This is a genomic window from Flavobacterium gilvum, assembly GCF_001761465.1.
Taxonomy (GTDB): domain Bacteria; phylum Bacteroidota; class Bacteroidia; order Flavobacteriales; family Flavobacteriaceae; genus Flavobacterium; species Flavobacterium gilvum.
This window is the reverse complement of the sequence record NZ_CP017479.1, coordinates 3632144-3862829: the sequence shown is the minus strand read 5'-3', so window position 1 is coordinate 3862829 and position 230686 is coordinate 3632144. Positions and strand designations below refer to the sequence as shown.

The following is a 230686-nucleotide window of genomic DNA, read 5'->3' as shown; positions in this document are numbered from 1 at the left end:
AATATCTAAAACCCTATGGTTGGGATTATATAGTTGTCGATATCAGATGGTACGTTGGAAATGACAAAGCACACGGATACAACGAAAAAGATCCTGATTATGTAATTGATCAATATGGAAGATTTATGCCAGCTGTAAATCGTTTTCCATCGGCAGCGGGCGGGAAAGGATTTAAGCCATTGGCAGATTATCTTCATAGCAAAGGATTGAAATTTGGGATTCACATTATGCGAGGCATACCTGTAATTGCGGTAAAACAAAACATCCCGATAAAAGGAACTAACCTAACCGCCAGAGATATTTATTCAGATAAAGACCAATGCAGTTGGTTACACGATATGTACACAATCGTTCCCGGAAAACCGGGTGCTCAGGAATATTATAATTCTCTTTTTGAAATGTATGCTTCCTGGGGACTCGATTTTGTTAAAATCGATGATCTTTCGTCACCAATTTATTTTGAAGGCGAAATCGATATGATTCGTAAAGCGATTAATCGCACGGGGCGAAAAATTGTCTTGAGCACCTCGCCTGGAGAAACCCCGATTGCTCACGCAGATCACGTTCAAAAAAATGCAAATATGTGGCGTACTGTAGGTGATTTTTGGGACAGTTGGGGACAATTAAAAGACCATTTTGAAGTATTCGAGCGTTGGAACAAATGGAGAGCCTATGGCGCTTATCCAGATGGCGATATGCTGCCTCTAGGCCATATCGGAATCAGAGCCGAAAGGGGAGATCCTCGTATGACCGCTTTTACAAAAGAGGAGCAATATACTTTGATGACGCTTTGGAGTATTTTTAAATCACCTTTGATGTTTGGCGGAAATCTGCCAGACAACGATCCTTTCACTCTTTCATTATTAACTAATAAAAATGTGCTAAAGGTTCTAAACGAAAGTACCAATAACAAACCTCTTTTTACCGACAAAAATAAAGCGGCATGGATAGCTGATGAACCCAAAACGGGAGCCAAATATCTGGCAGTTTTCAACACAGCGGATCAAAAATTGATTACTGAAGAAAAAGCGATCTGGAACAGCGGCTTGATTGCCAAGAACTCCTCAACCAAAAGTGTAACGCTTGAAATTGATATTAGAGGTGCAAAAAAACTGTATTTGGTTGTTACTGATGGTGGCGACAAAACCGATTGGGATCATGCTGATTGGATTGAACCAACTTTGTACAATGAAAAAGGAGCTACAAAATTAACCGATTTAAAATGGGTTAAAGCTACTTCGGGATGGCAAAAGGTGAAGATTAATCAAAGCATTTCGGGCAATACATTGACAGTGAATGGAATTAAATACGACAACGGAATTGGAGTACATGCAAATTCGATAATAGAATATGATTTACCGGAAGGTTATACTCGTTTTAAAACAACTGTAGGATTGGACGAGGCGTGTATTGGACAAAATACGGGTGCTACTGTTAAGTTTTTAGTTTTCACAGAAAATCCATCAGGGCCACTACCTCCGGCAAATGAAAAAATAGCCGTTGATTTAAAAAGTATTGGTTTTCCTGATAAATGTGTTATAACCGATTTGTGGTCAGGGAAAGAAGTTGGTGAATTTTCAGGAGAATTTGCGCCCGTTATTAATCGACATGGAGCCGGTTTGTACAAAATTGTCAAAGTATCAAAGTAGTTAATTTTATAAAAACGTATGAGCAATAATTCATTAGTATTGATAAAAAGGAACATTTTCAAGTGTATAGTTTTGGTTTTAGGACTGATATTTTTTGGCACAGCCAATGCTCAACCTGTTTCGAAGAAGAAAATGCCCAAGTCTGAGAGTTTCAATGTAAAAACAACAGCCTATTTATTTGCATATTTTATAGGAAACAAAGATGACGAAGAAGCGATTCGTTTTGCGGTTAGCAACAATGGATACAATTTCAGGGCATTAAATAACAATAAACCCATTCTTAATTCTGCAGATATCAGTTCTACTGGTGGCGTGAGAGATCCCCATATTTTACGTGGAGCCGATGGGAAAACATTCTACATGGTGGTAACCGATATGGTTTCGGCCAAGGGCTGGGATTCCAACAGAGCGATGACTTTATTGAAATCTTCGGATTTAATCAATTGGACATCGAGCAATATAAACAGTCAAAAAAGATTTCCCGGAAATGAGGATTTACTTCGTGTTTGGGCACCACAAACTATTTATGATTCCCAAAAAGGAAAGTATATGATTTATTGGTCAATGAAAAATGGCAATAATCCTGATATTATTTATTACGCTTACGCTAATAAAGATTTCACCGACTTGGAAACTGAACCCAAACAATTGTTTTTCAGTCCAACAAATGGTTCCTGTATTGATGGTGATATCATTTTTAAAGATGGAAAATACCATCTTTTCTTCAAAACAGAAGGAGAAGGAGCCGGTATAAAAATAGCTGTTTCCGACAAACTGACGGAAGGTTATATTCTGAAAGATAAATATGTGCAGCAAACGAAATATCCGGTGGAAGGAGCTGGGGTTTTCAAACTGAATAATTCTAATGACTACATTCTGATGTATGATCTTTACACAAAAGGGAAATATCAGTTTACCAGAACGAGTGATTTAGAGAATTTCTCGGTTATTGATAATGCTGTTTCAATGAATTTTCATCCGCGACACGGAACGATTATGCCAATAACGACAAGTGAATTGGCTCGATTGGAAAGCAAATGGGGAACTACAAAAGATATTTTGAGTTCGCCTGAAGCCAAAGAAGTGAAAAAAATCAATATCAATGTCGATGATAGTAAAAAACAAGTTCATTTGCCAGTAAAACAAGGAACCAATCTTTCCTCATTTAAGCCTGATTTTACTAAATATGCGGGAGTGAGTGTTGAACCAAAAACGCCACAGGATTTTACAAAAGGGGCTGTAAAGTACACGGTTACAATAAATGGTCATCCTGCCGAAACTTGGTCTGTTACCGCATCGGTGGCAAATAATCCGGTTTTGAATGGTCTTTATGCAGACCCAGATATTCTGTATTCTGAAAAAGAATCCAAATACTATATTTACCCAACCAGTGATGGATTTGACAACTGGTCTGGGACTTATTTTAAAACATTTTCTTCGACTGATTTGGTAAATTGGACTGATGAAGGAATTATTCTTGACCTTGAAAAGGATGTGACATGGGCGAAGAAAAATGCTTGGGCTCCTTGTATTTTGGAGAAAAAAGTGGGAGGTAGTTACAAATATTACTTTTATTTCACTGCCGGACAAAAAATAGGCGTAGCTGTTGCCGACAGTCCGAAAGGACCTTTTGTAGATTCGGGAAAACCATTGATAGACAAATATCCTACCGGAGTTACAGGCGGTCAGCAAATAGATCCAGACGTGTTCACCGATCCAAAAACGGGAAAAAATTATTTGTATTGGGGTAATAATTATATGGCTGTCGCCGAAATTAATGACGATATGATTTCCATCAAAGAGGAATCGGTGAAGGTAATTACTCCGGATAAATCTTTCCGTGAAGGAACAACAGTGTTTTTTAGAAATGGAAAATATTATTTTTTATGGTCTGAAGATGACACCCGAAGTGAGAATTACAAAGTACGCTACGGAACTTCAGATTCTCCAACAGGAAAAATCAATATCCCGGAAAATAATTTAGTTATATCCAAAGATAAAGAAGCAGGAATCTACGCAACAGGACATAATTCGATTATTCAGATTCCGGGCAAAGACGAATGGTATATTGTTTATCACCGCTTCAATTACCCTAATGGAATTGCCATGAGAAGACCGGCAGGATTCAATCGAGAAGTTTGTATCGATAAAATGGAGTTTGATGCTGCCGGAAATATTGTAACGGTGAAACCTACTCACGAGGGAATTAAACCTTTGAAAAAATAATATTTTTAATTTAGTTAGTCAAGGCTGTTTCTTTTATAAGGAGCAACTTTTTTATTTAATAGGCGCTTGTCCGTAATCGTACCTAATAAGGTTTTTTTGCCACAAATTAAACGAATTTTAAAAATGTAAGCATCAAAAAAAATCTGTGAAAATCAGTTTAATCCGTTCAATCTGTGGTCTATCTTCGGCTTATAGACAACATAGCGGACAAGCATATTGTTTAATAAATATAAAGTTCAAAAGAGTTAACTTATTTAACCCAGATTAATCAATAAGAATAAATTTCACAAAGATACTCAGAGGCAACACTAAGATTCGCAAATAAAAAGTGTCTTCTTGAAAATGTCTTCAAAAATTTCGCAGAACTTTGCTAATTCTTTGTACTTCTTTGCGAAATAAAATCTAATGCAGATTTTGAATTTAAGATGTCAAGTACTTTAAATTTTTTTTATATAAAACCTTGCTTATTGGCTTCTTTTACAAGGCTTGAGTCATCAGCAACCTCAAAGATATCTTTCATCCGGATGATGCGTTTTTGAATTGCACTTGTTGTCAGACCAATAATTCCTTCCAATTCCTTTATTTTAAAACCTTTGGATAAATACATTAAAATTTGCCGATTTGTATCCTCAACCATCAGTTTCTTCTTCCATATTTCATTTATACATTCTTTTACCATCGGGCTTTGGTAGGGATTTCCTTTGATGATTTCTTTAATTCCCTGTTGCAGTTTCTCAGGGGTAATATCGTTTTTTATAAAAAAACCATCGGGCTTTATTTTTTTATATATTTCATAGACAATTATAACTTCTGTGTGTGCGGTAATCATTATAATTTTGCAATTAGGCATTATTTCCCTTATAAAAAGAGCCAAATCACTTCCTGATAAAATATTTTTTTCTTCATAAGCAGGTAAATTTTTATCAATAATAACCAAGTCAAATGCCTTTTTTACGGTATTGAAATTTATTAAACTTGAGTAGGCCTCTTTACAGTTATTGGCTTTTGCGAAAACAGGTGAATTTAATCCAAAAGGAGCATTTGAAAGCGTATTAATATAGCCTTCTACAGTCATTGGATGGTCATCTACCACAAGTACATTCATTCACAAATAATTAAATTTTAACAAAATTGGCAGTTTTTCTGCAACTACAAAAATTAGGACTCATCTATCTTGCACACTTTTATATTCATAGAATACTTTCATGCGGTTTCTTTTTCCTATTGTCGACAGCAACGTTATATATGGCAAATGGACATTGGAACTCTTTGAAGATTTCCCTATTTATTTTCGTATAGGAGTAGTCAAAGATAGTTAAACCGGAATAAACCAAATTATAAAATTAAAACCAATTCGTGGCTTTTCTAAAAAAAGAGGTAACTCTATGGGGAGGTGCAGAAATAAAAATATTGACTAATTATTTAATTTACTTTTTATGAAAAAAATATTATTTGCTATTGGCTCAATTGTGGCTATGATTATTGTTTCTTCCTGTTCTGCAGACAGTTTGGATGATGTGAAAAATGAAAATGCAATAAATAAAAGTCAAATTACCAGCGATACCTTAAGAGTTGCTCCCGCTCAACTTATGGACGATGGTGTTGACGATAAGGATAAGGCCAAAACCTAATTGTATTAATAAAACAGTAAACCAGATAATAAGTTTTTAAAAAACAAATTGTCTGGTTTTTAATTTTTAATTTTGACAGGATTTTTAAATTCCTTGAAAATTGAAAACAAAAATAAAGATAATTATATCCCTCAGTTTATTAGTATTGGTAGTTTCCTGCCAAAGAAAAGAGAATAAGCTGGTAAAAAGGAATGATATAGTGATGTCTTTTAAAAAATTGGATGAGCAGCATCTGAATGAGGAAGGTGAAAAAAAATTCCTAGATACATTATACCAAAAACTTCAGGGGCAGGAAAATGATTCTGTTACCAGAAACCTCTATTTTAAAATTGCATTCAAATATTATGATCTTAATTCTTTAGATAAATATCTGAAAGTAAGCAGGAAAGTCCATGAGTTGGCAATCGACAAAAACGATTCTCTTCATATAGCAAAATCACTTTATTATCTGGGAGATTATTATGATGAAAAAGCACAATTGGATAGTGCTTTCAGTTACTATTCTCAATCTGAAAAAGTTTACAATAAAGTAAATGATACGCTGAATACCGGTAGAACAAAATTATACAAAGCAGGTGTTCTGTTTGATGCCGGTATCTTTTCTGAAAGTGAAGTTGAGGGCATAGCAGCATTGAAATTGTTGAAGAAAACCAATAATACCCGACTAATTTATGAATGTTATAATTTAATCGGAATTTCATTGAAAGAGCTCAATAATTGCGAAGAATCATTGAAATATTTTGATTTGGCTTTGAAACAATTAGACCAACTAGAAAGGGAAAATTATGATAAAAAGAAAATAGCAAAATCAAGGATTATTTGTTTTAATAATATTGGGAGGGTTTATGAAAAGTTAAAAGAATATCCAGAAGCAATTCGATTTTACAATAAAGGTTTGCAAACAAAGGATTTAAAACTCAATTTCCCAAAATCATACGCATTGTTACTGGATAATCTCGCCTATTCAAAAATGAAAGAGGGCGAATTTAATGGTGTTGAAAAGCTTTTGTTTGAATCATTAAAAATAAGAGACAGTTTGGATATAGAAATAGGTGTAATGTCCTGTAAAATAAATATAGGCGAATACTATCTGTTCAAAAAAGACACTCCTAAAGCATTGTCTTACATTAAAGAGGGACTTACATTGTCCAAAAAAATAAAAAGCAGTCCGCATACGATTCAAGCTTTAAAATTATTAATGGAGAATGATTTCAAAAACAAAAACGATTTTACTGCTCAATATTTTAAGATAAACGACAGTCTTCAGGAGGTAGAAAGGATAACGAAAAATAAATTTGCAAGAATTGCCTTTGAGACTGATCAGGTAGTAGAAAAAAATGAAATTTTGTCAGAAAGGAACACCTATATTGTGATAGGTTCTGGAATTATTATTCTTGTCTTAGTAGGCTTTTTTGTTATATTTCGTCTTAAATCCAGAAATAAAGAATTGTCTTTGATTAAAGAACAGCAGGAAGCCAACGAAAAAATTTATCAATTGCTTCTTAAACAACAGTCGGAGACAGAACGTGTGCGCAAAGAGGAAAGAAATCGCATTGCCATGGAATTACACGATGGAATTATTAATAGTGTTTTTGCCACTCGATTCAATCTGCAACAATTGGATACAACCGAAAAGGAGAGAAAAGAAATGTTGGTTAAAGAGCTTGAAAAAGCAGAAGTCGAAATCAGAAGAATTTCTCATGATTTATCTCAAAACTTACTTTTTGAGGATAAAAGCTTCACAGAAATGATAACAGATCTTGTAAAATCACAGCAAAATCAAAGCAATACAAGATTTGATTTATCATTGGATAAATATATTGATTGGTCATCAGTATCAAGTGCCAGTAAAATGCATATTTACCGCATCATACAAGAGGCGTTACAAAATATTAATAAATACTCCAAAGCCAAAAGATGTGTCATAATACTGTTGAAAACTGAGGATAAAATAACCATTCGTGTTTGGGACAATGGTATTGGGTTCAACCCCGAAAAAGTAAAAAAAGGTATCGGACTTAGAAATATGCAAGAAAGAACTGAAGCATTAAACGGAGAATTAAAAATAACCTCAGAAATTGGAAAAGGAACTAGAATAGAAATTGTTTTCTAATGTTATTTTGGCAAATTCAGAGGTAGGTAAGATTTATTGAAATCGATACTTTGATTTATTCAGAATCTCACTTTTTACAACTGATGACTTTTAGAATTTCGCTGTTTTTTTCAGAGTTATTTTACGCTTGAAGCTCTAATTTTAATTGTAGCATCTAACACTATAGTTTCATTTGGAAATGACTTGTCTGCCATTTTTTTGAGCATGATTTCGGCAGCAGAACGCCCCATTTGTTCCAAAGGCTGCTCTACTGTTGTCAATTGAGGATACACAAGCGTAGAAAGCTTGGTTCCCGAAAAACTGGCTATAGCTACCTGCTCCGGTACAGTGATATTTTGCTCCCGCAAATAATTCATCGCGCCTATTGCCAAGGTATCTGTAAAGGCAAAAATACTGTCAAAATCAATTTTATTTTCAAGTAAATGCGCTGCAGCTCGCATGCCGTCTTCAAAAGTAAGCCCTGCATTAATTACCAAAGAAGGATCATACGGAATTTTGTGTTTTTCCAATGCTTTTTGGTATCCTTTTAATCTTTCCACCGAATTGTATATTGACGACGGCGCCTTCAAATGAACAATTCGTTTTCGGCCAGTTTCAATGAGGTGTTCGACCATAAAAAGAGATTTTGTATAATCGTTTACCACCACTTTGGATACATCCATAGCCTTTGGAATTCGGTCATAAAAAACCAAGGGAATGCCGCTATCCTGAATTTCTAAATATAATTCCTGATTTAAAGTCTGGTCACAAAGACAAATAATGATGCCATCCACCTGAAACTGCTCCATAAGCCTGATGTTTTTATACTCTGTCTCTGGATTTTCGTCAGATTGAGCCACAATTACCCGATAGCCTTTTGGATACAAAACTTCTTGAATTCCTTCTAAAACCTGAGATGCAAAAGGCGTAATCATTTCAGGGACAATAACCCCCACACTAAACGTGCGTCCCGACTTTAAATTTACTGCCGTAAGATTTGGTTTGTACCCCAATACTCTGGCAGCCTCCAAAACTTTGTCACGGGTTTCTTGTCTGATGTTTTTATTGTCAGCCAAAGCTCTCGATACGGTAGAGATTGATAAGAACAGATGCTTCGATAAATCCTTGATTGTAACTGGTTTTGACTTCATAATTTGTCTATAATTTAGTACAGAATAGCAAATATATAATAATAATTCCTTTCTCCTGCCTGCAAACGTTTGCAGATTTTGAGAACGTTTGCGGGAACGTTTGCAGGTTGTTTTTTAAACATACGATAACGTTTTCATAACTCGCCAAGCTATTTTAGCTTAAAAATCAAAAAAACATAAAAAATGAAAACACAAGTCGCTCATTACAAGTACGACAGAGCAAAAGTACAAACGGGAATAGTACATATTGGAATTGGGAATTTTCACCGTGCCCATGAGGAATTTTACATAAATAGTCTGTTAGAAGATCCTACACAACAACAGTGGGGAATATGCGGTGTAGCTCTCTTACCTTCTGACGAAGCCATCGTGAAAAAACTGAAACAGCAAAACGGAGAATATTCTCTTACTATATGTGGCAGAAACGGAATTGATGAAGTTGTCAAAATAGGTTCTCTGGTAGAATTAATATGGGGAGTAGAAAACCCGAATGCCATTTCAGATAAAATTGCTGTAGCAACTACAAAAATTGTAACCCTTACGATTACCGAAGGTGGGTATAATATAGACAAAGCGACTAACGAATTTATATTGGAAGACAAAAATGTGCAGCATGACCTTACGAATCCATCTCAACCGAAAACCGTTTTTGGTTTTGTTGCAGAAGGTTTAAGAAAACGCAAATTGCAAGCAAATGGAGGAATTACCATTCTTTCGTGCGACAATCTTCAGCATAATGGAAATGTTACCAAAAAAGCGTTTACAACTTTTATCGAAGCACAAGACAAAGATCTCGCTGCTTGGGTAAAAACAAATGTAACTTTTCCAAACAGCATGGTAGACAGAATTACTCCTGCTACTACGGTTGCCGATGTAGAATCACTGAATCATAAAAGTGGCTTAAACGACCAGGCGCCAGTATATTGTGAAGATTTTATACAATGGGTAATCGAAGATAATTTTGCTGCTGGAAGACCAGCTTTGGAAAAAGTAGGTGTCGAATTTACTCAAGATGTTACGAAATATGAAAACATGAAACTCAGCTTGTTGAATGCGTCTCATACGTTGCTTTCGTATCCTTCCTTGTTATTTGGCTACAGAAAAGTAGACGATGCAATGCATGATCCTATTTTCAAAAAATTGCTTAGAGATTTCATGGATATCGATATTACGCCATATGTTCCGGCACCAGAAAAAACAGATCTTGATCTTTACAAAACGACTCTTATTGAACGATTTGCAAACAAAGCGGTGAGTGACCAAATAAGCCGTTTGTGCTCTGACGGAATATCTAAATTTCCAGTGTATGTTATTCCAAATCTTACCAAAATGCTAAACGATGACAAAGATCTTACGAGAGTAACTTTTTTGATCGCTTCCTACCGTCATTATTTAAAATATAAAGTAGATGACAAAGGTGTTGCTTATCAAATAAACGAACCTTGGTTAACGCCTGATGATCAAAAGTTAATTGACAGCGATAATGTTTTAGACTTTTTGGAGTTATCCGCTTTTCAAAATATCAATTTAAAATCTTCTGACAGTTTTGTGAAACAGTATGCCAGTTTTGCAGAGAAGATCAAGATAAAAGGTGTGGCAAAAACATTAGAATCTATTTAACTATCACCAAATAAATTATGAAATCAACAAATAAAATAATGCCTTATGCCATCGTTACGTTTATATACTTCATCGTAGGTTTTTTGACAACGATTAACGAGCAGTTACAGGCACCGCTAAAAGGGACTTTTTTGACGGAAGCAGGTGATATAAAAAACACACTTACGACTTTAATCTCGTTCTTCTTTTTTCTTGGATATCTTGTAAACGGAACACTAGGAAGCAAATGGGTGAATACTTACGGATATAAGAAAACCATAATAAGAGGTTTGGTGTTTATCGTTCTCGGACTTTCGGTTTACCTTACTTCTACAATAATCGGTCATAATTTTCCGCATTTTAATTTGACCATAGGTGATGTTACAATTCCATATGGTTATTTAATTTTCCTTTGTGGTTCTTACATCATGGGCTGTTCGGCTGCGGTGATACAAGTAGTTGTAAATCCGTATGTGGCTTCCTATGATCTTCCGGGAACACAGCCTGTACAAAGGCTGAATATCACTACAGGAATTAATTCTATCGGAACAACATCGGCTCCTTTTTTTGTAACGGTAATTATGTTTAGCGGAATTTCTATCGAAAGCATCCAAATCAAACAATTAATAACGCCATTATCCATATTGATACTTTGTATTGTTGCTGTTATATTTTTAACCAAAAAATTAAACATTCCAGATTTGCCAAATACGCGAGTTGCAGAAGGCGAAGTACTTGAAAGAAGTGTATTTTCATTCAGACATTTTACACTTGGAGTAATAGCAATATTCTTCTATGTTGGAACAGAAGTGGCAATTGGTGCAAACATCAATTTATATGCTTTAGAAAAAATTAAGTCCGGGCATGCGATAACTTTCTTTGGTAGAGAAAATATGATTATTGGAGGTATCGATTTTGGTGTACACGCATTATTGTCAACACTTTACTGGGGCGGATTTCTTGTAGGCAGAGCGATATCTAGTTTCTTCAATAAAATTTCTGCCCAGATTCAGCTGTCAGTAACTACAACTATAGCGACCATTCTTATTCTAACATCGATTTTTCAGGAAAATTTATGGTATTTGGTTGCAGTAGGTTTATTACACTCTTCAATGTGGAGCTGCATCTTCTCGCTTGCTATAAAAGATCTTGGTAAATACACTTCAAAAGCATCGGGAATATTTGTTTCTGCCGTATTTGGAGGAGCCGTATTTACACTTTTACAAGGAGGTTTAGCCGATATTTTTCATTCCTGGAGATACACTTGGTTATTAAATGCAGCTTGTGAATTGCTGATGCTGTCTTATGCATTGTTTGGTTACAAAATCAGAGAACAAGACAGACAAACAGTTTCAGAAAAACAGGAAGAAATAATTCATGCATCTCATTAAAAACCAAAAGCTAAAAAAAAACCATGATAACTATAAGCCATTTTAAAAATAAACCAACCTTACATATAATAATAATGATGATGATTCTTTTGTGTGCAAATGTTCACGCTCAAGATAATTCTACAGAAGATAATTTTATAAACCAAAATCTTCATTCGGCTTTACAACTTAGAAATTCTCATCTTTGGAGAGGGCAGGAAGTTGCAGCAGGATTGACCTATACAGGAAATATTTATTTGGAATATGAAAATTTTTATGGGGGATTTTGGGCAGGAGGAACTGCCGATGGTTCGTATAAAGAGTTCAATAATTACGCAGGATTCAAAACAGGTAAGTTCTCGGCAGAATTATGGGATATTTATAACTTTTCTCCAAAAGCTACGTATAATAATAAAGAATTTTTTAATTATAAAGCCAGTGAAACAGGACGTTTTTGGGATTTGAGAACCTATTATACAATTAGTAAACAGTTCCCTTTAATGCTTAGCTGGAATACTGTTGTGTTTGGTCGAGATAGAAATCTTGCGAATACTGAAAACAGATATTCTACATTTGTATCGGCAGAATATCCTTTTTTGAAAAGTGATAAATGGAGCATCAGCGGACGTGCAGGTTACAGTTTCGCATTAAATAATAGCGAAAATGAAACAAGCAATTTTTTTGCAAGTAAAGCTGGTTTAAACGAAGTAAGTTTGATATTTTCGAGAAACTTCAAGATTCTGGACTATAAGTTGCCTTTGGGCTTATGGACGATGTGGAATCCAGTGGATAATCATGCGTTCTTGCAGTTTTCTGTAGAGGTTTATTCTTTCTAAGAGAATAAATCAACTTTACAATAAGTAATTTAGGATTAACAAAATCTTTTTGGTTTTGTTAATCTGTTTATATTAAATAAATAAAAATCGATATGATGAATACCGAAAATACAGCCCAGGTAGTTTGCTTTGGAGAATTATTATGGGACATTTTCCCTGAAAATAAGCGCAGAGCAGGAGGAGCTCCTTTTAATGTGGCTTATCATTTATCTAAAATGGGAATCCAAACCAGAATGATTAGTGGTGTGGGGAATGATGAACTGGGTCAGGAACTTATTCAGAAAATCAAAAACTGGAATATTTCTGCAGAAAGCATTCAAATAATCAAAGATCATCCTACAAGTACGGTAATTGCCGAAATTGATGAAAACAATGAAGCACATTATACAATAACAGAAAACGTAGCATGGGATTTTATTAAAGCAAAAAAAGAAAATATCCAATTAGTTCAAACGGCAAACGCTTTGGTATTTGGTTCTTTGATTGCCCGAAATAGTGTTTCGCAAAATACCCTATTTGAATTGGTAGAAAACAGCACCTTTAATGTTTTTGATATTAATCTGAGAAAGCCACATGATGACATAAAGCTCATCAGCGAACTTTTGTATAAAACCGATCTCGCTAAATTTAATAAAGCCGAATTAAAAATTGTTCTCGACTCAATAGGAAAAGAATACACTAATGAAAGCGATGGAATTAAATTTATTCAGGAGAAATTTAAAATTAACGAAATAATAGTTTCAAAAGGGAGTAAAGGAGCTTTATATGCCAACGAGGATACCATTTATCAATATCCTGCAGTACCGGTAACGGTTGTTGACACTGTAGGAAGTGGGGATTCTTTCCTGGCAGGACTTTTATCTAAGCGATTATCTACAACTAATGATATTCATTCAATAATGCTGCAAGCTGTTTCACTGGGCGCTTTTATCACTTCAAAAGAAGGAGCTTGCCCTGAATATAGCCTAAAAGAATTTGAAGAATTCAGGGACAAACAAAATATTACTGCTACGTTTATAGAAAAGTAGATTAATAGGATACCTATTTTATCCAATAAAAAAAACAAAAAGCCTGTAAACATTGTAGTTTGCAGGCTTTTTATTTCATTTGAAAATGAATTTGTGGAGTGAATTTTAATTTAAAACATACTTTTAATATTGATTTTTTTGATAGTTTAAAAAGCGTGAATTAAATTATTGATTTTGAGTTTAAAAACCTTACTGTTTGATTGTCAGGTTTTACTTTTATACACTAAAGAAATGTTAGTAACCACTTCCGCCACCGCCACCGCCACCGGTTCCGCCTGGATTAGTGGTGATTAATTGACCTCTGATTTCTCCTCCTCCAAAAGCAGCAGTATGTAAATTTACATAATCGTTATTGGCCAAAAGGTCAGCTTCCTGTTGCGCAGTCAAGGCAATACTGGTGTAGGTGTAAGGAGACGTTAAATTGTCAAAAGGAAATGTTACTGGACCATTTGCACCTACCGCTCCGGTATGAATATGTCCCATGGTTGGTGTTATCCCCGAATAGGTTAGATTGAGCGTGAAAATTTTTGTAGTTTTGTTATAGCTCAATGTCGCGGCTCCTGTAGCCGTTGAAGCATTTGCAGGTACTTCACTGGCTCCACTCAAAGTAGCATTGAAGGTAACAATTACAGGAGCAGGAGGAGTAGAAGAATTGTCATCACTATTGGAGCAGGAAACTCCAATAAACAGTAATAACAGGATTACTGAAAAATTGAATAAAGATTTCATAATTACTTATTTTAAAGGGTTAAAAAAAAAGGTTAAAAAATAGTATTAAGTTTTATTATTATTAAAAAATTGCTGGCCACACGATTTGCGTCTGGGGTTTGTTGCTTTTTAAAATTAATTTTTATCAAGAATAAAATCTATTGAAATAGTAACGTCTTCAGATACTTTATTCTTCACAATGCTGGGTATTTTTATATCAAAATCCTGTGCTTTGACGGTAAAATTATTGGTAAGATGTAATTTTCCGTCTTTTGGAGCCAAAGTGATTTTAGTTTTAATCCTTTTGGTTACACCATGTATGCTTAAATCACCTTCTAAATCATAATTCGCTGAACTATTTAATTTTGAAGCATCAAAATTTATGATTCGTCCTTTGAAAGTTGCTTTTGGATATTGGGAAGATTCAATATAATTTTCATTAAAATGCTCTTCCATCAAAGGAACTTTGAACTTAAAAGCTTTTATCAAAGCCAATGCGGCAAATTCTCCGTTTGATTCATCCAGAATTGCCGAAGCCGAATTGTTTATCGCCGCAACAGGTTCAAACGCAGGGACAGATGCTTCAAATTTTATTTCGCCTGTACGCGTAATCATTTTTTGAGAAAAAATTATATTTCCAACAAAAAAGCATATTATCAATAGCGCTGACTTTTTCATCTTTCAAAGATTATTTTTCAACAAATCCATTAGCTACCCAAAGCTTAATCAAGTCAATATCTGATTGTGGTAATTTTCCTCCCTGAGGCATTCTTATACCACAATTTTCTCCTTCGATCCTGCAAACCAGATTGATATTAATGCAGGCGTTTTTCACTCCATCGTAAGTTTCTAAATTTGGGTATTGATACGTCCCATAATGACAACTAAGACAATTGTGATGAATAATATGTTCTACATCTGCTTCATACGTTGGGTTTGCTGTTTTTTTACTTATCTCATCGTAGGTATTTGATTCACAAGAAACAACGAATGCACTCAATATGCAAGTAATGAATACACCCCATAATAGTATCATAATTAATTTTATTTTTCTCATCAGAATATCTTATTAATTTTTTAAAAAACTCTGTATAAATTAAATCCAAAAAAGATGCTTCCGCCATTCCATTTTCCGGTTGCATTGGAAAAAACATAAACATCATTCATCGTTTGGCAATTGGAAAACACTAACTGAAAAATATGTCCGCCTGTCTCAATATCCAACCCCAATGAGAGTAAATCATGATAAACTGTGTTTTCTGGGGCGTTTATTCGGGGAGCATATTCTAAATTCACACTTAATCTTTTTGTCAATTTGTATCTTCCTCCCATACCCACAGCAAATTGGTTTTCATTCTCTGTCGATGCATCGTAAAGATTTTTATGAATATAAATTGGTGCTATTTCAGCCGAAAACTTTGTGGAAAATTTTCTTGAAATCAATAATTGAGTAGAATATCCCAAACGGTTATAGAATTCTAGATCCGGATAGATGTCTGTACTCAGGTTTGTATTGATATCCATAGTGTTGTAGCCCACAATCGAGACGGGAAATCCATCTGTTTCTTGGCTTTTTATTTTATATTTTGCGGTTAATTCATAAATCTTGTTATTGGTTTGTCTTGATACACCAATTGACAACCAGTTTGTGGCGCCATAAATTGCCCCCAGTTTTGTGTAGGCATCATCCAGACCAAAGAAATTATCCAGTCCTTGGGTCAAATCACCAAATCGGTGCGAAATCAATATATACCATTCGCCTTTGGAAGCCACTTTGGTCGATTGCATATTACAAATCTGCAACCCTTTGAAACCAGCGATTTCCACTTGTTTTTCTTTAGGTTTTACGGTATCCAATTGTTTTAACAAATCATCTTGTGCCGAAGCCTGCGCGATGACTGAAATACCAAATGCCAAGGATAGCAATAATTTTACGTTCATTTAGTTTAATTTTTTATTAAAAAACATTGATCTAATTTTAATTCTCCCATCAAATCATCATAACCTACAACTCTTCCTTTTACGGTTACAGTCTGGTTTTTTTTGATTGATGAATCCTGATTTTTAAAACTGCAAATGACAATTTTGTCGAGAATAATTTCATTCCCATTTGAAGCCGTAATTTCACCTTTTATTTCTACCGCTTTTTCGAGGTATTTTTTATTTGCCTTTTCAATATTAGTAGTAAATTCTGAGGTAATGGAAGCAGTGGTTACTGTAAAATTTGTTTTTTCGGTTGTCAAATTTCTGGCACCGCCGTGCATTACATAATTATACCCAAAAAAGCCAAAGAGCCCAATTACAGCAATCAGTAAAACAATTATTTTGATTTTTTTGTTCATTTTTTTCTTCTAAAGGGCTTATTTTTCAGGCATACCATTTGTAATCCATTTATTAATCAAATCAATATTGGCTTGTGATAATTTTCCGCCTTTTGGCATTACTAACGGGTCACCGGCAGGTTTTTCGATTCTGATTTTAATATCGGCTGCTTTGGCACTTACCTGAGCATAGGTTTGTAAAAGAACATTTGGGTTTTCTCCAGACGGGTTGTGACAGGTTACACAGTTTCCGTCAATAATTGATTTTATATTTGCCGTATAAGTAGGGGCCGTTACAGTTGTCCCGCCACCGCCTGTGGTTGGAGGAGGTTCAGGAGCTGGTGAATCATCGCCACCGCCACCACTACAGGACATTATTGTTATTGCTAGAAGAGCCATTGGATAGATTGTTTTCAAATTTTTCATAGCTTAATTATTTATTGGTTAGTTAATAAAATAGATCTCCTTTTTTGTAATTATTGTACAGGAAATCACACCTGTTTTTATCAGTATTCTATAGTAAAACAGTTTTGGTGCAGATTACCCTACCAAGAAGTTGTAGTTTTTTTGAAAGAAAGTAGAAATCCTTTTTTATTTACTCTGACAGGGTTCTAAATCACAAGTTTTCAGATGAGTTGACAAAGATATTACTCGGCTAATTTTTTACACAATTTTGTCATTCCGACGAAGGAGGAATCTCAGTAAGTAATTCTGTAATCAAAATCTCCAATCTTTGTCGAGAATCTAACGGAGATTCCTCCTTCGTCGGAATGACAAACTTTACGGATAATATGTTATCGAAATATCTAACTTTTACTAACTTCTGAACACTTGTGATTTAGAACCCTGTTAGAGTAAATAAAACAAAAATAATCGAACTATGGTTTGTAGAAATTGAGTTAGAATGAAACTCTGAAACTCATATTTGGAGTTCTTTCCAAAGAGTAGGTTTCAACTTCTTCTATAGAATTTGTTAGAGAACTTATTCTATAATATTTGTTGATTTCGTTTTTCTTGTTTAGGATATTTAGGATTGATATTCCCAATTTGAATAGAATACCATTTGTGGTTTCCCATTTGTAAGTAGAAGAAAAATTAACCTGAAAGAAGGAATTTAAATTCGAATTATTAGGGTTGTTGTAAGTCACAACGGGATTGTAAGGATTTATATCAAAGCTGGCAGGAGTGGTTTTGGGTTTACCCGAAGTGAATTTTGTTCCCAACGCTATTTTAAAATTGTTTTTCTCATACATTCCTGCCCAAGATAAAGTATGAATCAGTTCAAAGTTATTTGGAAAAATAGGGTATTCATAATTGGAAAAATCATATTTATTGTCATTGTAGGTATAACTTAACCAAGTTAGAAATTGTTTTATTTTTTTCTGAATCAGAATTTCTGTTCCTAAAACTTCATAATCGCCAGTTGTCCTGATAAACTCCAGTTGATTCTGAAAACCTTGGCTAGAGGTTGTAATTCCGGTTACTTTTTTATAAAAATTTTCGATATCCAGCAGCCAATCATTCTGTTTGTAGAATAAATTTAAGGATATTTGTTTGCTTCTTTGGATAGGGACTGTGTTGTTATCTGATACAATCCAGCGCCTCTTTTCAATTCCGAAATAATCTTTCTGTAAATAAATGATTTGTTGAGAATTTTGACTTTTCATCTCGCCAAGCAGTTCCAAATTGAGGGTTTTATTAATTCCGTAGCCGAATTGAATTCGGGGTTCAACACTATATTTTTTAAATTCTTGGATATAATTGATTCGGGTTCCTACTTTAAAATAGAGTCTGGAAATAGTATCATTGTATTTCCCTTCCAAAATTAAAGCATGTGTCCTCAGTACGTCTTTTATTTTACGATAAAAATCAGGATTACTTACCTCTTCCAGATTAGTAACACCAATTTCATTGAACTGATACCCTTCGTTAAAACTAAATTTTGAGCTGATGACATGGTCATTTTCCAGATTAATTCCATTATTGTCAACCGTATTTCCCTGAATGACGTTTAGATTTCCAGAGGTCATTTTTTGGTTAGCAAATAGTTCATAGGAAGAATTGTAAATATTGATTTTGGTGATGTTTGAGCTGTTCCAGTTTCTTTTCCAAGACAAATTTCCACCGTAATTTTTTTGGCGTAAAATATTATTTTCAGACTTTGCTAAGTCATTTGAGGTTGCACTTTGAAAAACTTCCAGATTATCTTTTATGGTTATTAAATCCATAACTATTTGGTCTCGAAGTCCTATTTTTTGTACATATTTTAGCGTAGCGTCATAGAAATCAAATTCTTTCTTGCTTTGATAATCGATATTTTGGTTTAGCGAAAAATCAGAGATTGTTGTGTTTTGAAATATTTTATCGAAATATTCTTTATAAGTTGGCGTTTCTACATAATCAGTAATGGATTTACGTGCCGAAATTTCGATATAACTCTTTTTCGAAAGATTGTATTTTGCATAAACATCCGCATTAATCATATTGATTCCTGCGCTAAAAGTGTTTTTTTCTGTTGTTTCGGGAGTTGAAGAAATGGCCACTACGCTCGAAACGCTTTCTCCGTAAAATGCAGAACTTCCGTTTTTATAAATAGAAATGGTGTGGGCCAGATTGGGATTGAAAACCGATATTAAACCAAAAAAATGTCCTGTTTGAAACATTCGTATTCCATTCCACAGAAATAAATTTTGGTCGTGCGTTCCGCCGCGAACATTGATGCTCGAAACACTTTCGTCAATGCTGTTTACGCCGGGAATTTGTTGCATGGTCTGCAAAGCGTCTGGTTCAATAAGTCCGGGCAAAATACCAAATTTCTTAGGTTTTATTTCAAATGAACCATCTTTGTTTTTGGAAATACCCGAAGCCAAAATAGCATTAGCTTTGATTTCATCGAGTTGTGTAATTTCGGGTTCCAATAGTATTTTGAGACAATTTTTTGTATCCAAATTATCGGATTCAATTTTCTGGGTTATGAATCCGATGTGACTGACAGAAAAAATGTTTTTGTCCCTTTTGTTAAATTCAAAATAACCTTTTGAATCCGTTGCAATCAGTGTGGTGTCAGCCAAATGAATGTTTGCGTTTTCAATAGGCATATTATCTGCCGCAAAAACGTACCCGCAAACTATTTGTGATTTATTCTCTTTTTTGTAAATATTGATATATTGGTTTTCAATATTTTCAAAATGCAAATTGGTTTTTCTTTCTAGATACACCAATTTTTGTTCGAGCGAAAGTGATTTTTTTGGTGGGACTAATTGTAACCCGACGATATTATTTTCGGTATAATTAAAGCTAACTTGATGTTGTTGTTCAATTTCGATTATTATTTTTTTAAAAGGCACAACAGTTTGATTGTCTTGAGAAAAAAGATTCAGGACAAGGAAAAATGTAAAACATAAAAAATAAAATCGTTTGGGGATAAACATTTATTTTTCGTCGAAAATTATTTTATTTTTTGAGATTTTTTTGGTTTCTAAATTATAAGTTGTACTAATAATATGCAAGGCGATATCCAGGTTATTTGCAGGTAATTTACCTGTAAATAAGGAGGTTGTGTTTTTTGAATTTAATTCGATTGTAATATTATATTGTCTTCGAACTTCGTCTAAAAGCGATTTGATATTTTCTCTATAAAAACATATCTGATTGTTCATCCATTCCGGTTGTGATGAATTTACCCTCGTATTGAGTTGTTTTCCATTTTCAAATATAACGCTTTCCCCATGAATTAGCAATACTTGTGCGTTTTGATAGTTGACTTTTACACGGCCTTCATAACACACGACATCAAATCTGTTTTTTCGGGCTTTAACGTCGAATTGCGTTCCCAGAACCGTTACCTTTCCGAGGTTGGTTTGCACCTCAAAACGTTTGCCTTTGGCGACTCTGAAATATGCTTCCCCTTTTAATTCAAGACGTCTGTTGTTGTCCCAATTCCATTTTTTATAGTTTATTTCAGAACCGGAATTCAGCACCACTACTGAATTATCAGGTAGTGAAAAAGTTGTTTTTTCTCCAAAATTTGCAGTCTGAGTTTGGGTTACAAAAAATTTAAACATAAAAGTAATTCCGAGCGCCAACACTAATATGGCGGCTGCCTGAAACATCCATTTTCTGTATAAAGGCACCGTTTTTGGAGCACTTTTTTTCTGACTGAGAATGTTGGATAACAGCGTGTCTTCATCCAAGTCATCAACTTCCAGATTTTCCGTGTATTTTATTATTCTTTGGTATTTTTCAAAATCGGGACTTGCTTCAAATTCAGCTAATTCGTCTGGGGACAAATCATTGTTAAGCCATTTTGCTAATATGCGATCTTTTTCCATCGTACTTTTGTTATATCATTAAAACAATTGGAAACCAATTATCCCTACTTTTATAAATCAATTTGTTCGCGTAAGCTTAACAAAGCCAAATGAATGCGTTTTTCTACCGCTTTTACGCTAATATCTAGGTTCAAGGCAATTTCGCTGTATTTTTTTCCGTCAATCCGATGCATTAAAAAGGCAACGCGTTGTTTTTCGTTTAAATTTTCGATAGCCTTCAACAGTTTGACTTGAAATTGTTGCTCTTCTAAAAGATATTCTGGATTTTGATTGGTTTTATCCAAACCGGTAAAGTTTTTTTTATATCTCAAAACAACTTTTTGATGTGCAATTTCGTTGAGGCTGCTATTATTGGCAATAGTATAAATGTATGATTTTGCTTTTTCAACTGGTACCGAAGCGCAGTTTTGCCAAAGCTTTATAAATGCCTCCTGTGCTAAATCCTCTGCCTGGTCGATATTGCCAAATTTGTAAAGAAGAAAATTTCGAAGTGCTTTTATATGACTTTTAAAAAAAGATGAAAATATTATTTCATCACAAGTATTTGATGGAGTTATGTTTGTCATCTAAATTTTCAATTTGTCTAATACAAAAATATTTGTTTTTGATATAAGTAGGGTAAAAATAAAACGGATTGTTATATAGGAAACAGAAATGTTATTTATTCCTGTGATAATTTAGTAATAAAAAATGAAACAGAAACCCTTGATGTTGAATTTATTAAAAAAACATTTTCTTGAAAATTTATTACATTTGTAAAAATATAAATATGTTTGCCATAAAAAAATATTTATCAATAGTAGTTTTCCTGTTTTTGTTGTCTTGTCAAAGCGAAATTGATGAGCAAGATACTCATACACAGGAAACTGTTACAGTTGCTTCTCCTCTTATGAGCAATTTGCAAAGGGTTGCAATGGTCAAAACGGTGCAGGATAATGTAATCGATGGGTCAAGTTACTGCACCATAAAATTCCCATATACAGTTACTGTAAATAATACAAACATTGCAATAAACAGTGATGCAGATTATAAAAAAGTAGTAGATAATATCAATGCATACAACAATGATAATGATATTGTAAAAATTGGTTTTCCTGTAAAGATGGTTTACTATAATTACATCGAAAAGGATATTCCAAATGAAGCAGATTTTGATTCTTTAATCAATTATTGGAATCTTTACCCTGATCTTTTATGCAAAATAAATGGGCTAAATATCAATTATCCAATAACAATTAATGTTTATAACAGCGCGAATCAGGCAGGAAGTTCTGTATCAATTACAAGTGATCAAGCTTTTTTTAATTTTATAAAAAATTTGACAGCCAGCCAGTATATTTCATTAAACTATCCAATTTCAATTGTCGATTACAATAATCAGACAAAATCAATTACGAGTAATTTGGATTTTGAAAATGCCATAAAATATGCTATTGATTACTGCCCGGAAAACAAAATTGTTTCGCTTGATTTTATGCAAACAATTACAACAGGTTCTTGGATGATACCTTATTTTTTTGTTGGTTCGGACAAAACTTCATCCTACAGCGGTTATTCATTTGTATTTAATAGTGATAAAACAGTGGTTGCCACCAAAGCTGGAATTTCTGAAATTGGTCAATGGGAAAGTAAAACACAGTATGGTACAACGGAATTAAAAATAAGTTTCAACTCTGATATTCTCAGTAAACTGAATAATAATTGGAAATTGTTTGAGTTCAATAGTTCGCATATACGATTCCGGGATTCAAGCGGCAACACTAATTATCTTTATTTTGAAAAATAGTAATTCTGTTCCCAAACAAAAAGCCTGTAAGTATTGAACTTACAGGCTTTTTGTTTGGGAAAGTAAAACTTCGGGTTTGGTTTAGGGCGATGTTTTACTGCTATTATTTTACTTCATTAATACCAATGTTGGTTCCTTTTCGAATATTCTCAGGGGAGAACAATTTTCTGTATTGTAGAGGGGTAATATTTTTTATTTTCAAAAATTGTTTGTGAAAATTTGCCAATGTAGTATAGCCACTTTCATAACAAATTTCCAAAACCGGTTTGTTTGTTTCTGATAGAAGATTGCAGGCATTGGCAATACGTATTTCGTTCAAAAACCCATTATAGGTTTTCTTTGTTCTTTGTTTAAAATTTCGACAAAAAGATGGTACACTCATGCAGGCAATTTTTGCAGTATCTGAAAGTGAAATTTGTTCGCGATATGAAGAAATAGTAAATTGGATTATTTTGTCCAGAACATCCATGTCTTTTTTATTGTACTCTTTGGCTATTTGAGTAGAAAGAATAATGTTATCTTTCTTAGTTGCAAGTAGAGAAAGAGCTTCGAGTAAGAGTAAAATACGTTTTACTCCCTCGGCGTATTCAAGCTCTTTAATAATTGGTGTTAATAACTGTTTACATTCCCTATTTATTTTCATCCCCAATATAGATGAATCAAATAAATTCTTGAGTTCACGATTCTCTGGTATTTGCATAAAATCTTTGCCCCAAAAGTCTTCTCTAAATTGTACGACTACTGCGCTGGCAACCTGATTGCCGTTTTTTTGAAATGTATGTGGAAGGTTCGAACCAATGAAATAAATATCACCTGTTTCAAATTCACCTACATGATTACCAATAAAACTGATGCCTGATCCTTCTGTAAAAAGAATTAATTCATATTCGATATGCTGATGCCAGCCAACTTCAAAATGGGGTGTACGAAATGTTCTTGCTAAAAAAGAATTGGAATTATTAGATAATAATCGCTGAATTAATGGTTGCATTTTGTTTAATGTGAAAATTGTTTATGAAATTAACAGTATTTCTATTGTATTTAATATCTTTTACTTTTTTTGTGGTAAGATAGTTTATTTTTTTGATAATAAAATAGAAACAATTATAATAATGTGTTTCTATTTTTGGCTCAACCAATAATATATACAACTATGATACCAAACCAACCACATGCAACCGGCGGTGATGAATCCGCAATTGTTTTAACAAATGAACAGCGACTTACTGAATCCGGAAATTTAAGTTTCATTATTCTGGTCAGTTTCGTAGCCGCTCTAGGCGGGCTGCTTTTTGGATTTGATACTGCTATTATATCAGGAGCTATTCCTTATATCACAACTTACTTCAAACTGGATGAATATATGCTTGGCTGGTCTGTTAGTTCCATACTTATAGGTTGTGCTTTTGGAGCTATGATTGCGGGAGTTCTTGCAGATAAGTTAGGTAGACGTGTTACGCTCATGATTTGTGCAGTTCTTTTTGCAGTATCAGGTATTGGTGCGGGACTTTCGACAGAATTATATTCATTTATACTATATCGATTGATAGGCGGACTTGGTGTGGGTGCAGCTGCGATGGTTTCACCTATGTATATTGCCGAAATTGCGCCCCCAACATGGAGAGGACGATTGGTTGCTTTTTATCAAATGGCGATTGTATTAGGGATTCTGTTGGCTTATTTTTCCAATTATATGTTTTCGGATTTAGGGGCCAATAGCTGGCGTTGGATGTTTGCTTCTCAGGCGGCTCCATCAATTGTGTTTTTTCTGTTGTTGCTCGCCGTGCCCGAAACGCCAAGATGGCTCATTATGAAAGGAAGAAAAAAAGAGGCAGAAAAAATTCTTGAGAAAATTTCGGAGGGCATATCGATTGAGCAGGAAGTGGCAGAAATCGAACAAAGCTTTTATTCCGAAAATAAAATTTCGATCAAACAACTTTTTAGTAAAACCTATCGACCAGTTATGATTATTGGAATCATGGTGGCGGTGTTCCAACAAATAACGGGTATTAACTCTATTATTTATTATGCTCCAGTTATTTTTAAAGAAATTTCAGCAAACGGTTCTTCGCCATTTTTGCAAACAATCGCTATAGGCGTGGTAAATGTGCTGGCTACTTTTGTGGCGATACTATTAGTGGATAAAGTGGGTCGAAAAAAGATGTTGCTTGTAGGTTGTATAATGATGTGTGTTTCATTGGTAGCTGTCGGACTTTGTTTTCAATTTAAATATTTTGATCATTACATTGTTTTGGTTTTTATGTTATTGTATGTGGCTTCGTTTGGGTGTACGCTGGGTGCTGTGGTATGGGTATATCTTTCAGAAATTTTTCCGAACCTCGTTCGAAGCATGGCGTTGTCTGTGGCAACACTTTCGTTATGGCTAGCTGATTTTGCTGTGACATTAACATTCCCGATAATGACAAAACAGTTGGGCACTGCAATAACAATGTTTGTTTATGCAATTATATGTGTGTTGGCTTTTGTATATATGTGGATGAAAGTAAAAGAAACCAAAGCAAAATCATTGGAAGAAATAGAATCATTATTTATCAAATAAAAAAATTAAGATAATATAGTAATATTAGTATAGAAAGAATTATAAATAATTCAAAAACAACTATTAGACTAGACAAAAAAACTAAAGCGTAAACATGAAAAAAACAGTTTTAACGATACTCTTCGCCTTTTGCATAACGGTAGTGGCGACAGCTCAAACAGAATACCACGTTTCAGCGACCAGTGGAAGTGATGCCAATAAAGGTTTAAAAGAGAAACCTTTTAAAACGATTTCTGCTGCTGCAAAAGTGGCAAAACCAGGAGACGTGATTACGGTTCATGCGGGAACTTATAGAGAAAGTATCGAGCCGGAAACTGGAGGAACTTCAGAAACAAAACGCATTACGTATCAAGCTGCAAAAGGGGAAAAGGTTATTGTTAAAGGTTCTGAAGTAGTCAAAAAATGGACAAAACTTGAAAATGATACTTGGAAAGCGGTTGTGCCAAATACTTTTTTTGGAAATCATAATCCATTTAATATTCAGATAAAAGGGGATTGGTTTTGGCCGAAAAAAGGCAGAATAGATCATACAGGATGTGTGTACCTGAATGGAAAATGGCTGATGGAAGCTGAAAAAAAAGAGGAAGTCCTAACAAAAGCTAAAACAAATGATCCGCTTTGGTTTGCCGAAGTGGATAACCAAAATACAATAATTTATGCACAGTTTATTGGTGTAGATCCAAACAAAGAATTGATTGAGGTAAATGCCCGAGAGACTATTTTTTATCCAAAAAAAGCATTTGTAAATTATATTACTGTTAAAGGTTTTACGATGTGTCATGCTGCTACGAATTGGGCACCGCCAACTGATGGACAAAAAGGTTTGATAGGAACTAACTGGAGTAAAGGTTGGATTATTGAAAACAATGATATTAGCTATTCAAAATGTTCTGGAGTAGCTCTTGGAAAATATAGCGATGAATGGGATAAAGAAGAAGGGACCACAGAATCGTATTACGGAACGATCAATCGTGCTTTGGCAAACAAATGGAATAAAGACAACATTGGTAGTCATATTGTTCGTAACAATACAATTGCTTTTTGCGAACAAACCGGAATTGTGGGAAGTATGGGGTGCTCTTTTAGTACGATTACAGGAAATATAATTCATGATATAAACATCATAAGATTGTTTGACGGTGCAGAACAGGCTGGAATTAAGTTTCATGGAGCGATAGATGTTCAAATTATTGGGAATCAAATTTACCGTGCGGATAGAGGTATTTGGTTGGATTGGATGGCACAAGGTGCTGTTGTAGCTAACAATTTGATGTATGAAAATACTCGTCAAGATTTGTTTTTAGAAGTCGATCACGGTCCGATGACAATGTATAATAATATATTTCTTTCAAAAGAAAATGTATTGATGAATTCCAGTGGAGCAGCATTTGCGCACAATTTATTTGGCGGAAAATTTAATGTGATTCAAGGTGAGCAAAGAAAAACACCTTATCACAAATCACATTCTACCGAAATTGTGGATATTGTGGATAACAGAAGCGGAGACGTTCGTTTTGTGAACAACCTTTTTGTGAATGGAGGAAGTTCAAAAGGATATGATAAGGCAGAATTAGAAATGGTTTTCAAAGGAAATGTATATCTAAAAGATAGTGAAATGTCCGTTTTTGATAAAGACAATATTTTGAAACCTGATTTTGATGCCAATGTGAAATTATTGACCGAAAAAAACGGAATGTATTTGGAAATCAATTTGGATAAATCGCTGGCAACAGAAGGGAAAAGAACGCTTGTTTCTACGGATAATTTAGGAAAAGCATTTGTTCCTAATCTTCCTTTTGAAAATGCAAATGGAACAAAACTGATTATTAATAAAGATTACAACGGTGCAAAACGCTTAGAAACAAACTCGTCACCTGGACCTTTTGAAATAAAGAATAATGGCATACAGAAAATAAAGGTTTGGTAAAAATCAAGCTGTATTTAGAAAATTATACTCGCGTTTAAAAAAGATAAAGCATCGTTCCAAAAAAACTTATTTGATTATGAAAAAAATTATTGCCCTGCTGGTTACATTAACAACTTTTGCTTCTTTTGGAAAGGACAAATCAGATAGTGACAAAACTCCACATCCGAAGGAATACCATGTATCTGTGAATGGAAAAGATGCAAACGACGGATCGTTAAACAAACCATTAAAAACCATTATGGCTGCTGCCAATAAAGCCATGCCCGGAGATGTGATTACGGTTCATGCTGGTGTATATAGGGAACAGGTCAATCCGCCGCGTGGAGGTACGGACAATGCTCACCGCATTACCTACCAAGCTGCCAAGGGCGAGAAAGTTGTTATTACAGGTGCTGAACCAGTCAAAAATTGGGAGAAGGTTGACAACGACACCTGGAAAACCATCCTTCCAGCCAAATTTTTCGGAGACTACAACCCCTTTGCCGACTTAGTGCATGGCGATTATTTTATTTCCATGGATCGTCCCAACCACACCGCTTCTGTCTATCTTAACGGCGATTGGCTTCGCGAGGTTTATAGCGAAAAGCAAGTACTCACTCCCTCTGAAAATGTAGGGAGCTGGTTTGCCATGGCTCCCAACAAAGGCAAGGACGACGCCAATGCTCCCACAACCATCTGGGCTCAATTCAAGGGCGTTGACCCTAATAAAGAGAATGTAGAGATTGCGGTGCGTCCAACGGTCTTCAGTCCCACCAAAGCGGGTATCAACTACATCACAGTGCGTGGATTCAAGCTTACCCAGGCAGCCACCAACTGGGCACCGCCTACAGCTGGACAGATTGGTATCATTTCCGCTTATTGGAACAAGGGCTGGATTATCGAAAATAACGAGATTTCTTATACCGTTTGCGCCGGTGTTGCACTTGGGAAGTATCTCGACCAAGGCGACAACTTTGCCGGTAACAACTCACAAGTTTACACCACCACCATTGATAAAGCCCTTAAAAATGGTTGGAACAAAGAAACGGTCGGTACTCACATTGTGCGCAACAACCACATACACCACTGCGAGCAAAACGCTGTGGTGGGCAGCATGGGCTGTGCGTTCTCGATTGTGGAGGGCAATGAGATTCATGATATTCATGTGCGTCATGCCTTCAGCGGCTACGAAATGGCCGGTATCAAATTCCACGGCTTCATTGATGGCATCATCAGTAATAATCATATCTACAACACAGGTTGCTTCGGGATATGGCTCGATTGGATGGCGCAGGGGGTACAGGTAAAAGGCAATCTGTTGCATGACAATAGTCAAGCAGATCTTTTTATAGAAGTGAGTCATGGGCCTGCTTTGGTGAGTAATAATATTTCGCTTTCAAAGGAAAGTGTTTTAATGAATTCACAAGGAACCGTTTTTGGACACAATATTTTTGGCGGAAAATTCACTGTATTGTTTTATGACAGCCGCCAAACACCTTGGCATTTACCCCATTCTACAAACATAGTGGCTCTTCACGATAATCCGAGTGGAGAAACACAGTTTATCAATAACCTGTTTGTAAATGGAAGTGATGTAAGTCAGTACAGTAGTGCCCTGTTGCCAGTACGCTTTGATGGGAATATATACACGAAAGGATCTGTTCGAGCCATTGGTTTAAAAGAAAAAAGGAGAATGGGAGAGGTGAAAAAAGATATGGAAGAGGTGATGAAAAAATACAAAGAGCAAGACGCTGTAGAAACTAATGCCCTTGTTAAAAATGAATTTGACGCAGCCAATACTTTGTCAGTACAAAAAAATGAAGTGTACTTGGAAATAACGCTGGATAAAAGCTGGCTGGAACAAAAAAGAAAATTGATGACGTCATCTGTTTTAGGTAAAGCTAGTATTTCCAATGCGCCTTTCGAAAACCCTGATGGTTCTGAGTTAAAAATTGATAAAGATTACTTGGGCAATAAACGCAATGTTGCCAATCCATCTCCTGGACCTTTTGAAATTTTAAGCACAGGAAAGCAAAAGATAAAAGTTTGGACTAATTAATAAATTGAATTCTATGAAGACACTTTTTGTCAAACAGCAATGTATTTGTTTCTGTATAAATGAACTGCTGTCAGACAGTAAGTAGAATAAAAGAATTAAAAGATTATTAATTAATTACAGGAAACACGACCTAATATTTATTATGAGTTTATCCATACACACATCAAATCCTGCATACAGGATTACTAAGGAAAATGAAGCCAAAGCAATTGAGAAAGGTCTTGCTGAGGCAGATTGGTACACTTGTTATGTGCCGAGAGAAACAATGCGCGCCTTGTTAAAAAGAAAAAACGGACCTGCAATCAGGGATACTGTTATTTGGTTTGGGCTGATGATTACATTTGCAGCCGTGGGTATCTATTATTGGTTTTCATGGGTATCCGTAATTGCTTTTATGTTGTACGGAATTATTTATGGCACCACATCAGATTCAAGATGGCATGAGTCGAGCCATGGTACAGCATTTAAGACAGACTGGATGAATAACTGGCTGTATGAAATTGCATCATTTATGGTGATGCGGGAATCAGTAGTTTGGAGATGGAGTCATAACAGGCATCATAGCGATACCATTATTGTAGGGAGGGATCCAGAGATTGTTTCGCCACGTCCCGCTAAACTGAGTGCTTTGTTTGGGATATTCATTAACCTAGATAGCATTCCTGGCTACTTCTGTCAAATGGTTCATCATGCTTGTGGACAAATGTCAGAAAGCGAAAAATTATTCATTCCTGCCAGCGAGTTTAAAAAGATTTACAGCAGGGCACGCATTACACTTTTGATATACCTATTGGTAATAGGTGTTTCAATCTATTTTAAAACTATTATTCCTCTATTACTTATTGGCTTGCCAAATATCTACGGTGCGTGGTTGATGCCAATCTACGGCTTGACGCAACACGCAGGATTAGCAGAGAACGTGCTCGATCATCGTCTTAATTGCAGAACGGTATATATGAATGCCCTTAACAGATTTCTATACTGGAACATGAATTATCATACAGAACATCACATGTTTCCCTTGGTGCCATATCATGCATTGCCAAGGTTGCATGAGTTGGTTAAAGACGAAATGCCTTCTCCATACCCAAGTATTATTTCGGCATGGAAAGAAATTATTCCTGCATTGCTAAAGCAAAGAAAGGATCCTTCTTATTATGTCAAAAGAATACTTCCTGAGCGACCAGCTCATCATCCAGCCAATAACCTCGTTTTCAAAAGTGATCATAAAACGCAAAACGGATGGCATGAGGTATGCGATGCATCGAATCTTTCCCGTGAAGAAGTAGTTCGTTTTGATGTTGGCAATAAGACTTTTGCAATCAGTTGTGCTGCTGATGGAAAATATTATGCCACCGATGGTATCTGTACACACGGCAATACGCATTTGGCCGAAGGCTTGGTAAAAGGAGGCCAAATAGAATGTCCTAAACACAATGGAAGGTTTAATCTAGCGGATGGTTCTCCTGCTCGTGCTCCAATTTGTCAGGGCTTGCGAACTTATCCAGTAGAACTAAAGGAGGGCAAAATATACATGGATATAGAATCGCCCGGAGGCAGCGGTATTGTTGAACCTGAGCAGATGAAATTTAAAGTGGTAAGCAATGAGAATGTTTCTACTTTTATTAAGGAATTGGTGATTGAACCTCTTGAGAAAGAAATCGTTTTTAAAGCAGGTAACTATTTACAAATAGAGATACCGCAATATGAATTGATTGAATTTAGAAATTTTGACATTCCTGAGCCATATCGCTCTGTATGGGAGACGCACAATTTGTTTGACCTCGTTGTTGAAAATACTGAGGGAAAAGTTAGCAAGAATAATTATTCTCTGGCTGTAAATCCGGGTAGCAATCAGCTGTTGAAATTTAATGTACGTATTGCCACACCTCCTGTGGGGCAGGATTGTGCACCGGGAAGAGGTTCTAGTTATATTTTTAACTTAAAGCCCGGTGAAGTTATCTCGGCTGTGGGACCTTTTGGAGATTTTGATATCAAACCTACACAAAAAGAGATGGTTTATATTGGTGGCGGTGCAGGAATGGCACCACTTCGATCTCATATTTCGCACTTATTTGAAACGCTTAATACCTCGCGAACCATAACTTATTGGTATGGTGCAAGATCGGAGCAGGAACTTTTTTATGTTGACTACTTTCGTAATCTCAGCAGGGAGTTCAAAAATTTTCAATTTCATGCAGCACTGTCAGACGATTTGCCTGATGATGCTAAGTGGGAGGGGCATAGGGGGTATATTCACTCGGTGGTGGAAAGTAACTATTTAAAGTCGCATCCAAACTTGTCAGCCGTTGAGTTCTATCTCTGTGGTCCACCGATGATGATCAAAGCCTGTTCAGATGTGCTTAAAAATTTTGGTGTAAATGACAGCCAAATCGCATTTGATGAATTTTAGAAAACGTATTGACCTGATTCGATTATTACTGAATTTTTATTTACCGCAAGGTTCGCAAAGATTTTCACCGCTTTGTTTATATACCGCAATGAGCGCAAAGCTTTGCGTTCCTTGCGCTTTATAAATAAAACTGTTTTTTGCGATCCTTGCGGTTAAAATTATTTTGTTAAAAAAACTAATCGAACTCAGTATTATTGGTCTCATCCAAAAGTATTTCACAATTTAAAAAAGAGTAAGAAAATGCAAATAGATTTTTTTTGTCCTCGTTGGGGAAGCGAATTGTTAAGCTGGGAAACCTTTTGTCAAAAAGTAAAACAGGAAGGGTATGACGGTATCGAGTATGCTATCGCTAATAATGTGACCGAAAAGGAGTTGGATAATATTTGGAACATTGTAGAACAGAATAACTTAAAAATTATTGCACAGTTTTTTGAAAGTGGTGATGCCGAATTTTCTAAGCATTTTGATTTGTATGGTACTTGGTTCGAAAAAATTAGTAACTACCCATGTGTAAAAATCGATTCGCAAACCGGAAGGGATTTTTATAGTTTTGAGCAAAACGGTTCATTAATAAATGAGGCTTTTCGGTTTACAAAAAAGACTGGTATTCTAGTGGCTCATGAAACGCATCGCAATAAATGCTTATTTGCGGCGCATGTTTCCAAAGAGTATTTAGAAAAGACACCTGAATTAAAAATTACCCTCGATGCTTCGCATTGGGTATGTGTAGCCGAATCGTTTTTGGAAGACCAAACAAAAGCCATGCAATTAGCTATTGAACGAACAGATCATATTCATGCACGGGTTGGTTATCCCGAAGGGCCACAAATTCCAGATCCACGTATACCAGAGTGGCAACACGCGGTAGATGCTCATTTGGCTTGGTGGGACAAGGTTGTAATGAGAAAGAAAGAAGCAAATGAAAAACTTACCATAACGGCTGAATTTGGACCTTATCCATATATGGTTCATTTACCGGATAACAATATGCCAATTAGCAATCAATGGGAAGTAAATGCCTATATGATGAAGTTCTTAAAAAATAGATATTGCTAAGCAAATTAACCGGTCTGGATAGATTGGCTTGAAATTAATAACCTGAGTTCAATTATTAATATAGAGCTAACTACTTATAATCCATTACTTTAAATTTAATAGAAACCTGATTTTAAGCATAAACACTTATCTTTTTATTATTAGGAATTGCGATTTCGCACCTACGGAGCTCCGAATCGTCAACTAATTGTTAATTTCTATAAACATTTCGCCACTCTGTGGCTTTCTTTTTGATGAAATTAGTATTATCAAGCTCCGTTAGGAGCGTAATGTTTGTAGAAAATAGGATTATCACCAACATAAAGCTCCATAGGAGCGACCTGTAGTTTTGTAACAATTTCTTCAAAGTCTCGAAAAAGAATCTTGCAAGAACATCAATCTATATGAGTAATTTGAAAAAAGTTTTATGATCTATTTAATCGAACTCAGGTTGAAAAAAAATCTGTGATTATGTGGGGTTTTTATGTTTAATTTTGGAAAGATTTGTTGTTTTCAACTAATTCAATCCCATAGTTTTTATTTGCATATCCAATATTCAATTTATTTTTTTACTTTGCGAAAAAATTAAAATTAATTAGCTAAAAATTTTGGTTGCACAGAAGTATATGGTCAATAAAAAAGATATAAAAAAAATATTTAATGAATATTATAGACCCCTTGTACAATACGCTAATCGATTTTTGGACACAATTGATGAATGCGAAGATTTAGTTCAAGATATTTTTGTGGATTTTTGGGAAAAAGAAAATCTTTTTCAGGATGAAATCTATTTAAAAGTATATCTATACAAAGCAGTTCGAAACAAATGTTACAATGTTATTAAGCATAAACTTGTAAAAAATAAATATGCCGAAAATAGCATACAATCATTAGAGGATGATGATTTATTTTTAAAACAAATGCTCGAAGAAGATATCGTTTACCAACTACACAAAGCAATTGATATTTTGCCTCAGCGAAAAAAAGAAATTATAAAATTAAGTCTTAAAGGACTTAAAAACCTTGAAATTGCTGATGAACTTGGGATTCAGCTTCAAACGGTTAAGACATTAAAAACTCAGTCTTATAAAATATTAAGAGACCAATTTAAAGCGATGGATTCAATTATTTATTTTTTATTGGTTTAACCATAAAAAATAAATATTCTTTAGAAAAACATTTAATCGCTATTCTTTTTAGTAAGTGTTTTTACCTATTTTGTGGTGTTAATTCATTAAAGTTTGGTTTTTATTTTCTTTCCTGTAATTTTTTTCAAAAAAAAATGATTTTTCGATAGTACCTTTTTCAATCTTAGTTGTTCTATAATAAAACCCGTAAGATGAAAGATGTTTTTAAAATTTCGGAACTTCTTATAAAAAGAAAATTAAAAGCCTTGACCGATTCTGAAAAATTAGAATTAAAAGGCTTTAAAGAGAAATATTCTTTTTTAAAAGAAGTTAAAATAGATCAATTAGTAGATAAAATAGATAGGCTTCCTGAAGTTGATAATAAAAAAGCATGGAAATCGATAAAGGCAAAGTTTCACGAAAGAAACGATAAGCCCGTTATAACAATAGTTAAAAGACCTTGGTTTAAATATGTTGCAGCAGCAATTGTAGTTTCTCTTATGGCTACAACTTTTTTTCTCAAAAATAAAAGCATATCTAATGAGCCGATCAAAATTTCTCCCGAAATAGTTAAGAGCAATATTGAGAATATTAATCCAGGTACAGATAAAGCTACACTAACATTGGGGAATGGAGAAGTTGTTGTTTTGGAAAAAGGCGTTTCGGTAAAAACACAAAATGCAAAAAGCAATGGTAAAGAGATTGTTTATGATGCAAATAAACAGGATGTATCAAAAGTAGTTTATAATTATTTGACAATACCGAGGGGGGGACAATTTACTATACAACTTTCAGATGGTACAAAAGTATGGCTGAATTCTGAATCTCAATTGAAATTCCCTGTTGCATTTGTAGAAGGAAAAACTAGACAAGTGGAATTGGTTTATGGTGAAGCCTATTTTGAAGTGTCTCCGAGTACAGAACATAAAGGAGCACATTTTGAAGTGTATAACATGAAGCAAAAAGTGGAAGTTGTAGGAACTGAATTCAACATAAAAGCTTATAAAGACGAGGCAAATATCTATACGACTCTTGTAAAAGGAAAAGTCAATGTTGAGATTGAAAGTAAAAAACAAAAGTTAGTTCCAAACGAACAATTAAATCTTGATATTAAAAATAATACTTCAAAGATTAAAACGGTTGATGTTTATAATGAAATATCATGGAAAGATGGTGTTTTTGCTTTCAAAGGAAAATCTTTAAAAGAAATAATGAAAGTTATTTCCAGATGGTATGATGTAGATGTGATTTTTGAAAATAAAAATCTGGAATCAGTAGAATTTAAAGGGAGTCTTGATAAAAAACAATCCCTTAAAGAAATTTTATCAATTATGAAGTCAACTACAATTAATAACTATGAAATGAAAGATAAAACATTAATAATAAGATAAAAACAACTAACCAACCGATTAAAACCAAAATCTTGCCTATGATATAGAGTAACTATAAAAAAAGAAGGATAGAGTTTACCGACCAAAGTAACAACTCTACCCCCTTATGAAATTACCTTTAATTAATATTAACCAAAAATAATAATCAAATTTATGGAAATAAAACTAACCAATACCTATTTTCTCTCCGGAAAATGGCTTATGAAAAATATTATGAGAGCATTCATATTCTTGTTTTGCACTACGCTGTTTGCTTTGACCCCTGGACATGTTTTGTCACAACATGTCAAAATACAGGTCAAAGAAGATAAAAAAATGTCAGTAGATGAGGTCTTTGATCTAATTATGGAACAAACTGATTATAAATTCTTCTATGAAGAAGGTATATTCAAAGGGCTTCCAAAAGTAGATGTAAAAAAAGGCACTGTAGAGGCAAATGATCTTTTAAGACAGAGTCTATCAAACGCTAATATTGATATTGTTATCGGTAAAAATAATACCGTTATAATTAAAGAAAAACCGAAGGTTGTTACAACTACTGTCCAACAAAAAATTGTGGTATCAGGAAGAGTGCTCGATCAAAAAGGACTGCCTTTGCCTGGAGCTAATGTCCTGGAGAAAGGAACTAAAAATGGTACACAAACAGATTTTGACGGTAAATTTTCCATATCGGTTGAAAATAAAAACGCAACACTAGAGATTAGCTTTTTGGGTTTTAATACCCAAGACATTAAAGTTAATGGTCAGTCATCAATTACAATTACTTTGCAGGAAAATGCTTCCACTTTAAACGAAATCGTTGTAGTTGGTTATGGAAATCAAAAGAAGAAAATGTTGACCAACGCTGTTTCTGCAGTATCTAGTAAGCAAATTAAAGATCTTCCTGTAACTAGCCCTGGTGCTGCATTAGCAGGTCAGGTAGCAGGGGTAACAGTAGTAGGAACGAATGGTGCACCTGGTCGTGCTCCCGTAATCAGGGTAAGAGGTACAGGCTCTATCACTGCCGGAAACTCACCTTTGTATGTGGTAGATGGTTTTCCACTACCTGATAGTTCAACCTTTAACCTAATTAGTCCTCAAGACATTCAATCAATTGAAGTGTTAAAAGATGCGGCATCTGCAGCTATTTACGGTTCAAGAGGAGGTAATGGAGTTGTAATCGTTACAACCAAAAGAGGAACTAAAGGCAAAACCAAATTTTCTTTTAACTCTTATGCTGGTAGTCAACAAGCACTTAATAAAGTATCTGTATTAAATACTAAACAGTTGATTGATTATATGAAGGAAGGGTACGCCAATCAGGGGTTGCCAATACCACCTGCTTATGCAAACCCAGCTGCCAATTTACCAGATACCGACTGGCAGGATCAGATATTTAGAAATGGTATGCAGTATAGTTATCAGTTGAGTGCAAGTGGAGGATCTGATGCTGTAAAATATTCTGTTTCTGGTGGACACTTATCTCAAGATGGTATTGTAAAAGGTACAGGTTATGAGCGTTTTAATTTAATGGCTAATCTTGATGCCGATTTAAGTAAGCGAATTAAGGTAGGGGTTTCATTTATGCCTTCTTATGCAATAAATACGGACAAAGATACTAATGGTAGTGGATCTGAAGCCACTTCTGGCGCTACTGGTTCATTGGGTGGATTTTATGGTGTTTTAGGAAATGCTTTGATGATGCCTTCATTATATCCTGTAAAATATGCTAATGGTAATTATGGACAACCATCTATTGACCCAGTTTACTCAGGATTTTCGCCAAATTTTACCAATCCAGTGGCTATTATCGATCTTTACGAAGACAAAACCAAAACGGTTACGTTACTTGGAAACTCTTATTTAGAGTTTATGATTATAGAAGGGCTGAAATTTAAAACCACTTTTGGTTTTATGAACAGTAATTTAAGCCGTAATATTTTTACCCCTTCAACTTTAGGTAGGGCAGCTTTTAATACAGCAACAATTACCAATCCTAACCTTAATGCTATAGCAGCGCAACGACAAGTGGGGCTGAACCAGAACTGGGTATCAGAGAATTATTTCACCTATGATAAAACCATTGGAGATCATGATTTTAGTGTTCTAGCCGGATATTCTGCTCAACAAAATGTATCTACAATGGAAACGCTAACCGGTACGTCTGGAACTTTTTTAAGTGATGCTGTGCATACCGTAGGTGGTGCAGGAGAAATTAAAGCGAGTTCTTTTTATACAGGAAACAATCTAATTTCAATGTACACAAGGTTAAATTATTCCTACAAGGATAAATATATACTAGCCGCAGCTTTCAGAAGGGATGGTTCTTCTCGTTTTGGAACAAATAATAAATATGCTAATTTCCCTTCAGTATCGGCCGCATGGCGTGTTAAACAGGAAAAGTTTATGGATAACGTTGATTGGATTAGTGATTTAAAACTGAGAGCAAGTTATGGTGAAACCGGAAACTATAACATTGGCGATTATGCATGGCAAAGTTATATGGGACCAGGTAATTATACCTTTGGTACTGGTAATGGTACCATAAACTATGGCTATATACCTACTGGTTTGTCTAATGACAACTTGACCTGGGAAAAAAATCAACAAACTGACATTGGATTGGAGCTTGGTTTCCTAAAAAATCGTATTGCTTTAACTGCAGATTTGTATAGGAGAACTACTTCCAACCTGTTGCTTAACAAAGGTATTCCTGCCATCAATGGATTTGGTTTGAGTATACTAGATAATATTGGTAGCGTGGAAAATAAAGGATTGGAAATTGGCCTTCTTACCAGAAACCTTGAAGGAAAATTAAAGTGGACAACCAATTTTAATATCACTTTCAATAAAAACAAAGTATTAGAGTTAGCGAATCATGTTCCTTTGTTCCAAGGTTTCTTAAATGCATACAAACTTGAAGAAGGACAACCGATTAGTAGATTATGGGGTTACAAACAAATTGGCGTATATCAGAATGCAGCAGATGTAGCTAACAGCCCTGTATGGACTGCTGCTCCAATGAAACCGGGAGATGTTAAATTCGAAGATTATAACCATGATGGTAAGGTTGATGTAAATGATATGCAGGATTTAGGTACAGCAGCACCTAAATACATTTTTGGATTTGTAAATACATTCCAGTATGGTAATTTCGATTTGAATATTGTTATGCGTGGCTCTCAAGGCGGTCAAAACATGTATGCTATCGATCGTAATCAATTCAGATTCTTTGGTAGTGTGAATCCAAGAACCAATGTATTGGATCGTTGGCAGTCTGAGCAAAATCCAGGTAATGGTATGGAGCCAAGAGTTGCAAATTCTAATTCAGATACTAACTCTAACTCAACTCGTTATCTTCATGATGCATCGTTCTTGCAAATTACCAATTTAACCTTTGGTTATACATTGCCACAAATGAAATCATTACCTTTTGATTCGATGCGTTTTTATTTGACATCGCAAAATTTGGCCATGTGGACCAAAGATTATCCAGGATACAATCCTGAAGCAAATCAAAGCAACGATGCTACTTTAGGAGTTGACAATGGTAGCTCATACCCTTTGGCTCGCAGTATTATCTTAGGTGTTAATTTGAATTTTTAATTTTAATCTTCTTAATCATGAAATATAGAACTAAATATTTAACGATCTGTTTACTGGCAATGGGTGCATTTACTGGATGTCAGCAAGATTTTATAGAATTGTCGGATCCTAATAGGGTGTTTTCTGGAAATTATATTAATGACGCTGCAAGTTTGAAAAGTGCCCTGACTGCAGATTACAATACATTGCAACCCATTTATAATGGACCGTATCAGGCATTTGGCGATGTAGTGTCAGACAATTCAACAGGTCAGATAGGAGCTCCTAGTTATAATGTTTTAGACACCTTTACATATGATTCGACAAATGGAACTTTTGCTGTCATATGGAACGCCTCCTACAAGTCTATTGCTCAAAGTAATTTAGTAATAGGTAAAGGGGCTGCTATAGCCATGGACGAAACATTAAAAAACCGTTATATCGCCGAAGCAAAATTTATTCGAGCTCAAAACTACTTCAATTTAGTTCAACTTTTTGGTGATATTCCTTTGGTTGCCACCTCTATTGAGGATTATCATGACTCATACAATTTTGGACGTAGACCCGTAGCTGAAATTTATGCACAAATCGAGAAAGATCTTAATGAAGCAGCTGCGGTTTTACCAGCAAGTTATTCCAGTTCTGATCTTGGTCGTGTTACCAGTGGAGCAGCCAATGCTTTGTTGGGAAAAGTGTATCTGACAGAGAAAAAATACAATGAAGCTTTAACTGCTTTGAATAAGGTAACTGGTTATTCATTATTAAGCGATTTCAACAGTGTGTTTAGTACAACCAATGAAATGAATAATGAAATTATTTTTGCTGTCCGCTATAATAGAGTGCTACAGGCGGCACCACTGCCTAATATAGGAAGCAGTTTTGGTATTCAAATGTTGCCAGACAATGTTACAATGGCAGGGAGCAAAGGAGCCAAGAATAACACTGAAATGCCAGAATGGGCAAGTTTGTATAGTACAGGAGATAAGAGAGCCGCAATTTCTGTAGCTTTTTCTGCTGGCGGATTAACTACGCCATATTACTGTGCAAAGTTTATTGATGCACAAGCGACAAGCGCTACTAATGCAGAGAACGATTGGATTGTACTACGCTACGCTGATGTATTGTTAATGAAAGCCGAAGTACTGAACGAATTGAATAGAACTTCTGAAGCTTTAGCGCCTTATAATGAAGTTCGTCAGCGTGCCAATGTATCGACTTTACTTGTTCCTCCTACTCAATCTGATTTTAGAACAGCAGTAGAAACAGAACGTCGCTTGGAATTATGCTTAGAAGGACATCGTTGGTTCGACTTAGTAAGAACAGGTCGTGCTTTGGTTGTTATGGATGCACATTTTGCTGCCAATACAGGAACTGGAAAATATTATGCAACAAAGCCTGTTATACAATCAAAACACTTGCTTTTCCCAATTCCATTTACGGAGATTCAAACCAATCCTAAGCTTTTGCCAAATAATCCGGGATACTAATTTGTATTATTGTTAATATTGTAGCCGAAGGTTAGTCGGCCAATCAGGGGCTCGCCGCTTTGCGAAAAGCGGTGAAGTTTCTTGATATTCAATGATTTGGTCGGCGTGAGGCTAACGTTATAAATCACATTTCCATTTTTTTGGCAAGATTGCATTTCATTTGCCATACAAAAAAGATTTGTAACACAAATTGTCTTACCTGAAAGAAAGGACAACACTTCATACAATCGAGACATTAAACGTGATGATCTGAAACAGGTTTGAATAGCCATTCAATGAGTTTCCAAACGACAGTTTCCTAAAAATAAAATTGGTATTCCAAATCAATAATTTTTTTTGAACACATTACTAAACCAAAACTTTTTAAACAAGAATTAAATTTTAACCTGATCAATTATCACATGAATATTTTTTATTTTTTTTATATAAAAGTCATAAGTATGCGCAATATTCTTGACGCAGCTGAAAAGTTTTTTTTAAATCATCAAATCACAAAAAACAAACAGTATCAACTTAAACTATTTTGTTTGATGTTCTTTATTGTTACCTTCTCTCATGCCCAGCAAATGAACATTTCAAAGCAGGAAAGGAGTTGGTTATTAAATTCAATAAGCAAGATTGATAAAGATTATGACCCAAAGGAAAAAATGCTGACCCAAAAAATAAAAGGTTGGTTTTACCATATAGATGCTTCCAGCGGTAATTTTCATGAAACACGAGGTTCACTTTTCTATGCTGTAAAATTGATGGATTATGGAGGAAAGGAGAATGTTAACAAAGCAATTGACATTATAGAGAGTACCATAGCCCTACAGGATACCGTTAGCGGATCAAAGACACGTGGCGTTTGGCCTTACTTTAAAGAAGAACCTTTGGCTACCAAAAAATCACCTGTTGATTACAATTGGGCCGATTTTAATGCGGTAAGTCTGCTGGATATTTGGATGGAACACCAAAAAGAGCTTCCGGCTGATTTAAAAACAAAAATAAAAAAAGCCATACTTCTGGCAGCTCAGGCCATTCAAAAGCGAAACATAACTCCATCTTATACCAATATTGTCATTATGGGAACCTATGTTACCTATATGACAGCCGAGCTTTTTGGACAAAAGGAGATGTTGCAATACGCACAAAAACGTTTGAACAACTTCTATGACTTTACCTTAAAAAATGGTGGTTTTGAAGAATATAATAGCCCAACCTATACAATAGTGGCTTTGGATGAATTAAACAGAATGCAACGCCATATTAAAGAACCATCTGCTTTGGCAAAAATTGATTCTCTGTATGCATTGAGCTGGAATATGATTGCACGCCATTATCATAAGCCAACAGGGCAATGGGTTGGTCCGCACAGTAGGGCTTACAGTCCTGTCGTGGATTCGCTTTTTTCGGGAATTCTGTACAAAGCTTCGGGCGGAAAAGTAGGTGCACCTTCGTTTACGGGTGATATTAAAACGACACACAAAATACCTCCTTATTTATTGCATTATTTTTTGACTCCAAAATATCCACGTACAGAATCGGATGTTTTTATCAAAAGTGAACCGCAGGTGAAGGGAACAGCCTATATGACTCAAAAATACGCAATTGCCACAGCCAATCGTTGCAGTTTGTGGAATCAACGCCATCCGCTGCTTGTGTATTGGGGCACCGATAAAAAAACGGAATATTACCAGGTGAGGTTTCTACATGATTTTTTTGATTTTAGTTCGGCAAGTATTTATAGCGTACAGGATAAAAACAAAGTGTTGACCGGAATTAACTTTGTAACCGATGGTGGTGACAAACACATTACTATTGATCGTATTAAAAATGGTCAATTCAAAGCAAGTGATTTGAGACTTCGATTTGAGTTTCCTGCCTCTACAACTATCAGTAATCTAAAATTGCCTAACGATATTCTGCAGCCATTTGGATTTTTGGCCGGCGATTTACCCTTTTTCATCCAGCCTTATAAATTAGTTTTTGGTGATTTGAAAGGAAAATGGGAAACAGGAAGAGATGGCACCAAAGCATGGATTGATTTCGTTATTTATTCTGGGGATTCAAGAGATTTCAATCTATCTGAAATAAAAACTGCTTTTTTAGGTTTTGCCATGACTATTGACGAAACTTTAGGTAAAGGTGCTAAAAATGTAAAAGTAGATGAAACCGGAAACGATCAACTGAATGTTCAGTGGAATAATTTGAAATTACAAGTTGGAACTAAACCAACGACACAACCTTTTAATTTAATGCCCAACTATTAGACCATCAAAACCACGTTTAAAATAATAAAATTTACACAATGAGACAGACAAGAAGTAGAAACTTTAACCAAATTATATGTGCAAAAGCACTGATTTTTTTATTTGTTTTACAGGCAAATAGTCAGCAAAAATATTTTAAAGACTTTCCTGCAAAAGCCAATCCAGAGAAAGTTGGTGTTCAAATAACCGAACGATTTTTATCGCGTCCGCATTCCACTTACGGAAACCCATTGAAGATGCATTTGCCTGCACCACAAATCACGTATCCTGATGTTTGCACCTGGCTTGGAGGGTTTTGGTTTACAAAAGCAACAAATAACAAAGAACTGTTCAATAAGCTTGAAGCCCGTTTCCAACCATTATTTACAAATGAAGCTAATTTGTTGCCAAAACCGAATCATGTCGACAACAATGTATTTGGAACGCTTCCTTTGGAACTTTATATGCAGACAAAAAATCAGAAGTATCTTGACATGGGAATGCATTATGCCAACACCCAGTGGGAGCTTCCGCAAGATGCAAAAGCTTCTGAAAAAAAATGGGCTGATGGAGGTTATTCTTGGCAAACCCGCATCTGGTTAGACGATATGTTTATGATAACTTCTATTCAGGCGCAGGCTTTCCGTGCTACAAAAGATGTGAAATATTTAAATCGTGCGGCCAAAGAAATGACAGTCTATCTAGATTCAATTCAATTGCCTAATGGGTTATTTTATCATGCTCCGGCAGCACACTTCAGCTGGGGAAGAGGAAATGGATGGATGGCTGTGGGAATGGCAGAATTGCTTCGTGCATTGCCGGAAAACAATGCAGACCGCCCAAAAATCATGAGTGCTTATCTCAAAATGATGGCGACTCTTAAAAAATATCAAGCGCCAGATGGCATGTGGAGACAGGTTATTGACGACGAAACCATGTGGGAAGAAACTTCATCTACGGCGATGTTTACTTATGCCATGATAGTGGGAGTGAGAAAAGGGTGGCTCAATGAAAAAGAATATGGAACGGTAGCCCGAAAAGCTTGGATTACCTTGACAACAAACTATATTGATGAAAAAGGAGATGTTACCAAAGTTTGTGAGGGAACCAACATAGGTAATAGTAGCGAATATTATCGCAAACGCGAAGGCTTAACGGGTGATTTGCACGGACAGGCTCCTGTACTTTGGTGCGCTTACGCATTGACCGCTCCGAAATTATAAAGTTAGCAGTATTCTCAATATTTTTTTTCTTGGTTTCTCATATAAAAATTGATTATGAACATAAAAACGTTATTCACTCTTACGCTTCTTTTAGCATCTTCTGCTTTTATTAAAGCACAAGTGAAACTCCCAAAAGTATTGGGCAGTAATATGGTATTACAACGTGAAAAACCTGTGCCTGTATGGGGATGGGCTAGTCCTAGCGAAATGGTTACTGTCTCTTTTTCAGGTCAGAAGAAAACCACTAAAACGGATTCGGATGGAAATTGGAGAGTGGAACTTTCTCCATTAAAAGCGTCATATAAGCCACAAATGATGACAATTTCTGGCAGTAATACGATTACACTTTCAAATATTCTTGTGGGTGAAGTTTGGTTGTGTTCTGGCCAGTCGAATATGGAATATACTATGAAATTGCCTTCCAATTATGCAAAACCGAAGGTGGGAGTTGACAGCACAGCATTGGAATTAACTAAAAACTACCCAAATATTCGTATATTTAAAGTCGAGAAAATATTGAGTAGCCCTGATGTAACAACAACCGGTTGGAATGAGTGTGGAGGGACTGCTTTGGAACAGTTTTCAGCTGCAGGGTTTTATTTCGCAAAATCTATTCAGTCAAATCTAAATGTTCCAATTGGTGTAATTTCTTCTTCATGGGGAGGGAGCCGTATTGAACCTTGGACTCCCGACGAGGCTTATAAGGCCTTGCCGGCATTTGCTGCAGAGAGCCAAAAAACGCCTTTTATGATAGATAATGTTGCTCCCGGAATGAATTATAAAAGCATGATTCAACCTTTAGCCCCCTTTGCATTACGAGGCTTTCTTTGGTATCAGGGTGAGTCTAATTGCTTGATTAATGATGGAATACGTTATGCTGATAAAATGCAGGCTTTGATTGAAGGTTGGCGCAAACAATGGGGGAATGACAAACTTCCTTTTTATTCGGTACTGATTGCTCCATATTATTATACTAAATTCAAGCAAGTGAATCCTATAACACTTACTACAGAATCGCTTCCAGAGTTGTGGGAAGGGCAAACACAATCCTTGAAGATACCTCACACAGGAATGGCGGTTGTCTCGGATCTGGTGGATACTCTTACGGACATTCACCCGTCCTATAAATGGGAAGTAGGCAGAAGGTTAGCGTTATTATCACTTGCAAAGGATTATAATAAAAAAATAGTAAGCAGTGGACCTGTTTTCAAAAGTATGAAGGTGCAAAATGGCAATGCTATCTTATCATTCAATTTTAGTGATGGATTGAAAAGTGTTGATAATAAGCCTTTAAGTTGGTTTTCTATAGCAGGGAATGATGGTAAGTTTGTTCCTGCAACTGCCATAATTGAAGGTCAAAAAATCATTGTGTCTGCTCCTGGTATTACAAACCCTGTTGCTGTTCGTTTTGCATGGAACGAAGAAGCCAGACCAAATCTGTTTAACGGTGCAGGACTCCCTGCTGTTCCTTTTCGTACAGATGCTATTGATTGGAAATATAATTAACCCGTTGGGTGCAAATATTTTTTAACACATGGAAACATAGAATTTATAGTTTTTAAAAAGAGTAAATAACCGTTTCACTTCTCACATAGATTGGCTATGTGGAAAATAGTGCTATTTCTATTCTTTCTTTACAGATGATCTATAAAATCTATAGTTCCTAATGTGTTTCAGTTTTTATTTAAACAGAACCCGAGCGATAGCGAATTGGCGTAGCAATTACAACCAACGGGTTATAATTAATTCAAGTTGCTAGTTGGATAACATTATAAACAAAGGAGAAGTTAATTGTTTGGAGTTAATGATTTATAAATATTTTAATCAAAAAAAGACGATTTCTACCCAAAAAAAGACGATTGTATTTATTTTGGAGCCAATATCAAGGTAGTTTTGGAATCTATGCAGTTACACTTGAAACCTTTCTAATAAAACTGACCTTATTTGTATTTGGACTGCAATTGAACAAATCAATTAACTAGCAACTTGAATTAATTAGATAATAATTAAAGACAATTATAAAAACTTTTTGTTATGAAAAAAAATGAAATTACCCCTTTAACTGATTTGGCAGATTTCACTGGTCCGATTGCCAATATATTTCAACAGCCAACTACTGCTGCCGAATGGGAGCAATATGTGCTCTCAAAAGAGCAGGTCAATTTTTTTCACGAATACGGTTATCTATCGGGTGTCAAAATCCTGACTGAAGATCAGGTAGATTTATTGAATGAAGAATTAGTAAAACTACAGTCGGTTAATGAAGAAGAGAAAAAGCTGTTCTACCACTATGAAAGCAATGAATCTGAAGATCCTAGTAAAGTGTTATTTCATGCTATCGGTGGATGGCGTTTAACACCTGGATTTCATGATCTTATTTGGTCACCGGCTTACCGTATGGCAGCGTACCAATTGATGGGAGAGCCGTTTCGTTTTTTCCATGACCAATTGTTTTGTAAACCCGCAAAGCATGGTGGAGTAGTGGCTTGGCATCAGGATTATTCTTACTGGACGTTCACCAAACCTATGCAACATCTAACATGCTGGATTGGACTTGACGATGCCAACAAAGAAAACGGTTGTCTTTATTACGTGCCTGGTAGTCATAAATGGGGATTGTTGCCTATTACAGGACTAGCTGGCGATATGGAAGCTGTAAGAGGCGTATTAAACGAAGAGCAGAATGCTGCTTTTGACAATAAGTTTGCCAACGAATTACCGAAAGGATATGCCAGTTTTCACCATCCGTTGATGATGCATGGCTCGTATGCCAATTATTCGGAGAGATCACGCAGGGCAGTAGTACTCAATTCCATGGCCGATGGGACTCTGGGAAATACTGCTGGTTATGAGCGTATGGCCGCATTAGAACATTTTCCACCGATGCCACAAGATCAAGTGCTTGACAATCAGTTTTTTCCTTTATTGTTTGATGATAGAGCTTCCGAAATCAAAAATCTTTTAGGCAGCATTCCAGTTCTTAGAAATAATGCCATCCAGAATGCTTCGGAATAATAGAAAAGCATTAAAAATTAAAATGAATCTACTAAAAATAAGAATTAATGAAACAATCTAAACTTTTTTTATTATTACTAGCAGCTTTTTGCATTTGCGAAAATAGTGTTTTGGCACAGACCAAAATATCAGAAAACAGCAAGGGCGAGCCTTTTGTTAGGAACAATAATGTGAAAGAGATTATTGTAATATTCAAGACACACTTTGATATTGGCTATACGCATAGGGTGAAAGATATTGTGCAGTATTACCGCACAGAGATGATTGACAAAGCTCTTAAAGTGATGGACGAATCGAAGTCACTGCCTGTTGAACAGCAATTTAAATGGACAGCTCCGGGTTGGGTAATGTCAAAAGTTATGGAACCTTGGACAGGACAGACATCGGATCGCCGCCAGAAACTGGATGACGCTTTTCGAACAGGGAAATTTATTACCCACGCGATGCCTTTTACAGTTGAAACGGATTTATGCGGACCAGAAGTGTTGACACGTGGACTAAATTTTGCGTCAAATCTCTCTAGACAATACAATCTTCCCCTGCCACAATCAGCGAAAGTGACTGATATGCCTTCTCATTCTCGTGAGTTGGCCACCGTTCTCTCCAACGCCGGTGTGAAGTTTTTGCATATAGGTTGCAACTGGCCAAGCGGATTTGTACAAACACCGGGATTGTTTTGGTGGGAAGGCCCCGATGGATCCCGATTGTTAACATTTTATTCAAGTATTTATGGAACTACTACTGGGCTTAGCTGGCCAGATAATTGGGGCGGGGCAGATCATTTTGTTGGACGCGGACTACTGCCTCCAGCGGACTGGCCTTATGCGGTTTGGCCTGCCATTCTTGTAACATTGGATAATAGTGGTCCTCCTACTGCGCAACAAGTAAAATCATTGTTTGATGAAGTATTGAATAAGATGCCCGGTGTGAAAATAAAAGTGGGTACGATGGATGATTTTGCCAAAGGCTTGCTGGCTACGCATCCCAAATTGCCGGTGGTGAAAGGAGAAATGCCTGATACTTGGGTGCATGGTAGTATGTGCGACCCAGGAGGAATTAGTATGTCCCGACAATCGGCGCCATTGATAGCTTCAGGTGCTATGCTGAATACACAATTGAAAACCTGGGGATTGCCTGTAACTACAGTTGCCGATTCGGTGGCCAGGGCATACGAGTTGATGGCACTGTATGCCGAACATACTTGGGGAGGCAGTAAATCTATTAATCAATATGGCGATGAATTTAAGAAATTAGATCCTGCTACTTATGCCGATCTTGAAGCATCTTGGGAAGATAAAACGGATTATATCCGAGGAGCATGGCGTATTGCCAATCATCTTAAACAAGACAACCTGTCCTTGTTGGCTAAATCTGTAAAATCTGCTCCCAATAGCATCGTTGTTTATAACCCATTGCCTTGGACACGAAACGGACTGGTTGAGATAAACGGACAACCCATATTTGTAAAAGATATACCTGCCAGCGGCTACAAAACAATTCCTGTACCTGCTAAGCAGATTGTGCAGAATACTGCCAACAAGTTCATCGAGAATCAATTTTATAAAATAACGTTTGATGACAATAATGGAACAATCTCGTCTTTGATTGACAAAAAAACCGGTCGCGATTGGGCTGCCAATATCTCAGGACATCAGACTGGGCAATATTTCAACGAACGGTTTACTTACGAACAAGCCGCTAAGTATACGGCAGATTACCAGCAAAAACGTGCATGGCAGGCTTTTGGAGAGAAGGGAGACTGGCTGCATCCCGGCATTAACAAAACTGGTATGATTTCAGAGAAAGAAGTTCCGTATCGCATGGCGTCTCCTGCTGGAGGAAAATTGAATATCAATAGCAGTTCATTGCAACAAATCGCTGTTCTTGAAATGCCTGCTGACGCGGCTAAGCATTTACCCGGTTCACGATTAACCGTAACGCTTACAGAGGGACAACCATATATCGACCTAGAAATAACTATTCTGGACAAAGCCAAAGATAACTGGCCTGAGGCCGATTGGCTTGCCCTTCCTTTTAATATAAAAGATCCTAATTTTAAAGTATATCGTCCGTTGGGAATAATGAATCCTGCTACTGATATTTTGAAAGGCGCCAATAAGGATATTTATTCGGTAGGTCAGGGTGTTACAATGACCGATGCTGCCGGAAATGGTATAGCAATATGTCCGATTGACCATCCGCTGATTAGTTTGGATACACCGGGCATCTGGAAGTTTTCCCTTGATTTTGTCCCTAAAAAGCCTGTTGTATATCTCAATCTCTACAATAATCAGTGGAATACAAATTACAGATACTGGTATTCTGGCTCCTGGAGTTCTCGTGTACGAATCTGGACATTGGACAAAACCAAAACGCAACCCGAAAGCATGACGGTTCCCGCTTTAGAAACAAGTTATCCTCTTCAGGCAATAGTTACCGAAAAAGGAGACGGCTCATTGCCACCATCACAAAAAGGGGTAGAGCTCTCCCGTAAAGGCATTTTGGTAACAGAATTTGGGAATAATCCCGATGGGAATAAAGGTACATTGCTACGTTTATGGGAGATGGCCGGAAATTCGGGTGAGGTGACCATTGCACTGTCAGGACAAAAGAATTTTACCATAGCTCGGCCAGTTAATCTTCGGGGTGAAGCAAATGGCAAGGCAATAAAAATTAGCAATGGAAAATTTAGTTGCCCTATCAAGGGATTTGGGCCGGCGAGTTTTATTTTGGAATGATTTAGATTAAGTAGCTTTTATGCTAAAATAGTATGCAGATAATCGTTTAAATATTTTGCGTAATTTTTTCCAAATGAAAAAGGATAAGGTGTTAGATAGCAAGTTTTTCCTCTTTTGATGAGTGAAGATGATGGTTTAAAAGATTTGTCTAGTTCTGTGCCAAATATTGATGTTGCATTTTTATATTGAAAAAAAATAATCGCATTTAATAGATTTCAACCTGATTCGATTATTATTTGAAATAAATTCAGTGAAAATCAATTCAATTGATTAAGCTCTGTTAGGAGCGTAATGTTTGTAGAAAGCGTAAATGTTGTTGAATTTGAGGTTGAATTTATTATTTAATCCTCAAAAAGAAAAGCATTGAAAGGGAAGATTTTTTTTAGTAAATCATAATGTCAAATAGAAAAAGCAAATAGTTATGAAAAAAATAACATTAATTTTAATTTTGATACTCCCTGTATTGTCGCAGGCACAGATTGCTGCCACTGATGCAGGAAATGGAAACGCTAATAATACAGTAACTGATATCGTAGTTGCTTTCAAAATGCACGTAGATGTCGGTTATACCGATTGGGCAGAAGGTGTATTGCAGAAATACTCAGGCCCTATGTTAGATAAAACACTGGCTTCCATCGATCAAACAGCTTCATTACCAAAGAATGAGCAGTTTGTATGGACCATTCCCGCATGGCCGTTACAATATATGCTCGATAATTGTTCTCCGGAAAATAAACCACGTTTGGAAAAAGCCATTAAGGACGGACGTATTGTGCCACATGCGCTACCTTTTACTTTAGAAACTGAGGCGAGCGATATGGAAAACCTTACTAGGGGGTTGTCATTTGCCGATAATATTAACCGTCGTTATGGACTAAAACCTGCCCGTGATGCCAAGTTTACCGATGTTCCCGAACATTCTTGGGTTATTCCAACTTTGTTAAAAAACGCAGGTGTTGATATTTTACACATAGGCTGTAATCCAGGTTCAACATCACCAGATGTGCCAACTTTGTTTTGGTGGCAAGGTCCTGATGGTTCAAAGCTGCTTACTTTTTACTGGGCACAGTATTATGGTTCGGGTATTTTGCCACCAAAGAATTGGCCTCATAAAACATGGTTGGCTATGATTCATACTCACGAAAACACGGGAGCACCGGATCCGAAAGAGGTAGCTGCGCTATTAAAAGAAGCTAAAGAAAAAATGCCTAATGCACGGATTCATATTGGTAGAATCTCTGATTTTTATGATTTGCTGATGAAGGAAAATCCACAGTTGCCAACAATCAAAGGCGATATGCCGGATACCTGGATCCATGGATTTATGTCAATGCCTGAAGAAGTGAAAACGGATAAAAAATTTCAGCGTGAAACTTATATTACTGAGCAGTTGAATACCCAAATGAATTTGTGGAGAGGCAGGGATGTTTCCATAGATAAGTACGTGAATACCGCCACAGAAAATATGTTGCTTTTTGATGAGCACACTTTTGGGGCATCTATGTCGCATGGGCATCAGCTTTTTTGGAAATACGACAACGATTTTAAAATTAACAAAGCTGAGGGGAATTATTATTTCCTCGAAAAATCATGGGAAGAGAAGTCGGCTTACGTACGAAAAGCCGAAAAATTGATCTGGCCCATAAAGCGGAACTTACTTTTTGAGCTGGCAAAATCAGTAAAGGAGAAAAATCCACATGTAACTGTATATAACCCGTTGCCATGGGCAAGAAGCGGACGTGTCAGTCTTTTTGAAAGCTATTATGAAAACCCCTCGCACGAAGTACCGACTATCAAAGCAGTGAAAGACCTCGAAACAGGTAAAATTATTCCGGTTCACCAAGATCATAACCTACTTGAGTTTGATGCCACTGAAATTCCTGCAGGTGGTTATAAAACTTTTGTAACGCTAGATAGTCCGGTAGAAACTACATCGACACTTTCTGCCAATGAACAAACCAATGTTTTAGAAAATAAGTTTTTTAAATTAACGATTAACCCAGCTACAGGTACTTTGCAATCGGTCTATGATAAGGAAAATAATAGAGAATTGGTAGATTCAAAAAGCAAGTATGCTTTTGGGGAGTATGTATATGAGCAATTAGGAAGGGAGCAGGTACAAACTTACAATAACAATTATATAAAGCCAGGTGCAGAGGAATGGGCAGCCCAGGAATTTATCAGGTTGCCAAGTCAACTGTCTAATCAAAAAACGATCCGCAACAATGGGCAATGTAGTAAAATAGAGTGGTTAAATAATAGCAGTATGGTTCGTGCCACTGCTATGTGCCAGCTAAATGACAGTGGCGCACAGCAATACCTAGTGAGTTATACGCTGTACGAAAATCAGCCTTATATTGAAATCACTGTCGGTCTTGATGGAAAAAAACCTACAGCCAACCCTGAAGCGGGATGGATTGCTTTCCCATTTGCTTTGGACAAACCTGAATATCGTTTGCTACGTACCGGCGGTATCGTTGATCCGCAAAAGGATTTGGTTGATAAAACCAATCATGATTTTTATTTTCTCAACACAGCGATGGCTATGTATGATAAAACAGGAGGAATTGGTTTGAATTGTCCGAATACACCCGGTGTAAGTATCGACCAGCCTGGCATTGGCGTGTACAACAAAACCAGGACATTGACTACTGGTACAGTTCTGTCAAACTTATACAATAATGTTTGGGCCACCAATTTTACAGAATGGATAGAAGGATCTCATTCGGCAAAATTTTACATCTGGAGTTATAAAAATTATGATGCAACTTCTAGTCTTATAACACCTTCCGAAGAAACTCGTTCGCCATTAAGTGCTGCATTTTTGGGTTCTACAGACCTGTCTTATGCACATAGATTTGAAGCAAGTCGTGAATTGCCTAATATGCAAACAGGCTTGACACTAGATCGTAAAGGTGTATTGGTAACTTCATTCAATAAAAAAGGGAATGAGGCGAGTATCCGTTTTTGGGAAGAGGCTGGCAATGCAGGAAAATGCGTTGTGACGCTTCCGGCAAACGCTTCATTCAAAAAAGCATATTTGTGTAATCTAAGAGGAGAACTAATGGATAAAAAAGGGATTTCAATTATCAACAATTCCTTTTCATTTGAAATAGGAGCCAACCAGCCACGTACATTTTTGCTGAAATAAATCAGCCATATCGTTTGTAAATATTATTATTGAAAACGTTTGGAATTTTTTTTTATGTCAAAAAACAAAATGACTTCCATTACCCTTTTTGATTATCAATAGTGAAGAATTTTGAGAAACTAATTCAATTAATATGTTCTTTATGCGTATTCAATTTAGTCCTGAGTGGGTTGAAAAATTTATGGAATATTTACCTTATTTTGAGAAAATAGATTTGTACTTATTAAAATAATACAAGTTTTAGTTAACGGAATTGTATTTAACTGCTGTTATAAAAATTATATTTGAAGAAAGATCGAGTATTGAATCACTTGAAAATGAAATCGGAATTATAACCAATGATATTTCAATTCCATAGTTTATAAACCTTAAAATAATCATTAGATATGAATAACATGAATAAGTTAACTAGTTTATTTGCCCTTTTTCTATTATTGCAGGGTAATCTGAATGTGTTTGCAAAGACCTCTTTTTCAGATTCTTTAATGGTTAAAGTCCAGTCTTTTTATCGCCATCGTCCTGATAAAAAACCTGGAAGATCATTGATGTTATATTTTAAAAATGCTCCATTAAAAGGAAAAGGGACAGTAACATTGCAATCTAATAGCATAAAAGAATTGTTACCTATTGATGGAAAGAATGGAATAGACAGCCTAAATGTTTTATTGCCTGCTGGTTTGGGTGTAAAAACAGATTGCCAACTGAAGATCGTTGTAAATCAGTCGAATAAAGTTCTGGAGCGAAGTGTAAAAGTACCCGCTTTACGTCAATGGACGGTATATATCTATCCTCACTCACACGTAGATATTGGTTATACCAATACCCAAGAAAATGTTGAAACAATCCATAAAAGAAATATTTTCGAAGGGATGGAATTGGCAAAAAAAACAGCAACCTATCCCGAAGGAGCACGTTATCTATGGAATCCGGAGGTATTATGGCCTGTTGAACGCCTGTTTAGCAAGGCAAGTCCTCAGGCAAAACAGAAGGTAATTGATGCCGTTAAGAAAGGGTATCTGCAGCTGGATGCAAGCTATGTAAATACTAATACTAGTGTGGCGGTAGATGAAGAATTGTTTGAATTTTTGGAGCATAGTAAGGATTTTGAAAAATTAACCGGCAAAAAGATTGAGACTTTTGTACAGGTAGATGTGCCGGGCATGACTTGGGGATTGGTTCCAGTGGCTTCACAATTGGGTATCAAATACATTATGGCCTTCAACAATGGTTTTGATAGGGTGGGTCGTTCTATGGATTTGATGAGTTTCCGTCCATTTTGGTGGAAAAGTATTGATGGTAAATCCAAAGTGCTCTTTCTTCAGCCTGGAAGCTATTCTCCCGGAGCTGCTGCCAAGGGTTTTGATTATTGGCCCAAAATGGCTGGCCAGATAGATAGTACAAAATTAATGAAAGTGGTAAGGACCGATACGCCAAGAAAGCATTTCATTGATAAATACCTGGCTGATATGTTGCCTAAATTGCAAAAGGCTGATTATTATCCTTATGACATATTTGCGATGTCCTGGGCCATGGCAGACAATATGCCTATTGATGCAGACCTGCCCGAGGCTGTAAAAAGCTGGAATGAAGAGTATGCCTATCCCCATCTGGTGATTGCAGGTGCTACAACGATTATGAAAAAATTTGAGGAGAAGTATGGGAACCAGTTACCTGTGTTATCCGGAGATTATACAGAATATTGGACAGATGGTTTGGGGACAGCCGCTAAGCAAACTGGTATGAACAAGAGTACTAAGGAAAGGTTGATTCAGGATGAAACGCTTTGGGCAATGCTTCATCCGGGAGAACCTGCACCACGAGCAGACTTGAAAGAAGCTTGGAGAAATGTCAGTCTAGGAACGGAGCATACCTGGTGTTATATGGATCCTTCAAAGCAACCAATCACCAATGATATTTTGAATGTCAAATTTGGATACTTTCAAAAAGGGGAAGATATCAGTAAAGATTTAATGCAGCGAGCCTTAGCTCCTGTTGCCAAAAACGAAAGTGAAATAGTAGGTGTTTTTAATACTTTGTCTTGGAATCGAAGCCAGTTGGTAAAGCTTTCAAAAGAGCAAAGCGGTAGATACAATAGTGTAAAAAATGAATCGGGAAAAACGGTTTTGTCACAAAAGCTTTCTACTGGTGAACTAGTGTTCATGGCTGAAAATGTTCCTGCTTTAGGATCAAAGAATTTCATGTTGAGTGAAGAGAAAAACAACGCCAGTGGCATGCTTGCTCATGACAACGTTTTGGATAACGGAAGCATCAAAGTAGTGCTTGATCCTCAAACGGGGGATATATCCAGTTTAACAAAAGGAGCAAACGAATTTGTTGATGCAAAAGCTGCTTGCAGTATCAATAGTTATCGTTACCTGAAAAGCAGTGATACGCTGAATAGAGTTTCTGGTACATCAAATGTGAAAATTTCAATCCTTGAAAATGGTCCGTTGTTGGCCTCAATTTTAGTAGAATCGGCCGCGGAGGGCAGTAATAGCCTATCCCGAACAATTACACTTGTAAAAGATCAGCCTTACGTAGATATCAAGAACAATCTGGATAAGCAATCGATAACCAAAAAAGAAGGGGTGCATTTTGGATTTGCGTTCAATATTCCTCAGCCAGAGACCATGGTGGATATTCCATGGGGTATTATGAAAATAGATAACGACCAATTGGATGGCGCCAATCGAAACTGGATAGGCTTTCAACGCTGGCTGGATGTTTCCAATAAAGAGAAAGGAGTGACTATGTGTTCATTAGATGCTCCTGTTTTTGAAGTAGGAGATTTAACGGCAGACATTCTGGGAGGAGCCGCTAATTCACCAAAATGGATTAAGAAACTTACGCCAAGTGCAACTATTTACTCTTGGGCTTTAAACAATCACTGGCATACTAACTTCCCATTAAGTCAGGAAGGCAAGTTAGAATTCCGTTACCGTCTGCTTCCACATAATACAGCTTATGATGCAGGAATGGCCAATCGTTTTGGGATGGAGCAATCGCAACCTTTAATCGTTAGCCCATTAAAACAAAAAATAAGTCAAAAACCTTTATTATCGCTGTCAGATAATCCAAAAGTATTGCTGTCAATATTGAAAGTGGATGAGTCAGGCAAGAAGATGGAAGTAAGGTTGCGTTCTGTTTCTGATAAAGACGAACAGGTAAAAGTAAACTGGCTGGAGATGAAACCGACATCAATACAAATAGACAATAAGGCAATTGGTAAAGGAAAAAATCCGATGGAGACCGAAGTGCTGGTTCCTGCAAAGGGAATGATTACATTAGTTGCAGACTTCATTCGTTAAACCTTATAATGATAAATTTATGAAAAGAAGAAATTTTGTAAAAATGACAGGAACTTTTGCACTGCTTTTTCCTTATACAAATGTCTTAAGTAGTATTGATTTTGAAGCCAAAGAGTATTACGAAGCTGATAAGCTCTTCAAGATGAGTATAGCCGCTTTTAATAGGTTTGAAAGTGTTTGGGAATGCAATGATTTTTGGAGAAGAGGTAATACTTTCGATGCGTGTCTTAATTTTACAGATGTTGTACAGCAAAAATGGCCAGATAAGCCAGAAGTAAAATTGATGCAGCAAAAGGTGAACTTGATGCTTGAAAAAAACATGGCTTATTTCCATAGTCTTGATCCTAATAATTTTTGGGCAGATGATTTTGGTTGGTGGGGGCTAATGGGGCTTAATGCCAGACGATATTTATTGCGTGCCGGGAATAAAGAGTTAGCAGATAAATACCTGCAGCTTTCTACCGATTTGTGTTGGAAGCAGGCAAAAATCCATGCTTACGACCCTTTATCATCGGCAGTCCCCATTCCGCATGGTTTTAGAAATGGAGACGCCAAAGGTCAAAGCACTGGTGTGAAAAATACAGTAACGAATGTGTTGTTTTTTTTACTCTCAACCCGAATTTATCGCCTAACACTTGCGGAAAAAATAGCAGACAATGATAAATACCTAGAGATGGCTTACGACCAGTGGATGTGGTTTGATAGTTGGTTTCAATTGAATCAGTATGAATATCTAAAGAAAACAGCCTCCGGAGGTGCATTGGTACAGGAAAGGCCAATTGCTATTTTTGAAGGATCTGGTTATAAAGATACTACGCATCCTACTTGGCACAAAGGATGGGTATGGACAGGCGACCAGGGAATGTTATTAGCGTCGCTTACCAACATGCTGGCCATCAAAGACAATGTCGCTGAATGGGTAACAAAAAATAAAAAAGGAACAGCGTTTAATGTAAATGTATTTACCGATAAAATAAATGCCTATTTGGAATTAATTGCAAAAGGAATAAAAACAACTTTGATTAGTGATATGGATCATGTCATCCGCGAAGCGCCTTTGGTAGCCAATATGGGGCCTGAGTTTGGTAGCGATTATCTAGCTGGACGTGGTATTATGATGCGATATTTGGGAATACTTGGCGGAAGAGTCAGTGGTGTTGATTTTAAAAGTAACATCAAAGCAACCGCAAATGCAATATGGGAAACACGTGATAGTTCGAACAACCAATTCAAGGCCGAATACACCAACGCTGAAAAAGATAAATTATATATACAGCAGTTTAAAAAAGAATGGGGAGTCGCTGATGATATTCTAAAATGGGATATAGAAAAGGTAGATTTAGGATGGAGATTATGTGTTTGCCAATCCATAGGCCTTGATGCCCTTGGTGCAACAATTCGACTGATGTAAATTGGAATATAAAGAATCGAATCTTCCTGTTTCACATATTGATGAAAAGGGTATAATAATATTTTATTAATAAGAACCCGTTGGGAGTAATTGCTTAGACAATTCGCTATCGATCGGGTTCTTTTTAAAAAAAATGAACCACATAGAGACATAGGTTTTATAACTAATCTGTAAAGAATGAATAGAAATAGCACTATTTTTTACATAGATTACTATGTGAGAAATAAAATGGTTATCGAGTAAAAAAACAACAACAATATTTCTGTATGCTAAAAAAAAATAAACCTTGCGGGTTAAATAATAACCGGCTTTCAATGAATAAATTTTTTATTAACTTGTTTGTATTAAGTAGTAGTACTGCCTTTTCAATTTGTCGGGATATCAAAATATGTTTTGCAAGATTATCATATAAGCGAATGTCTTTACAGTTTTTGTTTTTACTGTTTATTCAGCTTCTTATTTCGTTTTCGGCGGCTTCACAATCGAATCAAACCATTCAGAATTATATTCCGGCTTTTGAAAATGCAAATCATCCGCAGATTGCTTATTGGTTTTTTACAAAAGATCAATTCGACGAAACCAGATATAAAAATAAAATTGATAGTATTTCCGCTTTCAGCAAATACACATATGTTTTTCTGACACCAAGAAACGGGGTTAATTCTTATGATTCGAAAACCATGCACCCCGTTTATGATAATGTGGTGAAGTATGCACATGCTAAAGGAATCAGAATAGGACTTCAGTTAGGGGGTCCGGTAGATGCCGTACCTCTCAAAAATACATCTCGGCTTATACAGGAGGGAGAAATAAAACTGGATAATAATGGCAAAGGTTCATTTACATCTGTGGCTAAGCATGCCAGATTTATGAATTTGTTATTAAAAAGCGAATTATATAGTGTATATGCTTTTAAAAAATCAGCAGATGGTTTTTATATACCCGGCAGTCTAACGGACATTACTTCAAAGGTGCAAAAAACAGAAGCGACAAATAGTGTAGCAGTTTCGGTAGATTTAGGTGAGGCCATGAAAGGTTATACTGTTTATATACTTACCCAGCATTACTACAATTACTGGAGTAATTACAGTCCTCAGGCTGTGGGCAATCTTACATCTATTTTGAAGACATATTCCGATATTCCTTTCGATGGTGTAGGTCTTGATGAATACTGCAATTTGCCTATTGTTCCTTCATGGTTATTAAAAGCTGGAGATGTTTTCAGGGAGCGTCCTTATTCACTTCCCATGGATTCTGTTTTTAAAGCCAACACCGGTTTAAATCTAAAGCAAACCTTTTTTGACATGCGTTATGCACCGACGGGGAAACTAGGTATTAGGGCCAAAGCAATAAACAATTATATGTCCGTTATGCGCAGCGGAACTATTGAAATGGAAAAGGAAATTTATCGTGCAGGTAAACTTTACTTTGGAAAAAACACTTTCATTGGTTTCCACGATACGCACCACAACACTTTAGATGGTGATGAAATATGGCATACAGGACTGAACTGGTGGAACATAAAAAGAGATTATGGGCAAACCGATGAAGACACTCCAACACCTACCCAAATGGGGATTGGTTTCAGTTATCCAATGAATGCGATATACAATATGTATTACAACAAAAATCTGGATAAAATCTGGACAAAAGCGTTAACCGATTTACGATATGGTATTCGCACGCATTATCACGCCATCAATGATGTTCAGAGTTGGGGAGTAAGTATTGAGCATCCTTTGGCGCAAGCCCAAATTAATAAAGTAGAAAATTGTGCCCGTTTGTTGAATAATTTTAATCCTTCTTTCCCCAAAATAAAATTATTGGTATTATTCGGAATGGAGTCACTCACCAATTGGTATCCGGATACGTTATCAAGAAACGCGTATGACTTAAAAGGTAAATTAAAAATAGAAGAAAAGGCAATGCAGCTATGGAATGCTGGATATCTAAATGCATTGGTACCCACAGACGAAATTACTGATGGAAGGTTATCCATTGGTGCCAATGGGAAGCCTGTTTTACAGGGACATGAATTTGATGCCATTGTTTTCCTGTATCCGCAATATGCAAGGAAAAGTACAACAAAATTTATACAGGAATATATAAAGAAGGGAGGTAAACTAATCGTAGAAGGAGACTGCACCAGCGACTTTAACGGAAATGATATTACTGAGGAATGGAAGAAAATCTTAAGTAAATCCGTTGCTACTTCTTTTTCATTGGATGCCATAGCTAAACTGGGAATTAAGAAAAACGAACTACAAAATGGAGTATTAACGGAAGACAACACTTATGTGTTTACCGATGTAAAATCGATACAGGACAATGCTTTGGCAAGCTTTACTTTTACAGATAACGGTACAGTGTTTTCTGGAAATTATAAAGGTCTGGCAGCTATAAAAATTGATTCGAAAAACAATGTTGAAAAACTAGCTGCTACTGGTTTTTCATCATTGCAAAAAAACGGGAACACCATTTTTGCCATGAATAAGCCCGCAGATGTTTTCATAGAAGTGAAAAACAATCAAGTTTATATTAAAATTGCCGGCAATGAAAATGAAACACAAATAATCACTAATAAAATTCTCGATAAGCAAAAATAAGGATGGTGATGGACGAAAAGGTTTTTAAAAATGTTGAATTCTTATGATTAACAAATTAGCAAAATCAGGCAGTATCATTCTGTCGATATTCTTGATTCAAACTAGCATAGCCCAAATTAAAACAGGGATTGACTGGAAAAATTTTCTATCCCGTAACGATATGGTGTATAATACGCTTACTACCAAATGGGAAGAGGGTGTTTTTACCGGTAATGGTTTGCTGGGTACTATGTTGTATATGAAAGATGACAATACCTTGCGTTTGGAGATTGGTCGAACAGATGTTATAGATGGCAGAGACAGATCTCGTATGCCTATAGGTCATTTTGAGCTTAAGCCTGAAGGGAAAATTTTAAAGAATACCGCTCGCCTTGATTTATGGAATGCGGAAGCCAATGGAACAATTGTAACTGATAAAGGAACGATTCAATGGAGAACCTATACACTCTCACAAACGAATGTGATTGTTTTTGAAACGAAGATGAGTGTAGGTGAAAGAAAATTTCAGTGGCTGTTTTGCCCTGAAGTTTCCATAAACAGCCGCTTCAAATTCCGGCCTATTCCTAAAGGATATGTAGCGAATCCACCCGCTATTCTTGCAAAGGACGGAGCGGTCGAATACTGCAAACAGCCAATGCTTGCCGGTGGTGATTATACTACGGCATGGACAGAAAAAAATAACTCAAATAGCAAAACGTACTATATATCAGTCGCTATCAACAGAAAGCAATCTTCGGTAGATGAGGCTACACAAATTGTAAACAATGTGACCAAAAAGGATATAAAACAATTGCTAAATATCCACAGACAATGGTGGCATCATTATTATTCCCAGAGTTTTATATCACTACCTGATTCAAAACTGGAAAGTTTTTATTGGATACAATTATATAAACTGGCATCGGCTACTAGGGAGGGAAAGCCGGCTTTAGATTTGATGGGACCTTGGTTTCGGTATACACCATGGCCTGCTTATTGGTTTAACCTAAATATTCAGTTGACTTATTCACCGCTTTATGCAGCCAATCAGTTGGATGTAGCTAATGGGCTTGTACAAATGATTGATGCAGGTAAAGAGAATTTGAGCAAGAATGTACCTGAAGCATACCGACACAATGCACTGGCATTGGGTCGTGTAGCTACAATGGATTTGTACAGCCCGGTAACAGTGAAGCCATTAAGTGAAGTAACCGGTCCAGAAGGTGAACCCGAGCTTGGTGATCTTACCTGGTGTTTATATAATTATTGGCTACAATATCGCTATACTATGGACGAAAGTATAAAAGCAAAACTTTTTCCATTGTTAAAGGGAAGTATCAATTATTACTTAGATGTGATGGCGAAAGAAGCGGATGGCAAATGGCATTTACCTTATACTTATTCGCCTGAATATCCCGCTGGAACTACTAGAGATTGTAATTACGATTTATCGTTATTGCGTTGGGGTTGCGAAACTTTATTAAAAATAAACCCAAATGACAGTCTTGCTCCTCGATGGAAAGATGTATTGATTAATCTAACGGATTACCCGACGGACGAAAATGGTTTGATGATAGGTAGGGATGTGCCATTTAGTAAATCGCACCGTCATTATTCACATATGCTTATGATTCATCCTTTGTGCATCATGAATTGGGAACAACCAGAAAATAGACCGCTGATCGAAAAATCATTGCAACATTGGCTTAGCCTAAAATCAGAATTTGCCGGATTTTCATTTACGGGAAGTGCATCAATACATGCCGTAATGGGACAGGGTGATATAGCACTTGATTATCTGAATCAATTATTCGGCTATACAAAACCGAATACCATGTATTTAGAAGAAGGGCCAGTGATCGAAACTCCGTTGGCCGCAGCCACTTCTATTCAGGAGTTGTTATTACAAAGTTGGGGTGACAAGATCAGGGTATTTCCTGCGGTTCCATCTTCATGGAAAGATCTGTCATTTGAAAACTTAAGAACCGAAGGTGCATTTTTAATCAGTGCAGTGCGAAAAGGTGGTGAAACAAAATGGGTAAAAATAAAAAGCTTGGTTGGAGAGCCTTGTATTATTCATCCCAATATAGATGGAAAACTACAAGCTAAAGGCCATGTACAGTTGAAGGATTTAGGGAACGGCAATTATTCTTTTCAACTTAAGAAAGGCGAAGAAGTTATTTTATATAAAAACAAAAATGATTTATCGCTGAAAGTTAATGCTGTGAAACAAGAAGGGAGAACTAATTATTGGGGTAGCATTTCTGGTAAATAGGTTTTTGTTAAATAGCTTGTCTTTAATGGTTTATCTGTTGTGGAATAAAAATATCAATTTTAAGATTGTTTTTCATTTTTAACAAAAAAAAAATCAAAATATTTATGTTTAAATTAATTACCAAATTAGAACCAACTATCTTATGCGTATATTATTAGTATTCGTTTTTATTACATCTTTTTTTAGCAAAGCAAATGCTCAATTACAAGAACCAACTGCTGCTGACACAACAAGGCTGGTCAATATGGCTAATTTGCAACAGGATGGCAAAACAATGATTGCACTCACATTCGGGCAATCCAATGCGGCCAACCATGGACAAAATCCGTACACGCCACATAATGCTGCAGTTTATAATTATTATAAGGGCAAATTATATGCTGCCAAAGACCCCTTGTTTGGTGCCACCGGAAATAAAGGAAGTGTATGGCCCCGATTAGGAGACATGTTGATTGACAAAGGTCTTTATACAAAAGTGATTTTTATTCCGATTGCAGTGGGTGGTTCTGAAATCGCTTGCTGGACAAGTGGTGGTTGTTCCAAAAAACTGGAAGAAACCCTTCAGATGTTGGAAAGCCAACACATTCAACTCACCCATATCTTTTGGCATCAAGGAGAAACAGATAACCTCAAAAACACTTCTGAGGCACTATATAAAGAACAGCTTGCGATGATTTTGCAAACCTTGCGAAAAACGCAATCTGCAGATTTGTATATATCGATTGCCTCTTATCATCCGGGTGCGACTACCAAACCATTGGGTGTAGATAACGTTATTCGAAAAGCGCAACAATCGTTTATCAACGAAAATAAAGCCGTACTGCAAGGTCCTGATACCGATACGTTAATTCATGCTATTCACAGATATGATGGTGTACATTTTTCCGATTTCGGTATGAATGCTTTTGCTGAGTTGTGGTTAAAAGCGATTGTTAATAAAAGTGAAAAAGGCTTGCCTTTAAAATAAATCATATAAAATGAGAAAAATTATAGATTGGGTAAATCCCCTGAGACTTATTGTTGTTGTATTCTTGATAACATCTCCCGTTGTAGCACAAAGTTCGAGAAAGATTAGTAATGTTAAAGGCAAAGAATATCACGTGTCTGTGAAAGGAAGTGATGAAAATGAAGGCTCTTTGAAAAAGCCTTTTAAAACCATTATGGCTGCCGCCAACAAAGCCGCGGCCGGAGATATAATAACTGTTCATACAGGAATTTATCGTGAAACGGTTGCTCCACCGCGTGGTGGCGAATCTGCATCAAAGCGAATCACCTATCAGGCAGCCAAGGGAGAAAAAGTCATTATCACTGGTTCTGAACCCGTGACTGGCTGGACTAGGGAGCAAAATGATACATGGAAAGCTGTTATCCCAAACACCTTCTTCGGAGGCTACAATCCTTTTGGTGATTTGATAACCGGAGATTGGTTTCACTCGCCGGAACGTACAACTCACACTGGTTCAGTCTACCTTGATGATCAGTGGCTCAAAGAGGCCACAGCTCTTGATCGGGTTCTCAAACCAGCTGAGGGTAATCCGTTATTCTTCGCTGAGGTCGGTTCAGAAAATACAATCGTTCACGCCCAGTTTCCTGGCAAGAATCCAAACCAATCTCAAGTTGAGGTAAATGTTCGCCAGACAGTTTTCTATCCTACAAAGAACTTTATCAACTATATTACCGTCCGTGGTTTTATCCTGCAAAATGCCGCACCAAACTGGGCTCCGCCTACAATTGAGCAAAAAGCAATCATCGGAACTAACTGGAGTAAAGGTTGGGTTATCGAGGAGAATCTCATTCGCAACTCTGCCTGTTCTGGTTTGTCTTTAGGTAAGTACGGTGATGATTGGGGTAATAACGGCCCTGGTTACAAGGATTGGAATTTGACTATTGAACGCGCTTTGGGGAAAGGCTGGAACAAAGATTCCATCGGTCACCACTTAGTGCGTAACAATGAAATTCGAGAATGCGACGAAGTAGGTATTGTTGGTGCTTTTGGTGGCGCCTTTAGTATTATCGAGCGCAATCACATTCACGATATTGCAGTGCGGAACCTCTACGGTGGTGCGGAAATTGCGGGCATCAAATTTCATGGTGCGGTAGACACCTACATTCGTGACAACTGGATTCATCACTGTCTTCGTGGCATGCATCTGGATTGGATGACTCAAGGCACTCAAATCACGGGTAATCTCATGCACAATAACCAAGCGAAAGCTTCTGGAAAAGTAGGTTTCTACGAAGCGGGAGACGGACAAGATATTTTTCTTGAAGTCAATCACGGTCCTTGTCTCGTTGCCAACAACATCCTCCTATCAGGCCAATCGGTCTTCAATGCCGCCCACGGAACTGCTTTCGTGCATAACCTTATGCGTAAAGTCGATCCATCTTTCGAGCGTTGGCTTCCACGAAAAACGCCCTATTTAGTTCCTCATGGCACAGCGATTGTTGGTCAATACGACAACCGAAGTGGAGATGATCGTTTCATCAACAATATATTCATCGCTCCCTCGACGCTTAAACACTACGATACTACTTCGCTGCCAATGGCGATGGAAGGAAATGTCTTCACTAAAGGTAGCCTCCCTTCGACACAGGAGACAAAAGCACTGCTAGACTCAAGTTTTGACCCCAAGCCTACCATTGAAATCAGAGATGGGCAAGCCTGGCTCCGTCTTTCTTCCAACCCTGCGTGGTCGACAGAACAAACGAGACGTCTTGTAACTTCGGAGATGCTTGGTAAAGCTATTGTTCCGCAACAAACGTTCGAGAACGGAGATGGTACTCCATTGCGCATTGATACTGATTACTTTGACAAAAAACGTAAAGTAACCAATCCTTTTCCTGGTCCTTTCGAATTACCTGCGAATGGAGAAATCAAGGTGTGGCCAAAGTGATGCCTTGGGAGAGTTAACTGAAAAAGGGATTGCACAAATTAATTGAATATTCGAATATCACTGTATAAAATATGTTTTGCAAAATGATTTCAAATAAACTTTCTGAGACCTACTATTTTATAGTGCTTTAAAGTATTTTTGGTCGAAATTCATAAATACAAAAAAGCCTGTAAATCTTAGGATTTACAGGCTTTTGATTTCATTTAAAATGAATTTGTGGAATCGCCGGGAATCGAACCCGGGTCCAAACAAGCAACTAAAGAGCTTTCTACACGCTTATTTCCTGAATGGATTTTCGACGCTGAGTTAGGTCAGGAACAACCGCTCTTTGCTTAGCTTCTTAATTTTCGAAACCCACCCGAAGCTTGTGGAAATCTAGGTTTATCTTTACGATTTACCTTAATCGACCGCTATAAACCAAAGCTTTCGAGGTAAATCCTGCTTTCCTACCTTGTAGGACGAGGCTAATCTTACTATAATTCAGATTATGCAGCAAGAGCGTAGTTTCCTTCGCCGTGTAAAAAGTTTGAGACCTTTTATTTGCGAGAATTATCCCAGTTCTCGACGTGCTTACTTTTCAATTCGACTTGCTGTCAAAACCAGTCGACCCCATTTATTATATTGGATTGGAGTTCCAAATATTCTGCAAATGTAGTTTATTTTATTGGCAATGTCAATAATCAATTACAATATCAAATCTGGTCAAAGATAAAATGCAAAATCTACAGTCTAACATCTTTATTCTTTATTCTTTATTTTGAAATCAAAAATCAAAAATCTGCAATCTACTCAATATCTTTTACCTTAAATGGATAATCCCCAAACAGTACAGATAGTTTTCTAACCGCATAAGTGCTTCGGTTGAATTTATTGGATAAGGCAATTATCGTCACATTTTCATCTTTTAGAGGAATATATGATGAGGTAAAACCGTGCCACCAACCGTTATGGTAATAAAAATTCTTGCCATTTTCCCAATTAATCATTCGGATACCCAATCCGTAATTTCTAGTACCTTTTCGTTCATTACTGTATCCTGTATAGACTTGGGCTAACAAATCAGGTTCCAAAAAAGAAGGTGAATTTCTAGCTCTGTCAAATTTCAGCAAATCTCTTGGAGTCGAGTAAATGTTTTTGTCACCATAAATTTTATCGAGATAATCAATGCCTATTTCAACTCTGTTGGCTTTGTAGGATGGTGCCACATTATGTTTGTCTTTGTCAAAATCAAGAACAAAAGTATGAGTCATTCCAAGTGGTTTAAAAATAATTTCGGCCATTGCATTTCGGTACGACATTTTGGTAATTTTTTCGATAATCAAAGCCAACATGGCATAATTGGTATTGCAATACGCAAATCGAGTACCTGTTTTTTGTTCCAAACCAATGTTTTTTGTTCCCATAATGGTCAAAATATCTTGGTTGGTCAGCGTATTGTGTCTGTCCCAAACACTTTTATCACGATCTGTAAAATAGGCATAATTACGCATTCCGCTTCTGTGATCAAGCAACATTCTCACCGTTACTTCCGGATAGGGAAACTCTTTAAGATAATCTGTAACTTTTTTATCCAAATCTATTCTTTTGGCATTTACCAATTTCAAAACAGCTGTTGCAGTAAGCACTTTACTTACAGATGCAATATGGATTGGAGTGTCGGCCGTTATCGGAGTCTTATCTCTAAGATTTGCATAACCTTCATATTTTTCGTAGATAATCTGTCCGTTTTTGGCAACAAGAAAACTACCGTTCATACTATTGTTAGGCCAGTTTCTATTGTAAAAAGAGTCTATTTCTCTGTGTTTCTCATCTATATAGGAGGCAGTGAGTTTTGGTTTTTCGTTTACCAAAGGTTTCATTTTAGGTAATACGTTTGCAGGAAGATCTGCGTCTTTTATTTCCTTGTTTTCGGCCTGTTTAATGTCTTTTTTACATGAGCCCGTCAGTATGTTTATGAGCAGTAAATTTAAAATAATTGTTTTTTTTGTCAGATTCATTTTCGTGGTGCTAGAAAAGCAAATATATAGAAACAAAAACTTTTGATTTACTGTTTTTTTCAAATTTTAACTTTTTTTTCAAAGCATTTTTTATTTGTTTGGCGATCAGTATAATTGGTAACATTTAAGTATGTTATTGTTGGTTTTTAATGCTAAATATTTGGATTATCGAGTGCTTATGATGCCTAATTTCTTCCTTTCTTTTTTATTGTTTTATTATTATTTGCCTAGTTGCGTTGTCTAAAAGGTTTCTTTAGAGTATTTTTATCACCTTGTTGAATTAATTCTAAAAAACGGAATTATTTCAAATGATAATGTTATTTTTGTAACAAAACATGTTAATAAAGTTGAATATTTAAAAATGAAATTCGGAATCCTAAAAGAAAGAAAAAATCCACCCGATAGAAGAGTTGTTTTTTCGCCTGATGAATTGGCCAAAATAAAGCAGAAATACCATGATTGTACCATAAGAGTTGAAAGTTCGGATAGCCGTATTTTTACCGATGTACAATACCAAGGTATGGGGATAGATGTTACCAATGATGTCAGCGATTGTGATGTTCTTTTTGGTGTAAAAGAAGTACCGGTAGATGATTTGATTCCGAATAAAACCTATTTCTTTTTTTCGCATACAATAAAGAAACAACCTCATAACCGAAAGTTATTACAGGCTATTTTAGAAAAAAAAATATACCTGTACGATTATGAAACTATTGTTAATTCTCACAATTATAGATTAATTGGTTTTGGTAGATATGCAGGATTTGTTGGAACTTACAATGCTTTTCGTGCTTTTGGAATAAAATTCGAATTGTTTAAAATGCCAAAAGCCGAAACACTTTCTGGGAAAGATGCATTGATTACCCATTTAAAAAGGTTGATTTTACCTCCATTAAAAATTGTGGTTACCGGCACGGGAAAAGTGGGGAATGGTGTCAAAGAAATTTTGGATGCCATGAAAATTAAGGAAGTTACTCCCGAAAATTATTTGAGTAAAAAATATACTCAAGCAGTTTATACCCAATTGGATGTTTTGGATTATAATAAAAGGAAAGATGGCCAAGTTCTTGATTTTACAGATTTCCATCATAATCCATCCGAATATGTTTCTGATTTTGAGCGATTCACAAAGATTTCAGATATTTATATCACCGGACATTTTCATGCCAATGAAGCTCCGGCAATTTTGACCCGAGAAATGCTTCAGGCAAGTGATTGCAATATAAAAGTGGTTGCCGATATTTCCTGCGATGTCAATGGATCAATCGCCTGTACTTTGCGCTCCTCAACCATTGCAGAACCTTTATACGGTTATTTGCCAAGTGAAAATAAAGAAGTAGATGTTTTTCATCCTGCTGCAATCGTAGTCATGGCTGTTGATAATTTGCCTTGTGAGTTGCCAAAAGATGCTAGTGAAGGTTTTGGAGAAATGTTCTCAGAACATGTTTTGCCAGCCTTTTTTAATGGAGATAAAGATGGTATCCTCAAAAGAGCCAAAATAACCGAAAACGGAAAACTCACCGAGCGATTCAGTTATTTGCAGGATTATGTAAACGGGGAATAATTGTGAATTATGAATTATGAATTATGAATTATGAATTATGAGTTTTTTAAACTTTACTACCAAACAACTAATAATTCATAACTCATAATTTTCTCAAACCATATCCTCGGGTTTTACCCATTCATCAAATTCTTCGGGGGTTACGTATCCTAATCTTACGGCTTCTTCTTTTAGAGTCGTACCATTTTTATGTGCGGTTTGTGCAATTTCTGCCGATTTATAATAGCCTATTTTAGTATTCAAAGCCGTAACAAGCATTAATGAGTTGTTTACCAACTCTTCGATTCGTTTGTGGTTGGGCTGAATTCCCTGTGCACAATGAATGTCGAATGAGTGGCAGGCATCTCCCAGTAATTCAGCTGATTGCAAAAAGTTGGCCGCCATCATCGGTTTGAAAACGTTCAATTCATATTGCCCTTGCATACCGCCAACAGTGATAGCCATATCATTTCCAATTACTTGTGCACAAACCATCGTCAGTGCTTCGCATTGAGTTGGGTTTACTTTTCCGGGCATGATGGAAGAACCTGGTTCATTTTCAGGAATAAGGATTTCTCCAATTCCAGAACGTGGTCCGGATGCGAGCATTCGGATATCATTGGCTATTTTATTCAGAGAAACGGCCAATTGCTTGAGTGCGCCGTGGGTTTCCACAATCGCATCATGGGTAGCCAGTGCCTCAAATTTATTAGGTGCGGTGACAAATGGATGACCCGTAAATTGACTGATATATTCGGCAACCCTTACATCGTATCCTTTTGGCGTGTTCAATCCGGTTCCTACGGCAGTTCCGCCCAAAGCGATTTGAGATAGGTGAGGTAAAGTGTTTTTAACGGCTTTGAGACCATTATCAAGCTGTGCCACATAACCCGAGATTTCCTGACCCAAAGTCAGGGGAGTGGCATCCATCAAATGAGTGCGTCCAATTTTGACTACTGATTGGAACTTTGTTGCCTTCTTTTCGAGTGTATCTTTTAATTTTTCAATATTCGGGATGGTGTTTTCCACGACTACTTTGTAAGCCGCTATATGCATGGCAGTTGGGAAAGTATCATTGGAAGATTGTGATTTATTTACATCGTCATTGGCTTTTATAAAAGGTTCGTCATCGGTAATGCTGAGTCTTTTTAGCACCTGCGAACGATTGGCAATTACCTCGTTGACATTCATATTACTTTGTGTGCCCGAACCGGTTTGCCAAATCACTAGCGGAAATTCCTCGGTATGCCGTCCAGCAAGTATTTCGTCACAAACCAAACCAATGTAATCCCGTTTATCAACCGACAGAACTCCCAACTCACAATTGGTATAGGCAGCTGCTTTTTTTAGATAGGCAAATCCTTCAATAATCGCTTTTGGCATAGATGCCGGCGAACCAATTTTGAAGTTGTTTCGGGAACGTTCCGTTTGGGCGCCCCAGTATCTGTCGGCAGGAACCTGTACTTCGCCCATCGTATCTTTTTCGATTCTGAAATTCATTTTTTGGATTTATTTAATTGATAAACAATGGTTTGTTTGGATTTGTATAATAAAGTTACTTCTTTTTTTAGTTATAATATGAGTTCAATTATTGCTATTTTTTCTTTTGGGATGATTATAAAAATTCCTAATCTTTCTTTATAGCCCCGATAGCAGTGAAAATCCTTGTGAGTCTCGTCTTTTCGGACGAGACTCACAAGATTGTAACGGATAGCGGGATATATGATTACTAAAAATGCCTAATCTTTCTGCTCCAAAAATTAATAACCGAACTCAAATTAGTAGTAATCGGTCCTTTCCATAAAAAAAGGTATTGATTGCTCAATACCTTTTCTGTTATAATTTGGGTTTTGTTCAATAACCCAAAATATGTCTTTCATCTCAGAAACTTAGAATTTTAGCTTCTTAGTAACTTCCAGAAATTATTTTTTAGCAAAATCCCCGGCATTTATAATTACGAGTTTTTTTGGATCAAAATATTTGACCAAGGCGCTATTTACTTTTTGGACATCCAAGCTTTTAACTTTGGTTTCAAAATCCTGATAGTCTTTAAATGTTTTGCCCAAGTCAATGTTTTCTCTAAGTTGACGAACGATAAATTCATCGGTTCCAAGCATTGTTTGTCTGTTTTGTAACCAAGATTTTAGAGAACTGTCAAATTCTTCTTTAGTGAAACCTTTGCTTATTGCTTTTTGAATTTCTTCGTTTAAGGCAGTTGCCAATTTATCTTTCATTGTAGGATTGTAAAAGGCATAAACTCCCCAATCTCCCGTTGGGTCAATAGCATTTGCCTGAAGATATGAACCGGCACCGTAGCTCAATCCTTCGGTTTCGCGTAAACGTTGCGGAATTCTGGATGAAAGGAATGATCCGCCTCCCAATAATTCATTTGCCATTTCCAAAGCAGGATAATCAGGATTTTTTTCGCCTACGTTTAAATTTATTCTTCCAAATAAAACGGCATTTGTTTTGTCATTTATCTGAATGGTTTTGTCGCTTGATTTTACGTCAAAATATTGTGTTGGAATTCTTTTGTAGGCAACCTTTGGACTCCAGTTGTCCAAAGTCGAACTCAAGAATTTTTTGATCAAATCTTTATCTATACCTCCCACAAAAGATGCAATACTGTTGGATCCGCCATAGAAAGTAGCATAAAAGTTTTTCAGGTCATCGATGGTAATTTTGTCAAGAGTGGCTAGACTTTCATCGATTGTTTCTGTGTAAAAGGGGTGTGTTTTTAGATACAAAGCGATTGTTTTTACCAATTCCTGACTGGCAACTGCTTGAGGTTCGTTTCTTTGAGATTCTAATCCGCTTTTGGCTTCTAATTTTAGTTTTTCAAATTCGGCAACATCAAAAGAAGGGTTTCTTAAAATATCCTGTACCAAGTTCAAAGCATTGCCCAAATTGGCTTTATCGGTGCTGATTCTTACATATAAACCATCAACAGAGCCTACTGTGCTTAGGTTTAGTTTGTATTGGTCAATCTGGTCGTTGATGTCTTTTTTGCTTCTGGTTTTTGTACCTAATTTAAGCATACTTGCTGTTAATTCGGCAATCATTGATTTTTGGCTCAATGATTTTTCATCTCCCATTCGCAATAATAATCGGCCTTCGATTTTATTTCCTTTGGCAGGTTTTTCCAACAAGGCATATCTTCCTCCTGAGGCTAATTTTCCTTCCTCTGTCGCTTTCATAATATTTGCAGCAGAGGCTTCAAAGGTATTGGTATTCGCTTCCATTGCTTTTCCTTTATACCCTTTTACAAGAGGCGCAATATCTTGGGGGTCATTTACTTTGGTTCTTTCGCTGTTTTTTTCTGGTATGAAACGTCCCCAGGTTCTATTGCTTTGTAAATAGTATTTTTTGGCTGCATTTTGAATATCGGCAACTGTTAACGCTTCTATATTGTCTCTATTTATAAAAAATAAACGCCAATCACCAGCCCCGATGAATTCTGTCAAGGCTATGGATAAGTTAAGAGTTTTGTTATACGTGTTTTCAAAATGTTTTAGTAACTCATTTTTGGCTCGTTTTAAATCTTCTTCCGTAAAAGTCATATTGGGAACCGTATTCATTGTTTCCAAAAAGGCCTTTTGAACAACGTTGATATCCTTATCTTTGGCAACGTCACATCCAAAATAACTGAATCCCGGGTCTTTTAGCGGAAGTGTGTACCCATAAACGGTAGTTGATAATTTGGTTTCCACCAATGTTTTATACAGAATTCCCGAAGGATTATTAGTCAATATTGAAATCAAAGCATCATTTGCAGCAAATTCCTTGTCAGAATAACTAGGAGTATGGTAAGCCATACCAATATATTGAAGATCTCCGTTTCTTTTGAGTTCTACAAAACGTTCTCCGTCTTGCACTGGTTCTACAGTATATGTTTTTTCGATTTCAGTTTTTGATTTTGGTATTGGAGCAAAGTATTCCTTGATCCAGGAAAGTGTTTTTTTCTCATCAAATTTTCCTCCTACAATCAAAGTTGCGTTATTGGGCTGGTAATATTTTTGATAAAAAACTTTTAGTCGGCTGGCGGGAACGCGTTCTATATCCTCTTTACTCCCAATAGTAGATTTCCCGTAATTATGCCATAAATAGGCTGTCGAAAGAATGCGATCATTTAATATTCCCGATGGATCATTTTCACCTATTTCAAACTCATTTCGAACCACACTGAATTCGGTATTCAAATCCGATTGAAGTATGGCCGAAGTCACCATTCTGTCTGCTTCCATTTCGAGAGCCCATTTTAAATTTTCATCAGTTGCGGGTAAGGCTTCATAATAGTTGGTGCGGTCATAATAGGTTGTACCATTGGCCTGCGCTCCTTTATCGGCAATTGTTTTTTTGATATCGGTAAATTTTGAGGAACGCTTAAACATCATGTGTTCCAGTAAATGCGCCATACCTGATTCCCCATAACCTTCATGGCGGGAACCAACTCCATATACAATGTTTACAATAACATTGGATTGAGCGGCATCTGGAATCAGTAAAATTTTCAATCCATTAGGCAAGCTGTATTCTTTTATTCCTTCTACCGAAGTGACAAAAACAGGTTCTTGTGAAAATAGATTTGTTACCAAAAAGAAGACAAATAACGCAGAAAGTATTATTTTTTTCATACTATTTTAGATTTGTTGTAAGTTTATATTGTAAAAATAGGCTTTTTTTATGTGGGAAACTTCATTTATTTGAATAAATTTATAAAAAGCTTTTGTTCTATTTGCTTATTTGGAGGCAATTTTTTTGAGTATAAAATTTTATGCTAAAACCAATTAATAAATACGAATTGTTTTTTTTTAAAATTATGATTTATTCTTTTTGATGAGAATGATTTTCAGCAGAGGATTTTCTGTCCTAAAAGTTTAAGGTTTTAATCCTTAAAGTTTTTTTATTTCTATAAATAACTGTTTTAGTGAGAATTGTCATGATTTTTTCTGTGTAAAATACTTAAATTTATAGTGAAATATTTTTTCAATAAAAGGAAATGAAAATACCATCAAATCTAAAATTTCAGTACAATGGCATTTATAGATTATTATAAAATATTAGGTGTTGACAAAACAGCTACGGAAGCCGATATTAAAAAAGCCTATCGAAAATTGGCACGTAAATATCATCCCGATTTGAATCCAAACGACAAAGAGGCCGAGCAAAAATTCAAAGAACTCAATGAAGCCAATGAAGTTTTAAGCAATCCCGAAAACAGGAAAAAATACGATCAGTATGGCGAAAACTGGGAGCATGGCGAAGAGTATGAAAAAGCCCGATCACAACAGCAGTATCAATATACGGGTGGCCAGCAGGGTGGATTTGGAGGCTTTAGCGGATTTTCTGGTGGCGGAGATTATTCGGATTTTTTTGAGTCAATGTTTGGAGGAGGAACCCATAGTGGGAGTCGCAGAAATGTTAGGTTTAAGGGGCAGGATTTTAATGCAGAGCTACATTTGGATTTAAAAGAAGCGTACACCACCCATAAGCGAACCCTCACCATCAACGGAAAAAATATTCGGTTGACCATTCCTGCAGGTGTCGAAAACGGGCAGGTCATAAAAATAAACGGACAAGGTGGAGAAGGAGTGAATGGTGGACCAAAAGGCGATTTGTATCTGACTTTTACTATCGAAAACAATACCAATTTTAAACGGGACAAAGACAACTTGTACACAACAGTCGATTTGGATTTGTACACCGCAGTTTTGGGTGGAGAAATTACTGCAAATACTTTTGAAGGGAAAGTAAAATTAACTGTGAAACCCGGAACACAGAATGGAGCCAAAGTAAAATTGAGAGGAAAAGGTTTTCCGGTTTATAAAAAAGAAGGGGAATTTGGTGATTTGTATATTTCCTATCATGTTGTTTTGCCCACAAACCTTAGCAATAGAGAAAAAGAATTGTTTGAAGAATTGGCGAAACTTAGAGAAAAATAAAGGTTATGTTTCCAAAAATAAAATTGTCGAATTATGAATAAGGATAACTGGATACAACTGCAAACCATTTGCTCACATTATCAGGTTGATGTTTCGTTTTTTACCAATCTTCATGATTTGGGACTTATTGAGATTGAAACGGTGGAGCAGTCGTTCTATATTAGTGAAAACCAAATACACGATTTGGAACGAATTATCAGGATGCATCATGAATTGGAATTAACACCAGAAGGAATTGATGTTGTTTTTAATCTTTTGCAAAAAATAGAACGTTTACAAAAAGAGTTAGTAACTGCCCAAAATAGGTTACGCCTGTACGAAAGTTAGAATAAAAACAGGAGTAATTAATTGGTAATGTAAAGAAAATCAGAGGAATATTTGTAAATTTGGGTAGGATTCTTATTAAAGAATTAATTCTAAAATGGAATGAATAGCGATTTTGGAATCATAGGAGCATTCAAAAAATTTCTTTTCGAAATAGGCGAACTGTCTGATTTTGCCGGACGTTTTTTTGTAGAAGCATCCAAACGCCCTTTTGAATTCAAAGAATTTCTTAGGCAATGTTATAATATGGGCAATCGTTCCCTGCTTCTTGTCGGGGTTACAGGATTTATTATAGGATTGGTATTTACGCTACAGTCCAGGCCAACTTTACAGCAGTTTGGAGCTGTTTCCTGGATTCCTGCAATGGTCAGTGTTTCAATTATCAGGGAGATTGGCCCCATCATAACAGCATTGATTTGTGCCGGACGAATTGGCTCTGGAATAGGTGCCGAATTGGGTTCTATGCGAGTTACTGAGCAGATTGACGCCATGGAAGTTTCTGGAACAAATCCTTTTAAATACTTGGTGGTAACCCGAATTTTGGCGACGACTTTGATGTTGCCTATTTTGGTATTTATTGGAGATGCTGTCGCACTTTTGGGATCCTTTTTGATCGAAAATTTAAAAGGTGACGTTTCCTTGCTGTTGTATTTTACTCAGGTTTTCAATCATTTGGAGTTTTTTGATGTTATTCCATCCACAATTAAATCTTTTTTCTTTGGTTTTGCCATCGGATTGGTTGGGTGTTTTAAAGGATACTATTGCAAAAAAGGAACTGCCGGTGTAGGATTGGCGGCCAATTCGGCGGTGGTATTTTCTTCAATGCTGCTTTTTATTATCGATTTTATAGCGGTTTTTGTTTCCAATGTTTTTTATAATGTCTGAAGCTATGGAGTCGAATGAAATAAATAAAAAATCGATTGTGGTCATCAAGGATCTGAAAAAAAAATTTGGTGACAATGTGGTTTTGGACGGATTTAGTCTGGAATTGTTTCAAGGCGAAAATCTGGTTGTCATGGGCAAATCTGGATCCGGAAAATCGGTGATGATAAAATGCCTCATCGGATTGGAGCAACCCGACGAAGGTAGTATTGAAGTTATGAACAAGGATATCAAAGAGCTTTCACGGGAGGCTCTGGACGAGCTTAGAACCGAGGTTGGATTTCTTTTTCAGGGGAGTGCTTTGTACGACTCGATGTCGGTTCGCGAAAATCTAGAATTTCCCCTGCGTCGGCATTCCAAAAAATTTGGAATTATTGGCGATACCACTCCACTTGTTATGGAAGTTTTGGAAAGTGTGGGTTTGGCCAATACCGTCAATCTTATGCCAAATGAACTTTCGGGCGGGATGAAGCGTAGAATTGCATTGGCACGAACCTTAATTTTGAAACCAAAAATTATTTTGTACGATGAACCCACAACGGGATTGGACCCGATTACGTCAAAGGAAATTCTGATGCTTATGATGTCTGTTCAAAAAAAATACAATACATCATCCATAATTATCACGCACGATGTCGATTGTGCCAGAATGATTTCGAACCGAATGATTTTGTTAATTGACGGAATAAATTATGCCGAAGGAACTTTTGAGAGTTTGTCAACTTCCCAAGATCTCAAGGTGCAAGCTTTTTTTAAATAAGTTGCTAAGTCACTAAGATGCTTAGTTACTAAGAATCTTAGCGTCTTAGAATCTTAGAAACTCAGAAATTATTAGAAAATGGAAAAAACAGATTCGGAGAAAATAAAATTAGGCATGTTTGTCATAACGGGATTAACACTTTTTGTTCTCGTTATTTATTTTGTTGGCAATAAGCAAAAAATGTTTGGAAGCACCGATCATTTAACAGCTGTTTTTACAAATGTAAATGGGCTACAGCTCGGTAATAATGTACGTTACGCAGGTATTAATATTGGGACGGTCAGGGGAATCGAGATGATAAATGATTCCACTATAAATGTGGATATGATTATAGATAAACCGATGTTTTTAAACATTAAAAAAGATGCTTTGGCGAGTATAGGTTCTGATGGTTTGGTGGGAAGTATGGTAATCAATATCACGCCGGGAAAAGGAAACCTACCTCATATTGAAGCAGGAGATGTGATACAATCCTCGAATCGCGTCCGTACCGATGATATGTTGAATACCTTGAGCGTAACCAATAAAAACGCGGCTTTGCTCACGGCTGATTTGCTTAAAATTACAAAAGAAATCACACAAGGTAAAGGCTCATTGGGAACTTTACTCAACGACACAATTATGGCATCCGATTTGAAACAGACCATGAATTATTTAAAAAACACAAGTAAAGGAACAACTGAAATTGTTGAAAATCTTAATAAAACAGTCACGGCTTTGGGCGATAAAAATAGCGCGATAGGCGTGTTGAATGATCCTGCCACAGCCCAAAAAATAAGAACTATTGTAACCAACCTAGATCAGTCAACCCAAGAGATAAATAAAGTGGTGACCAACCTCAATGCTACGATTTTGAATGTTAAAAATGGAAATGGAGCCATCAATTATTTGTCTAATGATCCCAATTTGGTCAAAAAAATAGATTCTACAATGACAAATCTGAACAAAGCAACGATTCTTCTCAATGAAGACCTCGAGGCGATGAAACACAGTTTTTTATTAAGGGGTTATTTCAAAAAACAGGAAAAGGCAAAACAGAAAGCGAATTGATTTATATGGTTTTCAACCCTTCAATCAATAAATCAACATCTTCTTTTGTGTTAAAATGGCTGAAGGAAATTCGGAGACTCGGTTTTTTTAAATCATCATCGGATAACATTTCGGCCAAAACATGAGAAGGTCTAATGCTTCCCGATTGACAGGCGCTACCTCTTGAAACGGCGATACCTTTCATATCCAAATGAAATAAAATCATTGCTGTTTTACTTTCGTCAAAAGGCAAAACGACATTGAGCAGATTATAAAGTGTCTTTTCCCCATTGATTTTGAATCCAGGGAAATCAGTTTTTAGTCTTTCTATGGCGTAGTCTTTCAAAGATGCGATGTATTGACTTTCGGATTCCAGATTTTGACAAGAAAGTTCCAGAGCTTTTGCCATTCCTGCAATTTGATGGATGGCTTCGGTGCCCGGGCGTTGACCTTTTTCCTGTTCGCCTCCAAAAAATAAAGGTTGTAATCCCGAATTTTTTCGAACAAAAGCAAAACCAACTCCTTTTGGACCGTGAAATTTATGGGCACTCGCCACGATAAAATCAACAGGTGTATGCTGCAAATCAATTTTGGTTTTACCAATAGATTGCACTGTATCCGAATGGAATAGAGCACGATGCTCCTGGCAAATTTGGCTTACTCTGTCGATGTCCAGTATTGTTCCGGTCTCATTGTTTATGTGCATCAAGGAAACCAAAGTCTTTTTTTCTTCCGATAATAATTCGACCAAATGTGTCAAATCGACTTCACCATTGGGTTTGATTTTTACATAATCAACCTGAATTTCAAATTCATTTTGTAATGCGATAGCAGTATGCAATACGGCGTGATGTTCTATTTTGCTTGTGATTATGCGGGTTATCTTCAAATCTTTTACAGCCGAACGCATAATCCAGTTATTACCTTCGGTACCACAGGAAGTAAAAATAATTTCGGCTGCGGAAGCGTTTATTTGCTTTGCAATGGATTTTCTTGAAAGTTCAAGAATGTTTTTGGCATTGCGTCCCAAACTATGTGTAGAGGAAGGGTTGCCGTAATCTTCGGTTAGTATTTTGGTCATTTCCGCTATTACTTCAGGATGAAGCTGCGTAGTGGATGCGTTATCAAGATATGCTTTTTTCATTTTATATAGATTTTGAAACGACTGCAATTTCTTCAGATTTACTTTTTTTTTCAAAAATGATATTCTTATTAAAAACAATAATGGATATCAAAATTAAACAATAAGAAAACAGTTGAACCAACGAAATTTGTTCATTAAAGTAAAAAAAGGCCAAGCCAAAATTAATTATCTGGTTGATGTACATCAAGATACCCACAGTTGAAGAGTTGATGCCTTTTAATGCGTATAAATTTAAGAAAAGAGGAACAATTGTAAAAAACACTACAATGCTAAACAAACAAAGGTAAAACAAAGTTTCTGTTGGGATTGCACCGCTGTATTTTGGGTAAAAAGGCAAAATCAGCAAAGCAATAAATAGCAATTGTATGTTCAGAATAAGGAACTTGTCAAGTTCGCTGTTTTTGCGTTGGCTGACCAAATAAAGGGCAAAAGTTGTCGCAACTACCAAGCTGTAAAAAATATCCTGAAAGTGGTTTGCAGACAATATAACACAACTAAAAGCACTGATGGAAACTGCCAACCATTGCCAGTTAGTCAATTTTTCGTGAAGCAAAAAGAATGCAAAAACAGTTGTCAAAATTGGGCAGATTAAATAAGCAAGAGAACCCGCTTTGACACTCACATGATTGACCACATAAATAAAAATAAACCAATTGGCAGACAAAATTACGGCTCCTATTAGGGTTAATGCAGCAATACTTCTTTTTTTCTGCAAAGGCATTACCGAAAAGGTATTCCAGTTTTTACGAATATTTTTTTTTCGGAAAACTAAGTTTATAGCAGTCATCGTTAAGGCACTACAAAAAACGCGATAAAATAGGATATCGAGAGAAGGATAATGAGCTATTGGTTTTAGCCCCAGACTGAAAAAGCCCCAGAGAAAAAATGCCGTAAAAGCGGCTAAATAATATTTATGTTTTTTCATCGAAAAAAAAATTCGCCACAAAGGTAAGGATTTATGTAAGATGCTAAGTTTCTAAGTTTCTAAGATTCTGAGAAACTTAGAATCTCAGAAACTTAGTAACTCTAAAAAGGAACTTAGTAACTCTTTTTCCCTTCTAAAGTTTAAGAAACGAATTAAAAATTCTATTTTTGTTTAAAATATTAAAGAATGAAACGATTTTTAGGAATTTTGGTTTGTTTATTGGCTCTTGCGAGTTGTGATGACGGTGATTTGATAGTCGATACTATTGATTTTTCTGCTGTGACCACAAGCAGCTGCCCGGATAATAATCTTATTTTTAAACTCAAAGAGAGTGAAGCTTTGATTTTGAACATTCCAGAAGAAACTTTCGTAAACGATCCCACAGATCCCAATGCACCTATTAAATTAGATATAGGTTCTGCAAATCAGGTGGTTTATAATTTTTATAATGGAAAAGTAGTAGCAGACAATCTTTGTGCTTTAATTCCCCCAGCAATCCCAAGTATAAATAAGCAGTGGTTTGCCTCTTCGGGTGTTATAGAAATTACGACAACTGCCGTGAAAAAATTGGATGAAACCAATAACAGCACTAGGATTACAGGTTATAATCATAATATTATTTTCAAAAATATAACTTTTAAGAAGGAAGATAATACAACACAGTTTTATGAAACTTTTCCTTTTGGAGATTATTTGAAAAACATTGATCCATTGCCATTTAATTTTAGTGAATTATTGCAAATTTGTAGCAATAATGGTCAGGTATATGTTTTCAGCGAAAGCGCATCTTTTACATTAGATATTGATCCTGCGTTGATTGCAAACGAGGTAACTCCGATAAATAGCCCAAGAGTTGGAACAATAGGTCCAGTCAAAAATAAGTTGGCGTATCGTTTATTTAATAGTGTTTTGAGATCAGATTATTTTTGTCAACCTACTACGCCAATACTACCCACAATTAAAGAAGAATGGTTCGGTAGAACTGGAGGTACTGTAGAAGTTACGACCACTACAAGCGGACCAAATACTTTTAAGCACACGATTGTTTTTAAAAACGTAACACTCGAAAAAGACAACAGTAATTTCCAATTGGGGAACAATTACAAATATGGTGAGTTGCAAACCATTAAATAGAGAAAACAAAGCATAAAGAAAAAACGTCAATGTTGTATTTTAAAACATTGACGTTTTTTTTATTTTAAAAGTTGAAAAATCTTAAAATCTCCAATCTAAGATTTATTCTGCTTGAAATACACTTCGGTTGCTCCTTGACCATATTTTTGGTAGTTTGCATCCTGGAAAACAATATTATCATAGCGTCCCAGCAGAAAATCCAATTCGGCTTTCAATATGCCTTCGCCCACACCGTGAATGAAAACAATTTTCGGAATGCGGTTGCGAATCGCAAATTCAATATGGCGTTGGGCGGTTTCTGCCTGTAAGGTCAAAATGTCGTAATTAGACATTCCGCGTTTGTTGGGTACCAGTTTCTCGATATGCAAATCAAATTCAGGCACCGGCAATTCGTGTTTATCTTTCTTTTCTTTTACAAAACTTCGAGGTTTTGGGATTTCTTTTTCTTTCTTGATTTCATTGATGTTAATACCTTTTATATTGTCCATCAAATTCGCTGATTCACCTTTTTTTATGAGCTCATTGGCGGCAAAATTCATTACAAAACCATCAACGGTTTCAATAGTGACTACCTTATCTTTTACAGATATCACAACGCCGTCAACGGCTTCATCCAGAACCGAAACTTTATCACCTTTGTTAAACATCTTTTTCGTCTTTATCTTGGTTTTTACTTGGGGTTTTACTGCTCAATTTCATCATTCCTACCATGAAAATGACAATTGCAATAACCATTACATACACGTTCTTGTTGGAGCTTGATTGCTCGTAAAAAGCAACGCCAATAGCCAAAATCATCAGTAGAATAGTGAATTTTTTCATAACATTATTATAAGTTTCAAAAGTACTAAACTTTTTATAGGGACAAAAATAATACTGTCTGGATAGCAAAGTTCAAATTTGTTAAAATATTCATAAAAATGAGGCTGTGATACTTTTGTTATAATTTCGGGAAGTTTGCGTGATACCCTCTGCTTTTCTTTGCTTCATAAAAATTAATAACCCGCAGTTCTTAAAAAAAGGGCTGTTTAAATTTAAAAGAAATGAATAAGAAAAGATTAAGATTCCTTCCAATTGCTTTAGTGGCATCAGTATTTATTTTTGGATCATGCAGCGATGATAAAGACAAAAATATGGTTGAGAACAAAAGTACAAAAACAATTACTATTGAAAACGTGCTCGACAGTAAATTACTTGTTGAGTCTGGAACATTTCAAAATTCGGGTGCATCTCCAGTAATTTTTCCGGGTAATTCTGTTTCCTTTTCATTTTATGCAGGGCCTGGACAATCTTTGAGTTTTGCCACAATGTATGGTTTGAGTAACGACTTGTTTTTCGCTCCTAATAATCCAGGAATAAAATTGTACGATGATAGTGGGAAACCTATCACAGGAGATGTCTCTTCGCAAATTGACATTTGGGACAATGGTACAAGAGTAAATGAGGCTCCGGGCGCTAATGTAACACACCCAGGGGTAGCCGAAACTACAGCTAAAAATATTAAGAAAGTTGGAGGGACTACAGATGATTACGGGCATAGCTTTTTGGCAGCTTCACAGTTAATGTCTGTTTCACTTGCTTACAATGGAAATTCGAATTTTACTGTTACTATTTCAAATATTTCTGGCGGAAAGGCAAATGAAACTGGATTTAGTCCTGGTGTTTGGGCTATTTCAAATGTAGCAGGAGGAAATCCTTTGATGCCTAATCCAATTTATGCCAAAGATCAGCCTTCGGCAAATGGACTGACAAATATTGCTGAAGCCGGAATGACTGCCAATATGAGTTCTTATTTGACTGCAAATACGGGACTTTTCACAGGCCTTTCTCCTGTACTGGTTGTAGTGTATAAAGGGGATAATAATCCATTTTTTCAAACAGGTGAAAAAGATCGTGGCGAAGGTTTGAAAGATATTGCACAAACTGGAAATGCAGACGCACTTTATAATGCACTTAAATCAAAAGCGGGAGTAAAAAGTGTTTATGTTTTGAAAGAAGCTACAACAACAGCTTTATTACCACGAATCAAAGGAGCAGCAGGTGGAAAAGTTTCTCAGATGCTTACTCTTGAAGAAGGAGATAAAATTTCGATTGCGACTATGTTTGGTTCGTCAAGTGACTGGTTCTATGCTACTAAGTCTGGTGATATCAAAGCATCTGCAAGTGGTGACGTTTCTTCATCAATCGAATTATTCGATAATGGTACTACAGTTGATCAATATCCTGGAGCAGGAATCCGCCCTGCGCCATCAGCAAGTAGAGTAATATCAGTATTGCCAAATCCAAATCCATTTACTACAATTCCTGCTACAAGCAACATAATAAAAGTAACTCTGCAATAATTTGGCTTGTTTTCTGTTATAACGAGAGAGACTGCCTGAAATTCTATAGGCAGTCTCTTTTATGTTTAAAAAGGCGTAGGATATTTTTAACCCGTTGGGTGAAATTGCTTCGCCAATTCGCTATCGCTCGGGTCTGTTTAAATAAAAAATGAACCACATAGAAACATAGGTTTTATAGTTAATATGTAAAGAATGAATAGAAATAGCACTATTTTTCACATAGATTGCTATGTGAGAAGTGAAACGGTTATCTAGCTCTTTAAAAAAACTATAAATTCTATGTTTCTATGTGTTAAAAAATAATTTCACCCAACGCGTTTTTTTAATATATAAATAGAACGATGGATTAATTTATGTAAAAAAAAACCTTTTTTTTGTGATTTTGGTCTGATTTTAATATTCTTTATTAAAAGAAAAACACAACTTGTTATTATGGATACAGCATTAATTATTGAAGACGATCAAAATATATCTGACTTAATATCGATTCACCTCTCTGATATGGAGTTTGAGGTAGATACAGCTTTTGATGGAAAAAGTGGCTTGCTCAAAGCATTAAATAATAATTATAAAATAATAATCCTCGATGTCAGACTTCCTGAACTCGATGGACTTGAAGTTTGTAAAAGGCTTCGGCAGGAAAAAGTTCAAACCCCAATTCTAATGGTTACTTCAAAATCAGAGGAAATCGATAAGATTATTGGGCTAGAAATTGGAGCCGATGATTATTTAACCAAACCTTTTGGAATCAGGGAATTAATTGCTCGTGTCAAAGCGATACTTCGCCGGACAGAAATGACAAAAGAAAGACCAAAAGAAATTGCCGATCAGGAGATGCGTATAAGCGGACTCTTTATAAACCTCGACAAGCGAATTGTGGAAGTTCACGACAAACGAGTTGAACTTTCTCCAAAAGAATTTGATTTATTGGTGTTACTTGCTTCCAATCCTGGCAGAATTTACAGCCGAACACAATTTCTGGAATTGGTTTGGGGTTATCAGTTCGAAGGATATGAGCATACCGTGAACTCACATATTAACCGTTTACGTGCAAAAATTGAAACAGATCCCAATAATCCCGAATTTATTCTTACCAGTTGGGGGGTAGGGTATAAGTTTAGAGAATAATAATTTTCCAGACTTATTTGATAATTTCAACCTTAACACGATTTTAATTTTTTTAAAAAATAGAAATATGGAACACCCTAAAAAAACATCGTTTTTCAGTAGTCTGTATTGGAGGATATCCATTATTTTTATTCTGGTTCTTTTTCTGTTTGCAGGCATAAGTATTTATATATCAATAAAATCTGCCGATAAATATTCAGTAGAAGTAAATCAGAAACTCAATTGGAATCTGGCTCATAATGCCGTTTCGTTGATTAATCCAAAGTTTGAACACGGAACTGTAAACAAAGAAGCAGTTCAGGATATGTTACATTCCATGATGGTTATTAATCCGAGCATTGAAATATATTTACTTAATCCGAAAGGGGAAATATTGGGTTATATGGCTCCTCAAAAAGTTGTTAAATTGGAATCTGTATCCTTGGAGCCAATTTATCAATTTTTGGGTGATTCAAAAAAGCATAATTTAATTTACGGTGACGATCCTCGAAATCCAGGTGAAAAAAAGACATTTTCTGCTGCTAGAGTTATTGAGCAGGGGAGATTAACCGGTTACGTTTATATTGTATTGGCTAGTCAGGAATATGTTTCGGCAGCAAATATGGTTGTAGGAAGTTATATTTTGGGTCTTTCTGTTCGTTCTGTGGCAATCATTCTTGTTGTTTCTGCTTTTGTCGGGTTGTTACTGATTTGGTTTATTACCCGAAAACTGAATACAATTGTAAATGGAATCAAAGAATTTCAGTCTGGAAATCTGAATATTCATATTCCGGTGAAAAATAGTAATGAACTTGATCAGATTGGGCTTGTTTTCAATGAAATGGCAAAGACAATATCTGGCAATATTCAGCAGTTGAAAGACACCGATGAATTCAGAAAGGAACTTATCAGTAACGTTTCGCATGACTTGCGGACACCGATAGCCTCTATACAAGGCTATGCCGAAACACTGAAACTGAAAGAGGATACTATTTCTAACGAAGACAGACGAAAATATCTCGATATTATTTTTTCATCATGTGAACGACTCAAAAAAATGGTAAATGATCTGTTTGATTTATCTAAACTTGAAACAAATCAGATTCGATTGAATGTTGAACCTTTTCCAATTGCCGAGCTGATTTCGGATATAGCGAATAAATATCGCATTATTTCTCATAAAAAAGGAATACATCTCAATGTGTTTTTACCGAGTGAAAATCCTATTGTTCAAGCAGATATTAATTTGATTGACAGAGTATTTCAAAATTTGATCGATAATGCAATGAAGGTTTGCCAGGAAAATGACAGTATTAATATAACGATAAAAAATGAATCGGGAAAAGTAGAAGTTAGTATTGCTGATACTGGACAAGGGATTGGTCAGGATGAATTGCCTTATATTTTCGAGCGTTATTATAAAGGGAAGCAATATAGTGACACTACTGGTTTAGGATTGGCTATTGTTAAAAAAATTGTCGAATTGCATGATTCTTCTATCGAAGTGTTAAGCCAGTATGGAAAAGGAACTGTATTTAGTTTTGAATTATTAAAAATAGCTTCTTAAAAAGTTAGGGAATTATTTTAATTTTTAGAATAAATAAATTAAAATAAAAAAAAGTAATATAAAAATTGTGAAAATAGTATTTTTTCATAAATTGTGCGTTAGTTATATGTTAAGGATTTGATATGCGATAGACGATGCATGTATAGCCTTTTTCATTAGTTACAGAAAATAAAAGTAAAGTCTAACAAAAAAAAAGAAAATTAGAATGCAATTAATCTTACAATTAGGTATTGTAGCAGCAGTTCTTCTTTTGGCGCTGCTAGTTTATTTTGCAAATAAAATTAACCAAAAATCGTAAAGAAAACACAGTTTGATAGTATTTACATACAATGAAATTAAGTTTCGATTGATGATAATTTTTTGCAAAGTACAATTCAATGAGTTCTTTACTCTGAGCCACACAGAAAAAGAGCTTGCATTACACAAAAAAAAACTACAAAGTGAGATATCACTTTGTAGTTTTTTTGTTTTAATAAACTAATTATTTGGTTTTTAAATAATACCATTCACAAATATAAAATAATCCAATCTTTACTCTCTCTCCTTTGGAGAGGGTTGGGGTGAGGTTAAACAAAAAGGACTATTTTATATTTGTGAATGTTATAATTAATGGGTATTTGTGAATCGTGTTATTTATTCCAGTCAATTTTTCTTGAAAAATACATAACCGCTGCAAGGATTGAAAACAAACCAATGCTTCCTACCAAAAGAGCGTAGTTTTCTAGTTGGATAATAACATAAATAAAAGTATAAAGGCCTGTGAGTGCTGCCGCTATAAATAAAGGAAATTTTTTTCCTTTTAGAATCGAAACAGAGTAAAGCGATATCAATGAAATAACTGCCGTAGCTGCGATAAGATAGGCTTTTGTGAAACTGCTGTGCTCAGTGATAGAAATTAGCAGTGTGTAAAATAAAATCAATGCTAGTCCAATCATCGCATACTGGAAAATATGAATTTTAATTTTGCTGATGGATTGGATTAGGAAGAAAACTAGAAATGTTAAGCCAATCACTAGAAAACCATATTTTGCTGCTCTTTCATTTTGTTGGTATTGGTTTACCGGAATCACAAAGTCAACTCCAAAAGCATAAGTGTCCAAATTGGGTAATATTTCAAAAAATTGTTGCGAAAATGCCCTGTTGATATGGAGGATTTTCCAATTGGCAACAAATCCGTTGTTATCAATTTTCTTGGTTTTGTCATCGGGAAGGAAATTACCTGTAAAACTTGGAGCTGCCCAGTTGGATTGCATATTTAAAAGCGTTGTTTTGCCAATAGGAACCATTTTTATTTGCTTGCTTCCGTTGTATGTGATGTCGAAATCAAAGTTGGTTTTTCCTGTTTTCAAAGTGTTTTTCAAATCTATAAAACCGGTTTCAAGGGCTTGGGTTGAGTCGTTTACATTACTGCTGTAAACGGGTTCAAAAGTAAATTTGGTTCCGCCAAGATTGATTTTTACCTCGTCTTTGATGCTTTTTAGATTAGTGGTTTTTATCAGTATGGTAGTTTTATTCCATTGAATATTTTCAGAAGGAATATTTTTGCTACTAAAATCCGGCTGAATGTAAGAACCTTCAAAATTCATTTTGGAACTAAAAACAACCGATTCGTAATTGTTTCTATTAAGTAATTTGGTGTTTACATTGGATTTTGCTTTTAAGTCTTCTGGAAAAAAATAAGCATATTTGGTAATTGCCTTTTGCTGTTTCAGTGTTTCGTTTGTTTTTTGATTGATGGACAGTGTTTCTTCAAAAGTGATGTAAGGTACTTTTAGGATTGGACCGTAAAAAAAGACTTTTTCTCCCCATTTGCCATTGATTTCGGAGATAACTTCTTCCTGACGATTGGAACGCTCATTTATGAGGCTTTTGACAAATTCTAGAGGAATGAGCAAAATAAGGGTTAAAAATCCCACCATCAGCATTTTGGCAGTTGTTGATTGAAAAAGGGATTGAAAAAAAGAGACTGGGGATGAGTTTTGATTTTCTTGAGTTTCCATTTTTTTGTTGATTAAAATTATTTGATTAGAAAGGCGAATTATTGTTGTTGAAATAAAATAGTATTGAGTAGTACAAAAATGCTACTGGAATGTTGGCTAACAGCATTAGAATTTTTCGTCCAATGTATTTTCGCTGTTGCGGTAAAATATAAAAATGATACAGCAAATGACAGAGCATTATTCCATTGAGGATTGTTGCCAAAATGATAAACAGAAATCCAATAATCAATACAAACGAAGTATCTTGTAGTGTTAAAAAAAGGATTAAAAATACTGTCCCTATGGCAAAACAGCCAAGGGCAAGTTCTGTAGAAGTTCTTCCGTCAAAAGTTTCTTCTTGGGTTAGAGTAGTTTGCATAATTTAATTTGTTTTTTAATTTTAAAAGTACTTTGTTTTTCAAAGTTGTTGAATAAAAAAATACCTTAGCGTTTTTGTATTAATTTTTCGAGCGCATCGATGTGATCCTGAAAGGCTTTGCGTCCTTCTTTGGTTGTCCTGTAACTTGTGTTTGGTTTTTTGCCTATAAATTGTTTTTCGATGACAATGTAATTTTCTAGTTCCAAAGCTTTGGTATGGCTCGCCAAATTGCCGTCAGTAACACCCAATAATTCCTTCAGGGTATTGAAATCTGCAGATTCATTGACCATCAGAACCGACATGATTCCGAGTCGAATACGGTGGTCAAATGCTTTGTTTATATTTTGAATAATATTTTTCAAGTTTTAATACGTGTCAATTATAGTGGTTACCATTTTGGATTGTTCTAGATTTGCTGGGGCTACAACGCTTTCATCAAGCGGAATTTTGGTTCCGTATCTTTCTGTCAAGATTGCTTGCACCCGTTTATCAGACAGGTTAAAATCCTTTAATTTTTGAAGTGGGCACAGTTCAATTCCAGCTCCGTTCTTATAAATTTTCCAAATCAATTCAGAACAATATATTTTATCGTCAGACCATTCAAAATATAGATCATAGTCTCTGTTTTTTAATCCCTCTGCGTAGTTTTTCATTTTTTGCAGAATTTGTGAATTCAAAATTTCTGATGACTTTTTTAATCGTGTCACCACAAAATGATTGTCTTTTCCATGGGCAATCCAATCTGTGATGAGGGTGTATTTTACGGGTTGTACTGCTTCAAAAACATATTTTTTCCCTTTCTCAATAAATACAATGCCGCAATGTGAAAATTTGGAATTTGTTGCAATCCTCACAGCTTCACATTGTTTGGATTGGGATGTTTGAAAAATCATATCTCCTTCTTTTATTTTATTTAAAAAAGAAACTGGTCTGGCACCAAAAAGAATATTTCCAAACATGGAATTTGCGATAAACAATGCGCATCCAAAACTCATCAAGAAAGTAACTATGGCAAAAATATATTTCGTTTTTTTCATATCTGTACTTTTTGGGTCTTTATTTTTCATCGATACTTCTTGTTTTTAAGACTATAATTCTTCATTAATAATCTAAAATCTAATTTCTATCATATTTAAAATACATCATACTTCCATAAATAATATGACAAAGTCCAAAACCCAACGCCCAGAATTCTAACGCATATCCGGAAAACTCGGTGGCCAAAAGTCCAATAATTATTATTGTTAAACCAAGATAACGTACATCTCTTAGAGTGTATTTGCTTGCATTCACACAAGATAGACCGTAGAAAATCAAAGTTGCGGGAGCGATGAGTCCATAATTTTCATTTCGCAATAACAATAAAACAAAAATTCCGCCTGTTACCAAAGGAATTAAAAAGTTGGTTAATAGTCTTTTTGAAGTACTGTTCCAAATTGTTTCACCTTCTCTTTTTGTTTTGTTATAAGTAAGTAGTAGGGCAGTGGTTATGGATAAAAACAATACGGCAAGTCCTATTATGGCAATTAATTGAAAAGTATTGTTCTCTAAAGGGCTATTGATATAATAGTTATCGTTGCTTTGTTCAATCAGTTCGTGGGCTGTGAACGCGCCAATTAAGGCATAAACACCTGCCATTATCCCGCCAAGACCGCTCAAGGAAAGGAATTGCGAAGACTTGTTCATCATGTTTTTGATGTCACTGATGTCTTTTAAATATTTATCATCCATATATAAAGTACTTTGAATCACAAAGTAAATAATAAATTTTAAGAATAGCAATATTTTTTGATTAATTTTAATCTATGAAGTTAACAGATGAATACATCTATAAGCAGCCTGAAAAGTTCAAATTCATTGTTCTGCATTTGATAAGCGTTTTTGAAAGAGAAATTCCCGAATTGAAGTTACTTTACAAATGGGGTGTACCTTATTTTTATTATAAGAATAAACCGTTTTGTTATTTGGCTCCCAATCATAAAAAAGGTTTTGTTGATGCAGGTTTTGCAAGAGGATTTCAGCTTAAGGAAAATCAGAACTCTCTTGTTGGCGAAAAAAGGAATACTGTAAAATCGCTGAGGTATTATAATTTGGAAGAAATTGATAATGTTGTTTTGCTTGCAGTAATCAGAGAAGCTGTGACGTTATATTAAAAAAAAATCTCCCAGAGGAGATTTAATTTTTATAAAGTATGTGTATTATTAAAGTCTAAAGATTCCTCCGAAAGAAACGATGGTTTCCCCATACCAAAAATGATGTTGAGCGTGATCATCTGTATAAGTAGTTCTTACATCGGTCATGTTGATATAACCTGCTTTTAATTCTGTTTGCATGTAGAAATGCTTAAAGAAAGTGAAGTTTAATCCTGCATCACCGGAAAATCCATAACCTGAAATATGAAATTCATCATGTCTTTGTTTGCCCAAAACGGTAGCATCTGTTCTTGGAACCAACATTCCGACCCCAATACCTTCAGTAAAATTTAGCTGAAAAATATCTGTATTTGTTATGCCAAAAAGCGAAGAAATATCGGTGTAGTAAGCAGCTTCAGTAAAAATGTAGTTTAATCCATTGGTGTGTTCAAATTTAAGGAATTTACCGTCGGTCAAATTGATTGGTCTGTTATTGTAGATTCCGTTAAATTGAGAACCGGTTTCAGTTAAAGGTAAATTGATTGTTCCATTAATCATGGCGGTCTGATCTTGGGTCATGACATATTTCATGTGGTCAACCCCTATAGAAACATTAAATTTATCGTGGAAAAAATAACCAATTTTCCAGTTAGTCTGAGACGAAGTTAAGCTTCCTGGTTTGATATAATCGATATTCCAACCTTTTGGTAAATCATGAGATTGAGCATTTTCTACCGTAAAATTGTATCCTTCTCCTTCAAATTGGATATCGGAAGTAGTGTAATAAGATCTGTTTCCTCCCCAGTGAGCAAAGAATTTTCCTTTGTTGTGAGCTGTATATCTTTCTGTGATTGGATCATTTGCTTGAGAAAACGCATTAATTGATAAAAAAAGAACTAGGAATGGGGTAAATAAAAAGTTAGTTTTCAATGGTAATAATTTTAATTTAGAATTGATTTATGGTTTTTCTAATGGCAACCAATTTTTTCATTAATGGCTCGAAGTAGTCTAGGTGTAACATATTGGCACCGTCACTTTTGGCATTTGCAGGATCAAAATGGGTTTCTATAAAAATACCATCGACACCCACAGCAATACCGGCTTTGGCGACAGTTTCAATCATATCTGGTCTTCCTCCAGTTACTCCAGCGGTTTGGTTTGGTTGTTGCAACGAATGGGTTACATCCAGTACAGTTGTCGCATATTGCTGCATTGTTGGGATACCGCGGTAATCCACGATCATATCCTGGTATCCAAACATAGTTCCGCGATCAGTTACCATAACGTTTTGATTATCGCAGTCCAATACTTTTTGTACAGCATGCTTCATACTTTCCGGACTCATGAATTGTCCTTTTTTCAGGTTGACAACTTTTCCTGTTTTGGCGGCAGCTACCACCAAGTCGGTTTGGCGAACAAGGAAAGCAGGGATTTGTAAAACATCGACATAGGCGGCGGCCATAGCGGCATCTTCATTGGTATGAATATCAGTTACGGTAGGTACACCAAATGTTTTGGAAACTTTTTCAAGTATTTTTAGTGCTTTTTCATCACCAATTCCTGAGAAACTGTCTATTCTGGAACGATTCGCTTTCTTGAAAGATCCTTTGAAAACGTAAGGGATTTCAAGTTTATCAGTAATATTTACTAGTCTTTCAGCGATTCTTAAAGCCATTTCTTCGCCTTCAATGGCGCAAGGACCTGCAAGCAAAAAAAAGTTACCGCTCTCAGTATGTTTGATTTGCGGTATATTCTGTATGTTCATAGTTAGTTTTTTTTGAAAGTGCAAATGTAGCTTGATTTTGCGACTCCCGAATTAGTTTTTGTGATTATTTTTTTAAGAATAAACGCTAATATTTGAAGTCATACATATGATTAACGGCCAAAGAAATTAAATTAAGAGATTTCTAAATGATGATTAAGATTTTTGATTTTAGATTTTTGTAATGAAAATTCGAAGTTTTTTTTTTAATTCCGAAATCAAAAATCGTTAATTTACAATCTTAAATAATTTTAATCCGTTATTCTTTCTTTAGGCTAAGACCTAGAGGAACCATCAATTGTCCTCGTTCATAAATATTTAAATAGAGGATAATTGGTTTTTTTAGGCCTTCCCAGTTCAGTTCGTACACATCAAGGAAACCCGCTCCCATATCACTTGTTTTGGTTGGAAATGGACAACAGTTTTGCAATTTGGTGTAGGTAATTTTTTCTCCTTTTGGCCCTGCCAATGCATTAAGGAAATATTTTTGGTTAATCGTGTCATTTTTCGTGCCTCTGAAAAAAATATTGATAGGATAATCTTTGTCGTAACCGTATTTTTTGTCTTTACTGTATTGGGTAATTATAAAAGCATTATTATTCCCCAAAACTGGCACAGGAGCGTTGTTATCAACGTTTTTTATGGTAGATTTAATACTTCCGCAGGAAGCAAACAGCAGGAGTGTTGTAATAAATAAAGCTATTTTTTTCATTTTTTGAAAATTTCAGTTTTTTAAAAGTGATGTATTTCTTACCACAAATATAGGGAGAACTTTACACTGTATCTTATATTGGTCGGGAATACTTGTGTTTTTTTTGCCTAAAAAGAAGTGATGAAATAAAATGTCCAAAATCCTTTTATATTTGCATATAAAAAAATTGATATGGAAATATTTTTTCAAACTTGGCCTTGGTATGTGTCGGGTTTTATAATAGGAATGGTGATGTTGCTGCTGACTTATTTCGGAAAGAGTTTTGGAATGTCAAGTAATCTGCAGTCTTTATGTTCGATGACAGGACTTGGGAAACGTTTCGAATATTTTAATTTTGACTGGAAAGGAAACATCTGGAATTACGTAGTGGTTTTGGGAGCTATGGCGGGTGGCTTTGTAGCCGTTCATTTTATGGGAGATCCCGAAAATGTTACTATTAACCCAAAAACGATAGCACAGCTTTCACAAATGGGAATTGATGCTCCAAATGGACATTTGATGCCTCAGGCATTATTCGGAGAGCAAATTTGGCAATCGCCAAAAAGTATTTTAATTCTCCTGGGAGGTGGTGTTTTAATTGGTTTTGGAACGCGATACGCCGGCGGATGTACTTCTGGACACGCAATTTCAGGATTGAGTAATTTGCAATTGCCTTCTTTGAAAGCGGTTATAGCGTTCTTTATAGGAGGATTGATTATGTCACATTTTTTATTACCCTTATTTTTTTAGACAATGAAATTTTTAAAATATTTTCTTGTTGGATTTCTTTTCGGAATTGTATTAACCAAATCTGAGGCCGTTTCTTGGTACCGAATTTATGAAATGTTTCAATTCCAATCGTTCCACATGTATGGAATCATAGGTGTTGCGGTTGCAACGGGAATAATTGGAATCCAAATTATTAAACGAAAAAACATCAAAGACATAGATGGTCTTCCAATAAAAATTCAGGATAAAGCAAATGATAATGTGCGCTATTGGTTAGGCGGTATTTCGTTTGGATTGGGTTGGGCATTGGTTGGTTCATGTCCTGGACCAATTTTTATATTGATAGGAGCAGGGTTTATGTCGGTTATTATTGTACTTATTGGAGCTTTGATAGGAACCATCATTTATGGCACTTTGAAAAGTAAATTGCCTCATTAGTCTAAATTATTAGATATGATTATTTGATATTTAAAATGAAATTACGCATTGAACACAGATGATACAGATTACTTCGTCTGTTCGCTTCGCTCGGGTCAAGCGAATTTTTAATTGTTTTAAAGTTTAAAATCTGAGATAATCTGCGTAGTCTGCGTGCAAAAAAAATCAATAAAAAAAACCTACCCGAGATTGTACTTACTCAAGTAGGTTTCAGAATTAATCATTTTTGGAAATGATAGTATGACTTAGATTATTTCAGCACTCAAACCAGCTTCAAGTAATCCTGTGCATTGTACTTTTAATTTTTTGTATTCCCCTGTTTTAACGGTACATTTTCCATTGAAATGGATAATCAATGAGCATTGTTCCGCTTGAATGGAAGTGTGTCCACATACTCGAACAAGTGTGTTTATAACATGGTCAAACGTATTTACATCATCGTTATAAACGATTATTTCACTGTTTTGAGTTGTCGTCTCCTTCTCGCTTATTCTTTCCCTTACTTTCTCTATTGTACTCATGTTCTGGGTTTTTGTACTTTATTGATTTATAAAAAAGATATACTAATTTACGTATTTTATTGATACCCAGTTGTTTCTTTTTAGTTTTTTTGCAAAAGTTAATCCTTTTTCTGTGCAGGATGCATCAATAAAAGGAATATCTTCTTCGTAAAAACCACTAAACAAAATGGTTCCTCCCGGATTCAAACTATCAACATAACTTTGCATATCGTTCAACAAAATGTTTCTGTTAATGTTGGCTATAATCAAATCGTATTTTTTGTTTTTCAACAATGCGGCATCACCTTCGTATACTGTAATATGTTGACAATTATTTCGTTCAGCATTTTCAATAGAGTTTAAGTAACACCAATTGTCAATGTCGATTGCATCAATAGGTTGTGCACCTTTCATTTCGGCCAAAATTGCCAAAATTGCAGTTCCGCATCCCATGTCCAGTGTTTTGAGACCAGCAACATCCATTTCTAGTAAATGCTGAATCATCATGTGAGTTGTTTCGTGATGTCCCGTTCCAAAACTCATTTTGGGTTCAATTACAATATCATATTGAGCATCTGTTTTTGGGTGAAATGGTGCTCGAACATGGCAGTTTCCATCAACATCAATAGGGTCAAAATTCTTTTCCCATTCTTCGTTCCAGTTTATTTGCTCGATTTCTTCAAAAGTATAATCGATTTTGAATTCTTCCGATTGTAATATCTGAATGCCATCCAGTATCATTTCGTCCCAAAGGTCTTTTTGAACATAAGCTGAAATTCCAGTTTCGGTTTCAGTGAAACTTTCAAAGGCCTTTTCTCCCAATTCTGCAATTAATATTTCTGATCCAAGTTCTTTGGGTTCAATTGAAAAATGATACCCAATATAAATATTTGACATGATTATTTTTTTTGCAAATGTAATAATAGGATGCAATTTTTTTTGTATTTTAAAAATAATTTGACAGAATGTTTTTTTTAATAAGAAAAAAATCTGTTTTTGTAATTTTTTTTTCGATGAAAATCCAGTAAAATAAGGGGGTGGGTTTTTATTTTTTAACAAGTGAAATATTGTGGCAAGGTTTTTGTAAAATCCTAAAAATGAAAGAAAAGTTTTTTTTGAGACTCAAAGAAAACGATTTCTAAATTTATGTTCTTGTTTCTAATAGTTATACTTTTTTTGAATTCAAAGAAAGATTCCTGTCAAGTTTTTTGTTATTGTGTAACCTGTTGTTTTTTAATAGGTTGGTTTGGTTTTGGCTGAGGATTTTATTTGTGATTGTCTTATCTTTGTATGACTGTTTTTTTTGAAATTAATTCAAAACTATTTTAATATATAAATTAATTAATCGATCATGAAAAAAGTTTTTATTTACGCCGTTGTAATGCTGTTTTCTGTTTTTGTGGGTAAGGCTCAGGATATAAAACAAGCAAAAAGTGCTATAGATGCTGAACAGTATGAAGTAGCAAAAAAGACTTTAGAATCCATAACAGCTTCTTCTCCATCAGATGGTTATGCTAAATTTCTTTTGGGTTATGTGTGTCTCTTGAAAGGAAATCACGAAGCTGCCAAAAAGAATTTTGATGCCGGAATAGCTTGTTCTTCCAAAGCCAATTTTAATTATATAGGATTAGGTTTTATGGCTCTTGATAAAGAAAATGTAGCCGAAGCAGATAAAGATTTTGGATTGGCCTGCAAAAGCGTAGACAAAAAGACTATTGAGGAATCTGTATTTATAGGAAAAGCATATTGTTATTCTGTGCACCCTAATTACAATAAAGCAATTGAGATTTTGACTAAAGCTCGATTAATTGATCCCAAAAACACTTCTGTTTTATTGGCTTTGGCTGATGCTTATAAATTAAATAAACAACAAAATGAATCTTATGAGCTTTACCGTGAGGCTTTTAGGGAAGATGGGACTTTGTTGAGAGCCAAAATGGGATTGGGAGCTTTGATTAAAAATACCCATAACTTTCCAGCTGCGGTAACTTCTTTTAATGAAGTAATTGCCATGAATCCAAATTATGGTCCAGTATATCGCGAACTTGCAGAAACCGAATATCTTTGGGCTTTAAATGATGGGAGAAATTACGATAGTCATATTTCCAAAGCATTAGGTTTTTATGAAAAATATATGTCCTTAACAGATTATTCGTTGGAATCACGTATGCGTCACGCTGATTTTCTAATCTTGGCAAAAGATTATAAAGCGCTTGAGACTGAGGCAAATGAAATGACAAAATTGGATAAAGTGAATCCAAAAATTTATCGTTATTTGGGCTATTCGGCTTATCATAATAATAATTTGGATGTTGCTTTAAATTCTTTAAATTCATTTGTTTCCAATCCGTCTAGTAAATTAATCGGAAGAGATTATTATTATTTAGGAGCATCAAAATTAGGAAAAGCTTTAATCGCAACACCAGTTGATACTGTTGCTATAAGTAATGGAGTTTTGGATTTAAAGAAATCCATTGAGATGACACCGAATTTGGCTGGTGAGATTTCTGATTTGGGTAAAAAATTGTTTGAAAAGAAATTATATTCCAAAGCAGCTTCAGTTTATGAAATAGCAATTTCAAATGCAGAATCGAAATCATTACTGTTGGATAATTTCTATTTTGCTTCAGCTGCCTACTGGTCTTGTGCCGGAGTTGAAAAGTTGAATTCACATCAAACAGAACTATTAAATAAAGCCGATTTGTCTTTGGATAAAATTATAACAGCTTCGCCAACGACCCAGGATGCTTATCTTTTTAAGGCAAGAATTCAGGTGTTGCTTAAGAATGATATTATGGTTGCCAAAAATTACGAAGATTTTGTAATCGCTGCCAACAAAAAAGATCCAACGGAGCTAGCTTCCAAAGGAATGAAATCAAAATTAATAGAAGCCTATAACAACCTAGGTATTATTTACAGCGCTACAGATAAGGTTAAAGCAAAAGAGAGTTTTGATAAAACACTTCTTGTTGATCCCGCCAATCAGTATGCTATTGATCAGTTAAAAATTTTGAAATAGGATATATCAAATATTTTAAAACACAAAAACCAACGAAATTTCATCGTTGGTTTTTGTGTTTTGAGTTTTTTTGATAAGCTGTTAAAACACAAAAAAGAAGCATAAAGCTTCTTTTTTTGTTTTGATTTTTTTGGGCAAATCGGGTTTTGATGAATTCAGCAGCTTATTCTTAAGGCTTTTTTGGTTATTACCAAAATGGTAATTGAACTAAAAAAACCAATACAATAAGCTTTTGAAACAAAACCGAGTATTACTTTTATTTTAGATAATACCATAAGTATTAATCATTTACTCGATCTGAAATACTAAATCCTATACATGCATAGTATTTACAATAATGGTGCCAAACTTTTTTAATCATAAAAAAAGCGGTACAAATTATTTTGCACCGCTTTTAAGTATTGTATAAATTATTTTTTAGATAGACGTTACAATTGTAATGAAATCTTTTGCATTTAAAGCTGCACCACCAATAAGACCACCATCTACGTCTGGTTTAGAGAAGATTTCTTTGGCATTATCTGGTTTAACGCTTCCACCGTAAAGAATAGTAAGATCTTCGGCGATATCGCTTCCAAAAGCTTTACGAACTGTTTCTCTAATGAATTCGTGCATTTCCTGAGCTTGATCAGGAGAAGCAGTTTCTCCAGTTCCGATAGCCCAAACCGGCTCATAAGCCAATACGACTTTTTCCCAATCTTTGGCCTGAATGTGGAATAAACCATCTTTTAATTGATTTTCAACAATGTTGAAGTGATTTCCTGATTGACGGTCTTTTAATTCTTCACCAAAACAGAAAATTACTGTCAAATCATGTTTTAGAGCTGTATCAACTTTGCTTGCAATTAAAGCGTCAGTTTCATGAAAAATAGATCTACGTTCAGAGTGGCCCAAAATAACATTTTTTACACCTACACTTTTAATCATATCTGCAGAAATTTCGCCTGTAAAAGCACCACTTTCCGCTTGGTGTAAGTTTTGTGCAGCAACTGCAATATTTGAATGTGTTAAGTTTTCTACTGCCGAAGCTAGGTTTACAAATGTTGGGGCAACAATTACTTGCGCAGCGGTTTCAGCTGGAATTTGAGTCAATAGTTCGTTTAATAGTTCCTTTGTTTGTGATGCATTTTTATGCATTTTCCAGTTTCCTGCAACAATCTTCTTTCTCATTTTATTTTGTTTTTTGTTTTTGTAATTAAATCGATTCTAATTTTTTCAGCGTATCATTGATTTTCTCAAAGTCGGTTTCTATTGCACGATAAACAACAATTTTTCCTGTTTTGTCAATAATGATATATCTCGGAATCCAATCCAGATCTACTGCTGTTCCAAAAACGCCTTTCATGCCGTCGTTTGCCATGTAATGTAAGCCGTCTAGTTGGTGTTTATCGATACCTGCTTTCCATTTATCTGCAGTTTTGTCCATAGACATAAATACGTAGGATACGGATGGATTATTGGCTTGAAGTTCTTTTAGTTTTGGCATTGCTTTTACGCAATCACCACACCATGATGCCCAAAATTCTATAATTGTAGTTTTACCTTTTTGTTTTTTTAGAATATCTTTAAACTTTACCTGATTCCCGTCTGTGGATAATAAAGTCTCGGAAAGCGCTTTTTTGGAGAATTCAGTTTTCTGTGCTTGAGTACACGAAAATGTTGTTAAAGCGATAATTAAAAGGGTTATTTTTTTCATTTAAAATTAAATTTTTACAAAGTTAGATAAAGAATTGCAAATTTACTTAACAGATTTTAGAATTTTATGCTAAAAAAATATTAAAGTAATTACAATATCGTTATAGTTGATATTTTTTTTGGTTTATAGCCAAATAAAAAAATCTTGCAGGAAAATGATTTTCTGCAAGATTTTTTTATGTTTTATAAAAAGGGATAATTAAAAAGCCAAATCGTCAGTATCGTTATAATGCACTTTTTGTTTTACGGTTCCTTTTTCAAGAATTACAAAACTAGGATTGGCTCTTTCGATAGTTTTTAACGGAATTGCATCACAGAAATAAAAATCAAAAGTAATGCCATATTGTTTTTTGATTTTTGCAATTTCCTCTGGAGTAGAAGCTGTCATTCCGATTGTTTTGTAGCCTTTTGCGGAAGCGGTTTTACTGATTTGTTCCATTTTTGCAAGACCATCAGCATTGGCGAGAGCCAAATCATAAGCTACAATCATCAATAATTTTGGTTCCTGCAAAAGTTCTTCTTTATAATCAGAACCGTCTTTTTCCATTACGAAATCATGGATAGGAGGGACGTAACCTTCTGAAATCACTTTGTCTTTTCTGTCTACAAAAGTGGCACCGGCAGGAATGTTGGACAAATCTTTCTCTGAGAATTCTTTGTCAACACCATTCACTTTGTAGATAAAAATCATTTCTACTACCGATTTTGGAGCACCTTCCGGAATCTCCATTCCTTTTTGGATATTATTTCCAACTTTGTAAGCTCTAAAATCTTTCAGCGGCAGGTGATTAATTACCCAATATCCCATAAAACCACATAGAATAAAGGATAATAGCGCAAGAGAATTTTGAATTTTGTCGCTGAATAAAGGTTTTATTAATTTCATATTCATAAACAGAATCAATATGAAGAACAATAAAACAATGTCTTTTGTAAAGGATTGCCAAGGCGTAAGGTGTAAGGCATCTCCAAAACAACCGCAGTCTTTTACCACATCAAAATAAGCAGAATAGAAAGTCAGGAAAGTGAATTTTATGATTAAAAGCAACAAAAGCCAAATCGTCAATTTGGATTTGAAACCAATGAGTAACATTACTCCCAAAACCACTTCTAGGATTACTATAAATAACGCTATTGCCAAGGAAAAAGGAACAAAAAAAGGCATATTGAAAACAGGCTCGCTAAAATATTCGGCTAGTTTATAGGAGAAACCTACAGGATCGTTAAGCTTGATTAATCCTGAGATGATGAACAGAACTCCTACAAAAATTCGGGAGAATTGGGTGATGATGTTTTTCATTTTACGGGGCTTTTTTTTTGATATTTAGCTAATTTTATTTTTTGTTCATCAAAATCAAAGCAAAAACAGAATAGTTAATCATATCCTGATAATTGGCATCAATTCCTTCAGAAACGATGGTTTTCCCTTTATTGTCTTCAATTTGTTTAACACGGAGCAGTTTTTGCAAAATCAAGTCGGTAAGGGAACTCACACGCATATCACGCCAAGCTTCACCATAATCGTGGTTTTTGTTTTCCATCAATTCTTTGGTCAAGGCTACTTTTGCATCGTATAATTGAGTTGCTCTTTCGGTTTCCAAATCGGGTTGGTCAACTACGCCCAATTCTAATTGAATTAAAGCCATAATCGAATAATTGATAATACCGATGAATTCGCCGGTTTCGTCTTCATCCACTTTGCGGACTTGGTTTTCCTGCAAGCTTCTTATTCTTTGGGCTTTTATGAAAATTTGATCGGTTAGGGAAGGAAGTCTCAAAATGCGCCAAGCACTGCCGTAATCTTTCATTTTATTGGTGAAAAGTGTTCTGCAAATGGTAATCACCTTGTCAAATTCTTGTGAAGTATTGCTCATTATTGGTGTATATTTGTATAAAATTTCACCAAAAATAAGAATATTTTTTTTGAAAGAAGAACTAAAAAAAAATTGCCACAAATTCACGAATTAATTTTTAGTTAGATTCCTTTTTATACTCCGAATTTATTATTTGATTTATGATTCGTGTGGTGCAATTTGAAATTTTATAATTTGTGATAATTGGTGTAATTTGTGACTTAAATTAAATACGTTTTGGAAATGACTATAAATTGTAAAGGACAACTTATTGATTTGTCTACGCCAAAAGTAATGGGGATTTTGAATATAACCCCCAATTCGTTTTTTGACGGCGGAAAGTATAAAAATGATGATGAACTTCTGGAGCGTGTTGATAAAATGTGCAATGAAGGAGCCGATTTTATTGATGTGGGGGCGTATTCGAGCAAACCCAATGCCGAGTTTGTTTCGGAAGAAGAAGAAATCGAGAGAATAATTCCGGTGATGAATTTGCTTCAGAAACATTTTCCGGGAATACCATTGTCCATTGATACTTTTCGGGCGGGAGTTGCAAAAATTTGTATAGAAAACGGAGCAGCAATAATTAATGATATTTCGGCAGGAATCCTAGATGATAAAATGCTGGAAACCATTGCAGAATTACAGGTTCCGTACATCATGATGCACATGAAAGGAACACCACAAACCATGCAGACGCTTACGCAATACGAAGATATGATTAAGGAAATGCTTTTTTATTTTTCGGAGCGAATTGCTGTTGCCAGGTCGCACGGAATAAATGATTTGATTGTGGATCCTGGTTTTGGTTTTGCTAAAACATTGGAACAAAACTATGAATTAATGCAAAAATTAGAGTTGTTTCAAATGCTTGAATTGCCTTTATTGGTTGGGATTTCAAGAAAATCGATGATTCATAAAGCATTGGAAATAAACGCTGAAATGGCTCTAAATGGAACTACTTTTTTGAATACCATAGCTTTGACTAAAGGAGCAAAAATACTTCGGGTTCATGATGTGAAAGAAGCTGTCGAGTGTGTTCGTTTGTATAATAAACTGAATCAATAATGATGAAATATTTAATGGGAATTCTGCTTTTGGTATTTGTTTCGTGCGGTAATAAGGAGAATATTTTATTGCCAAAGACCAATAAAACTATCGTAAAAGACGTCGTGGATTTGTCTCCGATTTATATTTTTTTTAGAGTGAAAGGAAAAGATACTTTGGCAGAAGTAAACCGAAAAAACAGCATTGGTACAACCAATTGGGTTTTGAATATCGACAGGCGTTTGTCATTAAAATCAGTAATACCCGAAATAATAAAATTGCAGGAAAAAAAACGCGGAGATAGTGCTCATAAAAATGAATTGGCGCAGAATTATTATTCTTATGCAGATACTATTGGCAAAAACCTGGCTTTTATTCCTTTTACAAATGTGTTTTATAAAACCAAAAAGCCAATTGATATTGCAGGCTTTACATTTTATTTTAGAAAAGGGAATGATTTGGTTTTAGTCAATAATCATTTTCCAATTAAGAAATCTCAAGTTATCAAGTCTTTTCGTGAAATTAATTTTGAGAATTATCCTCAAATAATTTTGATATTTGACGAAAACATGAGTTATGAAGAGTATATTGAAAATAAAGTTTTAATATATGAATTGCAATCACTTAATAAAGTTTCAAGAGAATTTATTTTTTGATATTAAACCTGAAATAAATTAAAATCCTTTCTATTTATTTTGATAGAAAGGATTTTAAATTTTGAGTAGATATGAGTTAATATTAATATGGGAGTTGATCACTTTTTTTAGTAAACTCTTATTAACTGTCCATTTATATCTCCGTCTGCACCTTTGAAGTTCACATAATAGTGATTGGCCATTAATTCTACTATTTGGGCATCATTTATTGCTGAGATATAAGCTGAAGTTGAACCGAAAACTGTTTTAGGGAATACAAATACAATTGTACCATCAGCAGTATGAATATTGACATATGTAGGGTTAAAATTGTCGGCACCTACATCAACTAATCTAAATGTTTTGTTAGTCTGATTCAATATAAGTGTTGCATTACCAATAAGTGTTGTATATGAAATGGTAGAAACACCGTCAGGCTTTAAATCGGCTTTAAAAGTTATAATAACATCGCTAGGAGATGAATTAGGGATTGTTACAGGAGGAGTATTTTCAGCAGGAGTATTTTCTTCAGGAGTTGTAGCAGGAGTAGTAACGGGATTACTAATTGTTGGAGCAGGAGATGTATTAGTTGGAGGAGAAAAGTCATCGTCACTACTGGAACAAGAAACTCCAATAATGAACAAGAATGCAATCGCTGAAAAATTAAATAAAGTTTTCATGATTTTTATGTTTTAAAAATTATTATTAAAACCAAAATCTTTCTAGCTTTTTTTGGAGTAAGATTTTGTTTTTTTGACTGTAGATTTTAATAGAGATTCTTATTACCACTGCCGTCAAGATTGGAATTAATCAATTGTCCTCTAATTTCTCCATCAGGAAAAGCACTTGAATATAAGTTGATATAATACTGATTGGTCAAAAGCTCTGTCTCTTGTTCTGTGGTCAAATGAGGGCTTGTGAAATCAATAAGAGGAAGTGCATTTGTTGGATTCTCATAATCGAAATATTTACCAACGGTAAAAACTATAGGATTTTCATTATTTACAGTTTCTTTATGAATCAGTGCCATTGTTGGCGCCAAACCCGAATAGTTTATCTTAATGGTGAACACCTTTGTGGTTTTACTGTAAATTAAATAGGCGGTTCCTTTTGCAGTAGAGGTATTTGCCGGTACTTCATTGGTGCCGTTTAAAGATGCGGAAAGAACAATGCTGTTAGAAGGAATCACACCAGCTTCATTATCATTGGAACAGGAAATTACAATGATAGACAAAAACATAATAGTTGAAAAATGTAGTAAAGATTTCATATTTATACTGTTTATAAATTGAAAAAAACAGAAAAACCCTTAATTTCCTCAAGACAAAGGTTTTTTCTGTTTTTTTCAATTTATTAATAACCGCCACCACCACCGCCAGAAGAGCCGCTTTTGGTAAGGGTACCGCTTATTTCTCCATTTGAATAAGCTGCTGTATGTAGGTTTACATAATAGGTTTCTGTCATAATGCCAAGTATTTGAGCATCAGTTAGGGATCCGGTAACGGTGAATGGAGAAGTTGCCACAGTTGAATCAGAGAAAGGAATTTCGATAGCACCATCTGTTCTGTGGATATGACCATGAGTTGGTGTTAGTCCAGTGTAGTTTACTGTGATTTCAAAAGTTTTAGCTGTTACATTCATCTTGAGCGCTGCACTCCCAGATGCAGATGAAGTAACGCCACTAGGAGGAGTCAAAGTTGCCATAAAATTTACAACAACAGGAGTCATGGGTGGGATATAACTATTATCGTCACCATTGGAGCAGGAAACTCCAATAAATAGCAGGGACAAAATCGCAGAATAAAAAACTAAAGATTTCATAATTATATGTTTTTTAGGATAAAAAAAATTAAAAAAAATACAATTATTAAATTTTACTGAGATTTAATAAAAACACATTAAATTTACGTTTTTATTTTCAAATTAGGAATGTTTTTTGTTTGTAAATTACTGGTTATCAGGCATGTGTATTGAATAGACGATGATAAACTATTCACTGGTTTAATAGTAAGTAAAGTTTTAGATTTTGAAGGAGAAAGAATTGATGTGGAATTTTAAAACTCTCTATTATTGGTGATGATAAGGCTCATTTCTCAAAATAGTAAAACCGCGATACAATTGTTCGATGAAAAACAGTCGTACCATTTGATGGGAAAAAGTCATTGAGGAGAGAGAAATTTTTCCATTTGCCTTGGCATAAACAGTTTCAGAAAAACCATAAGGGCCACCAATTACGAAAACCAAAGTTTTTATGCCGGAGTTCATTTTCTTTTGTAATTCATTTGAAAAAGCTACGCTCGAAAAGGTTTTTCCGTTTTCATCTAATAGAATAAGCTGATCGGTAGGGGTGATTTTAGCCAAGATAAGTTCGCCTTCTTTCTCTTTTTGCTGACTTTCTGATAAGTTTTTAACATTTTTGATATCGGGGATTATTTCCAAATCAAACTTGATATAAAAAGACAATCTTTTGGTATAATCATCAATTAAAGTTTGCAATGATTTATTGTCGGTTTTGCCAATTGCGATAAGTTTTATATTCATTTGGAATTGTTTTCAAAAGGGACAAAGTTACAAAACAACATTGTTTTTTTCAGTTGAAAAATGTATAATAGAAAATTGGTTTTTGTTTTTTTTGAGGATATTTTTCTCAGTTAATTTCGTTCCGAATTGTGATAGGACAATAATGATCGGGATTTTTTATTTTAAAAAAAAAATACAATGTTCGGTCGAAAATTGTTATTAACTTGACAGGACTACTATAATTTAAAATGTTTTCTTTACTTTTGCCACCAAAAAAGAAACAAGTCTCATTTATGGATTTTCAAATAGGTTTAGTAGTTGCAGGTTTAGTGGTTGGTTTTGTGGTAGGAATGACAGGTGTAGGTGGAGGTTCTTTGATGACTCCAATTTTATTGTGGTTTGGTATTCCTCCAACAACAGCAGTTGGTACAGATTTATTGTATGCAGCAGTTACTAAAACAGGGGGTATTTTTGTACATAACAAAAAGAAAAATATAAATTGGACCATAACGGGTTGGCTTTCTTTGGGGAGCGTGCCCGCTGCATTATTGACATTGTGGATTCTTCATAGTCTGGATGCAGATACGACGGCTTTGAATAATATGATAAAATACAGTTTGGGTTGGGCATTGGTTTTTACTTCGGTTGCTATTTTATTTAAAAAGAAAATAATGGTTTTTTCCCAAAAACACGCGGGAGATAAATTTCACAGCGAAAGTAAAACTCAGAATGTCCTTACCATTGCCATTGGTGTGCTTTTGGGTGCTACAGTGACACTTACTTCTATTGGTGCTGGGGCATTAGGAACTGTGACTTTGTTTTTCTTATATCCAATTTTGCCTACTCCAAAATTGGTAGGTACAGAGATTGCCCATGCAATTCCTTTAACGCTTGTTGCTGGCTTGGGGCACGCATCTATGGGGAATTTGGATTTGGCATTACTTGGGCAGTTATTGATGGGATCGCTTCCTGGAATTTATGTAGGAAGTATGTTAAGCGGAAAAATGCCTGATTTAATGCTTAGAAATGCAATTGCGATTATGCTCTTTTTTGTTGGTTTTAAACTGATTTCATAACTATTTTACAGTTTAAAAGAGCTTATTTTTTGTACCAAATGATTTCGTTGGTACCAATCATTATAGACAAGTTCTATTTCTTCAACTTTGAATTTGCCAAAATCGAAAGCTCGGAATTTTTCCAAACTTTCGAATAGATTTTCTTTGTCCAGAATTTTATCTTTAAATCGCATAACTGTCGAATGTGCCGTTTGCAGAACATAACGCTTGTCAATACTTTTTTGTAAATTGGAGTTTTGAAAATTCACTCTCAAATTGTTTCTGATTTGTTCTAATGCATGATTATCTGGAAATCCCTGAACCATTATGGCAGAATTTGAAGCCGTGATTCCCTTAAAATGAATTTCAAATGGATCTACGTCTGCAATGCTTTTCTGGATTATTTCACAATAGTCAGGAACAAGAATTGTTTTTAAATCAAATCCCTCGTAGCACGATATAACCGAAAGAACCGTAATGTGAATATCTGAATTCGGGTAGTAATATTGGTTAGGGTTACTTTTTTTAAGTTCGTTGAGAAAGTCCTGAATTTTGTTTTTTACCTCAAGTGAAGGTCTAATTAATAGCGTAATTCCAAATCGATTATCAGAATATGAATCAATCAGTTGGTCTATAGTGTACTGGTCGTTTTTTATGTTTTCGACCGAACTGATAAAAAGATAATTGTAATGTTCCTTCAGGTTGATTGAGCTTTTCAAATTTAACTGTTGTTGTTTAATAGTATTTCACTGCTTGTCTTGTTCAAATTCGAGCCATTTTTTTCAAAATAAACTATCCTTTCTTGTTTTTATTTAGAATTCCTATTCTATTTTCTTTGAACTTAAGTTTAGTATTAATTTACTGCAAATGTAGATAAACGATGCGAATGCTTAATTAACTACAGCAACCCCAGTTGTAGCAATCCGCTTTTATAGGCTGGGCTATTCTATAATTTTACATTTTAGGGATGGCAGGAACAAGCCCATATTTTGCCATTACCAATTTTAATTTTTCTACGTTAGGAGGACCATCTACATTTACAATTTCTGCACACTCTATAAAAAAGTTTGGACCGATAAGAGCAGGTGTAATTACTGCCAATGCTTTGGCATCCTCTTGTTTTATGTTGTTAAAACCGTGAATAGCACCACGAGGAATAAAACAGGTTTCACCCGCCGCAATGTCTATGGTTTTACCTTCAACTGTAAAAGTAATAACACCTTTTAGGCCATAAATTGTTTCATCGTAATGCTCATGTGAATGAGGAAGAGGGACTTTAGCTCCTGCAGGCACCCCGAATTCAAACATTGCAAGAGATCCATTTGTGTCTGCAGCTTCGAGTAGAAAGTCAATTGTAGTTTGGCCAATTCTGATTGTTTCATTTTTCATATTGATGATTTTTATTTTTTATTTGATAAAATTACAAAGCTGAAATAATAAAGACCTTTATTTGAATCAAGTCAGAAAAATTAACTACACGCTTGAATTCGTTTAGAAATTATAAGAGTTGTCCATACAATCTTTGCGCTTTACAATGACCGCCAATATTAGTTGTAGCTGTTACCATCCGTTGACATTAATCAACATAAGTTTCTTTCATAACTTCTTTCACTTTTGAAACTTCTTTTCCAGCCAAATGTTCCAATATTTTTGTTATTCTTTGTCTGTCAACAGTTCTGATTTGGTCCAATGCGATTTGACGTTTGGTATCGTTGTGTAAAATTTCAACTCTTGTCGGATAAGATTTTGAACTGCTCGTCATAGGAGCGACAACTATTGTCTGTAAATATTTATTCATTTCGTTGGGGGAAATGATAACACAAAGGCGTGTTTTTTTAATTTCACTTCCAAGCGTAGGGTCAAGATTGACTAAAACGATTTGATATTGTCTTAGCTCCATTCTTCAAGATTTTCGTCCTCAAAAATGTCATTAATGAGCAATTTGTCATCGCCGTTTTCGTGCATTTTTTTAAATGATTTTTCCCAGCCGATTCTTGGTTCGGATTTGGGTTTTAAAATTATATAACCTTTTTCAAGAATGAGTTCAACTTTATCTGTGATATTATATTTTTCGAGTAAGGTTTTAGATAAACGAATTCCTTTTGAATTTCCAATCGGAATAACTGAAATGTCCATAACTTTTGTTTTTTGTGTACGCACAAAGTTATTACAATTCTTTAAAAAGCCTAATTTTCAGTATAATTTTTGTTTAATTGCTGGTAAGGTCAGACTGTGAAAAACTAAAGTCAACCTATTGATAATTTTATATTTGATTTTTTTTTCGGTAGCTCTCCGAATACTTTCTAAATTTAAAGTGTTTTTTTTCTCGTCCTTAAATTTATTATTCTATATAGCTTTGTTTAGTTGGTTTAAAACCATTCATAAAGCCAATAGATTAAAAGTACAATCGCAATAAGTCTTACAGCAGTGCTAAATGCTGAGTGTTTCACTTTTCCTTTTTCAAGAATCAAAGGGAGTCTTTGTTGATTCGTCCATTCAGGATTAAATTGCATTCCAAATTGATAGTTTTTGTCGTCAGTTGTTTGGATTTTTAAAACTTGTCCACTGCCCAACAAAGAATTGAATTTTATTAACTGAACTGCCGAAATTGTGTCAAGTCCAATAGTCCATTTGCCACAGATAATTTTCTTGTCAGTGAGCAGAATAACTGCTCTTTGAGAAGTTACCCAATTGAGTCCATTCATTATATCTTGGTTTGAAGTCGTTACAATACCTTTACTCGCATCTGCAACTAAAACAGTTTCGTTCGGATTTTCATTTTGATATTTTTGTCTTACCTTTTCTGTTCTGTAAATTAAGTCAACAAGCCCTTTTAGTAATTTATGTGTCATTTATATGTTTTCTTTTAAAAATGCCTATAATGTTCTGGTGCTAAGGCGGGTTTGGTACTAAATTATGATTTTAATCTCAAACTTTACAAGTTTCCGTTTTCAGTTCTCAATTGATATGTAAGAGGTTTGAATGGTATGCTGATTGTTAGTTTATTCTTTTAGTTTGGTCATTAAATCTTCTTTGTTTTCAATTTCATCTAATATGTAAAATATCCCATTATTAGAAATTATTCTGTGTCCACTTGGAATTTTTGTTATTGCTTTAATTGATTTCAATTCGGTGGTTTTTTGTTTTCCATTTACTGTAATTATCAATTTTTCGTCAACGATTTCATATTCTGAGTTCACTTTATTTTTAAAATCTCGGTCAATATACCAACAAGCAAAAGGAACTATTGAAATTATTCCAATGAAAAGTAATAAGTTTTTGGGTGGTATTGAATTGAATTCTGTAGAAAGTATTATAATAACCACTAACATTCCTATTCCATATTTAAGAACCATAAGGACTCTATTTTTTCTAATCGCTTTTGCTTTCGTTTCTTCCGAAATTAAATACTTCATTTTTCTATTTTGTTTTTTTAATTTCTGTTTGTAAGTCCAACTTTCGCACTTCTGTTTTGAAGTTTTTGCGGAAACAAAGACTTATTTTCTAATTGGGATTACTTGCGTAATTTTGGCACAACTAGCCCATAGCGTTCTGGTACTCCAGCGGGTTTGGGATTAAATTAAGCCCATTCTTCGGATTTGCAAAATCTTCCAAATACAAAACTATTTTTCTATTAAGTCTATTGTCCAAATCCGTTGTAGTATCTATGCGTTCGGCAAAATTACTCAATCGCTATTTTTTGATTTAGCAACACAACGTTAAAATTAATTTTAGCATTTAATGCTTTAAACACTTTAATGATTGTATCAAATCTTGCGTCAGTTAGGCTGTTTTCAATTTTAGATATTTGTGCTTTTTTTACACCAACCAATTCTCCCAATTGCTCTTGAGTTAAATTTCTCTCTTTACGAATTTGTTTGATTGTTTGCCCAATCAAATCAAGTTTTAATTCACTTTCAAAAGAGTCTCTGTTTGGAGTTCCTTTTTTTCCGACGAATTTATCTGTCACTTCGTCTAAACTGTATGTTTTCATAATATTATTATTTTTTTTCGTTAAAATATTTTACTCGCAAAGATTCAGCACGTTCGATTTCTACTTTTGGGGTTTTGTCTGTCTTTTTTATAATTCCGTGTGTTCAAATTACAATTGTATCTTGTTTATCTGACTTTTCCCAAAAAGCGAATAATCTAAAATATTGTTTCTTATATAAAGTTCTGAATTCCCAAATTTCGCCGTCTAATTTTTTGAATAATTCGTTATCATTTACGCTTCGTGATTTCCAAATATTATATAATATTTTTTCTCTCGATTTTTCGTCTAAACTTTCTAAAAACTCTAAGACAGGTTCAAGAAACTCGACTTTGAATTTGTAATCCATTATGTGTTTAATTATTTTTGTGTAAAGATAAAAGTTTCCTTTTTAAGAAACAAATTTTGTTTGAAGTTTTCTGTTCTGATTGCTGACGCATAACGTTCTGGTACTACAGCGGGTTTGGGATTAAATTAAGCCCATTCTTCGGATTTGCCAAATCTTCCAAATATAAAACCATTTTTCCATTAAGCCAATTACCCAAATCCGTTGTAGCTGTTAGCGGATGGCTTTATCTTTTTATTTCAATCAATGTGTTTCTTTCGCTTTTATATATCGCAAATATTTTTTCTGGTTTATATTTCATTTCTACTTCACAATTTTTATCAAATGCCTTTTGCACAAAATTCTTTTTGTAATAAATAATTTCATTTGGAAATAAAACTATACAATTTGAGAATGTTATGTCAAAAGCATTTCTAAATTCTCCAATTTCTATATTGTTTTTTTGTACTAATTCAGTAGAAAATTTTGAGGCTAAAGTGTTTTTTATGTTTTCTATTTCTGGGCATTTTGCAATTCTAGGTCTTACAAATGGAGTTGCAATTCCATAGTCAATAATTTCTTCTTTAATTTCTTTTGTATTTTTATAGACTTTAATATTCAGATTTTCTTCCGAAATATAAATTGTGTCATTAGTTAAGTTTCGTACTTCAAATTCTAATTCGGCTTTATTCTTATTTGATTTGTCAATGTAAAATCCAATATAATTTATTGAAATCTCTTTCTGAGCTTCAGCTTTGAATACAAACAATAATAAAAATAAGATATTTAGATATTTCATTTTCTCGTTAATTTCATTTTTTTCTCAAGCTATCCGCTAACGTTCTGGCGCTTGGAGCAGCTGGGGAGTTAATAGCAGAGTATTTTTGGCTGAACGAAATTATGTTTAAAACGCTAATACCACAAAATCCCCAGTCACTCCAAAAGCCTGTTGGCTACAGTTTTTCAAATACTATTCCAATTTTATAAATTCTATATTTCTTACTCTTGAGAGACTTACTTTCATCCCAGTTGTTTTATTTTTTTTTTCGATAAAAAATAAATTTCCGCCGAAATCAGCAATGTTGAAAGCGCCTTTATAAGTTGGGTTTAATTGAAATTCATTATTTGGCTTTATGTACATCATTAGTTTTCCGTCTTTTAAAGAAACGTTAATGTAGGAATTGGTTTCCGAAGAAAAATATTTCCCTGTATATTGGTTAAGGTATTTATCGTTAACAACGGGAGCTTCAACTTTTGTATAGTGAATCGTATCTGTTTTTGAAATACTGTTTAATTCTTTCTTTTGGTTATTTATTTCTACTAACAATTGTCTGTTTTTAAAAGTAGTTTCAGATTGTGGTACTATTGGATTATTATTGAAGAAGAGTTTTTTATCTTTTACTTCCATTTTTAATCCATCACCATTTCTATCATTTTTGTACCAACCTATATAGGAATTCAAAATTGCTTCAGAAACATCTACCGTTGTCTCATTTGTAGCAGTTTCAGTTTTTACTTTTTCTGCAATTAAAATATTTTTTATAGCAATGTGTAGTGGGGTTTTAGACCCATCGAATTGAGAAGTATTACTTAAAAAAGCAATGGTAAGGTTTAGGTCGGGAAATGTTTCAAGATAAGCTCTGTAACTTGCTGTTGCGCCATCATGTGCAATATCTTTGTGTCCTTTAAATTCCATGATAAACAAACCTGCGGCATAGTTATTCATTTTGCCATTATTGAATGTTTCTGTTTTTATTTGTTTAGGAAGGAGGGAAGGTGTTCCAAATTTACCCGACTGATAGTAGTCGTTCCATTTTAATAAATCCTCAGTAGTTGTAAGTAAACCACCATTACCATAAGCATCTTCATTTGGCATATTGGTTTGATACCCATCTTTGGTTAGGCTGTAGGCAATAGCTCTATCTTTTACAATTCGGTTATGGTTGTCTCTCCATTCTGTATTGGTCATTCCAATTGGAATAAAAATATTTTGTTTGGTAAATTCTGCCAAACTTAGTCCGCTCACTCTTTTTACTATAATCGCAAAAAGGTTATAATTTGAATTACTATAGAGAAATTCTGCTCCGGATATGTTGTTTAATGTTTTTTGGGCTGCGATAATTTCTAATACATCATCATTAGTATAGGCTTTGGTTGTCCTTTCCCAACCCGTAAGTCCTGCAATAGTTCCCCAATCTTTCAACCCACTGGTGTGGTGCATCATTTGTTCTAAGGTGATGACTTTTCCGTAATTAGGAAGTTCTGGAATATATTTTCTTACATCATCATTCAATGAAAGTTTTCCTTGTTGCTCCAACAATAAAATAGCTGCTGCCGTAAATTGTTTTGAGACTGAACCCGCTTCAATTTTGGATGTTAAGGTTAAAGGGGTATTATGCTCTAAATCTGCCTTTCCATAAGCTTTTGAGAAAATGATTTTGCCATTTCTTTTTATGGACAATTGTGCACCAGGATTTTCTGGTAAATAGTTAATCATTGCTTTATCAATAAGTGCAATAGTGTCCTGTAATGTTTGTGATATACAAGTTGTGGATATCAATAAAAATAAACAAAGAAATGTACTATTTTTCATAATGGGTCTGTATAAAATTGCTGTCAACGTCTTGGCACTACAGCGGGTTTGGCACTAAATTAAGCCCATTATTCGGATTTGCCAAATCATCCCAAATACAAAACCATCTTTCCATTAAGCCTATTGCCCAAATCCGTTGTAGCTGTTGGAGATAGTGCCTTTTAGTAAGTTTGGATAAGTACATCAGTTGGAATATTTAATCTGTCATGTAATTGACGAATCATTTCAAGCGATAACTTTCTTTTCTTATTTAGTATTTCGCTAGCCCGACTTTTTAAGCCAACGATATTAGCCAAATCAGTTTGATTATAGCCCATTTGTTCCATTCGAAATTTAATAGCTTCAATTGGATCAGGCAATCCAATAGGGAAGTGGTCATTCTCATATTGATCAATCAAAATCCCAAGCACTTCAAGTTCATCACCTTCTGGCGAACCTTTTTTTGCATCAAAAATTATTTCAAGTCTTTCGAGTGCTTGATTATAATCTTTCTCTGTTTTTATTGGTTTAATTTCCATAGCTTTTAAATTTCGTTTGCGTTAATCTTGTCATATTCTGCATGCGTTCCAATGAATCGAATCCAAACCATTTGGTACTCATAATTTATTTTCACAATTAATCTATAATTGTTACCTTTTATATTGAAAACAATTCTGTTATCGTTTAAAATACTTGCGCTTGGATATTCTTTTTTAATCTGATTTGGATTTTTCCATTCTGCATTGCTTGCTTCCTGGAACCATGATTTCAATTGTTGCTCACAATCGGAATGAGTTTCCCAAAAATCTCGCAATATTTTTTTCGCAATTACTCTCAATATTCAATTTTTTTTGGCAAAGATAATAAAAAGTTCCCAATACGGGAAATAGAATGAAATTTATTTAATGCCTTGAGTTTTGGCATTATCGCTAACGTTCTGGTACTACAGCGGGTTTGGTACTAAATTAAGCCCATTCTTCGGATTTGCCAAATCATCCCAAATACAAAACCATTTTCCATTAAGGCCAATGCCCAAATTGCTTGTAGCGTGTGTTGGCGGTAGTTTTTTTGCAGGTTTGGACGTTTACTAACTTTGTCATTGCTAAATGTTGCAAGCTTGGATTTATTTACTCTTGCGCAAAAATTTTCTTTTTGTGATTTATTCCCCAATCTTTCAAAGCATAGATTATTGGTGTTAATGTGTCGGCATACGCAGTCAATTTGTATGATATTTTAACAGGATGGTCGTCAACTATAACTCTTGTAATTAATTGATGTTGCTCTAAGTCTTTAAGTTCTTTTGCTAATACTTTTGGTGTTAGTCCCGGAATACTTTCTTGAATATCGGTATACCTATCATTTCCAACCCCAACGGAAATAATTATTGGTAATTTCCACTTACCATTAATTACTTCAAGCGTATCCCTTACTGGTTTTACAGTATTTAAACATTCGCAGTATTGTTTCTTTTTAGCCATTTGAAATTTGTTTTTCACTTTCCTTTGGGAAAGAACTATACAAAGGAAAGTAAAAAATTGTAAATTTGTACCATAATGTAAAAAAAATATAAAATGAAAATAGGAATTATTGGTGCAGGTGTTATCGGAAAAACGTTGGCAAGAAAATTAGCCTCAAAAGGAAATCAGGTTCAAATAGCAAATTCCAAAGGTCCAGAGTCATTACAAGACTTTGCTTCGCAAAATGGGTTGAAAGCATTAGCGAGTAAAGATGTTGTAATAGATGTCGACTTAATTGTGCTTACAGTTCCATTAGGACAGTTGCCCAATATAAAAGAGCTTTTTGTGGATGTACCAAAAGAGGTAATTGTAGTGGAAACAATGAATTACTATCCGTTTCGTGATGGTGTTATTGATGAGATTGAAAATGGGTTAGAAAACAGTGCTTGGGTTCAAAACCAAATTGGGCGACCTGTGATAAAAGCATTTAATAACATTGGGGCATACAGTTTATATGCAGAAGGTAAGCCAGAAGGAACGGAAGGTCGAATTGCACTTGCAGTTTCGGGTGATGATGAAAATGAAAAAAAAGTAGTCATCGAATTGGTAAATCAAACAGGTTTTGACGGTTATGATGCTGGTAGTATTTCGGAAAGTTGGAAGCATCAGCCAGGAACACCAGCTTATTGCACAGACTTGACTTTAAAGGAAGCAAAAGAAGCAAGAGAAAAAGCAATACGAGAAAATTCGGCAGAAGCCAGAGATTTTCTACTTAATAAAAACATTGGACTTGGGGAAGAAAATATAAACATTATTCTTTCTGGAAATTATCCCGATGGGTTTGTCGATAAAGCAATAGATTTCAATAGAGAGTATTTTGGTTTACCTGCAAGAGTTTTGAATTAAATGGTTCTCCTCTCAAAATTTTTAATTGTCAAAGCGGAAGTCTAAAGGTTTCCGCTTTTTTATTTTCAGAAAATTGCCATTTTTTGTAGTGATGTTTGTAGTAGTGGTGTAGGTCGTAAAATTACCGCCAACGTTCTGGTACTACAGCGGGTTTGGGACTAAATTAAGCCCATTCTTCGGATTTGCCAAATCATCCAAATACAAAACCATCTTTCCATTAAGCCTATTGCCCAAATCCGTTGTAGTAGCTGTTAGCGGCTGCCTTTTTTCCCGTGTGTTGTGATTTGTTAGGAGATAAAAGTTTTATCGATATTTTTTTTTTCGTCTATTCAAATATACGAAAACAGCTTCTACATCATATTTCTTAATATAACGTAGAAGCTATCTTTTTTATTTAGTGTAAGTTAAGCCCTTGCTTTTCTATTGAATTCTAGTTTATTTCACGTTACTATCTCCTTCTAAAAGAACAAATTTATTTCTCTCCAAATAAGTTTTTAGCGATTCTGTTTCAATTCCAAATTCCGCTGCTTCTTGTGGGTCAACTTTGTAACCTTCAACGTTTTGCCATACGTGGCTTTGGGCAGCCGGCTCATAGAAGCCTAGTGCTACAGCTTCTTCAACTGATACCGTTTTGGTTTTATATGGTTTATCCGTAACCGCTGTAAGTATTTCTGCAATTTCTAACATCGTAAGTTTATCTCCGACAATAGCAAATTCCTTCTTGTTGAATTTTTCAGGTTGTGCAAAAGCTTCAGCGGCAAAACGACCGATATCAGCAGGGGAAATCCACTCTAATTTTGTTTCTGGTGCGAGCGGAGTATACAGCTTGTCTTGTGCTAACGTTGGAAACACCACTGCACTCTTAGATGGAAGTAAATTCTCCATCATCATTGGTGGCTTTATTATCGTCCAATAGGAAAATCCAGCTTCTTTCACAATATTATTGGCTGCTGCTTTTTCCTCCCAATAAGCAGGCATCCATATTCCTTTATCCCAATCTACAAAGTTTTCCTGGTCGCCGGCACGGGCAACAGAGGTATGCACAATTTGTTCTATGCCCACAGTCTTTGCAGCAGCAACTAAATTTTTTGCGTGCTGTGTTTCCTTACCAATTTCTCCTGGCATTGAAGGCAGCTGCATAGAAAAAATTCCGGTAGCACCTGTCGCAGCTTTGGTTAAACTTTCTACATCATCAAAAGTAGCTTCCACCACCTCAACATTCTTAGTGGCCAATTTTTTTGCTCCTTCACTGTTTTTATTTCGTACAATAGCTCTTACTGCAATATTCTTAGCTAATAATGCATCAACTACAGCTCCTCCTTGGGTGCCAGTAGCACCTGCTACGAGTATTAATTTTTTATTGTTCATATCATTTAAATTATTTTGTAAATTTACACCATAATTGGTTTACAAACTATACCAGTTACCTAAAGGATGCCAGATATACAAGATAGCAATGTAGAGATTGCACAAAATATTAAATACTTACAGGATTCTCTTTATGTAATTAGCGGAAAGTGGAAACTGCCCATATTAACAGCAGTTCATCAAGGCAAAACCCGCTTTCGAGATATACAAAGGAGCGTGAATGGAATTACCAGTAAAGTTTTATCTAAAGAACTTAAGGAACTGGAAATGAATAAACTTATCGTACGAAAAGTTTACGATAATTCTCCTCCAACCGTTGAATATACCGTTTCTAACTATTGCGATTCCTTACAAAACGTGGTTGCAGAATTGATTGATTGGGGAAAACACCACCGAGATAAAATTCGGGAAGATTAATAGGCTTCTTTCTATGTTAAATAAAACTGGAAGATGTCAGTTTATGTTAGCGTTTGTAAGGTTGCCGCTAACGTCACGCTACTACAGCTGGTTTGGGACTAAATTAAGCCCATTATTCGGATTTGCCAAATCATCCCAAATACAAAACCAATTTCAAATTAAGCCTAATACCCAAATTGCTTGTAGCGTGTGTTAGCGGCATGTGCTATTCTTCTTTCGGAGTTAGTCAGCTCAAAGCTTAATGAGTCCTCGGTCATAGTTCAGGTTTATATTGATTAGCAACTACACCACATTCAAACGACTTGCTGCTTATGAGTTTTAGTTTTGTTGGATCCGTAAAAATTTTTAGTCCATTTCCAATTGCTGTCCGGTGAATGAAAAAATTATACTCGTCAATTAAATTGTGTTTGACAAGTGATGAAACAAAACTTGCTCCACCATATACAAGAATGTCTTTGCCTTTTTCTCTTTTCAGTTGGTTTACAATAGTAACCAGGTCGCCATTTTCAACTCTTACGTTTTTCCCTGCTATGGTTGTAATGGTTTTGCTAAAAACAATTTTAGAGATGTCAACCAGTTTACGAGCGAACACCGCATTAGGATTATCATATTGACTTTCCCAATGACTGATAAATACGTCTGTCATTTTTCTGCCCAATAGAAGTGTGTCAGCCGAGTCAACTATGTCTTTCTGATACAACTTTATAAACTCACTGTCCTGATTTCGTTCAAGCCAGTCCTGCTCACCATTTACACCACCGACAAAACTGTCAATGGTCATATTCATCTGTAGTTTTAATTTTCTCATGTCTTGATTTGATTATATGTCAAAGTTCGTTTTATGCAGTCAGTTTTCAAGTTAGCACTGTCGTCAAAGCATTGCCACTAACGTCTTGGCACTACAGCGGGTTTGGGACTAAATTAAGCCCTATTTTCGGATTAGCCAAATCATCCAAATACAAAACCATTTTTCCATTAAGCCAATTGCCCAAATCCGTTGTAGTGGCTGTTACCGGCTGGCAAAATAATCTTCATAAACTAAAAAGCCTAAATCTTGCTTCTGATTTTCAAATTCCACTGGAAATTTTAGTTCCCAATTTTCAATTTCGGGATAACTTTCCAAATTGAGGATCATTTTCTGTAAATCAATAAGGTTTGGTTTTGGAGTTATAAATGCTACGCAAAATAGATTTGAATTTTCCTCAAGAAATTCTTGATTTTTCAAAAGATGGAGTTTTAGACAATCACCAACGATTCCAACTTTGCGACCACTTTCTGAATTACTAGTGTAAAATGATAATCTTCTTCCGTTCCCACGATTTCTAGAAATACTGAAGTGCTTTAACTCTACATAATTTATTTCTCCTTGATTGTCTACAAATCTTAAATCGATATGCACCCTTTCTTTTTCTCCTATTTTGATTGTATGTTGAAGAGAATAATCTAAAATCTTGTTTTCACTTTTTAATTTGTCAAAATAAATTCCTGAATGAATTACAAAGAAATTTTCTACACGAATATCATTTTCTAAAATAATTTTCAAAGCTTCTTCTGATAACGTTTCTTCAAGATGAAAATACAATTTTTTTATTACTTCGGTTTTCGTCATTTATAGTGGGGTGTAATTGCTTGCCGGTAACGTTCTGGCACTACAGCGGGTTTGGTACTAAATTAAGCCCATTCTTCGGATTTGCCAAATCATCCAAATACAAAACCAACTTTCCATTAAGCCAATTGCCCAAATCCGTTGTAGTAGCTGTTACCGGCTGTTCCTTTCGAGTTCTCTTTTACTCAATATTATTAAAATTATAATATTTAAAAGCAAAAGGTAATATCCATATTTTATATTGTAGATAATATCAAATCCTACTTTGGATATGAATATTAGCATTGAAGAAATAATTAACCCTAAATTGAATATTGAGATTTTGTAAACTTTCGCTAAATGTTCTTTGAAAGCGAAAAAAAATACAAAAATGGATAATAGAATGAAAACAGTAAAGCATAACATTGGATATAGTGTCCAATCCTTAAAATCCTCGATTTTAAATTCACGAAAGCCAGAAAATCCCAATTCATAAGCATTTGCTGTCCATTGTCTCCTCACTCTTTCCAATTCCTGTTCTCTTTTTTCTTGCGTTAACTTTTTCAAAGAGTCATTTTTAAATTTTAGAGTTTTCACACTTAAAGTTGAATCAACAATTACTTCATTTTCATATTGTCGTTTAAGAATTGAATTGTCTGAACACATTTGAAAGCATGGAAGAATACAAAAAATGAATATTGAAATTGAAAAAAATTTGATTAGTTTCTTCATACGCTATTTTTGTTTTGGAATTGCCGGTAACGTTCTGGTACTACAGCGGGTTTGGGATTAAATTAAGCCCATTCTTCGGATTTGCCAAATCATCCCAAGTACAAAACCAACTTTCCATTAAGCCTATTGCCCAAATCCGTTGTAGTAGCTGTTAGGCGCAGTTTATCTTTCGAAAGCGTGTAAATATCCACAACTAAATATAACCGAGAGAAACTCTCCTAAATCTTCTTTTAGAAGAGAAAAAGTCACATCAATTTCTTCAGAGTCACTACTTCCGATGTAATCTATATTTGCAATCCATTCGTAATTCAATTCTTTTAATTGTTTTATGATTGTTTGTAATTCGTCGTAAGTAAAATGCTTAGAGCGAATATATGTTTTGTCCATTTGACTAATCTTTCGGGATTACATATTCAGCTAGTTTAACACCTTTTGTAAGTTCAGTTAAATATGAGGCAGAAATTCCAGATTGTGTAATAATATCTTTTTTCGAATATTCACTTTCTTTGATTTCTGTCGCATACTTAATTCCAAACAAATGTATCATTGCTACCGAATCACCTTTCGGTGCATTATTATACATTTCGCTTAGTTTAGTTCCTAATTCATTTAATGTCATAATTTATTGTTTTTGGTTTTTATTTGCAGTGTTGCTGAAATTGCGCCTAACGTTCTGGTACTACAGCGGGTTTGGGACTAAATTAAGTCCTATTTTCGGATTTGCCAAATCATCCCAAATACAAAACCATCATTCCATTAAGCCTATTGCCCAAATCCGTTGTAGTAGCCGTTAGCAGTAGTACTTAATTAACCCATTGAAAAAACATAGAATAGTATTTCCACTCACTATTTATTTTCATGAATGTCCGAAGCGTTCCCATTTCATTACCGTCATAATAAAATATACAAATTGTGTTATTCCTTAAAAACACTGGTTTCGAAAAACTATAGATAGCTGTTCCATATTTATCACGATTTTCACTCGCAATAAATTCTACATCTTTTAGTTTTCCTTTTGCCCAACCTTCTTTGTTGTTTTTTTCAATTTCATTATATACATAATCCATTTCTTTGTTTGTGAATACTATACTAATTGGCATTTCATCAATATCTTTTGCAAATCTTGTATCCCGAATTTGAAGAGTGGTTTTTTTTAAAGCATCTTTTATTCCTTCTAAATTAAAAGGCCATATTTTATCTGTATAGTAGGTTACTTTATCCTTTTCCCGTTTCTTAAAAAAGTCAATAATAAAATTTTCAGCTTCTGATTTTTCCTGCGCTTGCATAATAAAGGAAATAAGGAGAGAAGTAATTGTAATCTTTATTTTATTCATTTCTACTTTGTATTACTGCTAACTTGTATATACCCGCTATAAAGTAGCGACAATCCACCCAAAATATGATGTATAGTCGCAATTGAGTAGCGCTTTTTTTCAAATATAGAAATAATCTTTTTATTACAGATCATCAAACGGACTTTTTATTTGTTGAATACTTTTTGTGCTAACGTGAGTGTAAATTTCGGTGGTTTTGCTACTATTATGTCCTAATAATTCTTGTATATATCTTAAATCGGTTCCGCTTTCCAGTAGGTGGGTAGCATAGCTATGCCGGAGCCAATGCAAGGTGGCTGTTTTTTTTATGCCTGTTTTTTTGAGTGCCTGCTTTAAGACTTGTTGTAAACTCCTGTTATCATAAGGTTGTCCCTTGGTTTGTCCTTCAAACAAATAGGTTGTAGGTTTAAACAATATATAATATTCCCGAAGCATTTCTAATATTTTTGGGCTTAGTGTCGCTATTCTGTCTTTCTTTCCTTTGGAGTTTTTGAGCAATACAATATTCCTTTTTGAATCGATATGTATAGGACGTAGTGCTAATAATTCGCCACAGCGCAAACCACAACTGTAAATCAGCGAAAGCATTGTTTTGTGTTTGATATTAGAATGTGCATTCAAGATTAATTTGACTTCCTCTTTTGCTCAAAACATTTGGTAAAACTTTCTCACGTTTGGGACGGTGTATTTTATCTATTTCTATTTTGGTTTCTCGAATGGTTATGAAGTATAATTTAATGGCGTTAACGATTTGGTTTTGATATGAGGCCGAAAGATTGTTTTTCAAAATATGATCATTATTATACAGTACCACATCTTCATTGGTGATTTCGGCAATGGCTTTCTCTCGGTAGTAAAGCAAGAATGATTTTAAGGCTTCGCTATAAGTGGTGATGGTACTTTCGCTATAGGGTTTGGAGCGTAGCCATTGCTTGAATTTTTCGATTTGGGCAATGCCTTCTCTTGACGGGATTGTGTGCGATAGGGAGTGAGTTTAAATCTAATTCTGTTTTCTTCGGTGTTTGGGATATGCCAAAGCCCCAAGGTTTGGCTCCATCGGGAACCAGCGACGTTTTTTATTCGGGCAATCCATTCGGCGTTTTTTTCAAAATAAACGGCAATTCGTTTTTCTTTTTTGTGCGTGATGATTTTGGCATTCCATTGCATAGGCGTATAATTAAATGTTTTAAAGATATTAAATTTGAAAGAAATAACATCTAAAAAAAACAAACTTGTTATGGAATACAAATGCCCTAGCCCGGATGGTAGCGGCATCCTGTGTGCCTGGGGTTCAGGCACACAGATACAGCGGACAGCCGGATTAGCTTCTGAAAATGAACATCCCGAACGGAATGTTGTTAAATTAAGGATTTCTAGGTAAGCTTTTTTTATATGACTCTCGCAAAGACGCAAAGACGCAAAGAAATCGGTTCTAAACTTTGCGCCTCTGCGACTTTGCGAGAAAAGACAAATCTTAGCGCAATGACATTGAGCTCTCGCGAAGACGCAAAGAAATCGGTTCTAAACTTTGCGCCTCTGCGGCTTTGCGAGAAAGAACAAAGTGTAACTGAATGACATTGCGCCAATCATCGGTCTCCTTTCAAATTGGTATTAAAATGTCAGTTTGTCATACTGTTTTGTGACAGTTATAATGAAAACTGACAATTTACTCGGTTTTTTATATTGGCATAATGATTGCCTTAGAGTCTTCGAACCGTTAAATAAGTTTACAATAAAAATTAAATATATTAAAAATGGGTAAAATAATCGGAATTGATTTAGGTACAACGAACTCTTGTGTTTCTGTAATGGAAGGTAACGAAGCTGTGGTAATCCCTAATGCTGAAGGAAAAAGAACTACACCATCTATCATCGCTTTTGTTGAAGGTGGAGAGATTAAAGTGGGTGATCCTGCAAAAAGACAAGCAGTAACTAACCCTACAAAAACGATTGCTTCTGTTAAACGTTTTATGGGACACACTTTTGCTGAAATTACTGAAGAAGCAAAAAGAGTTCCTTACTCTGTGGTAAAAGGTGACAACAACACACCACGTGTTGATATCGATGGTCGTTTGTACACTCCACAAGAATTGTCTGCAATGACTCTTCAAAAAATGAAAAAAACTGCTGAAGACTATTTAGGTCAAACAGTTACTGAAGCAGTTATCACTGTTCCTGCTTACTTTAATGATGCGCAACGTCAAGCTACAAAAGAAGCTGGTGAGATCGCAGGTCTTAAAGTTATGCGTATTATCAACGAACCAACTGCTGCTGCTTTGGCTTACGGTTTGGACAAAAAAGGTAAAGATCAAAAAATTGCTGTTTACGATTTAGGTGGAGGTACTTTTGATATCTCTGTTCTTGAATTAGGAGACGGTGTATTCGAAGTATTGTCTACAGACGGAGATACTCACTTAGGAGGTGATGATTTTGACCACGAAATCATTGACTGGTTGGCAGACGAATTTAAAGCTGAAGAAGGTATCGATTTGCGTCTTGACCCAATGTCATTGCAACGTATCAAAGAAGCTGCTGAGAAAGCAAAAATTGAATTGTCTTCTGGTGCCGAAACTGAAATCAACTTGCCTTACGTAACTGCTACTGCTTCTGGACCAAAACACTTGGTTAAAAAATTATCAAGAGCTAAATTTGAGCAATTGACAGATTCATTAGTAAAACGTTCTATGGCTCCTGTTGCCAAAGCGTTGAAAAATGCAGGTTTATCTGTTTCTGATATCGACGAAGTTATCTTGGTTGGAGGTTCTACTCGTATCCCAAAAATTGTTGATGAAGTAGAGAAATTCTTCGGTAAAAAAGCGTCTAAAGGTGTTAACCCTGATGAGGTTGTTGCTATCGGAGCTGCTATTCAAGGTGGAGTTCTTTCTGGAGATGTAAAAGATGTATTGTTACTAGACGTAACACCTCTTTCTCTAGGTATCGAAACTATGGGTGGTGTTATGACTATATTAATTGAAGCTAACACAACTATCCCAACAAAAAAATCTCAAGTATTCTCTACTGCTTCTGATTCTCAACCATCTGTTGAGCTTCACGTATTGCAAGGAGCTAGAGCAATGGCTGTTGATAACAAAACTATCGGTCGTTTCCACTTAGACGGTATTCCACCAGCACCAAGAGGAGTTCCTCAAATAGAAGTTGCTTTTGACATCGATGCTAATGGTATCATCAAAGTAACTGCTACAGACAAAGGAACTGGTAAATCTCATGATATTCGTATCGAAGCTTCTTCTGGATTAACTTCTGAAGAAATCGAAAGAATGAAACAAGATGCTGAAGCTAACGCTGAATCTGACAAAATTGCTAGAGAAAGAGCTGAAAAATTGAACGAAGCTGACGGAATGATCTTCCAAACTGAGTCTCAATTGAAAGAACTTGGAGATAAATTATCTGATGATAATAAAGTAGCTATCGAGTATGCATTGACTGAATTGAGAATGGCTCACCAATCTCAAGACATTCCTGCAATTCAAACTGCTCTTGACAACATCAATGCAGCTTGGAAAAAAGCTACTGAAGCGATGTATGCTCAAGGAGAACAAGGTCAAGCAGCTGCTGAGCCACAAGCTCAAGCGCAAGGAGACAATGTTGAAGACGTTGAATTCGAAGAAGTAAAATAATTATTTCTCATTGTGTTCAGATGCGATTTATCGCGTCTCCCACACAGCATTATAAACAAAAAACCGAGTCAGAAATGGCTCGGTTTTTTTTGTGCTCCACCTCCGTACAGACGCGATTTATCGCGTCTCTCCCAAGAATAATCTAGAGACGCGATAAATCGCGTCTGTACTACTGCTACTGCAAATTAATATTTTGTGTAATGTTTTGATTTGTAGCTTGTTGAAATTTATAAATTTGATTTTTTTTGATTTTTAAATCCAAATTCGTTTCAAAAGTTTCAATTTTTTTGTAATATTACTATACAAATTATTTTATGAGAAAAATTAGAAATATAAAAACCAAACAATTGCAGCCGTACAACCTTGAATACACTGGTTTGCATACAGATAAAAAGGTAGAGATTCAATTATTTGTTTATGATGATTGCAGTGTTGCAGAATATGAGAATGATATTATTTCAGATTTAAGAAAGCATATAGATTTAAACAAAACGAATTGGCTGAATATTCATGGATTAAATAATATCGCGTTGCTTAAGGTGGTTACAAAATATTTTAATATCGACAATTTCATTTTGTCCGATATTTTGAATACCAACAAGCGAACCAAATTGATGGAGGAGAAAGAGACTTTGTTTTTTAATATCAAATCACTATTGCCCCAGGAAAGTTCTGATGATATAAGAGTTGAGCAAATTAGTTTTTTGCTAAAAAAAGGAATTTTGATTTCGTTTCAGGAAAAAAGGAGCGATTTTTTTACACATATACGAGAGCGTATCCGAACCAATTCTGGAATCGTGCGAACAAAAAAAGCCGATTACTTGTTATACATTTTACTAGATACGGTGATTGGTAATTTTTATATCACATTAGAAAATGAAGAGGATAAAATAGAAGAACTGATAGATTTTACCAAATCGAGTGCCGACCCGATAATCTTAGAAAAAATTGAAAAACATAGAGATAATTTTAATTTATTAAAGCGTTCCATTATACCGCTTCGGGATTCTTTGTATGATATTAAAAGCATGAAAGATGATGACGTATTTGATGAAATTGAGCATGATAATTATAGTTTTTTTACTCGTTTGTATCAAAAGTGTTTAGAACTTTTGGAACAAATAGAATCGGATATGGGATTATTAGAAAGTGCGTCTAATTTCTTTTTTGCGGCTCAGGCACATAAGATGAACGAGATTATGAAAACTTTAACGGTTATTTCGGTGATATTTATTCCGCTGACTTTTATTGTGGGGGTTTATGGAATGAATTTTGATAATATGCCGGAGTTAAAGTATCACAATGGCTATTTTCTGGTAGTTTGTTTTATGTTCATGGTGGTAATTGCCATGGTTGTGTATTTCAAAAAGCGAAGGTGGTTTTGATTTTTAAGTGTTGAAACAACATTTGTGTTTAAACCTGATTTTGGTCATATTTTGAAGGAAATTAAAGATATAATTTTGCATAAGCGTTAAAAAAATATAACATTTTAAAGTATGAATATGAAAAAAGCAATATACATCGCGACCATTGAAGAGAATTGCGGCAAAACGATAATTACCTTGGGTTTGTTGAGAATGCTGTTAGGAAGAACTGCAAAAGTAGGTTATTTCAGGCCGGTAATTGAGGATTATGAAGATGGAAAAAAGGATACCCATATTGATATGGTTATTTCATATTTTGATTTGGATATAAAATATGAAGACGCTTATGCTATTAATAAAAGTAAATTAATCAAAAAGAAAAACAACGGAAAACTTGGAGAAGTTGTCGATTTGATTATCGAAAAATATAAAAAACTCGAAGAGCGTTTCGACTTTATTTTGGTAGAAGGAACGAGTTTTACAGGAGAAGGTACAGTTATAGAACTGGACATGAATGTGTTGATTGCAAAAAATCTTGGAGTTCCTACCATTGTTGTTGGTTCTGGTGAAGGTAAAACCTTAGAAGAATTGATTGATAATCTGAACTTGGCATACAATTCATTTAAACTCAAAGAGGTTGAAGTTTTGGCAGTTATTGCTAATAAAGTGCAACCTCAAAATCTGGAATTGGTTACAACGAGTTTGCAAAACAGTTTGCCTTCTTCAGTTCTTGTCAATTCGATTCCATTAATTGGTAGTTTAAATAATCCTACCATTCAGGAAATCATTGAAGTATTGGATGCCAAGGTACTTTTTGGTCAGGAATATTTAAATAATCAAGTTGCAAATTACAGTATTGGTGCTATGCAGTTGCGAAATTATTTGTTGCATCTAAAAGAAAATGCACTTGTTATTGTTCCGGGGGACAGAGCCGATATTATTCTTGGGGCATTACAGGCAAATGAATCTGCTAACTATCCAACAGTTTCGGGAATTGTTTTGACTGGAAACATAATCCCAGAGGAAAGTATTTTGAAATTAATCGAAGGTCTTTCGGCTGTAGTTCCAATTATCACGGTTGAAAGAGGTACTTATCATATTGCCAATGAAATAGGGAATATTAAGCCTAAGATTTATGCCAAAAACGTTCAAAAAATTGAAACATCTATAAATACATTCGATAAGTATGTTGATTTGGATGCATTAATCGATAAGTTCAATGCATTTGAGGCAGAAGGAATGACTCCAAAAATGTTCCAATACAATATGGTTAAAAGAGCCAAAGCGCATAGAAAACATATTGTTCTGCCAGAAGGAAGTGATGAAAGAATTATCATCGCAGCTTCTCGTTTGTTGGCAATGGATGTAGTTGATATTACCATTATTGGAAACAAAAAACAAATCGAAAGTAAAGTAGCCGAACTAGGTTTGGATTTTGATTTTAACAAAGTGCCAATCATTGATCCTGCAGAGTCTGAAAATTTTGAGGATTATGCAAACACCTATTATGAGTTGCGAAAAGCTAAAAATGTGACACCTGCAATGGCAAGAGATGTAATGGCCGATGTATCTTATTTTGGAACCATGATGGTGTACAAAGGACATGCAGACGGAATGGTATCTGGTGCAGCACATACAACGCAACACACTATTTTACCGGCATTACAGTTCATTAAAACAAAACCAAATTCATCTGTAGTTTCTTCTGTGTTCTTTATGTGTCTGGAAGACCGTGTTTCTGTTTTTGGAGATTGTGCTATCAACCCAAATCCTACTGCAGAACAATTGGCAGAAATTGCAATTTCATCTGCAGATTCGAGTATTTCTTTTGGAATTGAACCAAAAATTGCCATGTTGTCTTACTCTTCAGGAACGTCTGGAAAAGGAGATGAGGTTGAAAAAGTAAGAACTGCTACCGAAATTGTGAAACAAAAACGTCCTGATCTTAAAATCGAAGGACCAATACAATACGACGCTGCTGTTGACTTGGAAGTAGGACAAAGTAAAATGCCAAATTCCGAAGTGGCAGGTAGAGCCAGTGTATTGATTTTCCCTGATTTGAATACAGGAAACAATACTTATAAAGCAGTACAAAGGGAAACAGGAGCACTTGCAATCGGACCAATGTTGCAAGGGTTGAACAAACCTGTAAATGACTTAAGCCGTGGTTGTACTATTGATGACATCATTAATACTGTTGTAATTACAGCTATTCAGGCACAAGAATTTTAACTTTTTAATTTAAAGATTGAAATATTTAATAATTTAAAAATTAATTTTTTAATCCTTCAATCTTTTAATCCTTAAATATATTTAAATGAAAATAATTATTATAAACTCGGGAAGTTCCTCAATTAAATATCAATTGATTGATATGCCTTCAAATGAAGTAATTTGTAACGGAATGATTGACAGAATTGGATTGGAATCTTCAAATTTTACTTATGCGACCAATTCGGTAAAGGTGGAAGAAACATTACCAATAGCCAATCATAAAGTGGGATTGCAAAAGATTTCTCAATTGCTGATGGACGGCACCGTGGGAGTTATAAAAAGTACTTCGGACATTGATGCTGTGGGACATAGAGTTGTACACGGAGGAAGCACTTTTTCGGATACAACATTGATTACTGCCGAAGTGAAGGAAAAAATCAGACAATTGTGTGATTTGGCACCTTTGCACAATCCAGCAAATTTGGAAGGTATAAATGTTGCTGAAGAAATTTTTACATCAGCCAAACAAATTGCAGTTTTTGATACTGCTTTTCATCAAACAATGCCCGTAGAAGCTTATAAATATGCTATTCCTAATTATTTGTTGACTGAACACAAAATTAGAGCTTATGGTTTTCACGGAACATCACATAAGTATGTTTCCACAAAGGCAATTGAGTATTTGAAAGCAGCGAACAAGCCACATAAAAACATTATTTCTATCCACTTGGGCAATGGTTGTAGTATCACTGCCGTAAAAGATGGAAAATGTATTGAAACTTCAATGGGATTCACTCCGGTTAGCGGATTGGTAATGGGAACAAGAAGTGGTGATATCGATCCTTCTGTTATTTTTCATTTGATTAAAACACTAAATTATTCGGCAGATGAAGTGAACGCTTTATTGCAAAAACAAAGCGGTATGCTTGGATTGACAGGTTTTAGTGATTTGAGAGATATTCAGGCTAATGCTGCAGATGGTAACAAAGATTGTCAATTGGCTTTGGCGATGAACACTTACCGAATCAAAAAATATATTGGTTCTTATACTTCGGCATTAAACGGTTTGGATGCGATTATTTTTACCGCCGGAATTGGTGAAAATTCAGCAGAAATCAGAGAATTGGTTTGTACTGAAATGGATTATTTCGGATTGCAATTGGATAAGGAGAAAAACCAAATTCGTTCCAAAGAAATCAGAGAAATCAATACAGCTGATGCGAAAACAAAAATTTTGGTTATCCCAACAAATGAAGAACTGGAAATAGCAAATCAAGTGTATGATTTGTTATTAAATTAAAAGAAAAATCATTTCATTAAAAAAAGCTTCTGGAAACAGAAGCTTTTTTTGTTAATTTTATTGAATAAATCTAGTTATATTTGATAAAAAACATAAAGATTTGAAAGCGAAACTCCTCTACATCTTTTTTTTAGGTTTTATTTCATTGCAACTATATGCTCAAGAGTTGCTTCCCTTTGTAGAAAATTATAGTAAATCAAATTATCAGGGTGATAATCAAATTTGGAACGTGGTTCAAGGAAATGACGATGCCATGTATTTTGCCAATAATTATTATTTGCTGCGATACGATGGTGTAAAATGGGGAAAATATACACTTCCTAACAAAACTGTAATTCGCTCTATACTGGTTGATGGCGACCGAATTTATTCGGGTTCTTATCAGGAATTTGGCTATTGGTATCGCAAAAACGCAAAGATGCATTATGTTTCAATAACAAAGGGCAAGAAGGTTTTTGATACTAATAATAATGATGAAATTTGGAAGATTTTTAAGTTTAATGGTAAGATTTACTTCCAATCTTTTAATAGCATTTTTGTTTTTGACGGTAAAGTTATAACAGAAAAAAAACTCCCTTTTTTAATCTCATATTGTTTTGTAGTTGATAATCAGCTCTTGATTGCAACTGTCAAAAATGGAATTTATCAATGGACAGATTCTGGAATTGAAAAGGAAGAAGGACTGTCACTTTTGGAAAATAAAGTGGTGCATTCTATTCAAAAACATCAGAATAAAATTTATTTTTTTACCCAAAAAAATGGTGTTTTTGTTTTTGAAAATAACAAATTAAGTGTTTGGGAAAACAAACTGAACGAATTATTGAAATTGGCAAATATTAATGTCGCTCAATTTATCAAAAACAATCAACTGATCATAGGAACTGCTAATAAAGGCGCATATATCCTAGATTTGAATGACGGTTCCTATAAAAATATCAATCGGAACAATGTCCTGATGAATAATTCTGTTTTGAGTATTGGTCAGGATAAAAACAACGATTTGTGGCTGGGACTTGACAATGGAATTGCCCACATTGAGGTTAATTCTCCAATATCAATATTCTTTGATAGTTCAGGTATTTTAGGATCGGTGTATTCTGTCGCGAGTATTCCTAATGGCTATTTGATGGCAACGAATCATGGCATTTTTAAATTCGTAGACAAAGAATTATCATTAATTCCAAATACACAAGGACAGGCTTGGAATATCAGTAAAATAAAAGACCAGTACATCATTGGTCACAACGAAGGGACTTATGTTTATAAAAATGGACTTCTAAGTAAATTAAGCGATATTAACGGAGGCTGGAATTTGACCAAAAGCAGTATTGATAATTCGTATTTGCAGGCAACTTACAGTGGAATAGTTATCTACGATGATTTTAATGATTTAAATAAAATAAAAATTATAGGCGGGATTCAGAAACCAATTAAATATCTAGCCCAAAATAGGAAAAATGAAATTTGGGCTGCAGATAATAATAGGGGACTGTATCGCATTTTATATAATGATGCGCATCAAACCATCAAAGTTGACAATGTAACCAATCGCTGCAAAATAGTTAACGACTTTGGAGTTAAAATTTTTGAGTTTCGAAATGAAATCCTTTTTTTGATAAACAACTTCTGGTACACGTATAATTCCATGACCAATCAATTGGAATTGAATCAATTGTTTAACACTAATTTTAAAAATGTATCTGATGTTGTGAGTATTGATGATAATCATTTCATAGTACTTCAGGATGGATTTTTGTACTATATTAATGTTGTTGGGAATAAATTTATCAAAAACAGCATCCAGGAGAAATATTATAAAGGAAAAATCATCAACGGTAATCTGAAAGTCTTTAAGGATAGAAACAATTATTTGTTGAACCTTGACGATGGATTTATTTCACTTGAATTTAAAAATGAAATAAAAAAACAGCCCATTGTCAAAATTGAAGCTTTCAATAATGGTCATTTGGTCGAAAATAATTCTAAAATCAATCTTAATTCAGAGCTGAAGATAGATGTAATATCGGGTATTTATGGAACCGAAAAACCGGATTTATTTTATACCATTAATGGGATAAAAGAATATTTGCCAATTAAAGAAGGAGTGATTCTGTTGAATAACTTAAACAGTGGTTCTTATGAAGTTACCATTTACAGTAATGATGGTTTAAGTTATAATAAAACAACCAACTTTCAGTTTGTTGTAGACAAAGCATGGTATTTTTCGGTTTGGATGATTGTAATTTACATGATTTTCATCGGGCTTGTCTTGTATCTTTATTATATGTGGAATAAAATGAAATACATTCAAAAGCTTGAATTGGAGAAAGAGGAATTGAAACATCAGAAAGAAATTTTTGAAATGGAATTAAAGGCCGAAAATGAATTAAGCAGTCAGGAATATGAAAAGCATATCCTGCAGTTAGAATTGCAATCAAAGTCTTTGGAAATTGCAGGAAAATCACTTTCTATCGCCAAGCAAAGTGAGATGATTGAAAATATACAAAATATTTTGGATACTGAATCAGATCTCAATAAGTTGAAGAGTGAGATTAAAAAAACCATCAAAATTAATGCTGTTAATAAGCATGAATGGGAAGTTTTTGAAAGCAATCTTAGTTTGATGAACAATGAATTTATTATTGCTCTTTCCAAAAAATATCCTAATCTGACTCCAAAAGATATTAAGTTGTGCGTATATCTGAAAATGAATCTTTCTTCCAAAGAAATTGCGCCTATGATGAATATTTCTTTTAGAGGAGTCGAATTACACCGTTATCGTTTGAGAAAAAAGCTAGGTCTCGCACAAGAAGAATCTCTCAGTATGTTTTTACTTTCCGTGTAAAAAAGAGTATTTATTTGTTAAAAATAAATTCTTTTATAGTTCATTTCCTGAATTATACTACATCAAGACTACATCATTACAATTTGTTAAAGCACTTCTAATAATATTTAATAACCTGTAAATTAGGTTGTTATGATTTTGTATTGCTTTTTGATGTGTTTGTGTAGTAGAGGTGTTTTTATTACTAAAACGCTGTATTTGATTAACTTAGCTATACTAACTTAAACGTGTAACGAACCTATGAGAAATTTTATTGTCGGCTTTTTAGCACTCATCCTACTTCCAGCCTATATGTCTGGTCAAGTAATCACTGGAAAAGTATTGGATCAGACTGGACTTGGAATACCTGGGGCATTTGTTGTCGCTGGTAATGTCTCGGCTGAAACTGATATTGACGGAAATTTTAGTATTGCAGCCAAAGAAGGGCAGATATTAAAAATTAGTTTAGTTGGTTTTGAAGCAGTGTCTATTCCTGCAACGGCAAAGCCAATGACAATTACAATGAAAGAATCCCAGGATACTGCACTAAAAGAAGTGGTAGTTATTGGGTATGGAACAGCCAAAAAGAAAGATTTAACCGGTTCAAGTGTAAAAGTATCGGGGAAAGATGTTGCAGACAAACCTAACACAAATCCTGTAGCTTCGATTCAAGGTAAAGTATCTGGACTTTCTGTTGTCGATTCTGGGAAACCTGGTGAAAAATTGGATGTACGTATCAGAGGTACAGCCAGTAGATACCAAACACAACCACTTTATGTAGTTGACGGACTTTGGACAGATAACATTGATTTCATCAACCCAAATGATATAGAGTCGATGGACATCCTGAAAGACGCTTCGTCTTTAGCAATTTTTGGAGCTCGTGGAGCAAACGGAGTTATCATTGTAACAACCAAAAAAGCCAAAGAAGGTAAAACAACTATCAATTTTTCTACTAGCCTTGGGATAAAACATATTACAAACGAACCTTCATTGACGGATGCGTCCAATTTTAAAAAATTGTATGATGAACAAAGAATTAATCAGGGATTACCTCCTTATGGTTATTATAATTTGTATAATGCAAATACCGATTGGATTCATGCCATAGAAAACAAAGGAGCTACTATTATTACTCATAATATTAGCGTTACAAACGGAACAGAACATAACAAACTATATGTTGGTGCCGGTTATACTGAAGATGAAGGTCTAATAAAAAATGAAGATTATAAAAGATTTACCTTCAATGTAAATGATGAATTAGAAATAAGTGATGCAATAAAAGTAGGTGTAAATCTAGGGGGATCTAACTCAAAATTACCTCAGTTACACGATTTCATACGTACGTTGCAAGCCACTCCGATAGTTGAACCATACAATCAAAAACAAGGCATGTACAATCAATTGCCTTCGGAAATTGGTGGAGCTCAGGTAGGAAACCCATTACTTGATGTTGATGGGGTTGCTAATGGCACTTCTTTGGCAGAAGAGTTTAGATTTGTTGGAAGTGTTTTTACTGAAATAAAATTTTTAGAAGATTTTAAATTCAGAGCATCATTTTCTGCCGATTTAGGAAATAAAGATGAAAGAAAGTATTCGCCTGTTTATAATGTGTGGGATAATGAATCCAATCAGGCAACACTTTATCGAAGTCTTGCATTAACGGATGTTTGGCAATATAAAACAGACGATAAAAAAATGCAGGAGGATTATTTATTGACTTACACAAAATCATTAGGCAATCACAATATTACACTTTTAGGAGGATACAATCGAAATTATCAGTATTATTCGCAATTATCCGGAAATGTGAAACAGTATCCTAATGGAACTCCTATTCCTCATGATCCTAGATTTTGGTATGTAAATACATTCCCCTATGGAGATCCTACGACAAAATTTGCTTATTCGGATCAATGGGATCGAGCAAGTGCATCATACTTTACCCGTTTACTTTACAACTATGACGGAAGATATATTGTGAACGCCTCTTTCCGTAGAGATGGTTCTTCAGACTTGAGAGAATGGCAAAATTTCTGGACCGTTGGTGCGGCTTGGGATATCTCTAAAGAAAAGTTTATGGAAGAACAAAAATTCTTTAATAACCTAAAACTTAAAGGTTCTTATGGAACTTTAGGAAATCAATATACTTCAATCCACTATCCTACGTATCCTAATTATAAAAATGGACAGTCTGCAGTATTTGGTGAATCTTTGGTTCCTGCTTATGTGTTGGCATATCGTAACAATCCAGATTTGCGTTGGGAAACAGTTACATCTTATGAAGGTGGAATTGAAGCAACAATGTTGGATAGCAGGTTGAAAATTGAAGCAGCATATTATAATAAAACAACAGATGATTTATTGACGTTTGTTGATTTGGGAAGTGAACAATTTTATACCAATTCTGGAAAAATTGAAAATAAAGGTGTAGAGTTCAGTGCTTCATGGAATGATGAAATTAATGAGAATTGGAGTTATTCGCTTAGTGGTAATTTTTCAACCATTGATAACGTTGTTAAATCTGTTTATATAGATGGATTTCAGGTTTTTGATGGTCCTTCTATCATGACAGCTGGTGCGCCTATGGGATCTTTTTATGGATACACAGTTGAAGGGTTGTATCAATCCTATGCCGATGTTTTGGCTTCACCACCAAGTACTTTAGGGGCTTATGGACCTGGTGATTTTAAATATAAAGATAGAAACGGAGACGGGAAGATAACACCAGATGACAGATCTGTAATTGGTAATCCTACTCCAGATGTTTCATACGGTTTCTCGGCATCTCTTAATTATAAAAACTTTTCATTTTCTATTGATTTTGCTGGAGTTTATGGTAATGAAGTTTATAGAAACTGGGGTAATGGATCAACTTTTGCTCAGTTCAATTATAGAACAGATAGGTTAGATCATTGGACAGCTGCAGGCACATCTAACTGGGAGCCAAGGATAAATGATGGTTCTTCATATAACCAATTGGCATCTACTTACATGATTGAAGATGGTAGCTACCTTAGATTGAGAAACGTACAATTTGGATATACTTTTGATACTGAATTACTAAACAAAGCCAGTATACAAAGCCTTCGTTTGTATTTGAATGCACAAAATCCATATACCTGGACAAAAGCTTCAGGTTTTACTCCTGATATTGGTGGAACTCCTACTCAATTTGGTGTTGACAATGGAGGTTATCCTGTGGCAAGAGTTATTTCATTGGGATTAAATGTAACTTTTTAAAAATATAGCTAGTTATGAAAAGTATAAATAGTAAATCAATAAAATATATAATGGTAGCATTGTTAATGTTGCCGCTATTTAATTCATGTGATGACCAGGAGTTTCTAGATAGAAAACCTTTAGGAACTGCCGCAGAAGGTGACTTGGCTGCAGGAGGTTTTGAGGAAAAAGCTTTTGGTTTATATGGATTGGTTCGTACTTCGCCTGGAGTTACAGACTGGTGTAGATTCTTTTTCGAGTCTGTTCGATCGGATGATGCAATTACAGGTAGTAATGCAAGTGATACTGCAAATTTTGATCCTTATTTTGAAAAATATCAATATACCACAACCCATTTTATGAATACCGATTGCTGGAATGGACATTATAAAGTGATATATGCCTGTAATGATTTGATTGATGCCGTTGATAAATCTGGTGCAACAGATGAGGGAAGTTTGACAAACAAAGCCGAAGCAATGGTAATGAGAGCATTTCTTTATTTTGATTTGCGCAGAGATTACGGTGAAGTTCCAATCGTACTTAATAAAGTAGTAGTTCCTGGTGATGCCGTAAAACCCAAAAGTACAATTGCTCAGGTTGATGCTCAAATCATTAGTGATCTTACTTTTGCTTCACAGCATTTGCCTTTAAGTTGGCCTGCTTACCCAGGAAGAGCAACCAAAGGTTTTGCAAACACTTTATTGGCAAAATTATATTTGTATCAAGGAGATTGGACTAAATCTTTAGCAAAATCACAAGAAGTGATTGCTTCTGGTCAATATTCTTTGTTTTCTTCTTATGCTGACTTGTTTAAAGAAGGGGGTGATAATTCTCCTGAAGCAGTTTTTGAAATTCAGTTTTTACGTCAAGGAGGAATTAATTATTCAAGTAATTATTGGGAAGCTCAAGGAGTTAGAGGTGCAGGTACATGGGATTTAGGTTTCGGAATGAACGTTCCAAATGATAATTTGATAAATGCGTATGAGGCAAATGATCCAAGAAGATTGGCAACTGTCTTATATTCAGGTCAAGATGATGGAAATGGTTTAATCTTGCCAGCAAAACCGCCTTTGGATCAACCTTATTGGAATAAAAAAGCTTATTCAACACCTAGTGTGAGACAAAATTATGGTGAAAACAAAAACCATTGGATTAATATTAAAATTCTTCGTTATGCTGATGTTCTTTTGATGGCTGCCGAAGCATCCAATGAATCTGGAAATACGAGTGCTGCTGCAAGTTATCTGGAAATGGTAAGAGCTAGAGCGAGAGGGAATAATGCGGGAATTTTGCCTCCGGTAACAGGAAGTCAATCAACTTTACGTACCGCCATAAAACGAGAAAGAAGAATTGAATTTGCTATGGAAGGGGAAAGATTCTATGATTTAGTTCGCTGGGGAGATGCAGTTTCAGTACTTGGGCCTTTAGGGTATCAACCTAAAAATGCTTATTATCCTATACCTCAAACTGCAATTGATCAATCTGGTGGAGTTTTGGTTCAAAATCCTAATTATTAATAACTATTCGATAAAAAAATAAAGAAGATGAAAATCAATATATCTATGATTAAGAAAGCTTTCGGAATAGTAATTGTTTTGATGGCGACAATAGGATGCCAGGATATGGAAAGACCTGAATTAGGGGATTATCCAGTTGATGAAAATCCTCCTGGTGGACCTTTAAAATTTTATGTTCCTTTTGAGGACAATACTACTGACCCATTGCGTTTTGCTGTAGACAATATTAGAGCAAAATTTCCTAGTGATAATCCCTTGGCACAAACTCAGGGAATTAATGGAAAAGGAGTGCAGGGAGGTCCAGCCAAAAAATTTATTGCGTATTCATCTGCAAATGATTTTGCTTCGACTGCAGGTAGTTTTACGGTTTCTTTTTGGGCAAAACATAACATTCCAACTCAAACAGAATTTGTATTTGCTCTGACAAGCGACAACTGGGCAAAGGCATCAATGTTTGTTATGGCAGAAGGAACTCCTGCCAAACCAATTTTAAAACTTTATGTTGATGAACAGCCAACTACGGGTGGTTCTGATAAATGGTTTGAATGGTTAGATGCAAAAATGGTTCCCGGAATATTTGATAATCAATGGCATCATTATGCATTTGTGTACGATGGAAAAATTTCAAAAATGGTTCTCTATAGAGATAATGTGCCATTAGAGCCACTTAGCCAATGGACTGGTCACGGAAACGTAAAATTTAACACAGCAAAAGTGGGAAGTTTAAGAATTGGCGGATCTGGAAATCCTGAAGAAGGCTGGATGAATTCCTGGACTGGAGCATTGGATCAGTTCAGATTGTATTCTTCAGCATTGACCGCAACAGAAGTGGGGGCTTTATATACAGGAAATGAATAATCATTAATTAAATATAATTTGCCAGAGTAATTTTTGCTTTGGCAAGTTTTTTATACAGCGAGGTATGAGAAAGCTTAAATTTTTAATTGCCCCAGTTTTTTTATTTCTTTTAAGTTGCAACAACAACACAAAAGAAAAAAAGACAAATGTCGAATCGCCTAAGTTGACAGACGAACAAGCGATGGATCTGGTCCAGAAAGATGCTATAAAGTATTTTTGGGATTATGCAGAATCCAATTCAAAATTGGGTAGAGAACGTTATCTAACCGATGATCCTAATTTTGAAGCGAATAAAATTGCAGTAGGTGGTTCAGGTTTTGGGCTAATGTCTTTGATTGTTGGAGTAGAAAGAGGTTTTATTCCAAGAGATGAAGCTGTAAAAAGAATGATTACCGGAATGAATTTTCTGGAGAAAGCAGATCGTTTTCATGGAGCTTGGGCACATTGGATAGATGGAACCACAGGGAAAGCCATTTTTTTTGGCAATGTAAAAGATAACGGAGGAGATATAGTTGAAACTGCCTATTTGTGCCAAGGATTGGTAGCCGTAAGGGAATATTTTAAAAACGGTAATGCCCAAGAAAAAGAATTAGCAGACAAGGCAGATAAGTTATGGAAAGGCGTTGAATGGAATTGGTACACCAATGGTGAAAATGCAATGTATTGGCATTGGTCTCCTACCTATCATTGGGAAATGAAATTTAAACTCGAAGGATACAACGAGTGTCTGATTGCCTATATTATGGGAGCGGCTTCACCAACTCATCCTATTCCGGCAGTGGCTTACCATGAAGGCTGGGCTCGCAGCGGAGCTATTACAACGGATAAAAAGCAATATGGAATCCCTTTAGTACTTAAGTATAATACAGTTGGCGAAATTGCTGGGCCACTGTTTTGGGGACAGTATTCTTATCTAGGATTAGATCCGACAAAACTTTCGGATAAGTATGCAAACTATTGGGAATTAACTCAAAATCAAGCAAAAATTACCTATGAATATTGTGTTGATAATCCCAAAAAGTGGAAAGGATACTCCGATAAATGTTGGGGACTCACAGCGAGCTATACCCGAAACAAGGATGGTTCAACTGGATATTCTGCTCATGATACCGGCAATGATTTAGGGGTTATAACACCTACAGCAGCGTTATCATCTTTTCCATATACTCCAAAGGAAAGTATGAGATTTTTACATTTTTTATATGATGAAAATAAAAGTACTTACGTAGGAGTTGCAGGACCTTATGATGCTTTCTCACCGCATTATAATTGGGTTACACCACGTTATTTGGCTATAGATCAAGGAACAATAGCTCCAATGATTGAAAATTACCGAACAGGTTTATTGTGGAAATTATTCATGAATGCCCCCGAAGTACAACAAGGTTTGAAGAATCTTGGTTTTAGTTCGGGTAAATATGGATTTTAATAAATGCCCTTTAATTGAGTCGAATCGCAAAAGCCATTTTTCCTATTATCCAAAAAAAGTGAATTGTTTAGAATTGTAGTTTTTTTGGAGAATTAACTGTTTTTGTTTATGATTATAGTTAAAAAATACAAAATATTGTTTTTAAATGATTAAAGGTACGGTTATTGAGAACAAGATGGCGATAATCTTGAATACTTGCATTTTATAATAAAATAAAAAATAATAGAAAATGAAAAAGATAGCTGTTATCCTGCTCTTAGGCTTCGTTTTTTTTGGCTATAGCCAAAAGAAAGAAAACAAAAAACAAGTTACAATAAAACCCAAAGCTGAATTTGTTGCAGAGTTATTGTCCAAAATGACTTTGGAAGAAAAATTAGGGCAATTGAATTTACCAACTTCTGGCGATATTACTACCGGTCAGGCTAATAGTTCTGATGTTGCAAAGAAAATAGAAGAAGGTAAAGTAGGAGGTTTATTTAATATTAAAACTGTTCAAAAAATTAGAGATGTACAGCGAATTGCAGTTGAAAAAAGTCGCATGAAAATTCCATTGATTTTTGGTATGGACGTAATTCATGGCTATGAAACCACTTTTCCTATTCCGCTTGGATTGTCATGTACTTGGGACATGAAATTAATCGAAAGAAGTGCTCAAATTGCAGCACAGGAAGCAAGTGCTGACGGGATATGCTGGACGTTTTCTCCTATGGTTGATATTTCCCGCGATCCACGTTGGGGAAGAGTTTCCGAAGGCTCTGGTGAAGATCCTTATTTGGGGAGCAAAATAGCCGCCGCCATGGTAAAAGGATATGAACAGGATGATCTTAGTAAAAATAATTCTATTTTGTCCTGTGTTAAACACTTTGCTTTATATGGAGCTCCAGAAGCTGGGCGTGATTACAATACGGTTGATATGAGCCATATCAGAATGTATAATGAGTATTTTCCGCCATACAAGGCTGCGATTGATGCCGGTTCCGGTTCGGTTATGGCGTCTTTTAATGAAGTTGATGGCGTTCCTGCCACTGGAAATAAATGGTTGCTGACAGATGTTTTAAGAAAACAATGGGGCTTTAAAGGATTTGTGGTTACCGATTTTACGGGAATTCCAGAAATGATTGACCACGGAATGGGAGATTTGCAAACGGTATCAGCTCTAGCGCTTAATGCGGGCGTAGATATGGATATGGTAGGCGAAGGTCTTTTGACAACTTTGAAAAAATCATTGGAAGAAAATAAAGTTACCATTGAACAAATCGACAAAGCTGTCACGCTTATGCTGAATGCAAAATACGATTTGGGATTGTTTCATGATCCTTACAAATACTGTGATGATAAAAGAGCCAAAACCGATATTTTTACCGCTGCAAGCAGAGATGAAGCAAGAAAAATAGCTTCACAATCATTGGTTTTACTAAAAAATCAGAATCAGGTACTTCCTTTAAAAAAATCGGGAACAATTGCTTTGATAGGACCTTTGGCGGATGCCAAAGAAAATATGCCTGGAACATGGAGTGTTGCCACAAAAATGGAAAATGCAATATCATTATTGGCAGGTATCAAAGAAGTAGCCGGCAAATCGACTAAAGTACTTTATGCCAAAGGAAGCAATCTTGATTATGATGAAACTTTTGAGACCAATGCCACCATGTTTGGAAAAACCCTGCATAGAGACAATCGTTCCAAAGAAGAATTATTGAACGAAGCCTTAAAAGTTGCCAATCAAGCCGATGTTATTGTGGCGGCGCTGGGAGAATCTGCCGAAATGAGCGGGGAGAGCAGCAGCCGTACCAATCTTGAAATTCCGCAAGCGCAAAAAGACTTATTGAATGCATTATTAAAAACAGGAAAACCGGTAGTTTTAGTTCTTTTTGATGGCCGTCCATTGGTTATAAAAGAAGAAAATGAAACTGTGCCAGCCATATTGAATGTATGGTTTGCTGGTACTGAAGCTGGATACGCAATTGCAGATGTATTATTTGGAGATGTTAATCCTTCGGGAAAATTAACTGCTACGTTTCCAAGAAGCCTAGGACAAGTGCCTATTTATTATGCCTCTAAAAATACAGGAAGACCTTTGGTTAACAAAGAAGGAAAATTTGAAAAATTCAGATCCAATTATATCGATGAAAGAAATGAACCTTTGTTTCCTTTCGGTTTTGGATTGAGTTATACCAATTTTTCCTATTCAAATCTTAAAATTTCATCTGATAAAATGAATTTCGGCGGAAAAGTAACTGTAAGTGTCGATGTAGCAAATACAGGTAATTACGACGGAAAAGAAGTTGTCCAAATGTACATCAGAGACGTGGTTGGTTCTGTAACCAGACCCGTTAGAGAATTAAAAGGTTTTCAAAAAATTGCCCTTAAAAAGGGAGAAAAACAAACTGTTACATTCGAAATCAGTGTAGAAGATTTGAAATTTTACAACTCTGATTTGAAATTTGAAGCTGAACCTGGATTATTTGAAGTTTTCGTAGGCGGAAACTCAGACGCACAAAATAAAGTTAGTTTTAATTTAGTTAAGTAAGTTTAGTTAGTTTGGTTAGTATGCCCTTCGTTTTTTAGGTTAAACGAGGGGCATTTTTTAATAAACAACTTTCAATTAATCTATTAAAAGTTTAGAAAATGAGAAGATTGAATTTAATAGTGATGTTTCTTTTTACATTGAGTATTCAAGTTGTCACAGCTCAAAATAGCAGTAGCAATGGAAAAACGGAATGGTTTGACCCAAACAGACCTGCTTCAACATATTGTAATCCAATAAATATCGGATACAATTATACAACCCAAAACCATAACGGAATTCCTGATTCACGTCGTTCCAGTGCCGATCCCGTAATTATTAACTACAAAGGCGAATATTACCTGTTTGCGACCAATCAGGCGGGTTTCTTTTGGAGTAAAGATATGTCGGACTGGAATTTTGTTTATGGTAGTTTTCAACGACTTCCCGGAGATGATGATCAATGTGCACCTGCTGCGTGGGTGGTAAATGACACTTTGTTTTATGTGGGTTCAACCTGGAAGAAAGATCATCCCATCTGGAAAACAGCCAATCCCAAATTAGGGAGATGGACAAGACATGTAAATACGGCGATGTTGCCCACTTGGGATCCTGCTATTTTTCAGGATGATGACAAAAAAGTGTATATGTATTACGGTTCAAGCGGGAAATTACCGCTTGTAGGTGTCGAAGTTGATTATAATACATGGCTCCCGAAAGGAAATCAGGAGGATTATGCAAAATTATATGCCGCCACAGAGGTTGAAGATATTCAAAAACCTTATGGACAGGCAAAATCTGTCGTAAATTTAGATCCGACAAATCATGGTTGGGAGCGTTTTGGTCCAAACAATGACATGGAACCTGCACCTTGGGGCAATTTTATTGAAGGGGCTTGGATGACCAAACATAACGGAAAATATTATATGCAATATGGTGCTCCGGCAACTGAATTTAAAGGCTACGCCAATGGAGTTCACGTAGGCGACAGTCCATTAGGACCTTTTACGTATCAAAAACACAACCCGATGTCGTATAAACCGGGAGGATTTGTTATAGGAGCTGGGCATGGGAATACTTTTGCTGATAACTACGGTAATTATTGGAATACAGGAACCTGTAAAATTTCGGTAAAAGATCGATTTGAGCGCCGTATCGATATGTTTCCCGCCGGATTTGACAAAGATGATATTATGTATTCAATAACTGCTTATGGTGATTATCCCACTTTGTTGCCGACTCAAAAGCGTGACCAAACCAATGGTGCTTTCTCGGGATGGATGTTGCTTTCATACAAAAAGCCAGCAACAGTATCTTCTACCGAAGATTGCATGGAAGTGCAAACGCATAGAGTGGACACGGGCGGAAAAAAAGTTTTTGAAAAAATTTGCTATAGTGCCGAAAATTTGACCGATGAAAACATTCAATCGTATTGGTCAGCCAAAACTGATAAACCAGGTGAATGGTTCCAGATTGATTTGGGCAGAAAAATGAGGATAAATGCCCTCCAAATTAACTATGCCGATCATAAAGCAACGCAATACAACAAGGCAATGGATATTTATTATCAGTATAAAATTTTTACTTCAAATGATAATCAAAATTGGACATTGGTTGTTGATAAATCCAAGAATGACAAAGATGCTCCTCACGATTATTTGGAATTAATGAAGCCAATTGAAGCGCGTTATGTAAAAATGGTGAATATTCATAATGCTTCAGGATTATTTTCGGTTTCTGACTTTCGTGTGTTTGGAAACGGATTGTCCGAAAAACCAAAGGCGGTAACAGGTTTCAAAGTGAATAGAAATCCATCCGATTCAAGAAACGCGATGATTAGTTGGAATAAACTTCCTGATGCCGTTGGTTATACAATTTACTACGGAATTGCTCCTGATAAATTATACAATAACATAATGGTTTATGATGGCGATTCGTATGATTTTCGAGGCTTGGATAAAGGAACTGATTATTATTTTGCTATTGAAGCTTTTAATGAAAATGGAATTGGCCCAAAAACGATGAAGAATGTTAAGTCAAAATGATGAGAGATTAAATTAGATTATTGTGTAGTTGGTTCATAAGCTTCTTATTACGAGTAATATGGTGATGTTCTAGATGGTATTCCGCAATCGACTTCCACAATCTTGTCATTCCGAGGTACGAGGACACGAGCGATAGCGAACTGGCGAAGCAATCTCCACAAGTAGCTCCTCAATCAAAGTCCACAATCTTAGCTGATTTTGTAACGGAGATTCTTCCTCCGTTAGAATGACAAGTTTGAGGATTATTGGAAAGAAACGAGATTGTTCGACCGCGACTTAATAATTCATATAAGTTTATTCTTATCAAAAAAAAGACTTATTGAAACTACAACCTTGTAGTATTTTTTAAATTAAATACTAAATAGATTAATAATTATTTTTGGTTTAAAGCAACCTAAAAAGCAACAAATGAAGCATATATTTTCAATTTTTTTCGTTTTTATTTTATGTTCAATTAATGCACAAAACGTGAAATCGCCATCTAATAAAATTTCGCTCAATTTTAAATTACTGGAAAATGGGAAACCATCCTATTCGGTTGATTATAATGGAAAAACTGTTATTGAGGAAAGTTCTTTAGGAATAAAACTAAAGGAAAAAAAAGCCCTTAATTCTGATTTTGAAATTCTGTCAACCAAAACTTCCGAATTCAATGAATCTTGGAAACCGGTTTTGGGTGAAAAATCATCAATTCTAAATCATTATAACGAACTTACAGTTGCTTTGGTTCAAAAAGAAACCAAAGTAAAAATGAATATCATTTTCAGGGTTTTTGACGAAGGTATTGGATTCAGATACGATTTTCCTAAACAGGAAAACCTGAATTATTTCATTATTTCGGATGAAGAAACACAATTCAATCTGACCGAAGATTACAAAGCTTTCTGGATTCCTGGTGATTTTGACAGCAATGAATATGCCTATAATGAAACCAAACTTTCAGAAGTTGACAATACTAAATTAGATTTGAATAATGGAATTGGAGTAAAATCAATTCCTGGGAAATATGCCGTACAGTCACCGCTGATGATGAAATCGTCAACAGGTTTGTATGTCAATATTTTTGAAGCAGCAGTTGTCAATTATCCAGTAATGCATTTGAATGTTGACGGATCAAAGTTCAAATTAACGTCAGTTTTGGTTCCAAATGCAATTGGCGATAAAGCCTATTTGCAAGCTCCCTGCGTATCGCCATGGAGGACTATTATGATAAGCAATGATGCAAGGGATGTTGTTGGCTCACATATGATTCTGAATTTGAATGAACCCTGTAAACTCGATGATGTTTCTTATATAAAACCAATGAAATACATTGGAATTTGGTGGGAAATGCACGTTGGGGTTTCCACTTGGGATTATACGGGTTCACAAGTTGCCCAAAACGTGTTAACACAAAGTTTAGCTCCAACTGGTAAACACGGAGCAACAACAGAAAACACCAAGAAATATATTGATTTTGCTGCAAAAAATGGCTTTGATGGCGTTTTGGTAGAAGGATGGAATGTTGGTTGGGAAGATTGGAATGGCAATTGGAAAGAAGAAGTTTTTGATTTCACTACGCCTTATCCTGATTTTGACATCAAAGCAATTTCGGCTTACGCCAAAGAAAAAAACGTAAAAATGATTATGCATCATGAAACTTCGGGTTCTGTTGGTAATTATGAGCGCCATCTTGATCGTGCTTTCGATTTGATGAAAAAGTATGATTATCCGGCAGTAAAAACGGGTTATGTGGGCAAAATTATTCCTCGTGGTGAGTTTCACGATGGACAAGCGATGGTGAACCATTTTAACTTTGTAGCCAAACGCGCCGCCGATTACAAACTAATGCTTAATTCTCATGAATCGTCCCGCCCAACAGGTTATAGCCGTACGTATCCAAATTACATAGCTGCCGAAGCAGCGCGCGGTAATGAATTCAGCGGTTGGAGTATTGGAAATCCGCCTAGTCACGAAACTATTTTGCCATTTACAAGACTGCTTGGCGGACCGATGGATTATACGCCGGGCATTTTTGAAATTAAAATGAGTTATTACGACAAAAATAAAAAGGAACAGGTACATACTACGTTGGCAAAACAATTGGCATTGTATGTAACAATGTATTCTCCTTTGCAAATGGCTGCTGATTTACCTGAAAATTATGAAAAACGCATGGATGCTTTTCAATTCATCAAGGATGTTGCCGTTGATTGGGACGATACCAAAATTCTGGAGGCTGAACCTGGTGATTATTTAACCATTGCCAGAAAAACTAAAGGAAAGGAAACTTGGTTTTTAGGAGCAATTACAGACGAAAATTACAGAAAGACTACCATTGTTTTGGATTTTCTGACCAAAGGTCAAAAGTATAAAGCAATTATTTATGAAGATGCCAAAGATGCCGATTGGAAAAAAAATCCAATGGCTTACAAAATAAGAACTGTTGAAGTTAACAATAAATCAAAACTGAATTTGGTTTTGGCTCCAGGAGGAGGAACAGCCATAAGTTTTGAACCAATTAAGTAAGGATTTCAAGTTTTATTACACCTAGAATTAGAGACAAATTACATACCCAACTGTTCAATGTCATTGAGTTAATGATTTTTCTAAATATAGTTCTCGTAAAGTCGCTAAGACGCAAAGAAATAGGCTTCAAACTTTGCGTCTTGGCGCCTTAGCGAGAAAATGCAAAGCTTAATTTAATGTCATTGCCCGAGCGATAGCAAACAGGCAAAGCAAATCTGTATAAAAAAAGCAATAAAATCTTAATACTGATTTTAGGTTAAATCCTGTGAACTTTTAAAGGTTGCAGGATTTTTTTGTTTTTAACATTAAAATTGATTTAGAATTTCGAAATTGCACCAACTTAAATCGATTTAATAAACCAAGATTAGCCCAAAATGAAAAAAAACCTTCTTCTTTCTTTACTTTTTGTAAATAGTATTGTTGTTTTTGCCCAAAATAAAGACGAGCAATTTTTTAAACAAATTTATAACTCTGCATTAACCAATTCGAAATGTTATTCTTGGTTGGATCATTTATCAAATGATATCGGATCCCGTTTATCTGGTTCTGCAGGAGCTGAAAAAGCGGTTCAATATACTAAAAGCCAAATGGAAAAATTGGGTTTTGACAAAGTGTATTTGCAGGAAGTAATGGTGCCAAAATGGGTTCGTGGTGAAAAAGAAACCGCTTATATTCTCGATGACAAAAAGAAAATTATTGTGCCAATTTGTGCATTGGGAGGATCGGTTGCAACTCCAAAAACCGGTTTAACTGCCGAAGTGGTCGAAGTGCATAATTTTGATGAATTGAAAGCTTTGGGTGAAGATAAAATAAAGGGGAAAATTGTATTCTATAACAGACCAATGTATGATGGGGTTATCGAATCCTTTGATGCTTATTCTGGTGCAGTAGATCAACGCGGAGCTGGTGCCAGGGAAGCTTCCAAAATGGGGGCGGTTGGAACTATTGTGCGTTCAATGAATTTACGACTGGATGATTATCCGCACGCTGGAGCGCAAAGTTATGGTGAACTCCCAAAAGACAAATACATTCCAACAGCTGCTATCAGTACAAATGGTGCCGAATTGTTAAGTAAGACTTTAAAAAGTAATCCAAAATTGAAATTCTATTTTAAACAAAGCTGCCAGCAATTTGACGATGTATTGTCATATAATGTTGTGGGAGAGCTAAAAGGAACTGAACATCCTGAAAAGATAATGGTTGTAGGAGGACACCTAGATTCATGGGATTTGGCCGATGGTTCACATGATGATGGAGCAGGAGTTGTTCAAAGCATGGAGGTAATGAATATTTTCAGAAATCTGAATTATAAACCTAAAAACACACTCCGAGTGGTTCTTTTTATGAACGAAGAAAATGGAAATAGAGGCGGAAATAAATACGGAGAATTGGCTGTAAAAAACAAAGAAAACCACATTTTTGCTTTGGAAAGTGATTCGGGTGGATTTGCGCCAAGAGGATTTTCTTTTGAATGTGACGATTCTAGTTTTAATAAAATAAATAGTTGGAAATATCTCTTTGAGCCCTATTTAATACACAGCTTTGTAAAAGGACACTCCGGCACGGATATAGGTCCATTGACTTCTGAAAAAATTGTGAAAGCTGGTTTGAAACCAGATTCGCAACGTTATTTTGATTACCATCATGCTGCAAATGATACATTTGATGCGGTTAACAAAAGAGAGCTACAACTTGGTGCAGGAACAATGGCTGCATTAATTTATATGATAGACCAGAACGGAATTGAATAGTTTTTCATTATTCGATAAATAAAAAAAGCTTAATTCTGGAAATAACAGTATTTAGTCAAATACATTGTTAAACATATAAGTCGTATAAGTTTTTAATATAAATAAAATCGAGTAAAAGAAATAGTTCATTTAAGTAAGGTCTCTTAACCTTATGAAGAGCGCTTTTTACTTATATTCCCTTTTTACCATTAATTTGACAAACTAACTTTTTTTAAACTTATATGACTTATATGTTTAAAATTAAATACTTTATATTTTAGAATATATCATTAAATAGAAACCTGCAAAAAATAAAGATATTTGCAGGTTTTATTTTGTATTAGTTGATTTAAAAATCAAAACTTTTCAAACGGACTAGTTTTTTAATACACAAAATAAATCCTACTTTAGCATAATATTTAAAGAAGAAAAAAATGATTACCGAAGCTCAATTTCAAAACGAATTAAATGTAATGATTGCTAATGCAATTAGGGAAGATGTAGGGGTTGGCGATTATAGTTCATTAGCATGTATTCCAGCGGATGCGATGGGTAAAGCAAAATTATTGGTAAAAGAAGATGGTATTATTGCCGGAGTGGCTTTGGCCAAAATGATATTCGAATATGTTGATTCTACTATGAAGGTAGAAACTTTTATTGCAGACGGAACTCCTGTAAAAAAAGGGGATGTTGTTTTTCATGTTTCAGGAAGTTCACAATCTATTTTAAAATCTGAACGGGTGGTCTTAAACACAATGCAGCGTATGAGTGCCATTGCAACCAAAACAAATAGTTTTGTTCAATTATTAAAAGGGACAAACACAAAGATATTGGATACCCGAAAAACAACTCCGGGATTTCGTGTTGCCGAAAAATGGGCGGTAACTATTGGAGGTGGAGAAAATCACCGTTTTGCATTGTACGATATGGTGATGCTGAAAGATAATCATATTGATTTTGCTGGCGGAATAACATCGGCGATAGCCAAAACAAAAGCATTTTTGAAAGAAAATAATTTGGATCTAAAGATTATTGTTGAAGCGAGAAATCTTGCCGAAATCGAAGAAATTTTGAAAAGCGATGGCGTTCAAAGGATTCTGATTGATAACTTTAATTATGAAGATACCAGAACCGCAGTAGCTTTGATAGGAGATAAGTGCCAAACAGAATCTTCAGGCAATATCAATGAAAATACGATGCGTAATTATGCAGAATGTGGCGTTGATTATATTTCGTCTGGAGCATTAACGCACTCAGTTTATAATATGGATTTAAGTCTAAAAGCAATTTAGGATTATGACATTTAAAATTGAGGAAACAATCCAAAGAATTCCAGTTGTAAAAAGCCTGTTGCATTTCTTGAAAAAGATTAAATTGCCTGGTTTGGGAGGATTTTCTTTCTATGATTTATTAAAATTGTATTTTGAAGGAATTATTGATGGAGCATTTTCCTATCATGCCAGTGCAGTAGCTTTCAGTTTTTTTATGGCATTATTTCCTTTCGCTTTGTTTATTCTGAATTTAATTCCGTACATCCCGATTGAGGGCTTTCAGGATGATTTTCTGCAATTTGTTAAGGAAGGCGTGCCACCAAATACCTTTGATGCAATCGCCAATATTATAAATGATATACTTAATAATAGTCATACGGGATTGGTTTCTACTGGGTTTTTTCTTTCCATTTTCCTGATGGCAAATGGTATTAATGCAATTCTTGGGAGTTTTGAAACTTCCAAGCATGTTTCAGAAAAAAGAGGTTTTGTTAGTCAATATTTAGTGGCTTTGGGTATTTCATTATCGCTTTCTGTTATTCTGTTGTTGACTGTTGCAACTATTGTTGTTTTTGAGGTGATCATACAAAGTACAGCAATTCAAGATGTGTTAAGTGATCAAATTCCAACGATTATTTTAGGAAGGTATCTTTTTGTGGTTTTAATGATTTTGATTACATGTTCAATCTTGTTGCGATATGGAACAAAGCAATCGCATAAACCGCCATTTATAAGTGTTGGTTCCGTTTTTACGACTGTTTTAATAGTTATTTCATCCTATTTTTTTGGGATTTGGGTGTTGCGATTTTCAAAATACAATGAATTATATGGCTCGATTGGAACGTTGTTAATTATGATGTTTTATATTTGGATTAACTGTATGATTTTATTGCTTGGATTTGAGTTGAATGCGACCATTCATAAATTGAAAATGATAAAAAGAGCCAGTAATATTGAGGTAGTATAAAATTATCTGAATGGATTTTTTTATTCTTGCCAATAAAAATAAAGATTGATTGTTCAGTAGTTTTGAAAAACAAATATAAATTTGAAAAAATGAAAAAAAGTATCGTATTCAGTTTAGTTGTATTTTTTGCAATGATTTTCAATGCTCAAAGTCAAAGTGTAATTGGGAAATGGAAAACAATTGATGATGAAACCGGTAAACCAAAATCGGTAGTAGAAATCTATGAAAAGTCAGGAAGGATATACGGCAAAGTAATCGAAATTTTTGAGGCTGAAAAAAGAAACAAAGTTTGTGAAGAATGTTCCGGAGACGATAAAAATAAGCCTATTTTAGGAATTACGGTTATAAAAGGACTGAAAAAAGATGGCAAGGAATATAATGATGGACAAATATTGGATCCTAAAAACGGAAAGCTATACAAATGTTTTATCACTTTGGATGGAAATGATAAGTTAAAAGTAAGAGGATTTATTGGAGTTTCATTATTTGGAAGAACACAATATTGGTACCGTATTAAAAATTAGTTTCTTTTGTTTGAAGTTTAAAGTTGTTTAATCTTAAACTTTTAAACTTTAAACCTTAAACAATAAATAATGCATTTTGTAGAAGTCATTTTACCGCTTTCCCTTGCCAAAACATTTACTTACAGTGTTTCGGAAGCCGAGTACAATTACATTAAAAAAGGAATGCGTTTGGCGGTGCCTTTCGGCAAAAGTAAAATCTACACGGCTTTGGCAATTGAACTGCATCAAAATGAGCCAACCTTATATGAAGCTAAAGAAATTCATCAGATTCTGGATGAAAAACCCTTAGTGAACGAAATTCAAATTACTCATTGGCAATGGATTGCGTCCTATTATATGTGCGCTATTGGCGATGTATATCGGGGAGCGATGCCATCGGCACTTTTGCTGGAAAGCGAAACTATTATTTCGCAAAAACAAAGTGGTTTTGTAGATGAAAGTCAGCTGTCTGATGAAGAATTCTTGATTTTTGAAGCGTTGCAACATCAAAGTTCCCTGAAAATACAGGATGTGATGGCTATTTTGGATAAAAAAAACATTTTCCCTGTTATTCAAAAATTAGTTGACAAAAATATTTTGGCACTTCAGGAAGAAATGCTAGAAAACTATACGCCAAAACTTGTTCGGTATGTACGATTGCATTCCAAATACGAATCGGATTCAGGCTTGAATGAATTGCTCGATACACTCAAGAATGCCAATAAACAAAAAGAAGTTGTCCTAAGTTATTTTCAATTAAGTGCTTCTGAGAAAAGGCCAATTACTGTAAAAAAACTTATTGAAACTTCCAATTCTACATCAACTGTTGTAAAAACATTAATCGACAAGAAAATTTTTGAAGAGTACCATCTTCAAGTCGATCGGGTTAATTTTACAGGAAAAATTAAAGAAGAAGAGTTGCAGTTGAGTGATGCGCAACAAGCTGCTTTTGAAAATATAAAACAAAATTTTGACCAAAAAGAAGTCTGTCTTTTACACGGCGTTACTGCAAGTGGGAAAACAGAAATATATATCAAATTAATTGAAGAATATATTGCCACAGGAAATCAAGTGTTGTATTTATTGCCGGAAATTGCTCTAACTACTCAATTAGTAGGAAGGTTGCGTGAATATTTTGGTAATAAAGTGGCTGTTTTTCATTCAAAATATACCAATAACGAAAGGGTAGAGGTTTGGCGGCAAGTGATTGATAAATCGCCAAAAGCTCAGATTGTCATTGGAGCGAGATCGGCTTTGTTTTTACCTTTTTCAAATTTGGGATTGATTGTAATTGACGAAGAGCATGAACAGACCTTCAAGCAAGTTGATCCAGCGCCACGTTATCACGCAAGAGACGCTTCGATAGTTTTGGCAAATAGCCATAAAGCCAAAGTATTGCTTGGTTCGGCAACGCCGAGTATAGAAACTTTTTTTAATGCGCAATCTGGAAAATACGGTTTAGTCGAAATCACCGAAAGATATGGGAAGGTTCGAATGCCTGAAATTGAATTGGTTGATTTGAAAGATAAATATTTTCGAAAAAAAATGTCAGGGCATTTCAGTGATGTTTTGATTGATAATATTACAAGTGCGTTGTCTTTGGGCGAACAAGTTATTTTGTTTCAAAATCGGCGTGGTTATTCTCCGATTGTGGAATGTATAACTTGTGGTCATGTGCCTCAATGTCAGCAATGTGATGTCAGTTTGACGTATCATAAGCATAAAAATCAGCTTCGTTGTCATTATTGCGGTTATTCAATGGCAAAACCCACTAATTGCCATGCTTGTTCAAGTGTTGATTTAATTACCAAAGGTTTTGGAACAGAGCAAATTCAGCAGGAGTTGGTTGAATTGTTTCCAAATTCCAAAATTGGTCGTATGGATCAGGATACAACTCGAGGAAAATTTGGTTTTGAAAAAATCATAGACAGTTTTAAAAATAGAGAAATCGATATTTTGGTGGGAACACAAATGTTAGCCAAGGGATTGGATTTTGACAATGTGAGTTTGGTGGGGATTATGAATGCAGATAATATGCTGTATCATCCTGATTTTAGAGCTTTTGAAAGAAGTTATCAGATGATGACACAGGTTTCTGGTCGTTCCGGTCGTTCTGAAAAACAAGGGAAAGTGGTCATTCAGACTTATAACCCGAATCATAATACGATACAGCAGGTTACAAATAATGATTTTCTAGGGATGTATAAAGAGCAATTATATGACAGGAAAATTTATTATTACCCTCCTTATTATAGGTTGATAAAATTGACATTAAAGCATCGTGATTTTGAAAAATTAAAAGAAGGTTCGATGTGGCTGTATCAAGTGATGAAACAAAATTTGGCTATGCCGGTTTTGGGCCCCGAAGAACCTGCAATCAGTAGAATTCGAAATGAATATATTCGAACGATAATGATTAAGATACCTCAAAATACCTCAATTGGTGGTACAAAAAAAACTATCCAGAAGATACTGAATAGTTTTGAATCTGTTTCACAATACAGAGCTATAAGAGTCACTGTAAACGTCGATTTTTATTAAAGTAAAGTTTATGAATAGGCAAGTGCTTTTACTAGATCTTCTTTTTTGTTTCGGCTCAAAGGAATTTTTGTTACTCCAATTTCAGCAAATTTACTATTGAAACGATCTATTTTGTCAATATTAACAATGTAAGATTTGTGAACCCTAATGAATTTTTCTTTTGATAAATCGTTCTCAAATGATTTCATTGTAGAAAGAACAAGATTGCTGTCGTCTTCAGTAACAACTTTTACATAATCACCAAAAGCTTCAATCCACTTAATTTTCGAAGTGAAAATTTTTAATTTTTTCAAATTACTTTTGATAAAAATATGTTCTCCTTCGTCTTCTTTGTTTTCTCTTTTAAGGAGGTAGTGATCAATAGCCCTTCTCACAGAAGCATTAAAACGCTCAATAGAGATTGGCTTTTGGAGATAATCTGTTGCATCATAATCAAAAGCTTTCATTGCGTACTCCGCTTTTGAAGTAATGAAGATAATCTGGGGCTTGGTTTTTAAACCGTCAAGGAAATCAAAACCACTAATAACAGGCATCTCAATATCGAGGAATATTAAGTCTACCGTATGAACTGTCATACAACTTTTGGCTTCAATTGCATTAGAAAAGTCACCAATCAAGTTTAAATTGGTGTGGTTATTTACTAACTTTGCAATAATCATCCTTTGTATAGAACTGTCATCTACGACTACACAATTTAGCTTCATAATATCAAATTTTTGATTTGGTCAAGTAAAAATAGTTTTTTTTTGCAACTCTTAAAACAAAATGGTATTTTTTTTTGCTGTTTGTCGATTATAGTGTTTTTGTGCTTGCGGGATCAAAAAAAAAGATTACTTTTGCACCCAATTTAACAAATAAATAAAATTTTTATGAATCATTATGAAACTGTTTTCATTTTAAATCCCGTTTTATCTGAGGTTCAGGTAAAGGAAACAGTAAGCAAATTTGAAGATTTTCTTACTAGCAGAGGAGCAGAAATGGTATCGAAAGAAGATTGGGGCCTTAAAAAAATGGCTTACGAAATTCAAAACAAAAAAAGTGGTTTTTACCATTTATTCGAATTCAAAGTTGCTGGAGAAGTTCTTGTAGCTTTTGAAACTGAATTTAGACGTGACGAAAGAGTTATGCGTTTCTTAACTGTAAGTCTTGACAAACATGCTATCTCTTGGGCTGAAAGAAGAAGAGCAAAACTTAAATCTCAAAAAGCTTAATTATCATGGCAACATTACAACAATCTGCTTCAGGAAAAAAAGACGGAGATATCAGATATCTAACGCCTTTAAACATAGAAACTAACAAAACTAAAAAGTATTGTCGTTTCAAAAAATCAGGTATCAAATATGTAGATTATAAAGATGCTGATTTCTTATTGAAATTCGTTAATGAGCAAGGAAAAATTCTTCCTCGTCGTTTAACAGGAACTTCATTAAAATACCAAAGAAAAGTGTCTGTAGCTGTAAAAAGAGCTCGTCACTTAGCTTTAATGCCATACGTGGCCGATTTATTAAAATAATTAAAAATTAACAGTTGTTGGTTTTCTGCAATATGAAACCTAACTTCTAAATATAAGGACAACAACATGGAACTTATTTTAAAACAAGACGTACAAAACTTAGGTTTTAAAGATGATGTAGTATCTGTTAAACCTGGTTACGGTCGTAACTTTTTGATTCCTCAAGGATTTGCTGTATTGGCAACTTCTTCTGCTAAAAAAGTTTTAGCTGAAAACCTAAAACAAAGAGCTCACAAAGAGGCTAAAGTTGTAGCAGATGCTAAAGCATTGGCTGAAGCTTTGAAAGCTATCGAAATTAAATTATCTGCAAAAGCTGGTGGTGAAAAATTATTTGGTTCAATCACTAACATTGACATTGCTCAAGCTTTAGCTAGCGCAGGTCATGAAATTGACAGAAAATTTATCACTTCTGGAATTGTTAAGCGTACAGGTAAATATACTGCAAACGTAAGACTTCACAGAGATGTGGTTGTAGAATTAGCTTATGAAATCGTTGCTGAAAAAGCATAATTTCTAAATTCATATTTTAAAATCCCGTCTCGTTCTAAAAAACGAGATCGGGATTTTTTTTGTTTAATCTGAATTTATTTCAGATTCTTGAAGAATTTATTTCAGATTCTTGAAGAACTTGTTTCAGATTTTTTAATTCTAATATATAATAGCATCTTATTGGATATAGGATGCTGAAATAAATTCAGCATAAATGAAATACGCCAGACTCACAAAAGAACAGTTTGAAGAACTAACACAGGAGTTTACTAATTTTTTGGCTACTCAGGCAATTGATAAAGCGGAGTGGGATAAAATTAAATCCGAAAAACCAGAGGTTGCAGAACAGGAATTGGATGTTTTTTCAGATTTGATTTGGGAAGGTGTTCTTACGAAAGCAACTTATTTGGAATTTTTTTCAAAAAATCATATTTTTCTATTTCATTGTTTTGACACGCATATTAAATCGATTGTGTTGAAATCGTTGGTTCCAGAAATTGATTTTTTGAGCAAAGATGGATTGCATTGGTTAAGTGATAATATGTTTACTGATACCATCGAAATGAAAGTTGGAAAAAAAGAATTTACAGAAGAGCGTAATTTTTCTATTTTTCAGTTGATTCAACAAGGTTCTTTCTTGAGCGATGGTCAATTGTACAATCAAATTAATTCGATTCTTGAAGCATAAATTTTAATTTTTTAACTTTAAATTGGTTATTTTAGTGGATTATTTAATACACTAAAATAGCCAATTTTTTCTTTTATGGATATACTTCAAACCATTCAAACGCTTAGGGAAGAACTTAATCTTCACAATTATAATTATTACGTGTTGGATAAATCAACATTGTCTGATTATGAGTTTGATATGAAATTAAAGGAACTTCAGGATTTAGAAAATAAACATCCGGAATTTTTTGATTCCAATTCGCCTACGCAGAGGGTTGGAGGAAGCATAACCAAAAATTTTGAAACGATAGTTCATGAATATCGCATGTATTCTTTGGATAATTCCTATTCTAAAGAGGATTTGATTGATTGGGAAAACAGAATCCAAAAAGTTTTAGGGAATGTTTCATTGGAATATTCTTGTGAATTAAAATACGACGGAGCCTCTATAAGTATTACCTATGAAAACGGAAAATTAAAAAAGGCGGTGACTCGTGGGGATGGTTTTCAAGGTGATGATGTGACCAATAATATTCGAACAATAAAATCGGTTCCTTTAGAATTAAAAGGAGAAGGTTTTCCTCCAAAATTTGATATTCGTGGTGAAATTATTTTGCCTATCGCTGGTTTTGAAAAAATGAATCAGGAATTGATTGAAATTGGCGAAACACCATATTCTAATCCTAGAAACACTGCTTCCGGGAGTTTAAAATTGCAAGATAGCACTGAAGTAGCCAAGAGACCATTGGATTGCTTGTTGTATTTTTTGACGGGACCAAATTTGCCTTTTAATTCTCAATTTGAAGGTCTTGAAAAGGCCAGATACTGGGGTTTCAAAGCTCCGGTTGAAGCAAAATTGGCCAACAATCTTGACGAAGTTTTTCAATTTATTGAGTATTGGGATGTTCATCGTCATGATTTGCCGTATGAAACTGACGGTGTTGTGATAAAAGTAAATGATTTTCGTCATCAGGAAGAGTTGGGTTATACTGCAAAATCTCCAAGATGGGCAATCGCCTATAAATTCAAGTCGGAACAGGCTATTACACGTCTGAATTCTATTTCGTACCAAGTAGGAAGAACAGGGGCGATTACGCCGGTCGCGAATCTAGAGCCGGTGCAATTGGCAGGAACTATTGTGAAAAGAGCTTCTTTGCACAACGCTGATCAAATTGAAAAGTTGGATATTCGAATTCATGATACTGTTTTTGTAGAAAAAGGAGGAGAGATTATTCCTAAAATTATCGAGGTTGATTTAAGTAAGCGACCCGAAAATTCAGTGCCTACGCAGTATGTAACGCATTGTCCGGAATGTAATACCGAGTTGATTAGAGGCGAAGGCGAAGCCAATCATTATTGCCCTAATTATTATGGTTGTCCTCCGCAGATTATAGGAAGAATTCAACATTATATTTCGAGAAAAGCAATGGATATTGAAGGGCTTGGCGGAGAAACGGTTGCCTTGCTTTTTAATAATGGTTTAGTTCATAATTATGCCGATTTGTATGAATTGACAGTTGAACAAATTTTACCTTTGGAACGAATGGCTCAAAAATCGGCCGAAAATCTGGTAAAAGGGGTTGAAAATTCAAAAAACATCCCTTTTGAAAGCGTATTGTTTGCTTTAGGAATCCGATTTGTTGGGGAAACTGTAGCCAAAAAGTTGGCTAAACATTATAAAAATATTGACGCATTGCAGCAGGCAACTCTTATGGATTTGATTTTGGTTGATGAAATCGGGGAAAGAATTGCTCAAAGTGTTATTGATTTTTTTGAAAATGAAGAAAATAAAGTCATTATCGAAAGACTGAAAAGTTACGGTGTACAATTTGAAATTGTTGAAAAAATAAATCCCAATGCAACTGAGAAATTTTTAGGGAAAACATTTGTTGTTTCTGGAGTTTTTTCAACATTTTCAAGAGACGAATTAAAAAAAGCCATCGAAGATAACGGCGGAAAAGTGGGGAGTTCGATATCGGCCAAGACTGATTTTGTGGTGGCTGGTGAAAATATGGGACCTGCCAAACTTGAAAAAGCAAATAAACTTAATGTAGTAATAATTTCAGAAGATCAATTTATAACAATGTTGAATGAAGCCTAGTACTCCATCACTTATATTATTTTTTGTTACATCTGTTCTGGCAATTATATTCAAATTACTAGGATACGGAAGTTTGGTTCTTATTGTGAAATCGGTTATTATACCTTCTTTGTTTATTTATTATTTAGTGTCGAATGATTATAAGATTACATTCTTGAAAGCATTTATTTTTCTGTTGTTTTTTGTGAGGGATGTATTTGTAATGCTTAGTATAAGTGAGTCGGCAATGGGATCTTTTATGAGTGTATTGGTGGTTTATGTTTTGCTAACATACCTGGCTATAAAAGATTTTACTCAATTGAAATTTAGTTTAAAAGACAGTTTTTATGCAGTTGTTTTAATTATTGGTATTGCAACTATTTGTTATTCAGTTTTGAATTTAAAACTGGAGAATTTAGAATTAAATTTTTATCTGTATGTTGTTTTTGGTTTGATTTTAAGTGTTTTGAGTATTATTACTGTTTTGAATTATATTAAAAATAATACTTATGCTTCTTTTAGCGCCATGTTAATGTGTATCAATTTTATAATTTCAGATATCTTTTTTGTTCTTTATAAGTTTTACTTTTATAATTATTTATTGACCTTAATTAGTTTAATAACTCAATTTTTATCTTATTTCTTCATGGTTAGATATTTTTTGGAGAAAGACAGAAAGACTGAAAATTTAAACGATTATTGATTTTCCCTGAGCTGATTTTTGTTTATTAGAATCAAAATAAAAATCAATTCTCCCCAAATTTAATCCATAACAACCCACTTGATTTATCAAAACTTCTTTTTGATCCAAGTTTTTTACAATGGTGGGTTTGTCCAAAAAAGTATGGGTATGACCACCAATAATTAAATCAATGTCTTTGGTAGCTGCCGCCAATTTTAAATCACAGATTCTATCAGGTTCTGTGCTGTAACTGTATCCTATATGGGACAAGCAGATAACTAAATCACATTTGTTTTCATGTTTCAGGATTTTGACCATTTCTTGGGCAGTTTCAACAGGGTCGTTGTAGACTGTTTCTTTGTAGTTTTTTTTATCAACCAATCCCGCCAATTCAACACCAAGCCCAAAAACGCCTACTTTAATTCCTTTTTTATTAAAAATACGATATGGTTTTACGTAACTATCCATTATGGTGTTTTTGAAATCATAATTAGATGAAATAAATTCAAAAGTAGCATGCGGCATTTGCGACACTATGCCTTCTAATCCGTTATCAAAATCGTGATTACCTATCGTAGAAGCATCGTATTTCATCATGCTCATCAATTTGAACTCCAACTCTCCACCATAATAATTAAAATAAGGAGTTCCCTGAAAAATATCCCCAGCATCCAAAAGTAATACATTTGGATTTTCGGTTCGAATTTTTTCAATAATGGCAGCTCTTCTCGCTACGCCTCCCATGTTTGGGTTTTTGGGGTGATCCGCCGGAAAAGGATCGATGTAGCTGTGTACATCATTCGTATGTAAAATGGTTAAATGCTCAACTGCATTTGATTCAAAACTGCTAAGCGAAAGGCCTAAACTCAATAACGCTGTACCCGAGGCCGTTTTTTCTATAAAATCTCTTCTGTTCATTTTGATGTTTTTTTATGTAATGCCCAATTATCTGAAATAACTATTGGATATTTTATTTGAATAAATTAATAATGGGTTATTCTTCTAATATTCGGGTGTCGTTTTTAACACTTATAGTGTCAACATCTGTAAAATAATCAATCAATATGTTTCTCAGTTTGTAATCCAAATCAAATTTTTGAATCCCTTTTTTGAAGAAATTCATATTATCACCTCCATTTGCCAGGTAATCGTTTGTGCCTACGTAATAAACAGTATTGTTGTTTAATGGCTTTCCTTGAATAAGTATGTTTTTGGCTTGGTTATTTTTGTCGATTGCAAAAGTCATTCCGGAAAGCGGATGTGGCTTTTTGTCTGCAATAATGAAATTTACCATTTCTTGTATTTGTTCTCCTTTTAGAGAAATAACTACAAGGCTATTTTCAAAAGGCATTATTTCGTAAGCGTTTCTGGCGGTGATATTGCCTTTTGGAAGTATCGAACGTATGCCGCCATGATTCATTAAGCAGATGTCAATATTCTTGTTTTCTCTTTTATTGAAAACCTGGTTTCCCCTTAGTAAAGTAACATCAGCCATGAAATTGCCAATATTTGTTTGCCATTTTCCTTTGCTTTTGTCTAATGTTTCCGGATTGTATGCGAGAACTTTGTCAAGATCGTTATTTATTTTATCTCTATAAGGCTTTATAAAATTTTCAATTTCAAGGTTTTGATTTTCTTTTTCAGTGATTGGAATGCGTTTGCCTTCTATTTTTGTAACTGTGTAATTTTTGGCGCTGCAGGAAATAATAAAAACTGCTGTTAAGAATGTAACAAAAAGTTTTAAAAATCCATTATAGTTTTTTAGTTTTGCCATCTTTAATGTGACTTAAATAATTAAATTTGTAATCTTGTAAAAATAGTATGTTTTTAGATTATATAAAGAGCTTTGTCTTAAAAAAAACTTTAAAAAAAAACCTTTGTAATGTCAAGGAGGAGTCATTGCACTCATCTGTTATAAAGATTGGTTTGATTGTTGACGAAAGCAATTTTTTGGAAACAGCCGCATTGAAACAAGAAATTATTTCCAAAGGGATTTTGGAAAATAATTTAAAAATTATCGCTTTTAGAAAAAGTTTAAGTGATAAAGAGCAATTTTTGAATCCAACATTCGGCTATAAGGATTTGAATTTTAAAAGTGATTTTATAAAACAGTCAGTAAATGAATTTCTTCAGGATGAATTTGATTTGCTGATTAATTATTATAGTGAAGAAGAGCCTATTTTGTTGTTTTTAACACATAAAACGAAGGCAAAATTCAAAGCAGGTTTTTCAAGTGTAGACAAACGATTGAATCATTTTTTGATAAATATTCAATTTACAGATTATAAAGAATTTGTTAGCGAGTTGTTTCGCTACTTAAAAATATTAAATAAAATATAAATTAAATTATGCAATCATTAATAGGGACAGGTGTTGCCTTGATCACACCGTTTAAAGACGATTTTACAATTGATATTGAAGCTTTGAGAAGAATTGTAAATTTTTCCATAGACGGCGGTGTTGAGTATCTTGTTGTTTTGGGAACTACTGCAGAAAATGCAACCTTGACGGAAGAAGAAAAAGAATTGGTAATCGCAACAGTGATTGAAGTAAATGCAGGTAGATTACCGTTGGTTCTTGGTGTTGGAGGAAATAATACTTCAAAAATTGTTGAAGAATTACGTACAAGAGACTTGTCTGCTTTTGTTGCTGTTTTATCTGTTTCTCCATATTATAATAAGCCTAGTCAAGAAGGAATTTATCAGCACTTTAAAGCTGTAGCCGAAGCGTCTCCGATTCCTGTGATTTTATATAATGTTCCTGGAAGAACATCAAGTAATATGTTGCCTTCAACAGTTATCAGGCTAGCAAATGATTTTGAAAATGTCGTTGCAATAAAAGAAGCTGCTGGTGATTTGGTTCAAGCAATGCAATTGTTGAAAAATAAGCCAAAAGATTTCTTGGTTATTTCTGGTGACGATATGATTGCTTTACCGATTGTTTTAGCAGGTGGAGCGGGTGTGATTTCGGTAATTGGACAGGGTTTTCCAAAAGAATTTTCAGAGATGATTCGATTGGGACTAAACAGAAAGGTAGATGATGCCTTTAAATTACAGTATTTGTTGGCTGATAGTATTGATATGATTTTTGAACAAGGAAATCCGTCAGGTATCAAAGAAGTGTTCAGGATTCTTGGTATTGCAGAGAATGTAGTACGTTTACCATTGGTTTCTGTAAATGAATCTTTGGCGGAACGATTGGAACTTTTTGTAAAGAAAATGGTTAAAAACTCATAAAAGCGCTTATTTTTTTAAATAAAGAAATATTTTGTATTAGCTAAATTAATAACTAAATTTGCCACCTGACTTTGGTGGCTTTGTTGTTTGGAATAAAAATAAAATCAGTGTTCAAAAATGAAAAAAATAATATCAGTACTGTTTGTTGTTCTTTTTTTAGGTTCTTGTAGTGATTATCAGGCGGCATTGAAAACCGAAGATCCAGCAGTAAAATATGATTTGGCTTCCAAATTTTACGAATCGGGAAAATATTCAAAAGCGATTCGTCTTTTTGAACAATTGGCACCATCGTATAGAGGAAAACCTCAGGGAGAAAAATTATTCTATATGTTTGCCCAATCGTATTATAAAACAAAACAGTATTATTTGGCAGGTTATCAGTTTGATAGTTTTAATTCTGGGTATCCAAGAAGTGAAAAAGCCGAAGAATGTGCCTTTTTGGGAGCTGAAAGTTATTCTAAATTATCACCAGTTTACAGTATTGACCAGACAGATACCTTCAAAGCAATAGAGAAAATTCAAGGTTTTATTGATCGTTTCCCTAATTCTAAATATGTAGCTCAGGCTAATGAAATTTCAAAAAAATTAAACGAAAAGATAGAGCGCAAGGTTTATGAAAACGCGTTAGAATACAATAGAATTTCCAACTATAAATCTGCTATCATTGCTTTTGATAATTTTATTGCAGATTATCCTGGAACCGTATATAAAGAAAAAGCATTATATTATAAACTGGATTCTGCTTATTTGTTGGCGATAAATAGTGTTCCATCAAAAATGGAAGAGCGTTTAAATACAGCAAAAACGAGTTATAATAATTTGATGAAGTACAAGCCAGATACAGAATATAAGAAAAAAGCTGACGAAATGTTGGCTCAAATTGAAGTTGAATTGCAAAAATATAACACAAATAAATAAAGTCATGGATTTAAAAAAGACAAATGCTCCGGTAAACACAATAACTTACAATAAAACAGTTATTGAAGAACCTACTGGGAATGTGTATGAGGCGATAACAATTATGGCTAAAAGAGCAAATCAAATTAATTCTGAAATTAAAAAAGAATTAACTGAGAAATTAGAAGAATTTGCTACTTACAATGACAGTTTAGAAGAAGTTTTTGAAAATAAAGAACAAATAGAAGTATCTAAATTCTATGAAAAACTTCCAAAACCACACGCTTTAGCGGTTCAAGAATGGTTAGATGGTAAAATTTACCACAGAGAAGCAAATAAATAATATAGCTAATGTCAGTTTTAAGCGGAAAAAAGATTTTGCTGGGAATTTCTGGCGGAATTGCTGCGTATAAAACGGCCTCATTAGTTAGACTCTTCATAAAAGCAGGTGCACATGTCCAAGTGATAATGACACCTGCTTCTAAGGATTTTATAACTCCACTTACTTTATCTACATTATCCAAAAATCCCGTTTTTTCAGAATTTTATAATAAAGATGAAAAAAATGAGGAATGGAACAGTCATGTAGAGTTAGGTCTTTGGGCAGATTTAATGATTATTGCTCCGGCAACAGCCAATACTTTGTCTAAAATGGCAAACGGTTTATGCGATAATCTTTTGATTGCGTGTTATCTTTCGGCAAAATGTCCTGTTTATTTTGCACCTGCAATGGATTTGGATATGTATATTCATCCGTCAACCGTTGAAAGTTTTAACACGTTGAAAGCATTTGGAAATATAATGATTCCGGCTGAAAATGGTGAATTAGCAAGTGGTTTGTCGGGAGAAGGACGTATGGCAGAACCGGAAAATATTATTTCGTTCCTAGAAGCAGATCTCGAAAGTAAATTACCTTTAAAAGGCAAAAAAATATTAATTACAGCGGGGCCAACTTATGAGGCAATTGATCCTGTGCGTTTTGTTGGAAATCATTCTTCAGGTAAAATGGGATTTGATATTGCTGAAAGTGCTGCCAATCTTGGTGCATCGGTTGTGTTGATTTCGGGGCCTACTCATTGTAAAATAAAACATCCTTTGGTTCAGGTTATTCCGGTCGTTTCTGCGCAGGAAATGTATGATGCTTGTCATCAGTATTACCAAGATGTCGATGTGGCTATCGCCGCCGCTGCCGTTGCAGATTACAGACCAAAGAATATCGCTTCGCAAAAGATTAAAAAGGCTTCTGATGATTTTGTAATTCATTTGGAGAAAACCAAAGATATTTTGGCTTCATTGGGGGAAATTAAGAAAGATCAGTTTTTGATAGGTTTTGCTTTGGAAACCGAAAATGAAATTGAGAATGCTAAGGCCAAAATTCAGAAAAAAAACTTAGATTTGATAGTTCTTAATTCGCTTCAAGACGAAGGAGCTGGATTTGGTAAAAATACCAATAAAGTTACTTTTATTGATAGGGAATTTAAAATCGAGCCAATGGATTTGAAATCCAAAAAGGCTGTGGCAGATGATATTTTAAACAAAGTAATAGCTCATTTTTATGATTAGATTTGTTTGGCTCTTTATTCTAAGTTGTGGCTTCGTGCAAGCGCAGCAGCTGAATTGTACCGTGACTTTAAACACGCAAAAAATAAGTAATGCCAATCAACAGGTTTTTAAAACACTGGAAACTGCTATTAATGAATTTGTTAATAAAACTGATTGGACAGGGCAATCGCTTTCGCAAAAAGAAAAAGTGGATTGTTCGATGTATATTACTCTTTCGAGTTATAGTTCAGACCAGTTTGTTGCTAATATTCAGGTACAATCTTCAAGAAATATTTTTAATTCGACATATTCTTCTCCGGTTTTAAATATTAATGATAAAGATTTTACCTTTAATTATACCGAATTTGAGAATTTGAGATACAACCCTAATAGTTACGATTCGAATTTGATTTCCGTGTTGTCTTATTATTGTTATATTATTTTGGGAATGGATGCAGATACTTTTGTTCCGATGTTTGGGGATCGTTATTTTAAAGAAGCTATTAGTATCGCTAATCTTGCCCAACAAGGAGGTTACAAGGGTTGGAATCAATCAGATGGTACTATGAGCCGATATATTCTAATTAATGATTTAATGTCGTCAACTTACTATGATATCAGACAATCAAGTTTTCAGTATTATATGGGGTTGGATGCCATGAGTCAGGATCAAAAGAAAGCCAAAGAAATGATTAAAGGATCATTGTTGAATTTGGCAAAATTGAACGGTACTAAACCTAATTCTTATTTACTACGCATTTTCATGGATTCAAAATCAGATGAAATCGTATCTGTTTTTACTGGCGGCCCAAGTATTACTATAAATGATTTGGTAGATAGTTTGAATAAAACATCTTCTTCAAACTCCGGTAAATGGCAATTGTTAAAATATTAGCCTCGTTTTAATTAATTCTATTTAATACAACCTACTTACTTAAAGTCCAAAAATGATAACCTCACTAGCGATAAAAAACTATGCCTTAATCGAAAAATTATCAATTGATTTTTCTAAAGGTTTTTCGATAATTACAGGAGAAACCGGAGCTGGGAAATCGATAATATTAGGAGCTTTGGGTTTGGCTTTAGGAAAAAGAGCCGATTTGACTTCGCTTAAAAATAAAGAAGAAAAATGTGTGATTGAAGCCCATTTTGATATTTCAAAATATAATTTATTGCCTTTTTTTGAAGAAAATGATTTGGATTATGAGCCGGAAACAATAATTCGAAGAGAAATTTTGCCTTCTGGGAAATCAAGAGCATTTGTCAATGACAGTCCTGTGAATTTGCAGGAATTGCAGGAGTTGAGTCTTTATTTAATAGATATTCATTCGCAACAGCAAACTCAAGAATTGTCTGATGAGGAAGTGCAGTTCAAAATAATAGATGCAATTGCAAACAATTTGAATGTAATTGAGACGTATCAAGGGGTTTTGAAAAACTATAAATCGAATAAAACCAAATTAAATTCCTTAGTTAAAAAGAAATCCGAAGCGTCGAAAGAGCAGGAATACAATGCCTTTCTTCTAGAAGAATTAGTTTCTGCAAAGTTAAAATCGGGAGAACTGGAATTTCTTGAGGAAAATTATGAACAACTGAATAATGTTGAGATTATAAAAGAATCGCTTGATAAATCATTGGTTTTAGCAAATGAAGAACAAATAGGTGTGCTTCATAATTTGAATGAAATAAAAAACAGTATTCAGAAAATTGCCCATTTTTCAACAGATTATAATTTACTTTTTGAAAGAATATCAAGCTTGAAAATTGAGTTTGAAGATATAACAACAGAGCTTAACCGTTGTTCAGAAAAATTAATTAATGATCCTGAGCAGTTAAATTTGATTAGCCAAAAATTGCAGTTGATTTATAATTTGCAAAAAAAGCATCAGGTGAATACTGTTGAAGAGTTGCTGGAGATTCAAAGAAAACTTGAAAATTCGGTATTGGAATTAGGAAATATCGATGAAGAGATTGCGAAATTGACACAATTGGTTGAGGATAATATCAAAGAATTGGATCAGATTTGTGATACAATTCATAAAAACAGAATAGAAGCAATTCCTCTTTTGTCACAAAAATTAATCGCAATTTTGGAGACTTTGGGAATGCCTGATGTCCGTTTTAATATGGAAATAAACAAAGCTTCGGCTTATTTTGAAAATGGAAATGATGAGTTGAAATTTTTGATTTCGGTTAATAAAGGAACGGATTTTGGATTGCTGAAAAAAGTAGCTTCAGGAGGAGAAATGTCCAGAATTATGTTGGCTGTAAAAGCTATTCTGGCACAATATTCAAAATTACCAACATTAATTTTTGATGAGATAGACACGGGAGTTTCCGGTGAAATAGCCAATAGAATGGGGGAGATTATGAAAGGAATGAGCGCTCAGATGCAAATTTTTGCCATAACCCATTTACCGCAAATTGCTGCAAAAGGAACGGAACATTATAAAGTTTTTAAATCGACAGTAGGTGATGATACTCAATCAGAATTAAAATTACTGACAAAAGACGAACGAGTTGTCGAAATTGCTCAAATGCTTTCGGGAACTGTTATTTCTGATTCGGCCTTAAATCACGCAAAAGCCTTGTTGAACTAAATAATTGGACTATATTTGCCCATCAAATTTTAAGATAAAAAGATAAAATATAAATTAACGCACAGATTAAGATGATTATTGAACCAAGAATGAGAGGATTTATTTGTTTGACGGCCCAGCCCAAAGGTTGTGAACAAAGTGTAAAAAATCAAATTGAATATGTAAAATCAAAAGGACCTATTGAAGGAGCCAAAAAAGTTTTGGTTATTGGAGCTTCAACTGGTTTTGGTTTGGCTTCAAGAATCACTAGCGCTTTTGGTTCAGACGCCGCTACAATTGGCGTTTTTTTTGAAAAAGAACCTGAAGAAGGAAAAACGGCTTCTCCGGGTTGGTATAATTCAGCCGCCTTCGAAAATGAGGCTAAAAAAGCTGGTTTGTATGCAAAAAGTATCAACGGTGACGCTTTTTCTAATGAGGTAAAAAGACAAACATTAGAACTTATCAAAGCTGATTTGGGTCAGGTTGATTTGATTATATACAGCCTTGCTTCTCCGGTGCGTTTAAATCCAAACACGGGGGTTTTACACCGTTCGGTTTTGAAACCTATCGGAAATACTTTTTCAAATAAAACTGTTGATTTCCATACAGGGAAAGTAACAGATGTTTCTATAGAACCTTGTAATGAGGAGGATATTGTTAATACCGTTGCCGTAATGGGTGGTGAGGATTGGGCAATGTGGATTGATGCTTTGAAAGCTGAAAATCTATTGGCTCCAGGTGCAACAACTGTTGCTTATTCATATATTGGGCCATCATTGACTGAGGCTGTTTATAGAAAAGGAACAATTGGCCGTGCCAAAGATCATCTTGAAGCGACTGCATTTACAATTACAGATAGCTTGGCTGATATTAATGGTAAAGCTTATGTTTCTGTAAACAAAGCATTGGTGACACAGGCGAGTTCTGCAATTCCAGTTATTCCATTATATATTTCTTTATTGTATAAAATAATGAAAGAAAAAGGAATTCACGAAGGATGTATTGAGCAGATTCAGCGTTTGTACCAACAAAGATTGTACACTGGTGAACCAATTCAAATAGATGAAAAAGGAAGAATCCGTATTGATGATTGGGAAATGCGTGAAGATGTTCAGGCTCAGGTTGCTAAACTTTGGTTGGAAGCTACAACTGAAAACCTTGCTGAAATAGGCGATTTGGAAGGATATAGAACTGATTTCTATAATTTGTTCGGATTTGGATTTGACGGAGTTGATTACAAAGCTGATACCAACGAAGTGGTTGCTATTCCTAGTATTGGATAATTAGAAGATAAATTTAATAATATTAGAACACCTTATTTCTTGATGGTTTCAATCATGAGAATAAGGTGTTTTTTTTATGGTATAATTTAAAAGTATTTATATGTATAATTTATTAAAAGGAAAAAGAGGAATTATTTTTGGTGCATTGGATGAAAATTCAATTGCTTGGAAAACAGCCGAACGAGTTCATGCTGAGGGCGGAATATTCGTATTGACTAATGCTCCTGCAGCCATGCGATTGGGAAATATTGATGCCTTGGCTGATAAAATTGGATGCCAAATTATTCCTGCCGATGCAACATCGGTTTCTGATTTGGAATTATTAGTGGATAAAGCGGTAGAAATTTTGGGAGGAAAAATTGATTTCGTCCTGCATTCTATCGGAATGTCTGTCAATGTAAGGAAAGGGAATCATTATACAAATCAAAACTATGAGTTCACAGAAAAAGGTTGGAATGTTTCAGCGGTTTCTTTTCATAAACTAATGCAGGTTTTGTATAAAAAAGATGCCATGAATGAATGGGGAAGTATCATTGCACTTTCTTATATGGCTGCCCAAAGGGTATTTCCAGATTATAATGATATGGCAGATAATAAGGCATTTCTTGAATCGGTTGCCCGTAGTTTTGGGTATTTCTTTGGAAGGGATAAAAAAGTGAGAGTCAATACCATTTCTCAATCTCCAACGGCCACTAGAGCTGGGCAAGGCGTTAAGGGATTTGGCGGTTTTATTGCTTTCGCAGATAAGATGTCGCCTTTGGGAAATGCAACTGCAGCAGAATGTGCAGATTATATTATTGTTATGTTTTCTGATTTGACTAGAAAGGTGACTTTACAAAATTTACTGCATGATGGAGGATTCTCAAATATGGGAGTTAGCCAAGAAGTAATGGAAATGTTTGAATAGTGGAATTAAGGGACTTATATGTGTAAAACCATCATTTTTATGATGGTTTTTTTGTTGATAAAGAAGTACCTTTGCCAAAAATTAATAAAAAAATAATAACCCAATTACTATTATGTTGTTTTCATTGATCATTCCTGTTTATAATCGTCCAGATGAAGTAGATGAATTATTAGAAAGTTTAACAAAATCAACCTATAACGAAATTTTTGAAATAGTTCTGGTCGAGGATGGTTCTACAATTCGATGTCAGGATGTTGCTGCAAAGTATGGAGACAGGTTGGATATTTCATATTACTACAAAGCAAATTCTGGACCAGGAGATTCCAGAAACTTTGGAATGGATAAAGCCAGAGGTGATTATTATATTATTTTCGACTCCGATTGTATTATTCCAAGCAATTATTTAATCGAGGTTGAAAAAGCACTAAAGGAAAATTATGTGGATTGTTTTGGAGGCCCGGATAAAGCATTGGACAGTTTTTCAGACATTCAGAAAGCTATAAATTTCACGATGACTTCGTTTCTAACCACTGGAGGAATTAGAGGGGGATCTGAGAAAATTGGAAAGTTCCAGCCAAGAAGCTTTAATATGGGAATTTCACGCAAAGCATTTCAGATTTCAAAGGGTTTTGGTAACATTCATCCCGGTGAAGATCCTGATTTGTCTATCCGTTTGTGGAACTTAGGTTTTGAAACTCGACTTTTTTCGAACGCATTTGTTTATCATAAAAGGAGAATAGATTGGGATAAATTTTCGGTACAAGTAACCAAATTTGGGAAAGCCAGACCAATACTAAATAGCTGGTATCCAGAATATAATAAATTAACTTTTTTCTTTCCTACTTTTTTTATAATAGGATTTTTTGTATCTTTATTATTGTTGATTTTTAATCAAGATATTCTGCTTAAATTTTATTTTGTGTATTTTTTGGCATTGTTTTTGATATCTTCTATTCAGAATAAGAGTATTAAAATAGGATATTTATCCATAATTGCGGTTTGGAAACAATTTTATGGGTACGGGCTTGGGTTTTTGAAGTCTTATATTAAAGTGATAATTTTAAAACAAGACCCAAAACAAGCTTTTCCAGAATTGTTTTTTAAATTGTAATATGACTAAAATTATTGGTTTGACAGGAGGAATTGGAAGCGGTAAAACTACCGTTGCCAATGAGTTTTTAGCTCTTGGAATTCCGGTTTACATAACGGATTCGGAGGCAAAAACAATAATGCAAACCGATGCAGTCTTGGATCAGATTAAAACAGAATTCGGGAATACGATATTTGAGAATGGTGTATTGATAAGGGAGAAATTATCAGAAATTGTTTTTAATAATTCTGATAAATTAGCAAAACTAAACGGTATTGTACATCCTGCAGTGAAGCAACATTTTAAGGAATGGTTAGTGGAGCATAAAAACCATCCACTTGTTATTTATGAAAGCGCAATTTTGTTTGAAAGTGGCAGCTATAAGCAATGTGATTTTGTTATAAATGTAGAAGCACCTCTTGAATTGAGAATTCAAAGGGTTATTGAAAGAGATAAAACAACGCGCGAAAAAGTTTTGGAAAGAATTAAAAATCAGTGGAAAGATGAGGAAAAATCATCAAAAAGTGATTTTGTTATTAAAAATACTAGTATCGAGGCAATAAAGATAGAAATTGTTAAAATTCTTAATTTTTTAAGAATTAAACAAATCAACTCTTAAATGTTAATCTTTGGTTAATGCTTTTTTCACTATATTGTTAAAATACTAATTTTGCTTGAATGAATAAATTATTTTTTAGATTACTAGTGCTGTTGATGAGTTTGTCTCTAATTGGGATTATTCTTGTGCAAGTCTATTGGTTTAATACTTCATTTGAGAATAATGATGAACAATTTGGTTTTCATGTAAAACAGGTGTTAGGTAAAGTTGCCGAAAGACTGCATGATCGTGAAGCATATAGTTTTTATGATAAATACAATCATTATAAAGATAGTACAGGTAAAATTCCAAAAAGAGACGATTTGCTGGAGTTTTACTATGTTCAAAAAAATCCATTAACAAAGCAAACTATCATTTATTCGAATAGTATTATATCTGAAGATTTTAAAATTTCGTCTGGACTTTTTGATAAAAAATTTACAACCGAGAGTTTTAAAAGCTTTAATTCTAAACGGGTTACAGAAGTTTATAATAAAAACAGCCTAGATAATTCGGGAATACAACAAAGTTTGATTCCGGATAAAATAATATCAAAGGCTGGTAATTTGGACATATTGGATAATGCCCAATTTGAAATTTTTTTTAAAGACATTGCCTCTGCAATGCCGCTTCAGGAAAGAATTACAAAGGAAGCTTTAAGAGAAATTATAAAGAAGGAATTGGAAGAATATGGTGTAAAAACCAAGTTTGAGTTTGGAATTTTGAGTAATGGTATTCAGACTAAGGTAAAATCTGTAAATTTTAAATACGATAAAGACGCAACCTATTCCATTCCTATTTTTAGCGATAATGAAGGAATTGAAAAGTATAAGTTATTGGTTACTTTTCCGCATAAAAAGAAGTTCTTATTGTCTGAATTGGTGAGTATTACGATATTGTCTATCATTTTTACGCTGATTATTATTATTGCCTATACAAGTGCTTTAAATCAGTTGATTCGTCAGAGACAGATTTCAGAGATTAAAACTGATTTCATCAATAATATGACGCATGAGTTTAAAACACCTATTGCCACAATAAATTTGGCTTTGGATGCCATCCGAAACCCTAAGATTATTGACGATAAGGAAAAGGTTTTTAAATATCTCGATATGATTCGGGACGAAAATAAGCGAATGCATGCACAGGTTGAAAACGTGTTGAGGATTTCTAAATTAGAAAAGAAAGAATTAAATATTATTAAGGAATCGAGTGATATAGAGGTTGTTATAAATGACGCAATTGAGCATGTTAATTTGATTTTAGAAGACAGAGAGGGAACTATTGATATTCATTTTGGAGCTATCAGGAAAACGGTTTTGTTGAATGATGTTCACTTTACAAATGTGATAGTCAATATTTTGGAAAATGCAATAAAATACACTCCGGGGATACCAAAAATTGATATTTATACAGAAAATATCAAAGATATGGTTCTCATAAAAATAAAAGACAATGGAGTGGGTATGAGTAAAATTGCTCAGAAAAGAATTTTTGAAAAATTTTACAGAGAACATACCGGTGACATTCATAATGTGAAAGGCCATGGTTTGGGTCTTGCTTATGTAAAAAGAATTGTAGACGACCATAACGGTCAAATATATGTAGAAAGTGAAAAGGGTAAAGGAAGTACCTTTATTATAAAATTACCTTTAATAAATTAAAGTATGGAAAATGCAAATAAAAAAATATTATTAGTAGAAGATGATCTTAATTTTGGAGCAGTTCTAAAAGACTATTTATCGCTAAATGATTTTGATGTTGTTTTGGCAAAAAATGGTATGGAAGGTTTTGAGAAATTTAAAAAGGATTCCTATGATTTATGCATTCTTGATGTAATGATGCCATACAAAGATGGGTATACTTTGGCCAAAGAAATAAGAGAGAAAAATAATGATGTGCCTATTATTTTCCTAACTGCAAAATCTATGAAAGAGGATGTGTTGAAAGGATACAAAGCCGGTGCTGATGATTATTTGAACAAACCTTTTGATTCTGAGGTTTTATTGATGAAAATAAAAGCAATTATTCAAAGAAAAGCATCTGATGTAAAAACAGAAGCAGTTCAGTATGAATTTAATGTTGGTAAGTTTCATCTTAATTCAAAACTTCGTTTTCTGACTTTTAATAATGACGAACCTATTAAGTTGTCTCCAAAGGAAAATGAGCTTCTTAAAATGTTGATTCTGCATGAAAATGATTTAATGCCAAGAGAATTGGCTTTGACAAAGATATGGAGAGATGATAATTATTTTACTTCCAGAAGTATGGATGTTTACATCGCCAAACTAAGAAAGTATTTGAAACAAGACGAAGATGTTGAAATTTTGAATATTCACGGAGAAGGATTCAGATTAGTCGTAAAAGGCAAATAGTCTTTCTAAAAATTACAAAAAAGCTTCGAAATTTCGAAGCTTTTTTTATTTCCAATTGAGTTGCAAAGCAAAACAGGTTTTATCCTCTTTAGTAATGCTAAAAACAACATCATTTTCGTTGATGCATTCATGGATAATAACTTTGTCTTTTAGCGAAAGCTCCTTTAAAAAGTTCATTTCAAAACTATGTATTTGCTGTGACAGTATTTTATTTTCGTCTACAAGATCAAGGCACCATTCTAGGTATTTTACATTATTGGCGTGATTAACAATGTCTAAATCGGATAGGGAAACGGTTCTTTCAAAAACTATTTCTTTTTCCTGTGGTAAATTTATTTTGGAGAAACCCATTTCTGTGGCTCTGTTATCTGGATATAATTCAAAATGTTCATAAGGCAAAGCCAAAGGTTCCGGTCTGCGAGCCTGAGTATTAAAAACCGCCCAAAAAGTTTCAGATCCTACTATTTTTCGGCCGTTGAGATACATTTCGAGCGCACGAACCGAACGTGAATTTTCGAGGGAATTAATCCAGGTTTTTACTGTTACGGTGTCTCTCCATTTTGGCAATTCTGTAATTTCTACTCTCATTCTGCTTAAAACCCAAGCTTGGTCAAATTCTTGCATATCAGTAAAACTGATGCCGCCCACTTCGGAATGTGCTGCAGCTGTCAATTGAAGCAAATTGCATAAGTCGGTAATTTTTAAAAAACCATTTGGTGTGCACTGGGTAAAATTGATTTCCCATTCTTTGCTTAGTATGGAAGTGAAATTTTCGGATATTGGCATGGAAATAATTATGAATTATGAATTATGAATTATGAATTATGAATTATGAATTTGTTTATTTATATGGCTGATAATTTTATTCTGATCTGCTAAATAATCGAACCATTGTGTGTTTTCTTTGCGTTTGAACCAAGTGAGTTGGCGTTTTGAAAATCGTCGAGTATTTTTTTTGATTTCTTCGATGGCAAAAGGCAGTGTAAATTCACCATCAAAATAACAGAATAATTCGCGATAACCAACTGTTTGTAGCGCATTCAAATCTTTATGAGGATATAAAGCTTTTGCTTCTTCAAGAAGGCCGTCATTTATCATAATATCGACGCGTTGGTTGATTCTGTTGTAAATGATTTCTCGGTCTGCTTCTAGACCAATGATGATTGGTGTGAAATTTCGATTGTTTTTCTTTTGGTTTAAAAAAGAGGAATACGGTTTTCCGGTTCCCAGACAGACTTCTACAAAACGCATCATTCGTTGCGGGTTTTGTAAAGTTTCTGGATTTTCGGAAGTTATTTTTTGAAAATAGACAGGATCGAGTGTTTCAAGCTGTTGTTGCAGAAATTCAATTCCCTCATTTTCATAATTTGAATTTACTTTTTCCCGAACAGCAGAATCTATTGCTGGAAAATCATCAAAGCCTTTCAAGATGGCATCTACATACAATCCTGAACCGCCAACAAGTACTACGTAATCATTTTTTTTAAATAATTCCTCGATTTTTGCGAGGGCTTCTTTTTCGAAATCACCCACAGTGTAATTGTCAAAAATGGATTTATTTTGGATGAAATGGTGTGGCGCCGATGCTAATTCCTCAGGATTTGGGACAGCAGTTCCAATAGCCATTTCTTTGAAAAACTGCCGACTGTCACAGGAAACAATTTCGCATTTATAATAATTCGCCAGTTTGATGCTTAAGGACGTTTTTCCTATAGCTGTTGGCCCGACGATGGTGATTAGGTATTTCATTTGAAGATAATATTTGTTTTTTTAGCCCAGATGGGAACGAAAACCCCGGAATTATTACTGCTTGTTTTTCTTGATATAAAAGAGCGACTGAAAGAAGCTCCTTTTATGTCTTGGAAAAACTGCTGAAATAATGAGGAGTTGCAATGTACAGCTGGATTGGCTCCTGATTAACCTGATGAAAATGGGTATCCGCAGTTGTAGCAAAAATGAGCATTTTTATAATGATTTTCGGCACCGCAATTTCCGCAGTTATTTTCTTCGGGTTTGGTTGGATTGACTTCGTCAGTTTTGTTTTGATTGCTGTTTGCTTTTGCAAATTCGGCTGTTACAATTCCTGTTGGAACGGCAATGACTCCATAACCCAAAATCATGACGATGGATGCGATGAATTGTCCCAAAGGAGTTGCAGGCGAAATATCGCCATAACCTACGGTGGTTAGGGTTACGATTGCCCAATAGATGCTTATGGGTATGCTGGTAAATCCGTTTTTTTCGCCTTCGACAACATACATTAGCGAGCCGATGAGGATGACGCTGATGATGATGAAATAGAGGAAGATTGCGATTTTTCTCCTGCTGGAATTCAACGCCCTTACTAATTGTTGCGATTGTCCCATAAATTGCGGGTGGTTCAGTATTTTGAATAACCGCAATAATCGTAACGCTCTTATCATCAATAGTACCTTTGTTCCGGCTGAGAATAAAGATAAATACATGGGTAAAATGGCGATGAGATCAATGATTCCGAGGAAACTGAAAATGTATCTTCGAGGTGTGTTTGTGGTAAAGGTTCTCAGGAGGTATTCGATGGAGAATAAAATAGTTATAATCCATTCGAAAATAACTAAGATGTGATGGTATTTTGCATCAAATTCTTTTACGGTTTCGAGCATTACCAAAATGATGCTCAGGAGGATTAATCCTAGCAGAATCAAGTCAAATAACCTTCCTGCACGCGTATCGGATCCATAAATTATGATATGGATTTTTTGCCTCAAGAGGTTGAATTTTGTTTTTGGTTTACGCATAATCAAAGATAAATCAAAAATTCATGATTTTGATTCCTTTTGCTTTTCGTATATAGTTTTGAATGCTGTTTTTGGTATCGCGATTGTTTTGCATCGGGACAATGATGTTTCTCAAAATTTCTATTGTATTGATTTGATAGTTCAAGTCATAAAATGCATATCCCTTGTATATTCCTTTTTCGATTAATATGGCTGAGTGTTCACCTGTTTTTCGGCCTTTATCGATTATAATCATATTTTTATTGTCGAAAAGGTTTTTGTCAATGAAAACCTGAACCCTTGAATTGTATTCTTCAGTGGAGATTTGTTCTATGCAGGCACCGTCGCATTTATTGTTTTCAGTTTGTGCACAGGGAGTTTTTGAATGGGAAATTCCATTGAGTTTTGGGCACAACTGATAATTTTCTGTAATGTGATGGAGGGCAGTTTTGCCTTCGTGCTCATTGGTAAATGCGATAATTTCTTTTTTGCGACCGTCTGCTTTTTGAAGTTTTAAATTCAGATAACCATTAGAATCTTTTTCGGAATAAATTGCCCAAGACAACGCTTTTTTTCGTGGCATACGGTTATAAATGGGGCGGTTTTTCTTTATTTCTTCTGATTCTTTTAGCTGCGCAATCAGTTCACTTCCGGTTTCCTCGAAAGTTACGGTGAAAGCTTCGACTTGAATTTTTTTGGAAGTTTTGGTTATGCCTGTAAAATGCTGGTTGACTCTTTTTTTGATGTTTTTGCTTTGGCCAATAAATATAATTGTTCCGTCTTCACGATGGATATAGTAAATTCCTGTTCTGGAAGGAAGACTTTCGATTATGTCCAATAACCTTGGCGCAACGCCTTTGATGACTTCAAATTTGATAAGCTCTTTGGTGATGGTTTTTTCGAGGTCTTTGTCCAAGAGCATTTTAAAAAGTTTGACTGTTGCCATAGCATCACCGCTGGCTCTGTGTCTGTCCGCCATTGGGATTCCTAAAGCCCGAACCAGTTTGCCTAAGCTATGAGAAGGTTGTTCTGGTAAAAGGCGTTGGGATAATTCTACAGTACAAAGGGTTTTTATCCTGAAATCATAGCCGAGGCGACGAAATTCAGTGCGAAGAATTCGATAATCAAAAGCAGCATTGTGGGCTACCAGAACGCAGTTTTCTGTTATTTCGATGATGCGTTTTGCTACTTCAAAAAATTTTGGGGCAGAACGCAACATGGCATTGTTTATGCCTGTCAGTTTTACCACAAACGGCTGAATGGGGATTTCTGGATTGATTAAACTGATAAATTGATCTACGATTTCTTGACCATCATATTTATAGATAGCAATCTCCGTTATTCCTTCTTCGTTGAATTGTCCTCCTGTGGTTTCTATGTCGAGTATTGCGTACAAAATTCAATAATCAGTTTTTAATAATTTGTTTTCAGTAATCAATTTTGGTTACAGTTTTTAATATCAAAATCTGAAATCAAAAATCGTTAATCTGCTATCATAAATCAAATTCTCCCTCCAAAGATACTACTTCCAATCCGAACCATTGTACTGCCACACGAAATTGCTAATTGATAATCGCCTGACATGCCCATAGAAAGGATTTTCATTGTAGAGATGCGATTAATCGCGTCTGTACTAAAAATCGATTTCAAATGCAGGAATTCCTTCTTGATTTGGTTTTGATTATCTGTAAAGGTTGCCATTCCCATCAAACCAACAATTCGAATGTTTTTCATTTCGTTGAAAGAAGTAGAGGACAGGAGTGATGCTAGTTCCTTTTCATCAAGACCAAATTTTGTTTCTTCTTCAGCTATGTGTATTTGGAGTAAACAATCAATAATTCGATTGTTTTTCAGGGCTTGTTTGTTGATTTCTTCCAATAATTTCAAACTGTCCACGCCGTGAATCAAACTCACGAAAGGTGCCATGTATTTGACTTTGTTCGTCTGAACGTGACCAATCATGTGCCATTCAATATCCTTGGGCATTTGTTCCCATTTATCGACCATTTCCTGAATTTTGTTTTCGCCAAAAATGCGTTGACCTGCATCATAAGCCTGCATTAAGTCGGAAACGGGTTTGGTTTTTGAAACAGCAACCAAAGTAACGTGCTCCGGAAGTGTTGATTTTATATCGGAAAGGTTTTGCTGAATGGACATGATATTAATTGATAATTAAACAAACTGTTTCGAAATCTTCTCTGCTTTTTTACTTTCGCTATAATCATAAAAACCTTCGCCGGATTTCACTCCCAATTTTCCAGCTCTAACCATATTTACCAATAGCGGGCAGGGAGCGTATTTTGGATTTTTGAAACCGTCGTACATAACATTCAAAATAGCAATACATACGTCAAGACCAATAAAATCGGCTAGTTGTAAAGGACCCATCGGGTGTCCCATTCCTAGTTTCATAACAGTGTCGATTTCGTAAACGCCCGCAACTTTATTGTATAAGGTTTCAATCGCTTCGTTAATCATTGGCATCAAAATTCTATTGGCAACAAAACCTGGATAATCGTTTACTTCTACAGGTGTTTTTCCAAGTTTTTCGGATAATTTCATGATGATGTTGGTTACTTCATCGCTTGTGTTGTACCCACGAATGATTTCCACCAGTTTCATAATCGGCACTGGATTCATGAAATGCATTCCAATAACACGTTCCGGATGCGCTACAACAGCTCCAATCTGAGTAATCGAAATCGAAGAGGTATTTGTTGCTAAAATGGTATTGTGCGAACAGGCTTCGTTCAATTGTTTGAAAATATTCAGTTTTAATTCCACATTTTCCGTAGCGGCTTCGACAACCAAATCTGCTCCAACAACGCCGTCTTTTATGTCGGTGTAAGTAATAATATTGGTAATTGTTTTGATTTTGTCTTCTTCGGTTATGGTTCCTTTTGCAACCATTCGGTCAAGGTTAGTAAATATTGTTGTCATTCCTTTATCCAATGATTTTTCGGAAATATCAATAAGTTTTACTGTAAAACCACTTTGGGCAAAAGTATGGGCAATTCCGTTCCCCATAGTTCCTGCTCCGATTACGGCTATTATTTTCATTTCTTTATTTGTTTAAAGTTAAAAAGTTTAAGGTTTAAAGTTACGCTGTGACTTTAAACCTTAAACTTTAAACTAAATTTTGAATTACTTTTTGAAACAATCGATAATTTGGTAAGCTACTCTCAAAGCGTCAGTAGCTTGTTCCAAAGTAACAACTGGTATAGTATCATTACTGATTGCGTCAGCAAATGTTTCTAGTTCTTCAAGGATAGCATTATTTTGATGAACATCAGGATTCGAGAAGTAAATTTGTTTTTTTACACCTTCGGCATTTTGCAGAATCATGTCAAAATCACCTGGAATTTCCGGTGCATCTTTCATTTTTACAACCTCGCATTTCTTTTCCAGAAAATCTACTGAGATATAGGCGTCTTTTTGAAAAAAGCGTGATTTACGCATGTTTTTCAACGAAATTCGGCTTGCAGTCAAGTTGGCCACACAACCATTTTCAAATTCAATTCGGGCATTGGCAATATCCGGAGTGTCACTTATCACCGAAACACCACTGGCATCAATTTTCTTAACTTTAGATTTAACCACGCTCATAATGGCATCAATATCGTGAATCATTAAATCTAAAACAACAGGAACGTCTGTTCCACGAGGATTAAATTCGGCCAAACGATGCGTCTCGATGAACATCGGGTTTTCAATCATATTTTTGGTAGCGATGAATGCAGGATTGAATCTTTCAACATGACCCACCTGGCCTTTTACATTGAATTCTTTGGCAAGAGCAATGATTTCCTCGGCTTCTTCAACAGTATTAGAAATGGGTTTTTCTATAAAAACGTGTTTGCCAGATTTAATGGCTACTTTGGCACATTTATAATGTGAGAGAGTAGGGGTGACAATGTCAATAACGTCTACAGCATGAATTAGAGAAGCTATTGTAGAAAATTGTTTGTATCCAAATTCCTTGGAAACTTTTTCTCCGTTCTCATGGTTTTCATCATAAAAACCAACCAATTCGTATTTTTTGGATTGTTGTAATAATCGCAAATGTATCTTGCCTAGATGTCCTGCACCTAATACTCCAATTTTAAGCATAATAATGATGTTTCCACAAAAATAGTAATAAAATAAGAAAATCCAATTTATAAAAATGCTAAATTAATGTGGTCTTCAATATTATTCGAAGGAAAGAATTAGACTTAAATTTGGATTGAAAATTGATTTAGTTTTCTATTTTTGTTCTATAAAAAAAACTTAAATTTTGAAAGATACAGCCAAGCATCAAGGACTTAGAAATCAATTGGTTTCCGTTTTGCATAAAAAGGGAATTACTGATAAAAATGTCTTGGAAGCTATAAAAAAAATCCCCCGCCATTTGTTTTTGAATTCAAGTTTTGAAGATTACGCCTATCAGGACAAAGCCTTTCCTATTGCTGCTGGACAGACTATTTCGCAACCCTATACAGTTGCATTTCAGTCGCAATTATTAGAAATTAATAAAGGAGATAAAGTATTGGAAATTGGTACCGGTTCCGGGTATCAAACCGCAGTTTTGTGTTTGATGGGAGCTCAGGTTTATTCTATCGAAAGACAAAATGAGTTGTTCAAGAAAACCTCGAGTTTATTGCCAAAACTAGGAATACGCCCAAAACATCTTTCTTTTGGAGATGGTTACAAAGGATTGCCTAATCACGCTCCGTTTGACAGTGTTATTGTAACGGCTGGCGCTCCGATAATTCCTCAAGCTTTAATGGCACAGCTTAAAATAGGAGGAAGACTCGTGATTCCATTAGGTGAAGATGTTCAGATTATGACTTTGTTGATTCGTGTAAATGAAACGCAATTTGAAAAACACGAGTTTGGAGAATTTCGATTTGTTCCTTTATTGGAAGATAAGAATTAAAGAGTAATTATTGATTAACAAAAAAAGCAACTCATCTGAGTTGCTTTTTTTATACTTGATAATTTTGAGGGAAATTATTTTGATTTTGTTTTTGGATCTATATAACCATCAGCTTTCATTTGTTGTACACAAGCTTCCATAATCTCATCAATAGTTGTATCAACATGAGATACATCTAGTGATTTTGTGGTGGCACTCCAAACTAGTTTGTTGTTTTTAAGGTCAAAAATATTAGTTTCGATATAGTAATAGGTGTTTTCCTGATAGTATCCTGGTGAGTAATAAGCAGGAGCATAAGCGCCATACCATCCTCCAAATCCAGCACCGTAACCAACTCCCCATCCGCCTGCATAGCCATATCCCATGCCCGGATAATGCATTCCGCTGTAATAGCTTGTAGTTCCTGGAACATATTGGGTTTCCTTGTCTGCTTTAATGAAACGCATAGTAATTGCCCCATCAAAACCTTCCGATTGGATAATTTTTATTTTTTCTTCTTGGGTAAGATTAAGATTTTGTTGATTTAAATAATTATAAGAGGGGTTTAATACTGACGGATTAATAGATGCAATTCTGTTTTCAGTTGCTCTTCTGGTGCTTTCGTCTTTTGCCAATGCCACAATTAATACTTTTTTGAAGTTTTCTTTGGCAAGAGTAGCATTAGGATCCCTCCAACTCGATACTATAGATGTATTACTACCGCAACTAGCTAAGCATACACAGATTAAGAAGATAAATAGTTTTTTCATAGGTTGTTTGTTTTTCGTTATAATGTAAGTAAATGTAATTATAATTTGAAAATAAAAACTATGAAATGCAATAAAATTTTGACCAAAATTGTTTTAATATGCTTTTTTGATCCTGTCTAAATCTCTTTTAGTATCCTGTTCTTTAAGGGATTCTCTTTTGTCGTATGTTTTTTTACCTCTGCAAAGCCCTATTTGCAGTTTAGCCAATCCTTTTTCGTTGGTAAACAATTTTAGAGGGACAATGGTGAGTCCTTTTGCCTGTACACTTCGAGCCAATCCTTTTAATTCTCTCTTATTCAGTAGTAGTTTTCTTTCGCTTCGTGACTTGTGGTTGAACTGGTTCCCAAAACTGTATTCCTCAATATAGGTATTGATGGCGAAAAGTTCATTGTTGCTGAATTCGCAAAAACTTTCGGTAATATTTGCTTTTCCCAATCGAATGGATTTTATTTCGGTACCGGCCAAAACAATTCCAGCCGTGTAGGTCTCAAGGATTTCGTAATCAAATCGGGCTCTTTTATTTAGGATGTTGACTGTTTTTTGCATAGTTGCGCAAATTTAGGAACTTATTAATGAAAGAACAATTGTTTTTGGGAAAAGCTATACTTGTTACGTATGTTTTTTGTCACTAATTCACTAATTTTTACTTATTAATTTTTTTACCATATAAGTCTACTAGTGATGCGTTAATTTTTAAAAATATTTCATAATTACACTAATACCAACGTATTACATACGTTCTTTGATTTTTTGATTTGAATTGAAAGTTAGCTTTGCAATCTTATTGTTAAGCTATGAATTCAGGGAAATATGTTTTTGCACAAATTCTAAATTTTATTAATCGTTATGAATTTGAAAAGTCCGTTATAAAATACAATGGCGATTACAGAACTAGAGATTTTAATTGTTGGAATCAATTTTTACAATTGTTCTTTGGTCAATTAACCTCTAGGAATTCTTTAAGAGATATTTGTACCTGTTTAAAAGCTCATCGAAACAAACTGTACCACCTTGGAATTAAGCAATATGTAAATCAATCTACTTTATCAAGAGCTAATGAAAGAAGAGATTACAGAATATTTGAGGATTTTGGATTTTTCTTAATCAATCAAGTTAGGCCAAAATACTCAGATGAATCAATTCTGAACATTGATATCGATAACGAGGTATTTGCATTAGATTCTACAACTATATCTCTAAGTTTAAAATTGTTTAGTTGGGCTCCTGGAAAATACTCTAGAGGGGCAATTAAAGTCCATACATTACTAGATTTAAGAGGTAGTATTCCGGCTTTTATACTCATCACTGACGGTAAATACCATGACAGTAACACGCTAGATGTTCTTATTCCAAATCCTGATGCTATTTACATAATGGACAAGGCTTATGTTGACTTTAAAGCTTTATATAGATTTCACGTAAGTGATGCATTTTTTATATCAAGATCAAAAACATCAATGAATTATTCCATTGTTGAGATAAACTATAATATTGACCAGAGTACAGGATTGAGAGGAGATAAAACTATAACACTTAATGGATACAAATCCAAAAAACTCTATCCAGAATCATTGAGACTAGTAGAATTTTATGACTTTGAAAGCGAAATAGAATTGTCTTTTTTAACCAATAATTTTGAATTAACAGCTCTAGAAATAGCGAATTTATATCGCAATAGATGGCAAATTGAGGTGTTTTTCAAGTGGATAAAACAAAATTTGACTATTAAAACTTTATGGGGACATTCCGAAAACGCAGTAAATATTCACATATGGATAGCAATTTCTACATATTTAATAATTGCAAAAATTAAAAAGGATTTAAAAAGTGATTTATCGATATATGAAATAATACAAATCCTGGGGATATCAGTATTTGACAAAACCCCATTAAGTGAGCTTCTAACAGATATTCAATCAAATCAAAATGTCAATGAACAGATAAACTTATTTAACAGTTAAATATTAACGCATCAGTACTAATATAAGTCATATAAGTTTTTAAATACTTTGGCTAGTTAGAAATTAAAAGTTCGAATAAGTAAAAAACATTTTTTGTTAAACAAAAGAGACTTGCTTATTTGGACTTTTTTTGATTTTACTTGTTTTTGTTTCAATTTAAAACTTATATGACTTATATGTTTAATGTTTTATTTAGTGAAAATTGAAATTCGTTGATGAATTTTGTCTGCCCTAGAGAAAATGCCATAAATTTGTATCATGGAAAAACATCAGTCTAAAGACCCGCTTCACGGAATAACACTCCAAAAAATAGTCGAAACATTGGTCGATTACTATGGTTTTGACACTTTGGGAGAACTTATCAAAATAAAATCATTCAACGAAAACCCAAGTGTGAAGTCAAGTCTTACCTTTTTAAGGAAAACCGATTGGGCACGAAAACAAGTAGAGGAGTTGTATGTAAAAACACTTCCAAAGATAAATAATAGTTTATAGTTTATGGTTTGTTGTTTATCGTCTTTCGACTAAAAACTATAAACCAAAAACAACAAACCATAAACATTAAGAATTATTTAAAAGTGAATAAATCATCGAGTCCAAAAAGCGTCCTTCATAATATTCATTTTCTATTAAATGTCCTTCTTTTACAAAACCATTTTTTAATAAAACCTTTTCTGAACCTTTATTCTCAGGATCCAAAATTGCTTCAAGTGAGTGTAATTTCATCTCTTTGAAACCATATTCAACTACTTTTTGCAACGCTTCAGATACGATTCCTTTTCCATTATATTCCGGAAATATCATATAACCGACTTCGGCTCTGAAATGTTCTGGTTTTAGTCTGTAATGGCCAATGATTCCTATTATTTTTTCGGGTTCATCAGGAAAACAAATTCCCCAATTGATACCTATTCCATTTTCGATTTTGTCATCAAACATAGCAATGAGTTCAAGGGCATCTTCTTTGGTTTTAAGATAAGGTCTCGGAATGTATTTCATTACTTCATCATTGGAACGTAAAGACAAAATTGTGTTTGCATCATTCTTATTGACTTGTCGTAATAGTAAACGCTTTGTTTTTAATACGGGAAATGGCAAAAAGTTAATTTCTAGCATAACGTTTAATTTGTTATTGTTTATAGGATTTCAATACTGAATTCAGAATGAAAAACTGCTTTTGGCTCTAATAGTTGAATACCTTCTTTATCAAAAAGATCCCCTGATTTATCAACCGTGTCCGAATAACCAAACCAAGGTTCAATACAAATAAAAGGCGCGTTTGGAGTCCATATTCCCAAATCCGGAAAATCAGTATAGTTAACTTTCAAAAAAGGTTTGGATTTTTCCAGAATAGTTATTGATTTGGAATCAATGTTCTTGAAAACCAATGCGTCATTTTTGAATAATTCATAATTCAAGGGCAATTTGTTTTTGTCCAAATGCAATTCATCTGTAGTATTCGAAATCAGTCCATCTTCCAATATATAATAGTTTAAAGTTCCTTCTTTTTCAAAAGTCAGACTGTAATTTTCAAAATCACCGGGTAAATCAAATGCCGGATGTGCTCCAATTGAAAATGGCATTTTGGTTTCTCCGTTGTTGAATACTTTATATTCAATTTTTAGAGATTTATTTTCCAAAGTGTAAATGAGGTGTAAATCAAAATCAAACGGATATTTTTCTTTGGTTTTTGGAGATGAAACTAATGAAAAAGTTGACTTGTTTTCCTGTTTGTCAATTAATTCAAATTCCATTTCACGAGCAAAACCGTGTCTTGATAATTGATATTGAGCATCTTTATATTGGAAGGAATTGTTTTTTAGCGTACCCACAATTGGGAATAAAACAGGTGAGTGTTTCCCCCAAAAATCAGGATTTCCGTTCCAAATGTATTCTTTGTTAGAATTGTCTTTTAAGGAACTTAATTCGGCTCCAAGATGTTTGATTTGTGCAGTCAGAAAAGAATTGGATATAGTTGTAATCACGAGAACAATATTTTGATGTTAAATGAGTTGTAAAGATATTTTATAAATCTTGTTTTAAGAAAGAAAAAACACTAATTATATTTGTAGGGGAAAATAATCAAATTCTTAATTTTAAGAAAAAATTTAATTTTTTTCCATTAATTTGCTTTGTAAACCAAAAATTTATGAAATAAGTGCAACAGGATAGTTTTTCCAAGCTCAAAATACGATTCTGTTATTTGCCCCTTTAAAAATCAATAAAATATTATATATGAGAAATAATTGTTTTAAAGTCCTGTTTCAACTGGCTTTATTAATTGCTTTTAATGCATCTTGGAGTCAGGACGCAGGCACAACTTCTGCCAAACCAGTTTCAAAATACGATTATCACGATGCCTTTGGCCCTTTTTTTTACACAAACAATGGTTCATCAACACGTTCCGCCAGCGGAGCTCCCGGACATGAATATTGGCAAAACAGAGCCGATTACAAATTAACTGCCAAGTTGAACGAAAAAACGAATGAAATTGTTGGTTCCGAGATACTTACTTATACAAACAACAGTACCGATGTGCTATCATTTGTATGGATGCATTTGGATCAAAACTTATTCAAATCAGATTCCAGAGGAAACGCTCTTATTCCGTTGACAGGAAGTCGTAACGGTGCGAGAGGCGAAATTTTTGACGGAGGACATAAAATTCAATCAGTTAAAGTTGTTACTACTTCCAAAGGAGGAAAATCAACAGAAAAAGAGGCAAAATTCATTATCACTGATAGTAGAATGCAGGTTTTTTTACCAGATGATTTGAAAGCTAAAGGCGGAGTGGTGAAAATTAAAATTGATTTTTCATTTATTTCCCCAAAAGAAGGTTCAGACAGAATGGGAGTTTTGGATACCAAAAACGGTAAGATTTTTACAATAGCACAGTGGTATCCACGTATGTGTGTGTATGATGATTTGAGAGGTTGGAACACCAATCCGTATTTAGGAGCTTCAGAGTTTTATTTGGAGTATGGTGATTTTGACGCTAATATTACTGTGCCAGCGAACCATGTGGTGGTTTGCTCGGGGGAGTTATTGAATCCTACTGCGGTTTATAGTGCCGAAGAACAAAAAAGAATTACTCAAGCTAAGCAAAGCGAAAAAACAGTTATGATTCGCACCGCCGAAGAAGTAGTCGCTAATGCATCAAAAGCTGGAACAACCGCTGAAAAAACATGGCATTTTAAAATAAAAAATGCACGTGATCTTTCTTGGGCATCTTCGCCTGCATTTATTTTGGATGGTGCTAGAATCAATTTGCCAAGTGGTGCAAAAGCATTGGCATTATCTGCTTATCCTGTCGAAAGTGCTGGAAATGAAGCTTGGGGACGTTCTACAGAATATACTAAAACTTCGATTGAGAATTACTCCAAAAGATGGTTTGAGTATCCTTATCCTGTGGCAACCAATGTAGCTGGTAATGAGGGGGGAATGGAATATCCTGGAATTGTTTTTTGTGGTTGGGAATCCAAAGGGGAAGATTTATGGGGAGTAACTGACCATGAATTTGGTCATGGATGGTTCCCAATGATTGTAGGCTCCAATGAGCGTTTATATGGATGGATGGACGAAGGTTTCAATACTTTTATCAACTCAATTAGCTCGACTGATTTTAATAACGGAGAATATAAAAGTAAGCCAACGGATCTTCATCAAAATGCCGAATATTTTACCGATCCAAAGAATGAGCCTGTTATGAGTTCACCAGATAATATGAAGGAAAAAAATATTGGGCTTTTGTGCTATTTTAAACCAAGTTCGGCTTTGATTGCTTTAAGAGAGCAAGTTTTGGGACCAGAGCGATTTGATTTGGCTTTTAGAACCTATACAGAGCGTTGGGCATTTAAGCATCCAGCACCAGATGATTTTTTCAGAACGATGGAAAATGTGGCGGGAGAAGATTTAGGTTGGTTTTGGAGAGCTTGGTTTGTGAATAACTGGCGTTTGGATCAAGGTGTTAACTCCGTTAAATATGTGAAAAATGATCCGAGTAAAGGAGCGGTTATTACAATTGAGAATTTTGAGAAAATGGCTATGCCGGTTGTTTTGGATGTAAAAACGAAAAGCGGAAAAGTAACCCGTGTTAAATTGCCGGTAGAAATTTGGCAACGCAATGTAGATTGGTCATTCAAAGTGAATACAACCGAAGAAATCGAGAGCGTAGTTATCGATGCAGATCATGTTTTGCCGGATGTGAACGAAAGCAATAACACTTGGAAATCGGGTAGTGGAACTGTTGAGAAGGATGTTATTTTGGATGGTTATTTGGGTAAATTCTCTACCAAAGCGGCTCCGCTGAAAATAGAAATTACCGAAAAAAACAGTGTGCTTTTTGCTGAAATTACCAACTATCCAAAATTTTCGCTTACGCCAATAGGTAAAGATAAATTTGAATCCAAAGAAGCAGGTGTAACATTAGAATTTAACGAAGCCAAAAGCGGATTTGACATGATTATCAGTTCCAATCAAAAAATACCTTTTACGAGAGATTAGGGAAAGGTTAATATTCAATAAAAAAAGACTTGCAAATTAATTTTCGCAAGTCTTTTTCTTTTTAAGTATGTTTTTTTACTCCGGTATTTGCTGACTCAAGCAATGTAACGTCCCAAATCCCCAAATAAAATCGGTCGCACTAATTCCGATGATTTCACGGTCAGGAAAACATTCAGACAATATATTAAGAGCCTTTCTGTCATTGGCATCATTAAACGTGGGAACCAAAACGCAATTGTTCAAAATCAGGAAATTGGCATAACTTGCGGGCAAACGCAATCCATCAAAATCAATTGTTTTCGGCATTGGCAATGTTACAATTACAGGAGATTTGCCATCTTCAAGTTTCGCATTTTGAAGCCTTTTTAGATTGTCCTGCAATGGTTTAAAGTTGCTGTTGCTTGGATCCAATTCGACTATTGTAACAATGGTGTCTTCATTGACAAATCGGCATAAATCATCGATATGTCCGTGAGTATCATCGCCTTCAATTCCATCGCCAAGCCAAATTACGTTGGTAACTCCCAAATATTCTTTGAAAACGGCTTCGTAATCCTCTTTGGTAAAACCGGGATTTCGAACCTGAATATCAGGATGCATCAAACATTCTTCGGAGGTAAGCAGCGTTCCTTTACCATTTACATCAATAGCACCACCTTCAACAATAACCGGTTTTCCTTTGTACATTACTTGCGTAACAGGAATGTTTAGGAATTCTCCAACTTTATTTGGAACGTGTTTGTCCAGATTGATGTTTTTATATTTTGCCCAACCATTAAAATTAAAATTTAAAGCTTCTCTTTTTGAGCCATTTTTAACGATAATTGGACCCGAATCTCGCATCCAGCTTCGGTTGGTTTTATGTATAATGAAAGAAACATTGCTCATCGTTACATGAGCCATTTCGAGCATTTCGGTGACTTTGTTTTGTTGATTTTCATCGGCAATAATCAGGAATACCTGTTCGTAAGTGGCTACTTTTTTGATGAATTCAACAAAGGCCCACTGAACCGCTTCGTATTTCCCCGGCCAATCTTTTCCGTTGTGAGGGAAACACAATAAAATTCCTTGTTGTTTTTCCCATTCTGCGGGGAATCTTCTATTGTTTGTACTCATGATTAATCAATGGCTCTTTTAGTAATATCCCCAAAAGCATCGATTCTTCTGTCTCTGAAGAATGGCCAGTTCTGGCGAACGTTTTCCTGTAAATCCAGGTCAACTTCAGCAATAAGGATTTCTTCTTTATCATGTGAGGCTTGCGCCAAAATCTCTCCTTGCGGGCCAGCGATAAATGATGAACCCCAAAACTGGATTCCAGCAGTTCCTTCAATATATTGTTCCAGTCCGATACGGTTTGCCGCAGCGACATACACACCATTGGCAACGGCATGACCTTTCATTACGTTCATCCAGGCACCGTGTTGGTTTTCGCCATATTGTTCTTTTTCTAATGGATGCCAACCGATTGCTGTTGGGTAAAATAATACATCAGCACCTTGTAAAGCAGTTAATCGGGCTGCTTCTGGATACCATTGATCCCAGCAAATTAATGTCCCGATTTTTCCTTTTTCGGTTGGGAAAGCTTTGAAACCTAAATCTCCCGGTGTAAAATAGAATTTTTCGTAGAAATGTGGATCGTCCGGGATGTGCATTTTGCGGTATAAACCAGCTTCAGAACCATCAGTGTCTATAATGTATGCGCTGTTGTGGTAAATTCCGGCCATTCTTTTTTCGAAGAAAGGAACAATGATGACCACTCCCAATTCTTTTGCCAATGCACTGAAAGCAATGAATGAAGTGCTGTACAATGGTTCCGCCAAAGCAAAATTATCGACATCTTCACTTTGACAAAAATAATGACTACTGTATAATTCAGGCAACGAAATTACCTCAGCTCCTTGAGCGGCGGCATCACGCACCCAACTCAAACATTTTTTTAGGTTATTTTCGGCAACGTCATTTAGGTTTAATTGAATGACTGCTATTTTGTATTTCTTCTTTGACATGGTAAAAAAAATTAGACTGCAAAAATAGTTATTTTTTAAAAGAGTAATGGCACAGGTTTTTGGATTTTTTAAAAAGTTGAAAGAACCATAGTTTTGTATAGGTGACAAATAAAAATGCCTTCAAAAAGTTTCTGTTTTTGAAGGCATTTGAAAATGTATTTTTAAGTACGGTTTTATTAATTGACCACTTTGATACTGAAAGTTCCTATTGTGGATCCCCAGATTTTCCACCACAAATGGAGTACGCTTTCCATTCCTCTTGAACCCGTAATATCGCCTAAATCCATAATAGATTCTTCTTTCCAACCAATTTCTTTCAGTAAAATTTTCACTGTTTCTTTGGCTTCTGTATCATTGCCACAAATGAAATTGGTATGATCTCCATCCTTGAGCATTGATGGCGTCATCATCAAGGTACTCCACATGGTGTTTAGGGTTTTTACCACTTTGGTATTTGGTAAGTTTTTTTGGATTTCTTCTCCCAATGAGTTGGTGTTGCAAAGTTCTGGAATTAAGGTAAATGGCATTCCGTTTTTTGTATTAACAGGGATAGAGACATCGATAAGGATTTTGTTATCAATAATTTTTTCGATAGATTTTAATGCGCCAACTGCGAATTCTCCTTTGATGCAGTTGAAAATGATGTCTCCGAAATTTGCGGCTTCCTCAAAGGTTCCGTTACTGATGTTTCTATCAAATTTTTGTACAAATTCAATTGCTTTTTCATTAGTCTTGCTTCGGGAGCCTATCATTACCTGATGACCTATTTCAACCAATCTAGAGGCTATCGTTGTGCCAACAGCTCCTGTTCCCAAAATTGCTATTTTCATTCTGATGATTTTAGTGTTTATTGAATCATAAAGTTAAATAATTAAAGGAAATATGCAAGTGGAATGTAAAGTTTATTAGTTGGAGAAGTAAGTAATACCTAAAGTAAGCATCCTTTTCTTTGCCAATGACTTTTTCAATATTCCAATAATCCGCAAACTTGTCATTCCGTAGGAATCCTAGTAAAGATCGTAACTAATATGAGATTGCTTTGCCAGTTCGCTTTCGCTCGTGTCCTGAGGAATGACAATATTGGGCGTAGGTGTTGAGTGAAATATTGGTATGAGCTATTCAATTTGAATGTCATTTCATATTGCTTTTTTTTTTTAATGAGTCCTCGCAAAGACAAGATAGTGTCTTGATGGATTTTTTTTGAATGTCTTATGAAAAACTTAATATCTTGCCTAGCCCCGATGGAAGGGAAAATCCCACGCTTTTGGGCGTGGATTGAAATGACAGCGGGACTGCTCTTGATCAAAGCACTTTAATATGTGCTCCTAAAAAAGAGGAAACATAAATGTAATTTTGAAGCGGATAATTTATTGAGCACTCTTTTCCTTTTTTCTCTGTTCTAATAAAATAGTTTCTAGATAAGGTTTGGTTATATTTTCGATTTCGGAAGGGGAAATGTTCAGTGCTTTTGGATTGTTTGCCAATTGAAGCCAGGGTTTTGGTGCGTCAAAATCGTATTTGCCAAAAATGATTACGGGAGTTCCTTTGAATAGTATGTTTTGATCGTCTTTCAATATCCACTGATCTGCCCACGTATAAAGGTATTTGGCATCTTTTTCCTGTAGTCGTAAGCAGGAATGTGAGGCGGGATAGCCGGGCAATTCATATTGATGCCAACCCACGCCGACTTTGTTGGCAATATTGAAGTTCCAACGCAAATCCCATTCGTCATTGAACGTGCTTGTTGTTCTTTCGGCTTTCCAGTTGGTAAAGAATAGTCCGGTGGGAGTGGGGTCGTTTTTTCGTCCCATATTGGTGGGGCCAGCGTAAATCAATTCGCCGTTTTCGTATGCCGCAAAGGTTTGTGTGGGATAGGAAAAAAAGATAATCTTATTGACGGGAAGTAGGTAGGGAACTTCCAGCGGGAATGGAAGATAAAACACGATGTCACCGCTTAGATCTCCCGGAATTAGGATGGAATCCATTTTTGTTAAATGGTTTTTATCGGTTCGGTTGACGGCTCGAACGATTTTGAGTTCCATACTGCTTGGATTTTGATTGAGCCATTGTTTGGTGTTTTCGAAATGAAACGAAATACTTTTGGGTTGTTTTCTTTCAATTTTTTTTTTGAACACAAATGTATCTGAATTCTGTTGTTTACACGAATAGAAAATGGTAATGAGGGCGAGTATCAGAATGAACTTTTGCATAGCTTGTTTCTTAGGATGAAATAAAAAGGACTGCGAAAAGGCTTTCTAATAGTAACGGTGAAAAGGGGTGTTATTATTGCATCAGTGTCAAAATGCTAATTTTTTTTGATTTTTTTATGAATAGAAATAAAAGAAAAACCCATTGAATACAGTGGTTTTAGAACTGTATTCAATGGGTTTTAAACCGTATAATTTTGGTTTTAGAATTTCACAGCTTCTTTCGGAACATTATCGCCAATAACAGTTTTCTTTGAAAAATCCGAATTTTGTGTTGAAACCAATTCGATATTTTTACAGGCTTCTCCGTTGATGCTTACTGCTTTTGGAGAAGTCGAATTGAATTCTGTGTTTTTGATGGATAAATTTTTGCCATTATAGATTTCAAAAACGTTTGGGGCTTCAATATCCAATTTAGCATTACTGATTTTGATTCCGTTGGCATCGATGATTGAAAAACCTCTCTCTGCTTTTACGGTCAAATTCGAAATAGCGATGTTTTCAAGGTTCATTTCTGGTAAGCCTTGCAAGAACACAGCTTGATAAGCTCCGTTGATAGTGATGTTTTTGATAATTATGTTTTTGAACTGAGGGGTTTTTTCATCAACAGGAACTACCGTGGTGTTGATTTTGTTACCTCCTTCGGCCAAAGTTTCAGCAATGGATTTTCCGCCGTAATAAAGGTCGAATGAAATTGCCTGAGACGGAATATCAGTCATAAAAATATCCGTGATGTAGATGTTATCTACAATTCCTCCACGACCACGGTTGCTTTTGAAACGCAAACCAACATCTGTTCCCATAAAAGTACAATTTGCAACATACATGTTTTTTACGCCTCCAGACATTTCGCTTCCCACGGTTACACCTCCGTGCCCATGATAAACGATATTATTGCGGATAACAAGGTTTTCGCAAGGAACGCCACGATCACGCCCATCTTTGTCTTTTCCAGATTTGATACAAATAGCATCGTCTCCCACATCAAAACTTGAATTTTCTACAAGGACATTTTTGCAGGATTCTACATCCAGACCGTCACCGTTTTGTGAATACCAAGGGTTACGAACCGATACATTTCTGATAATCAAATCTTCAATCATCAGCGGGTGAATATTCCAAGCCGGTGAATTCTGAAATACAGGACCGTCAAATAATACTCTTTTACTGTTTTGAATACTTACCATTACCGGACGAAGAAAATCGCGAATGGCTTGATAATCTTCTTTTGTTTTTAAGTCCAAACGCACATTTTGGTCGGCATTTCCACTTGTGGCAGCTTTAAAATATTGCTCTGATGGATACCAACTTTCTTTTTTGTCATTCAAAACACCTCCCGAAGCAACAAAGCTTTTCCATTGACTCTCGGTTAGTTTTCCTTTTTTTACCATACGCCAAACCTGACCCGAACCGTCATAAACGCCTTTTCCTGTAAATGCTACATTTTCAAGGTTTTTACCGTAAATAGGGGAGATACAACGCCAAGTGTTTAATCCTTCAAAGCTGGTTTCGATGATTGGATATAAATCTTTGTTGGGTGAGAACTGAATTAATGCTCCCGCTTGAGCGTGCAATTCGATGTTGCTTTTTAAGATGATTGGACCTGTAAGCCAAACTCCAGGAGGAATAATCACTTTTCCGCCTCCTTTTTTGGATACGGCATTGATTGCATCGGCAAATGCTTTGGTATTCAAAACAGTTCCTCCGTTGACAGCGCCAAAATCTTTAATGTTTACTGTGTTTTTTGGAATGATAGGCTCTTTGACTTTTGCCATTTTGAATTGGACACCCGGATAAGCCACTTCTGTTTTCGAATTCTGGGCTAGGACATTTTTGGAGCAGATAGTCATGAATACTGTCAAAGCAATACAGACAAGGTTAATTTTGTTTTTTTTCATTCTTAAATTTTAATTGTGTGATGTGGAGATTATGGATGTTTTTTAATAATTGATTATTCCGAAAGAAAATAAGTTTATGTAATCGATTGCACAAATGTATTTAAAAAACACCCACATTCAAATTATAAATTGCTTAAAAAAAATGTTAAAGTGAGAAGGTGCTACTGTTTTAAAGCGGCGGTCTGTGGAGCCCATTTTTTTTGCCAAGCCGGATATTTATCCAATACTTTTTTGGGATCATAAGTGTACCACGAATATCCTACACGACGTTCTCTTTCTACTTCAGCCAATGAATACACATACTTACTGTCTCTGTTGCAAAATAGAGGACGATCGGTGGTTAATTCATAATAACGTGTCCAAATAGGTGGCGCGGTAGTGTCGTTCACCACTTTTTTGTCTTTGGTTACCGTTGTGTATTTTGATTCAAATTTTGGTGCATCAAAAATTTCGATTCGGGTATTGTATATTTTAGAAGCGTTAAACCATTGTATTGCACTTTCTACAGCTTTGATTATTTTGTCGTTTGGGTTGTTAATATCCATTAAAAACTGTACGATTTCGGTACTTTCGCCATTGCAAATGCTTGGCGGTTCAAAAGCTCTTGCCCAAGCTGGCAATAAGGTAATTTCATCGTGTTGTTGGCACCACGCGGTTAGTTTTCCATTGTCTAAAACTTGCATTTTTAGGATACAATCAAGACCTTTTTGGTAAGCTGTTGTAACTTTGGATTTTGTTTTCCTATCTATAAAAGCAAAATTAGAATCATTATTTACTACTTTTTTCAATAAATTCATAATTCCCATATAAGCACCGTCATTAAAGGTAATGTGTCGGCTGTACCCTTTTTCTAGAGGGAAATATTGTGGCCAACCTCCATTCGAATATTGTGCATTTAAAATAAAATCAATTCCTTTCAGGCAGGCTTTTTTATAGGACTCATTTTTGGTCAGAGTATATACTTGAGCCAAATAATTGATGTGTGTGTAAGTGGTGGCGTTATCAAAAGTAGTATGTAAAATCCCTTTAGTTTCTTTCAGTTTTTGTATTTGCTCCGGTGTCAAAATAGCTCTCATGTCGTAATTTTTTGGCCATCCTCCGTTGTCACGTTGAAATAGTATGATGTTGTCGGCAATTTTGCTGTAATCTGATTCAGCATATTGGGGTTGATTTTCCACCGGATTCACAATATTACCTTCGTCTTTGATGTGATACCAATGGTTGACACCGTCTTGAAACGGTCTGGTACTGATTTCGTTTTCGGTATTGGATTGGGCTTGTAGATTTAAACCTGTAAGACCTAACACTGTTGCGAAGAGCAGTAATTTTTTGAAATTCATTTTCATGTTATTTTATTTCGATATGATATCGTCGTTATCTTATTTTTGGATTCGGGTAAATTGCACTTAACACGTAATTTTGGTGTGTTTTTTGTATATGGTGAAAAAAAAGTTCTTTTTTTTAATTAATAATTCAAATGCAATCGATTACACAAATATATAAAAAATAGTTTCAAATCGTAAAATATACAGGAATTTGTTATTTGCTCGGTGTTGTTTTTTTTATGGCTGAAAAAAGAAAGTTGTCGTAGCCCTGATGGAAGCCTACCGTGTGGACACATCTAAAAATAGAACACCGATGACACAGATTTAACGGATTTAAACAGATGAAATTTGATAATCTATTTTCAACAATAAGAATTATTTATTTTTTGCTTCTATCTTTTTGGTAATATGCAAAAAAAATCAGCGACAATCTGTCTAATCTGTTAAATCTGTGTCCCATTTTAAGTGTATTATATTTGTGTCCAGACGGTAGAATGAAAGCCGCATCCTGTGTGCTTGGGGTTCGGGGACACAGATACAGCGGACAGCAGGATTAGCTCCCAAAAAAAAGCCACTTAAATTTCTCTATCACTAGCAAAACTTAAATGTCCTTATATGCCTTATATGGTAAAAAAAATTAATTCAAAAAATCTTTCAACTCATCATAAGTTGAAATTTTTACGCTTACTTTTTCTTTATTCAAAACACTTTCAATTTGGGTTGGAATAGGAAGCTGAATGTTTAATGCAGGTTCTACAACATCCAAAAATTTAATAGGATGCGCGGTTTCTAGGAAAACTCCAATGGCATTGGTGTGTTTTTTCAATTCTTTTTTCAAACCTAAATAACCCACAGCACCGTGCGGTTCTGCAATGTAACCAGCGGTTTTGTAAATGTTTTTCATGGCTTCTAGAGTTTCTTCGTCGTTATATGAAAACGATGAAAAATCTTTGCTGAATTCATTCAAATCGTTGTTGTATAATTCCTGAATTCGGATAAAATTACTTGGATTTCCTACGTCCATTGCGTTTGAAATAGTCGCTTTGGAAGGTTTAGGTTCGTAATTTCCTTTTTCCAGAAATCTTGGAACTGTATCATTAATGTTGGTGGCGGCCACGAAATGCTCAATTGGCAAACCAAGTTTTTTGGCCATAATTCCGGCACAGATATTCCCGAAATTCCCGCTTGGGCAAGAGAAAACCAAAGGTCTGTTTTGTGATTTTAATTGTTTGTAAGCAAAGAAAAAGTAAAACATTTGAGGCAACCAACGGGCTATATTTATTGAGTTCGCCGAAGTGAGGTTTTTGTGTTTCAGGCTTTCGTCCAAAAAGGCTTTTTTAACCATATCCTGGCAATCGTCAAAAACGCCATTTACTTCAAGCGCTCTAATGTTTTGTCCCAAAGTAGTCAATTGTCTTTCCTGAATGTCGCTCACTTTTCCGGAAGGGTAAAGGATTACGACATCAACACCTTGAACACCTAAGAAACCACTAGCAACTGCACCTCCAGTATCACCGGAAGTTGCAACAAGTACAGTATTTTTATTGTCTTTTTTGTCTTTGTTGAAATACCCTAAACAACGAGACATAAAGCGGGCTCCTACATCTTTGAAGGCCATTGTGGGACCGTGATACAATTCTAATGCATAAATGTCTTTTTCTACTTTTTCAGTTGGAAATTCAAAACACAAAGTTTCTGCAATGATTTGTTTTAAAGTTTCGGTAGGAATTTCGTCTCCCACAAACTGCTGAATAGCTTCAAAAGCAATTTCTTCGTTGCTTAAATTTTCAATGTTATTAAAGAAATCCTGAGATAAAGGCGTTATTGTTTCAGGAAAATACAATCCTTTATCGGTTGCCAATCCTTGTATTACGGCTTCCTGAAAAGAAACGTTTGGTGCATTATGGTTTAAACTGTAATATTTCATTGTGATTTTTGATTGTAGATTAACGATTTGTGATTTTTGATTTACATCTGAAATCATTAATCAAAATTCTTAAATTATTGTTATCCCTTCATCATTCACTTTGGAAACGTGAATTTCGTAAGGCAAATTCATTTCTTCGTAAACGGCACTCATGGCTTTGGCGATTTTGTCGGCGTTTTCTTTTCCTTTGCTTAAAGCAAAAATAGAAGGCCCTGAACCCGAAATTCCCGATCCTAAAGCTCCATTTTCATAAGCCGTTTGCTTGATTAAATCAAATCCCGGAATCAGCATAGAACGGATAGGTTCGATGATTTCGTCGTGCAATGAACGACCTATTAATTCGTAATCCTGAGTGTAAAGACCGGCTACCAATCCGCCTACATTTCCCCATTGTGTGATGGCACTTTTCAAGGAAACTGTTTGTTTCAATACCGAACGCGCGTCTGATGTTTTTAACTCAATTTGAGGATGAACCACCGTTGCGTATAATTCGGATGGGCTGTCAATTTTGATAATATCCAAAGGATTTGAACTTCGGACCAATGTAAAACCTCCCAAAAGGGCAGGGGCAACATTGTCGGCATGAGCATTTCCGCTGGCTAATTTTTCACCTTGCATAGCAAATTTCACCAATTCTTTTCTTGTAAAAGGCCTTCCCAATAATTCGTTGATGCCAAAAACAGCTCCCGCCGAACTGGCAGCACTACTTCCGATTCCGCTTCCCGCTTTGATGTGTTTGTAGATTTCGATTTCAAAACCAAATTCGGTTTCCACTTCTTCCAACATTGCCAAAGCAGCAACACCGGAAACATTGTTTTCGGTTTCCATAGGCAAATCGGCTCCAACAATTTTTGTGATGCGAACACCTTTTACATCTGATTTTCGGATAATCATTTCATCACCTTGAGTAGCCAAGCAAAGGCCTAAGACGTCAAAACCGCACGAAAGATTCGCGATTGTGGCGGGGCAGAATATTTTTATTTCATTCATATTTTTTAGATTCTGAGTTTCTGAGATTCTAAGATTCTGAGATGACTTAGCATCTTAGCAACTTTTTTACACATTTCCTATTCTAATCACATCGGCAAAAATTCCAGAGGCTGTAACAGCCGCACCGGCACCAGCACCTTTTATCAATAATGGTTGATCTACGTAACGATCAGTGTAGAATAAAACGATATTGTCTTTTCCTTCCAAATTGTAAAATGGATGATCTTTTGGGATGAATTGCAAACCTACGCTCGCTTTTCCATCTTCAAATTGTGCCACAAATTTCAAACGACTTTCTTTTTGATTGGCTTCAGCCAAAAGTGATTCGAAATGGTTTGCATGAGTTATTAAAGAAGCAAAAAAGGCATCATTATTGCTAGTTTCCATACAGGCTGCCGGAAGGAAAGAATTATTTTCAATATCTTCAATATCCATTTTATAACCGCTTTCGCGAATCAAAATCAGAATTTTTCTTGCAACGTCAATTCCGCTCAAATCAATTTTTGGATCTGGTTCAGTAAATCCTTGAACCCCTGCTTCTTTTACGACATCATGGAAACTGTAATTTTCACTGAAATTATTAAAAATAAAGTTCAAACTTCCTGACAAAACAGCTTGTATTTTGTGTACTTTGTCGCCTGAAGCGATTAAGTTTTTTACAGTATCAATGATAGGTAATCCAGCTCCAACATTGGTTTCAAACAAGAAAGGCGCATTGAATTTGCGTGATAAACTTTTTAGGTTTTTATAATTATCATAAGCAGATGAACAAGCAATTTTGTTACAGGTTACAACTGCTACGTTTTGTTTTAAATAGTACTCGTATGTTTTAGAAACTTCAGCATTGGCAGTGATGTCTACAAAAATACTGTTACGTAAATTGAGTTCTTTTACCTTGGCAATAAACTGTTCCATATTGGCAGTTTCTCCTTTTTCCAAAAGCGATTGCCATTCTTTTAGCGACATTCCTTCTTCGTCAAAATACATTTTTCGGGAATTGGAAACCGCGATAACTCTTAGATTTATCTTTAAATTTTCTTTTAAAAATTTCTTTTGTTGGTGAATTTGTTCAATGAATTTCTCACCCACATTTCCAACACCCATTACAAACAGATTTAATTGTTTGATGTTTTCTTCAAAGAAGTTTTCGTGCAAAGAGTTTAACGCTTTTTTGACATCTCTTTCATTGATAACAACAGAAATATTTCTTTCAGAAGCTCCTTGTGCAATAGCTCTGATGTTGACATTGTTTTTTCCCAAAGTGCTGAACATTCTTCCGCTCAAACCTTGGTGGTTTTTCATGTTTTCACCAACCAAAGCAATGATGCAAAGTTTTTGTTCAACAATGCAAGGATCTATTTTATTTTGTGCAATTTCTATTTGAAAAGCTCTATTGATGGCAAGTTCGGCAGTGTCGGCATCCGAGTTCAAAATACCAATACAGATTGAGTGTTCTGAAGAAGCTTGAGTAATAAAAATTACGTTGATACCTTCATGTGATAAAACTTCGAATAATCGTTTAGATGATCCGGCAACACCTATCATTCCTGAGCCTTCCAAAGTAATCAATGTGATGTTGTCAATATGGCTAATTCCTTTTACAGGATTTATTTGCGACGAAACATCATTAGAAATCTTTGTTCCTTCGGCTTGCGGCTCGAAAGTATTTTTGATAAAAATTGGAATATTTTTTCTTAAAACAGGCTGAATTGTTGGCGGATACAATACTTTGGCACCAAAATGAGACAATTCCATTGCTTCCTGATAGGAGATTGTGGCGATTGGCTGCGCTTGTTTTACAATTTTTGGATTAGCAGTGAACATTCCGTTTACATCAGTCCAAATTTCCAAATCGGTTGCATCTAGAGCTCCTGCTATGATTGCAGCAGTGTAATCGGATCCACCACGGCCTAAAGTCGTTATGATTCCATCTTCTGAAGTAGCAATAAAGCCAGGCATTACAACGACCTGATTTTCATTTGATGCAAAAAAATCAGAAATCAATTGATTTGAATGGTCAAAATTCACGGCCGCTTTGCCAAAATGATTGTTGGTTTTAATCAATTCGCGGCTGTCTTTGTAGCTGCTGTTTTTTAGCTTTTGTTTCAAAGCCTCGGCGATAATGTAGGAAGATAATAATTCTCCAAAACTTAGGATGGTATCCAAAGTTCTTGCAGATAATTCTCCCAAAAGAAAACACCCATCAAGCAATGTTTCCAAATGGTTGATGATACGTTTTATATGACTTAATAAGCCACTTTGTTCGCTTACCGGGATAAGTTGTTTGAGGGCTTCTAAATGTTTTTTCTCAATTTCAGTGACAATATCTTTGAAACTTTCATCGTTGGAAGTTGCTTTTGAAGCTGCCAATTGCAATAAATCGGTTACTTTACTTAAGGCGGAAACAACAACAACAAGCTTTTCGTCTTGTGCTTTATTAATGACTATATCTAAAACTAATTTTATGTTTTCTGCATTGGCCACCGAACTTCCGCCAAACTTTAATACTTTCATGATATTTTATATTTGTTTTAAAGTGATTTAATATCACTAATTTTATATGATTGTCAGTATTTGAAACCGCAGTGATTTTTGTATTTTATAAAATGCAAAAGGTTTCTATACACCCATGACTTTCTTTCTTTGCGAAAAAGAATAATAAATTGGATTATATGTAATAAAGTATACCCCTAAGGGGTAGTAATTGTAGTAGATGTAGTTGTAACAGCAAGAGCAACCCAAATTTGGGCAGTTATCGAAGGGTGATATGTACTGTTAAAATTTTTCATTTTTGATTTTCCAAAAGTACAGTTTTTTATCAAAAAACAAAGCTTTATCTTTCTCTTTTATGAATAGTTTAATAATTGAAAATCAATTTTGACTCAAATTTAAGATTGCGTAATTTATTTATTTGTTTTTTGAGATTATCTTTGTTTTAATGAGAATTGTAGCCAACTTTTTAAATTGGTTCAGGCTTAAATAATAGAAGTTTTTGGTTCGGATATGGTTAATTGAGCTTTCAAATTAATAAAAGGAGATTTTGCGTTTGAAGAAATTGTAAGAATTGGAGATTGGTTTTAAAATTTTATTTTGGTTTATTTTTAAATTATTGTTAAAAGACATTGCTTTTTAATGTTGATTTGTTGAATTTTGAACATTTAAAATCGGATAAAATGGAGAATGTACATTATATAAGTACTGACTTGCTCACTTTTCAAGTTTTGGAGGAGATTATTTCGCACCAGAAATCAATAGTGCTTTCGGAGAATGTAAAGACTAATGTTATTAAGTGCAGAAAATATTTGGATTCAAAAATGGCTTCTCATTCAGAACCTATTTATGGAATCAATACAGGTTTTGGGTCGTTATGTAATGTTAAGATTTCTAACGAAAATTTGTCAAAACTTCAAGAAAACCTTGTGAAATCCCATGCTTGTGGAACAGGGGAGGAAGTGCCAAATGAAATTGTGAAATTAATGCTGTTGCTTAAAATTCAATCGTTGAGCTATGGTCATTCCGGAGTGCAATTGAAAACAGTAGAGCGTTTAGTTGATTTTTATAATAATGATATATTACCGGTAATCTATACTCAAGGATCGCTTGGCGCATCTGGAGATTTGGCTCCATTGGCACATTTGGCATTGCCATTATTAGGCGAAGGAGAAGTTTGGTTTGAAGGAAAAAAAGAAAATTCGGCCGAAGTTTTAAAGCATTTTGGTTGGGAACCAATTGTGTTGCAGTCCAAGGAAGGTTTGGCATTATTAAACGGAACCCAATTTATGAGTGCTTATGGTGCTCATATTGTAATGAAGGCAAACAAGTTTTCTTATTTGGCTGATTTAATTGGTACTATATCTTTGGAAGCTTTTGATGGAAGAATTGAACCTTTTAATGAGTTGATACATTATATACGTCCGCATCATGGTCAAATTGCGACAGCCAAAAGAGTAAAAGAATTTCTGGACGGCAGTGAAATTATAGAACAATCCAAAACACATGTACAAGATCCTTATTCTTTTCGTTGTATTCCGCAAGTGCATGGTGCTTCAAAAGATGCGATTGATTATGTGAAAAAAGTATTTAAAACAGAAATTAATTCGGTAACCGATAATCCAAATATATTTTTCGAAAGCGACCAAATTATTTCCGGTGGGAATTTCCACGGACAACCTTTGGCATTGGCATTGGATTTTATGGCGATCGCTTTGGCAGAGTTGGGAAGTATTTCGGAGCGTAGAACCTATCAATTGATTTCGGGATTGCGTAATCTTCCAGCTTTTTTGGTTGATAATCCCGGCTTGAATTCAGGATTCATGATTCCGCAATACACAGCTGCGAGTATTGCAAGTCAAAATAAACAATTGGCAACGCCTTCGAGTGTAGATAGTATTGTTTCGAGTAATGGTCAGGAAGATCATGTGAGTATGGGGGCCAATGGAGCTACCAAATGTTTGCGTGTACTGGATAATCTGGAACGTATTTTGGCGATCGAATTGATGAATGCTTCGCAGGCAATAGAATACCGTAGGCCTTTGCAATCAAGTGATTTTATCGAAATGTTTATAAAATCTTACAGAGAAGAAGTTCCTTTGGTGAAAGAAGACCGAATTCTTCATTATGATATAGAAAAAACAGTGATTTTCCTGAACACTTTTCAGATTGATGAAGATTGTTAACATTGGCTTAACATTGGCTTTAAATAATGAAGTAATTTTGCACTATTAAAACACAAACAAATGTCATTAAATAGTATTTTCCAGTTTTTGGTACCAAAAGACAAAAAGTTCTTTCCTCTTTTTGAAGAAGCATCAAGTAATTTAATCGAATTGGCTTCACATTTGCACGAAGCTGTTAATCTTCCTTTGAAAGAGAGAGAGGTTCTTTTTATTAAAATCGACGAATTGGAACAAAGAGGTGAGGATATTACACGTCAAACCAATTTAGAATTAAGTAAAAACTTTATTACTCCTTTTGACAGGGAAGATATTCACTCGCTTATTACATCAATTGATTATGTTGCCGATTATCTTCACGGTGCTGCAACACGTATGAGATTGTACAAAGTAGATAAGATTACAAAATCAATTCGTAAAATGACAGAAATCAACCTTGAGGCTTGTCAAAATATAGCTGTTGCTGTAAAAGAATTGAAAAATTTGAACAATATGAAGACAATTACCAATGCTTGTGCCAAAATCAACAAGCTTGAAAATAAGTCGGATATGGTATATAATAAAGCTGTTTTTGAAATTTTCGAGAACGAAACTGATGCCAAAAATATCATTAAATATAAAGAAGTGTTGTCAGTTTTGGAATCTGCAACTGATAAATGTAAGAGTGTTGCCAGCGTTTTAGAGTCTATCACCGTAAAACATTCTTAATCCAAACTTTATTCATTTGAAGATATTGATATGACTTTACTCATAATTATTATAGTTTTAGCATTAATTTTTGATTACATCAATGGTTTTCACGATGCGGCCAATGCTATTGCTACTGTTGTCGCAACCAAGGTTTTATCACCATTTCAGGCGGTACTTTGGGCAGCTTTTTTTAACTTTTTGGCCTATTGGGTTTTTGGTTTTGGAGTGGCCGATACGGTTGCCAAAACAGCTCATACCATGGATATTAACCTTGTCGTTATTTTGGCAGGTGTTATTGCTGCAATTGCTTGGAATTTAGTAACATGGTGGCTTGGAATTCCTTCAAGTTCTTCGCATACATTAATTGGGGGATTTGCTGGGGCGGCTTTAGCTCATGCGATAGCTGTTCATGGTTTTTCCGGTTACCTTGATGCCGATGGTAACACGCAGTATTGGTATGATATTGTGAGTTGGTACAAAGCAGGAAAAGATGGCGGAATGCCCTCGGGTGTCCTTATTATTATTGCATTTATCGTTTTGGCCCCTTTTTTGGGAGCCTTAATGTCTTATTTGATTTCGATTTGGTTGTTGTATTCCTCTCGAAAAAGCATTTACCCAAAGATTTTTACTTTATCATTAATGGTTTTGACTATTTGGTTTGTTTATAGCCAAATGGTAGGTTATGTAGATATTGATAAACCAAGATTTGCTTCTCATTTTTGGAGTGTTGCTTTTGAAGCGCATAATATCAAATGGTTTTTGGTTGCCTTTATTATTTTGACAATCAGTAGTTTTGGGTTGATATTTAGTAGTCTTAATTTACATCAATCTAATGCGTGGCTGAAAAAAATGCAATTGCTATCTTCTGCAGCATTTAGTTTGGGGCACGGTGGAAACGATTCGCAAAAAGTAATGGGTATTATTGCAGCTGCTGTTGCGGTTTATATCCACACCAGTGGAGCTTCACAATTAAGTTTACCAGATTGGTTACAAGTAATTCTTCCAGATGATGATAAAGGAATCAAGGGAGCGATGCCAGCTTGGATTCCATTAGCGTGTTATTCTGCAATTGCGGCAGGAACTTTGAGTGGAGGTTGGAAAATTGTAAAAACTATGGGATCCAAAATCACCAAAGTAAGCTCTTTTGAAGGTGTTGCCGCCGAAACAGCCGGAGCATTGACATTATATTTCACAGAACATTTTAAAGTTCCAGTAAGTACTACACACACAATTACAGGCTCTATTATTGGTGTAGGTTTGACTAAAAGAATTTCTGCAGTACGTTGGGGAGTGACAGTAAGTTTGGTTTGGGCTTGGGTCTTGACAATTCCTATTACAGCAGTGTTGGCCTCATTAGTATATTATTTTTTAAGTGTGTTTATATCATCATAACAACAACAAACATATTGTCCATAAAAAAACCATTCAATCCGAATGGTTTTTTTATGAATTATAGTGAAGTGATATTTTTTTGGAGCAGAAATTTGGTATTCATAACAACTGTGGTCCCGCTGTTCGTTGCAATCTTGTGAGTCTCGTCTCGTCTTTAAGGACGAGACGAGACTCACAAGGATTTTCACTTCCATCGGGGCTAAAAATCACATTTGCGGTCTTATATGACCTTATATGCCTTATATGGTTAAAATTTGCGAACAGTAATTTGAATCTAGTTTCCCTGAATTAAATTCTTATGGTTCTTTCTTCGTTTGTAATGAGTTTGTTTTAAATTGCTTTCGCCCGTGATGATACTTATGTTACCATCAATTTCAAGCATGGCAAGTTTTACATCTTTAAAATGTTCAACACCATGTTCTCGCATCGCTTCTTTCAGTTCATCTGAGGTAATATCTAATTTGGAGAGTTTTTTGAAATCCAAAGTTCCATTGTGAATAAGAATTTCGGGTTTTTCGAGTAGTAATTCGCTTAATTTTTTGTAACGAAACATTGATTTCTTTAAAACAAAATTAATAGCAAAAAGTATTGTAGCCGCTGCCAAACCTCCCAAAAGTGTCGTATCATTACCAACCATTGCATTTTGTACCGAGTTGCTTATCAGTAAAATCAAAATGACATCGGCGGTGTTGAGCTGAGATAATTCTTTTTTGCCAAAAATGCGTAAAGCAATAATCATAAAGAAATAAACGGCTGTACTGCGGATGATTATATCAAGATAGGGATTCATGTTTTAAATTTTAGATTTCAGAAGGCAGATTTCAGAATTCAGAATTTGTTATTCTTTTTACAGTTTTTGACAAGTGTTCACTGAATTTTGCCTTCTGGATTCCGAAACCGGCAATTTATTTTATTTTAAAATTTTTCTCAATTGCCTTAATCATTTCTCCTGCAATGTCTTTATTGGTAGCACCTTCGATACCTTCCAGACCCGGAGAAGAGTTTACTTCGAGTAATAAAGGGCCTTTTGCGGAGCGAATAATATCTACACCGGCAACTTTTAAATCCATTGCCTTTGCGGCCTTAATGGCAATCTTTTTTTCTTGGGCAGTAACTTTAATCACCGAAGCTGTTCCGCCCAGATGGATATTGGCTCTAAATTCCCCAGGCATAGCTTCTCTTTGAATAGCAGCAACCACTTTGCCGTCAATAACAAAACAACGAATATCTTTTCCGTTGGCTTCTTTGATGAATTCCTGAACAAGTATGTTGGCATTTAGGCTTTTGAATGCGTTGATTACACTTTCTGCAGCTTTTTTGGTTTCAGCCAGTACAACTCCTTTTCCTTGGGTTCCTTCCAATAATTTAACGATTAGAGGCGGGCCTCCAACCATTTTTATTAAGCTATCGGTATCCAAAGGGGAGTTGGCAAATCCTGTTGTTGGGATGTCAACACCGTGATTGAGTAATAATTGCAATGAAAATAATTTATCTCTGGACTGTGTGATTGCCGTTGATGAGTTTAGGCAATAAACTTTTAAAGCTTCAAATTGACGTGTTAAAGCACAGCCGTAAAAAGTAACACTTGGTCTTATTCTTGGGATAATAGCGTCAAATTTATTTAATATTTTTCCTCCACGATAATGAATTTCGGGGGTTTTGGCATCGAGTTTCATGTAGCATTCTTTGATATTCAAAAAGTGCATTTCGTGGCCGCGCATTTCGCCGGCTTCCATAATCCTTTTGTTGCTGTACAATTCTGGATTACTTGCCAAAAGACCTATTCTTAAACCGGAACTGGCTTTTTCTGAATTCTTATACAGTTCGGTTAGGCTTTCTTGTGTTGGTTGTCCCAAAAGGTATTTTTGTGCCGGGTCAACCAATATTCTTCCGCTCATGGCTTCGCGCCCTAACAGCATTCTGAAACCCATTGAGTCGCGGTTGGTTAAGGTCATTTCAATTGGCCATTTTGTATCTCCAATTGAAATTTGAGTAAGAATTACATAACGATGTTCCCTAAAACCACTGGAGCTTTTCACAATCCTTTTGTCCACCATTGGAGCTTCGCAATGGATAACCGTTTTGATGTTATTCTGTATAGGATTAATGTCAAACTTTACCCAATTGGCATCATTCTTAATGAATGGCGCAATATTAATGGCATGCAAAGCAGATGTTTTGGCACCAGAATCGACTCTGGCCTTAATTGTAGGGATTCCTAATTCTGGAAATGAGCACCATTCTTCGCTACCCAGTATGAGTTTGTTTTGAAACATAGGTTGTTTTGTATAAGTATCAAAAGTAAATATTTGTTTTTAAAAAATACCATAATATCCTATAAAGAATAAACCCGTTAGGTTATTAAAACGTAACGGGTTTGTTATGTGATGTTATTGTTTTAAATTATTGATTAGTAGGCTCTTCTGTTTGGTTTCGCGGTTCTTCCGCTTTATGGATATCTACTGTCAATTCTTGTGAATCCTCTTTGATGTCCATGTAGATTTCATCACCTGCAGCAATTTTTGAAGTGATAATTTCTTCTGCCAAAGCATCTTCTACATATTTTTGTATAGCTCTTTTTAATGGTCTTGCGCCAAATTGTTTGTCGAAACCTTTATCGGCGATAAAAGCTTTTGCTTTATCGGATAATTTTAACTGATAACCAAGTTCGCTGATACGATCGTATAGTTTTTTTAACTCGATTTCGATAATTAAATTGATATCATCTTTTTCCAAAGTATTGAATACAATTACATCATCAATTCGGTTTAAAAATTCTGGAGCAAAAGTTTTCTTTAAAGCATTTTCGATAACGCTTTTTGAATTATCATCGGCTTGAGCAATCTTGGCGGCAGTTCCAAATCCAACCCCTTGACCAAAATCTTTCAATTGACGCGCTCCAACATTCGAAGTCATAATAATAATCGTATTTTTGAAATCGATTCTACGACCTAAACTATCAGTTAGGAATCCATCGTCAAGTACTTGAAGCATCATGTTGAAAACATCGGGATGTGCTTTTTCGATTTCATCAAGTAGCACAACACAATATGGTTTTCTTCGAACTTTTTCAGTCAATTGACCACCTTCTTCATAACCAACGTATCCCGGAGGTGCTCCAACCAATCTCGAAATCGCAAATTTCTCCATGTATTCGCTCATGTCAATTCGAACCAATGCATCCTCAGAATCGAATAATTCTTTGGCAAGAACTTTGGCTAATTGTGTTTTACCAACACCTGTTTGTCCCAAGAAAATAAAGGAACCAATTGGTTTGTTTGGGTCTTTCAGTCCAGCACGATTTCTTTGGATAGAACGGGCGATTTTTAAAACGGCTTCGTTTTGACCAATTACTTTGTTTTGGATAAGTTCAGGCAATTTTGCCAATTTGTTACTTTCAGTTTGTGCAATACGATTTACTGGAATTCCGGTCATCATAGATACTACATCGGCAACATTATCTTCGGTAACCAAAATCCTGTTGGTTTTAGAATCTTCCTCCCATTGCTCTTGTGCTATGGCCAAATCCTTTTCTATCTTTTTCTCGTCATCACGAAGTTTGGCTGCTTCTTCATATTTTTGTTTTTTAACAACCAAATTTTTCAACTCGCGAACTTCTTCCAATTGTCTTTCCAAATCCAATATTTGTTTTGGAACATCGATATTGGTAATGTGAACACGTGATCCGGCTTCGTCTAGAGCATCGATAGCTTTGTCCGGCAAAAATCGTTCAGACATATATCTGTTTGTCAATTTAACACAGGCTTCAATAGCTTCAGGTGTATAAATTACGTTGTGATGGTCTTCGTATTTGTTTTTGATGTTATTCAGAATGGCGATTGTTTCTTCAACAGATGTTGGTTCCACAATCACTTTTTGAAAACGTCTTTCCAATGCGCCATCTTTTTCTATGTATTGACGGTATTCGTCCAGTGTTGTTGCACCAATACATTGGATTTCTCCTCTTGACAATGCAGGTTTGAACATGTTGGATGCGTCTAGAGAGCCTGTTGCTCCGCCTGCGCCAACAATAGTATGAATCTCATCGATGAAAAGAATGATATCATCATTTTTCTCCAATTCGTTCATAACAGCTTTCATTCTTTCCTCAAATTGTCCTCTGTATTTAGTGCCTGCAACAAGACTTGCCAAATCAAGAGTAACGACACGTTTATTGAAAAGGATTCGGGAAACTTTCTTTTGAATGATACGCAAAGCAAGACCTTCGGCAATGGCAGATTTACCAACGCCTGGTTCACCTATTAATAGGGGATTGTTTTTTTTGCGACGGCTCAAAATTTGGGAAACACGTTCTATTTCTTTTTCGCGTCCAACTACAGGATCTAATTTTCCTTCTTCAGCCATTTCGGTCAAATCTCTTCCAAAATTGTCAAGTACTGGAGTTTTAGATTTTTTATTTGATTTGTTGGCAGGATTATTAAAATTCCCTTCTTTTAGACTGTCATCTTGTCCGGAATCGTCATTGTACGATTCATTTTTTGGCAAATTTTCTAAAAAATCTTCTTCGTTTGGCGTCATATTGATGTATTGTTCTTTAGCTAAATCATAATCAATTTTCAGTTTATTCAATAGCTTGGTTGTAGGGTCATTTTCGTTTCTTAAGATACACAACAGTAAATGCGCTGTGCTAATTGATGAGCTCTGGAAAACTTTTGCTTCTAAAAATGTTGTCTTCAAAGCGCGTTCAGCTTGACGTGTCAGATGTAAATTTTTCTTTTCTACACTAACATCAATGCTAGGACTGGCGGGGCTTAGGATTTCAACTTTCCGTCTTAGATGATCAAGATCTACGGAGAGGTTGTTTAGGATGTGAATTGCTTTACCATTTCCATCCCTTAGAATGCCAAGCATCAAATGTTCAGTACCTATAAAGTCATGTCCAAGGCGCAATGCCTCTTCTTTGCTATAAGTAATAACGTCTTTTACTCTAGGTGAAAAATTATCATCCATGATCGTTAGGTGTTGTTATTGTAAATTTAGTAATTATCATAATTAAAAGCAAAAATCATACCTTTAAAAAGTCTTACTGCTAATTGACAAAAAATATGACGAAGATAGAGTTAAAGTCTATTTATTTTATTAACCAATTGCTAAATGTAATTTGTTAATAAATCAAGAAAAAATCTGATTGTTTATTGGTGAAAACATATTGAGAAAGCTTATATTAGCGGGATTTTTTAAAACAAAATAATTTTAATTTAAGAATATATTATGTCTGAAGGAGAAAAGTTGATTCCTATTAATATTGAAGATGAAATGAAATCTGCTTACATCGATTATTCGATGTCTGTAATTGTTTCCAGAGCGCTTCCTGATGTAAGAGATGGATTGAAACCGGTTCATCGAAGAGTACTTTACGGAATGCATGAATTAGGAGTTTTTTCAAATAAAGCCCATAAAAAATCGGCAAGAATTGTTGGGGAAGTACTAGGAAAGTATCACCCACACGGAGATACTTCTGTTTATGATGCAATGGTTCGTATGGCTCAGGAATGGAGTATGCGTTACCTGTTAGTTGACGGACAAGGTAACTTTGGTTCCGTTGATGGTGACAGTCCGGCAGCAATGCGTTATACGGAAGCCAGAATGCGTAAGATTTCGGAAGAAATCATGTCAGATATAGAAAAAGAAACTGTCGATTTTCAGTTGAATTTTGATGATACTTTGTACGAACCGAAAGTGATGCCCACAAGGGTTCCTACTTTGTTGGTAAATGGTGCAACCGGTATTGCAGTAGGTATGGCGACAAATATGCCCCCTCATAACCTGACAGAAGTAGTTAATGGTACATTAGCTTATATTGACAATAATGAGATTGAAATTGATGAATTAATGCATCATATCAAAGCACCGGATTTCCCAACAGGAGGTGTTATTTATGGTTATGAAGGAGTCCGTGAAGCTTTCAAAACAGGTAGAGGCAGAATTGTAATGCGTGCCAAAGTAGGTTTTGAAGAAGTTGATGGAAGAGAATGTATCATCGTTTCTGAGATTCCATACCAAGTTAATAAGGCAGATATGATTAAACGTACTGCTGATTTGGTTAATGAAAAGAAAATTGACGGTATTGCCAACATCCGTGACGAATCGGATCGTAACGGTATGCGTATTGTTTATATTTTGAAAAGAGATGCTACGCCAAATGTGGTGTTGAATACTTTGTATAAATTTACGCAATTGCAATCTTCCTTTAGTGTAAATAATATTGCTTTGGTAAATGGTCGTCCGCAAATGTTGAATCTTAAAGATTTGATTCACTATTTTGTAGAACACAGACATGATGTAGTAGTTCGTAGAACCCGTTTTGAATTGCGTAAAGCAGAAGAAAGAGCTCATATTCTTGAAGGGTTAATTATTGCTTCGGATAATATTGATGAAGTAATTGCATTAATCAGAGGGTCTAAAAATACGGATGAAGCAAGGGAAAAATTAATCGAAAGATTTAAACTGTCCGATATTCAAGCTCGAGCGATTGTTGAAATGCGTTTGCGTCAGTTGACTGGTCTTGAGCAAGATAAGTTAAGAGCTGAGTATGAAGAATTGATGAAATTAATTGATCACTTAAAATCATTATTGGCAGATGTTAACTTGCGTACAGAATTGATTAAAGAAGAATTAGTAGAAATTCGTGATAAATATGGCGATGCCCGTCGATCTCAAATTGAATATTCTGGAGGTGATGTAAGTATCGAAGACTTGATTGCTGATGAAAATGTGGTTATCACGATATCGCACGCAGGTTATATCAAACGTACAAACCTTTCTGAGTATAAAACACAAAATAGAGGAGGAGTTGGTCAAAAAAGTGCAGGAACAAGAGATCAAGATTTCTTGGAACACATGTATGTGGCAACAAATCACCAATATATGATGTTCTTTACCCAAAAAGGGAAATGTTTCTGGATGCGTGTCTATGAAATCCCGGAAGGAAGCAAAACTGCTAAAGGTAGAGCAATCCAAAATTTAGTTAATATTGAAAGCGACGATAAAGTAAAAGCGTTTATCTGTACTCAGGATTTAAAAGATAAAGACTATATCACTACTCACAACCTTGTAATGGTAACTAAACAAGGTCAGGTTAAGAAAACTTCTTTGGAGAAATATTCTAAACCAAGAGTTAATGGAGTTGCGGCAATTACAATCAAAGAAGGAGATGAGTTACTGGAAGCCCAATTGACAAATGGTGAAAGCCAAATCATCCTTGCAGTTAAATCAGGTAAATTGGTTCGTTTTGAAGAAACAAAAACGCGTCCGATGGGAAGGACTGCTTCTGGTGTTCGCGGAATTACTTTGAAAGATGATACTGACGAAGTTATCGGTATGGTAACTGTTGATAAAAAGGATATTAATGATTCGCAAATTTTAGTTGTAACCGAGAATGGATACGGTAAGCGTACCAAATTGGTTGACGAAGACGGCGAAGATGTTTATAGAATTACAAACCGTGGTGGTAAAGGAGTAAAAACCCTTAATATTACTGAGAAAACTGGTAAGTTGATTTCTATAAGTGCCGTAACAGATGCCGATGATTTAATGATTATCAATAAATCAGGATTGACTATCAGAATGGCAATCGAAGATTTACGAGTAATGGGTCGTGCCACTCAAGGTGTTAAATTGATTAACCTGAAAGGAAACGATTCTATTGCTGCAGTTACTAAGGTAATGAAAGATGACGTCGATGAAGTTGTAGTCGATGAAGAAGGAAATGTTATTGAAGATGCTGTTATCGAAAGAGTAAAACCTGTTATGGAAGTTCTTGAAGATGATGGAAGCGTAGAAGAAGATGAAGAAGATGAAGATGATGCGCCAGAAGATGATGATTCGGACGAAAATGAAGAAGATGATTCTGATGATGAAAAATAGAAATAAATAATTTTAAAGACGTTCATCACTTTATGATAAAAATCATGAAGAATGAACGTTTTTCTTGTTATTTTTGGAGTTAAATTTAAATATAAAATTAAAATTATGAAAAGTAGATATGTAATAATGGTTTCAGCATTATTTTTATCAGTTGCGGGCATAGCCCAAAAAAATGAAATAAAAGCGGCTGAGAAAGCGCTAAAAGCAGGGAATTCTGCTGAAGCTATTACAATTTTAACTGGTGCAGAGTCTTTGACAGCGAGTGCCCCGGATGCTGAGAAAGCACAATTTTTATTTGTAAAAGGAAATGCATATTTGGATTTAGCAAATAAAAAAGTAGAGGAAGGCAAGAACTTAGATCTTGCAGCAAAAGCTTATCAACAATTAGTAGAGGTTGAAAAAGTTTCTGGAAAAGCTAAATATTCAGTTCAAGCTGCAACGTCTATAACAGATATTAAAAACAAGCTGATCAATGCTGCTATCGAAGATACCAAAAAAGACAAGAATATTGATGGTGCCCAAAAATTATATTCAGCTTATTTGCTAGAGAAAAAAGACACAATCAATCTTTATTATGCAGCATCAACTTATGTGAATGCTAAGGATTATGATAATGCTCTTAAGTTGTATGAAGAGTTGAAAAAACTGAACTATTCAGGGAAAACAACTTACTATTATGCGGTTAACAAAGTAACGAATCAAGAAGACTTTTTTGCTACTGCTGCAGAAAGAGATCGTTTGGTGAAAATGGGAACCCACGAAAAACCAAGACTTGAACACATACCTTCAAAAAGAGGTGAGATTTATAAAAATATTGCGTTGATTTATGTACAGCAAGGTAAAGCTGATTTAGCTAAAAAAGCGGTTGCCGATGCTAGAAAATCCAATCCAGATGATACTTCATTAATCTTGACTGAAGCTAATTTATATCTTGAATCAAAAGATATGGAGACTTACAAAAAGTTAATTGCTGAAGCTTTGCAAAAAAATCCAAACGATGTTGATTTGATTTTCAATTTGGGTGTTGTTAGTGCTACTGCTAAAAATTACGCTGAGGCCGAGAAATTCTATAAAAAAGTTATGGAATTGGATCCAAAGTATATCAATGCCTATATCAATTTGGCTGCAATGAAGCTAGATGATGAGAAAGTAATCATTGATGAAATGAATAAATTAGGTACTTCAGCTACAGACATGAAGCGTTATGATGTTTTGAAAAAGAAACGTGAGGATTTGTTCAAAAGTACAATCCCATATTTGCAAAAAGCTGTTGAATTGGACCCTAAAAATGTTGATGTTGCAAAAACATTGTTGAATGTTTACAGTGCACTAGAAATGACTTCAGAGTATAAAGCTTTGAAAGCAAAAATGTAGTTCAGTTAAAATAACTGTTATAAAGAACCTGCTCAATTTGAGCAGGTTTTTTTTATGGTAATTGTAACAAGATGGATTATTCATGTGATTTAATTTGTTGAATTGTAATTTTTTAATGTTTTTTTTTACATCCTAATTTGTGCAGTAAAAAAATAATTCTATTTTTAGAAAAAATTATGAATTTGGATAATGTTGTAATAAACCGAAAAACAGCCTTAATCTAACTTTTGTTGATTGCATTAAGATTTTAATTCATAATTTTCGATAAACGAATTTTAAAAGTGAAAATGTTTAACCTTATATTAAAATATGCGTATGCCAAAAATTACTTTGTCTTAAAAAAGTTTTAAAAATAATTTTTAGAGTAAACCAAATCATAACTCTTAAAAATACTTTTCAAATTGCATTTCCCCCTATTTTTTTACAAGCTGATTGTTTTGATGATTTCTAAATTTTGAAAAATTGAAAATGATTCTGGATTGTTTGTGAAAAAAAATCCCCAAATAATAACCTATAACCTAACCAAATGAACAGAAAATTTGTAATGCTATCAATAGTATTATTGATAAATGCTGGTGCGTATGCACAAAAGGATCAAATAAAAGATGCCCAATCACTCTTTGAAAGCGGAAAACCACATGACGCTTTGGGAATTTTGAAAAAAATTGAATATCTGATTTATAATTCAAATGACGATATAAAGTCGGATTTCTATTTTTTGAAAGGTAATGTTTTTAAAGATTTAGCTTCAAAAAAAATTGATGTCGATGCTAATCTTTCTTCCGCATCCGAGGCTTATCAGGAGCTTATTAAAGCAGAGAATGAAGTAGGTAAATACAAATATACTTTGCAGGCCAATGTTGCCTTGAGAGGAATTAAATCGAAGTTTGTTGATGGAGCCGTAGAAGATTTAAAAGCTAGTAAATTTAAAGAAAGCGCAGAAAAAAGTTTTAAGGCATATCAATACGACAAAAAAGATACCATCAACTTATTTAATGCTGCTTCTACAGCACTAGCGGCAAAAGATTATGATTCAGCCATTAAATATTATGAAGAACTAAAAAAAGTAAATTATTCTGGCAAAGGGATAACTTATTACGCTGTGAACAAAAAAACGAAACAAGAGGAAAGTTTCACTTCGGTAGGTGCTAGAAGTGCCAGTATTGCAGCAGGTTTACATGAAAAACCAAGAGATCAGTTTTCACCCTCTAAAAAGTTTGAAATCGAGAAAACACTGGCTTACATTTATTTAGAAAAAAATGATTTGGCAAAATCTGAAATTTGTTATACTAAAGTTTTGGAAATGGATCCCAATTATATTGATGGCTATATTAATTTGTCATACATTAAAATGCAATCCAAAAAGGATTTAATGGATCAAATGGCCGCTCTTGGCACCAGTCCAAAAGAAATGGAACTTTATGATAAATTAAAAATTAAAAAAGATGATTTAGCAAAAAGTGCTATTCCTTATTTAAAAAAGGCATTGGTTATAGAACCCAAAAATCAAGATGTTATGAAGTCACTTTTAAATGTTTATAGGTCTTTGGATATGATGAATGAATACAATGCTTTGAAGGTAAGTATGTAGTGTTTAGTTCAAGAAAAAATGCCTCGTTTAATTTTTTAAACGAGGCATTTTTTATAGCTGACTTTGAATATCAATAAGCGTTTTTCATTTTATCTTTTATTGCATCCAGACAAAGATTGTTGATACTTCCCTCGTGAGTGTGTTTGGTCTCTTTTGGAGATTGATAATTCCCCGATTCTAGTTGCTCGGCCACAGCTTTATAAGCATCTCTGAAAGGCATTCCAGCCACTACCATTTCATTTAACGTATCTACAGTAAATAAGTAATCGTATTTTTTATCGTTTAGGATTCCTTCTTTCACCGTAATGTCTTTAATAGAAAAAATGGCAATATCCAGACAGGCCTTCAGGTTTTGAATGGCAGGGAATAAGCCTTCTTTTAATAATTGAAAATCTCTGTGGTAACCACTTGGTAGATTGTTTGTTATCAATGTAATTTCATAAGGCAAAGCTTGAATTTTATTGCATTTTCCGCGAATCAACTCAAAAACATCTGGGTTTTTCTTGTGAGGCATAATGCTTGAACCAGTTGTAAGATGCGATGGCAAGCCGATGAAATCAAAATTTTGACTCATATACAAGCATACATCCATGGAGAATTTTGCCAATGTTGCTGCAACACTACTCATGGCAAAGGCAACGGTTTTCTCTGATTTTCCACGGCTCATTTGTGCCGCAACCGAATTGTATTTTAAGGTTTCAAATCCCAATTCTTTTGTTGTAAAAGTTCTGTTGATTGGGAAAGAACTTCCGTAGCCAGCAGCAGAACCCAATGGATTTTGATCTACGATTTTCAATGCGGCATTCAACATTGTTATGTCGTCAATCAAGGTTTCGGCATAAGCAGAAAACCACATTCCGAAAGAAGATGGCATGGCAATTTGCAAATGTGTATAACCTGGCAATAAAACGTTTTGATGTTTTTCTGCCGATTCCATCATTAAATCAAAAAGGGTTTTTACCTGTTCTTTTAATTCTTTGACAGCATCTTTTAAATACAAATTCACATCGACTAAAACTTGGTCATTTCTAGAACGTGCGGTGTGTATTTTTTTTCCGGCATCGCCAAGTTTTACCGTTAGCAAATATTCGATTTTGGAGTGAACGTCTTCAAAACTGTCTTCGATTTCGAAATTCCCTTTTTGTATATCGGTTATAATATCTTCCAGTGCCAAAACCAGAGAATCGGTTTCAGAATTGGTTAAAAGACCAATTTGACCCAACATTTTTGCGTGAGCAATTGAACCTAAAGCATCGTATTTGGCCAAAACCAAATCAAGTTCTCTGTCATTTCCTACCGTAAAATGTTCAATTTGTTTGTCGGTTGGTATTCCTTTTTCCCAAAGTTTCATATTAATTTAGATTTTAGATTTTAGATTTTAGATTTGAAAATAACTGATTTCAAGTCTGAAAATGCTAAAATAAATAACTTATTATTTTAAAATGTTCTTGTTTCTGGAAAGCCCTAGCCCCGATAGCAGCGGAAATCCTTTTTATTTTTTCTTTAAAAATAAAAAGATTGTAGCGGATAGCGGGATTAGCTCCAAAAAAATATTTTAATTCCTTAAGAAATCATCCAGTATTTTGATGTACAATTGGATTCCTTCTTCGATTTCGTTGATATAAATAAATTCGTCTGCCGAGTGGGACCGGAGTGATTCTCCAGGCCCAAGTTTTAATGATTGACAACTTAAAACCGATTGATCGGAAAGAGTGGGAGAACCGTAAGTTGTTCTTCCCAAGGCGATTCCGGCCTGCACCAAACCGTGTGAAACGGGAATGGAGGAGGCGTTTAAGTGCATAGAACGAGGGGTAACTTCGGCGTTTACATTTGTTCTTACTGTTTCCAGAATTTCGGTATTGTTGTAGCAATCATTCACGCGGATATCGACCACTAAATGACATTCGGCAGGAACCACATTGTGTTGTTTTCCTGCATTAACTTGGGTTACGGTCATTTTTACAGGACCTAAAACTTCTGATATTTTTTCGAATTGATAGGTTTTGAACCAATCAATTACAGACATTGCGTTATAAATTGGATTATCGGGGTTTTGATGCGCCGCATGGCTCGCGGTTCCTTTTACAACCACATCGAGAACTAAAAGTCCTTTTTCAGCAATGGCTAATTGCATTAATGTTGGTTCTCCCACAATGGCACAATCGAGTTCTGGTAAGTGTTTTAAAACACTGTTAAGACCTTTTTTACCGCTGCTTTCTTCTTCGGCAGAAGCTACAACTACAATGTTGTGAGATAGATTTTCTGCAGTGTAAAAATGAGTAAATGTGGCAATTAACGAAACCAAACACCCGCCGGCATCATTGCTTCCTAGACCATATAATTTTCCGTCTTCTACTTTGGGTTCAAATGGATTGTTAGTGTAACCTTGATTCGGCTTTACGGTATCATGGTGTGAATTGAGTAAAAGTGTAGGTTTGGTTTTGTCGAAATGTTGATTGAAAGCCCAAATATTATTATTTTCTCTTTGAAAAGGGATGTTATTTTGTCGGAACCAATTTTCGATTAAAAGAGCTGTTAGTTCTTCTTCACTTGAATAGGAAGGAGTTTTAATCAGCGATTTCAATAACGATATAGCTTCTTGGGTTAGGGTTTCTATGTTTTTCATGTTTTTCTCCTGAGGTTTGACAGGCTTTTAAAACTGGTTAGTTTTTTTATTTTTATAATTGAATGCTGGTATGAATAACTCCATGATTTTGCAACATTCTGTGGTGTCCGATTTTTATTTTCTGAACACCTTTGGACAGACTGTTGAAACAGTTGTCCAATTTAGGAATCATTCCCGAATGTATAGCTTTTTCAGCTTTTAATTTGGTGTATAATTCATGATTTATTTGTTCGATTACCGAACTGTCGTCGTCCGCATCATACAAAACCCCAGGTTTTTCGAAGCAATAGGTTAAGGTAACTTCAAATATCTGTGATAATGCGATGGCTAGTTCGCTGGCAATTGTATCGGCGTTGGTATTAAGCAATTGTCCTTGTCCATCATGTGTGATAGCACAAAAAACAGGTGTTATATCGCTTTTTAGTAATGTATCTAACAAAGGAGTATTTACCTTTTGAACATCGCCTACAAAACCGTAATCTATTGTAGGGTGATTTCTTTTTGTGGACAAAATCAAATTACCGTCTGCACCCGAAAAACCAACAGCATTAGTTCCATTGGCTTGCAATTGAGCAACTACATTTTTGTTAATTTCACCTGCGTAAATCATAACTACCACATCAAGCATTGGGGCATCAGTAATGCGACGTCCGTCAATCATTTGAGGAACTAATCCAATGCTTTGGGCCATTTTTGTAGCCGATTTTCCGCCTCCGTGAACGAGAACTTTGTGTCCTTCAATTTTTGAAAAATCAATAAGAAACTGTTTTAATTCTGTTGGATTGTCGATAATGTTACCGCCAATTTTTATGATAGATAATGGAGCCATTGTGATTTTAGATTTCTGATTTTAGATTTCTGATTTTAGATTTTGGTTTGCACAAATATCTATTGATCAATAATCTATTTTCTATGTTCTTTACTCTAAACTTTTTAATATTTTCTGCAATACTAATTGTGCAGAATATGTTCTGTTGTTTGCTTGCTGAATTACTATTGAATTTTCACTGTCGATAACTTCGTCAGTTACAATTACGTTACGTCTTACCGGTAAACAGTGCATGAATTTGGCATTGTTTGTCAGTTTCATTTTATCGGCAGTTACAGTCCAGTTTGGGTCGGAATTTGTAATTTTTCCGTATTCTTTATAGTTACTCCAGTTTTTTGCATAAATAAAATCGGCGTTTTCAAAAGCTTTGTCTTGATCGTATTCGATTTTTGAATCTTTTGTAATTTCGGGGTTCAACTCGTAGCCTTCTGGATGTGTAATTACAAAATCCATATCTTCTTGTTTTTGCATCATTTCGACAAAAGAATTAGGAACAGCCTGAGGCAATGCTCTCGGGTGCGGTGCCCATGTCAAAACCACTTTTGGGCGGTGTTTTGGTCTGTATTCTTCCATGGTGATAGCATCGGCAAGGGATTGCAATGGATGTCCTGTGGCGCTTTCCATGTTTAGAATTGGCACAGTGGCGTATTTCAAGAAGCCATTGATTACCGTTTCGGCATTGTCTTTCTCTTTGTCTACCAATCCAGGAAAAGCTCTGATGGCGATAATATCACAGTATTGCGAAACAACTTCCGCGGCTTCTTTAATGTGTTCCGAAGCCCCTTGGTTCATGATCGCTCCGTCCTCGAATTCAAGCGTCCAGCCTTCACTATTAAAATTCATGACCATTACGTTCATCCCTAAGTTTATTGCCGCTTTTTGTGTACTCAAACGGGTTCTCAAACTCGAATTGAAAAACAACATTCCCAGGGTTTTATTTTTTCCCAGTTTTTTATTTTTAAGGGGATTTTTTTTGATTTTCAGGGCTTGTTTCACCCATTTTTGGAGCGAATCTATTTCTTTTATCGAAGTATAGTTCATGATTTTTTTTCTTTAGTTTATTCGTTAATTTGTTTAATCGATTAACCGAATTAACGATTAACCAAATAAACATTTTTACATAATCTTAGTAAATTCAATCTCTGAATTTAGGGCTTTCAACATAAAATTATCTTCAAGTCCGTTTACAATCCAAGTTTCGATGTTTCCGGCTTTGGCAATGGCAGCCGAATCGATTTTAGATTGCATTCCACCCGTACCGTGAGATGATTTTGAATCACCAATTTCCTTTTGCAACAGCGATAAATCGGTTACCTGTTTTATGGTTTTGGGTGATTCATCGTGAATACTTGCTTTTGTGTAAATACCGTTAGTATTAGTAGCAATAATCAGAATGTCAACATTTAATAAAACAGCGGTCAATGCTGCCAATTTATCGTTGTCTCCAAATTTAATTTCATCCGTTGCGACGGTATCATTTTCGTTGATAATCGGGATGTAATTGTTTTTGACTAAAACGTTGATGGTATTTACAATATTTATTTTGGTTTGTTCCTTTTCAAAATCCGAATAAGAAAGCAAGCATTGTGAAATATTTAAACCTAAATCTTTAAAATTTTCGTTGTAAATCCGCATTAAATGAGGCTGTCCAATTGATGCCAACGCTTGCTTTACGAAAACGTCTTTATCATGATTGTCCAATTTTACAAATTGTTTGGCAGCTGCAATTGCTCCAGAGCTAACAATGATAAATTCGTATTCATCCTGCAAAGCAGCTATTTGCATCCCAATATCCTCAATCTTTCCTCTCGAAATATGATTGGTTTCCTTGGTCAAGGTGTTGCTGCCTAACTTTAATAGTATTCTTTTTTTAGCCATTTTTTTAAAGTCTCTAAGTTTCCGAGTTGCTAAGATTCTAAGAGTTTTTCTCTAAAATCTAAAATCTGCAATCTAAAATCTGCTATCTGATTTGCCCTTCACCGTACACGTACCATTTATTGGTTACCAAATGTTGTAAACCAATTGGGCCGCGTTGGTGCAGTTTGTCAGTACTGATTGCCAATTCTCCGCCTAAGCCAAATTGACCGCCATCGGTGAATCGGGTTGAAGCATTATGATAAACCGACGAAGCATCAATGTTTTCCATGAATTCTTGTGCAATCGTTTTGTCTTCGGTAATAATAGAAGCCGAGTGCCCTCCGCAATATTTATTGATTTTGGCAATCGCTTCCTGATTGGAATCTATTGCTCCAATAACGATTTTATAGTCCAAAAATTCTTCGTACCAAATAGCATCGTTTTCAATTTTATTTACGCCAGTTGCTTTTGCGACAGCGTCATCTCCCAAAACCGTTACGTTGTATGATTTTAATTTTGTTACCAATTCGTTGGCAAATACTTCCCAATTTGGTAAATTCACATCAATTAAAACTTTATCTAAAGCATTGCAAACTGATATGTTCGATGTTTTTCCGTTGATGATAATAGCTGTTGCTTTTTCCAAATCGGCATCGGCATTTACGAACACAAAATTATTTCCACGACCGCTTACAATAACCGGACAAGTAGCGTGTTTTTTGGTAAATTCAATTAATTTTTCACCGCCACGAGGTACGATTAAATCAACTCTTTGTGTTGGTTTTTCTAAGAAAGCTTGAGTTTGAACGCGGTCATAATTTAGATATTCCACCCAATCCGTAGAAACACCATTGCTTTCAAGGGCTTGATGCCAAAGGCTTACGATTTTTTGGTTCGAAAGCAAAGATTCTTTTCCTCCTTTCAAAAGGATTTTATTTCCCGATTTAAAAGCAATTCCTCCCGCTTCGACTGTTACGTCCGGACGGGATTCGTAAATAATTAAAATAGTTCCAAAAGCAGCTGTTTTATTGCTGATTTTCATTCCGTTTTCATGGGTAAATTCATAACGAACCTGTCCAACGGGATCTTCCTGACTAGCCAATTGCTTTACCGAAAGAATCATTGCATCAACTTTGGAATCATCCACAAGCAAACGCTTTTCCATAGCCAAATCTTCGCCATTATAATTGGCTAAATCCTGTTGGTTAATGCTTTTTAAAGCTTCTCTTTCTTGTTCCAAAAGAGTAACCATTGTGGTTAAAACAGCATTTCTTTTTTCTATGGATAATAATGTGTTCATTTTTTTTGTTTTTAGTAATCTATTGGATTGATTTTGGCAACATTAGTAAAAATGGTAATGCTTTGGTATAATCTAATTGTTCGTAAAAAATGCCCAGCTTGTTTAAATTTTTATAGTATGCATCCACGCTATTGTAATAATTTAATTCACTTTGTATAAACCAAGCTTTGTTTCCTAATTTTTCGGAAATAAACCATTTTTCCAATAATCTTGCAGCTCTACCATTTCCGTCTTCAAATGGATGAATATTTACAAAAACTAGATGAATCATCGATGCAAAGAAAAAAACCTCTTGAATAGTTAGGTCTCTTTTTTTTAATTCCTCAATTTCAATCCAAAAAAAATCGAATAGTTCAGCTATTTGGTTTCCTGGTGCAGCTTCATATTGGATTCTAAATGTTTTGTGTTCCATAACAACCATATTGGCAGTTCTGCAAATTCCTTGTTTGCTTTCGGCAAGTAAATGTTTTGAAAGTAAGGAATGGCTTCTGCAAAAATTAGTTGCTGTTAAACTATTAGCTTGCGCAAAAAGGTAAGCTTGGTATAAATCATTTGGTTTTTCGACCAAGTCTTTATTATAATCAATAGCGAGCATTTTATGTTTCAAATAACTGTCTATTTCTAATATTTCGCCTTCAATTTTTGCCGAAGCAATAGAGGCTACTGAAGTATAAAAATTAAATGTTTCTGTAGTCATTTCAGACTCTTTTAACTGATTAAAAGCGTCTAAAAAATCAATGTCAGTTGTAGCATTTTTATATTCTTTCAGTAAAATAGCCGAATTTGATAAAATAAAATAATCGTTTTTCATTATTTAATTTTTTGGCAGGTTTATGACTTCAACTCAGCTAACGATTCCTGTAAAGCAATGATAAAAGCATCAATAGCCTCAGTAGTAATCGTCAATGGTGGAAGAATTCTCAACAAGTTTTTATTGTTGGCTCCACCGGTGAAAATATGTTTTTCAATAATCATTTTCTTTCTCAAAGCGCTCACGTCAAAATCAAATTCAACGCCCAGCATCAATCCTTTTCCTTTTACCTGTTTGATTTCAGGAATTGCTTTGATGGCTTCAAAAAAGTATTCGGATACCGTATTGGTGTTTGCAATTAAATTTTGGTTTTCCATAACGTCTAGAACTGCAATTCCGGCAGCACAAGCCAAATGGCTTCCGCCAAAAGTAGTTCCCAATAATCCGTAACTCGCTTGGAATTTAGGAGAAATTAAAACACCGCCAATCGGGAAACCATTCCCCATTCCTTTGGCTGTAGTTACAATATCTGGATGGATTCCGTGGTGTTGAAAAGCGAAAAATTTTCCGCTTCTTCCGTAACCTGATTGTACTTCGTCTAAAATCAAAACCACCTCGTGCTCTTTACAGGCTTTTTCTAAAGCCTGAAAGAATTCGGTTGTTCCTTGGTCCAAACCACCGACACCTTGAATAGGTTCGATGATTATGGCGCAAACATCGCCTTTTTGCAATTCGGCTATGACCAAGTCAATTTGGTTCAAAGGCAGGAATGTAACGACTTGTTGCGCGTTTAACGGAGCAACAATTTTTTTGTTGTCGGTAACCGCAACAGCAGCCGAAGTTCTTCCGTGGAATGAGTTGTCAAAAGCAATCACTCTTGATTTTCCGTTGTGGAAAGAAGCTAGTTTCAAAGCATTTTCGTTAGCTTCGGCACCAGAACTGCATAAGAACAAACTGAAATCAGTCAAACCGGAAGCTTTTCCTAGTTTTTCAGCCAATTCCACTTGCAATGGATTTTGAATAGCATTTGAATAAAAACTCAAATTATCCAATTGCTCTTTTACTTTCGTCACATAATCAGGCTGTGTGTGTCCGATTGAAATTACTCCGTGACCAGAGTATAAATCTAAATATTCTGTTCCTTTATCATCGTAAATAGTGCAATCTACAGCTTTTACAGGCGTAATAGGATATAATGGGTAAACGTCGAATAAGTTCATTTTAATTTTTTGTTTAAAGTTTAATGTTTCAGGTTTTAAGTTCGGTGGGTAACTTGAAACTTTAAACCTGAAACAATTTTTTTCTAGAATCCGCTTGGTTTCAAATGCAATCCTGTGGTTTCTTCAAGACCAAACATCAAATTCATGTTTTGAATGGCTTGACCAGAGGCGCCTTTGACTAAATTATCGATCACCGAAGTAATCAAAATCCGGTTTCCTTTTTTCATTAAACTAATAATACATTTGTTGGTTTGCACCACTTGTTTCATATTGATATTGGTCGTGGTAACGGTTACAAATGGTTGGTTTTTATAAAATGCTTCGTATTTGGCAACCAATTCTTCCCAACTATCTTCTGATTTTGTGTACAAAGTCGCAAAAATTCCTCTTGGGAAATCTCCTCTGTTCGGAATGAAAAGCAATTCGTTTTTGAAATCAGATTGTAATTGATGTAAGCTTTCCGATATTTCGCCCAAATGTTGGTGTTCAAAAGCTTTATAATGTGAAAAATTATTATTTCTCCAACTGAAATGTGAGGTTTCCGAAAGGCTTACTCCAGCTCCGGTGCTTCCGGTTGTAGCGTTGATATGTACGTCGTCATTCAGTAATTTGGCTTCCGCCAAAGGCAATAAAGCCAATTGAATAGCTGTTGCAAAACACCCTGGATTTGCGATGAATTGCGCTTTTTTGATTTCAGTTTTGTTCAATTCAGGTAAGCCGTAAATGAATTTTTTACCGTCAAAAACTTCATCTTTATGCAATCTGAAATCATTTCCTAAATCAATGATTTTGGTATGGCTTGCAAATTGGTGTTCAGTCAAAAACGATTTTGATTTTCCATGTCCCAAACACAAGAAAACGACGTTTACTTCAGGATTTACTTTATCGGTAAAAGTAAAATCAATTTCGCCCAACAAGTCTTGGTGCGCTATATGAAGTTGTTTTCCGGCATTGGTGGTGCTGTACACAAAATCGAGTTTTGCGTTGGGATGATTCATCAAAATTCTGATGAGCTCTCCCGCCGTATAACCTGAACCACCTATTATTCCAACATTAATCATAATTTTTATTTTTAAAACATTTTAATTTTACCATTAAGATATTAAGGTAAATTAAGCTTAATGAAACTTAATGTCTTAATGGTTTAAAAATGATAAAAAAGCTTTTTTTGAAAGCTTTTTTATTTTGATGTATTACTCGTAAGTTTCTTTATTTACAGAAGAGAAAATGTTTTGGGCATTCCCTAAAATTTTGATGAATCCTTTGGCATCGTCTGATGTCCAGGCGTTGTTCATTTCTCCGTATTGACCAAAACCGGTGTTCATCAAATCATTCGGAGACTCAATTCCGTCTAGTGAGAAGTGGTACGGTTTCAGAGAAACAGTTACCGTTCCGTTCACGGTTTTTTGAGTGTCTTCAAGGAACGTTTCGATGTTACGCATTACCGGGTCCAAAAACTGACCTTCGTGGAAAAGCATTCCGTACCAGTTTCCTAGTTGCTCTTTCCAGTATTGTTGCCATTTTCCAAGAGTGTGTTTCTCCAGTAAATGGTGTGCTTTGATGATAATTAGCGGAGCGGCGGCTTCAAAACCAACTCTTCCTTTGATTCCGATAATCGTGTCACCGACATGAATATCTCTACCGATTGCATAAGCGTTAGCTAATTTTTCAAGCGTTACGATGTTGTTTGAAGGCTTGTCGGCAACTCCATTTACGGCAACCAATTCCCCTTTTTTGAATTCCAATGTTACTTTCTCTTCGCCTGTTTTTTGCAACTGGGATGGATAAGCCTCACTTGGCAATGGTTTTCCAGAAGTTAGAGTTTCTTTTCCTCCAACAGAAGTTCCCCAAAGTCCCTTGTTGATAGAGTACTGCGCTTTTTCCCAAGAATAATGCACTCCGTTTTTGGCCAAATAATCAACTTCTTCTTGTCTTGAAAGTTTCAAGTCACGGATAGGGGTGATGATTTCGATTTCGGGAGCGATGGTTTGGAAAATCAAGTCAAAACGAATTTGGTCGTTTCCTGCACCGGTACTTCCGTGAGCGATAGCAGTAGCACCAACCGATTTAGCATATTTAATAGCTTCGATGGCTTGGAAAACACGTTCAGCACTTACAGATAAAGGATACGTATTATTTTTCAACACATTTCCGTAAATCAAGTATTTGATGGCTTTGTCATAATATTTGTCCAAAATGGTAAGGTTCGCATGTTTTGCGCTTCCAAGTTCATAAGCTCTGTCTTCGATAGCTTTCAATTCGGCATCGTCAAATCCACCTGTGTTGATTAATACGGTGTGAACTTCAAAACCTTTTTCGTTTTTTAAATATTTAAGACAATATGATGTGTCTAAACCTCCACTATATGCTAATACTACTTTTTTCATTTTTATTTGAACTATTACGGGCTAAGGCTATTGGTTTTAAAACGACTAGCTTTTAGCAGTTTATATTTGATTTTATTATTTTTTTGTTTTTAAGAAAAGAGCTTGCTTAATTTCTTTCAAACGGTTCCAAATCCTTACATTGAAAGGGTGTTTTGGCGGATCCTTTGGTTTTTCGGCTGGATCATAAAGCATACCGGTACACAAACACATTTTGTAATCTTTGCTTTTTAGGATTTCGTAATTGGTACAGGTTTGACAGCCTTTCCAAAAACTTGGATCATTTGTCAATTCAGAGAAAGGAACCGGTTTGTATCCCAATTCCGAATTGATTTTCATTACGGCAAGACCCGTAGTAATTCCGAAAACTTTCGCGTTCGGGTATTTTTCTAATGAATAATCAAAAACGAAAGATTTAATTTTTTTTGCCAATCCTAAATTTCTGTAATCCGGATGAACGATTAAACCGGAGTGTGCCACAAATTGACCGTGCTGCCAACTTTCGATATAACAAAAACCGGCAAAAATTCCGTTGTTGAGCGCAATAACGGCATCTCCCTTTTCCATCTTTTTAATGATGTATTCCGGAGTTCTTTTAGCAATTCCAGTACCTCTCAGTAGGGCAGACGATTCTATTGTATCGCATATTTCCTGTGCATACTTATAGTGTTCTTCCTGAGTTACTACAATAGAAATGTTCATTTCAAGAGTCATATTTATAGATTAAAAAAATGTGCCGTAATTGAGTTTGGTTTGCTTCGTTTTTGCAATGCCAAATATAGGGCAAATACAAGAAAGAACAATCCAAATAATTGAACTACAAGCAGATGATATTTGTTTGGTAAATTTTTTAGGATGTATTAATCCAAATAAGAATGGAAATAATTTCAAAACGATAAAAAATTAGAAATGAATAATATAATACGATTACACAACGGAGGCTAAACTATAGCATCCGTACTTCGGGAGAAGTCCTAAGTGTCATTATCCGAGAGATAACTGTGTTATATGTTTCTATTTTTTTCATTGGCGCAAAATTACAGTTTTTTTTTGAAATCAGATATTAAAAAAACTATAAAAATCAATTTTTTAACAAATATAGCGATTTTTGTAATAAAAAAAATTTTCTTGTTGTAAAAGGCTGTTTTTTAGAGGTATTTTTTCTTTTTGTTAGAAGGAATTAGAGGAAGCATTTTTGAAATTATTTGGGCATGCCACCGTCGAGAAAAGGGGCTTACTCAGCAAACCGCTTATACAGCCCCTTTCCTCAACGCTGTCGGGCTATTCGCGCTACTTTGGTAGCTTGCTACTATCCCTCACGCACAATGTCATTAAGTTAAGCGTTTTTTATGTCATTTCGACGAAGGAGAAAACACATAACGTGAGTCACTAGTGAGATTCCTCGTGCCTCGGAATGACAAAACGATGGTTTTATCCTTAACTTAATGACATTGCCCTCACGCAGCTTACTAGAATATTGAGTAGAATAAAGAGGTTCCGTTTTTTGTATAAGTTATTGTTTATATTTGAGGTAGAGAATAATGTGTAATAAAGACATTAGGTTTTTACATAATTTTGTTTCTACTAGCGCGAGCGCAATGTCATTAAGTTGAGGGGGATAAAAATAGATCATGCAGATTCGACAGATTTTTTTACTTTTTTTTGCGGAAATCTGCGAAATCTGAGTGTAAATAAAGCAGTATTCCTTAACTTAATAACATTGCCTCTGCTAGCGCGAGCGTCCCGCTTGTGCCCACAAAGTAAACATTAGTAAAATTGAAATATTTATAAAGAAAAGTGGATCCAGATTGTGTTCACGAGCGTGACGCTCGCACTAGCACTTGTGAATAAAATATGACTTATCTTAGTGTCAAATGCCAACGATAATTGTTTTCTGAATATAACAAAAAATCAAAGCATGAAAAAAATACTGATTTTACTTTTCGTATCCTTCAATTTTGCGTTTGCGCAAGTACCCAAAAACTCCGAATTGTTTTTGGCTTTGCAAAAACACGACAGTATTTTTTTTGATCGATGTTTTAATCAGTGCGACTACGTTTATATGGAAAAGATGATACACAAAGATCTTGTGTTTTATCATGACCGAGGCGGCATTCAGGACAAGCAGAAATTTTTGGAAAACACCAAAAATAATCTTTGTTCGGACCCAAATAAAAAACCAATCCGAAAAGTTCGTAAAGAGTCTTTGGAAGTTTTTCCGTTATATGATAATGGTGTTCTCTACGGAGTTGTACAAAACGGGATACATGATTTCTATATCCGAGAACCCAACAAAGGAGACAATTATACAGGAACAGCAAAATTCACTCATGTTTATTTGCTTGAAAATAAAGAATGGATTCTTAAAGAAGTTTTAAGCTTTGATCACAAATAATTATGGAAGGAAAACAAATAAATAAAAAGCAGCATATTCCTAAAATAATCAAAATCGTTGTTGTTATTGCTTTGGCTTTTGGGGCACAATATTATTATTCCAATTATAAGCCAGTTGGAGATGAACTTGCCGGTATGGTTGATAATTACAATAAGGCTTGTCCGGTGATGATTAGTAACGATATCAGGATGGAAAGCGTTGTTACATTGCCACATAATACAGTGCAATATGACTTCTTATTGGTGCGTGTCCAAAAAGAAAATATTGATGTTTTGGCTTTGAAGAAATCCATAGAAAAAGAGATATTGTCTAGTTCTAAAACGAATCCGAGTCTTGAAGCCTTTCGAGATAATAATGCAACGGTGATTTATAACTACAAAGATATTTACGAAAAAGAGCTGTTTAAAATCACTTTGACGCCGGATTTGTACTAATCCATTGTAATAAAATAATTAATTTGTAAATGGTGTGATTGAATAATTACTATTTCTATACGAGTTGATTTCTTGTCTAGTTATCAACTATATCGTTTGATAATCTAAAATTAGTACTGATGCGTTAATATTTAACTGTTAAATAAGTTTATCTGTTCATTGACATTTTGATTTGATTGAATATCTGTTAGAAGCTCACTTAATGGGGTTTTGTCAAATACTGATATCCCCAGGATTTGTATTATTTCATATATCGATAAATCACTTTTTAAATCCTTTTTAATTTTTGCAATTATTAAATATGTAGAAATTGCTATCCATATGTGAATATTTACTGCGTTTTCGGAATGTCCCCATAAAGTTTTAATAGTCAAATTTTGTTTTATCCACTTGAAAAACACCTCAATTTGCCATCTATTGCGATATAAATTCGCTATTTCTAGAGCTGTTAATTCAAAATTATTGGTTAAAAAAGACAATTCTATTTCGCTTTCAAAGTCATAAAATTCTACTAGTCTCAATGATTCTGGATAGAGTTTTTTGGATTTGTATCCATTAAGTGTTATAGTTTTATCTCCTCTCAATCCTGTACTCTGGTCAATATTATAGTTTATCTCAACAATGGAATAATTCATTGATGTTTTTGATCTTGATATAAAAAATGCATCACTTACGTGAAATCTATATAAAGCTTTAAAGTCAACATAAGCCTTGTCCATTATGTAAATAGCATCAGGATTTG

Annotated in this window: 196 protein-coding genes and 1 other RNA gene (2 of these 197 cut by a window edge); 97 read left to right on the top strand and 100 right to left on the bottom strand. The window is 35.0% G+C overall.

The genetic code is table 11. The features are described 5' to 3' along the window. On the top strand, positions 1 to 1649 hold the 3' portion of the coding sequence (locus EM308_RS15665) for an NPCBM/NEW2 domain-containing protein (RefSeq protein WP_035635762.1). Its footprint begins 196 nt before the window's first position; the window shows 1649 of its 1845 coding nt (coding positions 197-1845); its start codon lies off the left edge, out of view; the stop codon is at positions 1647 to 1649. Positions 1650 to 1667: 18 nt separating this feature from the next. Continuing rightward, positions 1668 to 3875, top strand: coding sequence for a family 43 glycosylhydrolase (locus EM308_RS15660; protein ID WP_051877707.1), 2208 nt, complete (start codon positions 1668 to 1670; stop codon positions 3873 to 3875). 448 nt (positions 3876 to 4323) lie between these two features. Here EM308_RS15660 and EM308_RS15655 read toward each other — a convergent pair whose 3' ends face one another. After that, positions 4324 to 4980 carry a response regulator gene (locus tag EM308_RS15655; RefSeq protein ID WP_035635759.1) on the bottom strand — a complete coding sequence of 219 codons (657 nt, stop codon included), beginning with the start codon at positions 4978 to 4980 and terminating at the stop codon, positions 4324 to 4326. Positions 4981 to 5311: 331 nt separating this feature from the next. Between EM308_RS15655 and EM308_RS15650 the strand changes: the two genes are divergently transcribed. After that, positions 5312 to 5506 (top strand): hypothetical protein, encoded by a 195-nt coding sequence (locus EM308_RS15650; RefSeq protein WP_035635757.1) that lies wholly within the window; start codon positions 5312 to 5314, stop codon positions 5504 to 5506. Positions 5507 to 5708: 202 nt separating this feature from the next. Next, positions 5709 to 7619 (top strand): tetratricopeptide repeat-containing sensor histidine kinase, encoded by a 1911-nt coding sequence (locus EM308_RS15645; RefSeq protein ID WP_035635754.1) that lies wholly within the window; start codon positions 5709 to 5711, stop codon positions 7617 to 7619. 116 nt (positions 7620 to 7735) lie between these two features. On the opposite strand, the gene EM308_RS15640 is transcribed toward EM308_RS15645, so the two are convergent. Then, positions 7736 to 8749, bottom strand: a complete 1014-nt coding sequence (locus EM308_RS15640) for a LacI family DNA-binding transcriptional regulator (protein ID WP_035635753.1) — start codon at positions 8747 to 8749, stop codon at positions 7736 to 7738. A 183-nt stretch (positions 8750 to 8932) separates the two neighbouring features. On the opposite strand from EM308_RS15640, the gene EM308_RS15635 reads away from it, so the two are divergent. The 4 genes from EM308_RS15635 to EM308_RS15620 all read left to right on the top strand — a co-directional run bounded on the left by EM308_RS15635 (position 8933) and on the right by EM308_RS15620 (position 13582). Then, positions 8933 to 10369 carry a mannitol dehydrogenase family protein gene (locus tag EM308_RS15635; RefSeq protein ID WP_035635750.1) on the top strand — a complete coding sequence of 479 codons (1437 nt, stop codon included), beginning with the start codon at positions 8933 to 8935 and terminating at the stop codon, positions 10367 to 10369. A 17-nt stretch (positions 10370 to 10386) separates the two neighbouring features. Next, a complete protein-coding gene (locus EM308_RS15630) occupies positions 10387 to 11739 on the top strand; it encodes an MFS transporter (RefSeq protein ID WP_051877706.1) in 1353 nt (450 codons plus the stop codon). Positions 11740 to 11762: 23 nt separating this feature from the next. After that, on the top strand, positions 11763 to 12554 hold the full coding sequence (locus EM308_RS15625) for a hypothetical protein (RefSeq protein WP_231559993.1): 792 nt from the start codon (positions 11763 to 11765) through the stop codon (positions 12552 to 12554). A 92-nt stretch (positions 12555 to 12646) separates the two neighbouring features. Next, complete coding sequence (locus EM308_RS15620; RefSeq protein ID WP_035635748.1) at positions 12647 to 13582, top strand: carbohydrate kinase family protein; 936 nt, start codon at positions 12647 to 12649, stop codon at positions 13580 to 13582. Positions 13583 to 13816: 234 nt separating this feature from the next. Here the strand turns inward: EM308_RS15620 and EM308_RS15615 are convergent, their stop codons facing one another. From EM308_RS15615 to EM308_RS15575, 9 genes are all read right to left on the bottom strand, one after another. Beyond that, a complete protein-coding gene (locus EM308_RS15615) occupies positions 13817 to 14311 on the bottom strand; it encodes a CHRD domain-containing protein (RefSeq protein ID WP_051877705.1) in 495 nt (164 codons plus the stop codon). Between the two features lie 114 nt (positions 14312 to 14425). Next, entirely contained in the window at positions 14426 to 14905 is a 480-nt protein-coding gene (locus EM308_RS15610) for a YceI family protein (protein WP_231559992.1), read from the bottom strand. Between the two features lie 73 nt (positions 14906 to 14978). Beyond that, positions 14979 to 15326, bottom strand: coding sequence for a hypothetical protein (locus EM308_RS15605; RefSeq protein WP_156101328.1), 348 nt, complete (start codon positions 15324 to 15326; stop codon positions 14979 to 14981). 41 nt (positions 15327 to 15367) lie between these two features. Then, the gene (locus EM308_RS15600) at positions 15368 to 16231 is read right to left on the bottom strand and encodes a DUF5777 family beta-barrel protein (protein WP_035635745.1); all 864 of its coding nucleotides are present in this window, start codon (positions 16229 to 16231) and stop codon (positions 15368 to 15370) included. Positions 16232 to 16236: 5 nt separating this feature from the next. Then, the gene (locus EM308_RS15595) at positions 16237 to 16632 is read right to left on the bottom strand and encodes an OB-fold protein (RefSeq protein ID WP_035635740.1); all 396 of its coding nucleotides are present in this window, start codon (positions 16630 to 16632) and stop codon (positions 16237 to 16239) included. Positions 16633 to 16650: 18 nt separating this feature from the next. Continuing rightward, entirely contained in the window at positions 16651 to 17037 is a 387-nt protein-coding gene (locus EM308_RS15590) for a hypothetical protein (protein WP_051877703.1), read from the bottom strand. 473 nt (positions 17038 to 17510) lie between these two features. Further along, complete coding sequence (locus tag EM308_RS15585) at positions 17511 to 20042, bottom strand: TonB-dependent receptor (RefSeq protein WP_035635739.1); 2532 nt, start codon at positions 20040 to 20042, stop codon at positions 17511 to 17513. Next, a complete protein-coding gene (locus EM308_RS15580; RefSeq protein WP_035635736.1) occupies positions 20043 to 20942 on the bottom strand; it encodes a FecR family protein in 900 nt (299 codons plus the stop codon). Between the two features lie 50 nt (positions 20943 to 20992). Further along, on the bottom strand, positions 20993 to 21508 hold the full coding sequence (locus EM308_RS15575; protein ID WP_035635731.1) for an RNA polymerase sigma factor: 516 nt from the start codon (positions 21506 to 21508) through the stop codon (positions 20993 to 20995). Between the two features lie 203 nt (positions 21509 to 21711). Here EM308_RS15575 and EM308_RS15570 point away from each other — a divergent pair, with 203 nt between their 5' ends. After that, positions 21712 to 22728: a hypothetical protein gene (locus EM308_RS15570; protein WP_035635730.1), complete on the top strand. Its 1017-nt coding sequence runs from the start codon at positions 21712 to 21714 to the stop codon at positions 22726 to 22728. Positions 22729 to 22831: 103 nt separating this feature from the next. On the opposite strand, the gene EM308_RS15565 is transcribed toward EM308_RS15570, so the two are convergent. Then, complete coding sequence (locus EM308_RS15565) at positions 22832 to 23719, bottom strand: AraC family transcriptional regulator (RefSeq protein WP_051877702.1); 888 nt, start codon at positions 23717 to 23719, stop codon at positions 22832 to 22834. A 162-nt stretch (positions 23720 to 23881) separates the two neighbouring features. Here EM308_RS15565 and EM308_RS15555 point away from each other — a divergent pair, with 162 nt between their 5' ends. The 21 genes from EM308_RS15555 to EM308_RS15455 all read left to right on the top strand — a co-directional run bounded on the left by EM308_RS15555 (position 23882) and on the right by EM308_RS15455 (position 65101). After that, positions 23882 to 25288, top strand: a complete 1407-nt coding sequence (locus EM308_RS15555; RefSeq protein WP_051877701.1) for a sugar porter family MFS transporter — start codon at positions 23882 to 23884, stop codon at positions 25286 to 25288. A gap of 94 nt (positions 25289 to 25382) precedes the next feature. Continuing rightward, positions 25383 to 27215: a DUF1565 domain-containing protein gene (locus EM308_RS15550; RefSeq protein ID WP_035635728.1), complete on the top strand. Its 1833-nt coding sequence runs from the start codon at positions 25383 to 25385 to the stop codon at positions 27213 to 27215. 76 nt (positions 27216 to 27291) lie between these two features. Next, a complete protein-coding gene (locus EM308_RS15545; RefSeq protein ID WP_051877699.1) occupies positions 27292 to 29253 on the top strand; it encodes a right-handed parallel beta-helix repeat-containing protein in 1962 nt (653 codons plus the stop codon). Positions 29254 to 29395: 142 nt separating this feature from the next. Further along, on the top strand, positions 29396 to 31666 hold the full coding sequence (gene nqrF / locus EM308_RS15540; RefSeq protein ID WP_035635726.1) for an NADH:ubiquinone reductase (Na(+)-transporting) subunit F: 2271 nt from the start codon (positions 29396 to 29398) through the stop codon (positions 31664 to 31666). Positions 31667 to 31906: 240 nt separating this feature from the next. Beyond that, positions 31907 to 32722: a sugar phosphate isomerase/epimerase family protein gene (locus EM308_RS15535; RefSeq protein ID WP_035635723.1), complete on the top strand. Its 816-nt coding sequence runs from the start codon at positions 31907 to 31909 to the stop codon at positions 32720 to 32722. A gap of 605 nt (positions 32723 to 33327) precedes the next feature. Continuing rightward, positions 33328 to 33849, top strand: a complete 522-nt coding sequence (locus tag EM308_RS15530; RefSeq protein ID WP_070261876.1) for an RNA polymerase sigma-70 factor — start codon at positions 33328 to 33330, stop codon at positions 33847 to 33849. Positions 33850 to 34040: 191 nt separating this feature from the next. Further along, a complete protein-coding gene (locus tag EM308_RS15525) occupies positions 34041 to 35219 on the top strand; it encodes a FecR family protein (RefSeq protein WP_051877928.1) in 1179 nt (392 codons plus the stop codon). A 153-nt stretch (positions 35220 to 35372) separates the two neighbouring features. After that, on the top strand, positions 35373 to 38804 hold the full coding sequence (locus tag EM308_RS15520) for a SusC/RagA family TonB-linked outer membrane protein (RefSeq protein ID WP_051877927.1): 3432 nt from the start codon (positions 35373 to 35375) through the stop codon (positions 38802 to 38804). A gap of 17 nt (positions 38805 to 38821) precedes the next feature. Continuing rightward, positions 38822 to 40270, top strand: a complete 1449-nt coding sequence (locus EM308_RS15515) for a RagB/SusD family nutrient uptake outer membrane protein (protein WP_035641138.1) — start codon at positions 38822 to 38824, stop codon at positions 40268 to 40270. Between the two features lie 566 nt (positions 40271 to 40836). Further along, positions 40837 to 42522 (top strand): hypothetical protein, encoded by a 1686-nt coding sequence (locus tag EM308_RS15510; RefSeq protein WP_035639270.1) that lies wholly within the window; start codon positions 40837 to 40839, stop codon positions 42520 to 42522. A gap of 38 nt (positions 42523 to 42560) precedes the next feature. Then, positions 42561 to 43724: a glycoside hydrolase family 88/105 protein gene (locus tag EM308_RS15505; protein ID WP_051877857.1), complete on the top strand. Its 1164-nt coding sequence runs from the start codon at positions 42561 to 42563 to the stop codon at positions 43722 to 43724. Between the two features lie 54 nt (positions 43725 to 43778). Then, positions 43779 to 45230 carry a sialate O-acetylesterase gene (locus EM308_RS15500; RefSeq protein WP_035639243.1) on the top strand — a complete coding sequence of 484 codons (1452 nt, stop codon included), beginning with the start codon at positions 43779 to 43781 and terminating at the stop codon, positions 45228 to 45230. 528 nt (positions 45231 to 45758) lie between these two features. Then, entirely contained in the window at positions 45759 to 46739 is a 981-nt protein-coding gene (locus EM308_RS15495; RefSeq protein WP_070261874.1) for a phytanoyl-CoA dioxygenase family protein, read from the top strand. A 47-nt stretch (positions 46740 to 46786) separates the two neighbouring features. Continuing rightward, a complete protein-coding gene (locus tag EM308_RS15490) occupies positions 46787 to 49477 on the top strand; it encodes a glycoside hydrolase family 38 C-terminal domain-containing protein (protein WP_035639246.1) in 2691 nt (896 codons plus the stop codon). A gap of 421 nt (positions 49478 to 49898) precedes the next feature. Further along, positions 49899 to 52628, top strand: coding sequence for a glycoside hydrolase family 38 C-terminal domain-containing protein (locus EM308_RS15485; RefSeq protein ID WP_035639249.1), 2730 nt, complete (start codon positions 49899 to 49901; stop codon positions 52626 to 52628). Between the two features lie 395 nt (positions 52629 to 53023). Continuing rightward, entirely contained in the window at positions 53024 to 55936 is a 2913-nt protein-coding gene (locus tag EM308_RS15480; protein WP_197056146.1) for a glycoside hydrolase family 38 N-terminal domain-containing protein, read from the top strand. Positions 55937 to 55955: 19 nt separating this feature from the next. Beyond that, positions 55956 to 57347 carry a glycoside hydrolase family 76 protein gene (locus EM308_RS15475; protein ID WP_035639251.1) on the top strand — a complete coding sequence of 464 codons (1392 nt, stop codon included), beginning with the start codon at positions 55956 to 55958 and terminating at the stop codon, positions 57345 to 57347. Positions 57348 to 57763: 416 nt separating this feature from the next. Further along, entirely contained in the window at positions 57764 to 59953 is a 2190-nt protein-coding gene (locus EM308_RS15470) for a hypothetical protein (protein ID WP_035639254.1), read from the top strand. A gap of 43 nt (positions 59954 to 59996) precedes the next feature. After that, a complete protein-coding gene (locus tag EM308_RS15465) occupies positions 59997 to 62207 on the top strand; it encodes a glycosyl hydrolase family 95 catalytic domain-containing protein (protein ID WP_051877859.1) in 2211 nt (736 codons plus the stop codon). Between the two features lie 142 nt (positions 62208 to 62349). Further along, complete coding sequence (locus tag EM308_RS15460; protein ID WP_035639257.1) at positions 62350 to 63174, top strand: sialate O-acetylesterase; 825 nt, start codon at positions 62350 to 62352, stop codon at positions 63172 to 63174. 10 nt (positions 63175 to 63184) lie between these two features. Next, the gene (locus EM308_RS15455) at positions 63185 to 65101 is read left to right on the top strand and encodes a right-handed parallel beta-helix repeat-containing protein (RefSeq protein ID WP_051877860.1); all 1917 of its coding nucleotides are present in this window, start codon (positions 63185 to 63187) and stop codon (positions 65099 to 65101) included. Positions 65102 to 65315: 214 nt separating this feature from the next. Here the strand turns inward: EM308_RS15455 and ssrA are convergent. Both ssrA and EM308_RS15445 read right to left on the bottom strand, forming a co-directional pair. Further along, positions 65316 to 65712: a transfer-messenger RNA gene (ssrA, locus tag EM308_RS15450) on the bottom strand. Between the two features lie 174 nt (positions 65713 to 65886). Further along, entirely contained in the window at positions 65887 to 67098 is a 1212-nt protein-coding gene (locus EM308_RS15445; RefSeq protein ID WP_035639260.1) for a serine hydrolase domain-containing protein, read from the bottom strand. A 361-nt stretch (positions 67099 to 67459) separates the two neighbouring features. Between EM308_RS15445 and EM308_RS15440 the strand changes: the two genes are divergently transcribed. Further along, on the top strand, positions 67460 to 68662 hold the full coding sequence (locus EM308_RS15440) for an NAD(P)-dependent oxidoreductase (RefSeq protein ID WP_035639262.1): 1203 nt from the start codon (positions 67460 to 67462) through the stop codon (positions 68660 to 68662). Positions 68663 to 68755: 93 nt separating this feature from the next. Here the strand turns inward: EM308_RS15440 and fumC are convergent, their stop codons facing one another. Then, positions 68756 to 70141: a class II fumarate hydratase gene (gene fumC, locus EM308_RS15435; protein ID WP_035639264.1), complete on the bottom strand. Its 1386-nt coding sequence runs from the start codon at positions 70139 to 70141 to the stop codon at positions 68756 to 68758. 422 nt (positions 70142 to 70563) lie between these two features. After that, positions 70564 to 73275, bottom strand: coding sequence for a M16 family metallopeptidase (locus tag EM308_RS15430; protein WP_035639267.1), 2712 nt, complete (start codon positions 73273 to 73275; stop codon positions 70564 to 70566). Between the two features lie 399 nt (positions 73276 to 73674). Here EM308_RS15430 and EM308_RS15425 point away from each other — a divergent pair, with 399 nt between their 5' ends. The 5 genes from EM308_RS15425 to EM308_RS15405 all read left to right on the top strand — a co-directional run bounded on the left by EM308_RS15425 (position 73675) and on the right by EM308_RS15405 (position 77599). Next, positions 73675 to 74583, top strand: a complete 909-nt coding sequence (locus tag EM308_RS15425; protein WP_035638438.1) for a DnaJ C-terminal domain-containing protein — start codon at positions 73675 to 73677, stop codon at positions 74581 to 74583. Between the two features lie 33 nt (positions 74584 to 74616). Then, positions 74617 to 74910, top strand: coding sequence for a chaperone modulator CbpM (locus tag EM308_RS15420; RefSeq protein ID WP_051877834.1), 294 nt, complete (start codon positions 74617 to 74619; stop codon positions 74908 to 74910). Between the two features lie 99 nt (positions 74911 to 75009). Further along, positions 75010 to 75792 carry an MlaE family ABC transporter permease gene (locus EM308_RS15415; protein ID WP_035638442.1) on the top strand — a complete coding sequence of 261 codons (783 nt, stop codon included), beginning with the start codon at positions 75010 to 75012 and terminating at the stop codon, positions 75790 to 75792. Between the two features lie 4 nt (positions 75793 to 75796). Then, positions 75797 to 76549 (top strand): ABC transporter ATP-binding protein, encoded by a 753-nt coding sequence (locus EM308_RS15410; protein ID WP_035638546.1) that lies wholly within the window; start codon positions 75797 to 75799, stop codon positions 76547 to 76549. Positions 76550 to 76627: 78 nt separating this feature from the next. Further along, positions 76628 to 77599, top strand: coding sequence for an MlaD family protein (locus tag EM308_RS15405; RefSeq protein ID WP_035638444.1), 972 nt, complete (start codon positions 76628 to 76630; stop codon positions 77597 to 77599). A gap of 1 nt (position 77600) precedes the next feature. Here the strand turns inward: EM308_RS15405 and EM308_RS15400 are convergent, their stop codons facing one another. Further along, complete coding sequence (locus EM308_RS15400; RefSeq protein ID WP_035638549.1) at positions 77601 to 78722, bottom strand: cysteine desulfurase family protein; 1122 nt, start codon at positions 78720 to 78722, stop codon at positions 77601 to 77603. Position 78723: 1 nt separating this feature from the next. Then, entirely contained in the window at positions 78724 to 79647 is a 924-nt protein-coding gene (locus EM308_RS15395) for an EamA family transporter (RefSeq protein ID WP_035638447.1), read from the bottom strand. 186 nt (positions 79648 to 79833) lie between these two features. On the opposite strand from EM308_RS15395, the gene EM308_RS15390 reads away from it, so the two are divergent. Beyond that, entirely contained in the window at positions 79834 to 80781 is a 948-nt protein-coding gene (locus tag EM308_RS15390) for a hypothetical protein (RefSeq protein ID WP_035638449.1), read from the top strand. Positions 80782 to 80876: 95 nt separating this feature from the next. On the opposite strand, the gene EM308_RS15385 is transcribed toward EM308_RS15390, so the two are convergent. Both EM308_RS15385 and EM308_RS15380 read right to left on the bottom strand, forming a co-directional pair. Next, positions 80877 to 81428 carry a Smr/MutS family protein gene (locus tag EM308_RS15385; protein ID WP_035638451.1) on the bottom strand — a complete coding sequence of 184 codons (552 nt, stop codon included), beginning with the start codon at positions 81426 to 81428 and terminating at the stop codon, positions 80877 to 80879. Next, positions 81421 to 81603, bottom strand: a complete 183-nt coding sequence (locus EM308_RS15380; RefSeq protein ID WP_035638453.1) for a hypothetical protein — start codon at positions 81601 to 81603, stop codon at positions 81421 to 81423. The genes EM308_RS15385 and EM308_RS15380 overlap by 8 nt, the downstream gene beginning before the upstream one ends. Positions 81604 to 81824: 221 nt before the next feature. On the opposite strand from EM308_RS15380, the gene EM308_RS15375 reads away from it, so the two are divergent. The 3 genes from EM308_RS15375 (at position 81825) to EM308_RS15365 (ending at position 85797) form a co-directional block, all read left to right on the top strand. Next, positions 81825 to 83123: a spondin domain-containing protein gene (locus tag EM308_RS15375; protein ID WP_035638456.1), complete on the top strand. Its 1299-nt coding sequence runs from the start codon at positions 81825 to 81827 to the stop codon at positions 83121 to 83123. A 432-nt stretch (positions 83124 to 83555) separates the two neighbouring features. Then, positions 83556 to 84251 (top strand): response regulator transcription factor, encoded by a 696-nt coding sequence (locus tag EM308_RS15370; protein WP_035638458.1) that lies wholly within the window; start codon positions 83556 to 83558, stop codon positions 84249 to 84251. 67 nt (positions 84252 to 84318) lie between these two features. After that, entirely contained in the window at positions 84319 to 85797 is a 1479-nt protein-coding gene (locus tag EM308_RS15365; protein WP_035638461.1) for a sensor histidine kinase, read from the top strand. A gap of 629 nt (positions 85798 to 86426) precedes the next feature. Here the strand turns inward: EM308_RS15365 and creD are convergent. The 5 genes from creD to EM308_RS15340 form a co-directional block, all read right to left on the bottom strand. Beyond that, positions 86427 to 87797, bottom strand: a complete 1371-nt coding sequence (gene creD / locus EM308_RS15360) for a cell envelope integrity protein CreD (RefSeq protein ID WP_035638463.1) — start codon at positions 87795 to 87797, stop codon at positions 86427 to 86429. Positions 87798 to 87822: 25 nt separating this feature from the next. Then, positions 87823 to 88155, bottom strand: a complete 333-nt coding sequence (locus EM308_RS15355) for a hypothetical protein (protein ID WP_035638466.1) — start codon at positions 88153 to 88155, stop codon at positions 87823 to 87825. Positions 88156 to 88220: 65 nt separating this feature from the next. Beyond that, positions 88221 to 88517 carry a winged helix-turn-helix domain-containing protein gene (locus tag EM308_RS15350; RefSeq protein ID WP_035638470.1) on the bottom strand — a complete coding sequence of 99 codons (297 nt, stop codon included), beginning with the start codon at positions 88515 to 88517 and terminating at the stop codon, positions 88221 to 88223. Positions 88518 to 88520: 3 nt separating this feature from the next. Next, a complete protein-coding gene (locus tag EM308_RS15345) occupies positions 88521 to 89192 on the bottom strand; it encodes a YiiX family permuted papain-like enzyme (RefSeq protein WP_035638552.1) in 672 nt (223 codons plus the stop codon). 79 nt (positions 89193 to 89271) lie between these two features. Beyond that, a complete protein-coding gene (locus tag EM308_RS15340) occupies positions 89272 to 89886 on the bottom strand; it encodes a hypothetical protein (RefSeq protein ID WP_035638472.1) in 615 nt (204 codons plus the stop codon). A gap of 74 nt (positions 89887 to 89960) precedes the next feature. Between EM308_RS15340 and EM308_RS15335 the strand changes: the two genes are divergently transcribed. Then, on the top strand, positions 89961 to 90308 hold the full coding sequence (locus EM308_RS15335; protein ID WP_035638475.1) for a DUF1801 domain-containing protein: 348 nt from the start codon (positions 89961 to 89963) through the stop codon (positions 90306 to 90308). A 48-nt stretch (positions 90309 to 90356) separates the two neighbouring features. Here the strand turns inward: EM308_RS15335 and EM308_RS15330 are convergent, their stop codons facing one another. The 3 genes from EM308_RS15330 to EM308_RS15320 all read right to left on the bottom strand — a co-directional run bounded on the left by EM308_RS15330 (position 90357) and on the right by EM308_RS15320 (position 92761). After that, positions 90357 to 91217, bottom strand: coding sequence for a hypothetical protein (locus EM308_RS15330; protein ID WP_035638478.1), 861 nt, complete (start codon positions 91215 to 91217; stop codon positions 90357 to 90359). A 16-nt stretch (positions 91218 to 91233) separates the two neighbouring features. Then, complete coding sequence (gene kdsA, locus EM308_RS15325; RefSeq protein WP_035638480.1) at positions 91234 to 92052, bottom strand: 3-deoxy-8-phosphooctulonate synthase; 819 nt, start codon at positions 92050 to 92052, stop codon at positions 91234 to 91236. 256 nt (positions 92053 to 92308) lie between these two features. After that, a complete protein-coding gene (locus EM308_RS15320) occupies positions 92309 to 92761 on the bottom strand; it encodes a hypothetical protein (protein ID WP_035638484.1) in 453 nt (150 codons plus the stop codon). A gap of 171 nt (positions 92762 to 92932) precedes the next feature. On the opposite strand from EM308_RS15320, the gene EM308_RS15315 reads away from it, so the two are divergent. Continuing rightward, positions 92933 to 93490: a YeeE/YedE family protein gene (locus EM308_RS15315; protein WP_035638490.1), complete on the top strand. Its 558-nt coding sequence runs from the start codon at positions 92933 to 92935 to the stop codon at positions 93488 to 93490. 3 nt (positions 93491 to 93493) lie between these two features. Further along, positions 93494 to 93907 carry a DUF6691 family protein gene (locus EM308_RS15310; protein ID WP_035638491.1) on the top strand — a complete coding sequence of 138 codons (414 nt, stop codon included), beginning with the start codon at positions 93494 to 93496 and terminating at the stop codon, positions 93905 to 93907. A 245-nt stretch (positions 93908 to 94152) separates the two neighbouring features. Here EM308_RS15310 and EM308_RS15305 read toward each other — a convergent pair whose 3' ends face one another. Beyond that, on the bottom strand, positions 94153 to 94428 hold the full coding sequence (locus EM308_RS15305; RefSeq protein ID WP_035638493.1) for an ATP-dependent Clp protease adaptor ClpS: 276 nt from the start codon (positions 94426 to 94428) through the stop codon (positions 94153 to 94155). A 42-nt stretch (positions 94429 to 94470) separates the two neighbouring features. Next, entirely contained in the window at positions 94471 to 95304 is an 834-nt protein-coding gene (gene prmA / locus EM308_RS15300) for a 50S ribosomal protein L11 methyltransferase (RefSeq protein ID WP_035638555.1), read from the bottom strand. Between the two features lie 454 nt (positions 95305 to 95758). Between prmA and EM308_RS15295 the strand changes: the two genes are divergently transcribed. Continuing rightward, a complete protein-coding gene (locus EM308_RS15295) occupies positions 95759 to 97426 on the top strand; it encodes a tetratricopeptide repeat protein (protein WP_035638496.1) in 1668 nt (555 codons plus the stop codon). Between the two features lie 417 nt (positions 97427 to 97843). Here the strand turns inward: EM308_RS15295 and tpiA are convergent, their stop codons facing one another. The 4 genes from tpiA to EM308_RS15275 form a co-directional block, all read right to left on the bottom strand. Further along, positions 97844 to 98596 carry a triose-phosphate isomerase gene (gene tpiA, locus EM308_RS15290; RefSeq protein ID WP_035638499.1) on the bottom strand — a complete coding sequence of 251 codons (753 nt, stop codon included), beginning with the start codon at positions 98594 to 98596 and terminating at the stop codon, positions 97844 to 97846. A 25-nt stretch (positions 98597 to 98621) separates the two neighbouring features. Beyond that, a complete protein-coding gene (locus EM308_RS15285) occupies positions 98622 to 99122 on the bottom strand; it encodes a TlpA family protein disulfide reductase (protein ID WP_035638502.1) in 501 nt (166 codons plus the stop codon). Between the two features lie 198 nt (positions 99123 to 99320). Then, positions 99321 to 100421, bottom strand: a complete 1101-nt coding sequence (locus EM308_RS15280; protein WP_035638505.1) for a BT_3928 family protein — start codon at positions 100419 to 100421, stop codon at positions 99321 to 99323. 34 nt (positions 100422 to 100455) lie between these two features. Further along, the gene (locus tag EM308_RS15275; RefSeq protein ID WP_035638557.1) at positions 100456 to 100995 is read right to left on the bottom strand and encodes a DUF1599 domain-containing protein; all 540 of its coding nucleotides are present in this window, start codon (positions 100993 to 100995) and stop codon (positions 100456 to 100458) included. Between the two features lie 222 nt (positions 100996 to 101217). On the opposite strand from EM308_RS15275, the gene folP reads away from it, so the two are divergent. Next, positions 101218 to 102042, top strand: a complete 825-nt coding sequence (folP, locus tag EM308_RS15270; RefSeq protein WP_035638508.1) for a dihydropteroate synthase — start codon at positions 101218 to 101220, stop codon at positions 102040 to 102042. After that, complete coding sequence (locus EM308_RS15265) at positions 102042 to 102677, top strand: hypothetical protein (protein ID WP_231560027.1); 636 nt, start codon at positions 102042 to 102044, stop codon at positions 102675 to 102677. Before folP ends, EM308_RS15265 begins: the two co-directional genes overlap by 1 nt. A gap of 107 nt (positions 102678 to 102784) precedes the next feature. Here the strand turns inward: EM308_RS15265 and EM308_RS15260 are convergent, their stop codons facing one another. The 4 genes from EM308_RS15260 to rlmH all read right to left on the bottom strand — a co-directional run bounded on the left by EM308_RS15260 (position 102785) and on the right by rlmH (position 105197). Further along, a complete protein-coding gene (locus EM308_RS15260; protein WP_156101367.1) occupies positions 102785 to 103300 on the bottom strand; it encodes a hypothetical protein in 516 nt (171 codons plus the stop codon). Positions 103301 to 103422: 122 nt separating this feature from the next. Next, complete coding sequence (locus tag EM308_RS15255; protein ID WP_035638514.1) at positions 103423 to 103926, bottom strand: CHRD domain-containing protein; 504 nt, start codon at positions 103924 to 103926, stop codon at positions 103423 to 103425. A gap of 83 nt (positions 103927 to 104009) precedes the next feature. Further along, the gene (locus EM308_RS15250) at positions 104010 to 104477 is read right to left on the bottom strand and encodes a CHRD domain-containing protein (protein ID WP_051877835.1); all 468 of its coding nucleotides are present in this window, start codon (positions 104475 to 104477) and stop codon (positions 104010 to 104012) included. A gap of 246 nt (positions 104478 to 104723) precedes the next feature. Continuing rightward, a complete protein-coding gene (rlmH, locus tag EM308_RS15245; RefSeq protein WP_035638516.1) occupies positions 104724 to 105197 on the bottom strand; it encodes a 23S rRNA (pseudouridine(1915)-N(3))-methyltransferase RlmH in 474 nt (157 codons plus the stop codon). Positions 105198 to 105424: 227 nt separating this feature from the next. Here rlmH and EM308_RS15240 point away from each other — a divergent pair, with 227 nt between their 5' ends. Next, a complete protein-coding gene (locus EM308_RS15240; RefSeq protein WP_231560028.1) occupies positions 105425 to 106252 on the top strand; it encodes a sulfite exporter TauE/SafE family protein in 828 nt (275 codons plus the stop codon). Between the two features lie 5 nt (positions 106253 to 106257). Here the strand turns inward: EM308_RS15240 and EM308_RS15235 are convergent, their stop codons facing one another. The 14 genes from EM308_RS15235 to EM308_RS15170 all read right to left on the bottom strand — a co-directional run bounded on the left by EM308_RS15235 (position 106258) and on the right by EM308_RS15170 (position 114615). Beyond that, positions 106258 to 106950: a 2'-5' RNA ligase family protein gene (locus EM308_RS15235; RefSeq protein ID WP_231560029.1), complete on the bottom strand. Its 693-nt coding sequence runs from the start codon at positions 106948 to 106950 to the stop codon at positions 106258 to 106260. Between the two features lie 235 nt (positions 106951 to 107185). Next, a complete protein-coding gene (locus tag EM308_RS15230) occupies positions 107186 to 107620 on the bottom strand; it encodes a cupin domain-containing protein (RefSeq protein ID WP_035638520.1) in 435 nt (144 codons plus the stop codon). 187 nt (positions 107621 to 107807) lie between these two features. Then, positions 107808 to 108131 (bottom strand): type II toxin-antitoxin system PemK/MazF family toxin, encoded by a 324-nt coding sequence (locus EM308_RS15225; protein ID WP_035638522.1) that lies wholly within the window; start codon positions 108129 to 108131, stop codon positions 107808 to 107810. Next, positions 108122 to 108367: an AbrB/MazE/SpoVT family DNA-binding domain-containing protein gene (locus tag EM308_RS15220; protein ID WP_035638525.1), complete on the bottom strand. Its 246-nt coding sequence runs from the start codon at positions 108365 to 108367 to the stop codon at positions 108122 to 108124. The genes EM308_RS15225 and EM308_RS15220 overlap by 10 nt, the downstream gene beginning before the upstream one ends. 233 nt (positions 108368 to 108600) lie before the next feature. Further along, positions 108601 to 109083 (bottom strand): hypothetical protein, encoded by a 483-nt coding sequence (locus EM308_RS15215; protein ID WP_035638528.1) that lies wholly within the window; start codon positions 109081 to 109083, stop codon positions 108601 to 108603. Positions 109084 to 109233: 150 nt separating this feature from the next. Beyond that, the gene (locus tag EM308_RS15210; protein WP_035638530.1) at positions 109234 to 109647 is read right to left on the bottom strand and encodes a hypothetical protein; all 414 of its coding nucleotides are present in this window, start codon (positions 109645 to 109647) and stop codon (positions 109234 to 109236) included. Between the two features lie 121 nt (positions 109648 to 109768). Further along, on the bottom strand, positions 109769 to 109921 hold the full coding sequence (locus EM308_RS18130) for a hypothetical protein (protein WP_156101368.1): 153 nt from the start codon (positions 109919 to 109921) through the stop codon (positions 109769 to 109771). Then, positions 109914 to 110225 (bottom strand): helix-turn-helix domain-containing protein, encoded by a 312-nt coding sequence (locus EM308_RS15205; RefSeq protein ID WP_035638532.1) that lies wholly within the window; start codon positions 110223 to 110225, stop codon positions 109914 to 109916. Before EM308_RS15205 ends, EM308_RS18130 begins: the two co-directional genes overlap by 8 nt. Before the next feature lie 103 nt (positions 110226 to 110328). Continuing rightward, entirely contained in the window at positions 110329 to 110571 is a 243-nt protein-coding gene (locus EM308_RS15200) for a type II toxin-antitoxin system RelE/ParE family toxin (RefSeq protein ID WP_394332818.1), read from the bottom strand. A 223-nt stretch (positions 110572 to 110794) separates the two neighbouring features. Further along, the gene (locus EM308_RS15195; protein ID WP_070261873.1) at positions 110795 to 111346 is read right to left on the bottom strand and encodes a hypothetical protein; all 552 of its coding nucleotides are present in this window, start codon (positions 111344 to 111346) and stop codon (positions 110795 to 110797) included. A gap of 171 nt (positions 111347 to 111517) precedes the next feature. Then, positions 111518 to 113140, bottom strand: a complete 1623-nt coding sequence (locus EM308_RS15190; protein WP_070261872.1) for a serine hydrolase domain-containing protein — start codon at positions 113138 to 113140, stop codon at positions 111518 to 111520. Between the two features lie 161 nt (positions 113141 to 113301). Continuing rightward, positions 113302 to 113658, bottom strand: a complete 357-nt coding sequence (locus EM308_RS15185; RefSeq protein WP_035634879.1) for a helix-turn-helix domain-containing protein — start codon at positions 113656 to 113658, stop codon at positions 113302 to 113304. A 5-nt stretch (positions 113659 to 113663) separates the two neighbouring features. Continuing rightward, a complete protein-coding gene (locus tag EM308_RS15180; RefSeq protein ID WP_035634882.1) occupies positions 113664 to 113957 on the bottom strand; it encodes a type II toxin-antitoxin system HigB family toxin in 294 nt (97 codons plus the stop codon). 289 nt (positions 113958 to 114246) lie between these two features. Continuing rightward, positions 114247 to 114615 carry a winged helix-turn-helix transcriptional regulator gene (locus tag EM308_RS15170; RefSeq protein WP_231559985.1) on the bottom strand — a complete coding sequence of 123 codons (369 nt, stop codon included), beginning with the start codon at positions 114613 to 114615 and terminating at the stop codon, positions 114247 to 114249. A gap of 75 nt (positions 114616 to 114690) precedes the next feature. Between EM308_RS15170 and EM308_RS15165 the strand changes: the two genes are divergently transcribed. Continuing rightward, complete coding sequence (locus tag EM308_RS15165) at positions 114691 to 115482, top strand: NADPH-dependent F420 reductase (protein WP_035634887.1); 792 nt, start codon at positions 114691 to 114693, stop codon at positions 115480 to 115482. A gap of 435 nt (positions 115483 to 115917) precedes the next feature. On the opposite strand, the gene EM308_RS15160 is transcribed toward EM308_RS15165, so the two are convergent. After that, entirely contained in the window at positions 115918 to 116850 is a 933-nt protein-coding gene (locus EM308_RS15160; RefSeq protein WP_051877664.1) for an NmrA/HSCARG family protein, read from the bottom strand. 66 nt (positions 116851 to 116916) lie between these two features. Between EM308_RS15160 and EM308_RS15155 the strand changes: the two genes are divergently transcribed. Beyond that, complete coding sequence (locus EM308_RS15155; protein WP_035634889.1) at positions 116917 to 117267, top strand: winged helix-turn-helix transcriptional regulator; 351 nt, start codon at positions 116917 to 116919, stop codon at positions 117265 to 117267. A 253-nt stretch (positions 117268 to 117520) separates the two neighbouring features. Here EM308_RS15155 and EM308_RS15150 read toward each other — a convergent pair whose 3' ends face one another. From EM308_RS15150 to EM308_RS18195, 9 genes are all read right to left on the bottom strand, one after another. Continuing rightward, positions 117521 to 118075 carry a dihydrofolate reductase family protein gene (locus EM308_RS15150; RefSeq protein WP_035634892.1) on the bottom strand — a complete coding sequence of 185 codons (555 nt, stop codon included), beginning with the start codon at positions 118073 to 118075 and terminating at the stop codon, positions 117521 to 117523. Between the two features lie 201 nt (positions 118076 to 118276). Next, positions 118277 to 118876 (bottom strand): hypothetical protein, encoded by a 600-nt coding sequence (locus tag EM308_RS15145; protein ID WP_035634894.1) that lies wholly within the window; start codon positions 118874 to 118876, stop codon positions 118277 to 118279. Between the two features lie 150 nt (positions 118877 to 119026). Continuing rightward, the gene (locus EM308_RS15140; protein WP_156101308.1) at positions 119027 to 119584 is read right to left on the bottom strand and encodes a hypothetical protein; all 558 of its coding nucleotides are present in this window, start codon (positions 119582 to 119584) and stop codon (positions 119027 to 119029) included. A gap of 162 nt (positions 119585 to 119746) precedes the next feature. Next, complete coding sequence (locus tag EM308_RS15135) at positions 119747 to 119971, bottom strand: hypothetical protein (protein ID WP_035634898.1); 225 nt, start codon at positions 119969 to 119971, stop codon at positions 119747 to 119749. A gap of 4 nt (positions 119972 to 119975) precedes the next feature. Then, positions 119976 to 120203, bottom strand: a complete 228-nt coding sequence (locus EM308_RS15130) for an HTH-like domain-containing protein (RefSeq protein WP_035634900.1) — start codon at positions 120201 to 120203, stop codon at positions 119976 to 119978. Between the two features lie 184 nt (positions 120204 to 120387). Continuing rightward, positions 120388 to 120918 (bottom strand): hypothetical protein, encoded by a 531-nt coding sequence (locus tag EM308_RS15125; protein ID WP_035634902.1) that lies wholly within the window; start codon positions 120916 to 120918, stop codon positions 120388 to 120390. 123 nt (positions 120919 to 121041) lie between these two features. Continuing rightward, positions 121042 to 121506: a tyrosine-type recombinase/integrase gene (locus EM308_RS18290; protein WP_231559987.1), complete on the bottom strand. Its 465-nt coding sequence runs from the start codon at positions 121504 to 121506 to the stop codon at positions 121042 to 121044. A gap of 16 nt (positions 121507 to 121522) precedes the next feature. After that, positions 121523 to 121813, bottom strand: a complete 291-nt coding sequence (locus EM308_RS18285) for a phage integrase N-terminal SAM-like domain-containing protein (RefSeq protein ID WP_231559989.1) — start codon at positions 121811 to 121813, stop codon at positions 121523 to 121525. Then, on the bottom strand, positions 121789 to 122085 hold the full coding sequence (locus EM308_RS18195; RefSeq protein WP_197516505.1) for a hypothetical protein: 297 nt from the start codon (positions 122083 to 122085) through the stop codon (positions 121789 to 121791). The genes EM308_RS18285 and EM308_RS18195 overlap by 25 nt, the downstream gene beginning before the upstream one ends. Before the next feature lie 587 nt (positions 122086 to 122672). Here EM308_RS18195 and dnaK point away from each other — a divergent pair. The 17 genes from dnaK to priA all read left to right on the top strand — a co-directional run bounded on the left by dnaK (position 122673) and on the right by priA (position 153361). Next, positions 122673 to 124556 carry a molecular chaperone DnaK gene (dnaK, locus tag EM308_RS15105; RefSeq protein WP_035634909.1) on the top strand — a complete coding sequence of 628 codons (1884 nt, stop codon included), beginning with the start codon at positions 122673 to 122675 and terminating at the stop codon, positions 124554 to 124556. A gap of 314 nt (positions 124557 to 124870) precedes the next feature. Beyond that, positions 124871 to 125941, top strand: a complete 1071-nt coding sequence (gene corA / locus EM308_RS15100) for a magnesium/cobalt transporter CorA (RefSeq protein WP_035634910.1) — start codon at positions 124871 to 124873, stop codon at positions 125939 to 125941. A 117-nt stretch (positions 125942 to 126058) separates the two neighbouring features. Beyond that, positions 126059 to 128152 (top strand): phosphate acetyltransferase, encoded by a 2094-nt coding sequence (pta, locus tag EM308_RS15095; RefSeq protein ID WP_035635023.1) that lies wholly within the window; start codon positions 126059 to 126061, stop codon positions 128150 to 128152. Between the two features lie 85 nt (positions 128153 to 128237). Then, positions 128238 to 129434, top strand: a complete 1197-nt coding sequence (locus EM308_RS15090; RefSeq protein ID WP_035634913.1) for an acetate/propionate family kinase — start codon at positions 128238 to 128240, stop codon at positions 129432 to 129434. A 100-nt stretch (positions 129435 to 129534) separates the two neighbouring features. Further along, positions 129535 to 132279 carry a helix-turn-helix and ligand-binding sensor domain-containing protein gene (locus tag EM308_RS15085; protein WP_035634915.1) on the top strand — a complete coding sequence of 915 codons (2745 nt, stop codon included), beginning with the start codon at positions 129535 to 129537 and terminating at the stop codon, positions 132277 to 132279. 240 nt (positions 132280 to 132519) lie between these two features. Then, the gene (locus EM308_RS15080; protein ID WP_035634916.1) at positions 132520 to 135504 is read left to right on the top strand and encodes a SusC/RagA family TonB-linked outer membrane protein; all 2985 of its coding nucleotides are present in this window, start codon (positions 132520 to 132522) and stop codon (positions 135502 to 135504) included. Between the two features lie 14 nt (positions 135505 to 135518). Next, positions 135519 to 137003 carry a RagB/SusD family nutrient uptake outer membrane protein gene (locus tag EM308_RS15075; protein ID WP_035634918.1) on the top strand — a complete coding sequence of 495 codons (1485 nt, stop codon included), beginning with the start codon at positions 135519 to 135521 and terminating at the stop codon, positions 137001 to 137003. 27 nt (positions 137004 to 137030) lie between these two features. Further along, positions 137031 to 137861, top strand: coding sequence for a LamG domain-containing protein (locus EM308_RS15070; RefSeq protein ID WP_035634921.1), 831 nt, complete (start codon positions 137031 to 137033; stop codon positions 137859 to 137861). A gap of 64 nt (positions 137862 to 137925) precedes the next feature. Then, positions 137926 to 139290, top strand: a complete 1365-nt coding sequence (locus tag EM308_RS15065) for a glucoamylase family protein (protein WP_035634923.1) — start codon at positions 137926 to 137928, stop codon at positions 139288 to 139290. Positions 139291 to 139519: 229 nt separating this feature from the next. Next, the gene (gene bglX / locus EM308_RS15060; protein ID WP_035634925.1) at positions 139520 to 141820 is read left to right on the top strand and encodes a beta-glucosidase BglX; all 2301 of its coding nucleotides are present in this window, start codon (positions 139520 to 139522) and stop codon (positions 141818 to 141820) included. A gap of 98 nt (positions 141821 to 141918) precedes the next feature. Next, entirely contained in the window at positions 141919 to 143841 is a 1923-nt protein-coding gene (locus EM308_RS15055) for a discoidin domain-containing protein (RefSeq protein WP_035634927.1), read from the top strand. A gap of 408 nt (positions 143842 to 144249) precedes the next feature. Further along, on the top strand, positions 144250 to 146349 hold the full coding sequence (locus EM308_RS15050) for a glycoside hydrolase family 97 protein (RefSeq protein ID WP_035634929.1): 2100 nt from the start codon (positions 144250 to 144252) through the stop codon (positions 146347 to 146349). Between the two features lie 374 nt (positions 146350 to 146723). Then, on the top strand, positions 146724 to 148100 hold the full coding sequence (locus EM308_RS15045; RefSeq protein WP_035634931.1) for a M28 family peptidase: 1377 nt from the start codon (positions 146724 to 146726) through the stop codon (positions 148098 to 148100). A 413-nt stretch (positions 148101 to 148513) separates the two neighbouring features. Next, the gene (gene nadC / locus EM308_RS15040) at positions 148514 to 149371 is read left to right on the top strand and encodes a carboxylating nicotinate-nucleotide diphosphorylase (protein WP_035634932.1); all 858 of its coding nucleotides are present in this window, start codon (positions 148514 to 148516) and stop codon (positions 149369 to 149371) included. Between the two features lie 4 nt (positions 149372 to 149375). Continuing rightward, a complete protein-coding gene (locus tag EM308_RS15035; protein WP_035634934.1) occupies positions 149376 to 150317 on the top strand; it encodes a YihY/virulence factor BrkB family protein in 942 nt (313 codons plus the stop codon). A gap of 89 nt (positions 150318 to 150406) precedes the next feature. Further along, positions 150407 to 150841: a DUF2147 domain-containing protein gene (locus EM308_RS15030; protein ID WP_035635025.1), complete on the top strand. Its 435-nt coding sequence runs from the start codon at positions 150407 to 150409 to the stop codon at positions 150839 to 150841. Between the two features lie 69 nt (positions 150842 to 150910). Next, entirely contained in the window at positions 150911 to 153361 is a 2451-nt protein-coding gene (priA, locus tag EM308_RS15025; RefSeq protein ID WP_035634937.1) for a replication restart helicase PriA, read from the top strand. 8 nt (positions 153362 to 153369) lie between these two features. Here priA and EM308_RS15020 read toward each other — a convergent pair whose 3' ends face one another. Then, positions 153370 to 154065 (bottom strand): LytR/AlgR family response regulator transcription factor, encoded by a 696-nt coding sequence (locus EM308_RS15020; RefSeq protein WP_035634939.1) that lies wholly within the window; start codon positions 154063 to 154065, stop codon positions 153370 to 153372. A gap of 165 nt (positions 154066 to 154230) precedes the next feature. Here EM308_RS15020 and rpsF point away from each other — a divergent pair, with 165 nt between their 5' ends. From rpsF to EM308_RS14990, 6 genes are all read left to right on the top strand, one after another. Further along, positions 154231 to 154572, top strand: coding sequence for a 30S ribosomal protein S6 (gene rpsF / locus EM308_RS15015; protein WP_035634940.1), 342 nt, complete (start codon positions 154231 to 154233; stop codon positions 154570 to 154572). Positions 154573 to 154577: 5 nt separating this feature from the next. Then, positions 154578 to 154874 (top strand): 30S ribosomal protein S18, encoded by a 297-nt coding sequence (rpsR, locus tag EM308_RS15010; RefSeq protein ID WP_026715037.1) that lies wholly within the window; start codon positions 154578 to 154580, stop codon positions 154872 to 154874. 66 nt (positions 154875 to 154940) lie between these two features. Further along, positions 154941 to 155384, top strand: coding sequence for a 50S ribosomal protein L9 (gene rplI, locus EM308_RS15005; RefSeq protein WP_035634944.1), 444 nt, complete (start codon positions 154941 to 154943; stop codon positions 155382 to 155384). Between the two features lie 193 nt (positions 155385 to 155577). Continuing rightward, positions 155578 to 156051: a DUF6495 family protein gene (locus EM308_RS15000; protein WP_035634946.1), complete on the top strand. Its 474-nt coding sequence runs from the start codon at positions 155578 to 155580 to the stop codon at positions 156049 to 156051. Between the two features lie 75 nt (positions 156052 to 156126). Next, the gene (gene ligA, locus EM308_RS14995) at positions 156127 to 158133 is read left to right on the top strand and encodes an NAD-dependent DNA ligase LigA (protein WP_035634948.1); all 2007 of its coding nucleotides are present in this window, start codon (positions 156127 to 156129) and stop codon (positions 158131 to 158133) included. Continuing rightward, the gene (locus tag EM308_RS14990) at positions 158123 to 158815 is read left to right on the top strand and encodes a hypothetical protein (RefSeq protein ID WP_035634950.1); all 693 of its coding nucleotides are present in this window, start codon (positions 158123 to 158125) and stop codon (positions 158813 to 158815) included. Before ligA ends, EM308_RS14990 begins: the two co-directional genes overlap by 11 nt. Here the strand turns inward: EM308_RS14990 and EM308_RS14985 are convergent. Both EM308_RS14985 and EM308_RS14980 read right to left on the bottom strand, forming a co-directional pair. Further along, complete coding sequence (locus EM308_RS14985) at positions 158801 to 159712, bottom strand: bifunctional metallophosphatase/5'-nucleotidase (RefSeq protein ID WP_035634952.1); 912 nt, start codon at positions 159710 to 159712, stop codon at positions 158801 to 158803. The two genes, EM308_RS14990 and EM308_RS14985, sit on opposite strands and share 15 nt — an antisense overlap. A gap of 76 nt (positions 159713 to 159788) precedes the next feature. Next, a complete protein-coding gene (locus EM308_RS14980; RefSeq protein ID WP_035634955.1) occupies positions 159789 to 160568 on the bottom strand; it encodes a 5'-nucleotidase C-terminal domain-containing protein in 780 nt (259 codons plus the stop codon). 47 nt (positions 160569 to 160615) lie between these two features. Between EM308_RS14980 and EM308_RS14975 the strand changes: the two genes are divergently transcribed. The 13 genes from EM308_RS14975 (at position 160616) to EM308_RS14915 (ending at position 173301) form a co-directional block, all read left to right on the top strand. Continuing rightward, on the top strand, positions 160616 to 161134 hold the full coding sequence (locus tag EM308_RS14975) for a DUF6913 domain-containing protein (protein WP_035634959.1): 519 nt from the start codon (positions 160616 to 160618) through the stop codon (positions 161132 to 161134). Positions 161135 to 161142: 8 nt separating this feature from the next. Continuing rightward, positions 161143 to 162030 carry a 4-hydroxy-tetrahydrodipicolinate synthase gene (gene dapA, locus EM308_RS14970; protein ID WP_035634962.1) on the top strand — a complete coding sequence of 296 codons (888 nt, stop codon included), beginning with the start codon at positions 161143 to 161145 and terminating at the stop codon, positions 162028 to 162030. A 117-nt stretch (positions 162031 to 162147) separates the two neighbouring features. Beyond that, a complete protein-coding gene (locus EM308_RS14965; protein ID WP_035634965.1) occupies positions 162148 to 162948 on the top strand; it encodes an outer membrane protein assembly factor BamD in 801 nt (266 codons plus the stop codon). A gap of 4 nt (positions 162949 to 162952) precedes the next feature. Further along, positions 162953 to 163270, top strand: a complete 318-nt coding sequence (locus EM308_RS14960; RefSeq protein ID WP_035634966.1) for a DNA-directed RNA polymerase subunit omega — start codon at positions 162953 to 162955, stop codon at positions 163268 to 163270. An 8-nt stretch (positions 163271 to 163278) separates the two neighbouring features. Then, positions 163279 to 164490, top strand: a complete 1212-nt coding sequence (coaBC, locus tag EM308_RS14955; protein ID WP_035634969.1) for a bifunctional phosphopantothenoylcysteine decarboxylase/phosphopantothenate--cysteine ligase CoaBC — start codon at positions 163279 to 163281, stop codon at positions 164488 to 164490. Continuing rightward, entirely contained in the window at positions 164483 to 165364 is an 882-nt protein-coding gene (gene porD / locus EM308_RS14950; protein WP_035634972.1) for a type IX secretion system protein PorD, read from the top strand. Before coaBC ends, porD begins: the two co-directional genes overlap by 8 nt. A gap of 52 nt (positions 165365 to 165416) precedes the next feature. Beyond that, on the top strand, positions 165417 to 167069 hold the full coding sequence (recN, locus tag EM308_RS14945) for a DNA repair protein RecN (RefSeq protein ID WP_035634975.1): 1653 nt from the start codon (positions 165417 to 165419) through the stop codon (positions 167067 to 167069). Positions 167070 to 167140: 71 nt separating this feature from the next. Further along, complete coding sequence (gene fabV, locus EM308_RS14940; protein WP_035634978.1) at positions 167141 to 168331, top strand: enoyl-ACP reductase FabV; 1191 nt, start codon at positions 167141 to 167143, stop codon at positions 168329 to 168331. 100 nt (positions 168332 to 168431) lie between these two features. Next, entirely contained in the window at positions 168432 to 169238 is an 807-nt protein-coding gene (locus tag EM308_RS14935; RefSeq protein WP_035634981.1) for an enoyl-ACP reductase FabI, read from the top strand. A gap of 112 nt (positions 169239 to 169350) precedes the next feature. Then, on the top strand, positions 169351 to 170349 hold the full coding sequence (locus EM308_RS14930; protein ID WP_035634983.1) for a glycosyltransferase: 999 nt from the start codon (positions 169351 to 169353) through the stop codon (positions 170347 to 170349). Position 170350: 1 nt separating this feature from the next. Next, positions 170351 to 170947, top strand: a complete 597-nt coding sequence (gene coaE / locus EM308_RS14925; RefSeq protein WP_035634986.1) for a dephospho-CoA kinase — start codon at positions 170351 to 170353, stop codon at positions 170945 to 170947. 59 nt (positions 170948 to 171006) lie between these two features. Beyond that, positions 171007 to 172590, top strand: coding sequence for a sensor histidine kinase (locus EM308_RS14920; RefSeq protein WP_035634990.1), 1584 nt, complete (start codon positions 171007 to 171009; stop codon positions 172588 to 172590). 3 nt (positions 172591 to 172593) lie between these two features. Continuing rightward, positions 172594 to 173301: a response regulator transcription factor gene (locus EM308_RS14915; RefSeq protein ID WP_035634993.1), complete on the top strand. Its 708-nt coding sequence runs from the start codon at positions 172594 to 172596 to the stop codon at positions 173299 to 173301. 45 nt (positions 173302 to 173346) lie between these two features. Here the strand turns inward: EM308_RS14915 and EM308_RS14910 are convergent, their stop codons facing one another. From EM308_RS14910 to EM308_RS14880, 7 genes are all read right to left on the bottom strand, one after another. After that, entirely contained in the window at positions 173347 to 174087 is a 741-nt protein-coding gene (locus tag EM308_RS14910; protein ID WP_035634995.1) for an acyl-[acyl-carrier-protein] thioesterase, read from the bottom strand. A 36-nt stretch (positions 174088 to 174123) separates the two neighbouring features. After that, complete coding sequence (gene miaA, locus EM308_RS14905) at positions 174124 to 175050, bottom strand: tRNA (adenosine(37)-N6)-dimethylallyltransferase MiaA (protein ID WP_035634996.1); 927 nt, start codon at positions 175048 to 175050, stop codon at positions 174124 to 174126. A 167-nt stretch (positions 175051 to 175217) separates the two neighbouring features. After that, a complete protein-coding gene (locus tag EM308_RS14900; RefSeq protein WP_035634999.1) occupies positions 175218 to 176078 on the bottom strand; it encodes an ion transporter in 861 nt (286 codons plus the stop codon). A gap of 13 nt (positions 176079 to 176091) precedes the next feature. Next, positions 176092 to 177453 carry an exonuclease domain-containing protein gene (locus tag EM308_RS14895; protein ID WP_035635002.1) on the bottom strand — a complete coding sequence of 454 codons (1362 nt, stop codon included), beginning with the start codon at positions 177451 to 177453 and terminating at the stop codon, positions 176092 to 176094. Positions 177454 to 177557: 104 nt separating this feature from the next. Beyond that, the gene (locus EM308_RS14890) at positions 177558 to 178214 is read right to left on the bottom strand and encodes a YggS family pyridoxal phosphate-dependent enzyme (RefSeq protein WP_035635004.1); all 657 of its coding nucleotides are present in this window, start codon (positions 178212 to 178214) and stop codon (positions 177558 to 177560) included. A 15-nt stretch (positions 178215 to 178229) separates the two neighbouring features. Beyond that, a complete protein-coding gene (locus tag EM308_RS14885) occupies positions 178230 to 179117 on the bottom strand; it encodes a 3-hydroxyacyl-CoA dehydrogenase family protein (RefSeq protein ID WP_035635005.1) in 888 nt (295 codons plus the stop codon). A gap of 84 nt (positions 179118 to 179201) precedes the next feature. After that, positions 179202 to 180167 (bottom strand): Gfo/Idh/MocA family protein, encoded by a 966-nt coding sequence (locus EM308_RS14880; RefSeq protein ID WP_035635007.1) that lies wholly within the window; start codon positions 180165 to 180167, stop codon positions 179202 to 179204. 166 nt (positions 180168 to 180333) lie between these two features. On the opposite strand from EM308_RS14880, the gene EM308_RS14875 reads away from it, so the two are divergent. Next, entirely contained in the window at positions 180334 to 180975 is a 642-nt protein-coding gene (locus EM308_RS14875; RefSeq protein ID WP_035635009.1) for a protein-L-isoaspartate(D-aspartate) O-methyltransferase, read from the top strand. Positions 180976 to 181049: 74 nt separating this feature from the next. On the opposite strand, the gene EM308_RS14870 is transcribed toward EM308_RS14875, so the two are convergent. Further along, positions 181050 to 181724, bottom strand: a complete 675-nt coding sequence (locus tag EM308_RS14870; protein ID WP_035635012.1) for a DUF4136 domain-containing protein — start codon at positions 181722 to 181724, stop codon at positions 181050 to 181052. Positions 181725 to 181817: 93 nt separating this feature from the next. Further along, entirely contained in the window at positions 181818 to 182270 is a 453-nt protein-coding gene (smpB, locus tag EM308_RS14865) for an SsrA-binding protein SmpB (RefSeq protein ID WP_035635014.1), read from the bottom strand. A 248-nt stretch (positions 182271 to 182518) separates the two neighbouring features. Between smpB and EM308_RS14860 the strand changes: the two genes are divergently transcribed. Both EM308_RS14860 and EM308_RS14855 read left to right on the top strand, forming a co-directional pair. Then, entirely contained in the window at positions 182519 to 183685 is a 1167-nt protein-coding gene (locus tag EM308_RS14860; protein WP_035633802.1) for an IS4 family transposase, read from the top strand. 258 nt (positions 183686 to 183943) lie between these two features. Further along, entirely contained in the window at positions 183944 to 184180 is a 237-nt protein-coding gene (locus EM308_RS14855) for a VF530 family protein (protein WP_035641369.1), read from the top strand. A gap of 66 nt (positions 184181 to 184246) precedes the next feature. Here EM308_RS14855 and EM308_RS14850 read toward each other — a convergent pair whose 3' ends face one another. Both EM308_RS14850 and EM308_RS14845 read right to left on the bottom strand, forming a co-directional pair. Next, a complete protein-coding gene (locus tag EM308_RS14850) occupies positions 184247 to 184801 on the bottom strand; it encodes a GNAT family N-acetyltransferase (RefSeq protein ID WP_035641366.1) in 555 nt (184 codons plus the stop codon). A 20-nt stretch (positions 184802 to 184821) separates the two neighbouring features. Then, a complete protein-coding gene (locus EM308_RS14845; protein WP_035641364.1) occupies positions 184822 to 185670 on the bottom strand; it encodes an aldose 1-epimerase family protein in 849 nt (282 codons plus the stop codon). Between the two features lie 250 nt (positions 185671 to 185920). Here EM308_RS14845 and EM308_RS14840 point away from each other — a divergent pair, with 250 nt between their 5' ends. After that, positions 185921 to 188188, top strand: coding sequence for a M1 family metallopeptidase (locus EM308_RS14840; RefSeq protein WP_035633863.1), 2268 nt, complete (start codon positions 185921 to 185923; stop codon positions 188186 to 188188). Between the two features lie 75 nt (positions 188189 to 188263). Here the strand turns inward: EM308_RS14840 and EM308_RS14835 are convergent, their stop codons facing one another. The 9 genes from EM308_RS14835 to thrA form a co-directional block, all read right to left on the bottom strand. Continuing rightward, a complete protein-coding gene (locus tag EM308_RS14835) occupies positions 188264 to 189304 on the bottom strand; it encodes an agmatine deiminase family protein (protein ID WP_035633861.1) in 1041 nt (346 codons plus the stop codon). Positions 189305 to 189306: 2 nt separating this feature from the next. Next, entirely contained in the window at positions 189307 to 190194 is an 888-nt protein-coding gene (locus EM308_RS14830; protein ID WP_035633860.1) for a carbon-nitrogen hydrolase, read from the bottom strand. A gap of 176 nt (positions 190195 to 190370) precedes the next feature. Further along, entirely contained in the window at positions 190371 to 191024 is a 654-nt protein-coding gene (locus EM308_RS14825) for an NADPH-dependent F420 reductase (RefSeq protein WP_035633858.1), read from the bottom strand. Positions 191025 to 191561: 537 nt separating this feature from the next. Beyond that, a complete protein-coding gene (locus tag EM308_RS14820; protein ID WP_035633857.1) occupies positions 191562 to 192404 on the bottom strand; it encodes a L,D-transpeptidase in 843 nt (280 codons plus the stop codon). Positions 192405 to 192604: 200 nt separating this feature from the next. Next, positions 192605 to 194299 (bottom strand): glycoside hydrolase family 28 protein, encoded by a 1695-nt coding sequence (locus tag EM308_RS14815; protein ID WP_035633855.1) that lies wholly within the window; start codon positions 194297 to 194299, stop codon positions 192605 to 192607. A 161-nt stretch (positions 194300 to 194460) separates the two neighbouring features. Beyond that, positions 194461 to 195639 (bottom strand): pectate lyase, encoded by a 1179-nt coding sequence (pelA, locus tag EM308_RS14810; RefSeq protein ID WP_035633875.1) that lies wholly within the window; start codon positions 195637 to 195639, stop codon positions 194461 to 194463. Positions 195640 to 196261: 622 nt separating this feature from the next. Then, positions 196262 to 197551: a threonine synthase gene (thrC, locus tag EM308_RS14805; RefSeq protein ID WP_035633873.1), complete on the bottom strand. Its 1290-nt coding sequence runs from the start codon at positions 197549 to 197551 to the stop codon at positions 196262 to 196264. A 69-nt stretch (positions 197552 to 197620) separates the two neighbouring features. After that, positions 197621 to 198541, bottom strand: coding sequence for a homoserine kinase (locus EM308_RS14800; RefSeq protein WP_035633853.1), 921 nt, complete (start codon positions 198539 to 198541; stop codon positions 197621 to 197623). Between the two features lie 66 nt (positions 198542 to 198607). Further along, positions 198608 to 201055 carry a bifunctional aspartate kinase/homoserine dehydrogenase I gene (gene thrA / locus EM308_RS14795; protein ID WP_035633851.1) on the bottom strand — a complete coding sequence of 816 codons (2448 nt, stop codon included), beginning with the start codon at positions 201053 to 201055 and terminating at the stop codon, positions 198608 to 198610. Positions 201056 to 201714: 659 nt separating this feature from the next. Between thrA and hutH the strand changes: the two genes are divergently transcribed. The 3 genes from hutH to EM308_RS14780 are packed head-to-tail and all read left to right on the top strand — an operon-like array spanning position 201715 to position 205296. Beyond that, the gene (gene hutH, locus EM308_RS14790) at positions 201715 to 203217 is read left to right on the top strand and encodes a histidine ammonia-lyase (RefSeq protein ID WP_035633870.1); all 1503 of its coding nucleotides are present in this window, start codon (positions 201715 to 201717) and stop codon (positions 203215 to 203217) included. A 60-nt stretch (positions 203218 to 203277) separates the two neighbouring features. Next, positions 203278 to 203922: a DUF47 domain-containing protein gene (locus EM308_RS14785; protein ID WP_035633849.1), complete on the top strand. Its 645-nt coding sequence runs from the start codon at positions 203278 to 203280 to the stop codon at positions 203920 to 203922. 30 nt (positions 203923 to 203952) lie between these two features. Then, on the top strand, positions 203953 to 205296 hold the full coding sequence (locus EM308_RS14780) for an inorganic phosphate transporter (RefSeq protein ID WP_051877631.1): 1344 nt from the start codon (positions 203953 to 203955) through the stop codon (positions 205294 to 205296). A 274-nt stretch (positions 205297 to 205570) separates the two neighbouring features. Here the strand turns inward: EM308_RS14780 and EM308_RS14775 are convergent, their stop codons facing one another. The 3 genes from EM308_RS14775 to EM308_RS14765 form a co-directional block, all read right to left on the bottom strand. After that, positions 205571 to 206086 (bottom strand): DUF421 domain-containing protein, encoded by a 516-nt coding sequence (locus tag EM308_RS14775; protein ID WP_035633844.1) that lies wholly within the window; start codon positions 206084 to 206086, stop codon positions 205571 to 205573. Positions 206087 to 206201: 115 nt separating this feature from the next. Beyond that, on the bottom strand, positions 206202 to 207572 hold the full coding sequence (gene rimK / locus EM308_RS14770; protein WP_035633842.1) for a 30S ribosomal protein S6--L-glutamate ligase: 1371 nt from the start codon (positions 207570 to 207572) through the stop codon (positions 206202 to 206204). Between the two features lie 127 nt (positions 207573 to 207699). After that, entirely contained in the window at positions 207700 to 210267 is a 2568-nt protein-coding gene (locus tag EM308_RS14765) for an ATP-dependent Clp protease ATP-binding subunit (RefSeq protein ID WP_035633840.1), read from the bottom strand. A 261-nt stretch (positions 210268 to 210528) separates the two neighbouring features. On the opposite strand from EM308_RS14765, the gene gyrA reads away from it, so the two are divergent. The 3 genes from gyrA to EM308_RS14750 all read left to right on the top strand — a co-directional run bounded on the left by gyrA (position 210529) and on the right by EM308_RS14750 (position 216148). After that, the gene (gene gyrA, locus EM308_RS14760; RefSeq protein ID WP_035633838.1) at positions 210529 to 213183 is read left to right on the top strand and encodes a DNA gyrase subunit A; all 2655 of its coding nucleotides are present in this window, start codon (positions 210529 to 210531) and stop codon (positions 213181 to 213183) included. 105 nt (positions 213184 to 213288) lie between these two features. Beyond that, positions 213289 to 214557 (top strand): tetratricopeptide repeat protein, encoded by a 1269-nt coding sequence (locus tag EM308_RS14755; RefSeq protein ID WP_035633867.1) that lies wholly within the window; start codon positions 213289 to 213291, stop codon positions 214555 to 214557. A 526-nt stretch (positions 214558 to 215083) separates the two neighbouring features. Continuing rightward, positions 215084 to 216148: a tetratricopeptide repeat protein gene (locus EM308_RS14750; protein WP_035633836.1), complete on the top strand. Its 1065-nt coding sequence runs from the start codon at positions 215084 to 215086 to the stop codon at positions 216146 to 216148. Between the two features lie 70 nt (positions 216149 to 216218). Here EM308_RS14750 and argH read toward each other — a convergent pair whose 3' ends face one another. The 11 genes from argH to EM308_RS14695 all read right to left on the bottom strand — a co-directional run bounded on the left by argH (position 216219) and on the right by EM308_RS14695 (position 227817). Continuing rightward, the gene (gene argH / locus EM308_RS14745) at positions 216219 to 217499 is read right to left on the bottom strand and encodes an argininosuccinate lyase (RefSeq protein ID WP_035633833.1); all 1281 of its coding nucleotides are present in this window, start codon (positions 217497 to 217499) and stop codon (positions 216219 to 216221) included. Between the two features lie 204 nt (positions 217500 to 217703). Then, on the bottom strand, positions 217704 to 218774 hold the full coding sequence (locus EM308_RS14740) for a M20 family metallo-hydrolase (protein WP_035633830.1): 1071 nt from the start codon (positions 218772 to 218774) through the stop codon (positions 217704 to 217706). Positions 218775 to 218826: 52 nt separating this feature from the next. Next, entirely contained in the window at positions 218827 to 219603 is a 777-nt protein-coding gene (gene argB / locus EM308_RS14735) for an acetylglutamate kinase (RefSeq protein ID WP_035633828.1), read from the bottom strand. A gap of 90 nt (positions 219604 to 219693) precedes the next feature. Then, the gene (locus tag EM308_RS14730) at positions 219694 to 220644 is read right to left on the bottom strand and encodes an N-acetylornithine carbamoyltransferase (protein ID WP_035633826.1); all 951 of its coding nucleotides are present in this window, start codon (positions 220642 to 220644) and stop codon (positions 219694 to 219696) included. Positions 220645 to 220719: 75 nt separating this feature from the next. After that, positions 220720 to 221481 carry a glutamate 5-kinase gene (gene proB, locus EM308_RS14725; protein ID WP_035633822.1) on the bottom strand — a complete coding sequence of 254 codons (762 nt, stop codon included), beginning with the start codon at positions 221479 to 221481 and terminating at the stop codon, positions 220720 to 220722. Positions 221482 to 221563: 82 nt separating this feature from the next. Next, the gene (locus EM308_RS14720) at positions 221564 to 222760 is read right to left on the bottom strand and encodes a glutamate-5-semialdehyde dehydrogenase (protein ID WP_035633820.1); all 1197 of its coding nucleotides are present in this window, start codon (positions 222758 to 222760) and stop codon (positions 221564 to 221566) included. Positions 222761 to 222779: 19 nt separating this feature from the next. Next, the gene (locus tag EM308_RS14715) at positions 222780 to 223571 is read right to left on the bottom strand and encodes a Fic family protein (RefSeq protein WP_035633818.1); all 792 of its coding nucleotides are present in this window, start codon (positions 223569 to 223571) and stop codon (positions 222780 to 222782) included. Positions 223572 to 223591: 20 nt separating this feature from the next. Further along, entirely contained in the window at positions 223592 to 224731 is a 1140-nt protein-coding gene (locus tag EM308_RS14710; RefSeq protein WP_035633816.1) for an aspartate aminotransferase family protein, read from the bottom strand. A gap of 83 nt (positions 224732 to 224814) precedes the next feature. Beyond that, positions 224815 to 225792, bottom strand: coding sequence for an N-acetyl-gamma-glutamyl-phosphate reductase (gene argC, locus EM308_RS14705; RefSeq protein WP_035633812.1), 978 nt, complete (start codon positions 225790 to 225792; stop codon positions 224815 to 224817). Positions 225793 to 225924: 132 nt separating this feature from the next. Continuing rightward, complete coding sequence (locus EM308_RS14700) at positions 225925 to 227118, bottom strand: argininosuccinate synthase (protein WP_035633810.1); 1194 nt, start codon at positions 227116 to 227118, stop codon at positions 225925 to 225927. Positions 227119 to 227193: 75 nt separating this feature from the next. Beyond that, the gene (locus EM308_RS14695; protein ID WP_035633865.1) at positions 227194 to 227817 is read right to left on the bottom strand and encodes a GNAT family N-acetyltransferase; all 624 of its coding nucleotides are present in this window, start codon (positions 227815 to 227817) and stop codon (positions 227194 to 227196) included. Positions 227818 to 229033: 1216 nt separating this feature from the next. On the opposite strand from EM308_RS14695, the gene EM308_RS14690 reads away from it, so the two are divergent. Together EM308_RS14690 and EM308_RS14685 are read left to right on the top strand one after the other, a co-directional pair. Beyond that, positions 229034 to 229510 carry a nuclear transport factor 2 family protein gene (locus tag EM308_RS14690; RefSeq protein ID WP_035633807.1) on the top strand — a complete coding sequence of 159 codons (477 nt, stop codon included), beginning with the start codon at positions 229034 to 229036 and terminating at the stop codon, positions 229508 to 229510. 2 nt (positions 229511 to 229512) lie between these two features. Further along, positions 229513 to 229944 (top strand): hypothetical protein, encoded by a 432-nt coding sequence (locus EM308_RS14685; protein WP_035633805.1) that lies wholly within the window; start codon positions 229513 to 229515, stop codon positions 229942 to 229944. Between the two features lie 131 nt (positions 229945 to 230075). Here the strand turns inward: EM308_RS14685 and EM308_RS14680 are convergent, their stop codons facing one another. Then, positions 230076 to 230686, bottom strand: partial view of an IS4 family transposase gene (locus EM308_RS14680; RefSeq protein ID WP_035633802.1) — the 3' portion only. It continues 556 nt past the right edge of the window; only the last 611 of its 1167 coding nucleotides appear in the window; its start codon lies beyond the right edge, outside the window; its stop codon occupies positions 230076 to 230078.

Excerpts from the sequence above, each read along its gene's own strand:
- EM308_RS15660 (WP_051877707.1), top strand. The coding sequence starts at position 1,668 with ATGAGCAATAATTCATTAGTATTGATAAAAAGGAACATTTTCAAGTGT.
- EM308_RS15655 (WP_035635759.1), bottom strand. The coding sequence starts at position 4,980 with ATGAATGTACTTGTGGTAGATGACCATCCAATGACTGTAGAAGGCTAT.
- EM308_RS15650 (WP_035635757.1), top strand. The coding sequence starts at position 5,312 with ATGAAAAAAATATTATTTGCTATTGGCTCAATTGTGGCTATGATTATT.
- EM308_RS15645 (WP_035635754.1), top strand. The coding sequence starts at position 5,709 with ATGTCTTTTAAAAAATTGGATGAGCAGCATCTGAATGAGGAAGGTGAA.
- EM308_RS15640 (WP_035635753.1), bottom strand. The coding sequence starts at position 8,749 with ATGAAGTCAAAACCAGTTACAATCAAGGATTTATCGAAGCATCTGTTC.
- EM308_RS15635 (WP_035635750.1), top strand. The coding sequence starts at position 8,933 with ATGAAAACACAAGTCGCTCATTACAAGTACGACAGAGCAAAAGTACAA.
- EM308_RS15630 (WP_051877706.1), top strand. The coding sequence starts at position 10,387 with ATGAAATCAACAAATAAAATAATGCCTTATGCCATCGTTACGTTTATA.
- EM308_RS15625 (WP_231559993.1), top strand. The coding sequence starts at position 11,763 with ATGATAACTATAAGCCATTTTAAAAATAAACCAACCTTACATATAATA.
- EM308_RS15620 (WP_035635748.1), top strand. The coding sequence starts at position 12,647 with ATGATGAATACCGAAAATACAGCCCAGGTAGTTTGCTTTGGAGAATTA.
- EM308_RS15615 (WP_051877705.1), bottom strand. The coding sequence starts at position 14,311 with ATGAAATCTTTATTCAATTTTTCAGTAATCCTGTTATTACTGTTTATT.
- EM308_RS15610 (WP_231559992.1), bottom strand. The coding sequence starts at position 14,905 with ATGATTACGCGTACAGGCGAAATAAAATTTGAAGCATCTGTCCCTGCG.
- EM308_RS15605 (WP_156101328.1), bottom strand. The coding sequence starts at position 15,326 with ATGATACTATTATGGGGTGTATTCATTACTTGCATATTGAGTGCATTC.
- EM308_RS15600 (WP_035635745.1), bottom strand. The coding sequence starts at position 16,231 with ATGAACGTAAAATTATTGCTATCCTTGGCATTTGGTATTTCAGTCATC.
- EM308_RS15595 (WP_035635740.1), bottom strand. The coding sequence starts at position 16,632 with ATGAACAAAAAAATCAAAATAATTGTTTTACTGATTGCTGTAATTGGG.
- EM308_RS15590 (WP_051877703.1), bottom strand. The coding sequence starts at position 17,037 with ATGAAAAATTTGAAAACAATCTATCCAATGGCTCTTCTAGCAATAACA.
- EM308_RS15585 (WP_035635739.1), bottom strand. The coding sequence starts at position 20,042 with ATGTTTATCCCCAAACGATTTTATTTTTTATGTTTTACATTTTTCCTT.
- EM308_RS15580 (WP_035635736.1), bottom strand. The coding sequence starts at position 20,942 with ATGGAAAAAGATCGCATATTAGCAAAATGGCTTAACAATGATTTGTCC.
- EM308_RS15575 (WP_035635731.1), bottom strand. The coding sequence starts at position 21,508 with ATGACAAACATAACTCCATCAAATACTTGTGATGAAATAATATTTTCA.
- EM308_RS15570 (WP_035635730.1), top strand. The coding sequence starts at position 21,712 with ATGTTTGCCATAAAAAAATATTTATCAATAGTAGTTTTCCTGTTTTTG.
- EM308_RS15565 (WP_051877702.1), bottom strand. The coding sequence starts at position 23,719 with ATGCAACCATTAATTCAGCGATTATTATCTAATAATTCCAATTCTTTT.
- EM308_RS15555 (WP_051877701.1), top strand. The coding sequence starts at position 23,882 with ATGATACCAAACCAACCACATGCAACCGGCGGTGATGAATCCGCAATT.
- EM308_RS15550 (WP_035635728.1), top strand. The coding sequence starts at position 25,383 with ATGAAAAAAACAGTTTTAACGATACTCTTCGCCTTTTGCATAACGGTA.
- EM308_RS15545 (WP_051877699.1), top strand. The coding sequence starts at position 27,292 with ATGAAAAAAATTATTGCCCTGCTGGTTACATTAACAACTTTTGCTTCT.
- nqrF (WP_035635726.1), top strand. The coding sequence starts at position 29,396 with ATGAGTTTATCCATACACACATCAAATCCTGCATACAGGATTACTAAG.
- EM308_RS15535 (WP_035635723.1), top strand. The coding sequence starts at position 31,907 with ATGCAAATAGATTTTTTTTGTCCTCGTTGGGGAAGCGAATTGTTAAGC.
- EM308_RS15530 (WP_070261876.1), top strand. The coding sequence starts at position 33,328 with ATGGTCAATAAAAAAGATATAAAAAAAATATTTAATGAATATTATAGA.
- EM308_RS15525 (WP_051877928.1), top strand. The coding sequence starts at position 34,041 with ATGAAAGATGTTTTTAAAATTTCGGAACTTCTTATAAAAAGAAAATTA.
- EM308_RS15520 (WP_051877927.1), top strand. The coding sequence starts at position 35,373 with ATGGAAATAAAACTAACCAATACCTATTTTCTCTCCGGAAAATGGCTT.
- EM308_RS15515 (WP_035641138.1), top strand. The coding sequence starts at position 38,822 with ATGAAATATAGAACTAAATATTTAACGATCTGTTTACTGGCAATGGGT.
- EM308_RS15510 (WP_035639270.1), top strand. The coding sequence starts at position 40,837 with ATGAACATTTCAAAGCAGGAAAGGAGTTGGTTATTAAATTCAATAAGC.
- EM308_RS15505 (WP_051877857.1), top strand. The coding sequence starts at position 42,561 with ATGAGACAGACAAGAAGTAGAAACTTTAACCAAATTATATGTGCAAAA.
- EM308_RS15500 (WP_035639243.1), top strand. The coding sequence starts at position 43,779 with ATGAACATAAAAACGTTATTCACTCTTACGCTTCTTTTAGCATCTTCT.
- EM308_RS15495 (WP_070261874.1), top strand. The coding sequence starts at position 45,759 with ATGAAAAAAAATGAAATTACCCCTTTAACTGATTTGGCAGATTTCACT.
- EM308_RS15490 (WP_035639246.1), top strand. The coding sequence starts at position 46,787 with ATGAAACAATCTAAACTTTTTTTATTATTACTAGCAGCTTTTTGCATT.
- EM308_RS15485 (WP_035639249.1), top strand. The coding sequence starts at position 49,899 with ATGAAAAAAATAACATTAATTTTAATTTTGATACTCCCTGTATTGTCG.
- EM308_RS15480 (WP_197056146.1), top strand. The coding sequence starts at position 53,024 with ATGAATAAGTTAACTAGTTTATTTGCCCTTTTTCTATTATTGCAGGGT.
- EM308_RS15475 (WP_035639251.1), top strand. The coding sequence starts at position 55,956 with ATGAAAAGAAGAAATTTTGTAAAAATGACAGGAACTTTTGCACTGCTT.
- EM308_RS15470 (WP_035639254.1), top strand. The coding sequence starts at position 57,764 with ATGTCTTTACAGTTTTTGTTTTTACTGTTTATTCAGCTTCTTATTTCG.
- EM308_RS15465 (WP_051877859.1), top strand. The coding sequence starts at position 59,997 with ATGATTAACAAATTAGCAAAATCAGGCAGTATCATTCTGTCGATATTC.
- EM308_RS15460 (WP_035639257.1), top strand. The coding sequence starts at position 62,350 with ATGCGTATATTATTAGTATTCGTTTTTATTACATCTTTTTTTAGCAAA.
- EM308_RS15455 (WP_051877860.1), top strand. The coding sequence starts at position 63,185 with ATGAGAAAAATTATAGATTGGGTAAATCCCCTGAGACTTATTGTTGTT.
- EM308_RS15445 (WP_035639260.1), bottom strand. The coding sequence starts at position 67,098 with ATGAATCTGACAAAAAAAACAATTATTTTAAATTTACTGCTCATAAAC.
- EM308_RS15440 (WP_035639262.1), top strand. The coding sequence starts at position 67,460 with ATGAAATTCGGAATCCTAAAAGAAAGAAAAAATCCACCCGATAGAAGA.
- fumC (WP_035639264.1), bottom strand. The coding sequence starts at position 70,141 with ATGAATTTCAGAATCGAAAAAGATACGATGGGCGAAGTACAGGTTCCT.
- EM308_RS15430 (WP_035639267.1), bottom strand. The coding sequence starts at position 73,275 with ATGAAAAAAATAATACTTTCTGCGTTATTTGTCTTCTTTTTGGTAACA.
- EM308_RS15425 (WP_035638438.1), top strand. The coding sequence starts at position 73,675 with ATGGCATTTATAGATTATTATAAAATATTAGGTGTTGACAAAACAGCT.
- EM308_RS15420 (WP_051877834.1), top strand. The coding sequence starts at position 74,617 with ATGAATAAGGATAACTGGATACAACTGCAAACCATTTGCTCACATTAT.
- EM308_RS15415 (WP_035638442.1), top strand. The coding sequence starts at position 75,010 with ATGAATAGCGATTTTGGAATCATAGGAGCATTCAAAAAATTTCTTTTC.
- EM308_RS15410 (WP_035638546.1), top strand. The coding sequence starts at position 75,797 with ATGGAGTCGAATGAAATAAATAAAAAATCGATTGTGGTCATCAAGGAT.
- EM308_RS15405 (WP_035638444.1), top strand. The coding sequence starts at position 76,628 with ATGGAAAAAACAGATTCGGAGAAAATAAAATTAGGCATGTTTGTCATA.
- EM308_RS15400 (WP_035638549.1), bottom strand. The coding sequence starts at position 78,722 with ATGAAAAAAGCATATCTTGATAACGCATCCACTACGCAGCTTCATCCT.
- EM308_RS15395 (WP_035638447.1), bottom strand. The coding sequence starts at position 79,647 with ATGAAAAAACATAAATATTATTTAGCCGCTTTTACGGCATTTTTTCTC.
- EM308_RS15390 (WP_035638449.1), top strand. The coding sequence starts at position 79,834 with ATGAAACGATTTTTAGGAATTTTGGTTTGTTTATTGGCTCTTGCGAGT.
- EM308_RS15385 (WP_035638451.1), bottom strand. The coding sequence starts at position 81,428 with ATGTTTAACAAAGGTGATAAAGTTTCGGTTCTGGATGAAGCCGTTGAC.
- EM308_RS15380 (WP_035638453.1), bottom strand. The coding sequence starts at position 81,603 with ATGAAAAAATTCACTATTCTACTGATGATTTTGGCTATTGGCGTTGCT.
- EM308_RS15375 (WP_035638456.1), top strand. The coding sequence starts at position 81,825 with ATGAATAAGAAAAGATTAAGATTCCTTCCAATTGCTTTAGTGGCATCA.
- EM308_RS15370 (WP_035638458.1), top strand. The coding sequence starts at position 83,556 with ATGGATACAGCATTAATTATTGAAGACGATCAAAATATATCTGACTTA.
- EM308_RS15365 (WP_035638461.1), top strand. The coding sequence starts at position 84,319 with ATGGAACACCCTAAAAAAACATCGTTTTTCAGTAGTCTGTATTGGAGG.
- creD (WP_035638463.1), bottom strand. The coding sequence starts at position 87,797 with ATGGAAACTCAAGAAAATCAAAACTCATCCCCAGTCTCTTTTTTTCAA.
- EM308_RS15355 (WP_035638466.1), bottom strand. The coding sequence starts at position 88,155 with ATGCAAACTACTCTAACCCAAGAAGAAACTTTTGACGGAAGAACTTCT.
- EM308_RS15345 (WP_035638552.1), bottom strand. The coding sequence starts at position 89,192 with ATGAAAAAAACGAAATATATTTTTGCCATAGTTACTTTCTTGATGAGT.
- EM308_RS15340 (WP_035638472.1), bottom strand. The coding sequence starts at position 89,886 with ATGGATGATAAATATTTAAAAGACATCAGTGACATCAAAAACATGATG.
- EM308_RS15335 (WP_035638475.1), top strand. The coding sequence starts at position 89,961 with ATGAAGTTAACAGATGAATACATCTATAAGCAGCCTGAAAAGTTCAAA.
- kdsA (WP_035638480.1), bottom strand. The coding sequence starts at position 92,052 with ATGAACATACAGAATATACCGCAAATCAAACATACTGAGAGCGGTAAC.
- EM308_RS15320 (WP_035638484.1), bottom strand. The coding sequence starts at position 92,761 with ATGAAAAAAATAGCTTTATTTATTACAACACTCCTGCTGTTTGCTTCC.
- EM308_RS15315 (WP_035638490.1), top strand. The coding sequence starts at position 92,933 with ATGGAAATATTTTTTCAAACTTGGCCTTGGTATGTGTCGGGTTTTATA.
- EM308_RS15310 (WP_035638491.1), top strand. The coding sequence starts at position 93,494 with ATGAAATTTTTAAAATATTTTCTTGTTGGATTTCTTTTCGGAATTGTA.
- EM308_RS15305 (WP_035638493.1), bottom strand. The coding sequence starts at position 94,428 with ATGAGTACAATAGAGAAAGTAAGGGAAAGAATAAGCGAGAAGGAGACG.
- prmA (WP_035638555.1), bottom strand. The coding sequence starts at position 95,304 with ATGTCAAATATTTATATTGGGTATCATTTTTCAATTGAACCCAAAGAA.
- EM308_RS15295 (WP_035638496.1), top strand. The coding sequence starts at position 95,759 with ATGAAAAAAGTTTTTATTTACGCCGTTGTAATGCTGTTTTCTGTTTTT.
- tpiA (WP_035638499.1), bottom strand. The coding sequence starts at position 98,596 with ATGAGAAAGAAGATTGTTGCAGGAAACTGGAAAATGCATAAAAATGCA.
- EM308_RS15285 (WP_035638502.1), bottom strand. The coding sequence starts at position 99,122 with ATGAAAAAAATAACCCTTTTAATTATCGCTTTAACAACATTTTCGTGT.
- EM308_RS15280 (WP_035638505.1), bottom strand. The coding sequence starts at position 100,421 with ATGAAAAACATCATCACCCAATTCTCCCGAATTTTTGTAGGAGTTCTG.
- EM308_RS15275 (WP_035638557.1), bottom strand. The coding sequence starts at position 100,995 with ATGAGCAATACTTCACAAGAATTTGACAAGGTGATTACCATTTGCAGA.
- folP (WP_035638508.1), top strand. The coding sequence starts at position 101,218 with ATGACTATAAATTGTAAAGGACAACTTATTGATTTGTCTACGCCAAAA.
- EM308_RS15265 (WP_231560027.1), top strand. The coding sequence starts at position 102,042 with ATGATGAAATATTTAATGGGAATTCTGCTTTTGGTATTTGTTTCGTGC.
- EM308_RS15255 (WP_035638514.1), bottom strand. The coding sequence starts at position 103,926 with ATGAAATCTTTACTACATTTTTCAACTATTATGTTTTTGTCTATCATT.
- EM308_RS15250 (WP_051877835.1), bottom strand. The coding sequence starts at position 104,477 with ATGAAATCTTTAGTTTTTTATTCTGCGATTTTGTCCCTGCTATTTATT.
- rlmH (WP_035638516.1), bottom strand. The coding sequence starts at position 105,197 with ATGAATATAAAACTTATCGCAATTGGCAAAACCGACAATAAATCATTG.
- EM308_RS15240 (WP_231560028.1), top strand. The coding sequence starts at position 105,425 with ATGTTTTCTTTACTTTTGCCACCAAAAAAGAAACAAGTCTCATTTATG.
- EM308_RS15230 (WP_035638520.1), bottom strand. The coding sequence starts at position 107,620 with ATGAAAAATGAAACAATCAGAATTGGCCAAACTACAATTGACTTTCTA.
- EM308_RS15225 (WP_035638522.1), bottom strand. The coding sequence starts at position 108,131 with ATGGAGCTAAGACAATATCAAATCGTTTTAGTCAATCTTGACCCTACG.
- EM308_RS15220 (WP_035638525.1), bottom strand. The coding sequence starts at position 108,367 with ATGGACATTTCAGTTATTCCGATTGGAAATTCAAAAGGAATTCGTTTA.
- EM308_RS15215 (WP_035638528.1), bottom strand. The coding sequence starts at position 109,083 with ATGACACATAAATTACTAAAAGGGCTTGTTGACTTAATTTACAGAACA.
- EM308_RS15210 (WP_035638530.1), bottom strand. The coding sequence starts at position 109,647 with ATGAAGTATTTAATTTCGGAAGAAACGAAAGCAAAAGCGATTAGAAAA.
- EM308_RS15205 (WP_035638532.1), bottom strand. The coding sequence starts at position 110,225 with ATGAAAACATACAGTTTAGACGAAGTGACAGATAAATTCGTCGGAAAA.
- EM308_RS15200 (WP_394332818.1), bottom strand. The coding sequence starts at position 110,571 with ATGGATTACAAATTCAAAGTCGAGTTTCTTGAACCTGTCTTAGAGTTT.
- EM308_RS15195 (WP_070261873.1), bottom strand. The coding sequence starts at position 111,346 with ATGAAATATCTAAATATCTTATTTTTATTATTGTTTGTATTCAAAGCT.
- EM308_RS15190 (WP_070261872.1), bottom strand. The coding sequence starts at position 113,140 with ATGAAAAATAGTACATTTCTTTGTTTATTTTTATTGATATCCACAACT.
- EM308_RS15185 (WP_035634879.1), bottom strand. The coding sequence starts at position 113,658 with ATGGAAATTAAACCAATAAAAACAGAGAAAGATTATAATCAAGCACTC.
- EM308_RS15165 (WP_035634887.1), top strand. The coding sequence starts at position 114,691 with ATGAAAATAGGAATTATTGGTGCAGGTGTTATCGGAAAAACGTTGGCA.
- EM308_RS15160 (WP_051877664.1), bottom strand. The coding sequence starts at position 116,850 with ATGAACAATAAAAAATTAATACTCGTAGCAGGTGCTACTGGCACCCAA.
- EM308_RS15155 (WP_035634889.1), top strand. The coding sequence starts at position 116,917 with ATGCCAGATATACAAGATAGCAATGTAGAGATTGCACAAAATATTAAA.
- EM308_RS15150 (WP_035634892.1), bottom strand. The coding sequence starts at position 118,075 with ATGAGAAAATTAAAACTACAGATGAATATGACCATTGACAGTTTTGTC.
- EM308_RS15145 (WP_035634894.1), bottom strand. The coding sequence starts at position 118,876 with ATGACGAAAACCGAAGTAATAAAAAAATTGTATTTTCATCTTGAAGAA.
- EM308_RS15140 (WP_156101308.1), bottom strand. The coding sequence starts at position 119,584 with ATGAAGAAACTAATCAAATTTTTTTCAATTTCAATATTCATTTTTTGT.
- EM308_RS15135 (WP_035634898.1), bottom strand. The coding sequence starts at position 119,971 with ATGGACAAAACATATATTCGCTCTAAGCATTTTACTTACGACGAATTA.
- EM308_RS15130 (WP_035634900.1), bottom strand. The coding sequence starts at position 120,203 with ATGACATTAAATGAATTAGGAACTAAACTAAGCGAAATGTATAATAAT.
- EM308_RS15125 (WP_035634902.1), bottom strand. The coding sequence starts at position 120,918 with ATGAATAAAATAAAGATTACAATTACTTCTCTCCTTATTTCCTTTATT.
- EM308_RS18290 (WP_231559987.1), bottom strand. The coding sequence starts at position 121,506 with ATGCTTTCGCTGATTTACAGTTGTGGTTTGCGCTGTGGCGAATTATTA.
- EM308_RS18195 (WP_197516505.1), bottom strand. The coding sequence starts at position 122,085 with ATGCAATGGAATGCCAAAATCATCACGCACAAAAAAGAAAAACGAATT.
- dnaK (WP_035634909.1), top strand. The coding sequence starts at position 122,673 with ATGGGTAAAATAATCGGAATTGATTTAGGTACAACGAACTCTTGTGTT.
- corA (WP_035634910.1), top strand. The coding sequence starts at position 124,871 with ATGAGAAAAATTAGAAATATAAAAACCAAACAATTGCAGCCGTACAAC.
- pta (WP_035635023.1), top strand. The coding sequence starts at position 126,059 with ATGAAAAAAGCAATATACATCGCGACCATTGAAGAGAATTGCGGCAAA.
- EM308_RS15090 (WP_035634913.1), top strand. The coding sequence starts at position 128,238 with ATGAAAATAATTATTATAAACTCGGGAAGTTCCTCAATTAAATATCAA.
- EM308_RS15080 (WP_035634916.1), top strand. The coding sequence starts at position 132,520 with ATGAGAAATTTTATTGTCGGCTTTTTAGCACTCATCCTACTTCCAGCC.
- EM308_RS15075 (WP_035634918.1), top strand. The coding sequence starts at position 135,519 with ATGAAAAGTATAAATAGTAAATCAATAAAATATATAATGGTAGCATTG.
- EM308_RS15070 (WP_035634921.1), top strand. The coding sequence starts at position 137,031 with ATGAAAATCAATATATCTATGATTAAGAAAGCTTTCGGAATAGTAATT.
- EM308_RS15065 (WP_035634923.1), top strand. The coding sequence starts at position 137,926 with ATGAGAAAGCTTAAATTTTTAATTGCCCCAGTTTTTTTATTTCTTTTA.
- bglX (WP_035634925.1), top strand. The coding sequence starts at position 139,520 with ATGAAAAAGATAGCTGTTATCCTGCTCTTAGGCTTCGTTTTTTTTGGC.
- EM308_RS15055 (WP_035634927.1), top strand. The coding sequence starts at position 141,919 with ATGAGAAGATTGAATTTAATAGTGATGTTTCTTTTTACATTGAGTATT.
- EM308_RS15050 (WP_035634929.1), top strand. The coding sequence starts at position 144,250 with ATGAAGCATATATTTTCAATTTTTTTCGTTTTTATTTTATGTTCAATT.
- EM308_RS15045 (WP_035634931.1), top strand. The coding sequence starts at position 146,724 with ATGAAAAAAAACCTTCTTCTTTCTTTACTTTTTGTAAATAGTATTGTT.
- nadC (WP_035634932.1), top strand. The coding sequence starts at position 148,514 with ATGATTACCGAAGCTCAATTTCAAAACGAATTAAATGTAATGATTGCT.
- EM308_RS15035 (WP_035634934.1), top strand. The coding sequence starts at position 149,376 with ATGACATTTAAAATTGAGGAAACAATCCAAAGAATTCCAGTTGTAAAA.
- EM308_RS15030 (WP_035635025.1), top strand. The coding sequence starts at position 150,407 with ATGAAAAAAAGTATCGTATTCAGTTTAGTTGTATTTTTTGCAATGATT.
- priA (WP_035634937.1), top strand. The coding sequence starts at position 150,911 with ATGCATTTTGTAGAAGTCATTTTACCGCTTTCCCTTGCCAAAACATTT.
- EM308_RS15020 (WP_035634939.1), bottom strand. The coding sequence starts at position 154,065 with ATGAAGCTAAATTGTGTAGTCGTAGATGACAGTTCTATACAAAGGATG.
- rpsF (WP_035634940.1), top strand. The coding sequence starts at position 154,231 with ATGAATCATTATGAAACTGTTTTCATTTTAAATCCCGTTTTATCTGAG.
- rpsR (WP_026715037.1), top strand. The coding sequence starts at position 154,578 with ATGGCAACATTACAACAATCTGCTTCAGGAAAAAAAGACGGAGATATC.
- rplI (WP_035634944.1), top strand. The coding sequence starts at position 154,941 with ATGGAACTTATTTTAAAACAAGACGTACAAAACTTAGGTTTTAAAGAT.
- EM308_RS15000 (WP_035634946.1), top strand. The coding sequence starts at position 155,578 with ATGAAATACGCCAGACTCACAAAAGAACAGTTTGAAGAACTAACACAG.
- ligA (WP_035634948.1), top strand. The coding sequence starts at position 156,127 with ATGGATATACTTCAAACCATTCAAACGCTTAGGGAAGAACTTAATCTT.
- EM308_RS14990 (WP_035634950.1), top strand. The coding sequence starts at position 158,123 with ATGAAGCCTAGTACTCCATCACTTATATTATTTTTTGTTACATCTGTT.
- EM308_RS14985 (WP_035634952.1), bottom strand. The coding sequence starts at position 159,712 with ATGAACAGAAGAGATTTTATAGAAAAAACGGCCTCGGGTACAGCGTTA.
- EM308_RS14980 (WP_035634955.1), bottom strand. The coding sequence starts at position 160,568 with ATGGCAAAACTAAAAAACTATAATGGATTTTTAAAACTTTTTGTTACA.
- EM308_RS14975 (WP_035634959.1), top strand. The coding sequence starts at position 160,616 with ATGTTTTTAGATTATATAAAGAGCTTTGTCTTAAAAAAAACTTTAAAA.
- dapA (WP_035634962.1), top strand. The coding sequence starts at position 161,143 with ATGCAATCATTAATAGGGACAGGTGTTGCCTTGATCACACCGTTTAAA.
- EM308_RS14965 (WP_035634965.1), top strand. The coding sequence starts at position 162,148 with ATGAAAAAAATAATATCAGTACTGTTTGTTGTTCTTTTTTTAGGTTCT.
- EM308_RS14960 (WP_035634966.1), top strand. The coding sequence starts at position 162,953 with ATGGATTTAAAAAAGACAAATGCTCCGGTAAACACAATAACTTACAAT.
- coaBC (WP_035634969.1), top strand. The coding sequence starts at position 163,279 with ATGTCAGTTTTAAGCGGAAAAAAGATTTTGCTGGGAATTTCTGGCGGA.
- porD (WP_035634972.1), top strand. The coding sequence starts at position 164,483 with ATGATTAGATTTGTTTGGCTCTTTATTCTAAGTTGTGGCTTCGTGCAA.
- recN (WP_035634975.1), top strand. The coding sequence starts at position 165,417 with ATGATAACCTCACTAGCGATAAAAAACTATGCCTTAATCGAAAAATTA.
- fabV (WP_035634978.1), top strand. The coding sequence starts at position 167,141 with ATGATTATTGAACCAAGAATGAGAGGATTTATTTGTTTGACGGCCCAG.
- EM308_RS14935 (WP_035634981.1), top strand. The coding sequence starts at position 168,432 with ATGTATAATTTATTAAAAGGAAAAAGAGGAATTATTTTTGGTGCATTG.
- EM308_RS14930 (WP_035634983.1), top strand. The coding sequence starts at position 169,351 with ATGTTGTTTTCATTGATCATTCCTGTTTATAATCGTCCAGATGAAGTA.
- coaE (WP_035634986.1), top strand. The coding sequence starts at position 170,351 with ATGACTAAAATTATTGGTTTGACAGGAGGAATTGGAAGCGGTAAAACT.
- EM308_RS14920 (WP_035634990.1), top strand. The coding sequence starts at position 171,007 with ATGAATAAATTATTTTTTAGATTACTAGTGCTGTTGATGAGTTTGTCT.
- EM308_RS14915 (WP_035634993.1), top strand. The coding sequence starts at position 172,594 with ATGGAAAATGCAAATAAAAAAATATTATTAGTAGAAGATGATCTTAAT.
- EM308_RS14910 (WP_035634995.1), bottom strand. The coding sequence starts at position 174,087 with ATGCCAATATCCGAAAATTTCACTTCCATACTAAGCAAAGAATGGGAA.
- miaA (WP_035634996.1), bottom strand. The coding sequence starts at position 175,050 with ATGAAATACCTAATCACCATCGTCGGGCCAACAGCTATAGGAAAAACG.
- EM308_RS14900 (WP_035634999.1), bottom strand. The coding sequence starts at position 176,078 with ATGCGTAAACCAAAAACAAAATTCAACCTCTTGAGGCAAAAAATCCAT.
- EM308_RS14890 (WP_035635004.1), bottom strand. The coding sequence starts at position 178,214 with ATGTCCATTCAGCAAAACCTTTCCGATATAAAATCAACACTTCCGGAG.
- EM308_RS14885 (WP_035635005.1), bottom strand. The coding sequence starts at position 179,117 with ATGAAAATAATAGCCGTAATCGGAGCAGGAACTATGGGGAACGGAATT.
- EM308_RS14880 (WP_035635007.1), bottom strand. The coding sequence starts at position 180,167 with ATGCTTAAAATTGGAGTATTAGGTGCAGGACATCTAGGCAAGATACAT.
- EM308_RS14870 (WP_035635012.1), bottom strand. The coding sequence starts at position 181,724 with ATGAAAAAACTATTTATCTTCTTAATCTGTGTATGCTTAGCTAGTTGC.
- smpB (WP_035635014.1), bottom strand. The coding sequence starts at position 182,270 with ATGCAAAAAACAGTCAACATCCTAAATAAAAGAGCCCGATTTGATTAC.
- EM308_RS14860 (WP_035633802.1), top strand. The coding sequence starts at position 182,519 with ATGAATTCAGGGAAATATGTTTTTGCACAAATTCTAAATTTTATTAAT.
- EM308_RS14855 (WP_035641369.1), top strand. The coding sequence starts at position 183,944 with ATGGAAAAACATCAGTCTAAAGACCCGCTTCACGGAATAACACTCCAA.
- EM308_RS14850 (WP_035641366.1), bottom strand. The coding sequence starts at position 184,801 with ATGCTAGAAATTAACTTTTTGCCATTTCCCGTATTAAAAACAAAGCGT.
- EM308_RS14840 (WP_035633863.1), top strand. The coding sequence starts at position 185,921 with ATGAGAAATAATTGTTTTAAAGTCCTGTTTCAACTGGCTTTATTAATT.
- EM308_RS14835 (WP_035633861.1), bottom strand. The coding sequence starts at position 189,304 with ATGAGTACAAACAATAGAAGATTCCCCGCAGAATGGGAAAAACAACAA.
- EM308_RS14830 (WP_035633860.1), bottom strand. The coding sequence starts at position 190,194 with ATGTCAAAGAAGAAATACAAAATAGCAGTCATTCAATTAAACCTAAAT.
- EM308_RS14825 (WP_035633858.1), bottom strand. The coding sequence starts at position 191,024 with ATGAAAATAGCAATTTTGGGAACAGGAGCTGTTGGCACAACGATAGCC.
- EM308_RS14820 (WP_035633857.1), bottom strand. The coding sequence starts at position 192,404 with ATGCAAAAGTTCATTCTGATACTCGCCCTCATTACCATTTTCTATTCG.
- EM308_RS14815 (WP_035633855.1), bottom strand. The coding sequence starts at position 194,299 with ATGAAAAAAAACAAAATTAACCTTGTCTGTATTGCTTTGACAGTATTC.
- pelA (WP_035633875.1), bottom strand. The coding sequence starts at position 195,639 with ATGAATTTCAAAAAATTACTGCTCTTCGCAACAGTGTTAGGTCTTACA.
- thrC (WP_035633873.1), bottom strand. The coding sequence starts at position 197,551 with ATGAAATATTACAGTTTAAACCATAATGCACCAAACGTTTCTTTTCAG.
- EM308_RS14800 (WP_035633853.1), bottom strand. The coding sequence starts at position 198,541 with ATGAATGAAATAAAAATATTCTGCCCCGCCACAATCGCGAATCTTTCG.
- thrA (WP_035633851.1), bottom strand. The coding sequence starts at position 201,055 with ATGAAAGTATTAAAGTTTGGCGGAAGTTCGGTGGCCAATGCAGAAAAC.
- hutH (WP_035633870.1), top strand. The coding sequence starts at position 201,715 with ATGGAGAATGTACATTATATAAGTACTGACTTGCTCACTTTTCAAGTT.
- EM308_RS14785 (WP_035633849.1), top strand. The coding sequence starts at position 203,278 with ATGTCATTAAATAGTATTTTCCAGTTTTTGGTACCAAAAGACAAAAAG.
- EM308_RS14780 (WP_051877631.1), top strand. The coding sequence starts at position 203,953 with ATGACTTTACTCATAATTATTATAGTTTTAGCATTAATTTTTGATTAC.
- EM308_RS14775 (WP_035633844.1), bottom strand. The coding sequence starts at position 206,086 with ATGAATCCCTATCTTGATATAATCATCCGCAGTACAGCCGTTTATTTC.
- rimK (WP_035633842.1), bottom strand. The coding sequence starts at position 207,572 with ATGTTTCAAAACAAACTCATACTGGGTAGCGAAGAATGGTGCTCATTT.
- EM308_RS14765 (WP_035633840.1), bottom strand. The coding sequence starts at position 210,267 with ATGGATGATAATTTTTCACCTAGAGTAAAAGACGTTATTACTTATAGC.
- gyrA (WP_035633838.1), top strand. The coding sequence starts at position 210,529 with ATGTCTGAAGGAGAAAAGTTGATTCCTATTAATATTGAAGATGAAATG.
- EM308_RS14755 (WP_035633867.1), top strand. The coding sequence starts at position 213,289 with ATGAAAAGTAGATATGTAATAATGGTTTCAGCATTATTTTTATCAGTT.
- EM308_RS14750 (WP_035633836.1), top strand. The coding sequence starts at position 215,084 with ATGAACAGAAAATTTGTAATGCTATCAATAGTATTATTGATAAATGCT.
- argH (WP_035633833.1), bottom strand. The coding sequence starts at position 217,499 with ATGAAACTTTGGGAAAAAGGAATACCAACCGACAAACAAATTGAACAT.
- EM308_RS14740 (WP_035633830.1), bottom strand. The coding sequence starts at position 218,774 with ATGAAAAACATAGAAACCCTAACCCAAGAAGCTATATCGTTATTGAAA.
- argB (WP_035633828.1), bottom strand. The coding sequence starts at position 219,603 with ATGGCTCCATTATCTATCATAAAAATTGGCGGTAACATTATCGACAAT.
- EM308_RS14730 (WP_035633826.1), bottom strand. The coding sequence starts at position 220,644 with ATGAACTATACTTCGATAAAAGAAATAGATTCGCTCCAAAAATGGGTG.
- proB (WP_035633822.1), bottom strand. The coding sequence starts at position 221,481 with ATGGCTAAAAAAAGAATACTATTAAAGTTAGGCAGCAACACCTTGACC.
- EM308_RS14720 (WP_035633820.1), bottom strand. The coding sequence starts at position 222,760 with ATGAACACATTATTATCCATAGAAAAAAGAAATGCTGTTTTAACCACA.
- EM308_RS14715 (WP_035633818.1), bottom strand. The coding sequence starts at position 223,571 with ATGAAAAACGATTATTTTATTTTATCAAATTCGGCTATTTTACTGAAA.
- EM308_RS14710 (WP_035633816.1), bottom strand. The coding sequence starts at position 224,731 with ATGAACTTATTCGACGTTTACCCATTATATCCTATTACGCCTGTAAAA.
- argC (WP_035633812.1), bottom strand. The coding sequence starts at position 225,792 with ATGATTAATGTTGGAATAATAGGTGGTTCAGGTTATACGGCGGGAGAG.
- EM308_RS14700 (WP_035633810.1), bottom strand. The coding sequence starts at position 227,118 with ATGAAAAAAGTAGTATTAGCATATAGTGGAGGTTTAGACACATCATAT.
- EM308_RS14695 (WP_035633865.1), bottom strand. The coding sequence starts at position 227,817 with ATGAACATTTCTATTGTAGTAACTCAGGAAGAACACTATAAGTATGCA.
- EM308_RS14690 (WP_035633807.1), top strand. The coding sequence starts at position 229,034 with ATGAAAAAAATACTGATTTTACTTTTCGTATCCTTCAATTTTGCGTTT.
- EM308_RS14685 (WP_035633805.1), top strand. The coding sequence starts at position 229,513 with ATGGAAGGAAAACAAATAAATAAAAAGCAGCATATTCCTAAAATAATC.